At 58.7% G+C, this 230,686-nt stretch carries 207 protein-coding genes, 2 tRNA genes, 4 pseudogenes and 1 riboswitch (2 of these 214 only partly in view); of the genes and pseudogenes, 165 read left to right on the top strand and 48 right to left on the bottom strand.

All coding sequences use genetic code 11. From position 1 onward, the window contains the following. Nucleotides 1-353 carry the 5' portion of a flavodoxin domain-containing protein gene (locus ACVDHE_RS01335; protein WP_458885368.1) on the bottom strand. It extends 172 nt beyond the left edge of the window, so the window shows 353 of its 525 coding nt (coding positions 1-353); it begins with the start codon at nt 351-353; the stop codon falls past the left edge of the window. A gap of 130 nt (nt 354-483) precedes the next feature. Between ACVDHE_RS01335 and polA the strand changes: the two genes are divergently transcribed. The 7 genes from polA to ACVDHE_RS01300 all read left to right on the top strand — a co-directional run bounded on the left by polA (nt 484) and on the right by ACVDHE_RS01300 (nt 7,293). Then, on the top strand, nt 484-3,138 hold the full coding sequence (polA, locus tag ACVDHE_RS01330) for a DNA polymerase I (protein WP_458885367.1): 2,655 nt from the start codon (nt 484-486) through the stop codon (nt 3,136-3,138). Then, nucleotides 3,135-3,635 carry an AAA family ATPase gene (locus tag ACVDHE_RS01325; protein WP_458885366.1) on the top strand — a complete coding sequence of 167 codons (501 nt, stop codon included), beginning with the start codon at nt 3,135-3,137 and terminating at the stop codon, nt 3,633-3,635. Before polA ends, ACVDHE_RS01325 begins: the two co-directional genes overlap by 4 nt. Next, nucleotides 3,632-4,504 carry a DMT family transporter gene (locus tag ACVDHE_RS01320; protein ID WP_458885365.1) on the top strand — a complete coding sequence of 291 codons (873 nt, stop codon included), beginning with the start codon at nt 3,632-3,634 and terminating at the stop codon, nt 4,502-4,504. The genes ACVDHE_RS01325 and ACVDHE_RS01320 overlap by 4 nt, the downstream gene beginning before the upstream one ends. After that, entirely contained in the window at nt 4,501-5,004 is a 504-nt protein-coding gene (rimI, locus tag ACVDHE_RS01315; RefSeq protein WP_458885364.1) for a ribosomal protein S18-alanine N-acetyltransferase, read from the top strand. The genes ACVDHE_RS01320 and rimI overlap by 4 nt, the downstream gene beginning before the upstream one ends. After that, a complete protein-coding gene (locus ACVDHE_RS01310; RefSeq protein WP_325284966.1) occupies nt 4,958-5,551 on the top strand; it encodes a GNAT family N-acetyltransferase in 594 nt (197 codons plus the stop codon). Before rimI ends, ACVDHE_RS01310 begins: the two co-directional genes overlap by 47 nt. Before the next feature lie 15 nt (nt 5,552-5,566). Continuing rightward, complete coding sequence (gene tsaD / locus ACVDHE_RS01305) at nt 5,567-6,574, top strand: tRNA (adenosine(37)-N6)-threonylcarbamoyltransferase complex transferase subunit TsaD (protein WP_213038994.1); 1,008 nt, start codon at nt 5,567-5,569, stop codon at nt 6,572-6,574. Between the two features lie 643 nt (nt 6,575-7,217). Continuing rightward, nucleotides 7,218-7,293: transfer RNA gene (locus ACVDHE_RS01300), tRNA-Thr, on the top strand. A gap of 177 nt (nt 7,294-7,470) precedes the next feature. On the opposite strand, the gene ACVDHE_RS01295 is transcribed toward ACVDHE_RS01300, so the two are convergent. Further along, a complete protein-coding gene (locus ACVDHE_RS01295; RefSeq protein ID WP_458885363.1) occupies nt 7,471-8,622 on the bottom strand; it encodes a tyrosine-type recombinase/integrase in 1,152 nt (383 codons plus the stop codon). Beyond that, entirely contained in the window at nt 8,622-8,927 is a 306-nt protein-coding gene (locus ACVDHE_RS01290; RefSeq protein ID WP_458885362.1) for a DUF6809 family protein, read from the bottom strand. Before ACVDHE_RS01290 ends, ACVDHE_RS01295 begins: the two co-directional genes overlap by 1 nt. 800 nt (nt 8,928-9,727) lie before the next feature. Between ACVDHE_RS01290 and ACVDHE_RS01285 the strand changes: the two genes are divergently transcribed. From ACVDHE_RS01285 to ACVDHE_RS01265, 5 genes are all read left to right on the top strand, one after another. Then, a complete protein-coding gene (locus ACVDHE_RS01285; protein ID WP_458885361.1) occupies nt 9,728-10,807 on the top strand; it encodes a helix-turn-helix domain-containing protein in 1,080 nt (359 codons plus the stop codon). An 18-nt stretch (nt 10,808-10,825) separates the two neighbouring features. Further along, nucleotides 10,826-10,993: a hypothetical protein gene (locus ACVDHE_RS01280; protein ID WP_458885360.1), complete on the top strand. Its 168-nt coding sequence runs from the start codon at nt 10,826-10,828 to the stop codon at nt 10,991-10,993. Nucleotides 10,994-11,018: 25 nt separating this feature from the next. Next, a complete protein-coding gene (locus ACVDHE_RS01275) occupies nt 11,019-13,271 on the top strand; it encodes a M56 family metallopeptidase (protein WP_458885359.1) in 2,253 nt (750 codons plus the stop codon). Between the two features lie 32 nt (nt 13,272-13,303). Continuing rightward, nucleotides 13,304-13,477, top strand: coding sequence for a hypothetical protein (locus tag ACVDHE_RS01270; RefSeq protein WP_458885358.1), 174 nt, complete (start codon nt 13,304-13,306; stop codon nt 13,475-13,477). A gap of 302 nt (nt 13,478-13,779) precedes the next feature. Further along, nucleotides 13,780-15,216, top strand: a complete 1,437-nt coding sequence (locus ACVDHE_RS01265; RefSeq protein WP_458885357.1) for a hypothetical protein — start codon at nt 13,780-13,782, stop codon at nt 15,214-15,216. A gap of 937 nt (nt 15,217-16,153) precedes the next feature. Here the strand turns inward: ACVDHE_RS01265 and ACVDHE_RS01260 are convergent. Both ACVDHE_RS01260 and ACVDHE_RS01255 read right to left on the bottom strand, forming a co-directional pair. After that, nucleotides 16,154-16,597 carry a hypothetical protein gene (locus ACVDHE_RS01260; protein ID WP_458885356.1) on the bottom strand — a complete coding sequence of 148 codons (444 nt, stop codon included), beginning with the start codon at nt 16,595-16,597 and terminating at the stop codon, nt 16,154-16,156. Then, complete coding sequence (locus ACVDHE_RS01255; RefSeq protein ID WP_458885355.1) at nt 16,590-18,113, bottom strand: Y-family DNA polymerase; 1,524 nt, start codon at nt 18,111-18,113, stop codon at nt 16,590-16,592. Before ACVDHE_RS01255 ends, ACVDHE_RS01260 begins: the two co-directional genes overlap by 8 nt. Nucleotides 18,114-18,228: 115 nt before the next feature. On the opposite strand from ACVDHE_RS01255, the gene ACVDHE_RS01250 reads away from it, so the two are divergent. From ACVDHE_RS01250 to ACVDHE_RS01125, 26 genes and pseudogenes are all read left to right on the top strand, one after another. After that, nucleotides 18,229-19,431, top strand: a complete 1,203-nt coding sequence (locus ACVDHE_RS01250) for an antirestriction protein ArdA (RefSeq protein ID WP_458885354.1) — start codon at nt 18,229-18,231, stop codon at nt 19,429-19,431. Then, nucleotides 19,428-20,567, top strand: coding sequence for an antirestriction protein ArdA (locus ACVDHE_RS01245; RefSeq protein WP_458885353.1), 1,140 nt, complete (start codon nt 19,428-19,430; stop codon nt 20,565-20,567). The genes ACVDHE_RS01250 and ACVDHE_RS01245 overlap by 4 nt, the downstream gene beginning before the upstream one ends. After that, entirely contained in the window at nt 20,564-21,559 is a 996-nt protein-coding gene (locus ACVDHE_RS01240) for a DUF6076 domain-containing protein (protein WP_458885352.1), read from the top strand. Before ACVDHE_RS01245 ends, ACVDHE_RS01240 begins: the two co-directional genes overlap by 4 nt. 1 nt (nt 21,560) lies before the next feature. Beyond that, nucleotides 21,561-22,307 (top strand): hypothetical protein, encoded by a 747-nt coding sequence (locus ACVDHE_RS01235; RefSeq protein ID WP_458885351.1) that lies wholly within the window; start codon nt 21,561-21,563, stop codon nt 22,305-22,307. A gap of 106 nt (nt 22,308-22,413) precedes the next feature. After that, nucleotides 22,414-23,463 (top strand): hypothetical protein, encoded by a 1,050-nt coding sequence (locus ACVDHE_RS01230; RefSeq protein WP_458885350.1) that lies wholly within the window; start codon nt 22,414-22,416, stop codon nt 23,461-23,463. Continuing rightward, nucleotides 23,460-24,443, top strand: coding sequence for a DUF4314 domain-containing protein (locus tag ACVDHE_RS01225; RefSeq protein ID WP_458885349.1), 984 nt, complete (start codon nt 23,460-23,462; stop codon nt 24,441-24,443). Before ACVDHE_RS01230 ends, ACVDHE_RS01225 begins: the two co-directional genes overlap by 4 nt. Before the next feature lie 34 nt (nt 24,444-24,477). Further along, nucleotides 24,478-25,233: a hypothetical protein gene (locus tag ACVDHE_RS01220; RefSeq protein WP_458885348.1), complete on the top strand. Its 756-nt coding sequence runs from the start codon at nt 24,478-24,480 to the stop codon at nt 25,231-25,233. Between the two features lie 27 nt (nt 25,234-25,260). After that, entirely contained in the window at nt 25,261-25,668 is a 408-nt protein-coding gene (locus tag ACVDHE_RS01215; RefSeq protein WP_458885347.1) for a hypothetical protein, read from the top strand. 3 nt (nt 25,669-25,671) lie between these two features. Beyond that, entirely contained in the window at nt 25,672-26,772 is a 1,101-nt protein-coding gene (locus tag ACVDHE_RS01210; RefSeq protein WP_458885346.1) for a hypothetical protein, read from the top strand. A gap of 25 nt (nt 26,773-26,797) precedes the next feature. Beyond that, the gene (locus tag ACVDHE_RS01205; protein ID WP_458884921.1) at nt 26,798-27,268 is read left to right on the top strand and encodes a DUF4313 domain-containing protein; all 471 of its coding nucleotides are present in this window, start codon (nt 26,798-26,800) and stop codon (nt 27,266-27,268) included. Nucleotides 27,269-27,392: 124 nt separating this feature from the next. After that, nucleotides 27,393-27,704 carry a hypothetical protein gene (locus ACVDHE_RS01200; RefSeq protein ID WP_458884920.1) on the top strand — a complete coding sequence of 104 codons (312 nt, stop codon included), beginning with the start codon at nt 27,393-27,395 and terminating at the stop codon, nt 27,702-27,704. Continuing rightward, entirely contained in the window at nt 27,685-28,677 is a 993-nt protein-coding gene (locus tag ACVDHE_RS01195) for a DNA adenine methylase (RefSeq protein ID WP_458884919.1), read from the top strand. The genes ACVDHE_RS01200 and ACVDHE_RS01195 overlap by 20 nt, the downstream gene beginning before the upstream one ends. A gap of 63 nt (nt 28,678-28,740) precedes the next feature. Further along, nucleotides 28,741-29,118, top strand: a complete 378-nt coding sequence (locus tag ACVDHE_RS01190) for a hypothetical protein (protein ID WP_458884918.1) — start codon at nt 28,741-28,743, stop codon at nt 29,116-29,118. Next, nucleotides 29,108-29,896, top strand: a complete 789-nt coding sequence (locus ACVDHE_RS01185; RefSeq protein WP_458884917.1) for a DUF3849 domain-containing protein — start codon at nt 29,108-29,110, stop codon at nt 29,894-29,896. The genes ACVDHE_RS01190 and ACVDHE_RS01185 overlap by 11 nt, the downstream gene beginning before the upstream one ends. Nucleotides 29,897-29,904: 8 nt before the next feature. Next, a complete protein-coding gene (locus ACVDHE_RS01180; RefSeq protein ID WP_458884916.1) occupies nt 29,905-30,543 on the top strand; it encodes a hypothetical protein in 639 nt (212 codons plus the stop codon). Nucleotides 30,544-30,546: 3 nt separating this feature from the next. Next, nucleotides 30,547-30,903 (top strand): septation protein SpoVG family protein, encoded by a 357-nt coding sequence (locus tag ACVDHE_RS01175; RefSeq protein ID WP_458884915.1) that lies wholly within the window; start codon nt 30,547-30,549, stop codon nt 30,901-30,903. Nucleotides 30,904-30,912: 9 nt separating this feature from the next. Then, nucleotides 30,913-31,824, top strand: coding sequence for a cell wall anchor protein (locus ACVDHE_RS01170; RefSeq protein WP_458884914.1), 912 nt, complete (start codon nt 30,913-30,915; stop codon nt 31,822-31,824). A 73-nt stretch (nt 31,825-31,897) separates the two neighbouring features. Beyond that, on the top strand, nt 31,898-32,698 hold the full coding sequence (locus ACVDHE_RS01165) for a class D sortase (RefSeq protein WP_458885345.1): 801 nt from the start codon (nt 31,898-31,900) through the stop codon (nt 32,696-32,698). 96 nt (nt 32,699-32,794) lie between these two features. After that, complete coding sequence (locus tag ACVDHE_RS01160) at nt 32,795-33,088, top strand: hypothetical protein (RefSeq protein ID WP_458885344.1); 294 nt, start codon at nt 32,795-32,797, stop codon at nt 33,086-33,088. Between the two features lie 3 nt (nt 33,089-33,091). Continuing rightward, complete coding sequence (locus ACVDHE_RS01155) at nt 33,092-34,048, top strand: CAP domain-containing protein (protein ID WP_458885343.1); 957 nt, start codon at nt 33,092-33,094, stop codon at nt 34,046-34,048. A gap of 89 nt (nt 34,049-34,137) precedes the next feature. Further along, complete coding sequence (locus tag ACVDHE_RS01150) at nt 34,138-39,459, top strand: SpaA isopeptide-forming pilin-related protein (RefSeq protein ID WP_458885342.1); 5,322 nt, start codon at nt 34,138-34,140, stop codon at nt 39,457-39,459. 59 nt (nt 39,460-39,518) lie between these two features. Beyond that, a complete protein-coding gene (locus tag ACVDHE_RS01145; RefSeq protein ID WP_458884907.1) occupies nt 39,519-39,854 on the top strand; it encodes a DUF3852 domain-containing protein in 336 nt (111 codons plus the stop codon). A 14-nt stretch (nt 39,855-39,868) separates the two neighbouring features. Next, entirely contained in the window at nt 39,869-40,276 is a 408-nt protein-coding gene (locus ACVDHE_RS01140; RefSeq protein WP_458884906.1) for a hypothetical protein, read from the top strand. A 113-nt stretch (nt 40,277-40,389) separates the two neighbouring features. After that, nucleotides 40,390-41,259, top strand: coding sequence for a conjugal transfer protein TrbL family protein (locus tag ACVDHE_RS01135; protein ID WP_458884905.1), 870 nt, complete (start codon nt 40,390-40,392; stop codon nt 41,257-41,259). Then, a pseudogene (locus ACVDHE_RS01130) lies at nt 41,259-41,930 on the top strand (DNA cytosine methyltransferase); the annotation flags it as partial. The gene ACVDHE_RS01135 and the pseudogene ACVDHE_RS01130, both read left to right, overlap by 1 nt. Nucleotides 41,931-41,986: 56 nt before the next feature. Further along, nucleotides 41,987-43,384, top strand: a complete 1,398-nt coding sequence (locus tag ACVDHE_RS01125) for a DNA cytosine methyltransferase (protein WP_458885341.1) — start codon at nt 41,987-41,989, stop codon at nt 43,382-43,384. Here the strand turns inward: ACVDHE_RS01125 and ACVDHE_RS01120 are convergent. Next, nucleotides 43,356-44,930, bottom strand: coding sequence for an IS3 family transposase (locus ACVDHE_RS01120; RefSeq protein WP_458885154.1), 1,575 nt, complete (start codon nt 44,928-44,930; stop codon nt 43,356-43,358). The two genes, ACVDHE_RS01125 and ACVDHE_RS01120, sit on opposite strands and share 29 nt — an antisense overlap. Before the next feature lie 58 nt (nt 44,931-44,988). On the opposite strand from ACVDHE_RS01120, the gene ACVDHE_RS01115 reads away from it, so the two are divergent. The 16 genes from ACVDHE_RS01115 to ACVDHE_RS01040 all read left to right on the top strand — a co-directional run bounded on the left by ACVDHE_RS01115 (nt 44,989) and on the right by ACVDHE_RS01040 (nt 58,935). After that, nucleotides 44,989-45,252 carry a hypothetical protein gene (locus ACVDHE_RS01115; protein ID WP_458885340.1) on the top strand — a complete coding sequence of 88 codons (264 nt, stop codon included), beginning with the start codon at nt 44,989-44,991 and terminating at the stop codon, nt 45,250-45,252. After that, nucleotides 45,249-45,848, top strand: a complete 600-nt coding sequence (locus ACVDHE_RS01110; RefSeq protein ID WP_458885339.1) for a hypothetical protein — start codon at nt 45,249-45,251, stop codon at nt 45,846-45,848. The genes ACVDHE_RS01115 and ACVDHE_RS01110 overlap by 4 nt, the downstream gene beginning before the upstream one ends. Further along, nucleotides 45,841-47,721 carry a VirB4 family type IV secretion system protein gene (locus ACVDHE_RS01105; RefSeq protein ID WP_458885338.1) on the top strand — a complete coding sequence of 627 codons (1,881 nt, stop codon included), beginning with the start codon at nt 45,841-45,843 and terminating at the stop codon, nt 47,719-47,721. The genes ACVDHE_RS01110 and ACVDHE_RS01105 overlap by 8 nt, the downstream gene beginning before the upstream one ends. After that, nucleotides 47,718-48,560 (top strand): hypothetical protein, encoded by an 843-nt coding sequence (locus ACVDHE_RS01100; protein WP_458885337.1) that lies wholly within the window; start codon nt 47,718-47,720, stop codon nt 48,558-48,560. Before ACVDHE_RS01105 ends, ACVDHE_RS01100 begins: the two co-directional genes overlap by 4 nt. After that, the gene (locus ACVDHE_RS01095; RefSeq protein WP_458885336.1) at nt 48,515-49,711 is read left to right on the top strand and encodes a hypothetical protein; all 1,197 of its coding nucleotides are present in this window, start codon (nt 48,515-48,517) and stop codon (nt 49,709-49,711) included. The genes ACVDHE_RS01100 and ACVDHE_RS01095 overlap by 46 nt, the downstream gene beginning before the upstream one ends. Before the next feature lie 22 nt (nt 49,712-49,733). Then, nucleotides 49,734-50,000: a DUF6103 family protein gene (locus tag ACVDHE_RS01090; RefSeq protein WP_458885335.1), complete on the top strand. Its 267-nt coding sequence runs from the start codon at nt 49,734-49,736 to the stop codon at nt 49,998-50,000. Beyond that, complete coding sequence (locus ACVDHE_RS01085; RefSeq protein ID WP_458885334.1) at nt 49,993-50,358, top strand: DUF3846 domain-containing protein; 366 nt, start codon at nt 49,993-49,995, stop codon at nt 50,356-50,358. The genes ACVDHE_RS01090 and ACVDHE_RS01085 overlap by 8 nt, the downstream gene beginning before the upstream one ends. A gap of 18 nt (nt 50,359-50,376) precedes the next feature. Further along, complete coding sequence (locus ACVDHE_RS01080; RefSeq protein WP_458885333.1) at nt 50,377-51,111, top strand: Rap1a family protein; 735 nt, start codon at nt 50,377-50,379, stop codon at nt 51,109-51,111. Then, entirely contained in the window at nt 51,108-52,208 is a 1,101-nt protein-coding gene (locus ACVDHE_RS01075) for a hypothetical protein (protein WP_458885332.1), read from the top strand. Before ACVDHE_RS01080 ends, ACVDHE_RS01075 begins: the two co-directional genes overlap by 4 nt. A gap of 364 nt (nt 52,209-52,572) precedes the next feature. Next, entirely contained in the window at nt 52,573-53,010 is a 438-nt protein-coding gene (locus ACVDHE_RS01070) for a hypothetical protein (protein WP_458885331.1), read from the top strand. Further along, entirely contained in the window at nt 52,992-55,016 is a 2,025-nt protein-coding gene (gene mobP3 / locus ACVDHE_RS01065; protein WP_458885330.1) for a MobP3 family relaxase, read from the top strand. Before ACVDHE_RS01070 ends, mobP3 begins: the two co-directional genes overlap by 19 nt. A 64-nt stretch (nt 55,017-55,080) precedes the next feature. Beyond that, entirely contained in the window at nt 55,081-55,311 is a 231-nt protein-coding gene (gene vapB, locus ACVDHE_RS01060; protein ID WP_458885329.1) for a type II toxin-antitoxin system antitoxin VapB, read from the top strand. Then, nucleotides 55,308-55,709, top strand: coding sequence for a type II toxin-antitoxin system tRNA(fMet)-specific endonuclease VapC (gene vapC / locus ACVDHE_RS01055; protein WP_458885328.1), 402 nt, complete (start codon nt 55,308-55,310; stop codon nt 55,707-55,709). Before vapB ends, vapC begins: the two co-directional genes overlap by 4 nt. 249 nt (nt 55,710-55,958) lie before the next feature. After that, nucleotides 55,959-56,885: a DUF3991 and toprim domain-containing protein gene (locus ACVDHE_RS01050; RefSeq protein ID WP_458885327.1), complete on the top strand. Its 927-nt coding sequence runs from the start codon at nt 55,959-55,961 to the stop codon at nt 56,883-56,885. After that, on the top strand, nt 56,882-58,681 hold the full coding sequence (locus ACVDHE_RS01045) for a type IV secretory system conjugative DNA transfer family protein (protein WP_458885326.1): 1,800 nt from the start codon (nt 56,882-56,884) through the stop codon (nt 58,679-58,681). The genes ACVDHE_RS01050 and ACVDHE_RS01045 overlap by 4 nt, the downstream gene beginning before the upstream one ends. Continuing rightward, nucleotides 58,678-58,935, top strand: a complete 258-nt coding sequence (locus tag ACVDHE_RS01040) for a helix-turn-helix domain-containing protein (RefSeq protein WP_458885325.1) — start codon at nt 58,678-58,680, stop codon at nt 58,933-58,935. Before ACVDHE_RS01045 ends, ACVDHE_RS01040 begins: the two co-directional genes overlap by 4 nt. A 136-nt stretch (nt 58,936-59,071) precedes the next feature. On the opposite strand, the gene ACVDHE_RS01035 is transcribed toward ACVDHE_RS01040, so the two are convergent. Further along, nucleotides 59,072-59,197 carry a hypothetical protein gene (locus ACVDHE_RS01035; protein WP_458885324.1) on the bottom strand — a complete coding sequence of 42 codons (126 nt, stop codon included), beginning with the start codon at nt 59,195-59,197 and terminating at the stop codon, nt 59,072-59,074. 210 nt (nt 59,198-59,407) lie between these two features. Between ACVDHE_RS01035 and ACVDHE_RS01030 the strand changes: the two genes are divergently transcribed. From ACVDHE_RS01030 to ACVDHE_RS00875, 32 genes and pseudogenes are all read left to right on the top strand, one after another. Next, nucleotides 59,408-59,707, top strand: coding sequence for a DUF6809 family protein (locus ACVDHE_RS01030; protein WP_458885323.1), 300 nt, complete (start codon nt 59,408-59,410; stop codon nt 59,705-59,707). Between the two features lie 208 nt (nt 59,708-59,915). Beyond that, entirely contained in the window at nt 59,916-60,077 is a 162-nt protein-coding gene (locus ACVDHE_RS01025) for a hypothetical protein (RefSeq protein ID WP_458885322.1), read from the top strand. A gap of 209 nt (nt 60,078-60,286) precedes the next feature. Further along, the gene (locus tag ACVDHE_RS01020; RefSeq protein ID WP_458885321.1) at nt 60,287-61,600 is read left to right on the top strand and encodes an extracellular solute-binding protein; all 1,314 of its coding nucleotides are present in this window, start codon (nt 60,287-60,289) and stop codon (nt 61,598-61,600) included. Nucleotides 61,601-61,622: 22 nt separating this feature from the next. Continuing rightward, nucleotides 61,623-63,215 carry a helix-turn-helix transcriptional regulator gene (locus ACVDHE_RS01015; RefSeq protein WP_458885320.1) on the top strand — a complete coding sequence of 531 codons (1,593 nt, stop codon included), beginning with the start codon at nt 61,623-61,625 and terminating at the stop codon, nt 63,213-63,215. 173 nt (nt 63,216-63,388) lie between these two features. Further along, entirely contained in the window at nt 63,389-63,742 is a 354-nt protein-coding gene (locus tag ACVDHE_RS01010; protein ID WP_458885319.1) for a hypothetical protein, read from the top strand. Then, on the top strand, nt 63,739-66,159 hold the full coding sequence (locus ACVDHE_RS01005; protein WP_458885318.1) for a histidine kinase N-terminal 7TM domain-containing protein: 2,421 nt from the start codon (nt 63,739-63,741) through the stop codon (nt 66,157-66,159). The genes ACVDHE_RS01010 and ACVDHE_RS01005 overlap by 4 nt, the downstream gene beginning before the upstream one ends. Beyond that, the gene (locus tag ACVDHE_RS01000; protein ID WP_458885317.1) at nt 66,152-67,582 is read left to right on the top strand and encodes a hypothetical protein; all 1,431 of its coding nucleotides are present in this window, start codon (nt 66,152-66,154) and stop codon (nt 67,580-67,582) included. Before ACVDHE_RS01005 ends, ACVDHE_RS01000 begins: the two co-directional genes overlap by 8 nt. Beyond that, nucleotides 67,579-68,196 (top strand): response regulator transcription factor, encoded by a 618-nt coding sequence (locus ACVDHE_RS00995; RefSeq protein WP_458885316.1) that lies wholly within the window; start codon nt 67,579-67,581, stop codon nt 68,194-68,196. The genes ACVDHE_RS01000 and ACVDHE_RS00995 overlap by 4 nt, the downstream gene beginning before the upstream one ends. A 329-nt stretch (nt 68,197-68,525) precedes the next feature. Next, nucleotides 68,526-68,594 (top strand): annotated as a pseudogene (locus ACVDHE_RS00990) (zinc-ribbon domain-containing protein); the annotation flags it as partial. A 54-nt stretch (nt 68,595-68,648) separates the two neighbouring features. Further along, nucleotides 68,649-69,416, top strand: a complete 768-nt coding sequence (locus tag ACVDHE_RS00985) for a DUF4870 domain-containing protein (protein ID WP_458886199.1) — start codon at nt 68,649-68,651, stop codon at nt 69,414-69,416. 123 nt (nt 69,417-69,539) lie between these two features. Beyond that, a complete protein-coding gene (locus ACVDHE_RS00980) occupies nt 69,540-70,376 on the top strand; it encodes a DUF6935 domain-containing protein (protein ID WP_458885315.1) in 837 nt (278 codons plus the stop codon). Nucleotides 70,377-70,391: 15 nt separating this feature from the next. Further along, a complete protein-coding gene (locus ACVDHE_RS00975; RefSeq protein ID WP_458885314.1) occupies nt 70,392-71,369 on the top strand; it encodes a hypothetical protein in 978 nt (325 codons plus the stop codon). Nucleotides 71,370-71,410: 41 nt separating this feature from the next. After that, nucleotides 71,411-72,031: a hypothetical protein gene (locus ACVDHE_RS00970; RefSeq protein ID WP_458885313.1), complete on the top strand. Its 621-nt coding sequence runs from the start codon at nt 71,411-71,413 to the stop codon at nt 72,029-72,031. A gap of 24 nt (nt 72,032-72,055) precedes the next feature. Further along, nucleotides 72,056-73,360 carry a zinc ribbon domain-containing protein gene (locus ACVDHE_RS00965; RefSeq protein WP_458885312.1) on the top strand — a complete coding sequence of 435 codons (1,305 nt, stop codon included), beginning with the start codon at nt 72,056-72,058 and terminating at the stop codon, nt 73,358-73,360. A 48-nt stretch (nt 73,361-73,408) separates the two neighbouring features. Beyond that, entirely contained in the window at nt 73,409-73,846 is a 438-nt protein-coding gene (locus tag ACVDHE_RS00960; RefSeq protein WP_458885311.1) for a hypothetical protein, read from the top strand. Between the two features lie 49 nt (nt 73,847-73,895). Further along, entirely contained in the window at nt 73,896-74,288 is a 393-nt protein-coding gene (locus tag ACVDHE_RS00955; protein WP_458885310.1) for a hypothetical protein, read from the top strand. A 243-nt stretch (nt 74,289-74,531) separates the two neighbouring features. After that, nucleotides 74,532-75,857, top strand: a complete 1,326-nt coding sequence (locus ACVDHE_RS00950; protein WP_458885309.1) for a hypothetical protein — start codon at nt 74,532-74,534, stop codon at nt 75,855-75,857. A gap of 69 nt (nt 75,858-75,926) precedes the next feature. After that, nucleotides 75,927-78,335, top strand: a complete 2,409-nt coding sequence (locus ACVDHE_RS00945) for an S-layer homology domain-containing protein (RefSeq protein ID WP_458885308.1) — start codon at nt 75,927-75,929, stop codon at nt 78,333-78,335. A gap of 82 nt (nt 78,336-78,417) precedes the next feature. Beyond that, a complete protein-coding gene (locus tag ACVDHE_RS00940) occupies nt 78,418-79,851 on the top strand; it encodes an SPFH domain-containing protein (RefSeq protein WP_458885307.1) in 1,434 nt (477 codons plus the stop codon). After that, nucleotides 79,848-80,441 carry a hypothetical protein gene (locus ACVDHE_RS00935; RefSeq protein ID WP_458885306.1) on the top strand — a complete coding sequence of 198 codons (594 nt, stop codon included), beginning with the start codon at nt 79,848-79,850 and terminating at the stop codon, nt 80,439-80,441. The genes ACVDHE_RS00940 and ACVDHE_RS00935 overlap by 4 nt, the downstream gene beginning before the upstream one ends. A 116-nt stretch (nt 80,442-80,557) precedes the next feature. Next, a complete protein-coding gene (locus ACVDHE_RS00930) occupies nt 80,558-80,965 on the top strand; it encodes a hypothetical protein (RefSeq protein WP_458885305.1) in 408 nt (135 codons plus the stop codon). A gap of 25 nt (nt 80,966-80,990) precedes the next feature. Continuing rightward, entirely contained in the window at nt 80,991-81,839 is an 849-nt protein-coding gene (locus tag ACVDHE_RS00925; RefSeq protein ID WP_458885304.1) for a DUF4428 domain-containing protein, read from the top strand. Between the two features lie 104 nt (nt 81,840-81,943). Beyond that, nucleotides 81,944-82,603 (top strand): TM2 domain-containing protein, encoded by a 660-nt coding sequence (locus ACVDHE_RS00920; protein ID WP_458885303.1) that lies wholly within the window; start codon nt 81,944-81,946, stop codon nt 82,601-82,603. A gap of 71 nt (nt 82,604-82,674) precedes the next feature. Further along, nucleotides 82,675-84,144 carry a hypothetical protein gene (locus ACVDHE_RS00915; protein WP_458885302.1) on the top strand — a complete coding sequence of 490 codons (1,470 nt, stop codon included), beginning with the start codon at nt 82,675-82,677 and terminating at the stop codon, nt 84,142-84,144. A gap of 12 nt (nt 84,145-84,156) precedes the next feature. Then, a complete protein-coding gene (locus ACVDHE_RS00910) occupies nt 84,157-85,224 on the top strand; it encodes a DUF5067 domain-containing protein (protein WP_458885301.1) in 1,068 nt (355 codons plus the stop codon). 93 nt (nt 85,225-85,317) lie between these two features. After that, on the top strand, nt 85,318-86,511 hold the full coding sequence (locus tag ACVDHE_RS00905; protein WP_458885300.1) for a hypothetical protein: 1,194 nt from the start codon (nt 85,318-85,320) through the stop codon (nt 86,509-86,511). A gap of 78 nt (nt 86,512-86,589) precedes the next feature. Then, the gene (locus ACVDHE_RS00900; protein ID WP_458885299.1) at nt 86,590-87,729 is read left to right on the top strand and encodes a TFIIB-type zinc ribbon-containing protein; all 1,140 of its coding nucleotides are present in this window, start codon (nt 86,590-86,592) and stop codon (nt 87,727-87,729) included. Nucleotides 87,730-87,748: 19 nt separating this feature from the next. Beyond that, nucleotides 87,749-89,092: a TPM domain-containing protein gene (locus tag ACVDHE_RS00895; protein ID WP_458885298.1), complete on the top strand. Its 1,344-nt coding sequence runs from the start codon at nt 87,749-87,751 to the stop codon at nt 89,090-89,092. A 15-nt stretch (nt 89,093-89,107) separates the two neighbouring features. Continuing rightward, complete coding sequence (locus tag ACVDHE_RS00890) at nt 89,108-90,217, top strand: hypothetical protein (protein ID WP_458885297.1); 1,110 nt, start codon at nt 89,108-89,110, stop codon at nt 90,215-90,217. A 42-nt stretch (nt 90,218-90,259) separates the two neighbouring features. Continuing rightward, on the top strand, nt 90,260-90,829 hold the full coding sequence (locus ACVDHE_RS00885) for a DUF6935 domain-containing protein (RefSeq protein ID WP_458885296.1): 570 nt from the start codon (nt 90,260-90,262) through the stop codon (nt 90,827-90,829). A 105-nt stretch (nt 90,830-90,934) separates the two neighbouring features. Next, on the top strand, nt 90,935-91,315 hold the full coding sequence (locus ACVDHE_RS00880) for a response regulator (protein ID WP_458885295.1): 381 nt from the start codon (nt 90,935-90,937) through the stop codon (nt 91,313-91,315). A 75-nt stretch (nt 91,316-91,390) separates the two neighbouring features. Then, a complete protein-coding gene (locus ACVDHE_RS00875; RefSeq protein ID WP_458885294.1) occupies nt 91,391-91,567 on the top strand; it encodes a cysteine-rich KTR domain-containing protein in 177 nt (58 codons plus the stop codon). A 60-nt stretch (nt 91,568-91,627) separates the two neighbouring features. Here ACVDHE_RS00875 and ACVDHE_RS00870 read toward each other — a convergent pair whose 3' ends face one another. Continuing rightward, nucleotides 91,628-91,978: a helix-turn-helix transcriptional regulator gene (locus tag ACVDHE_RS00870; protein WP_458885293.1), complete on the bottom strand. Its 351-nt coding sequence runs from the start codon at nt 91,976-91,978 to the stop codon at nt 91,628-91,630. 555 nt (nt 91,979-92,533) lie between these two features. Between ACVDHE_RS00870 and ACVDHE_RS00865 the strand changes: the two genes are divergently transcribed. Continuing rightward, nucleotides 92,534-92,815 carry a helix-turn-helix domain-containing protein gene (locus ACVDHE_RS00865; RefSeq protein WP_458885292.1) on the top strand — a complete coding sequence of 94 codons (282 nt, stop codon included), beginning with the start codon at nt 92,534-92,536 and terminating at the stop codon, nt 92,813-92,815. Nucleotides 92,816-93,047: 232 nt separating this feature from the next. Here the strand turns inward: ACVDHE_RS00865 and ACVDHE_RS00860 are convergent, their stop codons facing one another. Further along, nucleotides 93,048-94,286 (bottom strand): IS110 family RNA-guided transposase, encoded by a 1,239-nt coding sequence (locus tag ACVDHE_RS00860; RefSeq protein WP_458885291.1) that lies wholly within the window; start codon nt 94,284-94,286, stop codon nt 93,048-93,050. 795 nt (nt 94,287-95,081) lie between these two features. On the opposite strand from ACVDHE_RS00860, the gene ACVDHE_RS00855 reads away from it, so the two are divergent. The 9 genes and pseudogenes from ACVDHE_RS00855 (at nt 95,082) to ACVDHE_RS00815 (ending at nt 102,943) form a co-directional block, all read left to right on the top strand. Further along, on the top strand, nt 95,082-95,225 hold the full coding sequence (locus tag ACVDHE_RS00855) for a hypothetical protein (RefSeq protein ID WP_458885290.1): 144 nt from the start codon (nt 95,082-95,084) through the stop codon (nt 95,223-95,225). A gap of 86 nt (nt 95,226-95,311) precedes the next feature. Beyond that, complete coding sequence (locus tag ACVDHE_RS00850; protein WP_458885289.1) at nt 95,312-96,913, top strand: recombinase family protein; 1,602 nt, start codon at nt 95,312-95,314, stop codon at nt 96,911-96,913. Continuing rightward, complete coding sequence (locus ACVDHE_RS00845) at nt 96,913-97,662, top strand: recombinase family protein (protein ID WP_458885288.1); 750 nt, start codon at nt 96,913-96,915, stop codon at nt 97,660-97,662. The genes ACVDHE_RS00850 and ACVDHE_RS00845 overlap by 1 nt, the downstream gene beginning before the upstream one ends. After that, on the top strand, nt 97,659-99,308 hold the full coding sequence (locus ACVDHE_RS00840) for a recombinase family protein (RefSeq protein WP_458885287.1): 1,650 nt from the start codon (nt 97,659-97,661) through the stop codon (nt 99,306-99,308). The genes ACVDHE_RS00845 and ACVDHE_RS00840 overlap by 4 nt, the downstream gene beginning before the upstream one ends. Further along, nucleotides 99,305-100,054 (top strand): metallophosphoesterase family protein, encoded by a 750-nt coding sequence (locus tag ACVDHE_RS00835; RefSeq protein WP_458885286.1) that lies wholly within the window; start codon nt 99,305-99,307, stop codon nt 100,052-100,054. Before ACVDHE_RS00840 ends, ACVDHE_RS00835 begins: the two co-directional genes overlap by 4 nt. Nucleotides 100,055-100,148: 94 nt before the next feature. After that, nucleotides 100,149-100,544, top strand: a pseudogene (locus tag ACVDHE_RS00830) (DUF1016 N-terminal domain-containing protein); the annotation flags it as partial. A gap of 55 nt (nt 100,545-100,599) precedes the next feature. Then, complete coding sequence (locus ACVDHE_RS00825; RefSeq protein WP_458886145.1) at nt 100,600-101,094, top strand: arsenate reductase/protein-tyrosine-phosphatase family protein; 495 nt, start codon at nt 100,600-100,602, stop codon at nt 101,092-101,094. A 23-nt stretch (nt 101,095-101,117) separates the two neighbouring features. Continuing rightward, complete coding sequence (locus ACVDHE_RS00820; protein WP_458885285.1) at nt 101,118-101,759, top strand: recombinase family protein; 642 nt, start codon at nt 101,118-101,120, stop codon at nt 101,757-101,759. A gap of 248 nt (nt 101,760-102,007) precedes the next feature. Next, nucleotides 102,008-102,943, top strand: a complete 936-nt coding sequence (locus ACVDHE_RS00815) for a recombinase family protein (protein WP_458885284.1) — start codon at nt 102,008-102,010, stop codon at nt 102,941-102,943. 258 nt (nt 102,944-103,201) lie between these two features. On the opposite strand, the gene ACVDHE_RS00810 is transcribed toward ACVDHE_RS00815, so the two are convergent. Further along, nucleotides 103,202-104,332: a tyrosine-type recombinase/integrase gene (locus ACVDHE_RS00810; protein ID WP_458885283.1), complete on the bottom strand. Its 1,131-nt coding sequence runs from the start codon at nt 104,330-104,332 to the stop codon at nt 103,202-103,204. Beyond that, on the bottom strand, nt 104,332-104,637 hold the full coding sequence (locus ACVDHE_RS00805) for a DUF6809 family protein (protein WP_458885282.1): 306 nt from the start codon (nt 104,635-104,637) through the stop codon (nt 104,332-104,334). Before ACVDHE_RS00805 ends, ACVDHE_RS00810 begins: the two co-directional genes overlap by 1 nt. Before the next feature lie 724 nt (nt 104,638-105,361). Here ACVDHE_RS00805 and ACVDHE_RS00800 point away from each other — a divergent pair. The 6 genes from ACVDHE_RS00800 to ACVDHE_RS00775 all read left to right on the top strand — a co-directional run bounded on the left by ACVDHE_RS00800 (nt 105,362) and on the right by ACVDHE_RS00775 (nt 112,863). After that, nucleotides 105,362-106,963: a PucR family transcriptional regulator gene (locus tag ACVDHE_RS00800; RefSeq protein ID WP_458885281.1), complete on the top strand. Its 1,602-nt coding sequence runs from the start codon at nt 105,362-105,364 to the stop codon at nt 106,961-106,963. 149 nt (nt 106,964-107,112) lie between these two features. Beyond that, on the top strand, nt 107,113-108,558 hold the full coding sequence (pepD, locus tag ACVDHE_RS00795; RefSeq protein WP_458885280.1) for a beta-Ala-His dipeptidase: 1,446 nt from the start codon (nt 107,113-107,115) through the stop codon (nt 108,556-108,558). 215 nt (nt 108,559-108,773) lie between these two features. After that, nucleotides 108,774-110,120 (top strand): purine-cytosine permease family protein, encoded by a 1,347-nt coding sequence (locus ACVDHE_RS00790; RefSeq protein WP_458885279.1) that lies wholly within the window; start codon nt 108,774-108,776, stop codon nt 110,118-110,120. Between the two features lie 40 nt (nt 110,121-110,160). Beyond that, nucleotides 110,161-110,880, top strand: coding sequence for an aspartate/glutamate racemase family protein (locus ACVDHE_RS00785; protein ID WP_458885278.1), 720 nt, complete (start codon nt 110,161-110,163; stop codon nt 110,878-110,880). A 67-nt stretch (nt 110,881-110,947) separates the two neighbouring features. Continuing rightward, nucleotides 110,948-112,099, top strand: coding sequence for an S-methyl thiohydantoin desulfurase domain-containing protein (locus ACVDHE_RS00780; protein ID WP_458885277.1), 1,152 nt, complete (start codon nt 110,948-110,950; stop codon nt 112,097-112,099). Between the two features lie 383 nt (nt 112,100-112,482). After that, nucleotides 112,483-112,863, top strand: coding sequence for a recombinase family protein (locus ACVDHE_RS00775; protein WP_458885276.1), 381 nt, complete (start codon nt 112,483-112,485; stop codon nt 112,861-112,863). On the opposite strand, the gene ACVDHE_RS00770 is transcribed toward ACVDHE_RS00775, so the two are convergent. The 4 genes and pseudogenes from ACVDHE_RS00770 to ACVDHE_RS00755 all read right to left on the bottom strand — a co-directional run bounded on the left by ACVDHE_RS00770 (nt 112,851) and on the right by ACVDHE_RS00755 (nt 114,900). Next, the gene (locus ACVDHE_RS00770; RefSeq protein WP_458886198.1) at nt 112,851-113,120 is read right to left on the bottom strand and encodes a hypothetical protein; all 270 of its coding nucleotides are present in this window, start codon (nt 113,118-113,120) and stop codon (nt 112,851-112,853) included. The two genes, ACVDHE_RS00775 and ACVDHE_RS00770, sit on opposite strands and share 13 nt — an antisense overlap. A gap of 60 nt (nt 113,121-113,180) precedes the next feature. After that, nucleotides 113,181-113,414, bottom strand: coding sequence for a hypothetical protein (locus ACVDHE_RS00765; protein ID WP_458886197.1), 234 nt, complete (start codon nt 113,412-113,414; stop codon nt 113,181-113,183). A gap of 91 nt (nt 113,415-113,505) precedes the next feature. Then, a pseudogene (locus tag ACVDHE_RS00760) lies at nt 113,506-113,706 on the bottom strand (DUF6809 family protein); the annotation flags it as partial. Nucleotides 113,707-114,621: 915 nt separating this feature from the next. Further along, nucleotides 114,622-114,900, bottom strand: coding sequence for a MerR family transcriptional regulator (locus tag ACVDHE_RS00755; protein ID WP_325284785.1), 279 nt, complete (start codon nt 114,898-114,900; stop codon nt 114,622-114,624). 218 nt (nt 114,901-115,118) lie between these two features. Between ACVDHE_RS00755 and ACVDHE_RS00750 the strand changes: the two genes are divergently transcribed. The 7 genes from ACVDHE_RS00750 (at nt 115,119) to ACVDHE_RS00720 (ending at nt 126,526) form a co-directional block, all read left to right on the top strand. Further along, nucleotides 115,119-116,585: an ATP-binding protein gene (locus ACVDHE_RS00750; RefSeq protein WP_458885275.1), complete on the top strand. Its 1,467-nt coding sequence runs from the start codon at nt 115,119-115,121 to the stop codon at nt 116,583-116,585. Beyond that, nucleotides 116,551-117,171: a response regulator transcription factor gene (locus tag ACVDHE_RS00745; RefSeq protein ID WP_325284787.1), complete on the top strand. Its 621-nt coding sequence runs from the start codon at nt 116,551-116,553 to the stop codon at nt 117,169-117,171. The genes ACVDHE_RS00750 and ACVDHE_RS00745 overlap by 35 nt, the downstream gene beginning before the upstream one ends. A gap of 205 nt (nt 117,172-117,376) precedes the next feature. Then, on the top strand, nt 117,377-118,741 hold the full coding sequence (locus ACVDHE_RS00740) for an FHA domain-containing protein (RefSeq protein WP_458885274.1): 1,365 nt from the start codon (nt 117,377-117,379) through the stop codon (nt 118,739-118,741). A 37-nt stretch (nt 118,742-118,778) separates the two neighbouring features. After that, on the top strand, nt 118,779-120,140 hold the full coding sequence (locus ACVDHE_RS00735) for a trypsin-like peptidase domain-containing protein (RefSeq protein WP_458885273.1): 1,362 nt from the start codon (nt 118,779-118,781) through the stop codon (nt 120,138-120,140). A gap of 250 nt (nt 120,141-120,390) precedes the next feature. Then, nucleotides 120,391-122,460, top strand: coding sequence for a protein kinase domain-containing protein (locus ACVDHE_RS00730; protein WP_458885272.1), 2,070 nt, complete (start codon nt 120,391-120,393; stop codon nt 122,458-122,460). A 40-nt stretch (nt 122,461-122,500) separates the two neighbouring features. Further along, nucleotides 122,501-124,537: a protein kinase domain-containing protein gene (locus ACVDHE_RS00725; protein ID WP_458885271.1), complete on the top strand. Its 2,037-nt coding sequence runs from the start codon at nt 122,501-122,503 to the stop codon at nt 124,535-124,537. Between the two features lie 21 nt (nt 124,538-124,558). Further along, nucleotides 124,559-126,526, top strand: coding sequence for a protein kinase domain-containing protein (locus ACVDHE_RS00720; protein WP_458885270.1), 1,968 nt, complete (start codon nt 124,559-124,561; stop codon nt 126,524-126,526). 36 nt (nt 126,527-126,562) lie between these two features. Here ACVDHE_RS00720 and ACVDHE_RS00715 read toward each other — a convergent pair whose 3' ends face one another. Continuing rightward, nucleotides 126,563-127,330 carry an FHA domain-containing protein gene (locus ACVDHE_RS00715; protein WP_458885269.1) on the bottom strand — a complete coding sequence of 256 codons (768 nt, stop codon included), beginning with the start codon at nt 127,328-127,330 and terminating at the stop codon, nt 126,563-126,565. A gap of 91 nt (nt 127,331-127,421) precedes the next feature. Here ACVDHE_RS00715 and ACVDHE_RS00710 point away from each other — a divergent pair, with 91 nt between their 5' ends. Together ACVDHE_RS00710 and ACVDHE_RS00705 are read left to right on the top strand one after the other, a co-directional pair. Then, on the top strand, nt 127,422-128,519 hold the full coding sequence (locus ACVDHE_RS00710) for a hypothetical protein (protein WP_458885268.1): 1,098 nt from the start codon (nt 127,422-127,424) through the stop codon (nt 128,517-128,519). Nucleotides 128,520-128,596: 77 nt separating this feature from the next. Then, the gene (locus tag ACVDHE_RS00705) at nt 128,597-129,922 is read left to right on the top strand and encodes a PP2C family protein-serine/threonine phosphatase (protein WP_458885267.1); all 1,326 of its coding nucleotides are present in this window, start codon (nt 128,597-128,599) and stop codon (nt 129,920-129,922) included. Nucleotides 129,923-130,496: 574 nt separating this feature from the next. Here the strand turns inward: ACVDHE_RS00705 and ACVDHE_RS00700 are convergent. After that, the gene (locus ACVDHE_RS00700; protein WP_458885266.1) at nt 130,497-136,550 is read right to left on the bottom strand and encodes a leucine-rich repeat protein; all 6,054 of its coding nucleotides are present in this window, start codon (nt 136,548-136,550) and stop codon (nt 130,497-130,499) included. A 31-nt stretch (nt 136,551-136,581) separates the two neighbouring features. After that, on the bottom strand, nt 136,582-138,033 hold the full coding sequence (locus tag ACVDHE_RS00695; RefSeq protein ID WP_458885265.1) for a helix-turn-helix domain-containing protein: 1,452 nt from the start codon (nt 138,031-138,033) through the stop codon (nt 136,582-136,584). A gap of 1,171 nt (nt 138,034-139,204) precedes the next feature. Between ACVDHE_RS00695 and ACVDHE_RS00690 the strand changes: the two genes are divergently transcribed. The 5 genes from ACVDHE_RS00690 (at nt 139,205) to ACVDHE_RS00670 (ending at nt 142,823) form a co-directional block, all read left to right on the top strand. After that, nucleotides 139,205-139,753, top strand: coding sequence for a M20/M25/M40 family metallo-hydrolase (locus ACVDHE_RS00690; protein WP_458885264.1), 549 nt, complete (start codon nt 139,205-139,207; stop codon nt 139,751-139,753). Next, on the top strand, nt 139,753-140,199 hold the full coding sequence (locus tag ACVDHE_RS00685; RefSeq protein WP_458885263.1) for an OsmC family protein: 447 nt from the start codon (nt 139,753-139,755) through the stop codon (nt 140,197-140,199). The genes ACVDHE_RS00690 and ACVDHE_RS00685 overlap by 1 nt, the downstream gene beginning before the upstream one ends. A 1-nt stretch (nt 140,200) precedes the next feature. After that, nucleotides 140,201-140,674, top strand: a complete 474-nt coding sequence (locus ACVDHE_RS00680; protein ID WP_458885262.1) for a nucleoside deaminase — start codon at nt 140,201-140,203, stop codon at nt 140,672-140,674. 50 nt (nt 140,675-140,724) lie between these two features. Then, entirely contained in the window at nt 140,725-142,509 is a 1,785-nt protein-coding gene (gene ade / locus ACVDHE_RS00675; protein ID WP_458885261.1) for an adenine deaminase, read from the top strand. Between the two features lie 161 nt (nt 142,510-142,670). Further along, the gene (locus tag ACVDHE_RS00670) at nt 142,671-142,823 is read left to right on the top strand and encodes a hypothetical protein (RefSeq protein WP_458885260.1); all 153 of its coding nucleotides are present in this window, start codon (nt 142,671-142,673) and stop codon (nt 142,821-142,823) included. 121 nt (nt 142,824-142,944) lie between these two features. Here ACVDHE_RS00670 and ACVDHE_RS00665 read toward each other — a convergent pair whose 3' ends face one another. After that, entirely contained in the window at nt 142,945-143,817 is an 873-nt protein-coding gene (locus ACVDHE_RS00665) for an AraC family transcriptional regulator (protein WP_458885259.1), read from the bottom strand. Nucleotides 143,818-144,148: 331 nt separating this feature from the next. Here ACVDHE_RS00665 and ACVDHE_RS00660 point away from each other — a divergent pair, with 331 nt between their 5' ends. The 17 genes from ACVDHE_RS00660 to vanT all read left to right on the top strand — a co-directional run bounded on the left by ACVDHE_RS00660 (nt 144,149) and on the right by vanT (nt 162,957). Then, nucleotides 144,149-145,198: an Ldh family oxidoreductase gene (locus tag ACVDHE_RS00660; RefSeq protein WP_458885258.1), complete on the top strand. Its 1,050-nt coding sequence runs from the start codon at nt 144,149-144,151 to the stop codon at nt 145,196-145,198. A 24-nt stretch (nt 145,199-145,222) separates the two neighbouring features. Then, nucleotides 145,223-146,017 (top strand): HpcH/HpaI aldolase family protein, encoded by a 795-nt coding sequence (locus tag ACVDHE_RS00655; protein ID WP_458885257.1) that lies wholly within the window; start codon nt 145,223-145,225, stop codon nt 146,015-146,017. 32 nt (nt 146,018-146,049) lie between these two features. Next, nucleotides 146,050-147,060, top strand: a complete 1,011-nt coding sequence (locus ACVDHE_RS00650; RefSeq protein WP_458885256.1) for a tripartite tricarboxylate transporter substrate binding protein — start codon at nt 146,050-146,052, stop codon at nt 147,058-147,060. A gap of 128 nt (nt 147,061-147,188) precedes the next feature. Beyond that, a complete protein-coding gene (locus ACVDHE_RS00645; RefSeq protein ID WP_458885255.1) occupies nt 147,189-147,683 on the top strand; it encodes a tripartite tricarboxylate transporter TctB family protein in 495 nt (164 codons plus the stop codon). Between the two features lie 12 nt (nt 147,684-147,695). Continuing rightward, nucleotides 147,696-149,201 (top strand): tripartite tricarboxylate transporter permease, encoded by a 1,506-nt coding sequence (locus ACVDHE_RS00640; RefSeq protein WP_458885254.1) that lies wholly within the window; start codon nt 147,696-147,698, stop codon nt 149,199-149,201. A 19-nt stretch (nt 149,202-149,220) separates the two neighbouring features. After that, nucleotides 149,221-150,165 carry a hydroxyacid dehydrogenase gene (locus ACVDHE_RS00635; RefSeq protein WP_458885253.1) on the top strand — a complete coding sequence of 315 codons (945 nt, stop codon included), beginning with the start codon at nt 149,221-149,223 and terminating at the stop codon, nt 150,163-150,165. An 88-nt stretch (nt 150,166-150,253) separates the two neighbouring features. Next, complete coding sequence (locus tag ACVDHE_RS00630; protein ID WP_458885252.1) at nt 150,254-151,684, top strand: four-carbon acid sugar kinase family protein; 1,431 nt, start codon at nt 150,254-150,256, stop codon at nt 151,682-151,684. Between the two features lie 633 nt (nt 151,685-152,317). Continuing rightward, nucleotides 152,318-152,848: an RNA polymerase sigma factor gene (locus tag ACVDHE_RS00625; protein WP_458885251.1), complete on the top strand. Its 531-nt coding sequence runs from the start codon at nt 152,318-152,320 to the stop codon at nt 152,846-152,848. Next, the gene (locus ACVDHE_RS00620; RefSeq protein ID WP_458885250.1) at nt 152,841-153,593 is read left to right on the top strand and encodes a hypothetical protein; all 753 of its coding nucleotides are present in this window, start codon (nt 152,841-152,843) and stop codon (nt 153,591-153,593) included. Before ACVDHE_RS00625 ends, ACVDHE_RS00620 begins: the two co-directional genes overlap by 8 nt. Next, entirely contained in the window at nt 153,580-154,431 is an 852-nt protein-coding gene (locus tag ACVDHE_RS00615) for an ABC transporter ATP-binding protein (RefSeq protein WP_458885249.1), read from the top strand. Before ACVDHE_RS00620 ends, ACVDHE_RS00615 begins: the two co-directional genes overlap by 14 nt. Further along, nucleotides 154,428-155,576: a hypothetical protein gene (locus tag ACVDHE_RS00610; protein ID WP_458885248.1), complete on the top strand. Its 1,149-nt coding sequence runs from the start codon at nt 154,428-154,430 to the stop codon at nt 155,574-155,576. The genes ACVDHE_RS00615 and ACVDHE_RS00610 overlap by 4 nt, the downstream gene beginning before the upstream one ends. Then, a complete protein-coding gene (locus tag ACVDHE_RS00605; RefSeq protein ID WP_458885247.1) occupies nt 155,573-156,781 on the top strand; it encodes a hypothetical protein in 1,209 nt (402 codons plus the stop codon). The genes ACVDHE_RS00610 and ACVDHE_RS00605 overlap by 4 nt, the downstream gene beginning before the upstream one ends. A gap of 386 nt (nt 156,782-157,167) precedes the next feature. Continuing rightward, entirely contained in the window at nt 157,168-157,863 is a 696-nt protein-coding gene (gene vanR, locus ACVDHE_RS00600; RefSeq protein WP_458885246.1) for a VanR-ABDEGLN family response regulator transcription factor, read from the top strand. Further along, entirely contained in the window at nt 157,856-158,971 is a 1,116-nt protein-coding gene (locus ACVDHE_RS00595; protein ID WP_458885245.1) for a sensor histidine kinase, read from the top strand. The genes vanR and ACVDHE_RS00595 overlap by 8 nt, the downstream gene beginning before the upstream one ends. 130 nt (nt 158,972-159,101) lie before the next feature. Continuing rightward, nucleotides 159,102-160,142, top strand: a complete 1,041-nt coding sequence (gene vanG / locus ACVDHE_RS00590; protein ID WP_458885244.1) for a D-alanine--D-serine ligase VanG — start codon at nt 159,102-159,104, stop codon at nt 160,140-160,142. Further along, entirely contained in the window at nt 160,139-160,879 is a 741-nt protein-coding gene (locus ACVDHE_RS00585; RefSeq protein ID WP_458885243.1) for a M15 family metallopeptidase, read from the top strand. Before vanG ends, ACVDHE_RS00585 begins: the two co-directional genes overlap by 4 nt. Continuing rightward, entirely contained in the window at nt 160,876-162,957 is a 2,082-nt protein-coding gene (gene vanT, locus ACVDHE_RS00580) for a serine racemase VanT catalytic subunit (RefSeq protein WP_458885242.1), read from the top strand. The genes ACVDHE_RS00585 and vanT overlap by 4 nt, the downstream gene beginning before the upstream one ends. Nucleotides 162,958-163,955: 998 nt before the next feature. Here vanT and ACVDHE_RS00575 read toward each other — a convergent pair. From ACVDHE_RS00575 to ACVDHE_RS00565, 3 genes are read right to left on the bottom strand one after another with little or no spacing between them, the layout of a single operon-like run. Further along, complete coding sequence (locus ACVDHE_RS00575; protein WP_458885241.1) at nt 163,956-166,082, bottom strand: FtsX-like permease family protein; 2,127 nt, start codon at nt 166,080-166,082, stop codon at nt 163,956-163,958. A gap of 4 nt (nt 166,083-166,086) precedes the next feature. Then, entirely contained in the window at nt 166,087-166,830 is a 744-nt protein-coding gene (locus ACVDHE_RS00570) for an ABC transporter ATP-binding protein (RefSeq protein ID WP_458885240.1), read from the bottom strand. 21 nt (nt 166,831-166,851) lie between these two features. After that, nucleotides 166,852-167,625 carry a TraX family protein gene (locus ACVDHE_RS00565; protein WP_458885239.1) on the bottom strand — a complete coding sequence of 258 codons (774 nt, stop codon included), beginning with the start codon at nt 167,623-167,625 and terminating at the stop codon, nt 166,852-166,854. Nucleotides 167,626-167,876: 251 nt separating this feature from the next. Between ACVDHE_RS00565 and ACVDHE_RS00560 the strand changes: the two genes are divergently transcribed. The 4 genes from ACVDHE_RS00560 to ACVDHE_RS00545 all read left to right on the top strand — a co-directional run bounded on the left by ACVDHE_RS00560 (nt 167,877) and on the right by ACVDHE_RS00545 (nt 172,893). Further along, a complete protein-coding gene (locus tag ACVDHE_RS00560) occupies nt 167,877-168,590 on the top strand; it encodes a LytR/AlgR family response regulator transcription factor (protein ID WP_458885238.1) in 714 nt (237 codons plus the stop codon). 3 nt (nt 168,591-168,593) lie between these two features. Further along, nucleotides 168,594-169,865, top strand: coding sequence for a sensor histidine kinase (locus tag ACVDHE_RS00555; protein WP_458885237.1), 1,272 nt, complete (start codon nt 168,594-168,596; stop codon nt 169,863-169,865). Nucleotides 169,866-170,175: 310 nt separating this feature from the next. Further along, nucleotides 170,176-170,538 carry a BlaI/MecI/CopY family transcriptional regulator gene (locus tag ACVDHE_RS00550; RefSeq protein WP_458885236.1) on the top strand — a complete coding sequence of 121 codons (363 nt, stop codon included), beginning with the start codon at nt 170,176-170,178 and terminating at the stop codon, nt 170,536-170,538. Between the two features lie 3 nt (nt 170,539-170,541). Beyond that, nucleotides 170,542-172,893 carry a M56 family metallopeptidase gene (locus tag ACVDHE_RS00545; protein ID WP_458885235.1) on the top strand — a complete coding sequence of 784 codons (2,352 nt, stop codon included), beginning with the start codon at nt 170,542-170,544 and terminating at the stop codon, nt 172,891-172,893. A 257-nt stretch (nt 172,894-173,150) separates the two neighbouring features. Here the strand turns inward: ACVDHE_RS00545 and ACVDHE_RS00540 are convergent, their stop codons facing one another. Next, entirely contained in the window at nt 173,151-174,065 is a 915-nt protein-coding gene (locus ACVDHE_RS00540; RefSeq protein WP_458885234.1) for a LysR family transcriptional regulator, read from the bottom strand. A gap of 300 nt (nt 174,066-174,365) precedes the next feature. On the opposite strand from ACVDHE_RS00540, the gene ACVDHE_RS00535 reads away from it, so the two are divergent. The 9 genes from ACVDHE_RS00535 (at nt 174,366) to ACVDHE_RS00495 (ending at nt 183,732) form a co-directional block, all read left to right on the top strand. Beyond that, nucleotides 174,366-175,148, top strand: a complete 783-nt coding sequence (locus tag ACVDHE_RS00535) for an FMN-binding protein (RefSeq protein WP_458885233.1) — start codon at nt 174,366-174,368, stop codon at nt 175,146-175,148. Nucleotides 175,149-175,399: 251 nt separating this feature from the next. Then, nucleotides 175,400-176,779, top strand: a complete 1,380-nt coding sequence (locus ACVDHE_RS00530; RefSeq protein ID WP_458885232.1) for an ABC transporter substrate-binding protein — start codon at nt 175,400-175,402, stop codon at nt 176,777-176,779. Between the two features lie 88 nt (nt 176,780-176,867). Continuing rightward, on the top strand, nt 176,868-177,806 hold the full coding sequence (gene nikB, locus ACVDHE_RS00525; protein WP_213038952.1) for a nickel ABC transporter permease: 939 nt from the start codon (nt 176,868-176,870) through the stop codon (nt 177,804-177,806). 4 nt (nt 177,807-177,810) lie between these two features. Further along, nucleotides 177,811-178,686, top strand: coding sequence for an ABC transporter permease (locus ACVDHE_RS00520; protein WP_213038951.1), 876 nt, complete (start codon nt 177,811-177,813; stop codon nt 178,684-178,686). 34 nt (nt 178,687-178,720) lie between these two features. Further along, nucleotides 178,721-179,776 (top strand): ABC transporter ATP-binding protein, encoded by a 1,056-nt coding sequence (locus ACVDHE_RS00515; protein WP_213039802.1) that lies wholly within the window; start codon nt 178,721-178,723, stop codon nt 179,774-179,776. Continuing rightward, nucleotides 179,766-180,755, top strand: coding sequence for an ABC transporter ATP-binding protein (locus ACVDHE_RS00510; RefSeq protein ID WP_458885231.1), 990 nt, complete (start codon nt 179,766-179,768; stop codon nt 180,753-180,755). Before ACVDHE_RS00515 ends, ACVDHE_RS00510 begins: the two co-directional genes overlap by 11 nt. 48 nt (nt 180,756-180,803) lie before the next feature. Next, on the top strand, nt 180,804-181,799 hold the full coding sequence (locus tag ACVDHE_RS00505; RefSeq protein WP_418726193.1) for a hypothetical protein: 996 nt from the start codon (nt 180,804-180,806) through the stop codon (nt 181,797-181,799). 13 nt (nt 181,800-181,812) lie between these two features. Next, nucleotides 181,813-182,754 (top strand): FMN-binding protein, encoded by a 942-nt coding sequence (locus tag ACVDHE_RS00500; RefSeq protein ID WP_418726192.1) that lies wholly within the window; start codon nt 181,813-181,815, stop codon nt 182,752-182,754. A gap of 45 nt (nt 182,755-182,799) precedes the next feature. Continuing rightward, complete coding sequence (locus tag ACVDHE_RS00495) at nt 182,800-183,732, top strand: FAD:protein FMN transferase (RefSeq protein ID WP_458885230.1); 933 nt, start codon at nt 182,800-182,802, stop codon at nt 183,730-183,732. A gap of 368 nt (nt 183,733-184,100) precedes the next feature. Here the strand turns inward: ACVDHE_RS00495 and ACVDHE_RS00490 are convergent, their stop codons facing one another. From ACVDHE_RS00490 to ACVDHE_RS00470, 5 genes are all read right to left on the bottom strand, one after another. Then, a complete protein-coding gene (locus tag ACVDHE_RS00490; protein ID WP_458885229.1) occupies nt 184,101-184,520 on the bottom strand; it encodes a DUF3298 domain-containing protein in 420 nt (139 codons plus the stop codon). 103 nt (nt 184,521-184,623) lie between these two features. Further along, entirely contained in the window at nt 184,624-185,382 is a 759-nt protein-coding gene (locus tag ACVDHE_RS00485; RefSeq protein ID WP_458885228.1) for a hypothetical protein, read from the bottom strand. Continuing rightward, entirely contained in the window at nt 185,379-186,779 is a 1,401-nt protein-coding gene (locus ACVDHE_RS00480; protein WP_458885227.1) for a sensor histidine kinase, read from the bottom strand. The genes ACVDHE_RS00485 and ACVDHE_RS00480 overlap by 4 nt, the downstream gene beginning before the upstream one ends. Nucleotides 186,780-186,783: 4 nt before the next feature. Then, nucleotides 186,784-187,440 (bottom strand): response regulator transcription factor, encoded by a 657-nt coding sequence (locus ACVDHE_RS00475; protein ID WP_325284804.1) that lies wholly within the window; start codon nt 187,438-187,440, stop codon nt 186,784-186,786. A 137-nt stretch (nt 187,441-187,577) separates the two neighbouring features. Further along, nucleotides 187,578-188,138 carry a hypothetical protein gene (locus ACVDHE_RS00470; protein ID WP_458885226.1) on the bottom strand — a complete coding sequence of 187 codons (561 nt, stop codon included), beginning with the start codon at nt 188,136-188,138 and terminating at the stop codon, nt 187,578-187,580. A 285-nt stretch (nt 188,139-188,423) separates the two neighbouring features. Between ACVDHE_RS00470 and ACVDHE_RS00465 the strand changes: the two genes are divergently transcribed. Beyond that, complete coding sequence (locus ACVDHE_RS00465) at nt 188,424-189,239, top strand: M15 family metallopeptidase (RefSeq protein WP_458885225.1); 816 nt, start codon at nt 188,424-188,426, stop codon at nt 189,237-189,239. Between the two features lie 130 nt (nt 189,240-189,369). Here ACVDHE_RS00465 and megL read toward each other — a convergent pair whose 3' ends face one another. Continuing rightward, nucleotides 189,370-190,563 carry a methionine gamma-lyase gene (megL, locus tag ACVDHE_RS00460; protein WP_213038941.1) on the bottom strand — a complete coding sequence of 398 codons (1,194 nt, stop codon included), beginning with the start codon at nt 190,561-190,563 and terminating at the stop codon, nt 189,370-189,372. A 355-nt stretch (nt 190,564-190,918) separates the two neighbouring features. Between megL and ACVDHE_RS00455 the strand changes: the two genes are divergently transcribed. Next, nucleotides 190,919-191,884 (top strand): LysR family transcriptional regulator, encoded by a 966-nt coding sequence (locus ACVDHE_RS00455; RefSeq protein WP_458885224.1) that lies wholly within the window; start codon nt 190,919-190,921, stop codon nt 191,882-191,884. Between the two features lie 66 nt (nt 191,885-191,950). Here ACVDHE_RS00455 and ACVDHE_RS00450 read toward each other — a convergent pair whose 3' ends face one another. Then, nucleotides 191,951-193,378, bottom strand: a complete 1,428-nt coding sequence (locus tag ACVDHE_RS00450) for a Na+/H+ antiporter NhaC family protein (protein ID WP_213038939.1) — start codon at nt 193,376-193,378, stop codon at nt 191,951-191,953. A gap of 657 nt (nt 193,379-194,035) precedes the next feature. On the opposite strand from ACVDHE_RS00450, the gene ACVDHE_RS00445 reads away from it, so the two are divergent. The 4 genes from ACVDHE_RS00445 to ACVDHE_RS00430 all read left to right on the top strand — a co-directional run bounded on the left by ACVDHE_RS00445 (nt 194,036) and on the right by ACVDHE_RS00430 (nt 199,854). Further along, entirely contained in the window at nt 194,036-195,418 is a 1,383-nt protein-coding gene (locus ACVDHE_RS00445) for an MATE family efflux transporter (RefSeq protein WP_458885223.1), read from the top strand. A gap of 462 nt (nt 195,419-195,880) precedes the next feature. Continuing rightward, entirely contained in the window at nt 195,881-196,945 is a 1,065-nt protein-coding gene (locus tag ACVDHE_RS00440; protein WP_213038938.1) for an HD domain-containing phosphohydrolase, read from the top strand. A gap of 12 nt (nt 196,946-196,957) precedes the next feature. Next, nucleotides 196,958-197,314: an Hpt domain-containing protein gene (locus ACVDHE_RS00435; protein ID WP_213038937.1), complete on the top strand. Its 357-nt coding sequence runs from the start codon at nt 196,958-196,960 to the stop codon at nt 197,312-197,314. Further along, complete coding sequence (locus tag ACVDHE_RS00430) at nt 197,314-199,854, top strand: hybrid sensor histidine kinase/response regulator (RefSeq protein ID WP_458885222.1); 2,541 nt, start codon at nt 197,314-197,316, stop codon at nt 199,852-199,854. Before ACVDHE_RS00435 ends, ACVDHE_RS00430 begins: the two co-directional genes overlap by 1 nt. 60 nt (nt 199,855-199,914) lie before the next feature. Here ACVDHE_RS00430 and ACVDHE_RS00425 read toward each other — a convergent pair whose 3' ends face one another. From ACVDHE_RS00425 to ACVDHE_RS00400, 6 genes are all read right to left on the bottom strand, one after another. Then, nucleotides 199,915-201,297, bottom strand: a complete 1,383-nt coding sequence (locus ACVDHE_RS00425) for a TrpB-like pyridoxal phosphate-dependent enzyme (protein WP_458885221.1) — start codon at nt 201,295-201,297, stop codon at nt 199,915-199,917. A 488-nt stretch (nt 201,298-201,785) separates the two neighbouring features. Next, entirely contained in the window at nt 201,786-203,072 is a 1,287-nt protein-coding gene (gene obgE / locus ACVDHE_RS00420; protein WP_458885220.1) for a GTPase ObgE, read from the bottom strand. Nucleotides 203,073-203,231: 159 nt separating this feature from the next. Then, on the bottom strand, nt 203,232-203,513 hold the full coding sequence (rpmA, locus tag ACVDHE_RS00415) for a 50S ribosomal protein L27 (RefSeq protein WP_213038933.1): 282 nt from the start codon (nt 203,511-203,513) through the stop codon (nt 203,232-203,234). Between the two features lie 43 nt (nt 203,514-203,556). Then, nucleotides 203,557-203,889, bottom strand: a complete 333-nt coding sequence (locus ACVDHE_RS00410) for a ribosomal-processing cysteine protease Prp (protein ID WP_213038932.1) — start codon at nt 203,887-203,889, stop codon at nt 203,557-203,559. 8 nt (nt 203,890-203,897) lie between these two features. Further along, a complete protein-coding gene (gene rplU, locus ACVDHE_RS00405) occupies nt 203,898-204,209 on the bottom strand; it encodes a 50S ribosomal protein L21 (RefSeq protein WP_022290689.1) in 312 nt (103 codons plus the stop codon). 143 nt (nt 204,210-204,352) lie between these two features. Further along, nucleotides 204,353-205,240: a helix-turn-helix domain-containing protein gene (locus ACVDHE_RS00400; RefSeq protein WP_458885219.1), complete on the bottom strand. Its 888-nt coding sequence runs from the start codon at nt 205,238-205,240 to the stop codon at nt 204,353-204,355. A gap of 168 nt (nt 205,241-205,408) precedes the next feature. Here ACVDHE_RS00400 and ACVDHE_RS00395 point away from each other — a divergent pair, with 168 nt between their 5' ends. After that, nucleotides 205,409-205,771: a DUF3796 domain-containing protein gene (locus ACVDHE_RS00395; protein ID WP_458885218.1), complete on the top strand. Its 363-nt coding sequence runs from the start codon at nt 205,409-205,411 to the stop codon at nt 205,769-205,771. Continuing rightward, nucleotides 205,761-205,964: a helix-turn-helix transcriptional regulator gene (locus tag ACVDHE_RS00390; protein WP_458885217.1), complete on the top strand. Its 204-nt coding sequence runs from the start codon at nt 205,761-205,763 to the stop codon at nt 205,962-205,964. Before ACVDHE_RS00395 ends, ACVDHE_RS00390 begins: the two co-directional genes overlap by 11 nt. 39 nt (nt 205,965-206,003) lie before the next feature. On the opposite strand, the gene ACVDHE_RS00385 is transcribed toward ACVDHE_RS00390, so the two are convergent. From ACVDHE_RS00385 to ACVDHE_RS00360, 6 genes are all read right to left on the bottom strand, one after another. Further along, nucleotides 206,004-206,510 carry an HD domain-containing protein gene (locus ACVDHE_RS00385; protein WP_458885216.1) on the bottom strand — a complete coding sequence of 169 codons (507 nt, stop codon included), beginning with the start codon at nt 206,508-206,510 and terminating at the stop codon, nt 206,004-206,006. Nucleotides 206,511-206,529: 19 nt separating this feature from the next. Beyond that, entirely contained in the window at nt 206,530-206,991 is a 462-nt protein-coding gene (locus ACVDHE_RS00380; RefSeq protein ID WP_325224960.1) for an S-ribosylhomocysteine lyase, read from the bottom strand. Between the two features lies 1 nt (nt 206,992). After that, nucleotides 206,993-207,679: a 5'-methylthioadenosine/S-adenosylhomocysteine nucleosidase gene (locus tag ACVDHE_RS00375; protein ID WP_458885215.1), complete on the bottom strand. Its 687-nt coding sequence runs from the start codon at nt 207,677-207,679 to the stop codon at nt 206,993-206,995. A gap of 12 nt (nt 207,680-207,691) precedes the next feature. Beyond that, a complete protein-coding gene (locus tag ACVDHE_RS00370) occupies nt 207,692-208,099 on the bottom strand; it encodes a zinc ribbon domain-containing protein (protein WP_458885214.1) in 408 nt (135 codons plus the stop codon). A 79-nt stretch (nt 208,100-208,178) separates the two neighbouring features. Next, nucleotides 208,179-208,736 carry a tRNA (mnm(5)s(2)U34)-methyltransferase gene (locus tag ACVDHE_RS00365; protein ID WP_458885213.1) on the bottom strand — a complete coding sequence of 186 codons (558 nt, stop codon included), beginning with the start codon at nt 208,734-208,736 and terminating at the stop codon, nt 208,179-208,181. 77 nt (nt 208,737-208,813) lie between these two features. After that, entirely contained in the window at nt 208,814-210,019 is a 1,206-nt protein-coding gene (locus tag ACVDHE_RS00360) for an acetate/propionate family kinase (RefSeq protein WP_213038925.1), read from the bottom strand. 212 nt (nt 210,020-210,231) lie between these two features. On the opposite strand from ACVDHE_RS00360, the gene ACVDHE_RS00355 reads away from it, so the two are divergent. From ACVDHE_RS00355 to ACVDHE_RS00325, 7 genes are all read left to right on the top strand, one after another. Then, on the top strand, nt 210,232-211,443 hold the full coding sequence (locus ACVDHE_RS00355) for a tRNA(Met) cytidine acetate ligase (RefSeq protein WP_458885212.1): 1,212 nt from the start codon (nt 210,232-210,234) through the stop codon (nt 211,441-211,443). A gap of 18 nt (nt 211,444-211,461) precedes the next feature. Next, nucleotides 211,462-212,376 carry a DUF3298 and DUF4163 domain-containing protein gene (locus tag ACVDHE_RS00350; RefSeq protein WP_458885211.1) on the top strand — a complete coding sequence of 305 codons (915 nt, stop codon included), beginning with the start codon at nt 211,462-211,464 and terminating at the stop codon, nt 212,374-212,376. Nucleotides 212,377-212,507: 131 nt separating this feature from the next. After that, entirely contained in the window at nt 212,508-212,849 is a 342-nt protein-coding gene (locus ACVDHE_RS00345; RefSeq protein WP_213038923.1) for a PadR family transcriptional regulator, read from the top strand. Nucleotides 212,850-212,853: 4 nt separating this feature from the next. Further along, nucleotides 212,854-213,609 carry a permease prefix domain 1-containing protein gene (locus tag ACVDHE_RS00340; RefSeq protein WP_458885210.1) on the top strand — a complete coding sequence of 252 codons (756 nt, stop codon included), beginning with the start codon at nt 212,854-212,856 and terminating at the stop codon, nt 213,607-213,609. A gap of 97 nt (nt 213,610-213,706) precedes the next feature. Continuing rightward, nucleotides 213,707-214,279, top strand: a complete 573-nt coding sequence (locus ACVDHE_RS00335) for a hypothetical protein (RefSeq protein ID WP_458885209.1) — start codon at nt 213,707-213,709, stop codon at nt 214,277-214,279. 12 nt (nt 214,280-214,291) lie between these two features. Next, entirely contained in the window at nt 214,292-215,017 is a 726-nt protein-coding gene (locus tag ACVDHE_RS00330; protein WP_458885208.1) for a permease prefix domain 1-containing protein, read from the top strand. Beyond that, nucleotides 215,014-215,700: a hypothetical protein gene (locus ACVDHE_RS00325; protein WP_458885207.1), complete on the top strand. Its 687-nt coding sequence runs from the start codon at nt 215,014-215,016 to the stop codon at nt 215,698-215,700. The genes ACVDHE_RS00330 and ACVDHE_RS00325 overlap by 4 nt, the downstream gene beginning before the upstream one ends. 277 nt (nt 215,701-215,977) lie before the next feature. On the opposite strand, the gene ACVDHE_RS00320 is transcribed toward ACVDHE_RS00325, so the two are convergent. The 4 genes from ACVDHE_RS00320 to ACVDHE_RS00305 form a co-directional block, all read right to left on the bottom strand. Next, on the bottom strand, nt 215,978-217,024 hold the full coding sequence (locus tag ACVDHE_RS00320) for a flavodoxin family protein (protein ID WP_458885206.1): 1,047 nt from the start codon (nt 217,022-217,024) through the stop codon (nt 215,978-215,980). Nucleotides 217,025-217,041: 17 nt separating this feature from the next. Next, entirely contained in the window at nt 217,042-218,271 is a 1,230-nt protein-coding gene (locus tag ACVDHE_RS00315; protein WP_458885205.1) for a lactate dehydrogenase, read from the bottom strand. Between the two features lie 79 nt (nt 218,272-218,350). After that, complete coding sequence (locus tag ACVDHE_RS00310; protein ID WP_458885204.1) at nt 218,351-223,186, bottom strand: nicotinate-nicotinamide nucleotide adenylyltransferase; 4,836 nt, start codon at nt 223,184-223,186, stop codon at nt 218,351-218,353. A 126-nt stretch (nt 223,187-223,312) separates the two neighbouring features. Then, nucleotides 223,313-224,179: a hypothetical protein gene (locus ACVDHE_RS00305; RefSeq protein WP_213038912.1), complete on the bottom strand. Its 867-nt coding sequence runs from the start codon at nt 224,177-224,179 to the stop codon at nt 223,313-223,315. 176 nt (nt 224,180-224,355) lie between these two features. Continuing rightward, a riboswitch (SAM riboswitch) is annotated at nt 224,356-224,452 on the top strand. A gap of 88 nt (nt 224,453-224,540) precedes the next feature. Between ACVDHE_RS00305 and metK the strand changes: the two genes are divergently transcribed. From metK to ACVDHE_RS00285, 4 genes are all read left to right on the top strand, one after another. Beyond that, complete coding sequence (gene metK / locus ACVDHE_RS00300) at nt 224,541-225,728, top strand: methionine adenosyltransferase (RefSeq protein ID WP_325224920.1); 1,188 nt, start codon at nt 224,541-224,543, stop codon at nt 225,726-225,728. A gap of 153 nt (nt 225,729-225,881) precedes the next feature. Beyond that, a complete protein-coding gene (locus ACVDHE_RS00295) occupies nt 225,882-226,898 on the top strand; it encodes a glycosyltransferase family 2 protein (protein ID WP_458885203.1) in 1,017 nt (338 codons plus the stop codon). Between the two features lie 22 nt (nt 226,899-226,920). Beyond that, nucleotides 226,921-228,441 (top strand): O-antigen ligase family protein, encoded by a 1,521-nt coding sequence (locus tag ACVDHE_RS00290; protein ID WP_458885202.1) that lies wholly within the window; start codon nt 226,921-226,923, stop codon nt 228,439-228,441. Between the two features lie 605 nt (nt 228,442-229,046). After that, a tRNA-Pro gene (locus tag ACVDHE_RS00285) sits at nt 229,047-229,122 on the top strand. Nucleotides 229,123-229,341: 219 nt separating this feature from the next. Here ACVDHE_RS00285 and ACVDHE_RS00280 read toward each other — a convergent pair. Together ACVDHE_RS00280 and ACVDHE_RS00275 are read right to left on the bottom strand one after the other, a co-directional pair. Next, nucleotides 229,342-230,160: a hypothetical protein gene (locus ACVDHE_RS00280; protein WP_458885201.1), complete on the bottom strand. Its 819-nt coding sequence runs from the start codon at nt 230,158-230,160 to the stop codon at nt 229,342-229,344. Beyond that, nucleotides 230,141-230,686, bottom strand: the 3' portion of a protein-coding gene (locus tag ACVDHE_RS00275) for an RNA polymerase sigma factor (protein WP_458885200.1). It continues 12 nt past the right edge of the window; the window shows 546 of its 558 coding nt (coding positions 13-558); the start codon falls outside the window, past its right edge; its stop codon occupies nt 230,141-230,143. The genes ACVDHE_RS00280 and ACVDHE_RS00275 overlap by 20 nt, the downstream gene beginning before the upstream one ends.

Below are 230,686 nucleotides of genomic sequence, written 5' to 3'. Positions count from 1 at the left end.
CTGTAATCGATGCCGCCCCGCAGGTGGAACAGGATGGCGCGGTCCCAGACGCGCTGCGGCACCTGGCGGCGGAGCGAGCGCCGGATGGAGCGGATGTTCTCCGGGTCCGCCACGTCGGCCAGGCCCACGGTGACGATGACCATGGCGGTGTCCGGCGGCAGCGCCGCGGCGGTCTGCCGCAGGCCCTTGACCCCGCCTGCGTACAGCCCGCCGAAGTAAATGACCCGCTCACAGGCGGACAGGTCCGCACCGGCCCCGAAGCTGGCCGCGGGGAAACCCGTCATGCGGGAAAACGCCTCCGCGTATCGTCTGGCAGAGCCGTACTGGCTGCCGTACAGGATCACACTGCCCATGATTAACCCTCCCCACGTTCTGTTCTCCGGCATTGTACCATGTCCGGAAGCGTGCCGCAATGCCTTGCGCTGGGGCGCCGGATGGGGTATACTATAATATCTGTGAAATTCCAATGGGGAGGCGCACATCATGAAGCTCATGGTCATCGACGGCAACAGCATCCTGAACCGGGCCTACTACGGCATCCGGCCGCTCACCACCCGGGACGGGCTGTACACCCACGCCGTGTTCGGCTTTTTCACCACGCTGCTGCGGCTGCGGGAGGAGGAGCAGCCCGACGCGGTGTGCGTCACCTTCGATGTCCACGCCCCCACCTTCCGCCACACGGCGGACGCCGCCTATAAGGCCACCCGCAAGCCCATGCCCGAGGAGCTGCGGGTCCAGGTGCCGGTTTTGAAGGAGGCCCTGGACGCGCTGAACATCCCCCGCTACGAGCTGGCGGGCTGGGAGGCCGACGACCTGATCGGCACCATCTCCCGCAGGTGCGAGGCGGACGGCTGGGACTGCGTGGTGGTCACCGGCGACAAGGACAGCCTCCAGCTCATCACCGACCACACCAAGGTGAAGCTGGTCTCCACCCGCATGGGGCAGACCACCACCAAGGACATGACCCCCGAGACCTTCCGGGAGCAATATGGCTTCGATCCCATCCACATGATCGACCTCAAGGCCCTCATGGGGGACAGCTCCGACAACATCCCCGGCGTCCCCGGCGTGGGGGAAAAGACCGCCATGGATCTCATCCAGAAGTATGTCAGCATCGACGCGCTGTATGCCGCCATGCCGGATGTGGAGGCCAAGCCCGCCGCGATCAAGAAGCTGGCGGCGGGGGAGGAGAGCGCCCGGCACTCCTACTGGCTGGCCACCATCGTCACCGACGCGCCGCTGGACTTCTCCCCGGAGGAAAACCGGGTACAGGCCCCCGGCCCGGAGGCATACCCGCTGTTTTTGCGGCTGGAGTTCACCAAGCTTATCGAAAAGCTGGGCCTGACGGCGGAGGCGGCGCCGGAAGCGGCGCAGGCGCCCGCGGACTTCACCGTGACCGTGGAGCAGGTGACGGAGCCCGGACAGGCGGAAAAACTGCTGGACCTCTGGCGGCAGGCGGACCATGTGTCGCTGCTGGCCCTGCCGGACCTGACCGGCGTGTCGGTGGTCTGCGGGACCGGGGCGCACAGCGCCGTGACGGCGGAGCTGTTCTTCGACAAGTACCAGGGGGACTGGAACGCCCTGCTGGGCGCCCTGTTCTCCGCTGATATCAGAAAAGTTTCCCACAATGTGAAGGACCTGATGGGCCTGCTGCTGGAAAACGGACTTCCCGCTGAGGGCTTCGTGTTCGACACGGCCCTGGCGGCCTATCTGCTGGACGCCACGGCGGGCAGCTACGATCTCCAGCGGCTGTACGTGGCCTATTTCAACGCGGAGCTGCCTAAGCCGGCGTACCTGGACAAGGACGCCTTCTCCCTGCTGGGGGACGCGGCCGCCGCGGAGGCCAGCTTCGACAACTACGCCGCCGCCGTGGACGGCCTGTACCAGGCGTTGGCACCCAGGCTCCGGGAGAAGGGGCTCTGGGAGCTGTTTGAGACGGCGGAGCTGCCGCTGTGCCGGGTACTGGCGGAGATGGAGCGGACCGGCTGCCGGGTGGACAAGGGGGCTCTGGTGGCCTTCGGGGAGATGCTCTCCGCCCGCATCGCCGCCCAGGAGAAGGCCGTCTACGACATGGCCGGTGAGGAATTCAACATCAACTCCCCCAAGCAGCTGGGCCAGATCCTCTTCGGCAAGCTGGGCCTGCCCCACGGGAAAAAGACCAAGACCGGCTGGTCCACCAACGCCGATGTGCTGGAAAAGCTCCGCTACGAGGCCCCTATCGTGGGGGCGGTGCTGGAGTACCGGCAGTTCGCCAAGCTCAAATCCACCTACGCCGACGGCCTTCTGAAAGCGCTGGACAGCGACGGCCGGATCCGCACCTCCTTCCAGATGACGGTGACAGCCACCGGGCGCCTCAGTTCCACGGAGCCCAACCTCCAGAACATCCCCACCCGGACGGACCTGGGCAGCGAGATCCGGAGGATGTTCATTCCCGCCGATGGCTGCGTCCTGGTGGACGCGGACTACTCCCAGATCGAGCTGCGGCTCCTGGCCCACATCTCCGGCGACGAGGCCATGCGCTCCGCCTTCCGCTCCGGCGGGGATTTCCACGCCGAGACGGCGGCCAAGGTGTTCCACGTGGACCCGGCCGACGTGACCGCAGAGATGCGCCGCCGGGCAAAGGCGGTGAACTTCGGCATCGTCTACGGCATCTCCGCCTTCTCCCTGGGCCAGGACATCGGCGTCACCGTGGCCGAGGCCAAGGACTATATGGAGGCGTACTTCGCCACCTTCCCCGGCGTGCGCCGGTACATGGACGCCGTGGTGGAAAAGGCCAAGGAGACCGGCTATGTGGAGACCATCTTCCACCGGCGGCGGGAGCTGCCGGAGCTGAAGTCCTCCAACTTCAATCTCCGCTCCTTCGGCGAGCGGGTGGCGCTGAACATGCCCATCCAGGGCACGGCGGCGGACATCATGAAGCTGGCTATGATCGCCGTGTGGAAGCGGCTGAAGGCGGAGCACCCCGCCGCCCGGCTGGTGCTCCAGGTCCACGACGAGCTGATCGTGGAGTGCCCCGCGGCCGAGGCGGAGGCTGTGGCCCGCGCCGTGGAGGAGGAGATGGAGCGGGTGGTGTCCCTCTCCGTGCCCCTGACGGCGGAGGCCCACTGGGGCCGCAACTGGCTGGAGGCCAAGGGATGAAGCGTCTGTATCTCATCGGCGGGCCCATGGGTGTGGGCAAGACGGCCGCCTGCCGGTGTTTGCAAAAGAGGCTGGAGCGCAGCGTGTTCCTGGACGGGGACTGGTGCTGGGATGCCTATCCCTTCCAGGTGACGGAGGAGACGAAGGCCATGGTGCTGGACAACATCGCCCATGTACTGAACAACTTCCTCCGCTGCTCCGCCTATGACCATGTGCTCTTCTGCTGGGTATTGCACCGGCGGGAGATCTGGGAGGAGCTGCTGTCCCGGCTGGACACGGGTGGCTGCGCCGTGGTAAAGACCGCGCTGACCTGTTCCCCGGAGGACCTGACGGCCCGGTTGGAGAGGGACGTGGCCGCCGGACTGCGTGCCCCGGACGCTTTGGAGCGGAGCCTCGCCTACCTGCCGCTGTACGGCGCCCTGGGCGTCCGGCTGCTGGACACCACTGCCCTGACGCCGGAGGAGACCGCCTCCGCGATCCTGGAGGCGGCGGGATGAAAAAGCTGGTGATTTTGCTGGGCGTGGCGGGGGCGTCCCTCTCCGCCGTGTTCACCCGCTGGTCCACGGCCCCGGCCCTGGTGCTGGCGCTGTACCGCATGGCCCTCTCCACCGCCATCATGGCCGTTCCGGTCCTGGTTCGGCGGCGGGAGCTGGCGGCCCTGACCCGCCGGGACGTGGCGCTGTGCCTGGTCAGCGGAGTGTTTCTGGGTCTCCATTTCACCGCCTACTTCGCGGCTCTGGAGCGGACCTCCATCGCCGCGGCGGTGGTGCTGGTGGATACGGAGGCGCTGTTCGTGGCCCTGGCCTCCGCGGCGGTGCTGGGCCAGCGGCTGCCGGGAAAGGCCTGGGCCGCCGTGGCACTGGCCTTCTGCGGTGCGGCCGTGGTGGCCATGGGGGACAGCGCCGGAGGCGGCGCCCTGACGGGGGACCTGATCGCCCTGTCCGGCGCGGCCGCGGTGGCGGTCTACACCATGATCGGCGCGGTCTGCCGCCGGAGACTGTCCACGGAGGTGTACACCTTCCTGGTGTATCTGGCTGCGTCGGCATCGCTGCTGGCGGCGGCCCTTGTGAGCGGCACGCCGGTGACGGGTCACGGCGGTGTCAACTTCCTGACGGCCCTGGGCATGGCGGTGTGCTGCACCCTGCTGGGCCACAACGTGTTCAGCTGGGGGCTCAAGTACCTGCCCGCGGCCTTCATCTCCACCGCCAAGCTGATGGAGCCGGTGCTGGCGGCGGTGTGGGGCCTGCTGATCTTCGGCGAGCGCCCCGGCGGGGCCACCCTTCTGGGCGGCGCCGCCGTCGTGGGCGGCATCGCCCTGTACATCCGTGCCTCGGCGTCGCCGGAGGCGGAAAGGAATCAACGATGAGACAAGCAATGCACGTGCGGGTGGTGCCCATGACGGCGGACCACCTGGATGAGATCGCGGAGCTGGAGCGGATCTGCTTCCCGGACCCCTGGTCCCGGAACATGCTGGCAGAGGAGCTGGACAACGCCCTGTCCGCCTTTCTGGTGGCCCTGGATGATGCGGGCCGGGTGGCCGGGTATGCCGGGCTCCAGGTGGTGCTGGACGAGGGCACCATCACCAACATCGCCGTACGGCCGGAGTACCGCCGCCAGGGCGTGGCCCATCAGCTGCTGGATGTGTTTATGAACTTTGCCCGGGGCAACCGTCTGGCCTTTTTGACCCTGGAGGTCCGCTCCTCCAACTACGGGGCCATCGCCCTGTACGGAGAGCTGGGCTTCCGCTCCGTGGGCCGGCGAAAGAACTACTACGAGCATCCCCGGGAGGATGCCATCATCATGACGAAGGAGTTTGACTATGGAACTGAGACTGCCGAATCTGGAGCAGCTGGAGATGGTGTATGAGCGGGACCTGCGGGTTTCCTTTCCTGCGGCGGAGCTGAAGCCGCTGCACATTATCCGCCGGATGCTGGATGATGGGGTCTATCGCCCCTGGTGTCTGTTTGACGGGGACAAGATCATCGGAGAGTGCTTTTTGTGGCTGGGGGAGCCCGGCTGGGCGCTGCTGGACTATCTGTGCGTGAGCCCTGCTTACCGCAACGGAGGGACCGGCGCACTGATTCTGGAGAAAATGCAGGAGAAGGAGCGGGGAACCGTGATCCTCGGAGAGAGCGAGGAACCTCGTTTTGCGCCGGACCCGGCTATGGCGGAACGGCGCCTTGGCTTTTACGACCGCAATGGCGCCCGGATTGCCGGATATGATACGGAGATGTTCGGCGTGCCGTACAAAACTCTGTACTGGTCGGCGGAGCCGCTGCCTGATCAGCAGCTTATGGAGGCGCACAGAACGATTTATCTGCGCAGGTTCTCCCCGGAGAAATATGCGAAATACGTCCGCATTCCCCGGCAGCCTGATGCAGCGCCGCTGGATAAAGTGGCATGGAACGAATGAGGAGATGACGAAACCATGAAGATCCTGGCTTTTGAGTCCTCCTGCGACGAGACCGCCGTGGCGGTGGTGGAAAATGGGCGTACGGTCCTCTCTGACGCCATTGCCTCCCAGGCAGATATGCACGCGCTGTACGGCGGCGTGGTGCCCGAGATCGCATCCCGCAAGCACGTGGAGGCGATCTGCGCCCTGACAGAGCAGGCCCTGCGGGACGCGGGCTGCACCCGTTCGGACATCGACGCCGTGGCCGTCACTTACGCCCCGGGCCTCATCGGCGCCGTGCTGGTGGGACTGAGCTTTGCCAAGTCTGTGGCCTGCGCCCTGGGGGTACCTCTGATCCCGGTTCACCATGTCCGGGGCCACATCGCCGCCAACTATCTGGCCTTTCCGGAGCTGGAGCCGCCTTTCCTGGCTCTGGCCATCTCCGGCGGCAACACGCTGATCGTGGACGTGCGGGATTACACGGATATGGAGATCCTGGGGTCCACCCGGGATGACGCGGCAGGGGAATGCTTTGATAAGGCAGCCCGGGTGCTGGGCCTGCCCTATCCCGGCGGCGCCCCCATGGATGCCCTGGCCAAGCAGTCTCAGGGCGGCGTGTACCATCTGCCCCACGCCCATGTGGACGGGGCGGAGTTGGACATGAGTTTTTCCGGACTGAAAACGGCGGTGGTGAACCTGGCCCACCACGCCCAGCAGGTGGGGGAGGAACTGGACCGGGCGGCCCTGGCCCGGGATTTTGCCCAGGCTGTCAGCGACACTCTGGTGCCCCGGGCCATGGAAGCAGCCCGCCGGAGCGGCCGTACCATCATTGCCGCCGCTGGCGGCGTAGCGGCAAACTCCGTGATCCGGGGAGACTTGGAGCGGGCCTGCGCCAAAGCGGGGTACAAGCTGTATCTGCCGCCCCTGCGGCTGTGCGGCGACAACGGCGCCATGATCGGCGCCCAGGGGTACTATGAGTACTTGGCGGGCCACACGGCGGGCATGGAATTGAACGCCTATGCCACCCGGGACATCTCCGAATAAAACAGGCGGCCGTTTGGCCGCTTGTTTTTTTGCCCGGAACGGCAGCCGGAAAAGACAGAATTCCTGCTTTTTTTGCAGACCATTCGAAAAAGCGATGCAAAAAAGAGATGTCCAGAGGAAAACGAAAAAGAATATGGAGAAAGTCAAGAAGCAAAAAATATTATGTAAAATAATTGGCAATTTTTCAGAAGGAGAAAAGAGGAATAGAGCAAATTCCATATTTTAGAAAAAATTTAAAATTATATTGAAAATAAAAGGAAAATTAGATGTTGAAAACATGGTGGAAAATGTGAATAACTCGTTGTAGTGCCTGGTTATTAAAAAAATTATGTAAATGTAATTTGATGGAAAAAGCAAAGAGAATAGAAAAAATGATCGGGAAAAACCACAAAAAATGTCGACTGAAACAGGGTAAAACAGGCGCTTTCATGAGAGGGGATCAATGCTTTTTTCTGTGAAAGAACAAAAAATCTACAAAATGACAGAGGAAAAATTGCAGGAAAACCTTCAAAAATACGATTTGTAATCAAAAGGAGGCGGGATTTGCGGAACCAGCGGCCCGGGAAATAGGTGTTGACGCTACGTGTAAAATATGCTATACTTTCCTTCGCCTAAAAGTGCCTCCGCTTAAATGAATATTGATGCTAGTGTAGCTCAGTCGGTAGAGCAGCTGATTCGTAATCAGCAGGTCAGGTGTTCGAGTCACCCCACTAGCTCCACAGGGCGCCCCGAAAACAGCCGTTTTCGGGGCGTTTTGCTATGCAAAAAGTTCTCATTTTCAGAGGGCGGCAAGTTAGCGCCCCACACGCAGACCCACACGGGCGAAAAAACGTAGCGCACCGATAGGGAAGCTCGGCTTCCCGACCGGTGCGCTGTTCTGTTTAGGCGTTGGGGTATTATCTCACCTGCGCCATGAGGCTCCCCATGGTCTGCGCCGCCTCGTCCTGCTTTTGGCGGGTGGTGTGGGTGTAGGTCCGCAGGGTGAATCCGGCGTCGTAGTGTCCCAGCATGGCGGAGACGGTCTTGATGTCTACCCCGTTCTGGAGGGCCAGAGTGGCGAAGGTGTGCCGGAGATCGTGGAACCGGAGGTGCTCCAGGCCAGCGTCTTTGAGGATGCGCTGGTGGAGGGTGGCTACCGAGTCCGGATGGTACATGGCACCGGTGCGGGAGGAGGGGAAGAGCCAGGGATTGTCTGGGTGCTTGGCGTGTTCTCTCACCAGCAGCTCCACCGCTTCCTGTGGGATGGAGATCAGCCGGACGGAGTTCTCCGTCTTGGGGCGGGCCACGATGAGGTGGTTGTCCTCATCCTTGGTAGCCTGTTTGCTGACGGAGATGGTTTTTTCTGCGATATTCAGGTCCTCCCATCGCAGGGCCACCAGTTCGCCTTTGCGAATGCCGCTGACCAACTCCAGATAGAACATAGCCAGTGCCCCACGCCGTTCCGCCGCATCCAGATAGGCTTTCAGGTCCTCGGGCCGGAGCGTTTTCATCTCCTGGTGCTGGGCCTTGGGCACCACGCAGCTGTCGGCAGGGTTTCGGATCAGCAGCCGCTCCTTTACCGCCCGATCCAGGGCGCTGTGAAGCATGGTGTGGACGCCTCTTACTGTTGAGCCGCTGAGCCCCGGCTTCTTTTTCCTCTGCTGTTCCCGTGTCCGCCCGTTCTCAAGGAGGTCCTTGTACAGCTTTTGAATTTCCCGGCTGGTGAGCTTGTTCAGCTTGATGCTCCCGATCCGGGGAATCGTATATTCTTCCATGGCCCGGCGGTAGTAGCCAGCCGTGGAGGGGCGGATGTTGGGCTTGGCGTACAGCTCGAACCATAGCCGCAGCCACTCCGCTACGGTGTATTCTCCAGAGCGGGAGACGTCCAGTTGCTGGATCTCCGCGATGGCCACGGCCAGCTTGCTCTTGACCTCCGCCTGGGTCTTGCCCAGCACATTCTTGATGATCCGCTTGCCGTCCTGATCGTACCCGGCGGTGTACCGCCCTTCCCAGCGGCCATCTTTTCTCTTCCTGATGTTGCCTTCGCCGTTGGCCCTGCGTTTTGCCACTACTCTCCCCTCCTTCGCCGGAGGGCCTCACAGGCCCGCTGTTCCTCGTCATCATCGAAGGAGTACGAGGGAGCCAGTTCCGCCGCGATGCCCAGGCCTAGTTTCAATCCAGAGAGGAAACTCTCCAGAGAAGTCTCATCCCGCAGCTCGTTCTCCAGGTCTGCCAGCTTCAGCAGCTGTTCCTGCCCTCGCCGGTCCAGCGCTTGTCGAAGGTCGTGCTCGACTTTTGAGATTTGATCTCTGACCTCCCGGCACTCCGGCTCCTGACAGAACCGCTGATGCAGGGCCATCATGTAGTCCTTCATGCGTATCGCCTCCTCTATTCAGCGACACACAATACCCTAACTGGCGGAGAATAGCCAGGGTCAAAGGGCAGAATTATCAATTTGTTAAGAACTGCTTGGGCGTCTCTTTCTCCCGTCCCTTTTCTTTGATATAGCGACGCAAAGTCTGCCCGAAAAAGCCCCTCAATTCGCAGCGTCGGTGAAAAACGCCGGAACCGCTTGGGACCGTAACACCTTGCAATCCCACCACCGCGCTGAAAGACCGAAATCCCGAAAACCGACGTCGGTACCATAATCCCACAAAGCCCCGCACTGCGGGGCTTTGTGGGCGGGAGGTGGTCGCTAGCGACCACCTCCCTTTATCTAGTACTTTTTTCGGTCGGCTAAAAACGCCATATTTGACCCACAAAACCTCCGCTGTGGTATCGCTTCCCATGCTGTTTTCCTTCTGCAGATATCCTCGCAACCCTCCCTTGCCAACCTCCGCCCACACAGGCCGCACACGGCCCGCAACCGCTTCAGCGTCCCCCGGAGTGCCACCCCCTCCGCCAAAGCCCCACACAGCCCCTCACAGGCGGCAACGAGTGGCGGTATCGGGACCTTGTCGGGAATCCTACTCTTGCTGCAAAAGCGGGGCCTGAGTGACTGCCTGAACGGCATGGTAACCGCTTTGATCGATTCATCGAAAAGAGGGCGATTTGCTTCGGAGGCCGAATAAAGCAATTTGCAACGGAAAAGTGAGCCGGTTTCCCCTGGGTCTACCACCGGTGGATTGCCTTTTTTCAAGCGGCGCGGTACACTTTGGGCAAGAGGTGATTGACATGAACAAGGAACGGCTGGGTAATTTTATTGGAGACTGCCGCCGGGAGCTGGGCCTGACCCAACGGGAGCTGGCGGAAAAGGTCCATGTGACCAACAAGGCCGTCAGCAAGTGGGAGTGCGGTCTCAGTTACCCGGACGTGACGCTGCTGGAGCCCCTGGCGGCGGCCCTGGAGCTGCGGGTGGAGGAACTGATGGCCTGCCGGAGGCAGGCCGCACCGGACGGAGAGGAGGACCCTGTGAAGAACTTGCTGACCATTTCCGACGACAGCCTGAAGCGGGAGCGGCGGCGCAGCTGGGGCCGCGTGGCCGCGGCGCTGGTGCTGGTGATTGCGGCGGGGCTGGTGATTGGATACAATGCCCTGTATGTGACCGAGACCCGTACCCAGGAGCTGCTGCTGAAGGAGACCGTGGACGGAGCCAACTACTTCTATGTGAAGGAGGGAGACCACCTGCTGAAACTCCGTTGCGAAGGGGACGTGGACTTTGACGGCACCGTGATGGAGGACGAGTACGGAGCGGGGCTGGTCTATGCGCTGGAGTGCCGCTGGAACCGGCTAACTTATGAGGGAACCGTCACCGCCTGTACTGATACTGGCATGCAGGCCATCGGATCCATGATGGACCAGGTGGGCAGCACCATGGGCCTGGATGTGAACCCGGAGACGGGGGACGCCCTGTTCGGCTACGAAAGCGCATCGTTTGAGTTTCGGGACATCTACCCCAATCCCACCGGAGACGGCTTTCTCTACACCTACAACTTCTGGCGGATCGAAGGAGAGGACTGGTTTGCGGAGCGGTTGCTGACGGTGAAGGACTGCCTGGCCTTTACCGCGGCGGACTGGGACGGCGACGGCGTCACGGAGCTGCTGGTCCGCACCCGCTGGGCGGAAAAGCCCTACACGGTCTACGATTACGTGGACGGGGCCATCACGGAGACCTGGCCGGACACCCTGGACCCGGAATTGGCTCAGGATTTGCTAACGGACGTTGAGCGGGAGGAGCAGTTCCGGGAGCAGTTGCGTCAAGAGGGGGCGGAACCGGCGGCGGAACGGGACGATTCCGGTGATTTCGCCTTGTAAACGGAGGGGAGGCTCACTATGGAACAGATAAATCCCAGCGATCTCTGGCAGATGTGGGTCAGTTCAGAGCGGAAGATCGTGTCCTTTCACGCTGAGGTGGGATTCCGCCTGCTAGAGTTCCACAATCGGGAACTATTCCTGCGGTGTGTGGACCGCTATACCATGGAGCGGTATCGGTACCAGTAAGACGCTTGCCAGCAGGTGAGCCGCTATGATGGATACTACAGAACTGATAAAGATCCCTACGGCCGATCCCCTGGAGGCGCCCATGGCTATCGCCACCATCGTCTGGCTGACGGGCGCTGCCGCCATGGTACTCTACGGCGCGGTATCCCTGGTCCGGCTGCGCCAGCGGCTGGTGGGGGCGGTGCCCCTGGAGAGGGGTGTGTACCTGGCGGACCACATCGACACGCCCTTCGTGCTGGGACTGTTCCGGCCAAAGATCTATCTGCCCTCCGCCCTGCCGGAGGGGGAGCGGGGGTACATCCTGCTCCATGAGCGCAACCACATCCGGCGGCTGGACCATGCGGTGAAGCTGCTGGCGTTTTTGGCGCTGTGCATCCACTGGTTCAACCCGCTGGTGTGGCTCATGTTCGTACTACTGGGCAGGGACATGGAGATGAGCTGCGACGAGGCGGTGATGAGGAAGCTGGGCGAGGCCGTCCGGGCGGACTACTCCGCATCCCTCCTGCGCCTGGCCACCGGGCGGAAGATCATCGCCGGGGCGCCGTTGGCCTTCGGCGAGGGAGACACCCGGGACCGGGTGGTGAACGTGCTGAAGTGGAAGCGGCCCCGGCTGTGGGCGGTGCTGGCGGGGGCGGTGGTCTGCGCCGCGGTGATCGCCGCCTGCGCGGTCAACCCCGGGGAGGACAGCGGGGAAGCTCCGGGAGAGATGGCCGGCACCTACGCCAGCATGGAGGACTACGCCCAGGCCCGCATCCAGGAGATCCTGGACAGCAACAGCGTCACCTATGCCATCGCCGACGAAGGCGGCGCATATACCGGCCGGACCGTCACGGACACCGTGGAGGACGCCCGGGGAGAGGTGACTTTTCTGGGTTCGCTGGAGGGCCTGGATCCGGAGGGCAGGCTGGAAGCCTGGGTATTCTCCTGGGAAATCAAGCCCACCAATGCGCAAAACCATTCAATCTTTATTGCCGGCGGCGGGGGTGTGCTGGAGGACGGATTCTGCGACTTCGACCAGAGCGACCTGCTGGTGGTCCGCTGCTGCAACGATGATGGCCGCTATGAGATCCTCTGGCAGGAGACGGCACCGGAGCATATTGATTTCTCTGCTTACCGCAACAGCTATGAAGAGGCTCTCTACGACTGGTACGTGACGGAATACGGTCTGGACCTTCCTGTGTATGTGGAGGACTGGATCGACCGGGTGGAGGTCCCGGAGGGCGGAAGCCTGGGGAATTTCCCCGTCCACCGCTTTGACGGGGACGGCTGGTATCTCTACATTCCTGTGTCGGCCTGGGAACAGGTCCTGACGGAGGACCCGGATGCCCAGTGGCAATGGGCCTCCGCCTACGGCACCGGCGCCACGCTGCTGGTGGAGCAGATAGACGCCTCTCTGGAAGATCATCAAGCCGCCCTGGAGGGACAGGGCTTCGTTCCGGAGGACGGTGGGAAACTGGTGTGGGGCTACCCGGGAGGGAATATCCGCTGCTGGCTTTACGAGACCTCCGACGGCTGCCTGCGGGTGACCACCGACTATGATTCCAGCCGCATCACCGACTATCCCTATATCGCCATGCAGCCTCAAGTTTTGACCCTGATGGCGGAGAGCTTCACCCTGGATTTTCGCGTCACAGCCGCCGCAGAGTCTCAGCTATTCCTTGATGGTGCGCCTGTGGATCCGACAGAGCCTTTCACCCCGTCGGAGGACGAGGTCCTGGCGGCGCGGGAACTGGTGCTGGAGGGGATGTCTGAACAGGAAGCGGAAACGCTGACCCTTACCATGGCGAATGTGAATCTTTACCTTGAGAGTTTGTATATGAGGGAGAATATCTTTGGGGTATTGTCTGACCCTAACGCGCTGTATTGGAATTGCTTTCATGAGACTGGAGAAATTCAGATTGGATGGGCAGTTGATGGTGATGTCGATATGGAAGCTGTTTGCCAACAAGAAAATCTATCTGAACAAGAGTTTTACGAAGAATATGGGACTCCTGTTGTGATGGAGAATCAGTACGACGCCGACGATTTCATTGCTTTGATAGAGAAACTGAAAGAACCTGTTCAGAACGATGCCCTGAAAGCAGATCTGCAGGAGATCATGGAACTGATGGAACTGGCAAAAAACACCCATGTGATAGAATACGTCAACAGCATGTACAAAAAGATCCACGATCTGGACTACTTCCTGCTGCGGTATGGTCCCACCGATGTGGGGCCGTATGTGGAGGACGACTCCACCATCACCAAATACTACGACACGCTTTCCATATACCAATGAGCGGCGCCGGAGAGAGAAGGGAGGGACGAGAGATGGACACCGCACCGACTCAGGAACCGCCTCTGGAGACGGTCTGGCTGGATATGGAACACCGGGTGGCCTCCTTCCACCCGGTGGAGGGGTGGCAGAAGCAGAGCTTCCAGGTGCGGGAGTTTTTTCTGAGCTACCTCCACGCTCTGCAGGAGCAGGGATACCGCTTCCAGTGAGCCCCTGATTTTGGGGACGATTTCTTCATCTCGAACTTTCATGAACTGGATCGTATAGCTGGCCGGAATTTTGACGTTTTTTAGTCCAGTATGGCTCTGTTTATGTTAAAATATCAGTAGAACACGAGCATATATGATGCGGAGGTGTTTTTATGCGCCGCGGATTTCTTACACTTCTTCTTGCTGGCCTGATCCTGATCGCTGCGGGCTGCGGACAATCGGGAAACGCAGCACCTTCTGATGCAACGCAGATTCTTCCGGCGGAATCCGTTGATACCGGAAACCTGTTTTTGCTAGAACGGATGGAACATGCTTTCCTGCCAGACGGTGAAGCGGCCTCCGTTGCGCTCTACACCTCCGCGCAGGTCGCGTCGGACGGGCAAATGGGCTGGGACACCGGAGACCAGTGGACCCTTCTGGTGCAGCAGGAGGACCGGTCTTTCGTGCTGTTTGATGAATATGTCCAGTATGGCGAGGTGCAGTTCTGGGTCTCCGATCTCAATCCAGACGAAGTTGAAAGCCCGGAATCCGCTGACCTGGAGCACCACATCTATGTGATGGTCACCACCGATGTGGGCTTCACCATGTACGACTGCGTCTGGGACGGGGAGAACACCTGTTTTTGGAAGTCCGTTTCTCTCCAGCCGGATCACCAGTGGAGCACCCGGCACTCCAACAAGTACACGGTTCCGGCATCGCTGAGCGCATCCGCCGAACTGGGGATTTCTGACCTCCAGGAGATCCTTGCCGGGGCCGATCTGTCCACGGCGTCTCTCACCTTTTTTCACGGGGGAAGCGAGGACGCCTTTCCGGCTGGCGACGCCATCCGGGCCAAAAGCTACCTTGAAACATTGGGGGCATTTACCTGGGAGAGCGATCAGCCGCCTGTGGAGTGGGATGGGACCGATGACTACCGCTACCAGCTGACTATCCCCGGTGCGACCCTCACCGCCTACCAAAGCGGGTACAACAATGCCCGTCCCCTCCATGTGAAAACAGACCGCGGCGAGGGGTGGTTTATCCTGCCCTATATCGCGGGAGAACAGGGTGAGGCAGAGCAGGTCAGCTGGATGATCTACGACGCCTTTGACCAGTGGTATGGAGAGGCTCAGACCGCCGCCCTTTATGGCGGGGAGGGAAGTCCCCTCACGGCGGAGGAGTTGGATTGGTTTGAAAGCTATACCGTATCTTCCTGTGACAGCTATGACGCGGAGCGAAACATTCTGTTTGTGAGAGCAAGTCCCATCAGCTGTTTCTTCACCTCCCGATACCAAGACCCCCGGGACATGGCCGCAAGCGAGTTTTTATGGTATTGTCCCAAGCCGGACGGTCAGGAGCCGGTGGACGAGGCGGAGTTCCAGCTCATTCAAACGGTGTTGGACTGGCGGGGGGAGGACGGCCGCCTTCTCACGCTGGAGGAGCTGCCGACGCCTTGTCAGCGTCTGCCGCGAAGCCATATCAATGCAATCCTGACGCAGTACGCTGGCATCACCGTGGAGGAGATGCACACAAATTGGATGGAGGAGGCGCTCTACGTCCCGAAAACCGACTGCTTCTATACATTCAGCAGCGATTTCGGCCCCGGGACGTTCCTCCCGCGCTACGGCGAAAAAAACGGAAGCACCGTGACACTCTGGGAAGCGCCCAGCGCGGAAAGCGGAACTTCGGATATGTTGGTTCTCCAAAAGAGCGGAGAGGATTGGCGCATCCTTTCCCACGATTCCGCCGGGACTGTATAAGACGTTTCATAACCGCATCCTGAAAGAATGGGTCTGAAGATGTGTGAGCAGTTGGATTTGGACATCATATTTTGACCCTTTGATGGTTTCGAGATCGACCCACACCGCGACGCACGCGGGTGAACAAGAGGGGAAAGGCAGTGCCCTGAAAAGTTCCCTGACCTGCTGATTTTTGATGAAAAACGCCTTGAAACTCTTGTGCCGCAATGGCTTGCGGCCGGAATGGGTTTCGTAATCAGCAGGTCAGGTGTTCGAGTCACCCCACTAGCTCCATCTAGCCGCAACAATCTGAATCTCCTAGCCTGTTCGCTTAGAGTATCAGATTGTTGCGGCCTTTTTTCCTTCAAAAATTGGCCTGATTTCCAATAGATCTCCTCAAGGTTTTTCAACCAACTGGGGGGACTCGAACAGCGGTTTTGATGGATTTAAGGCCAAACCGAATGGCAGCGCCCTTTTTGAAAGCAAAAAGGGCGCTATTTTTTTCAAAATTCTTATACAAATATTACGGCGCCGAATTGGTGGTTTCAGAGAATCACCGATCCGGCGCCTTTTTTCATTTCAAAGAAGATCGGGCAGTCAAAAAGGGGGTGTTGCCTGTCAGAAGGATGGATGCACGAAGTATGTACAAGTAAAGGAGGAGCAAGATCAATGAAAAAAAGTAGCAGTGGCTGGAAAAAGGGCGCCGCAATCTCCACGACCAAGAGTCCGCCGCAAAAGAGTTCGATCCGCAGATACCATGTTACCTTTAAGCCGAAACGCCCGCGAAAACCCAGGCAGCGGGAAATCAAAGAGCAGAAGCCGGTTTGCCGGAAGTTTAGTCGGTGCGAGGGCTGCCCTTATCCTGCCCACGGATTCCTGTGCTGGGGAGAGGATGGCCACTGCCTGCGGACGATCTTGGAAAGATCCAATTCGCAGGAACCATAAACCGAGGCAATGCCTATAGATCAAAGTCCATTTCCTTTTCAAGAGCAGAGAAGCAAGAGCCGTCAAGAGCAGCGATTGTATCAACCGTAATTTGTGAGCCATCCATCATGACCAGAAGGTTTTCGTTGAGGAGGAATTTTCGAACAATACCGTTTGCGGTCCTGTATGCGCCGCCGGCCTTCCGGCCATCCGGTTGAAAATATGTGATCGTCACCTCCGGTTGCTGGGGCAGGAGCTCCAGAAGCAGCCGGAGTTTTTCGTTGAGCTCCGCTTTGACGGATTCGTCCAATTCCACCTTCTGGTCCGTGAGACGAGCTGTCTCCCGGATGAGGGCATCGTAGCCGACCAGGGCGGCAAAGGGAGCGAATTGCGCTGCCCGGTTTTGCATGGGCATCGCCGGCTGAACAGCGGACGTATGGTGCGGCAAGTTCAATATATCATCGTATGCGCTACTCATGGTGCCCTCCCACCTGGCGGTTCCGTTCTATGGCGGTGGCGCCATCCTCCAGGTTCATTCCCTTGAGGATCGCGTTCTTTCCATACTTTTTCTTGATGTCCAGCATAGCGGCCTGGATCTTTTTCTCCCTGTCCAGAGCGGCCTCCCGGCGCCTGCGCGCCTCCGCCGCAGGTCCGAAGTTCGAAAACAGGTCCAGCTGCTCACAGCTGCAGTCATCTCCTACACTGCCGACGGGCTGCACCCGAACCGCGGTGAGGTTGAGGCGCCGGATCAGAAGGCCCTGATTCACGATCCGGTCAAAAAGGCCGGAAGCTGCGCCGATGAGCACTTTTGCAGAGGAGGTCTCCCCTTCCAGATTGGCGGTCCCATGGGCATGCTTGGGGATCTCCCGCCCATAAGGATCTCTGGTGACGGCCCCATGATACCGCCTCCGGCGTTCCGGGTCCTGCAGATTTTCCCGATCATATCCCACGGTCAGGGTCAGCTGCTTCGTCACCAGCCCCTTTTCCACCAAGTCCAGAGCAAGCTGGTCCGCCATTTCGCACACGACCAGTCTGGCCTTGGCGAAGGAATACGGTTCCTGCAGCACTTGGCCGGAGCCGAGGCTGCTGAACTCCGGTTTGTAAGCCTTGATGTCCGCAATGGTGCAGGGCTCCCAGCCCCAGGCATGGTCGATCAGCAGCTCCGCATTGACTTCAAAGAGTTGGTACAGCAGTTTTTCGTTGTAGTAATCCGTTGGTTTCCCAACAGAGCAGCGGGCGATATCGCCCATGGTGTGCAGCCCGTGGGCCTCCAGCTTTTTCGCATATCCGCGCCCTATCATCCAGATGTCAGTCAGGGGACGGTGATCCCAGAGCAGACGCCGGTACGATTGCTCATTCAAAAATGCGATCCGAACACCGTTTTCATCCGGCTTGATCCGTTTTGCCACGATGTCCATGGCGACTTTGCAGAGATAGAGGTTCGGACCGATCCCGGCTGTTGCGGTGATCCCTGTGGTTTTCAGGACATCCTGAATCATTCGTTCAGCGATGCCCATGGGAGAAAGGCCATAGGTACTCAAATAGTTGGTGACATCCATAAACACCTCGTCAATGGAGTAGGGATGGATATCCTCCGGTGCGATGTATTTGAGATAGACCTCGAAGACGCGGGCGCTGTAGTCCATGTAGAGTTTCATGCGCGGCGGCGCCACCAGATAGTCCAGCGCCAACTCCGGGTGAGACTTCAACTCCGGATCGTTGGTGGATGAGCCGGAAAAAGCGCGGCCGGGTGCTTTCCGCAGCCGTTCCGCATTCACCTGCTTTACCCGCTCCACGACCTCAAAAAGACGTGCCCGGCCGGAAATGCCGTAGGCCTTGAGGGATGGAGTCACCGCAAGGCAGATGGTCTTTTCCGTGCGGGAGAGATCCGCCACAACGAGGTTGGTGGTGAGGGGATCGAGGCCCCGTTCCACGCACTCGACGGAGGCGTAAAAAGACTTCAAGTCAATCGCAAGATATGCCTTATCAGCCACGAATCATCCCTCCTTTTCTTCCTCTGCTGTTCTGCCGCTATTGTATCATAGAACAAGTGTTCTATTCAAGGGGGAAGAATCGGAAAAGTATGTAGAAAATTCAGGAGGAAAAAGAATGATACAAACCATCGTCAGCAACGCACGTGTCCCGGAATACGGGCAGGCCACCATTTCCTTCCCGATCAGGGAGGAGGACTATCCCAGCGTGGTCAATATGCTCCAGCGCATGGGCCTGGGGAATCCGCTGGAGCGGGACTGCCGGGTGGACGAGGTCATCGGAGACTGGCCGATCCTCAAGCGGCTGGAGAAGGTGGCGATCAATCTCGACGAGATGGATTATCTCGCCAAGCGGCTGGACAGCTTTGACACGCAGGAAAAGGCTAAATTCCAGGCGGCCGCCGTCAAATACGGGCTTTTCGATATGAGGTATCTGATCGATCTGACGTTCTGCTGCCAGGAGACAACGGTGATCACCGACTTCTCTGATTTGGAGAAAGTCGGTCGCCGCCATTATCTGGACGTGAACGGCGGCTCCGCCTCCCGTGAAGAACTGGAGAATGTGGACGGGTATGAAACCGCGCTGCTGCTGATCGGCGACGGTGACGGCACCATCACGCCGTATGGTGTGATCTACGACAACGGGATGCAGCTCCGACCTGTCTATGACGGCCAGAACTTCCCGCTGTATCAGAGCAGTGACAGTGTCTTTCTGCTTGGCCTGAGCCACAAATCGGAATTGAGCATGAACAGCGCCACCACATGGGTCTTCCTGCCCTCCAGTGCACAGCGGCTGGAGAGGGCCCTTGAAAGGAGCGGGTTTGAAGGCACGGATGATCTCCACATCCGTCTTTCGGAAAGCATGGCTCCCAACGAAATTGATTCCCGACTGGACGTGGAGCATGAGTCTCTGAATGATTTGAATCAGCTGGCAAGCGCCATCGTACTGCTGGATGATGCCCAGAGGGTAAAGCTTGGAGCAGTTGTGCAGATGGCAAATCCGCGGTCAGCGACGGAGATGACAGCTCTGGCCCAAAACCTGGATCTGTTCGATTTTGTCCCCGGCATCCATTCTCCGAGAGAATATGGCGAGTTCATGATCCGGGAGTCCGGCCACTTCGACCTGGACGATGATCTGGCGCCTTTTATCGACTATGAAGCATACGGACAAAAGCAGATCAACGCTGAAGGCGGCGTTTTCAATGATCAGGGCTATGTTGCCTACAAGGGTCCGCAGAGCCTGTCGGAACTGCTGATGAGGCCCCCGGTCGAACAGAGGTACACCGGACCGGAAATGCAGATGGGAGGCTTTTCGAGATGATTACATTGCATTTGAACCGCGGAAAGGACCTGGAGGGCATCTACATCAGGCTTCCGGCTCCCCAGGAGAAAATCGAGGAGGCGATGACTCGGCTTGACGCAATCAGCGAGGATACTGCCACGACAAGAATCCTGAATGTATCCAGCAGCGTGAAAAACCTTGGCGACTACATTCAAGATACGGACCTCAGCCAGCCTGACGGCTTGCAGAAAGTCGCGGCTCTGGCGGAGAAACTTCAGCCGCTGGATCGGGAGTCCTGCCTGAAATTTGAGGGGATGCTGGATGCCAACATGGTCCAGGGCGTGGATGACGTCATGAAGCTGGCGGATTGCCTGGACGAGTATGTGCTGCTGCCGGAGGTGGAGACAGGAAGCGCGCTTGGGCGATATCTGGTAAATCAAGGCGCTTTCGAGTGTCCGGATCACCTCCGGCCCTATCTGGACTGTCAGGCAATCGGTCAGGAATTCTACAGCAATCACGGCGGAGCGTTCTGCCGCGGCGGTTACGCAGTGCATAAGGCGGAGCTGCCCGGAACCCTCCAACGCCGCCATGAGGAGATAGCTGGCGTGATCTCGTTGGACCTTCGGACCGGCAGCGGCCTATCCCACACGCTTTCCCTGCCTGCCTCCCCGGAATCTCTGCGATGGGCAAAAGAGTCTCTGGACATCACAGATTTCGCAGAGGCGGAGATCGTCGCGGTACACTATGAATTCCCGTATCTTTCGGTGCTGGTCCCCTCCGACCTGATCACGGTTGAGTCCGCAAATGAACTGGCATCCTGTCTGGTGACGATGCGGCAGGTGGACCACGAGGTGGAGAAATACCTTGCCATTCTGGATGCGGAGCAGCTGGAGACCTTTCAGGACGCCCTCAAAATGGCTTTTGAGCGGGACAATTTCGAGCGGGTCCCGGTGGACTTGGAGGCATACGGAAAGGCCTCCTTACGGCGGATCGGGGCAGATCAGGCGGTGCTGAAAGCCATAGGCAGGTTTATGGATTTTGAGGGATACGGTGAGGAGGCCATGGAGCGGGACGGCGTCATGAGGACCCGATTCGCTGCCATCCGCCGCGTTTCGAAGCCTATGGAGCAGCACCACCAGGAACGGACCGTAAAATTTGGAGGGCTTGGAAGATGAGCCTCTTTGATGAATTATATGGATATTTGAGTACAGATACACTCTGCAGAATGTATTACTGCGGTGATCATGAGGTATTTGAGTTCTATAAAGAATATGATGAAAATTCCATCATTTCTAGACGCGAATATCCCTTTTTGGAGAGTCTGCTGAGTTTCCTGGAAATAGATCACACATCAGATTTCCTGCAATTGGACCAAATTAAACGCGACTTGGTTTTATATCCCGGCTATCAAGACCGGAAGCGCGCCGAAACTGCCCAGCGTGAGCTGCGGGGATTGTCAAAGACTCATATCTACTATCAGATTATGAACATTGCATGCCGCCAAGAGCTTATAAAAGCAGAACATTACCATGGATATAGCCTGTACGCACTTAATCGCCTGCTTCGGTTTTGCAATAATCCCAATATGTATATTTCCTATATTACTGAGTTTATTGAAAATGTTCTGAATATCGACCACGCAGGACGGTACCCAAAGCGTCGAATGAAGCAGCTATATGAGCATACCATGGAGGATAGTGACGATGTCTTCCGCTTCCAACCTATTTCCATTAGCTACAAAATGGTAAAGGAGGGGGAAATCGTCCCTGTACTCTATTCCAGCAATATCTTGGAACTTATGGACTTTGCTCTTAGGACCTGTGTGGAGAGGGAAATCACGGTCCGCCGCTGTAAAAACTGCGGGCGCTATTTTGCTCAGACAGGCCGTGTCAGCGCGGAATACTGTTCACGGCCGCCGGCAGAGGGACAAGCAGTCTGTCGGGAATTCGGCGCCTTCCAGCAATGGACGCTCAAACAAGAGAACGATCCAATCTACAAGGCATACCGCAGGGAATATAAGAGGCGTTTCGCGTGGATCAAGGCGGGCCGGATTACCGCGGAAGCGTTCTATGCCTGGAGTAAACAGGCACAGGAGAAACACAAAGAATGCGAGAAGGGCCATCTTTCGCTGGAGGAGTTTCAAGCATGGCTGAAAAAGGAGGGCTGATATGAATTCACGTAATACGGATTTGGAGCAGGCAAAACTGGTGGCACACGCGCTTCTGGAGGTGGAGATCCAGCCGACAGAGTTCTCCCCTATGATCGTGAGCCATCCGTTTACCAATACCGGAGTTGTGCTTTTCCCTGACGAGCAGGGGAATTTCACCCAGGCAGACCTGCTCAATCAACCGACCGACTTGGACCGGTGGCGGAAAAGAGTTGGGGAGCAGATCGACAAGGCAAAAAACGTGTCCCAGATCTTTATGCTGCTCAATAAGCCCTACTATCTGACCTTCATAAAGTATGCGGCTCCCCATCTTTCAGAGAAAGACCTGGGGCAGCTCCTGTCAGATGCCTGGATCATGAGTGAGTTCCCCAATGCCGACAGGAACGTCGGCACAAGAGAACTGCTTGCACTGTTCAAGTCCGTCTCGCCGGAGTACCTCATGGACCAGAAGGACTGGCAGAGGTATCAGTCATTGGGGGACCCTGTGACTGTGTATCGCGGTGTTTCATCTGCCGACAAGGGCAATGTCAAGGCCCTGTCCTGGACACTGGACCGAAAGACTGCGGAGTGGTTTGCTCACCGATTCGGAAAAGACGGCACCGTATACACGGCCCAAATCAAAAAGGACGATATTCACGCCTACTTTAGTGGGAGAAAGGAGTCTGAAGTTATCGTAAATCCCGACCGCCTGGAAAAAATTATGGTGGCGCCGAGACTGCAGATACGGGAGACCATGAAAATGAAGTAGGGCACACGGCCTTTCCTGTAATCACACAGCGAAAAAAGTACTGGCTATTTCTATAATACAATGGTATGTTGTGGACTTACCAAGAAAGGGAAAGGAGATGAAAGGAATGAAACAGAAGCCTGCCCAGCAGAGCAAATTGAATATTCAGCTGAGGCCCGCTTCCGTTGAGGAGGCGGGCCTTTTCTACTCCCAGATGGAAGAAGGCGGAGATCAGGCGCTCGGCACCGTGGGCCACCTGCGGATGGACTTCGGGCAAGGCGGCGGGGAATTCTGGACCTCGTGGTGGGGACGTGGTGACGAGCAGCTGAAGACCCCGGAGTTTCAGAAGGAGCTCCGGCAGGTCGTGGACGAACTGCAGCGCAGCGGTCCTCTGAAGGATCTGAAATCCATGCGAGCCTATTGCGGCAGCCACGGCGGTGCCATCGCAGACGGGGGCTCCACCCACGGCTACATTGCGGAAACGGAGCACTACCGCTACTGCCTCCGCTGTACCCCGCTGCCGGGCCATTATCAGGGCTATCTGTACTGCTACGACCTCCGCCAGCAGCGACTGACGCAAAAAGAGGCTCTGGTGGGCCGGGTGACCTACGCCGGCGGCGAGGAGCGGACCTTTACGGATGCGCAGAAATACCTGGACACCATTCGGGAGGAGCTTCCGTATCAGGCCACCACCGGCTTCCGCTATGAGACGCTGACGGAAGATCCTGCGGTGCGGAAAGCGGCGGACGATCTCCTGCTGGACTTTGCCGGAGAGGAAAATCCCCGGCGGGCCTGCAATTACGGCATGACGGAGGCTGGGAAGCAGGCGCTCCGGGAAGCCGCCGATCCCGACAGCCCCCACACCTATGCCTGGTTCGTGATGACGGACTGCAATACGCCGGGTGAGCAGATCCACCGGGACCTGACGCTGGAGGATGCGGTCCGCCTCTATCGGGACAGCACCCGGCCGGAGAAGCGGTTGGGCGTTACCAAGGACGGGATCGCCACAGTGGACTTCCTGCGGGAAAAGGATGGCGAGCAGGTCTTTTTCCAGGACCACAGGCAGATGGACAGCTTCCGCAATGACCCGGCGATCTTTGAGGCGGTGCAGCTGATCCACCGTGAGCTGGAGTGGAGCGCCCCCGTGCGGGGCATGAAGATGGGAGGTCTGAAATGATCCAAAAGGAATGGCTGGAGTTTTTGCGGGAGCAGTACCCCGCCGGATACCGGGTCCGGCTCAGCGAGATGCAGGACGATTCGGACCCCGTCGCACCCGGCAGCATGGGTACCCTGGACCACATTGACGATGCCGGCAAGTTCCATGTGAACTGGGACGACGGCAGGACGCTGCCTCTTGTGATTGGCGTGGACCGCTTCCGTATCCTGCCTCCGGAGGCCCGGACCGTCAAATTCTACATGCCGCTGACGGCGGAATTCTTCGGATATGACGAATGGGGCGACCGGGAGGAGTACGGGTATGACCTGAACGGCAGAGACTTGCGGGGCTATGAGGGGGCGATTCGAACAGCCCTGGTGGACAACCGAATGCCGGAAGAAGCAGACCGCGGGATGATGCATTGGTATGACGAGCAGGACGGCGTCAACGACAAGGTCCAGTCTGCGGCCTTCGATGTGGAAAACCGGGACGGTCAGCTCTGGGGCATTGCAGAGTGCAAGGTGGTCGGTATCCTGACGCCGGAGGAGAAGGAAAAACTGGCAGATTTCATCACCGGACAGGCTTCGGACGGCTGGGGCGAGGGCTTTGAGCAGAGAGAAATCGAGGTGAACGACGGAATCCTGAATGTACATCTCTGGAACAACGGAAATTGGACGATCCTGACAGAGAAAGAAAAATTCAGCCCCGATTCCCTCACCCGGCTCCCTGACATGTGCTGGTCTGTCCTGCCGGGGGAAGGGACGCTGATCTGCATCAAGAAGGGCGTAAAAGGGTACTTCCCCAGCAAGTGGTGCACCGGCGACAGGGCCCAGAACCGCTATGTGGCGGACTACAACAACCGGCGGCGGGGCATCACCCCGGCTCAGGAGCGGGCGATGCTGGCCGGCAGTATGCACGGCTGGGACATCCCCATGGCCGACCCTGTGGTCCAGGAGCGGATCTTGGGTGCAAAAAATAACCTTGAAATGAAGGGACCGTGAGTCCCTCAACAAGCTGAAAAGGAGGAAATCTGAATTGAGTGAGAAAGTATTTGGCGTGTATCTGGCCAAAGAGGACCCGGAAAGCGACGCCTATGCCAAGTTGGATCTCCCCGCCCAGCCTTGGGAGCTGCTGGATGCCCTGGACAAACTGCACTTGCAGGAGGGCGACCGCCTCTACCTGGAGATCGACGACTACTATGACTTCGAGGAACTGGCGACGGTCTTGCAGGACCGGGAGGACAGCCTCGCGGAGCTGAATGATCTGGCAGAGCGGCTCACCCGGCTCAATGATGTTCACCGCACGGCCCTGCAGGGCCTGATCCAAATGGAAACCGCCAAAGGCGGAGGCGGGATCAGCGTCACCCGGCTCCGGGACCTGACCGAGAGCGCGGACTGCTGCCATGTCGTGCCGGAGGCCCTCAATGACAGCCAGCTGGGTAGGTTTTATGCCGAAAACGGCTTTGTGCCGGAGGTGGAGGGGATCTCGGACACCGTGTTCGAGCTGCTGGACTTCACGGCCATCGGCCTGCGGGCCCGGAAGGAGGAAGGCGGCGTCTTCACGCGGAAGGGATATGTCCTTCAGAACAGCGATCTCAAGCGGGCGCCTTCCGTAGCCAGAGAGATCGCGGAGCCGGACTACATGGTCCTGCTGGAAGTGGCCGGGCTGCAGGGGGATGGACCCGCACAGGACGGCACCGGCCCGATCCTGGTCAAGCTGCCTGCGACGCCGGAGGAACTGGAGACTGTGACGGAGCGCCTGAATGTCGCTTCTTCACAAGAGCTGTGGTAGCGCTGCATCGACTGTGTGATCCCGGAGATGCGGGATGCGGTTTCCTCGGCCAGTGAGATCCGAGAGGTCAACCGCTTCGCACAGATGGCGGCTGCCATGTCCCAGGAGCAGCTGAAAGTGTACAAGGCTGTGCTGGAGGGCCTGCGGTGCTGCGATCTCGCTTCCGCAGCTGATCAAGCAGACACACTGGATTCGTATCTTCTGAGGGAGGATATCTATTCACCCTCTGGACTTGCGAAGGAGAAGATCCGGTCCAACATGGATGAAACCATGGTGGATCATGTCCTGACGAACCTGAATCTGTATCGTTACGGAGAAAACTTGATGGCGGCGGAGCACTGCACCCAGACCGGCTATGGCCTGCTCCAGCGCCGGGACGGTCAGGAGCTCCGTATCCAGGACAAACATATCGGAATGATGGAAATGAGGCGATGAAAAATGAACCAAAAGCAAGAGGCCCTCCTGGGCCTTCCCCTGACCAATGCGGAGAGGGAGTGGCTGACAGGCCGGCTGGAGATGCTCTCCGTAAAAGAAAGTTACCAGTTGTCCGCGGCGCTCATGCGGTCCGGGAGGCTGCAGGAACTGATGGGAAAAGACCGTGAGGAGCTGCAAGCCACCGTGCTGCGGATGAAGCCGGACGTAGCCGTGGAGGCGATCAACTGCCTGATGACGCTGCACGACTACGAGGTCTGCCATCCGGCGGGCAGCTATGAAGCCCTGGGGCACTTCTTCCTGCAATATGAGAGCGGCGTCCCCAAGGAGGCCCTGCCCTTCGTGGACCTGGCCCAGCTGGGCAGGCGCTATGAGGATCTCCATCCGGGACTCTTTATCGGCGGCAGCTATGTGATCTATCCCACCAAGGAACCGGAGCAGCCCTATACCGGCCACAACCTGGCGGAGCTGGATGATTCGGACTGGAGCGTCCGGCTGAAGATCGCCTCCGCCGAAAAGCCGGAGGGCGTCTGGGTCCGGCTGCCGGACTACTCCATGGTGAATGATGACAAGGCGGATGAAGTGGAATTGGCCCTTCTGGAGTTGAAGGCCGATACCATTCAGGAGTGTACGCTGCTGGATGCCCGCTGTGTCCTCCCGGAAGTGAAGAACTTGGTAAGCGAATACCGAGAAGTGGCGGATCTCATCTATGACGGGAACGACCTGGGCTTCCTGCTGGACGAGCAGGGCCAGGGGCTGCCGCATTTCAGCGAGAAGCTCCATGCGGCTCTGGCCTATGAAAAATGCACCCGCCTGGGCGCGGCACTGGACATCGCACAGAACCTCCGGTGCTATGACTTCGTGCCGAAGGAGGAGGTAGGGTCCTTCGCCGGAAAGTACCTGGAATCCAGGGGGATCGAAGAAGGACACGTGAGCCTGATCTCCGAGTGCATGGATCGGGAGAGCTACGGGAGATACCTGCTGGCCCAGCAGGGTTACCAGCAGCATGCGGCCAGCGGCAGCTTCATCCGCCGGAATCAGCTGGACTTCTGCTATGAGCGCAGCCAGCCGCCGGCGCCGCAGGCGCAGTTTGAGATGAGGCGCTGACCGGAAAAGCAGAGGAGGAATCATAATGCCTACATTCCGGATTACGGACTGTTTCGGAGAACAGGTCACCTTGCAGCCCCGGCTGGGCCTGTACTCCGTCACGGATTTTATGGGTCAGGAAATGCCGGGGCTGGCCATCATCCTGGACCGGCTGGGCAGTACGCCGGAGGAGACGGAGCAGTATGCCGTGCTGACGACTTCCTTTGGAGAGTTCATCAGCATCAAGGACTGCGCGTACATCGACACCAACAACTGCTATTTTGCCCCGGAACTGCTGGAACAGGGGATCGCAGAGAATACCGGCCTGACCAAAAGAAGCGGATTCTGTGAGTACCCGCTGTGGCACTTCAAGGAGGATTTCCTCCGAGAGATCGGCGGAGACGCCTACGAGAAGTACTCCAGATCCTTTCATTCCTATATGCAAAAGGGTCCGTTTGGGGGGCCTGGACCTGTGGAAGAACCGAAAAGTCAGATGGGAGGGATGAGGATGAAGTAAGCAGTAAGACACCTTTAAAACAGTAAATTCAAGATCAGGGGCCGTTTTCCCGAGCGGGACAGCGGCCCCCTCTTTTTTTGTGCCCTTTTTCGGGAAAACGAGTCCCGGAAAGGGGATTCAATAGATGGAAGAAATGCTGCTGAATTATTTGAAAGTGGCTTGCAGAGGGAGGGAATTTTGTGCCAGCAGCACAGAATTAGGGCGGGCCATTGGCGTAGGAAGAAAGACGGTACAAAAGCTTGTGAGTCGGCTGCGGCGAAAGAAAATTCCGATTTGCAGTACCAGCAACGGCTACTTCTATGCGAAGACCGCTCAGGACATTATCAGAACAATCGAACTGCTCCAGAGGATGATCGATGGGCTGCAGGCCGACATTCAAAGCTTGAAAGCCTGTCTTGCTGTGTGCTTCTTCATAGATGGTGGACGCGATGGCTAAGCCGCCTTTTCCGTGGGTCGGGAGCAAGCGAAAGCTGCTCCAATACATCTACCAGCTGATTCCGTCAGACATAAGAAACTTCGTAGAGCCGTTTGGCGGAAGTGCTGCAGTCACTTTGGGGATGCGTTCCAGCTCTAAGCGGAGAGACGTTTACAATGACCTCAACCGTAATCTGACGAACTTCTTTATGTGCCTGCGGGATAAGACAAATGTCCTGCTGCGGGAACTGAAGTTTCTTCCGATCCATTCGAGATTCCTGTTTGAAGTGTATAAGCTGTTTCTGGCACATGAAGAAATTCACTGGAAGGTCTATGAAAAGAACATCCGCGAGGAACTTCAAGTTCTGGAGGACCGAACCTGCTTTACAGAAGAACAGGCGGAGGAGCTTCGCCCGATTTATGCTCAAAAGCTGGAAAACTTCGATGTGGAACGCGCAGCGATGTTTTACAAATGCGTTCGCGGCAGCTATAGCGCAACCGTATCCTCTTTCGGGTCAAAAGCACTGCGGCTCTATAATTTCCTGTATCTGCTGAAGCCAGCGGCGAAGCGACTGGAAGATGTTGTGATCGAGAATAAAAATGCCATCACTCTGATCAAGGACGAGAAGCGTCCGGGAACATTCTTTTATTGCGACCCACCGTACTTTGATGCTGAGGATCAGTATGAGGTCAAAATGGACAAGCGGTTCCATGTCCGCCTCTGGATGGCATTGGACAGCAGTAAGGGGCGATTCCTGCTCTCCTACAATGACTGTTCCTTTATTCGCCAGCTCTATAAAAATTATTATATTCTGGCCCTGACCCGGAACAACCCGCTTTCCCATCAGCCTGATGCCACCTACGAGGAGCTGTTCATCACCAACTATGACCCAACGCCCTACCTCAATGTCCAATTGAGCTTCTTTGAGCGGATAACCAGGTCGAAAGGTGAATTGGTTCTGATCCATACTCCGGAAAACCGGAAGGCAGCATAGGCCGTGGGACAAGAACCTGCCGCAGCAAGACATAATACTTTAATTTATAGGAGGAACACCATTATGCAAAATATTCTGCTCATCCGTAAGACTGGTGATGAGAAACAAATTCTTCCCGGTGCAGTCATGAAGATGGGCGGTCTGGACCAGGCGGAATGTCTGCTCATTCATGCCGAGGCGGGCCACATTTTAATCAGCAATGCTGATCTTACCCCCAGAGAAAAAATGCGTCTGATCACTTATCTTTATGATGACATTGATGATTTGTGCCAGCAGCTGGTCGAGGCCAGCAACAAGGTCAGCGGGGAATTCCATTTGAAGTATGATCCGCTGTGCGAAGTCGATGAGGGCGTTGTGGAAGATCTGATTTGCATGGGGGCTGATGAAGACTGCCTGCGTATCTTGCTGATGAAAGAGGCGGAAAAGCAGGATGAAAAATGATACGTACCTCTACAGAGGAAGCCTGGAGTATGCCCGGCGGAATAATGAGGTATCCCTCTGGCGGGCCAGCCACCGGGCGAACATCGCCTGCAAAAAGGCGATTGAGGAAAGTATCCGCCAGGGTTTTGACGGGATGCACCTTCAGGAAGGCTGCATTCAGGGCGTTCTGGAGGAATACGGCTTCAAGCGTGTCAATTGGGTGCTGGCCAACACCGTCCGGGAAAAGCTCTGGGACGGCCGGTTCAGCCGGGACAACAAGGAGTGGGCGTGCTGCCAGATGATCCCGCCTGATCCGGAGCATAACTGCGAATTCGTTGTAGAAAGCCATCCGGCGGTGCTGGATGGCTTTTTGAATGAAGTCCGGACAGCGTTCCGCAATCTGAACCTTTTCGGGCCGGAGCACTGCTGCCCGGATTCCCGTGCCGCGCTGGACTACGAGGGAAAGGTGCTGGTCCTCAGCGCCGATGCCTTAAAAGAGTCCTGCTGGTCTCAAGAGAACCAGCTCTGGTATGCCCACGACGGATTTGGCTGCCATCCCCATGCCATTGGGCGGTCCATCCGCTGTATCTGCTTGGGAGACGGCGAGGAGACGCGCTGGAACCGTTCGGATTTCACCGGCATTCTCAAGGATGAGTTTCTGCCGGACTGGGCCGCCGGGAAGCTGAAAGAGCTTATTGGGCAGAAAAATCCGGATTTGCAGAAAACGATAGAGATCACTGATAAGGAACAGGGCCTTTCCAAAGGGCCTACGCTTCCTGATCACCGAACCATGAAATGAGGTGTATGATGAGCATTTCCTATTACACCATGGCTGATGCCGGAAGAAGAAAGCCTCCTTGTGCAAAGCAGAGTGTGGTAGAGCGGTTCCATAACCTGAGCGACGCATTGGCGCGATATCGTGAACTGCCGGCAACAGGTGAAAAGACTCTGGGACTGGCCGACGGTATCCGAGCACTGGAATTGGTGCGCTGCGTACCGCTGTTTCCCACCGACCGGGAAGGGGAAAGCATTCTCTCATCTGATCCGCGGAAACACCCATTTTGGGCCAAACGGACAGAAGCGATCCTGGCGATGGAGACATGTAAGCGGATGCTGAAGCTTCGGTACATGACCCAGGGGCGCATCCGTGTCCCGATCCCCGATACACAGGAATTACCGAAGGAATTGAAGGGCAAGCGGTTATGGATGAAGGAGCCCCATGACGATCCGAAGACTGCAATCCAAAGAGTCAGAGTAATCGGTAAGGGACTCATGCTGCCGGGAGTTCTGCTTGAGGAAGTCAACCCGCCTCATCTGGTCTTTGAGTATTGGGTCGATCTGGTCGACTCGGAAGGCGCATACGACTACCGCCCCATGCAGCCCTGGATGTTTGACCTGCTGGCCCAGCAGACAATGGCGCAGATGAAAGATGAAAAGGAGGAATGACCCATGAACCGGAACCCCCAGAAAGAGGCAGCTCCCAATTACGAGCAGCTCCCCATGCAGCTCCATGTCAAAATCTACCTCTCTAAGAAGGAGGGCGGCCCCCTGGCCTATGCTTCTGTCAATCTGAACGGCTGCTTTGCCGTACAGGGCATTCAGATCCGGGACAGCAAGAACGGCCCCTTTGTTTCCATGCCCAGCCGGAAGGTGGGTACGAAATACATGGATTACTGCTTCCCCTGTACCTCCGAGTTCAAGAAGACATTTGACGAAACTGTTCTGGAAGCCTATCGCATGGAGATGCATCAGACCCAGAAGCAGCAGAATGGCCCCACGATGGGCGGAATGAAAATGAAGGGGTGAAAACACATCATGAAGAAACTGTTTACCATCTGCGCCGCGGTACTGTGCCTGACCGCCGCATTGACGCCGGCGGCCATGGCCGCTGAAGCCCCGGAGGTCCAGGTATGCTATCCCACCTCCGTCACCCGGAGCGAGGACGGCAGCGAGATCCGCAAGGTCTATGACCTGTCCCCGGAGGACGATCCCGCGGGGATCTCCCGCTCGGATTTCGAGCAGGACGGCTATCACTATACCCTGACAGATCTGCTCAAACAGGAGCTCCCGGAGCATGAGGAGCGCCAGCACACGGAGACGGTCTCCCTCCAGAGCGACAAGAAAGACATGGAGTCCGTGCTGGCCCTGCTGCCCCAGGAGAAGGAGTTCATCACTGACGACGGACTGATCGGCACGCTGGAGCTGCAGCTGGATACCGTTCAGGTGGAGGTGGCCGGATACGGCAGCTCCACCAAGAAGGTGTCCGCTACCCGCTCTTATCCCAATCTGGTCAATCAGGATACCGCCAATATCCCCAAGACCATCACGGACAATGGCCGCACGCTGACGCTGGAGACGCTCCAGTGGCAGACGGACAACACCGCCTCTCTGGATGGTTACGCCCTGGGCGACCGGTTCACCGCTGTGGCCACCTATACCGGCAGCGCCACCAGCAGCTATGTGACCGGCTACACAGTGACCGCGGACTACACCGGCACCGTCAGCCACATCGCGCTGGACCGTGTGCGGTATGTGGCCATCTTCGAGGGCACTCCCATCCAGCCCCTGACGGGAACTGAGGACAGCAGCTCCGGCCAATTCAACTGGGGCGCCCTGCTGCTGCCGTTCGGGATCGTGGCGGCAGTCGGCGCGGGGATCGGCGCGGCAGTCTTTTTCCGCCGGCGCAGCGAAGTGGTGGAGGTCGAGAGCGACGAGAAGTCCCAGTGAGTGAAAAGCCAAATACCTTCACATATTGCGCACCGAATCAATGCGTTCCAAAGGGGAACGGAAAGGAGTCATTATGAAGAAAGCACTGAGCGTCCTGCTCTTTGTGTGCCTGATGGCGGGCCTGACCATCCAGGCCGGGGCTCTGGAATACACCATCGACGCCCCCGGCGACCCTGACTACGGCAAGCCTACGTCCATCGAGCCTGTGATTACGGCAGACGGCGGCGCCGCAGTCAACGAGGACCGCAGCAAGAATGCGGCGCTGATCCCGCCGGCCTTCGGCAGCCCCAGCGCCTATACCCTCAACACCGGCACCTATCTCACGCCCAACCTGGCCCCCGGCGGCATGGCGGCCACCGGCGCGGTCATCAACGGCGGCGCCGCGGCGGTCGTCACCCCTGGGACCCCCGTCACCAGTTCGCCTCCCTCCACCGGCAGCTCTTCGTCCTCCGGCACCGTCGGCTACACCGAGGTGACGGAGGATCTCTATTATTCCGGCGGATATCTCGCCACGCTGAAGATCCCTGCCCTTGACCTCTCGGTGAAGGTCTACCAGGGAACAGACAGCGCAACACTCCGCAAGGGTGTTGGGCACTTCGAGAAAACTTCTGCTTGGAGCGGAAATACGGCGTTGGCATCACACAACAGAGGCGAAAATGACTATTTTGGAGAGATCCACACCCTGGATATCGGGGATAAGATCCAGTACACCACGAAGCTGGGCACCCGAACCTATCGGGTGACCTCTGTGGAAAAGGTCTCCGAGACGGACCGAAGCGGCCTCACGCCGACCACGGAAAACTGCCTGACCCTCTATACCTGCGTTCGCGACCAGAGCGCATACCGCTGGTGTGTCCGGGCGGTGGAGGTGTGATGTTCAAACTGCTTCATTTTCGGGCATTGTTTTTCCACAATCATCAATGGCTTTCCTCCTCATTCTTCGATATGATGAAAGGACAAAAGGACCGCTATGACGGTCCGCGAGTTCCTTGACATCCACCCCGATGCGGACCTGGATCTGCGGACTCCGGCTGGCCGGATCTACCTGGACGCCGCCGTCCGGGGACGGCTGGAGAGCGGCAGACCGGTGATCGCTGACAGCGGAAGCCCAAAAACAGCCGTGTATGTGCGGGCGGGCGATTTGCTGGAACAGGTGGTCTGCTCCGCTTATCAGACCCACGGCCTGTGGCGGGTGTCCGCTACAAAAGATCACCGCGTCGGGAAAGCGGCCAGGTACTGGCCCAAGCTCAAGATGAGGAGGTAAGCGATGAAAAACAGAGGGAAAAACATTGGACTGCTGCTGACAGGCATGGCGGTGGGCGCTGCCCTGTGCGGCGGCGCCTATGCCGCTGGGATCGTGGCCCAGCCCACCTGGCAGCCCATCTTCGTGGATGGACAGCAGGTGGAGATGGAGGCGTACAACATTAACGGCAACAACTATGTCAAGCTCCGGGACATCGGAAAGGAGGTGGGCTTCAACGTCTACTGGCAGGACGGCGTCCAGGTTGACAGCGATGCGGACTATACCGGCGAGCCGCCATCCGCTCCGGGCATCAGCAGCGTCAAAGGTACGACTCTGGCACCTGGAGAACGAAGCGGACTCATCATCAGCGGAGGAGGAGCAGGATGCGTCGTTACATCCAGCAATCCCAAAGTGGCCTCCGTTGAGAAGGTGTCCGGCAGCTGGGTCGTGGAAGCTCATGCGGAAGGAACGGCGACCCTCACTGCGAAGGATGCCGGCGGGGGTGCCTGTACTGTCACCATCACGGTTGCAGGTGATGACAGCGGACCTGCTGACCAAACGACCGCAGAGGTGGATCTGACGGCCAACGCCGACATCCGGCAGAAAATGGTGGACCTGATCAATCAGGTCCGTCTGGAGAATGGCGCGGCTGCGCTCACGATCAGTGACCCTCTCATGGATGCGGCGCAGGATTGTGCTTCCCAATGCTTCACTTCTCATAATAATCAGTATGAGGGCGAAGCGGCCACAAACTATGGATACGAGCATGGCTTCGGCTCGAACCTGACGTGGTTCACTGCAAGAGGGGATACCGATATTGCCCAGACAGCAGTCACGAACTGGGTGAATTCAAGCGGGCACTTCCAGACCATGGTATCCACCAAATATGACTGCGTCGGAGTAGGCGTCTGCATCAGGAACAACATTGCCTACTGCTATATGTTCGCAGGAAATCCGAACAGTGTAAATGCATACGGATAAAAACCCAATATATCGGTGAATCGGCCTTTCAGAAATACTGAAAGGCCGATTCTTTTTTTGTTTATGACGAAAAAAAGGAGGATTATCACATGAAAACCATGCGACATTCCCTTCGCATGCGGATGACAGCCCTATTGCTGGCGCTGGTCTGCGTGGTGGGACTGCTTCCCATCAGTGCCATGGCCGCTGGAACGGACACGATCAAGCTGGAGCGATTCGGCATGTCCGGCGTCTCCTATACCTCCGCGAGCCTTGGCACGTGTACTCTCCATCAAATGTATTATGACTACGGCGGCGAAACTACCGTCGGCTTTTGCGGGACCAAGGGCGGCGGCATGGGCGCAAGCCTGATCGGTCAGACCTGGGGTTCCCCCCAGGAAATTGCCGATCCCAGCGTGAAGCTGATGATGGCGTACTACTACGCCCACTCCACCGGGACCTTCACGGATCAGGCCCGTGCGCTTGGCGTGGACAACATTTGGGACTCCGGCTATACATGGTATATGAATGCCTGGGTCCAGGCCATCCTGTGGCGCTATCAGGCGGGCTCTTTTTCTGATCCTGTCACAGCCAGCGCCGAAGAGTTGATGTACGTCTACAATTCCCTGGAGGGCACGAGCTACACCAGCATCGATCAGACGATCGATGGGATCTCTTTCAGGGATCGGACCCAGTACATCTTTGATCTTGGCAACCAGGGTGTCTGGGGAGACTGCACAGTATATGAATACTCCTTCACCGGCGCAGGCTCCAGCACACACCCCGCAGGCACGGTCCAGAAGGTTGTGATCGGGGATCTGAGTGTCGGCGGCACGGAGGAGACTTACTCGATCACAGTGAAAAAGGTCGACGCGACCAACCCCACGAAGGGGCTGCCCGGCGCCAAGTTTCACATTGAATCCATCAACGGGTCTTTTTCCAAGGATGTGGTAACGGGAGCGGACGGCTCTATCACGGTGGAGGGGCTGTCGGCAAATACCTATGCCATTACTGAGGCGGAGGCGCCGGAAGGCTACGAGATCGATAATGCCGGCCCGGAATATGTGGTCCTCCCCAACAATGGGAGCAATACCGTAACGATCACATTTACCGACACCCCGGTCGTTACTGCCAGCGGAAGCATCCGCAAGGTAGACGCTGACGATCCCACCAGAGGCCTTGCGGGGTCTGTAATTCAGATCGATGGCGTAGACAACAATTTCACCGGCACATACACCACGGCGGCGGGCGGCGCCCTGACGGACGTCCCCTGGGATACCATGCCCATCGGCAGCTATACGGCGACAGAGGTCACCCCGCCGGATGGATATACCCTCAGCGATGATCCCGATAAAACCAAGCAGGAATTCTACTGGGACGGCAAAAGCGATGTGGCGCTGGTATTTGAGAATGATGCCAGAGTGAAAGTGGAACTGCTCAAGCTGGACGAATCCGAGTCTCCGCTCTCGGGCGCCGTTTTCAACATCATCAGAGACGGACAGGTCATTGGATCTGAGGTGACGGACGCAGCTGGCCGCATCACCGTGCCGAATGTGACGGAGGGAATGTATGCCTTCGTCGAGGTCTCCGCGCCGGAAGGCTACGCCAGACTGACGGAGCCTGTCATTGCGCATGTGGATCAGGCTGCGGTCAACGGCGGAGGTACCGTCACCGTTACCGCCAAAAACCTCCTGCTTCCCGAACTGACCATCTCCAAGGTCGACGCCGCGGATCTGACGACACCCATTCCGGGGACTGTATTTCGGATCGAGGGCCTGGACAGCGACTATCAGCACGATGTGACGACCGGAGCGGACGGCACGGTTTCGATCCGCCTGATGCCGGGCACCTATCGGATCATTGAGCAGTCTGTCCCGGCTCCCTACTATCTGCCGGACAAGGATGCGGACAGGGAGCAGACCATCTCCCTTCGTGCCGGTGATGAAAAAACGATTTCTTTCAAGAACAGCAAGGCCCCTGAGCTGACCATCTATAAGGAAGACAGCGTTGCCGGCGCTCCTGTTGAGGGGGCGCTTTTCCATGTCACTTATGTGAGCACGGGAGAGGCGGCGGATGCCCCTGAGAGCTATGACTTTGGGGAAATTCTGACCGACGCGAATGGCGAGATCAAATTGCATGAGCAGGGCCTCCGTCTCTATCCCGGCGAGTATACGGTGACTGAAGTGAAACCGGCTTCTGGATTTCAGATGAAGGAGCCGAGCACTCAGAAAATCATTCTCCACGGCGGAGAGATCAAAACGCTCACATTCCAGAACGAACCGCTCAACGCCATTATCGTTGAAAAGTACGACAGTGTGACCGGTGAGGCGCTTCCCGGATGCACGTTCCAACTGAGATACCTTGGTGGTGTCAGCGGCAGCGGCGGGAACATCCTTGGACAGAAAACGACCGGCAAGAACGGGACTGCGATTTGGACCGGTCTCAAAGCCGGGACCTATATTCTGGAGGAAATCGATCCCGCGGACGGGTATAGCATCATCCAGTCTTCCGAAACCATCTATCTTGCGGACAGCGGAGAACAGTCGGTTGTGACGGTCCGCTTTGAGAATATGCCGGACGGAATCCTTCTGATCCGCAAGGTCTGCTCCGTCAATCCCAGCGTGACTCTTGCAAATGCGGAATTCAAAATCATGTATGCGGACGGCACTCTGATTGGCGACAGCAACGGACTCTACCGGACGGATGAAAATGGCGAGATCCGCATCGAGGGGCTTAAGCCCGGCAAGAGCGTGGTGGTCACGGAGACCCAGGCTCCTCCGGGCTACCTGATCGATACGCAGTCTCAGACTGTCCAGATCAAGGAGGGCCGCACGGTCAGCTTGACTTTCAAAAACCAGCCCAAAGGCGAGCTGATCATTCAAAAGCGGGATAGTGCAACAGGGCAGCCGCTTTCTGGCGCGGAGTTCCGGCTCACCACGGCGGCCGGCTGTGAGGTGGGCCTGGACGGAGTCATCGGAGACAGCACGCTGACACAGAACGGGATTTTCACAACCGATGCCAATGGTGAGATCCATATCACCAATCTGGCCCCCGGCGCCTACGTCATCACGGAGATCAAGGCGCCCACCGGCTATGTGATGGATCAGCCTTCCACCAATGTGGTCATTGGAGCCAATGGCGATACCCAGACGGTCGTCATTAAGAACTCCAAGGCCGGCAGCCTGATCATCGACAAACGGAATCCTCTCACCGGAGAGCCCCTGGAAGGTGTCACGTTCAAGGTAACCACCGCTACTGGTGAGTTTGTCCCGGATGAAAACGGCTATATCTCCAGCAACGGCCTCTATTTCACGGACAAAGACGGTAAGATCCGGATCAATGGCGTTGTTGGCACCTTGGTGGTCACGGAAACTGCCACCATCCCCGGTTACACCATCGACCCGGCGACCCAGACACAGACTGTGGTGGTCAATCCCAATGATACGCAGACGCTGACGTTCTATAACACCCCCAGTACCACCCTGGTGATTGAAAAATACATTGAGGGCACTTCCGTGCCGATCAAGGGCGTTACGTTCCTGGTTACGGACTCCAGCAGTGCGGTTGTGGGGCCGAGCAATGGCGAGTATATCACAGATGAGGATGGCCGCATTGTGATCACGGATCTGGAGCCTGGTACGACGGTGACCGCGCGGGAAGTCAAAACTTTGGAGGGTTATGTTCTGGACAGCACTCCAAAATCCATTCTCATCAAAACGGGTGAAGTCCAAACGCTTCGTTTTTACAACCAGGCTGCCGGGACCATTGTCATTCGAAAACTGGACTCGGTGACAAAGGAGCCTCTGGCCGGTGTGGAGTTTGAGCTGACCTATGCCGACGGCGGCTATGTGGACGATGCCAATGGCCATCTGTCCAGCAAGGGCCTTTATACCACAGATGCCAATGGCGAGATCCGCATCAGCGGTGTTTCAGGTATTATCGTAGTCATGGAGACAAAAACCATTGAAGGATACACCATTGATGAGGCTACGCGGAGTCAGACGGTCCAGGTCAATCCCGAAGATACGCAGACGCTGACATTCTATAATGACCCCATTGGCGGAGTGGAAATCATCAAGGTCAACGCCAGTAATACCTCCGAGCGCATCCCGAATGTGACCTTTGAAATTCGGAAGGTGGATGACGAGCTGGTCGACACGGTTACCACTGATGAAAATGGCCGCGCCTTTGTTTCCCTGGAAGATGGGGCATATTACGCCGTTGAGATTGAGGCAGCAAAGGGTTTCAAGCTCGATGATACGCCGCACTACTTTGAAGTAGAGAACGGAAAAACAGCGACTGTCAGGATTACCAATCAGGCCATGTCCGGAATCATGATCCATAAAACGGACAGTGCTACGGGGGAGGGCCTCTACGGGGTCACGTTCCTTCTGTATGATGATACGAATACCCCCATCGGCCAGTACACCAGTGATGACCGGGGCTACGTCTACATCGAGAATCTGGAGAGTGGCCGCTACTACCTGCGGGAGCTGGAAAATGAAGGCTATGTGCCGGACACCGAGCGGAAAACCGTCTATGTGAAGTCCGGCGAGACAACGCTGGTGGAGTGGGAGAATACCCCCATCACAGGCCAGATCCAGATCACCAAGACCTCGGAAGACTACAACAGCATGAACGGCTGGCCCGCTGGGACGCCGATCCCCAACACGGAATTCGAGATCTACAACTACCGGACCGGGAATCTGGTGGATACCATCGTGACTGACAAAAACGGAGTCGCGGTCACCAAGCCCCTGCATTTGGGCCGGTACAAGATCGTGGAATCCCGCTCTGCGGATTTTTACGGCCTGGACAAGACTCCCATTGAGGTGGAGATCGAGTTCGCGGGGCAGATCGTCAAGGCAGCCATGACCAACAAGAGCCTCTACACCAACGTGTCCATCAAGAAGACCGGATATGTGGAGGCGGTCCCCGGTCAGACGCTGCGCTACGATTTCTCCGGCATCGCCAACAACTCCACCACGGCCCTGGAGTCTTTCTACTGGAGGGACACCCTGCCGACCTTCGCGGCGCTGGACAAGATCGTGACGGGTACCTACAACGTGCCCGGAAATTACAAGATCGTCTATAAGACCAACTACAGCGGCGACAGCTGGCGGGTGCTGGCGGATAGCCTCAGCACCCAGCAGAACTACGTGCTGGACGCCTCTCCCGCGGTCCTGGGCCTCGGCTCCGGCGAGCGGGTGACGGAGTTCATGGTGTCCTTCGGCATCGTGCCCTCCAACTTCCGGCAGGTGGAGGCGCCGGTGGTGTACTGCACCGCCAGCAAGTGGCTGACCGGCGGCAGCCAGGTGGTCAATCAGGCGGACGTCGGCGGCGTCCATAACGGACAGTGGATCATGGCCACCTCCCGATGGGTGACTACGATCTACAAAGCCTCTCAGCCTCTGCCCCGGACCGGATATTAAAAGCTGTATGACACAGAGCGCCGCCCGTTTGGGCGGCGCTCTCCCGTGTGGAGGTAGTTATGAAAATCAAAAAAATGCTGTTTCTTGCCGCGGCGGTACTCCTTCTGGCCTGCGTTTGCAGCTCCGCCGCCTTTGCAGCAGAGGGCGATGTGGCAGGCGCGATTGAGGAGACGTGGGATGCGGCGTCTGACCAGATCAAGACTGTGGTCGATAATGTGGTGTTTCCCGCCCTGGACATGATCCTGGCGATTGCGTTTTTTGTCAAGCTGGGAAGCGCGTATTTTGACTACCGGAAAGGCCACCAATTCGAATGGGCGGGGCCTGCGATCCTCCTCGCGTGCCTGATCTTCTGCCTGACGGCGCCCAACTATATCTGGGGCATCGTGGGTATGTGATTGGGAGGCGCACGATGACAAATCAGGAATTTCGCCTTAAGATGCGGGATCTCCTGCCCGGCTGCTCCGAGCCGGCCATGGAGTCCTGGACGAAATATGCCCGTCATTTGGACACTGAAGACATGATTTTCGAGGCGGATTTTTACGATGAGATCTATGTCAATTTGTCACTGATCAAGCAGTACCAGGGCGAACAGATCGCACGGGAGCTGTTTGACTATGGCGAGAAATTCACGTTCAATTCATTCGAATTGCGCGGCGCAGCCGCGAAGCTGACCGAAGGCTGGTCCCTGGAGGAGATCAGCGAACATGCCGTGGAATTCGGCTGCGACGCGACAGAGGAGGAGTTTCAGGAGTCCAGAGCTGCGCTCAAGGCATTCCGGGACCGCGAACATGGTTTCCCGGAAATGAGAATGAAATAAACAACAGGGGCCGCACGATCCTGCGGCCCCTGTGTCGTATGGATGGTGCGCCCCATCTGAGAGTGAGGTGACACCGGAAGTTGTTCATTTGGGATTTTGTGGCCGCCACCGTCATGGATAACATGATGGATTGGTTTTACGGTCAGATCGTCGGCTTCCTCGGGAATTTTTTCTCCCAGATGGGAAATATGGGAGTGGAGCTGTTCGATTTGGCCTGGGTCCAGGCCATTGTCCTGTTTTTCTCCCGTCTGGCCTGGGCATTGTTCGGTGTGAGCGTCGTTGTCTCGTGCTTTCAGTTCGGTATCATGTATGTCAGCGGCGGGCGGGGGAATCTCCAGCAGACTGCGCTGAGTATCATCAAAGGCTTTCTGGCGGTATCCCTTTTTACGGTTGCCCCAGTCCGCCTTTATACGCTCTCCGTCTCGCTGCAAGGCACCTTTTCCGCCGGGATCACGGGCTACGGCACCAGCATCGGTGAGGTGGGGCAGGAGATCGTGGAAGAACTCAGTGAGATCGACACCCTCTCCGAGATGCTGGACAACACCTATTTCGGCCTGGGTGTTCTGACCAGCTCTTTCATGATCCTGTTCTGCATCGTCATGATGACATACGCAGTGGTGAAAGTATTCTTCTCCAATCTCAAGCGTGGTGGAATTCTCTTGATCCAGATCGCCGTGGGGAGCCTCTATATGTTCTCCATCCCGCGAGGCTACACGGACGGATTCGTGCAGTGGATCAAACAGGTCATCGGCCTGTGCCTGACGGCATTTCTCCAATCCACCATCCTGGTGGCGGGGCTGATGGTATTCAGGGACAATGCCTTGCTGGGCCTGGGTCTGATGCTGTCAGCCGGGGAGGTGCCCCGCATTGCGGGCACATTCGGTCTGGACACCACCACTCACGCCAACATCATGTCCGCGGTCTATACGGCCCAGACAGCTGTCAACGCCACCAGAATGGTCGCACAGGCGGTGGCGCACTGATGCAGGATAGAGTCATCACCATGGGGAGCCTGTTTGACGGGATCGGCGGATTCCCTCTGGCGGCTGCCAGAGTTGGCATCAAGACTGTCTGGTCCAGCGAGATCGAACCGTTCCCGCTGGCAGTCACCGCACGCCGGTTCCCCAGCATGGTCAATAAGGGCGACATTACCAAGCTGAATGGTAAACAGCTGTACCCCGTGGATATCGTCTGCGGAGGCAGCCCCTGCCAGGATCTCTCGGTTGCCGGAGCGAGAGCCGGATTATCCGGCGCCCGCTCCGGCCTTTTCATGGAACAGATCCGCGTCATCAAGGAGATGCGCGCAGCAGATCGGGAGCGCGGCCGAACCGGAACACAGATCCGTCCACGCATCATGCTTTGGGAGAACGTCCCCGGCGCTTTCAGCAGCGGAGACCCGAAAGGCGAGGATTTTCGCATCGTGCTGGAGGAGATCATGCACATCCATCACGGTGATGCCGAAATGCCCTATTCCACCCCTTATTTCTGGTCTGATGCTGGATCGATGGAATTTTACTTCCCAATGAGATTTGACTACCCGATATCTTTCGCCTGGCGTTGTCTGGACGCCCAATACTGGGGAGTTGCACAGCGGAGAAAGCGCATTTTCCTGGCAGTTGACTTCGCGGGACACACCGCGCCGTTTTTCATGTTTGATGTCCTTAATGAATACCAACCTCGGGAAAAACGCAAAGAGGAGGATGAGTCAATATGAACTATAACAGCGGGCCTGACGGCCAGCTGACATTTTTGGAGCTGAATGGACCTGAAGACAACATTGTCCATCCCAGGCGGAACCCCAGGCCCAAGCAGGAAGCAGACCTGATTGCGATCCCCTTTCTCCACTTGGAAATCTCGCCGGGTCATGTCAATCTGTTCGGGAATTACTACTGGGAACGCTGCTCCCCCTATCGGGAGGGAAAGCCACCCCTCAACACCGGGCCCGCACCCAGGAAGCCGATCCGGACGTTTCTCTCAGAAATTCTGGAGGAACATCCGGATGAAAAGCATTACCTGTCTGAGACAGCCTGCCAGGGCATCCTGCGCCGTGCCGAAGGACGAGGAAAACCACTGCCGAGTGGACTCCAGCAGGCAGCAATGGCCCAGGCGGGCTTGGCGCCGCCTCCCCAGGACTTCCGGGAGATGAAGGCATATCATATCAATCAGCGGGATGAAGGGATCGACCTGGGCGGCATATCCGGGGCGCTTATGGCCACCAGCAATATGCAGATGCAGACATTTATCACGGAGAGCACCCCTATCGCATTCGCCGCCAATCAGCGGGACGAAGTGCGTGATCTGCACGACATAGCCGGAGCTCTCAGCGCCCAGCCAGGTATGAAACAGCAGACCTTTGTAGCCGGATTTTCCGCCGGAGCCGGCGCCAGCGCCGGCAGCATCGGATATTCTGAAATCGTAGCCCCGACCCTGAAGGGGTCGGCCAGCGGAAACTGTATGCCGTCTGTCCTCTGCCTCAACGACCAGGGCGGCAGCGTCATGGATTGGTCAGAGGATGTGACAGGTACCCTCCGGGCGCAGGAACATGGCCATCAGCCCCTTGTCTTTGAGAATCACGGCATCGACGGAAGATATACCGGGCCGCATACAGTCTCACCCACACTGTCCGCCCGCGCCGGGACCGGCGGCAACAACCTCCCACTCGTCGGGCAGGAGATGCCGGAGGACCCTTTCTGCGCTCCGGCAACCTCTGAACAACCCATGGTCTTCTCGCGGCAGAGAGTCGACAAATTTTCGCTCGATGACGTGGCTTCCACCGAGAGCGCCCAACAGTACAAGGATGCGACCGATCTGATCCTCCAACCCGAAAAAAAGAGCCGCCCGCTGCTGATCCGCCGGCTGACCCCTCTGGAATGTGAAAGACTCCAGGGCTTTCCGGACGGCTGGACGAAGCAGCCGGGCGCCTCTGACTCCGCCCGCTATAAGGCGCTGGGCAACTCCGTTGCCATCCCCTGTGTGGAGTTCATCATGCGGGGGATCAAGACGGTGATCGAGATGGATGACCACTGCGACACGGATGGCCCTGCGGACGAAAAGTTGGACCAAATGATATGGAAACGAATCAACAAGTCAGCCCCAGGCTGCGCCTGAAGTCCATGGGGCTGCGCCAGCCAAGGGACTGCTTGATGCGCTCCCGGTTATACCAGTGCAAATAACTGTCGAGGATGGAAATAAACTGCCGCAGAGATACGCCCTCCCAGGAAACTCCATAGAACATCTCGTTCTTCAGCCGCCCAAAGAATCCCTCGCAGGCAGCGTTGTCCGGAGAACAGCCTTTCGCCGACATGGAGCGCCGCAGGCCGGCTGCTCTCATGCGCTGGATCCAGCCCGGCCAGCGGTAATGCCCGCCCCGGTCCGAATGGAGGATGGGCCGTTCCCCTTCCCGCAGCCCGGAAATCGCCGCATCCAGCATGGAATTGACCAACCGGGCATTGGGAGATGTCCCGATCGCCCAGGTCACCGCCATGCCGTCAAAGCAGTCAATGATCGGGGAAAGATACACTTTGCCTGCAGGCAAACGAAATTCCGTGATATCTGTCAGCCACTTCTCGTTTGGCTTTTCCGCATGAAAATCCCGGTTGATAAGATTGGGCGCCGCCGGGCTGATCTCGCCAAGATAAGAGTTGTAGTGCCGGCGTCTGATGTTTCGGACCACAAGGCATTCCTCTTTCATTACACGGCGAATGACTTTCTCGGACACGCTGCGTCCGAGGCCTTTCAAGACGGCGTGGAGCCGCCGGTAGCCGTAGCAGCCATTCACAGCCGCAAAGGCCTCCCGGATCTCCTGCCGCAGGTTTTGGTATTTATCCGGTCTGTTCAACACTCGTTCCTGATAAAAGTAACTGCTTTTGGACAGATGCAGGCAGTCCAGCAGTTCCTTCAGCCGATATGCGTTTCTCAGGGCGTCAATCACTGCGGCTTTTTCCTGGTTGCTCAGGTTATTTGGATTGACGCCCTCTTCTTTTTTTAGGATCTCGTCCGCCTTTTTCAGGACATCTACCTCCAGCTGCAGCCGGTGGCGGGTCTTCTCCAACTCCATGTTCTCTCGCCGCAGAGACTCCACCGCTTCCACCAGCGCGGCATTTTCCGCCCGCAATGCCTCCAGTGCCGCCTCGCTCAGCGGTTCCTCCGGTTTTTTCATCTCATCTGTACACTCCCCGGCAAACAGCTTTTCCCGCCAGAAATACAGGTTGGAGTGGCTCACTCCGTATCTGTTTGCGATCTTTTCAGCGCCACCGCCTCTGGCGCAGAATTCCACCACGGCTTCGCGCTTCTGCTCTGGTGTACATTTTACGGCACTTTGCCTGGAGATACAAGGCTGTCCCTCCGGTGGGCCGGATTCCAGCACCCATTGACGCAGCCGCTCCCGATCCACATACCCCAGGGCTTTGGAGGTCCTGGTGTAGTTGCATCCGTTGGCGTAATAATGGGCCACAGCCGTTGCCTTTTGCTCCTCCGTGTGCAGAGGCGCTCTGATGAAATCCCGGTGCAGATCCCCGTTTTCCCGATACTCCCGGTACCAGCCCCGCAGTGCTTCGTGGGATGGGTATCCCAACTTCCGGATCGTTTGATTGGCCTGATACCCTGATGCGATGTATGCTTTCACCGCCCGTATCCGCTCTTCATATGGATACATTCTTGCCCCTTCCCGGTCCAGCTTTTTGTCCGCAGTCCCGATTAAAAGGAGCAATTTCATGTTTATATACCCTGAAAACCTGAAGGCCAAGCCCAAGCTGTGGCTCTGGCAGCTGAGAGACATCTCCATCATCGGCATCTGCCTGATCCTCTCCGCCCTGGCATTGGCCCAGGGCCTCGGGATGGTGCCGCTGGTGCTGACGTTCCTCTATGCCTTCCTGTCGATTCAGGTGGAGGATGCCAGCATTTTGGACTTTCTGCGGAAAGCGGCGTGCTTTCTGTTTTTACAGCAACAATTCTATGAATGGAGGTGTGAAAAGTGAAAAGTATTTTAACGTGGCTGGCCGGGAGGGAATCCCTTCGTCAACAGCAATCCACCCGGCAGCTTATGGGGATCAACCGGATCACCGAGCATGGGGTTTCCACTTCCAACGGCGACTATGTCTTTTTCATGGTCCGTCCGGACAATCTCTCCGTCCTCTCAGATGACGCCATCCGGCAGCGGGTGGGGAATCTTTCAAACCTCCTCAGCAACCGGGACGAGGTGACGCTTATGGCGCTGGACTCCCGTGCGTCCTTTCAGAATAACAAGCTGTTCTATCAGGCCCGGCTGGAGGAGGAAACGGAACCGGCGATCCGCCGGCTGCTGCAGATGGATCTGGAGCAGCTGGATGAGATCCAGGCTTCTTCCGCCTCCAAGCGGGAGTTTGTGATCTCCATGCGTGTGACGAGCAAAGAGAGCAATGATCCGGCGGTTCTGCATCAGATGGAAAAGAGCATTTCCAACGAGAATATCCCGGTTCGGTTGGCGGAGCGCGCGGATATCAAGCGCCTGCTGTCGGTGTACTACCTGAACGACGCGGCAGTAACTGCGGTGGAAGATGTGGATGGAGAACAGGCGGTGAAGATGCATGGCTAAGAAAAAACAGAAGAAAAAAAGAAAGGCTGCTGCGAAAAGTCCGGCGCCGCGGCCGAAGGACTTTCTGGATATGATCGCCCCCGCAGCGGTCAAGTTCAATACCGATTATTACATTTTCGGCAATACCTACCGCTGCACTATGGCTCTGAAAGGTTACCCGCCCACCACGGAGGACCTGGCCCTCCTGTATCGCCTCAGTGAGATGAGCGGCGTCAATATCCGCCTGACGGCCAGAAAGCTGGCGGACGGAGAGGAGGACGCCATCATTCAGGCCAGCAGCAATAAAAACCGGATGGAACTGGGCACCACGAAAATGAAGCAGAGCGTGATGGCGGAGGCCACACTGGAAGATGTACGCGGCATGCTGCTCAAGCAGCGCAATGACCGGGAGGCACTCATGTATTGCTCCGTGTTCATTGAACTGATCGCAAAGAGCATGGAGGACCTCCTTGCCTTGAAAAGCACAGTCTCCTCCATGCTCAGCCGGAGCAGGCTGCTGGCTGATCCCCTGTTTCTCTGTCAGCTCAAGGGATTCCAGTCCGCCAATCCCGCTGGAATGAATGTCCTTGGAGGCTTTGCGGAGCGGGTCCTTCCCGCCGCCAGCATTGCCAACCTCTTTCCCGTCAGCTATTCCGGGAAATCCGACCCCCACGGATTCTACATCGGCCATGAGAAATATGGCTCCAATGTGTTCGTGGACCTGGATCAGAAGGATGACGACAAGACCAGCGGCAGCGCCACGATCCTGGGCAATTCCGGCCAGGGCAAGACCTACCTGCTCCAGCTCCTGCTGTGCAACGTGCTGGAAGCCGGCAAGAAGGTGATCTGCCTGGACTCCGAGCATGAGTTGGATGATCTCTGCACGAACCTGGGTGGGACCTACCTGGACCTTCTGAGCGGCCAGTACCGGATCAACCTGCTGGAGCCACGCCGTTGGGACGACGGGACGGGAGAGGAGGACCCGGAGGCGCCGCCGGCATTCCGTGGAACGCTTCTGGCCCAGCACACCTCGTTCCTCCGGGACATCTTCCGGGTCTACAAGGGCTTCGACACGGCCCATATCGACACACTGGAGATCATGGTGGGACGGCTCTATCAGAAGTGGGGGATCTCGGACGATACGGACTTCTCCCAACTGCAGCCCACGGACTACCCGATCCTCTCCGATCTGTATGAACTCATTGAGGACGCGTATCAGAACTACGAAAGCTACGGACCCTATCAGCTCTACACGCCGGAGATCCTCCGGGGCTTGCTGCTGGGACTGCATTCCATGTGCAAGGGGGCAGACGCCCGTTTTTTCAACGGCCATACCAATATCCAGTCCGCCCGCTTCCTGGTGTTCGGGGTCAAGGCCCTGGACGATGTGGCCCAGAACCTGCGGGACACGTTGCTGTTCACCATCCTCTCCTATATGTCCGGCCAGCTCCTGACTGCGGGCAATTCCGTGGCCACCATCGACGAGCTGTACCTGTGGCTCAATAATCCCACCGCCATCACCTATATCCGCAACTCGCTGAAACGGGTGAGAAAGCAGAAGTCCCACCTGATCCTCGCCACGCAGAATCTGGAGGATTTCGACCAGCCTGGGATTCGGGAGATGACCCGCCCGCTGTTCGCCATTCCCACCCATCAGTTTTATTTCAATGCGGGTGTGGTGGATCAGCAGTTCTATATGCGGAACCTCCAACTGCAGCCCTTTGAATATGGGATCATCCAGGAGGTCAAGCGGGGCGAGTGTCTGTATCGCTGCGGTTCGGACCGGCACACCCTGAAGGTGGTGGTGCCGGAGTACAAGGCGAAGCTATTCAAGAGGACGGATACCGGACGGGACCCGCCGCGGAAGGCGCAGAAAGAGGCGGTGCCGGCATGATCGTGGTAGGCTATGGCGGAGGAACGGACAGCACGGCGATGCTGATCGGCCTGTGGCAGCGGAAGATCCCCGTGGACCTGATCCTTTTTTCGGACCCCGGCGGAGAGCAGCCCCATACCTATTGGTATCTCAGAGTCATGGATCGATGGCTCCGTGCCCATGGAATGCCGCCCATCACCCGCGTTTGGTATCGGGACATTCTTGGCCGGCGGCAGACGCTGGAGCAGGAGTGCCTGCGGTCCAGGTCGCTGCCATCCATCGCATACGGGCACAAGAAGTGCTCGCAAAAGTATAAGATCGCGCCCCAGGACCGGTTCTGCAATCACTACCCTCCGTGCCTGGAATCATGGAGCCGCGGCGAGCGTGTGGTTAAGATGATCGGCTATGACGCGGGAGAGGTCCGCCGGCTGGAGGGCGCCAGGGAACATGATCTCGCCGATAAGAAGTATCAAAAGGAATATCCTCTGATGGAGTGGGGCTGGCACAGAGAAGACTGTGTGCGGACCATCCGGGACGCAGGACTTCCCTTACCGGGGAAGTCCTCCTGTTTTTTCTGCCCCTCCATGAAGAAGCGGGAGATCCGGGCCCTCTACCATCAGTACCCGGACCTGCTGGAGCGAGCCCTGGCAATGGAGGACAATGCCAGGCCAAACCTTGTCACAGTGAAGGGACTGGGCCGGGACTTTGCCTGGCGGGACTTCATCGAATTCGATCAACTCCAGCTGGCGCTGCCGGATGCCTTCGAACCGGAGGAACGGCCCTGCTCCTGTGGAGTGGAAGGAGGTGATCCCCAATGGCAGGACCCGCCCTCCTCGCCACAAAAGCAGCTCTGCTCCTGAGCGACGAGCAGGCCAGGAAGCGGATCGGATACGCGGCCGCCGCGGTCTTTGTCCCGCTGGTCCTGGTGGTGGCATTCCTGCTGTCCCTGCTCTCCGGCACCACGCAGCATAACAACGCCGCTGTGGATCTGGTGTTCAACGGAGGCCCCGTGCCAACGACCATGAGTGCGGAGTATTCCGCTCAGGTGTATGCCATGCAGGACTGCCTGGCAGCTCTGGACAACGCGGTGGCGGAGGTCAACAGCCAGATGGAGTCCGGCACGCTGGACGGCGCCATGGTCAAAGCCACTTTTTTCTCTCTGTGTTTCGGCGGCGAGAATCCCCACCTGTCTGCGGAAGAAGCCCGCGCATTTGTGGATTGCTTTGTTCGGTATGAGACGCGGACCCGAACAGTGGCTTCCGGCTCGGACCCGAACACCGGGGAGACGATATACACAGAGGAAACATACACCGTAGCGATAGCTGTGGACCTGGATACCGCCTATGAAAATCTCGTGGATGCCGGATATCCGGTGACGGAGGATCTGGAGACCAATGCCAGAGCTGTCTATGACCGGATCGCCTATGGCGCCGACGGAGATTATACCGGTGAGATCGAGTATGGCGGGGCCAGGATGACGGAGCTGGATGTCTCTCAGTTCGCGGACCCGAACACCAAGAATGCCGAGGATCTGGTGGCCTATGTGACCCAGGCATGGGAGTCCGGCTGGGGCTATGTCTGGGGGACCTTCGGCCAGACGCTGACAGAGTCACTCTTCGAGTCCAAGCTTCAACAGTACCCGGAAGGCGTTGGCAACTATGAGGACTTCATACGGGCCAACTGGCTGGGCGGCAGGACCGTGGACTGCGTGGGCCTGATCAAGAGCTACGGGTGGCTGGACGCGGATGCGCTCACCATCCGATATGGAACAAACGGGATGCCGGACATCGGCGCGGATGCCATGTACCGCAATGCGACAGTGAAGGGCGGCATCGACACCATCCCAGAGGTTCCGGGCCTCGCGGTCTGGCACAGCGGACACATCGGCGTCTACATCGGCAACGGGCAGGTCATCGAGGCCATGGGTACCAAGTACGGTGTCGTGAAGACCCAGCTGGATCAGCGCAGCTGGACCGCGTGGCTGGAGATCCCCTACATCAGCTATGACTGAAGATTGGAGTTGACGTATAGATATGGAAAAAGTCGTTATCGAGCTGTCTTTCGAGGCGGACAAGCTGGAGGCGTTGGAGTACTGCCTGGAAAAGGAGCGGACCACCGCAAAAAAGAAGATGGCAGAGTCGCTCCAGCAGCTCTATGAGGAGAAGGTGCCGGAGGCAGTGCGGGAGTACCTGGAGCGGAAAAATCCGCCCGCAGCCAGGCCCCGGCGCCCCCGGCCTCAAAAAGAAACAAAGAAGGAGGAAGCTCCCGTAGAGCCGGGAGCAGAACAGCAGCATGAATGAAAATGAGATCACCGTATTGAAGGTGGAGCCGGGTAAGGCACCTGAGCAGATCACCATTCCCAACACCCTGAAGGCCATGCAGGAGCTGGTAGGCGGCCACATCGAGATCGTTGACTATCAGGGGGCCTGCCTGGTTTGTAACGAGGAAGGAAAACTGCTGGACCTGGAGCCGAATCGAAGGGTCGGCCAGGACGTGATCACGGGAACGTTCTTTCTGGCAAACAGCGATCTCGAGGGGAACCTCTGCTCTTTGAGTCAGGAGGACCTCGCCCACTTCCAGCAGCAGTTTGCGCAGCCGGAGGCCCTCACGCAGAAGGACGTGCAGGATGCATTCCGCTTCGAAATCCTAAGACTGTGATACATGATGGAGGGACCTATGGATCAGTATGAATTTCTGCGGGAGCTTGACAAGGTTCTCCCTTCGCCTGACCCGCAGCTGGCAAAAAGGCTGATTGAATTTGCAGAGGAGAACGAGATCGTCTTCTATGAGGAGTATCTGGCGAGCCTGCGGTTCATTGCGCGGAATTTCGATCAGGATACCCTGGCGAGTATCCCGAAGATGGTCGACGATCAAAATATGATCCTGCCTGATGAAATGGCGGCCGCCGCGATCTGCGTGCAGGGCGGCGTCCCGGTGGATCAGGTACAGCAGATGGCCTGTGAGGGATTGCTCATGGGCTTTTTTGATGCTCGCGTGGTTGACAATGGAGGACTCAGCCCGCTGGCGGTCTGCTCTGTTGTGGAGCATGGCCGGGAGGAGAAATTCTGCACCGCGTACTTCGGCTCCTTCTCTCCGGGCGATGCTCTCCACCGCGCGGTGGAGTATGCCGGACAGCACGACACCACCACGGCCTATGCACTGAAAAACCTCACGGCAGACTTACAGGTGGATGTCGATGCGCCGGAGGCAAAGAGAATTCTGGACCGGCGCAGGCCGAGTCTGTTAAGAGCGATGGAAAGTGCCTTTGCACAGTGTCCGGCGGTGGCAGCAAAGGTCACCTTCGATACGGACCAGCGGGAAGTGACCGTGGACTACAACCCGCTCTGGCTGGAGCGGCAGAAGATGATCGGCCCCCGGATGGGCGGCATGGAAGGAGGAATGAAGCGATGAGCGGATCTGTGGAGCTGGATCTCTGGCTGCATGAGTATGAGGAGGCGGCGTTGAGCGACGCTCTCAAACAGCGGGGCATGACCGTCAGGGAGTATCTGCAGCAGCAGGTGAACAGAGCCTACGAGGAGATGGTCCCCTCTGATGTTCGGGCGCGGGTGGCCCACAGGATCGGGGAGGAGCGGGCGGCGCAGCTTGCGGAGCGGGAGGCGTCCCGTCGCTTCGCCATCTTCCACATCAAAGAGCACGGTGAGGAGTTCCGATTCCTCACCAACCACAATATCGAGTTCCTGGACGCCGGCAGGCTCCTGCGAAACTATGTCCGATCCATGCAGGATCGGCCCGACCAGGGCAAGAGCTTTGCGTATTGGTTCCGGGAGCGTGTGCCTCTGACGCCCGCTGAGTTCGATGCATACGTGGATGAGCGGATCTCCAACTCTGGCCGGGTGACCGGCGCCTTCGATATCGATCTGGATCAGGGGACCTTCTCCGCCGTCCACATCGATAATGGGTGGCAGACCTTCACGGCCAAGGACGTGTGCAGTGCCGCCTACTTCGCGTTCCGCAAACAAGGTCTGGCGGACAACGACCGCTGGCGGATCTTCCTGGACCGGCTGGACGGCAAGGAACTCCGATGCGATATGGAGCAGGGCAAGGCGGAGGAGCCGCAGGTGCTGTGCGGCAGCAGGCGGCTCAAGCCCTTCGAGATCTCATTCGAAGGGGAGATCAGTGAGTACGGTCACGTCCTGAATTTCTACATGCCGGTGATGTTTGATCCAGACGCTGTGTTCGGGACGAATGTGACGAGCGCGGAGAACGACGACTATGTGAATGTCTATGCGGAATACGATCTGCGGACCGGCGAGGTGTGTCCCGCGCTGCTGGTGACGCTGTGCCGCGGCGACGGCTCCAACTGCGACTACACCTATCCCCTCAACGAGGATGAGTGCGGCTGGCTGCTGCGGAAGATGGATGCGTATTGCCTGCAGGAGATGGAGATGCCGCTGGCGGACGTCCGAAAACAGTGGCAGGAGGAGATGAAACAGGTACAACCTGCTCCCAAGCCCCATGGACCGGAGCTGAAGATGAAGGGCCTGTGATGTTTGTCCTGCACGAGAAGCCCCGGCCATGATTCCCCCTTGTCGGCCCCTGTCAGGCCCTGTGTGGCCACGAAAGCCCTGGGGTGGGGTGAAGGGACCTGCCGGGCCTCGAGGCCCTGTCTGGGGCGGTTTTCGGGGGTGTTTGCCCCCCTGAGAGCCGGCCGAAAAAAGTACTAGATAAAGGACCGCCCTGGTAAACACGGCGGTCCGGCCACAAAGCCCCGCAGTGCGGGGCTTTCAGCGGTTTGGACACCGCCGTCGGTATTCGGACTTTCCGATTTTTACAGCGGTGGTGGATTTCAAAAATGCCGGTGTTCCAAGGCTTTGACTGCCTTTTTCACCGCCGTGGTACAAAGGAGATGCTATGGAAGAAGAAAAACGAACTAAAAACACGGTCTGGCTGAAGCCAAGCATTGTCAGTCGTATGGATGGCTGGATGAAAGCAGAAAACTGTAAAAGCCGAGGTGAATTTATCGAGAAAGCTCTCAGGTTTTATATGGGGTATCTGGCATCGGAAGACACCTCCGAGTATTTGTCACGCGCTCTGGTGGACACGCTTCGCGGGATCGTGGCCGACAACGCAAACCGTCTCCGCAGCTTGATTTTCAAGTGGTGTGTCGAACTCAATATGATGGGACACACCATCGCCGCGCACTTTCATACGGCTCCCATCAACCGCCGCGAGCTGCGCGGTTATTCTGTGGACGAGGTCAGGCGCACCAACGGCCAGATCAGCTTCGATGATGCTCTGGATCAGCAGCGGCGGTTGGAAGATGACGGCACATGGCACGGATCGTATTGATCTCGCCCTATCTCAAAGGCGGGAGGGACGCGGCGCATCTCGCTCACCGGATGCGTTACGTCGCCACAAGAGAAGGAGTGGAGCTGCTGACAGATCAGCGCGGCGGACTCCCTGCCACGAAAAAACAGCAGGCGTACATCCGGCGGCTCATCCGCACATTCCCGGAGGCGGCGGAACTGTTGGAGTATGACGACTATCGGGACCAGCCGACGCAGGAGCAGGCCAATGAGTTCATCCGTCAGGCACGGGAGAGCTTCGTGGAGTCCATGGATCAGCGGGAAAACTTTCTGGACTATATCGCGCACCGCCCCGGTGTTCAGCTGTCTGGTGAGCACGGCCTGTGGGACGCACATGGCAAAGTGCGGAACCTCGCGGCGGCGGTCCGGGAGGTGGCGGAGCATCCCGGCAACGTGTGGACGCCGGTGATCGCACTGCGCCGGGAGGATGCGGAGCGGTTGGGATATGACAACGCACAAAACTGGCAGGCGCTGGTCAACGCGAACATCTGTGACATTGCCCGCGGCTTCAAGATCCATCCGGACCACCTCCGTTGGTTCGCTGCGTTTCATCAAAAGGAAAAGAGCGTCCACATCCACATGGTGGTCTTCTCCACTGATCCCAAAGAGGGGTATCTCACCAAGCAGGGCATCCGGCAGCTCAAGTCGGTATTCGCCCGGCAGATCTACCGTCAGGAGCTCATCTGCGTCTATGAGGAGCAGACGATGTGGCGGGATCAGCTTGGAAAGGAAGCGGCCAACGCCATGGTGGAATCCATCCGACAGATGGCCAGCGGCACCATCCGGAACAGTCGGATGGAAAAGCTGACGCTGAAGCTGGACGAGCAGCTCCGTGATGTCAAAGGAAAAAAGGTCTATGGCTATCTTCCGCCCGATGTGAAGCTCACGGTGGATCAGATCGTTGAGGAGCTGGCCCAGGACCCGCGCGTCTCCAAAGCCTATGAGCTCTGGCAGCAACTGCGGGAAAAGGTCCTCAGCACCTATTCCAAGGACCTCCCGCCGCATCTTCCACTGTCCGCGCAGAAGGAATTCAAGAGCGTGCGCAACATGGTCATCCGGGAGACGCTGCGGATGTCGCAGGAGCTGGTCCAGTCAGAGTCCGATGAGATCGCCGGTGAGATCCAGCCGGACGCCACAGCTGCTGATGGCCCGTCGGAAGTTCAGAACGAGGGGGCGCCTCCTCTGTTCAGTAAGGCGCGGCGGTATTGGACGGCTAAGAAGTACCTCCGCGGCAGCGATACCACACCGCCGGATTACGAGCGCGCGTACCGCCTTCTTCTGCTGGAGGCCAAGGATGGGAACGCCCAGGCCATGTGTGACCTGGGCCGTATCTACCGTGAGGGCCTCGTGCCGGACTGCGGTCCTGCTCCGGAGAAGGCGCGGGATTGGTACGCAAAGGCGCTGGCTGCCTTCCGGGAAAAAGAACAGGCGACGCCCAACAGCCGGACGGAGTATCGGATCGCAAGGATGTATGCCGACGGCCTCGGTGTGGAGGCGGACGATGCGGAGGCGGAACACTGGTTCCGCCTGGCTGCCGAAAAGGAGAATCTGTTTGCGCAGAATGCCTTGGCCTCTCTGCTGCTCAAGCAGGGAAAGCCGGAGGAGGCTGCACTCTGGCTGGAGCGCGCGGCGAAGCAGGGAAATCCGGCGGCGCAGTACGCTCTGGGCAGACTGCATCTGCTGGGGACCGGTGTCCCGCAGGACAGGGTTCTGGCCATGGAACTGCTGGGCCGGTCCGCCGCACAGGGTGACAGCCGCGCCGCGGAGTTGGCAAAGGAGCCGGAACGGGTGTCCATTCTGCCGGCGGCGATGGCGGTCACCAGGATGCTCCATCACATGAGCCGGATCTTTGAGCACAACTGCAAACAGGATCAGGTCTTTCAGGGGCTCCAGATCGACCGGAAGCGGTGGCGTGAGCTGCAGGAACTGCGGATCGCCATGGGACACATGCCGGACGATCATGAGGAGATAGAGATCAGCTTACGATGAGGTTGTGACCTCCTTGACTAAAAGTATATATCATGATATATACTATATAGGGAGGTGTATCAGGATGGAGACGGCAAAAATTTTTGAAACAGGCAGGAGTCAAGCTGTACGACTGCCAAAGAGATTCCGCTTTCATGTCGACGAGGTGGTTGTGCAGCAGCTGGGCGACGCGGTTCTTCTGGTTCCCAAGGAGTCTTTGTGGCAGACATTTCTGGATGGCCTGAACGAATTCACAGATGATGTCTTTGAAAATGGACGCGAGCAGGGATCACAGGAGGAAAGAGACGCTCTATGATGTATATGCTGGACACCAATATCTGCATCTATACGATGAAGAGGAAGCCTGAACAGGTCCTGCAGCGTTTTCAGAAAGCACTGGACGAGGGGCTATGTATCTCGTCCATTACATTGGCCGAGTTGGAATATGGTATGCAGCACAGCTCTGATCCGGTAAAAAATGAGCAGGCCCTGATTCGATTTCTTGCACCGCTGAGTATCCTTCCATTTGGCGTAGCCGCGGCATCTGAATATGGTGCGATCCGAGCATATTTGCAGCGTCAGGGCACCCCGATAGGCCCTCTGGATATGCTGATTGCCGGACATGCCAGAGCAGAGAACCTGGTTCTGGTAACGAACAATGTCAGAGAGTTTGAACGAGTTCCCAATTTGGAGATTGAAAATTGGGCAGAGTGAACCGACAACTGCCCACGAGGAAGTTCATATGGGAAATCGTTTCGTGTCGGATGACAAAGAAAGGACCGGTGTTGGTGTTGCCCTGAAACGGACCTTTGTCTGAAGGAAGATATTGCTGTACCGACAACAGGGATCAAGACCGTTGAACGTGGAGCAGTGAACAAGCGAACCTAAAACGAAATACAATAATTTAAAGCATCAGCTTTCTCACAGAGAGCTGATGCTTTTTTCTTTGGAGGTGAAGAATGTATGGGGACCTTTGTCTATTTCACAGAGGAACAGAAACGACAGGCAAATGACGTGAATCTGGAGGCGTATCTGCTCCGGCGGGGAGAGAAACTGCTCCCCTCCGGACGGGAAAAACGCCTGGCCTCAAACCGGAGCGTCACGATCCGCGGCAACGAGTGGTTCGACCATGAGGCACAGGCCGGCGGACATACGGTGGACTTTCTCCGCATCCATTACCAGATGTCCTTTCCGGAGGCGATGCGGGAACTGCTGGGCGGGAACCAGGGACAGGTGTTCCCGGCAGCAAAGAAGAAGGAAGTACCGCCCAAGCCGTTTGCGCTCCCGCCGGAGAACTCCAATATGCGGCGAGCCTTCGCATACCTGATTCGACAGCGCCACATTGATCGGGCTGTGCTGATCGAGTTTGTGAGAGCCAGGCTGCTCTATGAGGATGCGGATCATCACAACGTCGTATTTGTGGGCAGGGATGAAAATGGCACTGCAAAGCACGCGCACATGCGCGGCACCAATAGCTGGGGCGATCCCTTCCGCCTGAACGTGGAGGGGTGTGATCCCGGATACAGCTTTCATTATGACGGTAAGGATGGGCGTCTCTATGTGTTTGAGGCGCCCATTGATTTATTGTCGTACATCTCCCTGCACCCGGACCGGTGGCAGGAGCATAGCTATGTGGCCTGCTGCGGGACTTCTGCCATTCCGGTGATCACATGCCTGGATCGGATGGCGCGGCCGGTGGAGGTGGTGCTGTGTCTGGACAATGACGAGGCTGGCCGTAAAGCCTGCCGACGATTAGAAGAACAGCTCACGGGAACATACAACATCACGATCCGGCGGGAGATTTCCGCTGGGAAGGATTGGAATGACGACCTCTGCGCCATGTCTCAGGATCGCTCACCGGAAATGATGCTGGGGGCGATGAGCAGATGAATGACAGTGTATGGACCCTGATCGGTTTAGCTGCCGTTATGATGATCATGATTGCCGGACTCTCTATGATCTCCCAGCACTATACGCTGAACATCAAGAGCCGCACAGTGGGCGACGGGCAGCACGGAACGGCACGATGGGCCACCAAGCGGGAGATCCGGCGCACCTATCACCTGGTGCGCTACGATCCCCAGGCGTGGAGGCATGGAGATGATTTGCCGAAGGTGCAAGGTATCATTGCAGGCAGCATCGGAAAAAAACCAGTGCCCCTCCAGTTCAAAGTCGGAAAAAAGAAAATCACGGTACACACTGAGAAACTCCCAATGCAAAAGCGCAGGTGCATGAAGGCGATTGTGGATGGAGATGACATCCACTGTCTGATGTTCGGACCCAGCGGTATTGGCAAGACAGCATTTTTTCTGTATCCAAATTTGGAATATGCCTGTGCAACTGGAATGAGCTTCCTGGCCCTGGACAGCAAGGGAGACTTGGCGCGGAACTACGCAACCATTGCCAAGAAATACTACGATTACAGGGTCTCCGTCATCGACTTGCGGAACCCTACGAGGTCGGATGGGGATAGCCTCTTGACACTGATCAATCGATACTCGGATAAGGCGCGGGAGCAACCGGACAATCTGGCGTACAAGGCAAAGGCGGAAAAGTACGCGAAGATCCTGGCAAAGACCATCATCAATCAGGGCGGCGAGTCCGGACAGTTCGGCGACAACGCCTATTTTTATGATGCGGCGGAAGGCGCACTTGCTGCCATGACGCTGCTCCTATCGGAATTCCTCCCGCCCCAAAAGGGCGAGGCCGATGTGCGGCATATTATCTCGGTGTTCAAGCTGACACAGGATCTTCTGGCTCCAAGCCCTGCCGACAAGGGAAAGAATGGATTCCAAGCTCTCATGGATCTGCTCCCGCCGACGCACAAGGCAAGGTGGCTGGCGGGCGCCGCCCTCAATGCCTCGGACCAGACCATGGCCTCCGTCATGTCCACGATCCTGTCCCGACTCAATGCGTTTCTGGATACCGAGATGGAACAGGTGCTCTGTTTTGATAACCCGATTGACGCAGAGACGTTTGCGTCAGAAAGGTGCGCTATTTTTCTGGTTTTGCCGGAGGAGGACCGGACAAAGAACTTTATGGCAACACTCATGCTCCAAAACCTGTCAAATGAGCTGTTCTCCATTGCGGACAGGAACGGGGGAAAGCTGAAAAACCGCGTCGTGTTTTTCTGCGACGAGTTCGGAACCATGCCGCCTTTTGATGTTATGGCCCTGTTTTCTGCCGGCCGGTCCCGGAGGCTGACAATGGTACCAATCATCCAGAGTACTGCACAGCTGGAAGAGAACTATAAGAATACAGGCTGTGAAAATCTAATGGCGAATTGCCAACTTTCAATCTGCAGCGGTTTTTCGCCCCAGAGCCAGACGGCGGAGTCCGTGTCGCGTGCCCTGGGAAACCGCACCGTTCTCTCCGGCAGTGTTTCAAGAGGAAAAAATGATCCCAGCCAGTCACTGCAGATGATGGAACGCCCGCTGATGTCACCTGATGAGTTGAAGTCCATCCCGAAGGGCCATTTTATCGTGATGAAAACCGGCGTTCATCCTATGCAGACAAGGCTGCCGCTCTTCCTGGACTGGGGGATCACATTCGACGAGCCATATCAGATGCCTGAGAGAGCGAATCGGAAGATTGCCTATGCGAATAAGGAGGATCTGATCAACAGTATTCTGGCCAGCAGACTGGGCTGCGGTGTCTATAACACCAAGCGGGAGGGGAGAATATGAGCTATTTTGACGCTGTCTATATGGACCATGAACTGACCCCTCGCGCCAAAACGGTCTGTATGTATCTCCACGACCGTGCCAACAGGGAAGGGGAAAGCTGGTATGCCATCAATACCATTGCTTCCGATCTCGGCCTCTCCCGCTCCACAGTGAAGCGTGCCCTTGGCGATCTTGTTCGCCAGGGGCGCGTGGAAAAGAAGCCGAGGTACCGGAAAAACGGCGGCTGCACCTCCAACCTCTACCGGCTGCTGTAAAAGAGCGCAATCTCCCGCCAAGGGGGGATTGCGCTCTTTCGCTGGACCGGGGGCCGGGTCATCATGGCCCACCCAGAAGGCCCAATAGAAGGTACGGTTATATTCAGAGGATAACAACTACATGGAGCAGAGAAGCTCAAATCCGCATCTCAGAGAGCAGCTCCCAATAATCAGAGGAAGAATAATAGGGGGTGAGATAATCATCCTCTACCCCTTGGCTTGCCTGTGAGATAGGTTCGGTACGCTCCTGCTGGTTCTCCATAGTCAATCGCCTCACGATCATCCTCATTGATCGCGATTATAACACCAGTTGCAAAAAAACGCAACCCATCGGAATCGGATTGATCAGCGAACCAAGATGTTGTGGAGCGGAGCAGGCTGACAAATCTTAACTTTCTGATAACTCGACGGGCTTGCTATAGCTTCCGCTGCGGAAATGTGGTAATGTGTGCCGCTGACAGGAGGCGATCATGTGAATGATTATATGCAAGCCCTGCACCGGAGATTTTTCAAAGAACCGGAGTTGAAAGAGGTCAGGGAGGAGATCGAGGATCTACGCCTCAGCTTAAAAGCTGGAATGAGCAGAGACAGTCGAGAGCAACTGCTGAAACTGATAGACCTTGGAATAGAATTGCGCGATGAAATATCACTGGCTTCGTTCAAGGCCGGCTTTCAATTGGCTCTCGGTATTGTAACTGAGCTCAAGCCCTTTTCCTTCGATGAAGATGAGGAGCAGCGAGCATTAGCGAAGACTGTTTATCATCATCTGTGAGGAAATACCGCAGAGAGTCTGGACAATTCATGCCTGGAGTCACGGCTATTTGTCTGCCGGTAAATAAAAATTAATTAAGCATGATAGAAACTGGGAGGAGCGCAGCCGCCTACGAATGACTTTTCTCGCACAGCACAGTTCGGAAACGATGAACACAGGTCAAAAAGATGCGTCCCCGGCAGTCAATTACTGGAAGGGGAATGAGTATATGGTTGATCATGCAGACTGCCTGAGGGAGGTCTGTGACAATGACTGCTCCATCCGAAGCGGAACACGAATGACGGCCAACTATGTCAGGAAGCGGGGACTGTCTATCGTCCTGATCCACCCGAACAAGGCAACAATACTGAAAGAAAAGTCTGAACGGTGAAAACTACCCGCTGTGGATAGGGCGGGTTTATAAAATCCATGTTATACTAGATCTGAATAGATACTGCGTGAAATGAAATCAGTAAAATATCCTGTTTTATCTGGCTTTATTTCGCCCCGGCAGATATAATGAAAATGAGGTGATGCGGTGTGAAGGTACGAAAAATTGCGGCATTTTTGCTGACAGGCACCTTACTGGCTTGTTGCTGCTTGGGCTGTTCCAATACGGCAGCAAAAGAGGAGACGCCAACCACCATCACAGTCTGGCACGTCTATGGCGGGCAGACCGATTCCCCGCTCAATGATCTGATCGAGCAGTTCAACCAGACGGTGGGAAAAGAGCAGCAGATCAATGTGCAGGTCACCTCCGTGTCCAACACCAATATCATTCACGAGCTGGTGCTGGCAGCCGCCAACGGAGAGCCGGGAGCTCCGGAGCTGCCCGACCTTTTCGTATCCTATCCCAAGACGGTAATGGCGCTGCCCGACGACAGCATTCTGGTGGACTATCGGGACTACTTCAGCGAGGAAGAACTGTCCGCTTTCCTGCCGGCTTTCGTGGAAGAGGGGATCGTCAATGACCGGCTGGTGGTCCTTCCCGTGGCGAAATCCACAGAGATCATGTATATCAACCAGACGATCTTCGACCGCTTCTCCCAGGCGACCGGCGTGACGCTGGAGGACCTGGATACCTGGGAGGGACTTTTCAAGGCCGCGGAGAGCTATGCAGACTGGACTGATGCGCAGACGCCGGATATTCCGGGCGACGCCAAATCCATGTTCGTTCACGACTACTACTTTAATTACTTCCAGGTGGGGGCGGAATCTCTGGGCGAGGATTTCTTCCGGGGAGACGAGCTGGCCTTTGGCCCCGCCTTCCAGACGGCGTGGGAACCGCTGGCGCAGGCCGCGCTTCGTGGGGGCGTCTGGCTCAAGGGCGGTTACGCCACAGAATCCATCCGCACCGGCGACAGCATTGTGAGCGTGGCATCCTCGGCCAGCATCCTCTATTACAGCGATGTGGTAACTTATCCGGACAATACCTCCGAGGAGATCACCATCATCTCCCGGCCCTGTCCGGTCTTTGAAAACGGGGAAAAGCTGGTCATGCAGCGCGGAGCCGGTTTCTGCACCGTACGCTCCACCCCAGAGAGGGAGCAGGCCGCCGTGACCTTCCTCAAGTGGCTGACCGAGCCGGACCACAATGTAGAGTTCGTGACCCGAACGGGCTACATGCCGGTGACTCGGGCCGCCTTTGAAAACGAACTGCCGAAGGCCATCGAGGGACTGAAGAGCGCCAAATACGCCTCCCTCTATCAGGCGTACCTGGATACCCAGGCAAACTATGAGTTTTATGTGCCGCCCCAGCTGGAGAGCTATCTGAGTCTGGAAACGACCCTGGAAGATCAGGTGCGCTCACAGCTTGCGCTGGGCCGTCAGGATTATCTGGAGGCCGGAGAAACCGGATTGGAGCAGATCAGCGCAGAGCGGCTCCGGGCCTTCCGGGAGATCATGGAGCGATAAACAAACGAGAGGAGGAAACACCGTGCTGAACAAATTCCGGGAGTTGCGGGCGCTGAACGCCTTTGCCAAAAAGCAGAGCGTGGGCATGCAGAGAAAACTGATGCTCTACTGGGTGTCCATGATCCTGGTGGTCTTTGCGGCGGTGATCCTCCTTCTGTCCATCGCCGGGGCCTTTTCCCAAAACGACGAACAGCTCCATGAGGTGATGGAGCTCCAACTGAAAAATACACAGGATAGCCTGGCCAGTCGCCTGGATCGGCTGACCGCCCAGAGTCTGAATCTCTCCAAAGAACTCAGCCGCGAGATCGAAGGGGAGCTGGTACGGGAGGGCATTTCACTGCAAGAGGTCAACGATGACCCGGAGCGGCTGCTGAAGCTGCAGCAGATCATGTACCCGCTGGTCAATACCACCCTCCAGACTGCCAACTGCAACGGTGCATATGTGATTTTGAATGCGACTGCCAACACTACCCTGGCAGTGGCAGACCACTCCAGAAGCGGCATCCACCTGCGCTATTCCAACCTCAGCACCAACAGCCCGGTTACTCCTACCGTGGTCTACTTCCGCGGTATCCCGGATATCGCCCGGCAAAAAGATCTGGAGCTGCACAACCGGTGGAATCTGGAATTTGACACCGATCAGATTCCGGGATGCCGGGAACTGATGGACACGCCCCTGGATCGACCTTCGCAACGCTACTTCTGGTCCCGCCGCATCGACCTGAAGGGCACCTGGGAATCCGCCATGCTGCTGTGTGTCCCCATTGTGGGCAGCGATGGTACTGTATACGGTATCTGCGGCGTGGAGATCAGCGCGCTGTACTTCCAGCTGTCCTATCCTGCGGCGGAGGGACAATTCGGCTCCGCCGTTACCGTGCTGGCTCCCATTCAGGACAGCCGTTTCCTGCTGTCGGACGGATTGGTGGGCAGCGTCAACGGCACATACCTGGACGGTCAGGAGGCTCTGGCCATCCATCAGGGGCGATACTATAACGAGTACGACACAGGCGCCGAGCGATATATCGGCCTGCATCAGACCATCCCCATTTCCAAGGGGGATGCCGAAGATACCGTCTGGGCCGCAGCCATCCTGATTCCCCAGGACAGCTATGCGGCATACACCGCCGAAGTACAAAGGACATGGGTCATCGCAGCCCTGGTGTTGCTGGTGGTGCTGCTGGCCCTCTCCTTCTTCCTGGCACGGAGATTTGTACGCCCTATTACCGACAGCCTAAAGCTGTTCCAGCAGGGAGAATTGCCGGAACAGGGTCTGTCCTCCGGGATTTCGGAGGTGGATGAACTGGCGGAGTTTCTCAACGCCCGGGCCCGGAACCAGCGTCTGGAGCAGGGGGAACTGCCCCCCAACATCGCAGAGCTCTTCGACCAGTTTGTGGCGCGGAAGGACTTGCTGACAGAGGCGGAACGGAACATCCTCCGCTACTATATCGATGGACATGAGATCGCGGACATCCCGGATCTGGCGTTTATCAGCATGAGCACGGTCCGGAAGCACAACCGGAGCATCTATGAGAAGCTGGGGGTCGCCTCCCGGGACGAGCTGATGCTCTACATTGATCTGCTCCGCCGCTGCGGAAGGTTACAGGAGCTGTTTTGATACTCGGCCAACAACATAGCAAAGCGCACAAAACCAAAGAAGCGGTTTTGTGCGCTTTCTCTATTATCCAATGAATACCTTTTGTGAAAAGTAGGTAAAAGTATCCGGCAGACCATATACGCCCGCCCCTGCTCCTGTTATAACAGGAGCAGAGAGGAAAGGAGGCGCGCCCTATGACAAGCTTGTTGTTCGGTCATCTGGAGGATTGCTCCACGCCCCAGTATTTCTGCTTTTCCGTTCGCTGCGAGGTGTGCGGAGAATACTGGTACAGCAGCAGCATCCCCTTTTCCAAAGCGGCGCAGGCGGTCCGGCACCCGGAAAAGAAGGAGCTCTATGACGCCATCTACCAGCGGGAGAAGGAGCGGGCCAAGTCGGCCGCCGGACAGGAGGCCAGGGAACGATTCAGCCAATGTCCCATCTGCCGGCAGCTGGTCTGTGACGCCTGTTTCCTCATCTGCGATGAGATGGACCTGTGCCGGGAGTGCGCCGAGCGCATGAAGGAACCCGGGGAGCCGGTGGCGACATGAAAAAGCGATGTTCGTTCCTTATGCTGCTGTGTCTGCTGCTGACCGGATGCAGCGCGGCAGCTTCCGGCGGGCATCTGATTTCTGCGTCAGAGGGCTCCGGAGCATACAGCGAGGTACTGCTTCCATTTCTCCCCGGGTATACGCTCCAGGAGGCGGAGGACACCCTCTATGCGGAGGTGTCCCGGGGCAATGCCGTGGCCTGCTTCGATGTGCAGGCCGTCCCGGCTATGGCCCGCGGGGTTGGCCGGTATTGGTATCCTCATGCATCAGCCACGGTGGTCCTGGCGGTGGACCGAACCCGGACGGACGCGGTCATCACCGGCTGGAACAGCCTGCGGGAAAGCGGGATCCCCGTGGGCATGAGCAGCTTCTCCGTCATCCGCAATATGATGGCCATGGGCGCCCTGTCCTATGGGCTGGACCGGAAGGAGCCGACGAAACGGGATGCCCTGGATTTCCTGGAATACCTCTGCCGGAACGGAGGATTTGAGCTGGACGGGTCGGACGCCCCCATTCTGATCTGTCTGGACTGTGAGGCCGCCGCCTGGAACCGCAGCGGCGGAACTTATGAGATCATTGTGCCGATAGAGGGCACACTGTCCTACCGCATGGGGCTGCTCTCCGATGTTCCCCTGACCTTGGAGCCGGGGCTGGATGAAGCCCTTCTCGCTGCGGGTCTGCCCCTGGCGGGCGGAGAGAGGCCGGCTGACTTTCCTGACGATTACCGGTCGGCCCGAACTCTGGGCGAGGAGGACTACGACCGGTTTCTGGCCATCACCAGGGACAGCAGCCGGGATCTGCGCCGGCAGGTATTCCACACCCGGCTCTATACCACAGCCGACCTGAGAGAGCATATTTTATCCGCCCTGCTGATTGTCGTCGCGATCCTGCTGTGGAAGGGAACGGTTTCCCACCGGATGATCCGTCGGGATGTCCGCCGGGTCGTCATTGTGATGAGCTGGCTGATGGTGGGATGGCTGCTGCTGCGCCTGCTCAAATACCAGCTGCTGTCGGAAGGCACTCTGTGCCGGCTGTGCTGGTATGGCTATTACCTCTTTCAACTGGCCCTGCCGGTGGCACTGCTGTATCTGGCGGAGATCCTGGACCGGGAAGAAGGGGAAAAACGGCTGTTGCGCCCCCCGTGGCCGCCCCTTGTGGTCTATGCCCTCTCGGTGCTTCTGGTCATGACCAACGACTTCCATCAGATGGTATTTCGCTTCACACCGGGTGGAAACTGGGTCTCGGACTACCATTACGGCCCTGGATATTGGATCGTAATGGCCTTCTCTCTTCTGTTTCTGATATCCGCCCTCTGGAACCTGCTCCGCAAGGGATACAGGATCCATAGCTGGAGAGGCCGCATCCTCCCGCTGCTGTTCTGCGGCGTCTTGCTGGTCTATCTTGCCGCTTATATCAAGCGGGTGCCGCTGGCCTGGGAGAGCGACCTCACCGTCAACATCTGCATCCTGTCGGTCCTGTTTTTTGAAGCGGTGCTCCACGGGGGGCTGATTCCGGTGAATATTCAATATCAGCGTCTGTTTACGTCCGCCCCCATCCGGCTGACGCTGCTGGATGAGAATGGACGCACCGTCCTGTCCTCCCCCGGCGTCCGCCCCATCTCCCACTCCGTCTGGCAGCGGCTGCGGACGGACATGCACCAGCCCCTGCTGCGGGACAGAGATACCCTGTTCCACGCTGTTCCCGTCCGCAGCGGCATGGCCGTATGGCAGGAGGATCTGTCTCAAATCAACCGGCTGCGCAGAGAAATTCAGGATGTGCAGGCCCGTCTGGAGGCCGCCAACACCCTGCTGCGGGATGAGGGCGAAGTGAAAAAGCGCCTGCTGACCGCAGAAGCCAACCGGGCCCTGTTTGAGCAGCTGGACCGGGATATGGAGCGTCGTGTCACATCTCTGGCACATCTTATCGAAACGTTGCCGGAGGCGGAGCATCCCAGGACCCTGACCGCTTACATCACCCTGTGTCTGTGCCACATCAAACGAAGATGCAATCTGTTCTTCCTGGCCCGCCAGGGGGAATCCCTCCCCAGCGAAGAACTGGGCATGTATCTGGACGAGTTGGCGGAACTGGCTCGTTATGGGGGATTAAAAATCCTGATCCGCTGCGGTCAAACGGATGCTCTGGAGATTCGCAGCGCGGCGGTGTGCTATGATTTTGCCTTTGAGACCATATCCTGGACGCTGCAGGAGGAGGCCTCTCCGCTGATGGGCTATCTGGAGGCGGAGGGTGCCCAACTGGTGTTCCGATTTCTTCCCGGCGGTGATCCCGGGCGGTGGCAGTTCTCCCGGGAACTGACGGACGCTGTGGCTGCCTTGGGCGGGCAGATCATATGCAAGGATCTGGACGACGCCTTCGGGATCTGCCTGTCGGTGCCTTTGGGAGGTGATGCTTGTGGCTGAATTTTACCGGTTCCCCCAATGGATACTGACCGCATTGGTCATGATCGTGGCACTATGCATCGTGCTGCAGACCCTGACCGTCTCCTACAGCTTTCGCCGCCTGCCTGCCGGCTGGGCGTACAGGGCGGAAAATGGCATGGAGTGTGCTGTCCTGGCAGTTTTGTTTCTCTTTGCCGCGCTCCTCGCCCAGGTGCAGTACGGCCTGTACGGCGACTTTCTGATTCCCAGCGCTTACTGCCTTGCCCGGCAGGCGGCCTTTCTGCTGTGTGCGGTGTTGAGCGCTGCCGCCGCCGCGGGCACAGAACTGATCTGGCCGTTTTTCGTCATCGGGGGAGCGGCGGTCCTGCTTCCTTTAACAGAGGCGATCACCGGAGCCGCCTATCCCTTCTTTTTCCTGGCAGCACTTTTGTATTTCCTGCTGCGCAGCATCCATATCTGCCTGATTCGCCGGCGGGAACTCTATACCTGCATCTCCTCCATCTCCGTTAAGGAGGCCATCGACACCCTGCATACCGGACTGCTGTTCTTCCGACGGTCGGGAGATATTCTGCTGTGCAACCGCCGGATGGACGCTCTGGCCCGGCAGCTCACCGGGCAGCCTCTTCGCAGCGGTCTGGAATTCCAGCGGTATCTGGAGAATGGGGAGCTCCAGGACGGCTGTATCCGGGAGGCGCTGGGGGATCAGCAGGTGTTCCGCCTGCCCGATGCCTCCGTATGGAGCATTGCTGCCCACGCCATCCCCATGGGCCGCCGGACCTGCGTCCTGCTCACCGCCGACGATGTTACGGAGCGATGGGACGCGGTGACGCTGCTGGCCCGGCAGAACGAGGCCCTGGAGCAACGGGGCCGGGAACTGCGCCACACCATTGAGCATCTCCAGGCCATCTGCGAGGCGGAGGAGATCGCCCGGAGCAAGGGGCGGGTCCATGACCTTTTGGGGCAGCGGATCAGTCTGCTGCTCCGGACCCTGCGGGACGGCCAGCAGCCGGACGAGACTCTGCTGACGGATTTTGCCCGCAGTCTTCCCTCAGCCCTGCGGGAGGACGATACGCCCTCTCCCGCCCGCCGCCTGGCGCTGCTGCGGGAGACCTTTCAGGGCTTGGATGTGTTGGTGGAGGTCCGGGGAGCGCTGCCGGAGGACGAGGCAGTGGCAGGTGCCTTTGCGGAAATCGCCGTGGAGTGCGTCACCAATGCCGTGCGCCACGGCTATGCCACCCGCGTCCAGTTCCACCTGTTCCACAATGACTGCTGGCGCATGACGGTCACCGACAACGGCATTCCCCCCGCGGGACCTATCCGGGAGGGGGGCGGCATCGGCGGGATGCGCCGCCGGATCACGCAGTTGGGGGGCAACATGGAGCTGTATACCGTTCCCCGGTTCCGGATCGAACTGTCTGTTCCAAAGGAGGCTGAGCAAATATGACGAAAGTGCTGATCGTGGAAGACCACGCATCCATGCGGGAGTCCCTGACCACGGCGCTGACGGCGGCGGGGGACTTTTCTGTGGCAGGAGAGGTGCCCAATGCCGACTACGCCCTGGATTTCTGCCGCCACCTGCACCCCGACCTGGTGCTGATGGACGTCTGTACGGAAGGGGGCGCCTCCGGATTGAAGGCGGTGGAGGCCATTCGCAAGTCCGATGAAGAGATCAAGATCATCGTTATGACCGCCTTTGACGAAATCACCTACATCCCCCGGGCTAAAGCCGCCGGGGCCAACGGCTTTATTTACAAAAGCCGCAGCCTGAACGATTTTCTGGAGGTGGCCCGGGCGGTGATGGCGGGGGGCAGTAGCTTCCCGGAGCCCCGGACCATCCCGCTGCCTCAGGGGGAGGCCCCGCTGACCGACCGGGAGATGGAGGTGCTGCGGCTGATGTGCAAGCATATGACCACCAAGGAGATCGCCCGGGAGCTGTTCATCAGTGAGAACACCGTGAAGTACCATAAGATGAATATGCTGGGCAAGACCGGCTTTTCCAAAGCGGTGGATCTGGCCTTCTACATGATCTCCAACGGCTGGATCAATCCGCTGTATTAGAGAATATCTGTTTTCCGTCCACCGGCTTTATGCCGGTGGATGTTTTTTATCAGAGCAAAACTACCCGCTGCGGGTAGGGTGCAGGCAGGAAAAAACACTATAATAAAAGTATCATAGAGCATCCACAACGCCAAAAGAAAGAGAGGTCTCCATGAAAAAGCGAATCTCTCCGGGATGCCCGGGAGGATTATGACCAGGTGGGAAACGAGACGGCGGCTATGCAGGCTCAGATGGGCATGGAGCAACCGGAAAACGCTGCATATTTGTTTTCAGGATGTGTGGTGTTTTGATGCACATTACGTTTTATTGAGTGAGAAGGAGGAAGCATCATGGCATTTTGTCAGAATTGCGGCGCACAGTTCAGCGAAGGAGCAAAGTTTTGTCCCAGCTGCGGCACACCGGTGCAGGCAGTGGAAGCACCCGCGCCGGTACAGCAGGAGGCGGTTCCCGCTATGGCGGCAGCACCGGCCCCTGAGCCGGTTCAGGCTGCCGCTCCCTCAGCAGTGATGGAGCAGGAGCCTGTCCCCCAACAGCCTGCACCTCAGCAGCCGGTGTACCAGCAGCCCGAGCCCCAGCAGCCTGCACCTCAGCAACCGGTGTACCAGCAGCCTGAGCCCCAGCAGCCTGCGCCTCAGCAGCCGGTATACCAGCAGCCTGCTCCTCAGCAGCCCGCGTATCAGCAGCCGGTGTACCAGCAGCCTGCACCTCAGCAGCCCGCGTATCAGCAGCCGGTATATCAGCAGCCTGCACCTCAACAGCCGACGTATCAGCAGCCAGTGTACCAGCAGCCTGCGCCCCAGCAACCGGTGTACCAGCAGCCGGTATACCAGCAGCCTGCGCCCCAGCAGAGCCCGTACCAACAGACGATTCCGGGCAATCCCCTCACTGAGGAGCAGACCAAGAAGGGACTGGCGATCCTGGCGTATTTCGGTATTTTCTTCCTGATCCCGCTCTTCGCCGCCAAAAAGGGCTCCTTTGCCAGATATCACGCCAACCAGAGCCTGGTGCTGTTCATCTTCATGGTGGTGTTCAACGTGTTGTCCACCGTGCTGGGCAATATTCTCGTCAATATCAGTCCGCTGCTGACTCTGGTGGTGACCGGCGTCTTTTCACTCCTTGTGTTGGTCCTCTGCGTGTTTGCCCTCATCGGCATTATCCACGCGGCAAAGGGCCAGAGAAAGCCTGTGCCCATTATCGGCGGCATCACGATCATCAAGTAAGCAATACGGGAACACGCAGGGCGATGCAGATGCAAAGCCTGCGTGCCTTTGGAGGGGATGCCGCCTCTTTGACGTGGGGCATCCCCTCTTTCTCGATCCATCCCTTGGGAAAGGAGAACCCAAATGAAAAAGATGCTACTCACTGTACTGCTGCTTCTGCTGCTTACGGGATGCAGTATGCCAAACCTCTTGGGGGGAAAGCAAGCAGGCGAGGCCCCCCCGGAGGAGCCTTCGCTCTCTGTAAACGATCCGGAAGACGAAACACCGGAAAAGCCGGAGGCTGACAGACCGGAGGTCAGCGAGCCTGAAACCGGCAAGCCGGAGAAACCCAAAGCTCCGGCAGAGCCACCGTCCCCCGCCGCACTGGAGACCGACGGAGAGAAACCCTCGGGGGAGGGGGAAACCGGCGGCAGCCAGCAGCAGGGGACCTTTGACGCCGCCCAGGCGGTGACCGTAGAGGCCGTGGACGGCGGGATTCAGGTGATCTTTGATGCGCTCCCCCAGACGGCCGGGGACGTCGAGGCGCTGCTGGAGTGCTATCCCCTCAGCGACCCCCGACACGCAGGGGCGTTCTTTATCGCCTCCCTGGTGCGCTACGTGGACTCCGCCGCCGACGGCCTTGCCATGATCGACGTTCTCCGGGGGCCGCGGCCCATGAACGGCATCGACCAGAACTTTATCAGGGACCGCCTGCGGGACAAGGCCTATCTTCCCGGGGCGTATTTCGAGGGGGCTGCGCCGGAAAACGACTATACCCCCGACACCCCCTGGACCCTGGTGGTATATGACGATTCCATGGAGGCAGAGGAGGGCTTCCGCTATATCCAGGTGACCACCACCGGCGCGGACAGCCGGCGGCGCATCACCCTGCGGGAGAAGGACGGCCAGTATTACCTCTGGGAGTACTCCAACGTACTCACCGGGATCCGGCTGCCTGCCTCTCTGGACCCGTGGAGCTAAGGAGGATGATTTCCCATGAGCAAAATACATAGATGGGTGAGCGGAATGCTCACCATAGGGCTGGCAGTTTCCGCCCTCTCCGGCTGCGCCGCTTTGGAGGCGTTGAAGGAGATCCGGGGGGACCCGGACAACGACACCACCCAGACCCACAAAGACAAGCTGCCAGCGGGCAGCCGCGACCCCTCCGGCAGCAGAGCCCCTTCCTCTGACGGCGCTCCCACCGGCCTGGAGGATCAGGCGGACGGAGAGGAGATCATCCCCTTGGAAGAACTCTCTCTGGAGATGCTGCAGGAAGAGATCATCCAGAACGGCGGCTCGGCCGGCATCGCCATTATCGGTTACGTGGACAGCCAGAGCACCGAGGCCTTCCTGCGGGAGTATGTTGCATACTCCTACGTCGGAGGGAAGCGTTTCTTCCTGCAGGACGCAGATATTGTCATGACCGAAGGCCAGGAGCTGTACGCCGTGGTTCCAGCCACCCCTGAGGGGACGGTGACCGTATACGCCTCCAGTATAAGCGAAATGGGAGAGTATGTGGATGACAGCACGCCGCTTTATACGGGAGATCCCGGCGAGGCCGTGATCGTGCTGTGCAACATCAGTGAGATCTACTCCAACGTGCTGGTCTCCGTCTCCGACGGCTTCAGCGCCGTCGCCTTCCGCCCCGGCCTTTCCGGCATGGACGGCCATGTGGCGGCGGAGCCGGGGGTATATGATTTCTCCATCTATGTAGATGAAGCCGACCAGGCTACCATTCAGCGTGCTCAGGAGAAGCTCATGCAGCTTGCGGACGTCAATGCCGCCGTCCAGCAGGGGATGACGCTTCTCTACGGCTGGACGGATTATGTGTGCGGTCACGTCTCCCCGGTGTTTGCCCTGGGCAGCATGGACGGCGAGTTCTTTGAGCCGCAGTATTTTTACGCAGTGGCCGATGACGGCACCATCTCCGTCTGCGGCGCCCAGGAGGACATATGGCGGACTTGGGGAACGTGACGGCCTGAGAAAGCTGTTTTTTTGGAGGGAGTGTGTTCATCATGAATGAGAAACCGAAAAACATGGCCAACAAGCCGGAAAAGAAGAGAAAAAAGATCGGTAAATACGATATCCTCGCCCTGCTCTTTGGCCTTGGAATGCTTGTGGCCGGGATCGCCGGCATTGTGACCAGCTTGGCCGCCGACGACGATTACGATAATTCCACCGACATCCGGACGGTGGACGCCGTGATCGAAAAAATTGAACGCAGCGAAAAAGTCATTGGGGAAAAGTCCAAGGGCAACAATAAGCTCATGGTAGATAATATCGATACCTTCCTTGAGACGCTCCACAAGATGAAGGTCTCCTTTGTCGTGGACGGGGAGACCTATCAGGGCTGGTATAATGTCACCACCTACTCCGACAGCCAGGAAAGTGATCGATTCTACCATCAGCTCAAGGCCGGCGACACCATCTCCGTTGAGGTCTACAGGAGCCGGAACGGAGAATACAAGATCGCGGACCCGGAAAGCCCCGTCGACTTCCTTTACTACTGCATAGCCATCCCCATAGGGTTTATTGTCACCGCAATCTCGATCTACGGTATGGTCCGCCCGGAGGTGGAGACCACCAACGGAAAGAGCAAAAAACACGGTAAGGGCAAGCAGAGTCAAACACGCTGAGACGGCAGACAGGACGGTGCTTTTATGAACTTTTGGGAAGCGGCGTTCATGGCGGCCATGGTCACGGTGACCCTGATCGGCTTTGCTGCGAATAAGATCCTGGATGTGGATTTTACCGTCTTTTTCAGGCGGAACTGGAAGAGCACCAAGTGCAGAAAAATGCTGGCCCAGCGGAAGGGTCCGTGGCAGGGAACCACTGTGCAGGGCGAGATCCGGAGAGCTTTCGACCTGGTATTGCTCCCCCTGGGAAAGGCGGACAAGGGGCTGCTCCCCGCCCGGATGGACAGAAATTTCCGCAGGCGGATGGAGGGACAGATCGAACTTTTAGAGCGGCGGAAGCTCTGCCGGGAGATCCGGATGACCGACATAATCCCCCTGCCCAAAAACGCCTTCCGGCACTGGAGCGACGACGGCCGTGAGTGGCGGGAGTCCGTGCTGCAGTGCAGCGCCCTGGAGCGCCTGCTCCCAAAGGAAGGCGGCCGCCCCGTCCATACCGTTTACCGCAAAAACGCCCGTCTCCGGCTGCTCCAGTCCAGGCACATCCGCAGCTGCGACCGCGCCGGAAAGCAGAAGAGCTACTACGCCGACAAGGCGACCATCAACTGTCCCTCCTGCGGGGCGGAGGTGGAGCTTCGCAGCCAGCAGACGGTCTGCCCCTACTGCGGCGGCGTGATCCAAAGCGATTTCTACGACTGGCAGACCGAGTCCTTTGGGATGTATGAGCAGATGGGGGCCAATCAGGAAAAAGCGCTCTGGCTGCTTGCCTGGGGCGGGATCCTGTATGTCTGCCTGTTCCTTTGCCTCTGGCTCATCCAGGACGCCATGATCTCCCTGGCGGTGGGGGTAGGCGCTGCGGTCCTCATTTTGGCGGCGGTGATCGCCGTGTCCACCATCACCTACGGAAAGCAGGAAAAGCTGGAGCAGGAGATCGTCCGCTACTCGGAGAACTATCTGCGCTCCTGCATCAGCGAGGCGCTGTATCCGGAGGGAAACCATCCCGACCGGATGGACTACAGCGTGGGCACCATCCGTTTGAAGCAGGTGGTCAACACCGAGGAAACCACCACCATCACGGTTCAGGTGTACATCAGCGAAACCCATCTTCCCCAGGGGAGAAAACCCCATACCAGGAAATACAAAAGAACGCTTGTTCTGCAAAGAGCCCGGTATCCCCAACGGAGAAAACAGGACGGCAAGCTGTTCACGGAGCGGGAGTGCCCCTCCTGCGGCGCGAATTTCGTGCCGGACGAAAACCACTGCTGCACCTTCTGCGGCTACAGTTTCCGGGTGGACAGCGCCAAATGGGTGGTGCAGACGGACCGGGTATAAGAGAAACGGGGTATTTCGGAAGAAAGACTACCCGGTGCGGGTAGGGCAATGGGCACAAAGGGGCGCTACAATAAAGTCAGATATCCAAAGTGCAGGGAGGTGGGGATACTGAAAACAGTGCTGCTCATCATGCGGCGGGCGTCGCTGGCCCAGGGATTGATGGCCAAGGTGCGGGACGCCCCCGGTCTCCAGCTGTGCTACGAGCCGGACTATGCCAACGCGGATGTGGCCATCCGCAGCCACCTGGCCACTGGGGCGCTGCTGGAGGTGGCCGAGGACGGCGCCCAGGACATCGGCTATTGTCTGGCCCTGTGCGCATGGCTGCGGGAGGTCACGCCCCACTGCCGACTGATGCTGATGTGTCCGGAGGGCCAGACGGAGGCTGTCCACCGCGCCATAGAAGCCAAGCGGAAGGGCGAGATTGACGATTTTGTGTTTTACGACGTATCTTTGGATTATCTAGCCGCCAGCCTGCAGTCCCTTTGAGGCGTGCAGAGAGTAATTTGAAAAGGAACAAAAGTAAAGGAAGATGAACATGAACACAAACACGACAAAACGGGTATTCACATTCATGATGGCTCTGGCGATGATTGTCACCCTTGCGGCCTGCGGCGGCGGCAATAGCCCCGCCGGTACGTATGAACTGTCCAAGATGGGTGACGGCAGCATGGAAATGACTGTGGAAGAACTGTCTGCGATTTACGGAACAGAGGTCGGTTCCACCTTGGAACTGGCAGAGGACAATACGTTCACCTGGGATATGGGCCTCCTGGCCGACGAGGAGGGAGAGGTGTACAGCGGCACCTGGGAGCTGGACGGCGACTCCCTGACCCTGAACATAGAGGGCGAGGAAGCAGCCTGCACCTATGACGGCAAGACCATCGTCATTGATATGGAGGACGTGATCTTGACCTATGAGAAGCAGTAAGCTTTCACAAAAAGTTCCGGCGTATACAGCAAGCGGAGCGGCAAATGCCGCTCCGCTTTTTTGCGCTTTGCCTCAAAAACTACCCGCTGCGGGTAGGGTGGAAAACGGCGGTACCAAGTAAAATGAACCCATAAAGGAGCGCAGCGGGACACCATTGGAAAGAAAAGAGGTGTTGTCATGCAAGTAATTACAAGCAGCAAAGCCGCAGTGTTGGCACTGTACGGCAGAAGGAAACGGTTTTGGATGTCTGCATTGTCCTTGGTGCTGATCCTCTGTCTCGCGGCCTGCGGTAGTCCGGAAGGCGAGGAAAACGGAAAAACTCCGCCGGATCCTTCCGACAGCGGAACGCTCTCCGGCGCACCTCCTGCGGAGTTGTCCGCTGACGCGCTGAGCGGTACTTACTGGACGGCTGTGCAGCACGAATCCTACGACGACCTGTACGACAGAACCAATGTAAGCCGGATGCCCACAGACAAGTGGTGGGCAGATCTCTTTCTCTACGAGGACGGAACGACACAGTTCCGCGAGGTGCTGGGCGATACCTTCAATCTCTATCTGACCGACGGGATCTGGTCCCTGGGGGCGAACAACACCCTGCATCTGACAGATGCCGGCGGTAATGCGGATTACAACCTGTCCGGCCGCTTTGAGGATGGCCGCCTGATATTGGAAACCGCCTATGGAGATACGTTCTATCTGGAAAAGACGGAGCGGCCAGCGCCCGGTGGTGAGCTGTGTCCGGCAAATCTGGCCGGGACATGGCGAATGACCGGATTGGAGGAGAATGGCCGCCTGTCTGATGCACGCGAGAACGGGGTTGCCTCCATCCTGCTGTTTTCATCCCTCTGGAGCGATCTGGACGGCGGCAGATATACCCTGCAGGCAGACTACTATTTTGCAAGTTCTCTTGACACGGAAGAGCCGGAATACCGGCAGGCATCTGATCTTTTGCTGAAGCCTTTGGATCAGCCTTTGATGGACGGGATCCCCAACGAGGTATGGAGCGCCCAGCTGCTGGAAGAGTCCACGGGACTGGAGTTGTCCTTTACTCTGACCGACCCGGACACGCTGTACCTCCAGGAGCATTCCCGGCGCAATGGCTCCCAGGTAGTCCGAACCGCTGTCTATGAGCGGGAATATAGCTTCTTCCCGGAAAGTTTGCAGCTCGCTTTGTATGAGGAGCCGTCTGACAGCCTGATTTTCTACTGGACCAACCCGCCGGAGGAGGTCCGCACACCGCTGGAGGCGATGGCCGTCACAAAACTTGAGGAAAACGGACGGGACAAGCTGTTGCTGGTGGGACGCTGTTATGAAACGCAGATCCAGTTCTGCACAGGGGAGGGGATCTGGGATGAGGACGGGATCCTCCTGGATTGGGAGACAGATGAAACGCTGTACGACGGGACCATCGGCATGGACGAACCGCTTTGGTTCTCTCTGACGATCCCTGAAGGGATGCCGAATCTGTGCCTGCACATGAAGCGCTCCTGGGATGATTGCTGGTATCTCTGGCCCATTACCGATGCCGGCGGGTATCTTGTAAACGGATGGACGTTCCTGTCCTCTTGAGTGGGCAGGCAGGGGCGCATCACACAGTTTCAGCGGGAAATATTCAAAAAGAAAAGGAGATGGAACAGCATGAAAACGAGTAACCCGAAAGCAAAAACAGCCAGAAGATTCTGGAGCATTCTGCTCAGCCTTGTGATGGTGCTGACAATGCTCCCCACCGCGGCGCTGGCGGATGAGCCGCTGATCGGCACATTTGGCATCCAAGTAAATACCAGAAAGGGCGGCGTGGCTATCCCTTCCCCCGAAACCTTTACCTTTGAAATCACGGACAGGGTGGAGTCGGGGACGCCCAAGCCTCTCTCTGATTACGGCATTACGGTGCTGGACCAGTTAGAGGTTGAGCTAACTGATTTTGAGAATACACCAAGGCCTTCCACCACCATTCGCGTTCAAGTCGATCCCGCGAAGGTCAGAGAAGATAACGGGTGGACCAAAGAAAGCCTCCCCTTGGAAGGCCGGGAGTATTTTAGGAAATATCTGAACCTGAAGCAGCCGAATACAGCAAAGCCCGGATGGACCTGCGATACGCGTGAGATGGTTATGCGCATTGCATATTACCCTGCAACTGCGGATCTGGATGCGGAGTTAGGCATCAGGATCTATGAGAGCGGCGACGTCTTCGCAACAACAGCTAATTTCAACAACACCTACACAAGCAACATCGTGAGCTTCCCCATCACCAAGATCGTGGAACTGGGGGCAGGCACGGCGGCATGTCCCGAGGAGACCTTCTCCTTCAAATTCAATGATAATCCCTTTGCATACGGCATTACGGTACTGGATCCCCTAGAGATCACGGCCGACGGCACGGCCAGCGAGTATACGGAATCTTTCAGGCTGGAGATCGATCCGGATCTCATCACGGTAGACACCGGATGGACCGAAAGTATAACAGGGGGCAATACCCGGCTGGAAAAGAGTTTCCGACTGACCGAGATCAACGACGGTGCGCCGGGATGGCAGTATTCGGATAAGACCTGGGTCGTGATATTCACATTTACCCCCACGACCAAGGACATCATGATCCAGTCCGCTGCCAGCGGCACCGATGCTTATGGCCCCATCAAGTTCACCAACACCTATACCTACACTGAAGGCCGTTACGAGTTCCCCTTCACCAAGGTGGTAAAGCTGGGCGGCAACACCGCTCCGGGCCGGCAGGCATTTGAGCTGGAGATCTTCGATGCTCGGGGTGTTGGCTCTGCGGACGGCCTCTATACCGCCACCGTCGAGACCCGCGGCGCAGGCAGCTATGAGGGCAGCCTGATCATCTCCGGCCCGGCGGAAGAGGTGGAAAACCTTGTTAACGAGGATTTCTACGTCCGGGAGAAGAACACGGGAGAGGCAAACTGGACCTATTCCGACGCGGTGTGGCACGTGACGCCAGACCCCGACAATCCCGGAAACTTTGTCATCGTCTCCACCACTCTGCAGCACAGCGAGAACGGCGACTACTATGTGGATGCCGGAGCTCCGGCAGATCGGATGACCTTTGAAAACACCTACACCTACAACACCAGTTCCGGCGGCCACGATGACTCCGGCGCCACGATCATCGTAAAGAAGACGGACCCCGCCGGGACACCCCTTTCCGGCGCAGTCTTTGCGCTGAACAACAGCCGGGGCGACGCCGTGTACGAGGCCACCTCCAATTCCAGCGGCGTGGCCCGGTTCACTGATGTCAGCAACGGTACATACACCCTGGTGGAACAATCCGCCCCCGAGGGCTATGTGATGTCCGAGGAGCGCTATGAGCTGGAGGTCCGCGGCTCCCGCGTCACCATGGACGGCAAGACTTACTCCCCCGTGACCTTTGTCAACCGTCGGATCGCCGAACTCAACCGCAAAGACCATTTCCCCTTCCTGATTGGCTATGCCGACGGCACCTTCGGTCCGGCGCGGAACATGACCCGGGCCGAGGTGACTACCATGTTCGCCCGCCTGCTCACGGAGCAGATCGAGGCGGATAAGACCTATACCAACACCTTCAACGACGTGCCCTCCAGCTACTGGGCCGCCAACTACATCGGATATATGCAGCAGTTCGGGATCGTGACCGGCTTCTCCGACGGAAGCTTCCGCCCCAACGCGCCTGTGACCCGCGCTCAGTTCGCCGCCATCGCCAGCCGTTTTGAGAAGTTGACTGAAGGGACCAAGAGCTTTACGGATGTTCCCTCCACCTACTGGGCGGCCAAGTACATCAACTTTGCGGCCACCCGCGGCTGGGTCACCGGCTACGCCGACGGCACGTTCAGGCCTGCAAATCCGATCACCCGCGCCGAGGTGGCGGCCGTGACCTGCCGGCTGCTGGAGCGCACGGCCGATCAGGCCTATGTCCGCAGCCATCTCAGTCAGCTCCGCACCTTCCGCGATATGAGCGAAAGCCACTGGGCTTACTGGTATGCGATCGAGGCCGCCAATGGCCACGACTATACCAAGGCCGGAAGCGGCGAGACCTGGAGCCGGGTCCATTCGTGACCAGCAGCTGCAAACAAAAGCCGATGGAGGGATATCCTCCATCGGCAGGCCTGTCACAATGTGATGAAAGGGGACATTAACCATGGGACTGATCAAAGCTGCATTCGGAGCCGCCGGCGGCGTGATGGCCGATCAGTGGAAGGAATTCTTCTACTGTGAGGCTCTCCCCGCGGATGTACTGGCAGTTAAGGGAAAGAAGAAAGTCACGGGCCGCTCCAGCAATACCAAGGGTGATGACAACATCATCACCAACGGCTCTGTCATCGCAGTGGCAGACGGCCAGTGCATGCTCATCGTGGAGCAGGGCAAGATCGTGGATCTGTGCGCCGAGCCCGGTGAGTACACCTACGATACATCCACCGAGCCCAGCCTTTTCTCCGGCGATCTGGGCGAATCCATTAAAAGCGTGTTCCAGAACATCGGAAAGCGCTTCACCTTCGGCGGCGAGGCCCCCAAGGACCAGCGCATCTACTATTTCAACACCAAGGAGCTCACCGGCAACAAGTACGGCACCCCCAGCCCCGTCCCCTTCCGGGTGGTGGACCAGCGGGCGGGCATCGACATCGATATCGCCATCCGCTGCTTCGGCGAGTACAGCATCCGGCTGAAAAACCCCATGCTGTTCTATACCAACGTCTGCGGCAACGTCAGCGAGGACTTCAAGACGGAGCAGATCGCGGGGCAGATGAAAACGGAACTCCTGACCGCCCTCCAGCCCGCCTTCGCCAAAATTTCCGAGATGGGCATCCGCTACTCCGCCCTCCCCGGCCACACCCTGGAGCTGTCTGAGGCCCTCAACGAGCAGCTCTCCTCCCGCTGGCGGGATCTGCGGGGCATCGAGATCGTCTCCTTCGGCGTCTCCAGCGTGAAGGCCAACGAGGAAGACGAGCAGATGATCAAGGAACTGCAGCGCAACGCGGCCTTCATGGATCCCACCCGGGCGGCGGCCCATCTGGTAGGCGCACAGGCCAGCGCCATGCAGTCCGCGGCAAGCAATCCCAATGCCGGTCCCGCCATGGCCTTTATGGGTATGGGAATGGCCGGACAGATGGGTGGTATGAACGCTCAGAACCTCTATCAGATGGGTGCCCAGCAGCAGGCGCAGCCTGCTCCTCCGCCTCCCCCGGCCCCTGCGCCCGCGCCCAGCGGCTGGACCTGCACCTGCGGCCAGAGCGGCATCACCGGCAACTTCTGTCCCAACTGCGGCAGCAAAAAGCCGGAGCCAAAGCCTGCCGGAGACAGCTGGACGTGTCCTCAATGCGGGGCGGCGGCTACCGGGAAGTTCTGTCCGGAGTGCGGTGCAAAGAAGCCGGAGGCGCAGGCGGACGGCTGGACCTGCACCTGCGGCGCGGTGAACAAGGGCAAATTCTGCGCTGAGTGCGGGGCGAAAAAGCCCGCCGGGGTACCCCAGTACAAGTGCGACAAGTGCGGCTGGGAGCCGGCTGACCCGTCACATCCCCCCAAGTTCTGCCCGGAGTGCGGCGATCCCTTTGACGACGGAGATCTCCAGGGATGAAGCAAGGCCGAAGAGCCGCGGCGCTTTGCGCCGCAGCCCTGGCCCTGATCCTGCTGTTGTCAGGAGCACTCTATCTCAAGCAGCTAGGGGGCGGTTCATCAATGCAGAAGGAGTCTTCCCTGCCGCCCGGCACATTGACCGGCATCATGTACAGCGATTCCGGCGGCATGACCGTCCGAGAGGATTTCTTTATCTGGCTGTCGCCGGAAGCCATCGTGGAAACCTTCTATTACCCGGAGGAGCCGCCGAAGGGCGTGGGCTGGCATGATCGATTCGAAAAAGAGAATGTCCCCATCACTGCCGAGCAGTGGGCCGATGTGGAGCAGGTCGTCCTGGAGCTTTACCCGCTGATGAAGCCGAAGCCGGAGCCAAGGATAGACCTGTGGAGCAGCATGGGACGCTGGTTGGGCGGCGTGAAGGACGAAGTCAGTTCCTCCAGCATCACCCTCATCTGGGACACCGAAGAGGGTGAGCAGAGGATAAAGTACGCCTCTCCTAACGATAAACGCATTTCGACGCTGGTAGCTCTGCTGAAAGAACTGGCCGACCCCATCGGGCGGGAGATCCCCCGGTATGACCCGCCGGGTTAACCCACATCCGCATTGGACCGTCCGGCGCGCTCTTCTCCAAAGGCCATTTTTTGATGGAGATGAACAGCCATCATACGCAAACCAATTTGTAAAAGCAAAATCAGGAGGTGCTGCGAATGAACGGACAGAAAATATTGAAGGTAACGTCCATTCTCATGATCGTCGGCGGCATAATCGCTGCAATCACGGGTGTGATTGCCCTCCTCAGCATCAGCACCCTGGCAGCGCTGTCGGGAAGCGCAAAGGGCACCGGCTTGCTCTATGCCAGCTCTATTCTGGTGACTTTGGCCTCTGTCATTCAGCTCATCGCAGGTATCAAGGGGCTGGGCGCCTGCAGCGATCCCCAGAAGGCAGCCGGCTGCATCAAGTGGGGCATTTTCATTGCCGGAATCAGCATCGGCTCCATGATCGCGGGGCTCATCGGCGGAGCATCCTTCAGCATCACCAGCCTGGTTCTCAATCTGCTGCTGCCGGGCTTGTATGCCTACGGCGCGACGCAGGTGAGGAATACCATCGATACTTAATCAAATTCAGAAAGGAACGAGGGTTATGGGACTTTTTGGAAAGTTGTTTGAAAAGAAGGAGTGTTCGGTCTGCGGCGGTGAGATCGGGCTGCTTGGCAACCGCAAGCTGGAGGACGGGAACCTCTGCAAAAACTGCGCCGCCAAGCTCTCTCCCTGGTTCAGTGACCGCCGACAGAGCACGGTGGCGGAGATTCAGGAGCAGCTGGCCTACCGGGAGGCGAATCAGGAAAAAGTCGCCGCATTCCGCACCACCCGGACTCTGGGCGAGCGCACCAAAGTGCTGCTGGATGAGGATGCGGGCCTGTTCATGGTCACCTCCGCCAAAAATCTGGCGGAGGCCAACCCGGACGTGCTGGCCTTCTCCGATGTGACCGGCTGCAAGCTGGACATCGACGAGAGCAAAACGGAAATCGAATACAAGGATCAGGATGGGGAGCGGAAGAGCTTCAATCCCAGGCGGTACGCCTATTCCTATAACTTCTTCATCGTGATCAACGTCAACAATCCCTACTTTAACGAAATCCGGTTCCAGTTGAACAGCAGCGCTGTGGATAACGATGAAGAGACGCTGCTGGATGGGCCGGACGCCATGCGCAGACCCCGCGGCGGTATGCGCGGAGGATTCGGCGGCATGAGAGGCGGTTCCCTGACCTCCAACGCGGAGGAGGTCCGCGCCAGTGTGGAATACCGGCAATATGAGGAGATGGGCCGCGAGATCCGGGATGCGCTGCTCCAGGTCCGGCAGCAGGCCCGGGAGGAAGCGGCCGCTGCCGCAGCCCCCAAGGCAGCGGTGACCTGCCCGTTCTGCGGAGCCACCACCACGCCGGACGCCAGCGGCTGCTGCGAATTCTGCGGCGGCGCGGTGAACGGATGAGCATCGCTCTCCCGACCGAAAAGACATTCCCATCGATACCATAACCGGTGTGTAACCATAACACGTTCCTGCTCAACCACCCGATTCAAGAAAGGAGAAAAACTATGTCAAACTTTACCGACAGCATGAAAGAGGCTGCATTCGCAACCAATCCCCGTGAATTTGATCTTTCCTATTCCACCACGCTGGAAGAAATCATGGAGAAGCTCAATGCCCGCGCGGCAGCATTTCAGATGCCGTTCAAGCTCAAAGGCGGCATCCCCGGTCAGCGCATCGCCTTTGAAAAAGAGCCGAACCTGGATGTGGGCCTCTGGCTTTTCCTCAAAGACGGCACACACATCCGCATCCAGCCCGTCATTTCGGAAAGCACGACGACTGTGGGCGGCATGCGCGTGGATAAGAACAGCGTGCTGCGCAAGGGCGTGAAGGGCGCGACCGTGGGCCTTGCCACGGAGCGCGGCGCTTATATCGACACCGTCACCGAGACTGTGAAGAAGATCCTCAACGGCGAGACAGTGGAGGACTATGTCGCGCCCGCGGTTCCTGTCGGCGGCGAAGCGTCCAAGGACTGGATGATCACCCTGCTGCTGTGCCTGTTCTGCGGCGGCATCGGCGTACACCGCTACTATGTGGGCAAGATCGGCACGGGCATCCTCTACACGCTGACGCTGGGCATCTTCGGCATCGGAACCCTCATTGATCTGATCAAGATCGCCACCGGAAAGTTCACTGACAAAAACGGAAACTACATCCGGAAGCAGTAAAAGGGGATCGCATTTGATTCGCCGGGAATCAGCAACTATGCATATGCCTGACCAAATTGGAGGAGAGAATGATGAAACAGACAAAGGCGAGAATCTTTTGCCTATTTCTTACGGCGCTGATGCTGTTCAGCCTCACTGCCTGCGGCAACCCTGAACCGGAAACGCCGGAGCCGGCACCGGAGGAAACGGAGCCGGAAGTATCTTCTGAAGCGAAGTCCCCAAAGACGATCAATGCCAATCTGTGGGATCTTACTTACGATGAGGCGGACGGCTGGGTCTATGAAGAGGACGATTTCTATGATGATGAAACATACTCCAAGATCATCCTGACGATTCCCAATGAAGCAGGCGATTCGGACATCATCAATGCGGAGATCCGAGTTTCCGTGGAAGATCCGGAGTACTTCCGCGACTATCTCACCAGTTACGGCTTTGACGAGTACGAATATGCGGTCAATCAAGCCTATGATTTTACTCCCGTCGGCGGCATTGACTGTCTTGAAGCCGAAGGGAACTATTGGGGCTCTCCTTGCCTGCGGTATCTCAGCCGCGTGGAGGGTGCCAGTGCCACCGTGTTCCTGGAGATCATCGGCGAGTACGAGGACGCGCGGGTGGATAAGCTGCTGTCCGGACTGACGTTCAACCTGGAGGATACCGGGAACGAGGACGGTCCCTGGTACTGGGAGGGCGAACCCTTCTCCGCCCAGCCTCACAGCGTCATGGTGGGGACCTACACGCTCAGCAGCCAGTGGCTCCCCATCACGGACTGCATCGTGACCAAGGAAACCTTCGACCATGCCGCTGCTGTCACCGGGGATCAGGCGTTCCTCCTGGTGGACGGCGCGCTGAAACGCTATGACTACGACGGTACATCCCTGAAATTTGCAGAGGATATCGCCCTGGATACAGAATACGAAGGGATTTGCGCCGATACCACCGGAACGATCTGGCTTTCGGATTTCCTGGAGCCGCTGATCAGCTGGAAGGACGGTGCGCAGACAGCGTCCTATAACGGACCGGATTATGTGGCCATGCACCCGTCCGGGACCTGGGGCATCAGCTGGTTCTCCGGCCCGGAGTGCGAGAAGGTCACCCTCTCCGGCGGTGCGGTGGCAACGGCGCCTATCGTGTTCAAAGAGGTGGATATTATCAGCCATCTGCTGGTGGATGAGAACCACATTTATGTCAGCGGTTCTTCCGTAAGCGACGGCAAACACAGAGTGTTTGTCTATGATACGGCAGGCAACTTGCAGCTGACCCTGGCGGATTCCGACGGAGGCAGCCTGGGAAGCATCACCTTTGTTACGGAGACGGCAAATGGCTATCTGGCCCTGGACGGAAATATGCGTGAGGTGGTGCTCTGGACCAAGGACGGCACCTATATCGGCGCGGCGGATGACAGTGATCTGTTCGGCACCAGTTACCCTTGGTTCTGCTGTGGAGCAAAGCTGGCCGACGGCAGTATCCTGGCGATTATGACCGAAGACCGGGCAGACGAGTCCGCCATGGAACTGGTGGCGTTCAAGCTCAGCGGCTTTTAAGGAGGGTTGAACATGAAACGGAGGAAACTGTTTTGCATGCTTCTTGCTGGTCTGATACTGCTCAGCCTTGCAGCCTGCGGCAAAGGGGAGGATGAGCCAGAGGATCCCAATTTACTTACAGTGGGAGATTTTGAGCTTCTTTACAAGGGCGCAAGTATCATGACGGACTATGAGGGAAACGACGCCCTGGTTTTGACGCTGGACTTCACCAACAACAGTGAGGAAACCACCGACTATTTCTGGTCCATTTACGAAACGGCTATCCAGAATGATACAGAGCTGGAGATGGCCGTAGTCTATCTCAACGAGGAAACCTTGGAGTACGTGGACGACAGCCAGTATCAGAATGTGGATCCCGGCGCCACGGTTGAGGTTCAGACGGCCTTTGAGCTGGATGATACCACCGGCGAGGTAGAGGTGACTTTCGAGGAGATGGAGGGCGACAAAAACGACTCCATCACCATTGATCTGTCCACCGTCAGCCGGGCATCCGCAGGCAGCGGCTCAGCCTCGCTGACCGGCGGCGGCAAGGGCAGCGGTTCCGGTGTTTCCGGCAGCGGCACCGGCGCCTCCAGCGGCGGCCAGCTGCTCGACTGGTGGAACGGCGATTGGTACGGCTGGTGGATGATGACCGGCTGCTGGGGCTATTACGAGGACATGGAGGGCGACTGGTGGGACATCTGCGGCACCATCGACATCGGCGAGGACGGCATCGGCACCGTCACCCTATGGGATGAGGACTACACAAAGTCCGAGCCCATGGTATCGGCCTCGGTCAGCCTGGATGAAGCCGGGACCGGCGAGTTTGGCACTATGATGTCCGAGGGCGGATGGTTCACGGATATTGCCCTGGAACACGCAGACTGGATCGTGGACCCGGGCCTGGTGGATTACCCGGACATGATCCACATCGACGGCTACTATGAAAACGGAGACGATGAATTCTACTATGACATCTACCTGCGCCCGTGGGGTACCTACTGGGATGATGTGGCTGAGGAAGATCTCCCCTACTACTATGACGACTGGTATCTGCCCTTGATCGGAGCAGGCCAGCCCATGCCGGCAAGCATCGGATAACAACCAGAATGGGGATCGCTCCCACCCCATTTGGGGCGGAGCGATCCCCGTTTGCGCAATAGTATGGAGCGATGACGTTTGAAAGGAGCAGTTATGAAAAGGACATCCAAACGAGTGATCGCGTTTCTTCTGACACTGGTTCTGATGCTGTCTCTCTGTGCCTGTGCGCAAATGAAGCAACTATGGGCAGAAATAAGCGTTGACGGAGAGACTCCGCCTGGTAAACACGATAAGAAACCGCCGGAAAAGCCGCGCCCGGGGGCCGGGGGATCGGATGCACAGCCGGCGCAGGCGGGATTTTCCGAGGAAGCGGAACAATCTCTTGCTTGGCTGCGGGACAGAATCGATTTTCCCCAGACCATGTTCGGTGCAGCGTATCTGGGCTATGTGGAAGAAGATTCGGGGGGCGATTGGCTGTCAGCGGCAGACCAGGCCATGCTGGAGGCATATCCCTTCCTTGCAGAGATCGACGAAAATCATATCATCGGCAGCACGGGATATCTGTACTGCATCGTGCCGGTGGATGAAAACGCGAGTGTTAGCATCAACCGTATGCAATGGAATGAGAAAACAAAGACCTACGAGAACACTGAGGTCTGCTATCGGTCGGAAAGCGGGGAACCGGTGCTGCTCTTTGCCAATCTGGACGGCGTTGCCTATGAGGCCGACACACAGGTCTGGATCACCGACAACAGCGGGAACTGCTGCGAATGGTGGCCGTCCTTCGACGCCATGAGCTATCTTGCGCCGTGCATATCGGAAACCGGAGACTACCTCTCCTTCGACTTTACGGAATACGGATGGCGGGGCGTGCCTTCTGAACTTGCCCCGTGGCTGGCAGACGGCTGGAGCGGGATCTACGCCCCCGGACTTGAGGGCTGCTGGACGGTGCAGGCAGCGGCGTGGGATACGGGCCGTACTGCAAATTATTACTTGTGGTTCTTCCCTGAGGATGAGAACGGCGGAAGTGTCAGACTGGATTGGCAGTACGAGGGCTCGGATCTCTTTGAAGAGATGTGGAGCGGTTACTGGACGATTACATCCGTCATGGATGGGCCAAGCTATGTGACCATCAGCCTGTCCCTGGTGGGCGGCGAAAACTATGGCGTCACAGACGGCCCGTATTATATCTCGGATACGTATCCCCTTGTGATCGACTACAGCGGTGAGAAGATGGTGTTGGGCGCAGGAGAGAACGGTGTCAGCCTGCCCTTTATGCCAAAATATGAATCGCAGCTGTCTATCCTGACGCTGGACAGCTGGCTCACCGAAAGCCCGGACTGGTGAACTGCTGCGGATTCCGGGCTGTTCCCGGTCTGCTCCGGCATGGAGCCTTATGCACCGGTATGGAAAGGAGGCATTTCGATGCCAACACAGGTAACCAATTATCAGTGCCCGGCTTGTACGGGTCCGCTCCACTTTGTGGGAGTGTCCGGGAAGCTGGAGTGTGAATACTGCGGCGCCAGTTACGATGTAGCGGAGATCGAGGCGCTTTACGCAGAGAAGGAAGAAAAGGCAGCGGCAGCCCAGCAGGCGACGGAGAGCGCAAGTGCCGGGCAAGGCGGATCTTTCGTGGACGGAGATTCGTGGGACACATCCGGTTTTTCCGAGGACTGGGGTGCGGAGGGTGACAGTATGCGGGCCTACAGCTGCCCCAGCTGCGGTGCGGAGCTCATCTGCGATGAAACCACGGCGGCCACATCCTGTCCCTACTGCGGCAACCCCACCGTGGTGCCGGGACAGTTCTCCGGACAGCTGCGGCCGGATTTTATCATCCCGTTCAAGTTGAGCAAAGAGGACGCTGTCAAGTCCCTTAAAAACCACTATAAAGGTAAAATTCTCTTACCCAAAAGATTTACCCAGGAGAACCATGTGCAGGAGATCCAGGGGATCTATGTCCCCTTCTGGATGTTTGACGGCGAGGCGGAGGGCGACGCCTATTACGAAGCCACCCGCTCCCATACATACCGCTCCGGCGACTATGAGATCACCGAGACCGAACACTACGACGTCTACCGGGCCGGTATGGTCAATTTTGAGAAAATACCGGTGGACGCCTCCAGCAAGATGCCGGACGATCACATGGACTCCATCGAGCCCTATGACTATCAGGAATTAAAGCCCTTTTCCACCGCCTATCTCCCCGGATTTCTGGCCGATAAATTTGATGTGACCGTGGAGCAGTGCCGGCAGCGGGCGGACCAGCGCTGTGAGGGAACCTTGTCCTCAGCACTGCGCAACACGGTAACCGGCTACCATACCTGCACACTGATCCATGACAGCGTCAATCTGAAACGGGGCAAGGTGCATTACGCGCTGATGCCTGTCTGGATGCTGAACACCAAATGGAAGGGCAAGGACTTCCTCTTTGCCATGAACGGACAAACCGGCAAGCTGGTGGGCGACCTGCCCGTCAGCTGGGGCAGGTTCTGGGGCCTGTTTGCTGCCATAGCCGCCCCTCTGTCGGTGTTGGGCACGGTGCTGGCGGTCTTCTTGGTACTGTGAGAAAGAAGGTGGAGCAGATATGAAGAAAAAAATCTCCATTTTTGCACTGATTCTCCTGCTGGCCCTGTCCCTTTGCATACCGGCTCTGGCTGCAACGGAATATGGCGTGATCTATGATGAGACGGACGAGCTGGGCTCGGCTGTGCTGACCATGCAGGGCGAAGAGACCCTCCCGGAGCTTTCGGAAAAACTGGGAATCGACCTGCGGGTGGATGTACTGACCCAGACCAGCTATGACAGTATTTCCGATACCGCCGCCGGGATCTTTGACAGATATGGTTACGGTTATGGAGAGGAACAGGAAGGCGCTACACTGACCATCCTGATGGAGCCGCAGGACACGGGCACCTACGCTATGCCTGCCGACGGCTGGTGTATTTACGCCAATCTGAGCGAAGATCGCGGCAGCAGCCAGGCTCTGGCTGAGGCCATCCGCACCGCGGTGGAACCATCCATGGCCCAGCGGGCCTGGAACGGCGAGGACATCACCATGAGCGCCGTGGCGCTGACCCAGGCGGTGGAGTCCATGGCGCAGGCAGCGGAGGACTATATCCTTACAAATTGCCCGCCGGACGCCCCCGGCACCGGAACACCGGCAACACCGCCGGAAGTGCCGGAAATACCCGAAGCGTCCGAGCCCGACAGCGTCGGGATGCAGTACGTGTTTGATATCAGCGACCTCCTGACCTATGAGGAGTGGGAGGAACTGGAGGCCCGGGCCGCGGACATTTCCAACCGCCAGCACTGCGGTGTCTACTTCGCCCTGGTAGATGATTTCACGGACTATGGAGACGGCAGTGTATATGAGGTCACCTATCAGCTCTACCACGGCAGTGAGCTCGGTTTCGGAACTGACCGGGATGGTATTATTGTTCTGCTCAGTATGGAGGAGCGGAACTATGCCATGTTCGTCTACGGCGAGTATGCCGAATATGCCTTCGACGATTTCGGTCAGGAAAAGCTGGAGGAACAATTCCTGGGCGACTTTGGGGACAATGACTGGTACGGAGGTATCTCCCACTATCTGGACGCCTGTGACGAATTTCTGACCAAAGCCGATGCGGGCGACCCGGTGCGCCTTTCCTACTGGGAGAACTTTTGGGAGTACCTTCCTGCAGTTGCGGTTCTTGCCTGCCTGCCGACAGGGCTTGTCTGTATCTGGCTCATGCGCGGTATGAAGTCGGTCCGTCAAAAGAAGGAGGCCAATGCGTACCTTACTGAAGGGGGGCTGCACCTCACACAGCAGTACGACCAATATACCCACACCACCGAGACGCGCACCAAAATTCAGGAGGAAAGCTCAAGCGGCGGCACCTGCAGCGAAAGCGGCGGAGGCGGCAGCGGCCGCAGCGGAAGCTTCTGAGAAGGGGGCCGCGTCATGAAGCATTTGATCCGGCGCCGGTTCCTGCCGGTGTTTCTGTGTATGGCGCTGGCTATGAGCCTGACTGCCTGCGGAGGAAAAGACACACCGCCCGTTGAAATGGAAACGGGCGGCGCGGCGGGAACCCTTTCCGGCAGCAAGGGAGAAAAGGATTCTGGTGTGGGAGTTGATCCGAAGCCGGCGGAGGAGTCTCTGGAGCTGTTGTATGACACCATGGCATTCGACGACCAGTACGCCGGCGCAGTGGCCTACCTGGGCTACCGGGAGCAGGGGGACTCTGCCCCGCTGTCCGACTGGCTGCGGGAAAACTGTGCCGGATTGGTCGAGGCGATGCCGTTTCTGCTGCATGTACCGGCCGAACATATCCTTGGTCCGGGCTACGGCGATTTGTTTTGCATCGTCCCCCGGGATGAAACGACCATGCTGACCGTAGAGCATATCACATGGGTGCCTTCCCAATTCGAAGTGGGGGAGGTCACAGATGAGGTCCTCTATCAGGCAAGAAGTGCCCGGCCTGTGCTGATCTTCAAAAACCTGGATGATTCTCACCCCTTACCCGATGTCCATATCACCCTTGAGCCGGACAACGGCCCGATGTGCGAATGGTTTCCGGATGTAGATGAATACGATGCTCTCAGTATACCTGGCTATCCGGAGAATCCCATCCTGCTGGATTTTGCAATTTGGGGAGATGTGACCGGGCTAGACTATCCCGATGACTGGGAGTTCCCCGGGGACATCCGGTGGGATCCGCCCACGGCCTGGGAGCTGGCCTACACCAACTGGTCCTGTGAACACTGGGACATGGAAATCAGCTGGGGGGACAGTACTGAGCCGGACTATGAAGGTATCGTCAATCTCTACCACCAGCCGGAGGGCGGGCAGGAGTACACACTTGCTTACACCGGCATCTGGCGCATGGAGAACGGCTGCCTTCGTTTGGAGCTATCTGACGGGATGGGCGACTCTGTCAGCGGGAGTTTCCCGGTGAGGATCGATCCCACCGGCGATTACCTCTACATTGAGCAGGATTGGGAAACCGGCGTGTGCCCGCCTTTCTTTGGTGAAGAGATGATTTGCCTAGATCTGGTGCGCACCTATGGCTGAGGAGCAAAACAGGGCATTTATAGGAGCGAAAGGAGAATCTGCATGAGCATTTTCGACAAACTGAAAAATTCTGCCATGGATACCGTTATGACGGCAGCCACATCCATCGGAAACAAAAGTGAAACCTTCACCTTCGCGGCGCTCCCTGAGAGCCTGACTGAGATGCAGGCGCTCCCGGAGGCAACCCTTGCCACCCCCTTTCAGACGGCGGCGCTGACGGTCCTGGCCCTGTGCGCCTATGCTGCCGACCGGCAGATCGGCCAGGAGATGCTCAACTGGCTGCGGGGGCCGCGCCCGTTGAACGGGCAGGACCTCTCCTTCCTGAACGACCGGTTCCGGGACGGAAAAACCTACCTGCCATTCACCTACTTTGTGGGCTCCACTCCTGACAACAACTATACGCCTGCACAGCCGTATACCATCCGAGTCGAAAGCAACCATGTCTCCGGTGAGGAGCAGGGCTATATGAAGCTGTTCATCCCCTGCGGCGGCGCGGACGCCCCCCGCCCCATCAAGCTGCGTCAGCGTGGCAGCGACGGAAAATGGTTCCTCTGGGAGCAGTATCTGCTCACCGGTGTCCGCACCCCAAAAGCCGCCGACCCGTGGGCGTAAACCAAAGGGAGGATTCACCAAGGAATCCTATCGTGTGACTGAGGGGCAGGATACCCATCGAAATCAATCAGGAAAACATTTGCATTTGGATAGAAGGTGCCGATCATGAAAACAGTTCTATTTATATCATCCAATAAGATGCTCGGGCAGGGATTGTCGGCGTCCTTTCAATCAAAGCCGGAGCTTGATTTCCTATGGGCTGCCCAGCTCAATTATTCACAGGCTGTCGTTGGCATTGATATTTTCCATGCTGATGTAGTGATCTTGGATATTGCAGATCAAGCGGATATGGAGCAGGCAGTTGATATCTGCCGGTCTATCCGGCAGAACGAACAGGACATAAAGATCTTGTTCCTGGTCAGGCCGGAACAAGCTGTCGTACGCAAAGTAGCCGTGGAGGCAAAAAATGTCGGTTTGGCAGATGATTTCGTCTTCTATGACAGTTCCCTGACCTATTTGCTTGCAAAATTGGCGGCTTTTTCATAGTATGATTGGACGGTAGTGAAGAAAAATCAGATGTAATTATTGAACTCGTATTAATAAAATGAATTGGTGATTTCTATGCGGCATGAATCCAAGTGGATAGGGTGTCCACAATGCGGCAGCAAAACAAAAGTCAAGGTATATGAAGAAACTGTTTTAGTAAAATTCCCGCTTTACTGCCAAAAGTGTAAAAAAGAGTACTTGGTCAATGTGGTAAAACTGAAGATGGTATTGAGCGACGAGCCAGATGCTTAAAGCACAGAGCCTGCTTTTCCCGGATGAAGGGATCAGCAGGCTCTGCTTTTTTTATGTTTTCTATCCAATCTCTATGGTGTCCTTCGCTCGAAGTGCAGAGAGAACAGACTCTATCACAGGAATCAGAGATTCTGCCTCCTGTTCATTGCACTCTTCTACCATTAAGCGAAGCTGTTGAAGCGCTGGAGCTTCTCGTTGCAGCTCAGGGGTAAAAATGGTTCTGGCATCAATACGAAGGGCGCGAACTAAAGGGTACAGCACTTCCATTTTAGGATTTGCCTTGTAGTTTTCAATATTCATCACAGTTCGCACATCAATATCAGCCATGTCTGCTACCTGAAGTTGTGTCAGGCCGCGCTGATAACGTGTACTCTTCACCGCATTTCCCAGTGGATAGGAGAAGTCATACATCGCAATTCACCTCAAAGATATTCTACATTACATCATTTTTTCATTGAATGCGACACAATTCTCCTATTAGGTGTAACGCGATACACTGTTCGATGTATTTGGAGTCAATAAAACTGAATCATAGTATCGGCAAGGCAGCCGCATTTGCCGAAGATCAAAACATTTTTAAGAAGGAGGAGATGCTGGCTGTCTGTGTGCCGGCCGCGTGAGCGGGCGAAAGGAAATATGCGACATGGTAGGCACCAACTGCCGCATTAAGTTGTTCCGCCTGGTCAAGCCGGGTCACACTGCTCTCAGAACAGCACGAGGGAGGCAATCAAGAAAATATCGGGATGCGCAGGTTAGACAAGTCAGAAAGGATGAAAAACCTCCGACTACTGTCCCCGACCCTCTCCCTGGACTTCTTAATGTAGCTCTTGAACAGATTGCCGACTCCATACTTTTGTGTAAAAGCGGTAAATCACTTTTATATTGTAATTTTCCTGCAGGGTGTCGAGACCCTCCGAACTGAAATTTGGTTTGCGCTTATATTTCACAGATCGGAAGAAAGCATGAATGGGTTTTGAAAGAGATGCTTATGCCACCCGAATCAAGAGCCTGCGTAAAAAAAGTGGACTCACCCAAGAACAGCTTGCTGAAAAAATAAATGTGACAAGCACTTACATCGTGAAAATCGAAAACAGCCAGCGAACCGGATCAATTGAATTTTCTGTTGATCTGGCAAAATGTTTTGGTGTTTCTCTCGATTACCTTCTTCTTGGCGAAGAAGTCGGAAATAAGAAGCAGGCCCTTCAAAGAGTGATATCTTTCCTGTCTGAATTGGAAGCAGAACTCTAAACCTGACAAAGAGGGCAAGAAACCTGTCATTATGTTTCTGTCGCGCACAGACGCCCAGTTGTACAATGAAGCCAAGACCAAAGAAATTGGTTTTCATGCACCTTGCTACGAAAATAAGTAGCGAGGGTGTGAACCTTGACAAACAGGCTTTCAACGCCTCATGAAAAACCATCGCAGCACAAAAAGCGGCAGGCCAAAACCTGTCGCCGGCCGAAGTATGGAGCAGTGGGACTCAGCCTGGTGCCACCACAAAGTACCCCAGCTTTTGCGGTTCGTTCACCATACGGCTGGCCCGTTTGCGCTCACTTTGTTTTCTGCGGATCTCAAAACAGTCTTCGTTGTATGGAGAACCTGTCTTCAACATCGTGTAAATCAGCGCCAGCAGTTTGCGAGCCAAAGCAATCGTTGCACGTTTAGCGCCCTTCCGCTGTTTTATCCTCCAGTACCAACCGGAGAGGTACAAGCTTCGTTTTCCGGAGATGACCCATCCCACCTCGCAGAGCATACTCTTCAGATACGGATTACCTTTGTTAATGTGAGCACTCTTGCGTTTTCCGGCACTCTCGTTGTTACCGGGACTCAAACCGGCCCAGGAGCATATATGCTGTGAATCCGGAAAGGCACTCATATCGGTACCAATCTCCGCGATAATGGCCGCTGCCGCAGTTACATCAATGCCCGGTATGGAGCACAGGAGGCTCAATGCCTCTTCGTGCTTTGTGATCTCTTTCGTAATAGCGTCCTCCACAGTATGGCGGTGCTGTTCAAGCGCTTCCAAGTGCCCAAATATCATGCGAAGAAAGCCGCGCTGGTGCTCCGAAAGCGAACCGTTCAAGGCAATCAGTATTTCGTCGATACGTTTCCGGGTCTGCGTTTTCAGGCACCGGTCCAGAGCTTCCCGCGAAATATTTCCGTATTCCATGAGATGACGGATGATGTTTCGCCCGGAAGCGCCAAATGCGTCCGCCAGAAACGCTGTGAAGCGGAAACCGGAGCTTTGCAGAAATTTATCGATGCGATTCTTTTGGGCGGTAATGTCGCGAACGATGCTCTTACGATACCGGGTCAGATGCCGCAGTTCCCGGAAGGTCTTATCTGGGATAAAACTTCCCTTTAGTAATCCGGCACGGAGCAATGTGGCGATCCATTGCGCGTCCCTCATATCCGTTTTGCGCCCAGGCACATTCTTCATGTGGCGGGCATTCACGACCAGAATGCTGATCTGCCCATCAAAACATGGCTCCAGCATTTCGTAAATAGGCTGCCAGTAGATCCCGGTACTCTCCATAGCGACATAGCGGCACTCTGCTTCCAACACCCAATCCCGCAGTTTCCGCATTTCCGGGATAAGTGTGCTGAAGGAGCGAATCTCGATTTCCGGATCGGTGCCCAGCTCACCTTTGGCAAGACAGGCAACAATAACGTCACGATGAATATCCAGTCCCATGGCGCAGGTCAATATGTCTTGCATCAAATCCCTCCCTGAATTATGCAGGCTGGGAATTGCCCGGGTGGGTTATCCGAACTTTGCTACTCGTGCTCTTCACTTACGTGACGCAACATACTGCTGTTCTCTTGGGCAACTCGTCCACGTTGAACAAACGGGGTGAAAATCCACCAAGGTGCAACCGGACTACGCCTGCTGTTTTCAGTTTAGCAAATCCTTCGGTTAACGCACAGACTATATTTTCATTCTCAGCTGTGATGGCATTTCATGAGGCGTTGAAAAATACTGTGTATCATGCAGTCAGATCCGGCAGCGAACTAACGTCAGCTTATGGGCTCCCTGACGAGGGGAGGCAGCGATACGGCGGGTGCGCGAGGACCACCTGTAGAATTTGCGGAAAGAATATCTTCTCTCTGCAGATCTATAAAAGACGACGGCCATGAAAGGTGCAGAGCGGGTCCACCCAGCCCAAAACAGCTTTGGCAAGCTGTTTCGCAATGATCCCGTAAGCCTATAATGGTACTCTGTGTCCAGCCATTTTGATGGGGGCACCTCGGAGCGATCCTCGGAGGGGTGAGATTCCCGGAGGGCGGCGCCAGCCGCCGGTTCGTATGTCGCCCGCGGCTCGGGAAGTAGTGTCGAATAGAGCCGGAAAAGGTACAGCACAGCGCTGTACGATAAGAAACATAATAGGGGCTGCTCCAGAGTAATGGAACGCCGTATTGTTCTCCGAAACTATCTGGAGCAGCCCCTTGATTCAATGATTACTGTCAGCGAAGGAACACGATTCCTTTGCTTTTTCGCAGAAAGGAGCTTCAAATGGATGCCAATGTCAATTATCTGGGGTTGATAAATATGCTCCAGATCCTGAAGAATGCGGGACTCATCAGCAGGGCAGAGGCGAGAAAAATTGCAGCTCGACTCAAGGTGGATATCGGCGCAGACATTGTCATTTTCATATAATGATTCGGGCTTTCTCATCTCTTTTAAGTATGGCTATTTGATCAGGAGTGTGGTAGTGTGTGTTGCTGAAAAGAGGAGGGGGACTCATGAGCAGAGAGCGCAAAGCGGTCGGGTCGTTGGCCCTGGATCAGGCACCGAGGGTAATCGCGATCCCCGCTGTCAGCCAGGAACGAACACGGAAGCTGCGGGTAGCTGCCTATGCCCGCGTCAGCAGTAATTCCGAGGATCAGCTCCACTCCTTTGCGGCTCAGTCCGCCCACTATACGGAACTGATACACCAGAATCCTGACTGGGAGTTTGTTGATGTATATGCGGATAAAGGAATCACAGGGACTTCGACAGAAAAGAGAGACGATTTCCTGCGGCTGCTGGCAGACTGCCGCCGGGGACGAATTGATAAAGTCCTGGTCAAATCCTCTTCGCGGTTTGCCAGAAACGCCAAAGAAAGCCTGGAGGCTATTCGGGAACTGAAATCACTGGGCATTGTGGTCTGCTTCGAAGAAGATAAGATTGACACCTCTAAATTATCCGGTGAACTTTTGACAGCCATCTTCGCAATGCTTGCGCAGAAGGAAAGCGAAGCCATTTCCGAACGGATGCGATGGAGCTATCAGGTGAGGATGAAGGCCGGAAAGTTCATCACCTGCAACGCACCGCTTGGCTATGATTTGGTCAAAGGAAAATTAGAAATCAATGAAAATGAGGCGCAGGTCGTTCGGTATATTTTCCGGCAATACTTGTCAGGGCAGAGCCTGGAAAGTATAGCTAAGGATCTATCTCGATATGGAGTCCCTACCAGAGCAGGGGGACCTCGCTGGGGGATGACCGCAGTCGGCTATATTCTGAGCAATGAAAAATATGTCGGAGATTCACTGGTCCAGAAATCCTATACAACAAAGTCCCTTCCTCATCGAATCGTTAAGAATCATGGAAAATATCCGAAATACTACATCCAAAACTCGCATCCCGCTATCATTGACCGAAATACGTTTGAACAAGTACAAAAACTTCTGGAGAGGCGGAGGGAGGCTTTACATCCGCAGCCTCAAGAAAAGTACGTGTTTTCCAAGAAAATAATCTGCCAGACCTGTGGTTCAACGTTCAAAAGAAAGAGCATTGATGGAACATCAGTCTGCTGGATTTGTCAAACGCACAACCGCTACCCTGAACGTTGTCAAACTGCTCGGATTCCCGAACAGCAGATTAAGGCGGCGTTCTTAAGTATGTACTATAAGCTCCGCCATCAGGGGATCAATATTCTTAAGCAGCTCCTCAAGGATCTCCAGGCAGCCCGAGAGGCAAGAATGCTATGGAGTATGGACATTGTAAAACTGAATGACAGAATCGCGGACATTATCAGTCAGGATCGACTTCTGGCCCAGCTGAAACAGCAAGGGCTTGTCGATCCTGATCTCTTTATATCACGACGCGACAGGTTGGCTGAACAGCTCCGCACCGCAAAGCTGGAAAAAGAGCGCCTTCTGGCGGCCGAGGAGGATCAGACGATCCAACAGACCTTGGCTATTACAGACGCTCTGGAATCTGGGCCGGAACTCCTTCCGGAGTTCGATGAGGAACTGTTCAGCGAGCTTGTTGAGAAAATCATCGTGGAAAATGTAGATTGTCTGCGGTTCCGCCTGATCAATGGACTGGAGCTCACAGAGCGGATAGAAAGGACGGTGCGGTAGTGAGAAGCATTCGAAAACAGCCGTTTGGGTATCGAATCGAACATGGAGAAATCGTTCTTCATGAGAGCGAAGCAGAGACGGTTCGATGGATCTTTGAGACATATCTTGCGGGCGCGACCTACGGCACCTTGGTGGGAACCCTTCAGGAGCGAGGGATTCCCTATGATGTCGGAAAGCCTTGGAACAAGAATATGGTGGCTCGTATTCTGGAGGACAGGAGATACATTGGAGAGGGAGGATTTCCCCAGATCCTGAAGCAAGAACAATTTGATGCATCGCAGGTTTCCAAACAGGAACGACTGCCGCCCCACTACCAGACTCCGGCTCAAAAAGAACTGCGGCGCCTATGCGGTAGTACGCCGCCCGCCTGGGTGGAGGGGCAGGTGATAGGAATCCTGAACTGCTTAATTGAAGAACCCGATAGGATCTCCTTTGCAGCGGGACCAAAAGACAATACAGAGATCAGCGCACTCCGGCGGCAGATGGACGATGCGCTTCATTCACCGCCAGTGGATGAAGCACAGATCCGCTCTATGGCGGTTCATCTGGCTTCGCTGCAGTTGAATGTTATCGGAGTTGAGGAATATGAGACCAAACGTCTGCAAAACCTGTTCCGGGGGCAAAGCCTTTTAACAAAACTGGATCAGGAATTGCTCCGTGAGAGCGTCCGAAAAGTCACATACATTGATGGGGTAGTCAGTGTTCTGCTGAAAAACCGACAATTAGTGAAAGGAGTAGCTTTGAAATGAAAGAAATTGCCCCAAATGTCATTATGATCCCCGCAAAGGAGGAAACGGCTCAAGAGCAAGAACGTAAGCGAAGCTTGCGGGTGGCAGCCTACTGCAGGGTGTCTACCGACGATGAAGAACAGCTTTCCAGTTATGAAAATCAGCGTGACTATTACACCGACAAAATTATGGGAGAACCGACATGGACGATGGTAGATGTGTTTGCGGATGAGGGAAAGACTGGAACATCAACCTGCTCACGCAAGGGTTTCCTGCGGATGATCCGGCAGTGCCGGCAGGGAAAAATCGACATGATCCTCACGAAATCAGTCTCTCGATTTGCACGGAACACGGTGGATACGCTTAACTACACGCGGGAACTTCGGAACCTGGGAATTCCGGTCATCTTTGAGGAGCAGAACATCAACTCCATCTACCCGGAGAGCGAATTCCTCATTACGCTCTATGGTGCATTTGCGCAGTCTGAAAGCGAGAACACCAGTTCTCGCGTCGCGTGGGGGATGAGGCAGGCCATGCGTTCCGGTCATGTACTGCTGAATTACAAATGGCTGCTGGGATATGAGCGCGGGCCGGATGGAAAGGCCGTGATCGTGCCGGAGCAGGCAGAGATCGTTCGCTTCATCTACCAGCGGTACCTGGCAGGAGATACTCTTCGCACCATCAAAGCAGCTCTGGAAGAAAAGGGCTGCCTGACTGTCACAGGAAAGACAGAGTGGACCCCTGCCCGCATTCAGAGTATCCTGACCAATGAGAAATACTGCGGTGACGCATTGCTCCAAAAGACCTTTATTCGGGACTGCATCAGCAAAAAGGTTATCCAAAACACGGGCCAGCTCCCGAAGTATCTCATTCAAAATCATCACCCGGCCATCATCAGCCGGGAGGAATTCGATGCCGCGCAGTTGGAGCTTGCCCGCCGGCGAGCCCGCACCGGAGGGAATAGAAAGAGCGCGCCAACGGGCCGGTGCAAGTACAGCGGCAAGTACATACTCAGCAACCTCCTCTTCTGCGGCAAGTGCGGAACCGCTTACCGCCGATGCGTTTGGTCACGAAAGGGCTATCAGCGGGCAGTGTGGCGGTGCATCAGCCGGCTAACCTATGGAACGAAATACTGCAAGCACTCCGCCACGATCGATGAAGAAGTGCTGAAAGAGGCGATTTTATCCGCTGTCAATCAGATGATGTCCAGTCAGGATGAACTGAAAAACCGGCTGGTTGATGCGATGAGACAGGAAATGCTCCCCGTCCCTGGCCAAGGATTAAGCATCTCCGATATTGACCGAGCTCTGGAGAACCTGTCGAAACAGTTCGATCATCTGCTGAAAGAAGCTTCTCTCTCTGCAGACAGCACAGAGAATGCCGAGCGATTCCGCAGTATCTCCACCGCCATGGCGGAATTGAAGGAACGCCGGACGCAGGTGGAGAAGCTCCACCGTGAAAATGAACAGATGTACCGCCGAGTTAAGGCTGCGGAGGCAGCGCTGTCGGAGACTGCGGCCTGGATCACAGAGTGGAAAGAGGATGTGCTCTATCAGTTGTTGGAGAAGGTGACGGTGCTGGACCAGACCAGGATCAGAGTGACATTCCGCAGCGGAGCGGAGATCGAGCAGGCGTTGGAAGGAGCCGAAAGGAGTGTAACGGCATGAGCGTCTATGCCACAGGAGACTGCCACGGAACCTTCCGCAGGTTTGGAAGAAAATATTTCCCCGAACAAAACAGTATGACCCGTGACGATTGTATTATCATCTGCGGTGACTTCGGGGGGCTCTGGGAAGATTCCGAGGAGGAGAATTATTGGTTGGACTGGCTGAATGACAAACCGTGGACGACCCTCTGGGTAGACGGGAACCATGAGAACTACGCACTTCTCGCTGACCTACCAACTGAAATGTGGCACGGGGGTATGGTGCATCGGGTACGGCCCAACATCCTGCACCTTGCGCGTGGGCAGGTGTTTGAGCTCGAAGGATATACCTTCTTCACCATGGGCGGGGCCAGGAGCCATGATGTGGAAGATGGAATCCTGGACCCAAACGCACCAGATTTTAAGACCCAACTCATGATGCTCCAGACACAGGGGAAACGGCGGTACCGGGTATTGGGGGAGTCATGGTGGCCGGAGGAACTTCCTTCAGAGGAGGAGTATACCAGGGCTCGGCATAGTCTCGAAGAACATGATTGGGCGATAGATTACATCATAACCCACTGTGCCCCAACTAATCTTGCCCTGGCCATCAATCCTCGCAATAAGGCGGACCCTCTCACGGATTTCCTCCAAGAGATACGGGAAAAGGCCCGGTATCATTACTGGCTGTTTGGGCACTACCACCGCAATCAGGCAATCGACAATAAGCATATCCTGCTCTGGGAACCAATCGTGCAGGTCATATAAAGTCACGGCAAAGAGAAGTGCGGCAAAGATATGCCGTATTTCTCTTTGCCGTGAATCGCAGAATAAGGCGCACCGCGCCGGAAAGGAGAAGTCCATGAACATCCGAAAGCCCGTTGATTACAGCGCAATGTACACTGGTTTGGATCAGGCGCTTGGAAGAAACCTGCCGCAGATGGAGCTGTATCTCGAAATCGGGAAACTAGTCAGCGCCAGAACAGAAAAAGGAGCCGCTGTGGCGGCAGCAGAGTATCTTGCGGTCAAGTGTCCCGACAACTCTGGGTTTTCTCCGCAGAATCTCCGTCGGATGCGGGAATTTTTCCGGACCTATGAAACTGCACCTGACATTCTGCGTGAGGCTCTCCTGATTGGGTGGACGCAGAACGTGGTTATCATGGAGGCGGATTTGTGCATGGATCAGCGGCACTGGTATCTCCAGGCTGCCTTGCAGTTTAGATGGTCAAAGGCGGAGCTGCTGCGGCAAATCAGCGATTCCGCACATGAGCAAACAGATTTCGTTGTTTCGACAGGCACAGGCAATATTGACTGTGACGAACCGGAACAGGAGAGGCAGGGTAACGAGGATTCTTCTTGCAAGTCACAGCATAATTTGCAAGAGACCAACGGCCGTGTTTGTAATGAGAAATCTGGCGGAAAAGTCTGCGATGGGGAAGTCGTTTTACATTTCCGCAGCTGCTACCAGTCGGGAAGCAATCGGCAATCCGGATTATCCGCCGGCCCACCGAAAGTCGGCGGAACAAGGAAACTCCTGCGAAGGCCACGCGGCCCAACAGATGACGATCTGCAACTATGCAGATTGCGATTTGCTGATCGGCATGGACCAGGCCAATGTCCGCAATATGCGTCGTATTTTCTGCTGCGACCCAGCGGAAAGGATCCGCCATTTGGCGGAGTATGCTGGCCGACTGGCCCAGGAGGTGGCCGATCCATGGTACACTGGGAATTTCGAGGCCACCCGGAGAGATGTGACGGCGGGCTGTCAAGGACTGCTTGAGTATCTAACATGTGCGCTGGATGAATGAGCGTGAGCAATTAGATCCCGCTTTTGAAAGTAGATGCAACTGCATTACTGGGACCGGCAAAAGGAAGAACAGTACTGCAAGATTGTGAAAGTGGTGGAGGCTTTACAACAGTGTGGGGGGATATTATGAAAACACCGGACAGCATAGCCGATTTATATGCCGCCTTTGCGCAGGCGGAGAGCCAAACCCGCAGCGAGAGCATCAAATCCGGCATTCAGAATCGCATGCGGAGCGGGAAAACCATTTTGAATCACAGGCAGTTTCTGGGCTATACCATGGGGCCGGATGGAGTGCTGCAGATCGTACCGGAGGAGGCCGAGATCGTCCGAAAGATTTTTGATCTCTATATTCAGGGAAACGGTGTGCGGAAGATCAAAAAGTATTTGGAATCCCACGGCATCAAGACGGTCACCGGAAAGACGGAGTGGAGCACCTCCACCATTGACCGGATGCTGAGCAATGAAAAATATGTGGGCCAAGTGCTGATGCAGAAGACCTATTCGTCGTTTTTTTTGAAGGGGAAGCGGGTGAAAAACACTGGGCAAAGGGAAATGTACCTGGTAGAGAATGCTCATGAGCCGATCATTGACCAGGAGACATTTGACAAAGTGCAGAGAATGAAGGGACAGATCAGGCACACGGTAGAAATGAAAATGAAACTGTAAGCTTGAATTTTACTGAATGCCTTTTGGGTGTAATTCCAATACCTCAATTTGACACAAAAACGCTGCTATGGATTTGTGCCGAACCCTGAAAGCCTTGCGCCGCAAGGCTTTTTTAACTAGGTGTTCAGATTGTATCACTAGGTCATGTTAAAAGCTACATTTTGGTTCTTTGAACCGGAATGTAGCTTTTTCATTTTTCCGCCCTCCATGATAAACTGGTTGACAGTATGTATCATGGAGGGCTTCTTATGTTTCAGCATGTGATCGAGATTCCCCAGACGCAGAAGGACCACCCTATTTGGGATCAGCAGCTGCGGGTTGCAGCCTATTGCCGTACCAGCACGAATCAGGAGGAACAAAATTCAAGCCTGGAAAACCAGATCGCGTATTATACAGCTTTTATTCAGAGTAATCCCATGTGGCGATTCGTGGCTGCTTACGCGGACCAAGCATCGAGGCTGCACACGAAAAACCGTCCAGGCTATCGGAAGCTCCTGAGAGACTGCCGGAGAGGGAAGATCGATTTGATCCTCGTCAAATCACTCAGCCGCTTTGGGAGAGATGCCCGGGAAGCCATTGCCACCATCAGAAAGCTGAAACAAATGAATGTAGGAATCTACATTGAGTTAGGAGGTATCTTTACCATGAAGACACCAGACAGCGTGATTGATTTGTATGCTGCCTTTGCGCAGGCAGAGAGCCAGACTCGCAGCGAGAGCATCAAATTTGGCATTCAGAATCGCATGCGGAGCGGGAGAACCATTTTGAATCACAGGCAGTTTCTGGGGTATACCAAGGGGCCGGATGGAGTGCTGCAGATCGTACCGGAGGAGGCCGAGATCGTCCGAAAGATTTTTGAGCTCTACATCCAGGGAAACGGTGTGCGGAAGATCAAAAAGTATTTGGAATCTCACGGCATCAAGACGGTCACCGGAAAGACGGAGTGGAGTACCTCCACCATTGACCGGATGCTGAGCAATGAAAAATATGTGGGCCAAGTGCTGATGCAGAAGACCTACACGCCGGATTTCTTGACGGGGAAGCAGGTGAAGAACACAGGGCAAAAGGAGATGTACCTGGTGGAGAATGCTCATGAGCCGATCATTGATCAGGAGACCTTTGACAAAGTGCAGAAGATGAAGGGACAAATCAAACGCACGGCAGATATGCAGATAGAACTGTGAGTGTGAACTTGGCCGACGGAAAGAAAGCAAATTTGCGAGAAATAGGAAATCTAGATTGTAGCGGTTACACACAGGACGCCCCGAAAACGATGGTTTTCGGGGTGTTTTGCTGTGCAAAAAGTTCTGGTTTTCAGAGACGGCGGAGTGGCGGCAAGTTATAGACCCACGCGCAGACCCACACCACGCAAAAAACGCAGCGCACCGGCGGGGAAGTTCGGCTTCCCAACCGGTGCGCTGTTCTGTTTAGGTGATGGGGTGTTACCGCACCTGTGCCATGAGGTTCCCCATGGTCTGCGCTGCCTCGTCCTGCTTCTGCCTCGTGGTGTGGGTGTAGGTCCGCAGAGTGAATCCTGCGTCGTAATGTCCCAGCATAGCGGACACGGTCTTGATGTCCACGCCGTTCTGGAGAGCCAGGGTAGCGAAGGTGTGCCGGAGATCGTGGAACCGAAGATGCTCCAAGCCGGCGTCTTTCAGGATTCGCTGGTGGAGGGTAGCCACGGAATCCGGGTGGTACATGGCCCCGGTGCGGGAGGAGGGGAAGAGCCAGGGATTGTCCGGGTGCTTGGCGTGTTCTCTCATCAGTAGTTCCACCGCCTCCTGGGGGATGGAGATCAGCCGGACGGAATTCTCAGTCTTGGGGCGGGCAACGATCAGGTGGTTCTCCTCGTCTTTGGTAGCCTGCTTGCTGACGGAGATGGTTCGTTGCTCCACGTCCAGGTCCGCCCATTGCAGGGCTACCAGCTCGCCTTTGCGGATGCCGCTGACCAACTCCAGATAGAACATGGCCAGGGAGCCTCGCCGTTCCGCTGCGTCCAGATAGGCTTTCAGGTCCTCCTGGTGCTGTGCTTTCGGCACCACGCAGCTGTCGGCGGGATTACGGATCAGCAGCCGCTCTTTTACCGCCCGGTCCAGGGCGCTGTGGAGCATGATGTGGACACCACGCACAGTGGAGCCGCTGAGCCCTGGCTTCTTTTTCTTCTGCTGTTTCCGCGTCCGTCCGCTTTCCAGCAGGTCCTTGTACAGCTTCTGAATTTCCCGGCTGGAGAGTTTGTTCAGCTTGATGGTTCCGATCCGGGGGACAGTGTACTGCTCGATCCCTCTTTTGTAGTACCCTGCGGTAGAGGGGCGGATATTGGGCTTTGCGTACAGCTCGAACCAGATCCGCAGCCATTCCGCTACGGTGTATTCCCCGGAGCGGGACACGTCCAGCTGCTGGCTTTCTGCGATAGCCACGGACAGCTTGGATTTCACCTCCGCCTGGGTCCTGCCCAGCACGTTCCTGATGATCCGCTTGCCGTTCTGGTCGTATCCGGCGGTGTACCGTCCTTCCCAGCGGCCATCTTTCCGCTTGCGGATGTTTCCTTCTCCGTTGGCCCGTCGTTTTGCCATCACTCACCCCGCCTTTGCCGGAGGGCTTCGCAGGCTCGTTCCTCCTCGTCATTATCGAAGGAGTAGGAGGGAGCCAGCTCCGCCGCGATCCCCAGCGCCAGCTTAAATCCAGAGAGGAAACTCTCCAGAGAAGTTTCATCCCGCAGCTCGTTTCCCAGGTCTGCCAGCTTCAACATCTGCTCCTGCCCTCGGCGGTCCAGTGCTTGGTATAGGTCCTGATGGACCGCCTCCAGATCCTTTCGTACCACCCGGCACTCTGGCTCCTTGCAGAACCGCTGATGCAGGGCCATCATGTGATCCTTCATGGTGTGTCACCTCCCCTATTCAGCGACACACAATACCCTAACTCGCGGAGAATAGCCAGGGTCAAAGAGCGGAATTATCAATTTGTTAAGAACTGCTCAGGCGGCGATTTTCCCCCGCTCTTTTCTTTGATTAGCGATGCAATTACTTTATTTTCGGAGAGGAAAAATATTGGTACCGGACCGACACGGCGCAACCGCTTGGAAACACTGGATTTTTTGCCTGACCGACCACCTTGATTTTGAAAATCTCGAAAACCGACGTCGGTACCATAATCCCGGAAAGCCCCGCACTGCGGGGCTTTGTGGGCGGGAGGTGGTCGCTAGCGACCACCTCCCTTTATCTAGTACTTTTTTCGGCCGGCCGAAACCGCCGGATTTGACCCACAAAACTGCTGCTCTGGTACCGTTTCCCAAGCTGTTTTCCCCTCTGGAGATACCCTCGCAAAACCTTCTCGCCAACCTTCGCTCACACAGGCCGCACACGGCCCGTGACCTCCTCAGCGCCCCTGGTGCTGCCCCCTCCGCCAAAGCCTCACACAGCCCTTCACGGGCCGCGACAAACGGCGTATTCCTTTGCGCTGCGTTTGCGGCTCATTTTCTTTCCGCTCTGAGCAGATCGCACCCGCCGGAAAAATCAGACTGTGGAATTCCAAAAAAGCTACCACATTTTCAAAAATCATTGTATAATTCTCGGGAGAAGTGAAAGCGAAAGGCGGGATTTGCCATGAGTATCACAGTTTCCGATTGCCTGAAACTGCCGTCCCTGCAGGAGGCGAATGTGATCGCCGGACACGGGGGACTGGATAAATTTGTATCTGCCGTCTCCGTGCTGGAGTATGCCCGGGTGTTTGCCATGGCGGATCCCCTGTTTTTGGGAAACGAACTGATCATCACCGCCTTTACCTCGGTCATGGATGACGTGGAGGCCCAGTGCAACGCCATCCGGCGGCTGCACGAAGTGGGGGAGTCCGCGCTGGTGCTCTACTACGTGGGCTACTACGTCAAGACCATCGACAAAAAGCTGATCGCCACGGCCAATGAACTGGACTTCCCGCTGATCGTTATGCCGGTGAACAATTACAGCCTCCGCTACAACGAGGTCATCATCGAGGTGCTGGAAAAGATCTTTGAGGAGCGGAAAAAGGCCACCCGCTTCGTGCCGCTGCTGCTGAAGCAAATCTCCGCCATGCGGGAGCGGCAGCGCACCGCCTCCGGCATCCTCCGCATCCTCAGCGACCACCTGCGCTACTCCTTCCTCCTGCTGGACAGCGACGGCAGGGAGCAGGGCCTGGCCATCTGGCCCACGTCGCTGGCCCAGGAACTGATCGACGGCTTCCGGGACTGCGCGGACGCCCCGGGGGAATTTCCGGCCAGCCTTACTTACCACGACAAGCAGTATGAGGTCCGGCAGCTGATCCTGGATACGAAACATCACATGGATCTGCGCCTGTATGTGATGGCGGAGGCCGGCGGCTTGAACGGGGACTTCTGCGAGCAGGCGGGAGAGGTCGTTGAGACCTCCTATAACCTGTGGCGCAGCAATCTGAAGAAGGGAAGCTCCGACGATCTGGTCCGGATGATCCTTAACGAGCAGAACCGGGACATCTATCGGATCGCCGGCAATCTGCGCATCGATCTGCATGAACTGCGCATCATGTGGGCCATCCTGCCCAAAGGTGTGGTCGGCGTTTCGGAGGACGCCGTCTCCCAGCAGAAGCAGCAGGTGAAAGAATACCTGCGCGGCGCCAAGAAGACCGCCATCGTGGATGTGTTTGACCAGGGCATCGTGGCCTTCATGAACGACGCCCCGTATCCGGGCATCGACGGGGAACTGGCCCAGGACTTCATGGCGGAGTTCGGCCGCGCCCATCCCGACACGGTCCTGATCTGGTGCGGCGGCCTGGATTCCATTCTGGATGCCCGCAGGGCCTATATGCTGATCGAGCAGTACTGCTCCACCGCCTGCATCATTTATCCCCACAAGAGCATCATCACCCATCAGGACCTCCTGTTTGCCGAGACCTGCCACAGCCTGATGCAGGGTGACGCCGCGGCGCTGGAACATACGCTTTCCGTGCTGGCCCCGCTGGCCGGACAGAAGGATGAAAAAGACACCTGGGAGACCCTCGGCGCCTACCTGATCGACGCCGACAAGAGCACCTCCGCCGCCGCGTCCGTGCTGCACGTCCATGAGAGCACGGTCAAATACCGGCTGAACAAGATCAACCGGCGGTTGGGGTACGACATTACCCAGATGCCGGCCACCTACTATCTCTATTTGGCCCTGGCAATCAGGCGCCTGCGGGATTTCCAGGTCGGACAGTGACGGTAAACGCCGCGGAGTGAACGCTCTGCGGCGTTTGCTTTGACGGTACGGATGAAAATGCGGGGGAAAGATTGACCGCGCAGACCATTACTTTTCCCGCGAAAATGCGTATAGTAGACTTACCAAATTATGAGGAGGTCGATCAGACGATGAGCCATGCTACGCCGTTGGACATCATCCTTTGGGAATTTGATCAGATCGCGCAGATCCCCCGTCCGTCCCACCACGAGGAGAAGATCGGGAAATACCTGGCAGACTGGGCGCGGGAGCGGGGCCTGTCCGTCACCTGCGACGAACTGGGCGACGTGATCATCGACAAACCCGCCGCGCCGGGCTGCGAAGGTTCGCCCCGGGTCATCCTCCAGGCCCATATGGACATGGTCTGCGTGGCGGCGAAGGGTGTCGCCTTTGATCCGCTCCGCGATCCCATCAAGGTCGTCAGCGACGGGAAGGTCCTCCGGGCGGAGGGTACCAGCCTGGGTGCGGACGACGGCATCGGGATAGCCCTTTGCCTTTACGTACTGCAGGACGAGACCCTGCGCCACGGACCGCTCCGGGTCATTTTCACCGTCAACGAGGAGGACGGGATGTCCTCGGTGGATATGCCGGCCCAGTACCTGGACGGGGACTACCTCATCAATCTGGACTGGGAGTGGCTGGGCTCCCTGTGCAACTCCGCGGCCGGCTGCGATTTCATCCGCCTCAGCCGGACAGCGGCCCGGATCCCGGCGGCGGACGGCGACGTGACGCTGGAGGTCACTCTGAAAGGACTGCAGGGCGGTCACTCCGGCGTGGGGATCAACCTGGGACGTGCCAACGCCCTGGTATGCATGGCTTCCGCGCTCTCCCGCCTCACGGAGGCGGACATCCCGGTGAAGATCGCCGCCTTCTCCGGCGGTCAGGCCAAGAACGCCATCCCAGCGGCGGCGCAGGCGGCGGTCCTGGTGCCGTCCGACCTGGCGCAGAAGGCGGTCCATCTGCTAGCGGCCTACGAGCAGGACTTCGTCAGCGCCTTTGGGGAGAAGGAGCCCGGCTACGTGTATGCGGTCCGGCAGGGAGACGCCGCGGCGACGGGGCTGGATACCGATGTGAGCAACGCGCTGCTGGCGCTGCTGACGTCTCTGCCTAACGGAGTCAATACCATGAGCCCCTTTGTTTCCTCTTTGGTGGAGAGTTCCCAGAACCTGGGCCTGCTCACCGTGGGACCGGAGGAGATCGTATTGGAGGCCATGGAGCGCAGCTGCGTGAACTACCGGGCGGAGGAGATTCTGCGGGCCTCCCGGCAGATCGCGGAGGCCCTGGGCTTCACCTATACCCAGGGCGACCACGCGCCTGCCTGGGGTGTCAATCCCCATAGCCGGCTGGTACCCGTCACCTGCGCGGTCTACAAGGAGATCTCCGGCGCCGATATGGTGGTGGAGCCGGTCCACGGCGGCCTGGAGTGCGGGGCATTCTATGAGAAGAACCCGAAACTGGACATGATCGCCATCGGCCCCTCCCTGACCGGCGTTCACTCCCCTGACGAGACCTGCGACATCGACAGCGTCCGCATCACGGCGGAACTGATCGTGAAAGTGTTGGAACGGCTGATCTGATGCCCCAAAGGAAAACCCACCCTGTTTCAAGCACCCTGCGCCGCCTCCCCACCAAAAGGGGAGGCGGCTTTTTGTGCGTTTTTGACAGGAAGACGGCCCCCTTTCTCGCTGGCGCTCAAATTCGCCTCCTGAAACTGTCTCCGCCGACCACGACTTTTCCGCGGCAGTTCTCTATAATCAAACGTAACCTAAGTTGTGAATAGGAGGGAAAATCAGTGGAAAATCAGGAGAGAATCGCGAAATTGGTTCAAAACGACTGGTCGACAGCACCTGTTCCCAAGGAGTTCCGCCGCAGCAACTACGGCGTTGTGGCGACCCTTGTGGGGCAGATCATTGCCCTGTCCGGCATCTACATCGGTGCCAGCATGGTGGGCGGCATGAGCCTGTCCGAGGCGTTCCTGGCGACAATCTGCGGCTCCGCGATCCTGGCCGTTCTGGGCGGCTTCCTCAGCTGGGTGGGCACCAAGACCGGCGTGGGACTGTCCATGCTGCTGCGGGAGTCCTTCGGCACCATCGGCTCTTACATCATCTCCGTCATGCTGCTGTTCGTGGCCGTGGGCTTCTTCGGCTATCAGGCCACCTTCTTCGGAGACACCATCCACGCCATGTTCCCGGGCGCCGGGTGGATCACCAATTCCACCGTGGCCGGCGTCTGGGGCGGCCTGCTGATGATGACCACCGCGCTGGTGGGGTACAAGGGCATTGAGTGGCTCTCCAACTGGGCCAGCCCCCTGATCCTCGTCATGTGCATCGCCTCCTGCATCCTGGCCATCGTTCGCATCGGCTCCCTGTCGGCGTTCAACGACATCACCCTCTCCTACTCCGGCATGACCCTCTCCACCGCTGTGGTGGCCGTGGTGGGAGGCTACGCCTTCGGAGCCTGTCTCCAGCCCGACTTCTCACGGTTCGGAAAAAGTCTCAGCGCCACCACCGGCGGCTCCGTGCTGGGCTTCCTGGTGGCCAACGTGTTCATGACCATGGCCGGCTACATCACCTGCGCCGCCTGCGGCACTGGGGACGTCCCCACCGCGCTGCTTCAGATCCTGGGCTACTGGTCTCTGCTGATCCTGGTGTTCGCCCAGTGGACTTCCAACGACGGCAACCTCTACTTCGGCACCCTGGCTCTGACCACCATCATCCCCAAGACCAACAAGCATGTGCTGACGGCGATCTTCGGCGTGGTGGGCATCGCACTGAGCACCCTGGGCATCACCGCCTACTTTCTGACCTTCCTGGGCTGGCTGGGTACGGCCATCCCGCCGGTGGCCGGCATCGTCATCGTGGACTACTTCGTCATCAAGAAGGGCGAGTACCACTACGGAGAGGGGACCCGGCATCACTTCTGCAACATCGTGGCGCTGATCGCCTGGGTCGCAGGCGCGGCCGTGGGCTTCACCGTCACCTGGGGCATCGCCGCCATCAACTCCATCGTGGTGACCGGAGTGGTCTATCTGGTTCTGTCCCTGGCCTTCAAGGGCAGCGACAAGATCTATATCGGCGGCGACTTCGTGGAGGACGAGCTGGGCAATATCTATCCCGAGAAGTCGGCCCCCGCAAAATAAGAGACGGGTTCCAGCCTGCTGCGCCCAGGGAAAGGAAGGTATGAGCATGGGCATTGTCATCAAAAACATCATCCCCGTCACCGGAGACGTGATCACGCCTGAAATGGTGGAGTACACCAGAAAGTACCTGCAGCCGGACACGGAACTGCGGACGGTCCAGATCGCGGTGGGCCCGCCCTCCATCGAGTGTGAGTTTGATGAGGCGATCTCCGCGCCGGATGTCCTGCGCCTGTGTAAAGAGGCGGAAGAGGAAGGCTGCGACGGCATCTTCATCAACTGCTACGGCGATCCGGCGGTGAAGGCTGCCAGGGAGTACGTGGACATCCCGGTGTTCGGCGGGTTCGAGCCCTCCCTGCACCTGGCCATGGGACTTGCGGACAAGATTGCCGTCATCACCGTCATGAACAATGTGCTGCCTCTGATTGAGGGCAATGTGGCCAAATCCCATTTTGACGGACGGGTCTGCTGCGTGCGGAGCATCGACATCCCCGTGGAGGATCTGCAGCAGCACGATAAGGTGGTGGCAGCGCTGATCGCGGAGACGGAGGAGGCCATCCGCGTGGACGGCGCCCAGGCGGTTTCCCTGGGCTGCACCGCCATGGTGAACGTGGCGGAGGACGTGCAGGCGGGCCTTCTGGAAAAGGGCTATGAGATCCCTGTGATCGAGGCGGCGCAGGCGGCGGTGATGCTGCTGGAGCTGGAGGCCAGGATGCACCTGAAGCAGAGCCGCATCACCTACATGCGGCCGCCGGAAAGATAGGACGCGTTCGGAAGATACATGGTTTTCATTCGAGAAATTCCAAAATTTATAAAAGGAGCTGTGCAACATGGCGGAAAAGAACATCCTGACGGAACAGAGAATGATCGACATTATCTGGGGCGCCACGCTGATGGGCGGCGGAGGCGGCGGCTCCATCTCCAGCGGCATGGATCTGCTCAACGCCTACAAGCGGGATCACCCGGGCACGGAGCTGGCGGTGAACCTGATTAAGCCCGGTGACATGGCCGAGGGGACCTACGCAGCTGCCACCGCCGGCATGGGCGCGCCCGCCGCCATCGTGGGCGTGGACTTTTCCAAATACGCCGCCAACGCCTTCACGCTGCTGCAGGAAGTGGCGGCCCGTTACGGCAAGGACCTCCAGTACAATATCCCCGTGGAGCTGGGCGGCTTCAGCATCTTCTTCCCGCTGCTGCTGTCCCTGATCACCGGATTCCCCACGGTGGACGCCGACGGCGCCGGCCGGGCCGTCCCCGCGCTGGAGACGCTGCTGCTCCATGTCAACGGCTGCCCCACCACCCCCATTGCCCTGGCCAACGGCGTCAACGACAAGATCACTGTGGAGCTGGCGGACCCCCACAACGCGCCTCTGGCAGAGAAGATCGGCCGGGACATCTGCGGCGAGTTCGGCAACATGGTTGGCATCTCCGGCTGGCTGGTGAACAAGGAGGACATCGAAAAGCGGATCATCACCGGCTCCATCACCCTGTGTGAGAAGATCGGCGCCATCATGCGCAGAGCCAACTGCCCGGCGGAGCAGCTCTTTGAGATGCTGGTCAGCGAGGGGCTGGTCCAGGCCAAGGTGGTCTGCGTGGGCGAGGTCACCGATATCCGGGTGGAGACCCACGGCGGCTTCGACTACGGTACGCTGGATGTCACCGACGGCACCGACAGCTACCGGGTCAATTTCCAGAACGAGAACCTGCTGCTGCAGAAAAAGACCGGGACCGGCTATGCAGATCTGATGACCGTGCCGGATCTGACGTGCATGTACTGCGTGGATCCCGCTGGCGCGGCGGGCGTGGAGCCCCGGATGCCGCTGTCCAACGCGGACGTGAAGAAGGGCATGCGGATCGCGCTGGGTGTCATCAAGGTGGATCCCAAGTGGTTCCTGACGGACGGCACCTGGTGGAACGTGTGGAAGGAGTGCTTCGACCACATCGGCTACACCGGCGGATACCTCTCTTACGACAACGTGTAAAAATGCGGGCGGGTCAAACCGCCGTTGCAGCCACACTCCCTTCTTTTGCACGGATCCTCCGACGCGGATATTCTGCGCCGGAGGATCCGTCTGTTTTTCCCTCGACCCACGCCGCGACGCACGCGGGTGAAAAAGAGGGGAGAGGCAGTGCCCTGAAAAGTTCCCTGACCTGCTGAGTTTTCCTGAAAAACGGTCTTAAAGCATTGCCCCGCAAGGGCTTGCGGTCGGAATGGGTTTCGTAATCAGCAGGTCAGGTGTTCGAGTCACCCCACTAGCTCCATGTTAAAAGCTACATTTTGATTCTTTGAATCAGAATGTAGCTTTTTCATTTTCCCGCCCTCCATGATAGACTGGTCGATAGTATGGATCATGGAGGGCTTCTTATGTTTCACCAAGTGATCGAGATTCCCCAGACGCAGGAGGACCGCCCTATTTGGGACCAGCAGCTGCGGGCTGCAGCCCATTGCTGCACCAGCACAAATCAGGAAGAACAAAATTCAAGCCTGGAAAACCAGATCGCGTATTATACAGCTTTTATTCAGAGTAATCCCATGTGGCGATTCGTGGCTGTTTACGCGGACCAAGCATCGGGGCTGCACACGAAAAACCGTCCAGGCTATCGGAAACTCCTGAAAGACTGCCGGAGAGGAAAGATCGATTTGATCCTCGTCAAATCACTCAGCCGCTTTGGGAGAGATGCCCGGGAAACTATTAGCTCCATCAAAAAGCTGAAACAAATGAATGTAGGAATTTACATTTCCTGATGCTGTGCCTTGGATCCCACGCACCCGTCGGCAGGGTTTCGAATCAGAAGCCGCTCCTTCACCGCCCGGTCCAGGGCACTGTGGAGCATGGCGTGGACACCTCGCGCCGTAGATCCGCTGAGACCAGGATGTTTCTTCCTCTGCTTTTTCCGCAGCTGCCCATTTTCCAGCAGATTCTTGTGCAGCTTCTGGGTCTCCCGGCTGGTGAACTTGTTCAGCTTGGTGGTTCCGATTCGGGGAATGGTGTACTCTTCCATAGCCCGGTGATAGTAGCCTGCTGTGAAAGGGCGGATGTTGGGCTTGGCGTGCAACTCGAACTACAGACGCAGCCATTCCGCCACCGTGTATTTCCCGGAGCGGGGCACGTCCGTTTGATGGCTCTCCGCAATGGCCACAGACAGCTTGCTCTTGACCTCCGCCTGGGTCCTGCCCAGCACGTTCCTGATGATCCGCTTGCCGTCCTGGTCGTACCCGGCAGTATATCGGCCTTCCCAACGTCCGTCCTGCCGCTTGCGGATATTTTCCTCGCCGTTGGCCCGCTTTTCTGCCATTATTTCTCCCTCCTTCGTCGGAGGGCTTCTCACAGGCCCTCTGCTCCTCGTCACCGCCAAGGGAGTAGGCGGGCGCCAGCTCCGCCGCAATGCCCAGCGCAAGTTTAAATCCCGAGAGGAAACTCTCCAAAGAGGTTTCATCCTGTAGCTCGTTCTCCAGGTCCGCCAGTTTCAGCAGACGTTCCCACTCCCGTCGGTCCAGCACCTGGCGGAGGCCCTGATGAACTGCCGCCAGCCCCTTTCTGACCTTCTGACACTCCGGCTCCTTACAGAACCGCTGGTGCAGCGCCATCCTGCAACCTTCCATTGTGTGTCGCCTCCTCTATTCAGCTATTCAGCGGCGCAATACCTTAACTCGCAAGAAATAGCTAGGGACAAATCAGCGGGGCATCAGAAAGTTGAGAATGCCTTGAGCAGTCATTTTCTCGGCTCTTTTCTTTAGGTATAGCGACGCAAGGCTTACCCTCCCCAAAAGTCCCTCTTTCGAGACGGCAGAGGAAAGCGGCAAATCTCCGGGATAACCCTCTGCTTTTGCTTGTGGGCGTAAGCGATGGGGGTAACGACCGCTGAATTCCCATTTCCCCCTTCTTTTGATCTCATTTCCGGCGATCCCGGAACACCTTGAAACTGCCCGCACTGCGGGCAGTTGTGCCTGAGTTGGTGCGGCGGCCACAGCGCTTTACCTCACTGGTGCATGGGCGCCTGTTTCATCTGTCGGAACATTTGCTCAGGCAGCAATGGTCTATTGCCGCCTGGATTGCCAGGATGGCGGACAGGTTGTTGCCAGTCCGCTTCATCCACTGCCCATCCGTCAACTTCGTGATGCGCTTCATCACAGGGTGGCGGCAAGATACACTGCATCTGAGAGAGTGTGGGAGCCGGGATGGCACTGATGTGTGCGTGCGGTCTTCCCAGTAGAGCAGGCAGGCGCAGACCGCGACCGCACCATGACCGATGCTCAGTAAGAACAGTTCATTGACAAAGAGAAAGAATCCTTGTTGGTGGGTCGGTACTTTTGAACACCGGAGACATCTTTAGGTCCAGCCGTCCACGACGGTTGAGTACAGCAATCTGCTCCGCAGCCATATCTTCGCTCAAGTGCAGTTTGGATGCGATTTTTCGTCCGTACTGGGTGATGCATTTTCGCTGTAGTGGATATGTAAATAGCAGAGATGGGCGTAGATCGCAAATGCTTGGGCTTCAGTTCCTATCTCCAGATATCATTTGGAAGTAAGAAGCGGTTTTGTTTCGGGTCGCGCTGCTGGAAAAAGAAATTCATTTTTTCACGCTCCACCGTATGCTCCCCCCATTGGATGAGCTGCTCTTCAGGCACCACCATGCGGCTGACGACAAGCAATACCGGAAAGCCTGGTTCGTGCGTGAGTCTGTAAGCACTGGATAGTGGCACGCCTAACAATTTCGCCACCGTTTCCGCATCCAGAAACAGCGGCAGCTTGTCACAGTTTTTGTAGACAACTTCTTTCATGTTGACCAGTCGCTTATATCTGGCTTTTCGCGCTCCATGCACTTCCACAAAGGAGCAGAAGGACTTGTAGTACCTGGGGTATCTGTGAAGGGATAGAGGTGGTCCAGATTAACCGCCTCTTTGATATATTCCTATATTTCTTGGGAGTATGATGACTTGGCCTGTATAACTATGGTAAAGTAAAGAAAAACAATGTGAGAGGAAGGAGGAAGTTCGGCATGGATCGTCAGCCTGCGATGCATATTTTGACCGATGGGATTCCAGGCGAATTGCTGCTTGTGCTTACCATTTTGATCTGGGCGATTTTTGGCATGATTTTGGGATCCAACACAAAAAGCCGGCTGAATATCTGGTGCTTTTGCAGCGGGATGCTCTTCAGTGTGGGCGCATTGAAGGAATATCTGTTTTATACGCTGGGGCCAATTCTGGTTGAGAAAGGAATTTGGACAATCAGATTTTCGGAAACGCTGTATTCCCTGCTCAGCGCAGTATTTTATTATCTGTCCATGCCAGCGGTGTTGATTTTCTGCCTGTACTTCCACCATCTGGATCAAACACACGCTCGTCTGTTTCGCTGTCTGCGGCTACTGGTATATTTACCGGCATTGGTGCTTTCCATTATTTTTCCCTGTACCCAGACGATTGCTTTCCAGCATCTCCCGGCCTTTTGCCTGACCGTAGGGATCTATAACTGGTGCTATGGACTGATTGGCACCGGTGTGATGTTTCATGCTCTGCTGGAAGAACGAATGAGCGCGCATTTCCGCCAGCGGCGCTTAGCGGCGGCCAGCCTATTGGTGCCGCTGTGGTTTTGGCTGGTATCTGCTTTCCCCTATCACGCCCTGGGCATTCCCAATTTCAGCAAGCTCTGGCAGATCAATTTAATTGTAGTTTTGTTCGTCTTGATCTATTTCCTCTATCATGCGTTCCGGGATGGAATATGGGGAATCCGCTTCCGGCGGGAAATCTACGACTGGAACAACGGGAATCGGGTGCTGCAGAAGAATGCCCAGTATGTGGGCCATGCGCTGAAAAATGACCTGTCAAAAATTGAGTGGTGCACTGACTTCCTGGCCTCTCAGGGAACATCCGCCCGAGAGGTGGATATCCTCCGCCGGTCTGCCGCTCACCTCAAGCAGTTTATCAGCCGGACACAGCTCTACTCCGAAAAAATCACACTTCTACCGGAGGGGTGCGATATTCCAGAGCTTCTTCATAGTTTGGCAGAGGAATTCAATGTCTCTGCTGAAAAGAGGGGGAGCGTTCAAATTGATACGTGTGACACTGAGCCGCTGCTTTGCGATCCGGCCCACTTGGAGGAGGTTTTGCGCAATTTAATTGTAAACGGGTTGGATGCTGCGGGCAAGAACGGTAAGGTAGTACTTGCCTATCGGAATCTCTCCCACAAGCGCGGTGCTGTCATTTCCGTGACGGACAATGGACGCGGGATGGACGAGGAGACAATAAAGCAGATTTTTGAACCGTATTACACCACAAAAACGGGAGGAGAAAATCTGGGGTTGGGGCTGTACTACTGCTGGAATGTGATGAGCGCGCACGGCGGCAGTATCCGGGCATCGTCCCAACCCGGGCAGGGAAGCACTTTTTCCCTGCTCTTTCCAGTGAAGCGGAAGAAAAGGAGGACAGGGGATGGAACAAGTCCGAATCATAGTGGTAGAGGATGATCCTGACTTTCAATATTTGATCCAGCAAACTCTGTCTGCGCAGGCGGATCTTGCAGTGGTGTCTTGCTGCAGGGATGGAGAAGATGCTTTCCTTGCCGCCACTCAGGTCGGCCCTCACATTGTGCTGATGGACCTGGCGCTGCCAGCAGACCCCATGGAGGGAGTGCTGGCAGCCCGCCGCATCCGGCTGGCCACCAAGGCAAAGGTGATTTTGTTAACCTCTTATGAGGACCCGGCTACCGTGGTGCAGGCCAGCGTAAAAGCCTTTGCCTCCGCCTATGTGCTGAAAAGTCAATTTCCTCTCCTGCTGCCGACCATCCGGGAAACGGCCCAAGGAGTGACACCCCAGGCTCATTTGATTTGCTCCGCGCTTCTGCAAAGTCTGACTCCGGCTGAGATGGCTGTGTTTCAGTACATGCTGGGTACCGCGGTCACCCTCCGTTCCTCTGAAAAAACCATTGCCAACCAGCAGACCAGCATACTGCACAAACTGGGCCTTCAGAATAAACAGCAACTGCGCCATGTGTTTTCTGCCTACTTCCCCCGGTCCATTGAGTCCAAAGAGCGGCTTCGTCAAGAAACATAGGAACGGCCCCCACCCGATGGGTGGGGGCCGTTCCTATGTTTCTTGGGAACAAAAGGCAAAGGGGCAATGATATAATAATTTCAATTATACGCCATCTGTGGGGATATTGACCGCGCGCAATCGGAGGGGAAATGCATTGGACCTTGGCCCAGTTGTTCATGGTATAACGGTGGCAGAGGAAAAGGATACGAAAGGAGACCCTATCATGAAACATATGTTGAGATCGGCCGGCTGTGTCGTGTTCGCTCTGCTGCTCCTCAGTATGTCTCTATCAGCATTCGCAGCAGACGGTCCTGCCTATTATGACTGTCTCGTCCGGGTATACGGTGTAGATGCGGAGGCGGAGAATATCGTGTCTGCCGGTATCGGCGTTCAGGTTCAGGCCGGTGACGGGAGCGAGGACACGTGGGCTGTAGCCAGCTATGATGTGACAGACGGTGCCACCTATTATGCAGTGACCGACGCAAAGGACACCGACAGCAGCACCGTAGCAGAGCTGATCGCTTCAGATGCGGACAGCGGCATCGCGGTGTTCCGCTTGGACAGCCGAATTGAATCCTGTACTGCGCCGTCCCTGGCAACCTTGGACGGTATTAGCACGAAAGATACCCTGGCCGTTGTGGGCCTTGGGAAAAAGGGTGACTCCAATTATTTCTTTTCCCGTGGCGTCCGCATTACGGATCTGACCACACAGAAAGGCTACACCGTCCTCTCTCTGGAGGATGGAGGTGATGCTTCCCTGAGTGAATATGCCATCTACCCGATCGGCGTTCTCATGACCAATGACGATAAAGTGATTGGATTTTACACCGGCAGCTACCGAGCCCTTCCATCAGGCTATATCATGCCGTCGGCAGATGGGATCGGCACGTTGGATACAGGGAATACGGGCGGGGGACAAACTCCGTCCACTGGGGACAACACAGGCGGTACGCCGGATAACGGTTCGTCCGGGGCGCCGGAAGATTCCTCCGGAAGCGTCTCTTTCAGCACGGTGGAGACTCCAAACGATGTGAAGGAATTGGTGGAACAAGCCAAATCGGAACGCAGATGGGCTGATATCCTTCGCACGATCCTGGTCGTGACAGCAGTGGCTGCCGCAGGCGGCATCATCACGTTTGCCCTGCTGAAAAGCCGGAAGATCCGTGAGTCAGCTGCCGTGGCAAAGTCGGCTCCGGAACACATTCGGCCGGTGCAGCCTATGGGCAAGACCGAGTATGTGGGACCTTATGAGTACAGAGAGGAGGCCTCTGCCCTCCCAAGGTTCCGGGTAGTACCGCTGCCGGGAACCCAGGGAGACGCGCGTGAGATTCCGTCTCAGGGGCTCACCTTTGGCCGGGATCCTGCCTGTGCTATCTCCTTCCCGCCGGATACCGGCGGTGTCAGCAGTCATCACTGTTCCCTGACCTGGAGCGGCGGAACTTTGCGGTTGACGGACCTGGGTTCCTCGTTCGGCACCCTGCTGGAGGACGGAAAAAAGCTGTCCGGGACCTCCGCGGACATAAAGGCAGGGATATGCTTTTATCTGGGTTCCAGGAAAATTGGCTTCCGCGTGGAAGAAGAGACCTGACACGGCGCTGCCGTAGGATGACAAAGGAGGAGAGACAATGAAAAAGAAACACTCTATTTCCATAATTTTGGCTCTTTTGCTGTGTACCCTGATGGCTTTTCCAGCCCAAGCGGCGGAAAAGAGTGCCGTGTCCCAGGCCCGAAACGGCGTGGTGCGCATTCTGTCCGTCCAGCCGGACGGCTCAGCAAATGTCGGTTCCGGCTTCGCGGTGGGCGAGGCGGGAAAGGCCTCTTCTGTTTTTGTGACCAACCAGCATGTGACAGCAGGAGCAGAGGCGGTATACATCCTGCTGGATGACGAGTGGAATGCTTCACCGGAGCCGGAGACCAGTTTTCAGCTGGATGCAGAGCATTCCGTGCGCTGTGATGTGGTTTATGAGTCCGGCGGATATCCGGACTACGCCATTCTGCGGGCAGAGCGGGTGGTGACGGAGCGGGTGGCCCTTTCGCTGATGCCCGCCGGCCTGGCGGAGCCGGGAGAACCGATCTATGCATTGGGCTTTCCGGGCGCCAGCGACCAGGTGACCAATGACTACAATGCCGTGGTGGATGCCGTCACGGTAACCACAGGTACCATCTCCCGTATGGCACACATGGAGGAAACCGACACCGATGTCATCCAAATCGACGCGACGATCAATCACGGAAACTCCGGCGGCCCGCTGATCACCGAGGAGGGATATGTCATAGGCCTGAATACCTATGGCATGCAGGAAAACATCTTTCTGGCGGTTCAGGTGGATTATGTGATCAGCCGTCTGGACAACCTCATTGAAATCGGCGTCCTCCACGATTTTACCTACACACTCGTTACCGACCGGGAGGGCAGCGTCAGCCTGCTGCCTACCGTGCTGATTTGTCTGGCGGTGGTCGCCGCGGCTGCGGTGGCGGCGCTGGTGATCCTCCGCGGAGGAAAAGGTGCGGTTTCGGTTCATAAGGTCAGCACCAAGACGACCAGAGGCGCAGCAGCGAATTCCGGTCCCATTCAGAATGCCGCCTATCCGAAAACCGCTCCTGCGGACGTCTTTCCCAAGACCGCTCCTGCGGACCCAATCGGAAGAACCATGCCGGCGGACGTTCTTCCTCAACTGCGTCTGGTGGGCACTGAGGGCATCTTTGCAGGCCGCCGTTTCGCAGTGGAAGGTGCTCTCCGACTGGGACGGCTGCCCGACCAGAACGACCTGGTCTTTCCGGCTGACACCACAGGCGTCAGTGGCCGACACTGTGTAGTGCGGCTGACCGACGGCGGCGCCACGCTCACCGACTTGGGCTCCTCCTTTGGTACATTCCTGAGCGACGGTACGCGCCTGCAACCGAATCAGCCGGTGGAACTGAAGGTGGGCGACAGCTTCACCCTTGGCTCTCAAAAGCAGCGATTCACCCTGGAGGCCAAGGTGTAAACACCCCTTGGAATACACTGCGGCCGGGGATTGTGCTCAACAGACGCTACCGAGTAGAAGAGTTCCTGACCCGGCAGTCCTCCGCCATGGTTTAAAGAAGCCGCGACCTGATCCCGGGCCGGACGGCGGCGCTGCGGGAGCGGATCAGGGAAACCAGATGGACTGAGGGGATAGTCCTTGTGCTATCCTGCAAATAGAGAGACGGAAATCAGATGGATTGCTGTATTCATGTATTGCAGAGGTGAAAATGATGGAACGCTACTGCCCTTACTGTATGGAGCCCCTGGCAGCAGAACGTCCCTGCCCCCATTGCGGAAAAGACCCGAAGGAGTACACCCCTTCCGTACACCATCTGCCGCCGGGCACCCTTCTTCAAGGGAGATACCGGATCGGGCGTGTTCTGGGAGAGGGCGGCTTCGGTATTACCTACCTGGGTTTGGACGAGAATTTGGGACGTCTGGTGGCAGTAAAGGAATATTTCCCCACTTCCTTTGTCCTGCGGGAGAACTCCGTCTCCCTAGGGGTGACCTGCTACACCAGCCAAGGGCAGGACTTTTATAAAAAGGGGCGGGAGCAGTTTCTGCAGGAGGCCAGAACCATGGCCCGGCTGGACAAAGCGCGGGAGATCGTCCGTGTAATGGACTTTTTCTCTGCCAACAACACAGCCTATCTGGTGATGGAATTTCTGGAGGGAGAAACCTTGAAGGAGCTGGTGGCCCGCCGGGGACCTATCCCGGCGGAGGAGCTGCTGGACCTGATGAGACCGGTGGTGGCCGCCGTGGGGACCATGCATCGGGCGGGAATCCTCCACCGTGACGTGAGTCCTGACAATGTGATGGTGCTGAAGGACGGCGGCGTGAAGCTGATGGACTTTGGCTGTGCCCGGGAGCTGGAGGGGGGGCGCACCATGACAGTGGTGCTCAAGCACGGTTTTGCCCCTCTGGAGCAGTACACGGGCCGCGGTCAGGGGCCCTGGAGCGATGTATACAGTCTCAGCGCCACTCTGTACTACTGCCTGACCGGGAAGGTCCCGCCCAGAGCGGTGGAGCGGAGCGGAGAGGCGGATGAGCTGACAGCGCCCACCTCTCTGGGCACGGTTTTGACGCCCGAGCAGGAGCGTGCCCTGCTCAAAGGGCTGGCTGTCCGAACCCGGGACCGCTGGCAGAGTGCGGAGGAATTTTACGGTGCGCTGTACGGCGTAAAGCCAGACGGCAGCGCCTGGGAGGAGCCGACGGCTGAAGAGATAGAAGCGAGCAGGACGGAGTATGTGGCCCAGAAGGACGAATTAGAATCCAAGGACAACCTGGAACAGCGGAAAGAAGAGCCCGCTGCACGCCGGAAGAGCATGCCCAGGTATGCCAAGGTGGGGATCGGCGCGGCAGCCTGCCTGGCGGCGGTCGGCGTATCCCTGGCGGCGCTGGGCGGGATGCCGGTGTCGCCCTCCCTGCCGGATGCCGGCGGCGGGCAGCCTGTCTTTGGCGGGGATGCAAGCGAGGTCCAGACCGTGGGAACGGAGGACCAGGCAGAGGATGCGGAGGAGGCCGGCACCCTTCCCATGCTGCCGGGAAACGAGACGGAGCAGGAGCCGGAGGAGCCCGGCGGACAGACGGAGCAGGATCCTGAGCCTGCGGAGGTCCGGCCGGGGCAGAACGGGACCGCATCGTCCTCTGCGGCAGAGGAACAGCCCTCCGGGCAGACCAGTACAGGCAGCCCGCCGGCGGCCCAGACCCAGACGTCCGAGCTGACGGCAGAGGAGCTTTTCAACGTCGGCGTGGATGCCTATATGGCCGATGATTATGATACGGCTGTGGTGCGGCTGCGCCAGGCAGATGACAAAGGGCATCCGGATGCCGCAGACTGGCTCTCCATGGCAGGGAGCGAGTATTGGGAGGAGCGAAGAGATCTGGATTCTGCCCTGAGCGTTCTAAACGACGCTCACCAGCGGGGTAGTACCCGGGCATCCGGCGACATGTGCGCCATTGCCTATGATTTTTATTCGGAGGAAGATTTCCGGCAGGCCCTGCAGATTTATCAGACAGCGGCGGATCTGGGAAACGGTGGAGCGATGTACAGCCTGTATCTGCTCTATTTATATGGCAACGGGGTGGCCCAGAGTGACGCCACGGCATTTTCCTGGGCGATGAAGTCGGCACAGGCGGGGGATTCCAACGGATACATGGCGGTCGGCACCTGCTATCTCAACGGCAGAGGTGTGGGACAAAACCGGGATGAGGCCCGAAAGTGGTTCCAGAAAGGCGCGGATGCGGGTAACACGTCCTGTCAATATTATCTCGATCAGATGGACCAGGGCAGCATGTGACCGTACATGTGGCGGTAAGTAACTAGGAGAGGTGAGTGAGATGGAGCGGATCTGTCCCTACTGTATGCATATCCTGTCGGAGGAAACAAGTTGCCCCGGTTGCGGGAAGAAACCGGGAGCCTACCGGCCCTCGTCCCACCACTTTCCTCCCGGTACACGGCTCCATGACCGGTATCTTCTGGGCCGGGTGCTGGGGGAGGGAGGCTTCGGCATCACCTACCTTGGGCTGGATACGGAGCTGGAGCGGCGTGTGGCGGTGAAGGAGTACTTCCCCACTGCTTTCGTCAAACGGGAGGCATCTCTCACCTTCGATGTAACCTGTTACACCGATGCCGGACAGTCCTGTTATGAAAAGGGCCGGGAGCAGTTCCTAAAAGAGGCCAGAACTATGGCCAAGCTGGAGAATATCCCGGAGATCGTTCGGGTTTTGGACTTCTTCCAGGCAAACAATACCGCCTATATCGTGATGGAGTTTCTGGAGGGGGAGACGCTGAAGGATCGCACCGCCCGGCTGGGGCGGATCCCATCGGGTGAGCTGCTGGAGCTGCTGCGCCCGGTCATGGGAGCCATGGAAACCATGCACCAGGCAGGGATCATCCACCGGGACATCAGCCCCGACAACCTGATGTGCCTTCCTGACGGCCGGGTGAAGCTGATGGATTTTGGCTGTGCCAAGGATATCGGGGGCGGCAGGACCATGACCGTCACCCTCAAGCAGGGCTTTGCACCTCTGGAGCAGTACACAGGCCACGGTCAAGGCCCCTGGAGCGATCTTTACAGCCTCTGTGCCACCATCTATTACTGCCTCACCGGCCGTGTCCCCCCGGCTGCTCTGGAGCGGGATAAGGACCAGGACCGGGAGCTGGATCCGCTGCTTCCCCTCAACCAGCTGGGCGTAAATCTGACGTCCCGGCAGGAGTGGGCGCTGATCAAGGGAATGGCGCTCCGGACCCGGGACCGATGGCAGACCATCGGGGATCTGTATGGGGCCCTCTACGGTGTCAATCTGGACGGGACGGCCTGGGAGGAGCCCTCCGGACAGGATGGGCGAACCGAAGGAAAAACCGAGTATGTGAAAAGTGAGGAATCCCGCTTTTCCGATGATGCGCAGATAGAGGATACGGTGCCGCCCGCACCCGAGAAAAAGCGGATCTCCAAAAGAGCGCGTGGCGTTATCGCCGCCTGCTGCGCACTGGCAGTCATCACAGCGGCAGCTCTGGGGGGAGGCCTGCTCTCCGCACCGGAGAGCAGCCCCGATCCCGACGGCGGCAGCGTGATCCTGTCGGGAGGGGAACGCGGCGACACCTCCGATATTCCTGCGGAGGAGGGTCTCCTTTCCCAGGATGAGGTGCAGTCTGCAGGCGGTCTTCTGCCCGGCATTTCAGAGGACGCTCAGGAACAGGAGGGGGAAGAGTCCAAGGAGGGAGACCCCTCCGCCGATGAAGGGGAGACCGGATCTGCCGATACAACGCCGGACACCAAGCCCACGCAGCAACAGAGCCAGCCCACTCAGCAGACCGCTCCTCCGGCCCAGACGGAGCCGGAAAAAACCTCGACGCCCACCAAGGCAGAACTGGAGAGCCAGGCGAAAACTGCGGCGGCGGAGGGCCGGTACAGCAATGCGGCAGACCTCTACCGGCAGATGAAGGAACTGGGCTATATTTCCGGCAGCAAACTGGCCGTCTGCCTGACAGAAGTGGCTGGAGATGCGGAGTCGGAATGGTACGATACCGCCTACGGAGACAACAGCTCTCCCCTGATCAAGGCGGCCTATGACCTCTATGTGGAGGCGGCCAATATGGGCAACAAGGAGGCCATGGCTGCTGTGGCCTACTGCTACGACTATGGACACTATGTCAGTCAGGACAGCGGAAAGGCCTGCCAGTGGTGGACCAAGCTGGCCAACACCGGGGACGGTCCGGCCTGCTATTTTGTAGCTCAGTACTACGCAGACGGCAATGGTGTTCCGCAGAGTACCCAGACGGCTATTGAATGGCTCAACAAATGCTTGGAATATGGTGCCGGATATGTGGAAAGCGACGCCCAGGCCCTGCTCCATGAACTGCAGGGCGGATGAGGAGAAACGGGAGGAATACCAATGGAACGCATCTGTCCCTATTGCGTGCACCATTTGAAAGAGGATGGGAGCTGTCCCTGCTGTGGAAGGAACGCGGCGGGGTACCGGCCCGCCAGCCACCATCTCCCGCCGGGCAGTATTTTGCAAGGCCGCTATGTGGTAGGCCGGTTGCTGGGAGAAGGTGGTTTCGGCATCACCTACCTGGGAATGGACGCCAATCTGGAGCGGCGGGTGGCAGTGAAGGAGTACTTCCCTACCCGTCTGGTCAGCCGTGAGACCACCCTCTCCCTCAGCGTCACCTGTTATACCCAGAACTACCAGAATGCCTATGATAAGGGGCGGTCCCAGTTTCTCAAAGAGGCCCGGACCATGGCCAGATTGGAAAATATCCCGGAGATTGTCCAGGTGCTGGACCATTTTCAAGACAACAACACTGCCTACATCGTGATGGAGTTCCTGGAGGGAGAAACGCTGAAGGACCGCACCGCCCGGCTGGGGCAGATCCCATCGGGCGAGCTGCTGGAGCTGCTGCGCCCGGTCATGCGGGCCATGGAGGCCATGCACCAGGCGGGAATCATTCACCGGGACATCAGTCCCGATAACCTGATGTGCCTTCCCGGCGGCAAAGTAAAGCTGATGGACTTCGGCTGTGCCAAGGAGATCCAGGGACAGCCTACTCAGACTGTGACGCTGAAGCACGGCTTTGCCCCCCGGGAGCAGTATGTGGGCCGGGGACAGGGGGCGTGGAGCGATGTGTACGCCCTGTGCGCCACGATCTACTACTGCCTGACCGGCAAGGTCCCGCCCCGGTCGGTGGAGCGGCAGGACGGCGATCAGGACGCCCTGACGCCGCCCACCCAGTTGGGCGCTGAGCTGACAGAGCAGCAGGAACGGGCACTGGTAAAAGGTCTTGCCGTTCGGGCCCAAAACCGCTGGCAGAGCATGTCGCAGCTGTACGGGGCGCTGTATGGCGTCACGCTGGAGGGACAGCCCTGGCACGAGGATGATGAACCGTCTGAGGATTCGGGACACACGGAATTTTTTCATCAGCAAAAAGAGAAAACGGATTCGGACGGCGGTGCTGCCGGAGAAGCAGCCTCCGGCAATGCCCGGCGGTATGGCAGAAAATTCTCACGCGGGATGATCGCTGCGATGACTGCGGTGATCTGTGCGGGGATCACCTTGGCGGTGGCCCTGCCTTTGATGGGCAGCCAGAGAGCCGCTTTGCCGGCAGGAGTTGAGCAGCAGGGGGGCAATCAGGTCAATTCACAGACCGCCGGACAGACGAACATATCGGAAGAGGTCCCGGGGGATAGTTTGGCGATGCCGCAGCAGGAAGAGATCCTTTCTGATGCGGCGGAGCCTTCGGAATCAGAACCATCTCAGCCGGAACAGAATGTCCCGCCGCCGGCATCCAATAATCAGACGATGCCGCAGGAGCCTGCGCCTGCAAAGCCCCCCCAACAGGCCGAACCTAAGCCAACCGCTCAGCCGACGCAGGCAGAACTCACGGCTCAGGCGGAGAACTATGCCGCTAACGGTCAGTATACCCAGGCCGCCGACGCATACCGACAGATGCACACGCTGGAATATCTCTCTGGAGGGGAGCTGGGGGAACAGCTGTGTAGCTTGGGCAATGACGCCCAGGAGGACCGCGAATATGAGATGGCCGCCCAGCTCTACCAGCAGGCTGCGGACCTGGGCAACGCACTGGGCAAGCGGCTGCTATCCGTCTGCTACGAGTTCGGCACCGGGGTACCCCAGAGCCATGAGAAGGCATTTCAGCTGAATCTGGAGCTGGCTCGGGAAAATTACGGAGCCTCGGTGTACTACGACGTGGCCGCAGCCTACACAGATGGTGTGGGGACGGCCCGGGACCCAGAACAGGCCATCTATTGGTGGAATCGGTATCTGGACACCGACGATCCCAAAGACACCACCCGTGCAAAGATCCAGGATAAAATTGCCGCGCTGGAAGCCGAGTGTTAAAAAAACGGGCGGGGAAACCTTCCCCGCCCGTTTGGCTTATTCACGAACCAGCACAAAGGCCTGCGCGCCTCCGGCCAGAGCCAGGGACTGTCCCGGCAGGAGGGGCGAGGGGCAGCCCGGCGAAAGGTCTCTCCCCCCTGCGGCGGTACCATACCGTGAGTGGAGGTCAGTGATGAGCACACTTCCCCACACCAACTCCACCCGGCAGTGGCGGCGACTCACGCCCCGGGTATCCGGCGGAAAGATCAGCTGGCACAGATCCGGCTGCCGCCCAAGTGTGAGCGGCGGGGCCAAGGGAAGCGTTTTTCCGGCAAACACCCCCGCAGTTCCCCGGAAGCACAGGCCGGGCCGGACCCGGGCGTTCACCTCCTCCTCTGCCTCCCTCAGAGCAGGCAAAAGAGCGTCTCTGTCCGGGAAGCGGCGGGTGGGCTCCAGCCGCAGCCCCCGGTCCAGCAGGCGGAACAAGGCCTCCTCTCCGGCAGGGCAGGCTTCTGCAGCCAGCGTCCGGAGGACAGCGCGGCGGTCTGACGGGCCTGTCCTTTCCGGCATTTCCTTTCCAGACAGCAGGCGGACCAGCAGCGCGCACAGCCGGTAGACGGCCCCCGTCTCCTCAGGCGAGGCAGTTCTCCGCAGTTGTTCCTCCGGGGGCTGTGGCAGTGGGAAATAGTCCCGGAGGGTCCCGGCAGGCAATGCAGCCAGTGCAGCTGTCAAAGGGACGGCCTGCCACAGGGGGAGCGCATTTCCCTCCGAAGCGGTCAGGAGCAGAGCACGCATCTCATCGGGGTATGTGGTTTTGGGAAACACGGCGCCACCTCCCTGTGGATTTTTGATAGATTCAGTATACGGTATCGGGGTCAAAAGGACAAGACATTTGGCGGAAACGGAGGAATACGCCATGCGCATCGAGCTTACCGAGCAATCCGGCCTGGAGGTGAACCGGCTGTCAGCGGCGGATATGACGCCCGCCATGGCGGCCCAGTATCTGGCGGGAAAGATCCGCCTGAGAGGCTTTTGGGACACCCTGCGGAGTCTGTATCCAGCCGGTGATCTGAGAGACCGGGTGACGGAGGCGCTGTGCCAGCCGGGAGATGATCCCAAATCGGTGGCCCGGCGGGTCCGCAACTGGGAGCAGGGGAAAAACGCGCCCACCGACCGGGAGGACCTGTTCCGCATAGCCTTCGGCCTGGAATTGGATGAAGAACAGACCTCTGTTTTACTGGGAATGTGTACGGATTATGGCATCCACTACCGAAACGGCAGAGAGCTGACCTACGCCTACTGCCTGCGGAAGGGGACCTCCTATCGCCAGGCCGTCAGCCTTTACCATTCCTTGCCTGATCCGGAGCGGCATCCGACCAGAGAACGGCGGGGGATGGAGGATACCCGGCAGATGGTGTCCATCTTCTCCGATGTTCGGGACGACGGGGAATTTTCCCGGCTGTACGAGTCCTATCTGGGCGCCTTCGGTACCCTCCACCGGCGGGCCTGGGACTATTTTGACCGATATTTTCGGGCCCTTTTGTCCCCCGGTGCGGGGGAAGAGCGCTACTCTATTCAGCGGGCCATGGACACCTACCTGACTTTGCACATGCCCTCTGGAAGCCGCCGCCGGGACCTGACCTTAATCCAACGGATGCTGAAGCAGGGCTGGCCCAATGCCACCAAGCTGAAAAACATCTGTGCCCGAAGAGAGGATGTGCCAAGAAAACTGCTGCTGTTGCTGTACCTGGTGACGGAGAACGTGGTGGACGGCAGCTATGACGAACTGGATGAGGACTATCTTTCGCCCGAGGAGCTGTTTGAGGAGCACTGGTGGCGGGTGAATCTGATGCTGCAGGACTGCGGGATGCCCACCCTGGACCCCCGGAACGCCTATGATTGGCTGGTGCTCTACTCCCTCAACAGCGCCCTGCGGCAGGATGAGGCTATGGGGGAGCGGATGGAGGCGGTGCTGGCCGTTTTGTTTCCCGAAGAGAGAGGGGAAACCATCTGAACCGAGACCGCGCCGCCCATGATATGGTTGAAGCAGCCAATGTATTCCCGCGGCACAAGGCAAAGGAGGTCCGGATTATGACAGATCAGATCCTGTACAGCAGTGCGAAGAAGGCTGCTGTACTCGCCCAGTATGAAGCGGCAGAAGATACGCAAGATCCCGGCGCTGACGTATCTTTAACAACACCTGACGGGGAAGAAGCCGTCTCCGCCGGTGCCGGAGGGATGGAATCCGGAGAGGCTGAAACAGCACAGCCGGAAGTCGGCCCGGCATCCTCCCAGGAGGAGGCAAGCCAGGCGGAGAGCGGCGAGACCGAGGATGGAGATGCGGTGCAGGAGCAGCCCCCGGCCGCCCCTCAGAAGCCTGCCGAAACCGACATCTCCTCTCCTCAGAACGGAGGCCATCAGGAGGATCGGGAGCCTCTGCCCGGAGAGGAGCCTTTGCCTGAGAAGGTTGGATTCGCCGAGAAAGAAACTGCGGCGGGTCAGGAAGGTCAGATTCTATTTTCAGAAACCCAGGTGGTTGCGCCTCCCGCTGCATCACCCGGTGCCGGTGCTCTGCTGCCCGTTTCCTTCAGCGTGCTTGTGACCTTGGGAATAACGGTGCTTTTGCTGTGGATGCGGCACAGACATCCTGGCGGGAGCGCCCGGCGGACGTCCGTCGGCGGTGGACTCCGCACTGCCAGCGTCCACGAGTTGGGAGCCCGGGACGAACAGCAGGATGCGTTCTGTATTGCCGGCCTGGAGGCGCCGGAGGGCGGCGTGCTGGCAGCGGTAGCGGATGGTATGGGCGGTCTGGTGGACAGCGGTCAGGTGAGCCGGAGCCTTGTCGATGCGCTTGGAAAAGGTTTCACTCCGAGTGATGAGGCGACTCCCGCCAGGCGGCTCCAGCTTCTGTTCCGGCAAGCGCTGGAGCAGGTGGAGGATCTGCAGAAGGGACAGACGGCTCAGAGCGGCTCTACCCTGGTGATGGGGCTGATCCAGGGAAACGGACTCTCCTGGCTCAGTGTGGGAGACAGCCGGATCTATCTGTGGCGCAGCGGCGGGCTGATCCAGCTCAACCGGGACCATGACTTTTTCCACGACTTGACCCTGCTTGCCCTGCAGGGAGACATGACCCTGCAGGAGGCGGACCAGGATCCCCGCCGGGAAAATCTGACTAGCTTTATCGGGAGAGGCTTTCCGCGAAAGGTGGAGTGGAACCCGGAGCCAGTATCCCTCTGTGCCGGGGATAAGGTGGTGCTTGTGAGTGACGGTATCTATCGGGCGCTGTCACAGGAGGAAATGGCCAGGTGTCTGCAAGGAGATGCATCCAGAGCGGCCCGCGCCCTGCGGGCGGCGGTGACAAAAAAGGATTTGCCTCAACAGGATAATTTTACCGCAATCATTTTGGAAAAAGTATGAGTGGATCTCGTTCAGATTGCAGAGACGGCTCATGCAATGTTCGAACAACGATCATAACATTGTATCAATAGGCAGCACAGAGTGGCACTGTCATCGATATTAAGATGGCAGTGCCACGCAGGTACCAACTGCGCACAATACTTAATGATCTCTTGTTGAAAAGGCGGGAGTCGGAAGACATTTCCGACTCCCGTTTTTTCTATGCACTGTGCTTCCAAAAACAGCGGATCCTTATGCCTTTGTTAACCGTGGACTGAGATCACCCCAAAAAATGGAGGAGGGGCACCATAGAGGCCCCTCCTCTACTCTGTTCCCCCACCCCTTTGTCCACGTTTTCAGCCACGGTTCCGCTCGGAGAACACAGAGAAAATCCGCCTGAAGAGCGCTAAAGAATAAGCATAATGAAGAAAGAATCATTGTAAAACATAAAAGATAATCCGCCTCTTTGCGTGCGGCGGCGCAGATCCTTGGTGTTTCGGCACGCCGAGGTGGAGCCTTACGATCCTCAGAGCTGCAGAAAGCCCCCGGCGCCTCCTGAGGAGCCGGGAGCTTTCCTGTGTCTAAATGAGAGATTTTATCCGTTCATGGTTTCCACGAATCGCTGCAGGATCGTGGCTACTTGCGCCCGGGTGGCCGGGCCCTGGGGATCCAGAGTGCCCTGGGCAGTGCCGCCGATGATGCCATGCATGGTCATCCAGCACATGGCATCATAGGCATAGCCGGACACCTGGCTGGCGTCGGGGTAGTCCAGCAGGAAGGCCCACTGGCCGGCGAAGCCTTGGCCGCGGCTCACGGCATAGCGGTACAGCATGGATGCCAGCTGCTGCCGGGAGATGGAGCCGGTGGGATCGGAGCCGTCGGAGATGCCGCTGTCCACTGCCCAGGCCTTGGCCGCGGCCATATCAGCAGGGGTGTCGCCGTCCATCCGGGCCAGGATCATCCACACCTGCTGGCGATTGGTGGTGCCGGCGGGGTTGAAGGTGGTCTGGGTGGTTCCGGTGAACAGTTCCCGGCTGGTGGTGAAAGCGATGGCATCCGCGGCCCAGTAGGAAGCGTTCACATCGGAGAAGGTCTTGCTGTTGTCCACGATCTTCACCGTGTCACCATCGCCCAGGGTGGCGGTTACGCCATTTTCTGTGGTGAGAGTGGTCTTGATGACCTCCTCGCTGCCTCCCTCCTTCACCAGCACGGCCACGGTGCCGGGGGTGACGTCTGCCACGGGGATCTCCACCTTGGCAGATGTACCTGTGGGTAGGTCCACAGTGACGGTGGGGGCGTTGTCCCGATCAGTGGTGACAGGCAGCTCCGGCATAGGCAGGGCTATGGCCTCGCCGGTTTGGGCGGCCTCCTCAACGGCCTTGAGAGGCAGGGTCACGCTGGCCGCCACCGTGCCGTCCTCACTGACGGTGGTAACGGAGCCGGAGCCGTCGGTGTTGGCCACGGTGGTCTCGCTGGAGCCGTCAGGCTGTTTCACAGTCTCCGTCTGGTTGCCGGCCTTGTCGGTGACGGTAGTAGTCACGGTGCCGTCGGGCTGGGACTCCACTACTTTCTGGGAGCCGTCGGGGTTTTTGGTGGTTTCGGTGACGGTTCCGTTGGGCCGGGTAACGGTAGTTGTGGTGGAGCCGTTGGGATTGACGGTGGTCTCTGTCTTGTTGCCGGTAGAGGAGGATCCTCCACCGGAGCTGCTGCTTCCTCCGGAGTGGCCGGGATCTTCCGGCTCATCCGGGATCACCGGTTCGTCCATGGCCTCGTCATAGTATGTAGCCACCACTTCCAGCTGGTAGAGCTGCTCAGCCCAGCGCTCGATGTCATTGGTATGGTCCATCCAACTCTCGGCGCCGGTGATCCAGGTGACGGTATCCACCGTCTGGCTGGGCCAGTAGGTGTCTTTCAGTTCCAGAGCCTTGGCATCCAGCAGCAGCCGGAAGATGCTTTCGCCGGGATGGGCATAGTCGATGCGCTCATTGAGGTAGAAGTTGAAGTATGCATACCGGGCGGTGTATTCGCTTTCCAGTATGATGCCCAGCGTATCCATTGCCAGCTGCATCTTTTCCACAATGGCGTTCATCTTATCGTAGATACCCTTGATTTCGTGGGCGCTGACCGCGATGGACTGGACCTCTTCCAGATAGGCCTGGATCGTAGCGGAAGTGGTCTCGTTCACGATGGAGGTGAACTCCGGAAATTTTTCGATGCTGCGAAACGCCTCCTTGACGGAGCTGAACACCTTGTTTACTCCGTATTCCCGGAGCGCATCGCCTCCGGTGACTCCGGCGCCCTCCAGTTTTTCCCACATCAGGTCTGTCATCTCCTGGGTCAGGAAGCCCAGTTTTTCGCTGCTCTCTTTCACATAGCCGTTCAGCCGGGCGCGCACCCACTGGCACATGGAGAGGATCCAGATCCGCAGTTCCTCCAGAGTCCCGTCGAAATCATCCAGATCTCCCCGCAGGATGCGGTAGTACATATCGTCGGAGGCGGGGTCATTCTTCGTGTTGAAGATAAATTTCCAGAAGTTTAAAGCGTCGGCCTCCATGCTCAGCTCCGGAGATGGGTCCTCAAACGGCGGCAGGGCCGCGCAGAACACGCCCATCTCCGTCAGGTTGAAATCGCCGGAGAAGAGTTTGAATTTTGTGATATTCCGGGTGGAGACGTTGGCGGTCAGACCGTCGGCTGCCAATTGACCTTCCAGAATGTTGCACATAAACAGGAGCGGCAGGTCCTCCTCAAGATGAATGACGTACCGGTAGACCAGTACCTGTCCCGGTTCCAGCGGATTCACCTGCGTGGTCCGGACCACCTCGGTGCCGTCGGCCTCCCGCACGGCGATCTCCGAGGGCGTATAGTCCCCAAGGGTGATCTGCGGCAGATTCACGGTGCCTCCGCTGCCGGAGAGCTCCAGATCCACATAAATGGTCCGATCCAGCATGGTGTTGGACACGAACATGTTCAGATTGAGTTCACTGGCCTGGCGCACCTCGATGCTGCTCTCCGACTGGAAGTCCGCGTGGATGGGCAGCCCGAAGCCGTCCAGGGTCCCGTTGAAGGAGGCTTCCAGCTGATAGGTCCCGGCCCGATCACCCCGGAGGATCCATCTGGCTGTGGCGCTGGTCTGCCCGGGGATCGTGCCTGCCGGATTCCCCGGAGAGGTGAGGATCTCCGAAGCCTGCTCAGCACTTTCCGCCGTGGGGATCAGGGTCAGGCCGTCGGGGATGTCCAGTTCGGCGGTGCAGCCGGTGAAAGAGAAGCTCTTCCCGGCCTGGTTGAGGACGGTCAGCTCCGCTTCAAAAAACTGCTTGAGCGTGGAGACCGTTCCGGGCAGGCGCAACACGGTCACATAGGAGATGGTTTCCACCGTGGACGGCTGTCCCGGTTCGTCCGGTTCCTCTTTCACCTGAACGACATGGGGGCGGATGGTATAGTCGGAGTCTCCCACCGTCACTGTCTCCACCGGGATCTCCGGGCCCACGAAGCCGGCGGCGTCATTGAGGTAGTATGTGTACTGTGTCAGATTCCCGCCGATGTTGATCTGGGCGGCAAATTTATAGACATTCTGGTTTTCCGGCGCGCTGGTGTCGATGCCCAGATCCTTGATCTCCCCATAGGTCAGCTCCGAACTGGTGAGGGTTCCGGTGACCAGGGGGGCCGCCTCCAGACGGAGGGTGACCTCTGTTTCGTAGCCGTGGACCAGGGTGACGCTCTTGGCCCCGGGCAGATAGTCCGAAGCATAGGCGCCAATCTCCACCGCGCCGCTGTCGGCTGTGTGGAAGGAGACCTGACCGCTGCTGTCGGTATAGTAGGAGGTGTTGGCACCGCCCAGATCGTAGACCACCTGGGCGGAGCGCAGAGGCGTACCGGCCTGGTCCAGCACGGTCACCGTCACCGGGGTACTGTCCGCCGCTGCCGTGACCGTGACGGTCTGGGTCTTGACCGTCTTGTTCCCGGCGCTGTCCTGCAGGGTCAGCGTCACCGTATAGGTCCCGCCAGCGGCATAGGTGTGGGTGACGGATTTTCCGGAGGCGGTCTTGCCGTCGCCGAAGTCCCAGGCGTAGGAGATGATGCCACGGTCGTCACTGCTGCCGGCGGCGCTGAAGGAGAGCGCGTCCCCCTGGAAAGCGGCCTCCGGCGCGGTGAGTACCGCCGTGGGGGCCTGGGTATCAACGGGGGCCTGGGGCGTTACGGCGTTCGAGACGGCGGGCGTCTCATTTCCGTAGTGATCCGTGGCGGTTACGCGGTACGTATAGCTCTGACCGCACTGGGACCAGGAGAGCTTGTCGGTGAAGGTGTAATCGGTCTGTCCGCTTTGGGCGCTGACAGAGCCGATCCGGGTGGAGGAGCCGCTGCTGCTGATCCGATACAGGTAGAAGCCCGCCAGGTCCTTCTCACCGCCGGAGGTCCAGGAGAGCTCCACCTGCTGGCTGTCGGCCTGAGAGACCCGGGCGGTCACGTTGACCGCAGCGGGCGGGGTGGCGTCCAGGGTGTAGGAGATCGTCTCACTGTATTCGCTCTCATTGCCGGAGCTGTCCACCGCCATGGCCCGGAAGGAGTAGGTCCCGCTCTCCAGGCCCTCCAGGGTGAAGGAAACGCTGCCGGATTTTTCGGAGAGGGAGAAGTCCTGCGTGTTCCAGGCGGTCTCTCCCTCCTTTTGGCGCTCCACGGTCACATGATCCAGTCTGCTCTCATCGCTGGCGTAGACTTTGATGGTCTGCCGGGGGCCGATGGTGCTGTCCGATGCCGGTGTGATGACCGGAACGGAGGGCGAGGCAGTGTCGTTCCAGGTGGTGGCGGTGACGGTTTCGCCGGGATTGCCCTCATTGCCTGCCGCGTCCACGGCGGAGACATAGAAATAATAGGTCTGCCCCGGCTCCAGACCGGAGGCGGTAAAGCCGTTGGAGGAAGGGCCGCCTCTTCGGGTGAACGTATGATTGTCCGTGCTGCAATAGACCCAGAAGTGATGGATGTTCGCCGCCGTCTCCGGCATATCCCAGGTCAGGGAGATCGTGGTGGAGTTCTTGACTTCCGCCGCCAGGCCGGTGGGCGCTTCCGGGGGCGTGAAGTCCAGAATGTGTTCCACCGTATAAGTGGACTGGTTGCCCGCATAGTCGGTGGCGGTGACGCGCACGGTCAAAATCCCGTCGGAGAGTCCTGTTACCGGCACCGTCCAGGAGAGCGTATCGGAGGTTTTATGGATAGACCTCTCGGAGCCTACGGCCTGCCAGGACAAGCCGTCATCGACGGAGTACTCGCATTTCACCGTGATTTCCGGCCGATTGTCTTTTACAAAGGCGGAGACCTGGAAGTCCGTGTTGTGCACCCCGCCATCCGTCACGGAGATATGGGGAGACTCTGTGTCTTCCAGATAGTGGACAGTGACGGTCTCCGGCAGGTCATCGTTCCAGCCTTCCGCTGCGATGGCGGTCCACTGATCTGGATAGCCGTCGTAATAGATGTCCACCAGGTTTTCACAGCCCCAAAAGGCAAAAGCGTCGACCTTGGTGATTGAGCCGGGGAGATGCACCGCGGTGAGGCTGGTACAGCCGGAAAACATCTCGTTGTCCACCAGCATGGCGTCATTCCGGAAAGTAACCTCCGTCAAATTGGTGCAGTCCTCAAAGGCACCGGAATAGGTGAGATACCCATCCGGGTCATAGTCCGGATCGCTGGCCGGGATCTCCACGGAAGTCAGACCGGTACAACCGGAAAAAGCGTAATACAGGCGGGCTACTGCCGCATCCGGGTCAAAGGTTACTTCCGTCAGTCCGGTGCAGTCGGAGAAGGAGAACTCCATGTCTTTGATGGAGTTGGGAAGTTCGATGGATGTCAGCTCCCGGCAGCCGGCAAAGGCGTAGCACCCCAGACGCTGCACCGTGCTGCCCAGGTCCACGGTCTCGATGGGGTAGAAAATGGAAGTCGGATTGGGCATGCTCCTGGGGCGGTTGTCGCTGTCCAGGCCGAAAGCGCAGTTTCCCACGCTGATGACGCCGTCATTGATGACCACATGGCGGATCTCATCATAATAAAAGGCCCAGGGGGTGTCCGTACCCAGTCCCCAGTCTGCCATCTCACCCGACCCGGTGATGGTTAGGGTGTCCCCTGCCAGGGTCCAGGTCAAATTTGCACCGTAGACGCTCTCATTCTCGTCCTGCCAGGCACCGCAATCGCCGGTCCGGTCGGTATCATAGGGCGCGAACCAGTAGGGGTCCTGTTGGTAGACCGGCCCCCAGGTGTCCGGGCAGTAAAGGCGTCCAGCGAAATACTCTGAGACGAAGTCATTGGTCGTGTCCCGAAATTCCGGAGGCGTCTCTCCCTGGAATACGATCCATTCCAGTGCCGGAAGACCGTCAAAGACGCCCCGTTGGACCAAGGCAACATCCGCAAGGTTCAGCCGCCAGACGTCCCCGGCATAGTCCATCCAGGGAAAGGAGGCTCCTTCCGCCGGCGCAGAAGGCAGGGGGCCGCCGGACAGGGTCAGCACGCCATCATCATAGCTCCAGCCAAGTCCCTCGTATGTGCCGGAGACGGTTTCTCCCGCCGCTTCCTCCGCGGCCGCCGGCGGCATCAGTCCGCCGAAGGGGGTGCATAGCCCCAGCACCAGAGACAGTGCGGTGATCCAGCACCAGATCTTCTTCATATCCATCTCTCCTCCTATGTCGATCAAGGTCTCAAATGTCAGCGCCTGCACCGCTCCGGGCCATCTGCTCCAGCACCTCTGCCGTCTCCCGGGCGCTGAGCACCTGTGGATCGCTGGGCAGATGCGTCACCCACCCGTGGAAGGCCCGGCACAGGTTGGGCTCCCGGATTTGAATGGAGCAGAAGCCGTCCTGCAGGGGGAACCGCTCCGTGGTGAAAAAGCCGATGCCGGAGTGGCGGGAGGTGGTCATACTCAGGTAGTCTGGGAAGCTTCCGGTCTCCAGAATGCGTCCGGTGATGTCACCGCTTCGGATATGCCCGGCCAGGGCCAGCATCAGCTGCCGCCGCTGCTCCGGCGGGAAGGGGGCCACAAAGGCCACGGGGAAATCGTCCAGAGAGCCGGTGGCCTGGAACCGCTCCAGCCCGCTGCGGGTGAAGATGGTGTAGAACTGCTCCGCCGTTCGCAGGCGGCCGAACCGCTTTTGCGCCACCGCCTCCAGCCGGTCGTAGAAGGGGAGCTCCGGCCGCAGGTACCGGCCGATGGTGGCCTCGTCGTAGAACCGGCCGAAGCAGGGTTGGTCCATGACCATGTAGAAGCCGTCTGCATCGGTGGACGCGTCGTAGGACTCCAGGATCTCCACCGGGTCGGCCGTGTACTGGGTCAGGGGGCGGCACCGCTCCAGCAGGGACTGGAAATGGCGGCGGTATTGCTCCACCTGGTCTGTGCCCCGCAGCAGCATGGCCTGGGAGCCGTCCTCCGACAGGCACACCGCGCAGCTGTGGGTCACCAGAAAATAGGGGAAGGGGTCGGTGTACCGGGCGGCGATGCTGTCGTAGTAGTAATAGGGGTGATAGTTCCGCTTGGACAGCAGGCAGATGGGCAGGACCCGGCAGAAGCACTCCAGATTGTGCAGATTGATATCCTCCGCTGCTCCGGAGGCGTCGAAGGCGATGATCTGCCGGACCTGTGCCCCCATGCGGCCGTCCAGATACCGGCGCAGCAGCTCGTCGCTCAGGAAGATGTCCGTGGGCGGGACCGTCAGCTCCACCCGGGCGTCCGGCCGGGTCAGCTCCTGGGAGAGGATCATCCGCAGCAGGGGATGGACGTTGGAGGCGCCGGAGAAGATGGAGCGCGGTCCGGCATAGCCGTCCAGATCCAGCAGCAGGCGGCTCTCCTCAAAGGCGGGAGCGGTGAAGTCCAGCCGAGCCAGGTTGGAAAACAGCCTGCCCACGATCTCCCGGGACTGCCGGAGACCTTCCTTTTCAAACTGGGCGTCGTAATAAGACCGCAGCCGCCTCTCCTCCCCGGGCGTCAGGCGCAGGTGGTAGATCAGATCGTCCAGCGCGGCATAGGGCAGTACCCGCTGCCCCGTCAGCGTTTTGGACAGGGCTGTCCGCTCCACCCCGGACAGCCGGGACAGGGCTGACACGGTCAGCCCCTTGGTCTGCAGCAGATCCCGCAGGTATTGACTGAACAGCTGCATATCGCGCACCTCGCTCAAAGGAAAAATTGTAAGTAATTGTAATATAGCATACCTCCCGCGAAAAGGGTGTGCAAGAACCGTGCGGATTTTCTGCACATGCGCAAGCACATCCTTCTTTGAAGAGACAAACGGCCATATTGGGAGCGGAGAAAGGCTTTGAAATTACCTGAGGGGCGGGGGAGGACGAAACCATTTGGGACCAGCAGCTGAGGGTTGCGGTCCATTGCCGCACCAGCACGAATCAGGAGGAACAAAACTCAAGCATGGAAAACCAGACCGCGTATGATACAGCTTTCATTCAGAGCAATCCTAAGTGGCGGTTCGTGGCTGCCAGGTATCGAGGCTGCACGCGAAAAACCGCCCGGATTATCGGAGGTTTCTGAAAAACTGCCAGAGAGGAGGGATTAGCCTGATCTTCGTCAAGTCGCTTAGCTGCTTTATTAGAAATAATCAGGGAAGCCATGACGTGCTCTGAGCTATACCAAGAGGTGAGATAGATTCCCATAGATCATCTGAAGGAGGTCGGGATTTTTAACTTTTGCACCTTAAGAAAACGGCGCGCAAAGAGTCAAAAGCATTTGGCCGCTTGCAGCATCAAGCTATTTAACGGGACGGGCTGTAGCTGTTAGTTGATCGGCTGCTGACCAATGGAAAGCAGACCTGCGGACAAAACTGACCCGGTGGGAAAGAGATACGCGCGCATATGAGGAAGGATGTACACAACAATCGTACGCATCGCATCAGGGCGTTTGGCTGATGAAACCATTCAGAGGGGCAAAAGTAAAAGCCGGTAAATAGATGTGGGGGAGTTATTTCGGCATATGTTTTTTCGCGGAAGAGTCGATAGCTGAGATGAAAGAGCAGAGGGAGCGTTGGCGGAGGCATTGAGGAATGCGGCCATGAGGTGGTAGAAAACCTGCCCTTAGAAGCAGCTGCTGGCAGGCGTCCTGAAAATGCGGACGAGGTTCCAAAAGAGAAGGACGAATCGCAGTATTCTGAGCAATGGTGAAAAGGTCAATGGGGATTGCTTTCCGAAGAAAAACATATCGGCTGCAAATTTTTGCGGCTTATAAGGAATCAAAAGAGCGGCTGCCTTTGCTGGGAAATCACAACAAATTGGCCCGATAAAAGGGAAAATCTGAAGTAGAAGATGCCAGAACATTTTTCGGATGTGAATAGCAGCTGCAATTACCAGTGGCTTCGCGCTATATGGAAGCGATTTGAGTATAGAGCGCTCAAGGTTGAAATTTGTGCGGTTCAAGCCGGGGACGCATACAACATCATTCCGGAGTCTATGCACATAACGGGTTCTACCCGCAGCTTCAACCGGGAATTGCGTGCAAATCTTCCCAAGCTGATCGAGCAGCGGGTATCCGGAATCACTTCGGCCTATGGCGCATCCTATGATTTCCGCTTTTCTCTGGGCTATGCCTCCGTGTTTAACGATGAAGACCTGACTGCTCGGGTGGAGGAACTAATCAAGACTCACTTTGGGGACGAGCGGGCACATCGGATCGATCCCGTGATGCCCGGCGAGGACTTTTCAGCGTTTTCTGAGCGCTGCCCGGGGGTCTTTGTGGAATTGGGGACAAGGAACGAAGAAAAAGGCTGTTGTGTACAGCATCACAATGCCGGTTATCAAATGGATGAGGACGCATTGCTGTATGGTGTGGAGTATTTTCGCACGTTGATTTTGGACCGCCTGGGAGGGAACGGCTAGTGGACAGCAGTACAATTGAGGTGAAGGCCGTTTCCTGTGCGACTCCGATGACACAGGTCACCGTTCGCCAGCACACGTTTTTTATCGATGAGCCTGTGCAATTCAAGGGGGCGGACTCTGCGCCCAGCCCAGTGGAATACCTTTTGGGGGCCATTGCAGGATGCATTGCAGCCATCGGATGTCAGATTTCCAGTGAAGAAGGGTTTTCCATTCAAAAACTCGAAACAACTATACGCGGGCAAATCAACTCCGATTGTTTTCTGGGGCGTTCAAATGCAAGACGATCTGGATTTCATCGCATTGAGATCGTCCTGCATATTGCCTGCGATGCAGATGAGGCGCAAATCATCCGATGGCGAGAGCAGCTGGAGAAGCGGTGCCCTGTATTAGACAATCTGCTTCATCCCACACAAGTTGATATTTCATACGAAAGAGAGAATCTCTAACATGGACTACATTCCGTATCTGTTGCGGGCAGCCGAATTGTCTGAGCAGGCCAGAGCTGCCGGCAACACGCCATTCGGAGCGGTGCTGATCGACGAAAATGGCACGATTATCGAAGAACAGGCGAATATTGAAATTACTGAAAAGATTTGTACTGGCCACGCGGAATGCTCCCTGGCAGCCAGAGCATCTCACAAGTACAGCCGGGAATTCCTGTGGAACTGCACACTCTGTACGTCTGTGGAGCCCTGTGCGATGTGTACGGGCGCTATTTACTGGGCAAATATCGGAACCATTGTTTACGGAATGGAAGAGCGAAAGCTGCTCCAACTGACCGGAAACAACGAACAAAATCCCACCTTTGATCTCCCCTGCCGGGAAATTCTGGCTCATGGGCAGAAGAAAATCCGTGTGTTTGGGCCATTTCCTGAAGTAGAGGCTGCAATTTTAAAGGCCCACCGCGGCTGTTGGAATTAACCGCCGTCTCCCATCGGAAACTATTTGGAATTGCAGAGGAGGGATCCATTTTGCGCAGCTATGAGGAAATAAGAGACACCGTGCGAGCGGGACTGAGAGCGCTTCCCTGCAGTCTGATGCTGAAGAATGTCAGGTTGGTAAATGTCTTTTCTTCCGAAATATACACCACTAACATCTACATTCATAACAGACGTATCGTCTCCATCGATCCAAACGCCACCCTGGAGGCGATGGAAACGGTTGACTGCTGTGGTCAGTATGCCGTTCCCGGGTTCATCGATACACACATGCACTTTGAATCCACGATGCTCTCCCCGGAAGCTCTGGCAAGCCTGGTGGTACCGGCGGGGACGACCACGCTATGTGCGGACCTGATGGAAATTGCAAATGTTGCAGGGGGGGCAGGGCTCAAGGCTATGCTGGAGAGCATTTGCCATCTGCCTTACCGAATGCTCATCGAGGTCTCCTCCCGCGTCCCAACGGCACCGGGGCTCGAAACGACAGGCGCCTACTTAGGGCCCCAGCAAGTGCGGGAGATCATGGATTGGCCCGAAGCGGTAAGTCTCGGAGAATTGGACCCCTCAAAAATTTTGTCGGTAGGGGAAGAGTATCTGGAAAAAATTCAAGAGACCCTGCAGCGGCGGAAAATCGTCAACGGCCACGCGATCGGACGAATGGGACAAGAATTGAATGTTTACGCATCCGCTGGAATTTCCGATGACCACGAATGTGTAACCACTGAGGAAATGCTGGCGCGTCTGCGCGCCGGAATGCGCGTTTTGATTCGTGAAGGCAGCACAGAACGAAATCTGGATGCACTTATCCGCGGTGCTTTGCAGCAGCATCTTCCTTTCGAGAACCTGATGTTCTGCACAGATGACAAGCACGCAGGAGAGATCCTCAGGGAAGGGCATATCGACTATAATGTCGCACGATCCATTGCCTTGGGGCTCCCCCCCATCGAGGCTGTAAAAATGGCCACCATCAATGCTGCACGCCATTTCCGGCTGGAAGATGAGATCGGCTCTATCTCACCGGGACGCTTGGCTGATATTTTGCTGGTAGAGGATCTCTCCTCTATGGTCCCCAGCCGCGTTTACTTTGAAGGAAAGCTGGTTTCTGAAAACCGGCGTTTAACGGTTGAGTGCCCTGTTCCGTCCTATCCGGAGTGGATCAAGCATACCGTTTCGCTGAAAAAGGACATCACAGCCGCATCTTTTCGGAAGGAAACGCAAACGGCATCGTCTGAAACTGCGGTCACTGTTATCGATCTCATCGACCAGCAGATCATCAACCGCCGGTTCCAAGCGGTGCTCCCGGTGTGCAACGGAGAAATCCTTTCGTCCCCCGACCAAGATGTTTTGAAGTTGGCGGTGGTGGAGCGATACGGAAAAAACGGAAATATCGGCATCGGTTTTGTCCGAGGCTTTGGCCTTCACAGCGGAGCTCTGGCATATTCCATGTCCCACGACCACCATAATATTGTCACCGTGGGAACGAATGACCATGATCTTGCCACCGCAGTAAACTGCATTGCAGATATGCAGGGCGGATTATGCGTAGTGGAAAATGGGACCGTATTGAAGAAAATGCAGCTCCCCATTGGCGGTTTGATGAGCGAGCGCACCGCAGATGAAGTAATTGCGGAGCTGGACGCCATGAACGCCGCGGTGAAACGCTTGGGATGCCGCGGAAATGCGCCTGTTATGACGCTCAGCTTCATCTCTCTGCCAACGGTTCCCGAACTAGGGCTCACAGACCGCGGCTTAATTGACGTGATTTCTCATAAAATCATTCCTGTGGAAACAGGGGAGAATCCCTTTTCCCTGGGCTAAACCAGCTCCCCCCGTATTTCGGGTTTCTCGAAATACGGGGGGAGTTTTGCCTGAAATACTTGGCGTGTAAAGATATGCTTTGCAAGATAAGGAAAATACAGTGAGTTTTCGCGTAGAATGCTTTTAGAGTCTACTTTTTGGTATGATCTCTATTTGGCAGCGTGACGGTGGCTCCCACATCCATCCCTGGGCTGCAGTTCAAATCCATCAGTATCCTGGTGTGGACGGACTCGGATTCCGGTCTCAACTACTGCCTCCGGGGGACGCTGGATCAGAAGACGTTGATCCGCATGGCGGAGCAGATAGCGAAATGATGTAACAGCAGGATAGACTAATCTGAAAAATTCACAAAAGGAGACTGGGCAACAATTCAATGGTTGCCCAGTCTCTTTTGCGTTTTGATTGCAGAACTGTCACCGAAAACCGCAGATTTGCTCATACATCGGGTGTGTAGTAGCGGTACTGAAACGTGCCGTGGAGGCGGATGTCGGTATCTAAGGAATTGCGGTCGCGATCACGGACATGTGAAGGCGCGGACCCAACAAATTTATGGAATACTCTGGAAAAATAGTGGATGCTGGTAAAGCCGCAGCTCTGAGCAATTTCGGAAAGCTTCTGGTCCGTACAGCAGACTAGATCATACGCCTTACGGATCTTCAAGAAGTTGATATATTCGCTGATAGTAAAGCCGGTAGAGCTTTTAAACACCTTGCAAAGATAGTTTTTGGAGTAGCGTAGCTGGTCGGCCAGCAGATCCAGCGTGATCTCCTCACAGTAGTGCTCGGAGAGGTAGTCGGCAATCTTACGTTCCAATCCTGTAAGCTGAGATACACGCTGTTCCAAAGTGTGGTAGAACGGCGTGTTTGTGGAGATTGCCGTTCCGTGCCGCAAGTAGAGGTAAAGAGATTGCTCGAAAAGGAGCGTTGCCATAGCGCGGGAATACGGGGCGCCGGAAGCCCACTCCCCGCGCATGTTCTGCTGCAGTTCCCGAAAGGTGGAATCGGTTATCTTCATCACAGATGGCATATCCAGAATGGACTGATACAGGGCATCATCATGAATAAAGAACTTCGTGTCAATAATGCGGAACTGGCCGGTGGTGATCGGGTAGAGCTCGTGGACCTGGTTGGGACGAATGATGAGGCAGTCCTCTTTCCGCAGGAGGATATTTTTCCCGTCCAAAAAGAAGGAACCCTCTCCCGCTAAGCAGAAATACATTTGAAAGTAGTCGTGGTCGTGCCGACGTACGCCCCACCCCCGGGTATAGTCCAGCATAAACGTCCAGACCAGTTGGATGTTTGCATTCATAGAAGTCTCCTTTGTTTTAATCTGTTACACTCAATATAAATAAATTATTGCACTAAATTATACTTATTGCAACATAATTATTGTGAAATAATAATTTAATACAAAAACCTATCTATTCGAGCTAAAGACAAAAACAATTAGACTTGTTATACTTAAACCAAAGAGCAGTCAAAATTGTCAAAAATTTATTGATAGCACAAATGATATTTGTGCTTTTGTGTGACTAAATCTTGTTAAAAGACGTAAACGATTGAATTGCTTGCATTTGCAAAATATTATGATTTGCATTTGCATAGAACAAAATACGTTTGAAATGGAAAGGGGATTGCTCATGTCTGATTCGCATATGGTGCCAGCCCAGGTGCTGTGGAATTTGATTACACAGCTTTACCAGCGCGCTGGGATGTCCAGAGAGGAGGCCGACCTCCACGCAGAAGGGCTGGTACAGGCTAGCCTGCGCGGTGTGGATTCCCATGGTGTCCTGCGCACAGCCGCTTATTTGGGGCGGATTCAGAATGGTGCGATTAACACGGCGCCGCATATGCGGTATGTGAAAGAAGAGCGTGCGCTACAGGTGCTGGATGCCGACGGAGCCTCCGGCTACACAGCCGGCAAAGCTGGTATGGAGCGTGCCATCGTACTGGCTCAGGAATACGGCTTGGGCATGGTGCTGGTGCGTAACAGCAATCATTTTGGCGCCGCCGCTCTGTATGGTCAGATGGCGGTAGACCGTGGAATGTTGGGATTTTCCACAACCAATGTCAAACCTGGTGTCACTGCTCCAGGCGCGGCTGGAAACGTTGTGGGCAACAACCCCTTTGCGGTGGGAATCCCTACATACTGTGACTTTCCTTTTATGCTGGATATGGCACTATCGGTGGTGGCCGGAGGCAAATTGAAAATGGCGATTGCTAAGGGGGAGCGCATTCCTCTGGACTGGGCCACCGACCGGGACGGAAACCCCACCGATGATCCGCAGAAGGGTTTTGACGGTTATTTCCTCCCGCTGGGCGGATTCAAAGGCCTCGGAATGGCCTACGCTATCGATATTTTGTGCGGTGTGATGACAGGCGGTGCGTTCCAGAATCATATCCGCAATATGTTCAAGGATCCCACGGAGCCCAGCCAGACTTGTCACATGTTTATGGCAGTAGATCTATCCAGGCTGCTGAGCAAGGAAGAAATCCGGACTAGAATGACCGAGTACCGCAACTATGTCCGTAGCATCCCCACTGTATCGGGCCGCCCGCTGGTATTGCCGGGAGAGATCGAAGCGGCCTGCGAAAAGGAACGTCTGGAAAAGGGAATCCCTCTGCCGGAGACCCTGTATCAGGAATTGAAGACACTGGCACAAGAACACGGCCTTTCGGTCTGTCTGTGACCGCAATGGCGGAGAGGAGAAGATATGCTGCATTTAAATGAGACATTTTATAATCCGGTCAAGCACCTGCTCAAGGACGGGAAGAAGGTGCTGGGCGCTTGGCTGCAGACCGCCAGCCCTTACGCGGCAGAGATTTTTGCAAAAGCGGAGCCAGATGTCCTGATGGTGGACATGGAGCACGGGCCCAATGATATCCTCAGTCTGATCGATCAGCTACGGGCCATGGGAAGATTCCCTGTCGTGCCCTTTGCAAGAGCCCCCTGGAATGACATGGTGACCATCAAGCGAATCTTGGATGCCGGAGTCTATGGGATTTTAGTCCCCTATGTCAACACACCGGAGGAGGCAAGAGCTGCGGTCTCCTACTGCAAGTATCCCACCCAGGGCGTCCGGGGGGTGGCTCCCAGCCCGCGTGCCCCCGGCTTCGGCATAAATAGTTCCAACTACCTGATGCACGCCAACGACGAGATCCTGGTGATGACGGCCGTGGAGACGATGGAGGCTGTCCACAATATCGATGCCCTGCTACAGGTGGAGGGACTGGACGGTATCTTTATCGGACCTATGGATCTGGCTACCTCTATGGGACATTTCTGCGACCCCTCCCACCCGGAAGTCCTGGAGGCCATCCGCACGGTGGAGAGCGCCGTGATCGGGTCCGGAAAGTTCTTGGCCACAGTGGCAAGCGGCATGGAAGATGCAAAGAAAAAGTATGACCGCGGGTATGGGCTGGTGATTGCCTTTGCCGACGGCGGCATCCTTGGCAGCACGGCTTTGAAAAATGTCCGAGAGTTCCGGGAGACATATCCCGAACGATAAAAACAAAATCAAAAAAGGTGGAGGTATTTGTGATGAAACGACTGTTCTCTCTTTTGCTGGCGTGCGCGCTGTGCGCGGTCCTTCTGAGCGGATGCGGCTCAACTCCTGGCGATACCCAGGGATCTGACACCACCACGGAAACCTCGGAGTCCGCTTCCGGAACAGATTGGCCCACCCGACCCATTACCATTATTGTGCCGTACGGTGCCGGCGGCGATACGGACTTCAACGCCCGCGCTTATCTGGAAGGCCTTGGAGAGGAACTGGGTACCTCTCTGGTAGTCAGCAATGTCACCGGTTCCGGCGGATCTATTGCCAGTCGGCAGGTGAAGGACTCTGATCCTGACGGTTATACGGCCCTGTTTTTCCATACGGCCATGAACGTCAATGAAGCCATTGGTACTGCGGACTTCGGCTTGGATGACTTCAAGCTGGCCTGTGTGGTGGGCAAGGGCCCCGGCGAAATCATTGTGGCTCGCAAGGATGCTGGCTACACCAATCTGGAAGAACTCAAAGCTTATACCCAGGAACATCCCGGTGAAGTGAAGATGGGCATTGAGACCGGCACTATGGTCCATATCAACGGCAAGCAGATGCAGGATGCCGGTATCGATGTCTCCTTCGTGGATGCCGGCGGCGCCTCTGACCGTGTAGCAGCACTGGCTGGCGGTCATATCGACATCATCATCAACGCCTATGGCACCGTGAAGGACTATCTGGAAACCGGAGAGTTTGTGGCCTTGGGTCAGGTGAACTCCGAGCGGAGCGATGGCTTCCCGGACATTCCCACCGCCGTGGAGCAGGGCGTGGATGTGCACTTGGAGAAGTATTATTTCTTTGCCTTCCCAAAAGATACCCCGGATGAGATCGTCCAGAAGTTCGCCGATGCCTGCAAAGTGGTCAGCGAAGACCCTGCTTATGCTGAGAGCATCATGGAGTCCTATCGGCAGACCCCCTTCTACACGGATGCGGAGGAAGGACGTGCTCTTCTGGATTCTACAAAAGAGATCATTGACAAGTACGCTGCAGAACTGCTGGCATAATTGTGCATTTGCAGCCAAGAACTGTATGAGCGGGGCGGACATACCCGGCAGGATGCGGGCAGGGCGATGTCCGCCCCCTCTTCTTCGCAGAATGAATTCATCGTCATAAGCAAAAGGAGGGTCTTCGATTGCTGAGAAAATATCGAGACGCCATCATTGGCGGAATTGTCATCTTGTTGGCGGCGTTACTGTTCCTTGCCAGTCTGACGATAAAGTCTCTGGCGCTCAACCTCATCAAGGCGGACTTCTTTCCAAAAATGGATGCGGTTTTGCTGGGCGTGCTGGGGCTGATTCTGCTGACGGATGGTCTGAAAAAGGCAAAACGGTTGCCAGCTGAGGTTACTGAAGAGCGCGGCCCTAAAACGCTTACGCCAGGAACCCGCTGTATGCTGGAGACGCTGGCGCTGATTGCAGTTTATATCTTCTGTCTGGAGCCGGTAGGCTTCATGCTTTCCACCTTTGTCTATCTCATAGTACAGATGATCGTACTGGCAGACGACAGTCACAGGAAGAAAAAAGACATCGTTTTATTTGTAATTATCTCTGCCATTGTGGCAGTGGGCGTGTATATGCTCTTTACCCGCGTATTCTATCTGATGTTGCCGCGTGGCATTCTGGGTTAAGGGGGACGGAACATGTTATCTTTGATCGCGACTGGTTTTTCGGAGGTTGGTAACCCGCTCTGCATTGCCCTAATCGCCGGTGGCGTATTGCTGGGGATTATTTTTGGCTCGATTCCGGGGCTTTCTGCCACTATGGCGGTGGCTTTGTGCCTGCCCATGACCTACGGCATGGATCCCATCAACGGCATGGCTTTGTTGCTGGGACTCTACATCGGAGGTATCTCCGGTGGTCTGGTGGCCGCTATCCTTCTGCGAATCCCTGGAACCCCCGCCTCCGTGGCCACTTGCTTTGACGGTTATCCTCTGGCTGCGAAAGGCCAGGCCGGCAAGGCGCTTGGTGTCGGTATCTTCTTCTCTTTCTTAGGAACGCTGGTCGGCGTTGCGGTGCTGATGTTTGTGGCACCCTCTTTGGCGCGCTTTGCTCTGCGTTTCAGCTACTATGAGTATTTTGCCGTAGGTATCTTCTCCATCTCCATGATGGCCAGCCTGATCAGCGGCTCGGTGGTCAAGGGCCTAGTCAGCGGAGCGATCGGCCTGGCATTTGCCATGGTGGGTGCTGCGCCCATTGACGGCATTCCTCGCCTGACCTTCGGCTTCCACTCGCTGGATGCCGGCTTTGATATTCTTCCGGTGCTCATCGGATTGTTTGCCATCTCCGAGATTATCAAGGCGGCCATGGGGCGTGGAGAGCCTCAAGGTAAGGTCCTGCAGGACTTTCACATCAAGGGGTTCGGATTTACCCTGCAGGAATTCAAAAGCCAGATCGGCAACCTTATCCGCTCTTCTGCCATTGGCGTAGGAATCGGTATCCTACCGGGTATCGGCGGCGGTACCTCCAACATCCTGGCCTACACGGCGGCTAAGAATCAGTCCAAGTATCCGGAGAAATTCGGAACGGGCGTCATCGATGGTATCGTAGCCTCGGAGACAGCCAACAATGCCTCCATCGGCGGTGCTCTGGTCCCGCTTCTGACCTTGGGTATTCCGGGAGACACTGTTACGGCCATGCTGCTGGGAGGCCTGATGATCCATGGCCTAAACCCCGGCCCGTTGCTGTTTCAGAATAACGGCCCTCTAGTTTATGGTATCTTTGCCGCCTGTCTGATCGCTAACATCTTCATGCTAGTCATGGAGTATCTGGGCATTAAAATTTTTGCGCGCGTGCTGACTGTTCCGAAGCACATTTTGCTGCCGGTTATTATGGTCCTCTGCGTTGTGGGTGCCTTTGGTGTCAACAACCGGCTGTTTGACGTCTGGGCCGTGCTGTTTTTCGGTGTGGTTGCCTATCTGCTGGAAAAGGGAGGCTTTCCGCTGCCTCCTATCATTCTGGGCTTTATTTTGGGACCCATGATCGAGACGAATCTGCGCCGTGGCCTGATGCAGTCCGATGGCAGCATTGTTCCTTTCTTTACTCATCCCATCAGTCTGGTGTTTCTGCTGATCACTGTTCTGGTCATCGTGCTGGCGGTACGCAAGGAACTTCGCTCCCGAAAGCGGGAACAGTCCGTCGAAAGGTGATTGCAGAAAAGGAGAACATATGGAAAAAGTGTTTGTCAGTGAACCTATCCATCAGGATGCAGTCCAGCTTTTGAGGACGCGCTTTCAAGTGATCCAGGGCAGCAGCACGGATCACTTGGCCCAGGAAGCTGCCGGGTGTGCTGGCATGCTGGTTCGGGTGGCCCGTGTGGATGCAGAGGTTATGGATGCGCTGCCGCAGCTGCGTGTTATCGCAAAGCACGGCATCGGTGTGGATAATATCGATGTGGATGCGGCAACTGCCCGTGGGATTCAGGTGGTCAATGCGCCCACAGCCAACATTCATGCAGTAGCGGAACACACAGCGGCGTTGATTCTGGCACTGCTGAAGGATGTAGTGGTACTGGACAGAGCCACTAGGTCGGGAGAGTTTTCTATCCGCAGTAAGTGCCTTGTCAGAGAGCTGCGGGGAAAGACCGTAGGATTGGTGGGCTACGGACGGATCGCACGGCTGGTTCACCAGAAACTCTCTGGCTTCGATGTTCATTTTATTGCGTATGATCCTTACATGTCCCAGGAGCAGGCTGAAACCTTCGGGATCCAGCTGCTGCCGCTGGAAACGCTGCTGAGGCAGGCGGATGTGGTCTCTTTGCATACACCGCTTTCGGCGGATACTTACCACCTGATTAATGCCGAAACACTGGCCTGCATGAAGCCGGAGGCGGTTCTGATTAACGCTTCTCGGGGAGGCGTTGTGGACTCAGAGGCACTTTATCAGGCGCTGCGTTTCCGGAAGATCGCAGGAGCGGCGCTGGATGTTTTTGAACCGGAGCCGCCGCAAACCGATTCTCCGCTGTGGAGCTTGGATAACCTGATTGTGACCCCCCATACCGCAGCTCTCAGCGATGCTGCTATGCGGGCTATGGGGATGGATAGCGCCCAGGGAATTATGGATACGCTTACCGGCGAGAGTCCGCAGTATCCGGTCAATCACCCTGCGAAGTAATCCGCAGTTTTTTCCGGTCCTCCGCGCGATCTCTGCGGAGAACTAAATTTTTCCAGAACGTCTGCTGGCGCGAGGAGGTATGACACATATGGTTTCGTGGAAAGGACAGACGATCGAACAGGTGCGGGAACAGTATCCCGCTTATGAGAAAACACGGCTGGAACAGGCTTTGAAAAACGCCCTCTCACGATTTGACCGTACGGTGGTGGTGCTGGATGACGATCCTACGGGAACCCAGACTGTATCCAATGTGCCGGTGGTGACTAGTTGGGAGCAATCCCTTCTACAGGAGGAATTGGAGCGAAAACCGAGAATGCTGTTTATACTGACCAATTCCCGCGCGCTCACTGCCGCCCGTTCCCGGGCGCTGCACGAGGAGTTGTCAGAAAATCTATTAAAAGCCGCTAAGACCTGCGGGAGGAAGATCCTCTTGGTTTCCCGGAGCGACTCCACATTACGGGGACATTATCCTCTGGAAACTGAGACGCTGCGCCGGGTGATGGAGCGTCACGGGCAGTATGTGGATGGGGAAATCTTGTGCCCCTTTTTCCAGGAAGGCGGGCGTTACACTGCTGAAAACATTCATTATCTGGAGGAAAATGGTGTACTGAAGCCGGTGGGAGAATCTGAATTTGCTGCAGATAAGACCTTCGGTTATCACAGTTCTCACCTAGGGCAGTGGATAGAGGAAAAGACCGGCGGGGCTTGCTTGGCGGAATCCGTTCGCTATGTGACTCTGGCGGAATTGCGGACTGGAAAAGACAGAGAGATAGGAAAGATGCTGAGCCAGGCGGCAGACTTTGAAAAGATCGTGGTCAACGCGATCTCCTATGAGGATGTGGAGCGGTTTGTACCGGAGCTGTTAGGGGCCATTGAAGACGGAAAAACCTTCCTGTTGCGCACCGCTTCTTCTATTCTGCGGGTCTTGGCAGGCTGCACAGGCCATGTGCTGACGCGACAGGAACTGGCGGATACGGAAAACCGGAACGGCGGTGTTGTGATTGTTGGATCCCATGTGAAAAAGACAACTCGCCAACTGGAACAGCTGCTGGCTGGAACCGAGATTACTCCGCTGGAGTTCAATCAACATCTAGTACTGGACACGCAGGCTTTTGAGCGGGAGATCCGGCGGGTGAGCGATGCAGCGGATGCGGCAATCTCTCAAGGAAAAAGCGTCGTTATCTACACGCGCAGAGAGCGGCTGGACCTCAATGCTGCGGACAAAGAAGAGGAACTGCGGTTGGCTGCCCGGATCTCCGAGGGACTGGTGCAAATTATCGCGGACCTGAAAATTCGCCCAAACTTCATCATTGCAAAGGGGGGGATTACTTCCAGTGATGTAGCTACCCGCGGGCTATCCTTGCACAAGGCTACTGTTATGGGGCAGATCCTGCCGGGTATCCCAGTCTGGCGGGCTGGAAAAGACAGCAAGTTCCCCGAAATGCCATATGTGATTTTCCCTGGAAATGTAGGCGGCGACGAAAGCCTGCTGGAGGCTGTACGAAAACTTACTCCGTAAAAAACACCCGTATTTCGAGCTTTTTCTCGAAATACGGGCGTTTTTTGTTGAGACATGTTACTTTATCGCAGTTTCAGACTTGAGCGGGATGATCTGCGGCATGCTGTTGCAGTTGATCTCGCTTTTGCGCGGCCTTGTTGCCTGATACCTGCCAAAGTTGTCTAAATCTTTCTGAAACGGCATCGTTAATTTGTCATTATCAACGGTTTGTCTGATGTTCATCATGAACTGCGTGCTTTGCTGCAATGTTTTTGGACCGGCACGGCGAAAAATATGGCAGTAAAGTGTGAAGTTCTTTACGAGACAAGATTATTGTACTGATACGTTACACAATTTGCTCGGCTACTGAAAGGAAAACAGGCTGAAAAGAGGCCGGAGATTCAACTTGAGACACTCCCTTATGTATTGATGATTTGAACCAAAATGTAGATTTTTTGTTTTTCTGCGGGAAAATGACCCTGCCATATTTCCCGCCCTCTGGAGGATTCTATATTTTTCCCCATGAGGTGGCTTCTTCCTTCGGTTCGTTTTGGCTCAAAAGCAAGCGCTGGACTGCGGTAAAAAAATCTTCTCCTTTTTCTGAAACGATGGTACCCTATTGTGCGAATATACAGTCGGAAAGGCGGTGAGGCAGTGGAAGAGCAATGGATCCGGGAGATACAGCGCAGGGGCTCCCGGACGGCGGCGGATCGTCTGATCCGGGCCCACTACGATGAGATCTACCGCTTTGTCTACCGCCAGACCGGCCATAAAGAGGACGCCATGGACCTGACCCAGTCCATTTTCCTGGCCATGCTGCGGGCGCTGCCCGCCTATCGGGCGGAGCGGGGGACGTTCCGCACCTGGCTTTATCGGATCGCCGCAAACAAGGTCATCGACGCCCGCCGCCGCTCCCGCCTGACGCCCCTGCCCCTGGAGGATCTGGAGGTGTCGTCGGAGGAGGACTTCGCCGCCCGGATCCAGGACCGGGCGTTGCTGGAACAGATCGAAGGCTTTGTCTCCGGCCTGGAGCCCCAGGTCCAGGCGGTGTTCCGTCTGCGTCTCTATGCAGAGCAGTCCTTCCCGGAGATCGCCGCTGCCGTGGGGGAGCCGGAGGCGGCGGTGAAATCCCGCTATTACCGCTTGCTGAAGCGTTTGAGAGAGGAGTTTGATCCACATGGATGACCGCTGGAACGAGATCCCCATGCCAACCGCCGCGGAAAAGGATGCTGCCGTGGCCGGCATTCTGGATGAAGGCCTCCCGCCCCGGACGGGGCTTTGGCACACGCTGACGGAAATCCTTCAGACGGTGGGCCTGCGGACCCTGTTTTTCGGTGCGGCGGACTGCCTGTTCCTCTCGGCGCTGGCTCTGGTGCTGTGCCTGCTGCCGGCGGCGGCCGCGGCGGCCCGGCAGGGCCCATTGGGCCCAGTGCTGTTTTTGTTGTCCCCGGCATTGTACGCCGCGCTCCATCTGCTGACGGCCTGGAAGGAGGCCCAGTCCGGCACACTGGAGTGGCGGCAGACCTGCCGGGTGTCCCTTCGGCCCATGACGGCCCTGCGGATGCTGGTATTCGGAAGTGCGTCGGTGCTGGTGTGCGTGCCGGCCAATTTGCTGCTGTGGTATCTGGCGGAGGGAATCGTCTCCCTTTTCTGGATGGTGGCTTTGTCCGTCTCCAGCCTGTGCCTGTATGGAGTGCTGTCTCTCTACTGCCTGCGGTTGCGGGGGATGGCGGGATTGCTGGCAGCCCCGGTGGCTTGGACGGCGCTGGGGATTATTCCGTTGCTGTGGGAACGGGCCGCCAGGTGGCTCAATGGAGTGCCCACTGTACTGTTCTGCCTGCTCACCGCCGCTGCTCTGGCTCTGTATGTTTCGGAACTGCGCCGCTTCTGCCGGCGCACGGAAGGAGGAATCATTTATGCTCTCAGTTGAACACGTGACAAAGCGATACGGAGCGTTCACGGCTCTGGAGGATATTTCCCTGACCTTTTCCCCCGGCGTTTACGGCCTGCTGGGCCCCAACGGCGCCGGAAAGACCACTCTGATGAAAATGCTCTCCACCCTCCTGTTCCCCACAAAGGGGCAGATTCTCTGGGATGGGGAGGACATCCTGGCTCTGGGGGCGGAGTACCGGGGACTGCTGGGGTATCTGCCCCAACAGTTCGGGTACTATCCCAACTACACCCCCCGGCAGTTTTTGCGGTATGTGGCCGCGCTCCAGTGTATCCCCAAGCGGGAGGCGGAAGAGCGGATCAGCTGCCTCCTGGAGCTGGTGGGCTTGGGGGCGGACGGGGACCGGAAGCTCCGAAAGTTCTCCGGCGGCATGATCCAGCGGGTGGGCATCGCCTCCGCCATGCTGAACGATCCCCGGCTGCTGATCCTGGATGAGCCCACAGCCGGACTGGACCCCCGGGAGCGGGTGCGGTTCCGGAACCTGATCCACTCCTTGGCGGAGGACCGGATCGTGCTGCTGTCCACCCACATCGTCTCGGACGTGGAGACCATCGCCGGGCAGATCGTCATGTTCCGGGACCACCGGCTCTACTGCTGCGATACCCCCGCCAATATCTGCGCCCGGTTCCACGGGAAGGTCTGTCAGGTTCCGGCGGGGACTGTGCTTGGGCCGGACCAGTTCCTGCTCAGCGAAGGACAAAGCGAGGCGGGGCCGGTACTGCGGATCCTGACGGAGAACCCGCCTGCCGGTGCCGTTCCCGCGGCACCGGGGCTGGAGGATGCGTTCCTCGCCATCTACCGGGAGGGCCAGTCATGAGCCTCGCCGTGCATGAGTGGCGCAAACTCTTCCGCCTGCCGGCCCTGTGGGCCTTTCTGGCGCTGAGCCTTCTGTTCAACGCCCTGCTGATTTGTACCCTCTCGGAGTGGGACCGGGCTTTTTTCAACGAGGCTTCGGCGGATGCCGCCCGCCTGGGCCAGCGGGTGGATCAGGCGTTTTGCGATGGCCTGTCGGCCCTGCCGGAGACGGAGAACCGAAGCGTCCTGCTCCAATCCGTCACCGGCCTGGAGAATGTCTTTGAGACCTACGACACCGGTATTTTGAAGGAATTCTATACGGATATCGTGAAAAATTCCCCCACGGCCGTGTCGTGGATGGCCTGGAAATACGATGCGCTGTCCGCCCGGGTGGACCATCTGGCCCAGATCGGCGCCGGAATGGACCTGTACGCGGGGCCCGCCACCCAGGGGAGCCACCAGTTCCTCTTCGGGACGCTGATGCGGTCCATTCTGGGGGAGGCATCCATCGCCGCCATGCTGGGGACGCTGTACCTCCTGGGCTACGAGGGGATGCACCGGACGGAGGGCCTGGCCTGCGCCTCCCAGACCGGGCGGCAGCTACGGAAGGTCAAGGTTTTGGCATCTTTGGCGGCGTCCCCGATGTTCCTGATCCTGGTGGCCGCGCCCACCCTGGGGCTGTATTTTGCCCGGTTCGGCTACGGCGGCGTTTGGGACGCCAGCGTCTCCAGCCAGTTCAACTACCTCTCGGACATGCTGCTGATCCGGCCCTTCCTCACCTGGGGGGACTTTACCGTAGCCGGGTATCTGGCGGCTGCTCTGGCCCTGGGGGCTGCTCTGACGGCATCGTTTTCCCTGCTGGCATCCCTCTGCGGCACGCTGGTCCGCAGTCCGTATCTGGCGGCGCTGGCGGCGGGGATTTTGTGCTTCGGCGGCCTGGGGCTCACCTCGACGCTGGGGGAGCTGAAGCTGTGGGTGGGATATGTCCTCTCCTGTTTTCAGCCCATCGTCGTGTGGCTCTGCTGCGGCGGCTGGTTTACGGAATTGGGCCTCAACGCGGTGCTGCCCTGGCAGGAGACTATCGCCGTGGCGGCGGATCTGCTGCTGCTCGGTGTCGGGACGGCCCTGGCTCTGCGCCGTTTTCGGAGAAAGGATGTGCTCACATGAGACTTTTGGCATGGGAACTGCGGAAGATCTGGCGTCCCGGTATCTTGGCGGCCATCTTGCTGCTGGGAGCGGTGTACTATTGGATGTTCCCGGAGTTCTACATCGAATACTTCTGCAACGGCCCTGCGTCTCAGGCCCAGTTCCAGCTGGCTTCGGAGTGGGTAGAGGAATACGGCCCCACGCTGGAGCCGGAAGAGCGGGCGGAGCTGGACGGCCAGCTGGCGGAGGAGATCGCGGCCTTCGACATACAGATCGCCGCCATCCCGGAGGCTGCCGAGGGGGGCCTGACGGACTACGAGGCTTTTTGTGAATTTCTGGAGGATTATCACGCGGATACCTCCGATTCCGGCGGTGAGGCGGACATGGACCGGGAATCCCTGGTCCAACGGGTGTACGGCGGCACCAACTGGTATATCATTGAAGAGATCCAGTATACCATGGAGCTGTATGACACCCAGGAAGAGCACAACGCCTTGGTGATCTCCGGCAGGAAGGCAGAGGGACAGCCGGAGGCCATGATCCATCGGGAGGAGCAGATGGCTGAACCGGAGAGGGCCCATGGGCTGCTTCCGGATTCCGTCAAGGAATCCACCTGGGAGTACGGAAAGGATCTGGCAGTGTGGTGTGTTCTGAGCATCGTGCTGCTGCTCTGCCCCACTCTGGTGCGGGACCGGCTGCGGAGGACCCGGGCCATGCAGTGGACCTCCCGCCGGGGACGGGCCATTCTGATTACCCAGATGACGGCCGCCCTATGCTCCGCATTGGTGCTGACAGCCGTCAATCTTTTGGTTTACGCTATTCCATTCCTGGCCCAGGAGCCTCTGCGGTTTCGCGATTGCGGCCTGGGCGGCATCTGGGCTTGGGGTTCGCCTTGGTTCGACTGGACCTATGGGACCTATCTTTTCGTGCTGGCGGGACTGATCCTGGCGCTGTCCCTGGCGGCTGCCGGCCTCACGGTGTTCCTCTCTCAGTACAGCGGCAGCTACATCGCCATGCTGCTCAAGGCTCTGCCGCTGTTTGCGGCGGTGGGAGCGGTGCTGGGCAGCTGGCTCCTGGACCGGCCCTTCTGCTTTCGGCGAATCTGGGAGAACGGCCCCTGGATGCCCAGAGGAACGGAGGCGGCGGTGGCTGCCGGACTTTTGACAGTCAGTATCATTCTCTGCGTGGTGACCTGCCGCGGACAGAGAAAACGCGAGCTGATTTGAACAAGCACGTTTCAGAAAGCCTCTGATCCGCTGATTTTTAAAACCGCCTGAAAGTATTTGCACCGCAGTGGATTGGAAGCGGAATGGATATTGTAAACAACAGATCTGTGTGGGACTTTTGAATTTCTAAACTGGTGAGCTTGTTCAGTCCGATGCTTCCGGAGGGGAACCGTGTGCCGCGCGGTTCCCCTCTTAGCTGTATGCCGCCGGTGAGGAGCGGCGGGAGGCGGGAATGCTGCTCAATTTGGTCCCGCGGACACTTTGCCGGGATGTATCCCTTGGGACGCGAGAGATCGGGATGTACATGGCGTTTTTCCGTGGCTTCTCTTTTAAGGCATATCGTGTTATAATATTTCTCACATTTTTTATGGGAGAAAGGAACTGCTATGAGCGTAGATGTTCTGGTGGTGGACGATGAGACTGCCATCGCGGATCTGGTAGAGCTCTGCCTCAGCAACGAGGGCTATACCGTCCACAAATTCTATACCGCTGCCGACGCCCTGGCCTGTGTGCGGAGGACCCGGCTGGACCTGGCCATCCTGGACGTGATGCTTCCGGACATGGATGGCTTCACCCTGTGCCAGAAGATCCGGGAGGAGCATCTGTTTCCCATCGTGATGCTGACCGCCCGGGTGGAGGACATGGACAAGATCATGGGATTGACCCTGGGGGCCGACGACTATATCACCAAGCCTTTCAATCCCCTGGAGTTGGTGGCCCGGGTAAAAACCCAGCTGCGGCGGTACCTCCGCTATAACTCCGGCGAGACAGCGGCCCGGGAAACAGCGGAATATGATTTCCGGGGCCTTCAGATCTCCCAGACCACCCATAAGTGCACCCTTTACGGTGAGGAGCTGTCTCTGACGCCTCTGGAGTTCTCCATCCTCTGGTATTTGTGCCGGAAGCGGGGACAGGTGGTCTCCAGTGAGGAGCTGTTCGAGGCGGTGTGGGGCGAGGCCTATATGGACAGCAACAATACCGTCATGAGCCACATTGCCCGGCTGCGGGAGAAGATGCACGAGCCCAGCCGGAAGCCGAAATTCATCAAGACTGTGTGGGGAGTGGGGTATACCATTGAGTAAGCGAACACGATATAAAGGCCTCTCCGAGCAGGGACGCAGCCGGGCCCGGCGGGCCTGGGGGATCTATCTTCTGGCGCTGATGGCCTGGGTGGCGGTGGTGATTCTGCTGGCTTTTCTGGGGCTGTTGGTATGCAGCTCCTTCACCTGGTATGACGGCCCTCTTTATCGGCTGCTGACCTGGGTGCGGGACAATATCGTCTTGGTCTGCACCTTTGTGGTGCTGATCGGATGGGTGTTCATCAGCTACTTCTTCGTGGCCCGGCCCGTGGCTCAACTGGAGGCTCTGACCGACGCCGCCGAGCAGCTGGCCCGACCCACGGAGGAGCGCATCGTATTGCCGGAGGCCCTGGCGGAGGCGGAGGTCCAGCTCAACGCCGCCCGGGAGCAGGCCCTTCGGGATGCCCGGGCCGCCAAAGACGCCGAGCAGCGGAAAAACGATCTGGTGGTGTATCTGGCCCACGACCTGAAAACGCCCCTCACCAGCGTCATCGGCTATCTGACGCTGCTGCGGGATGAGCCCCAGATCTCGCCGGAGCTGCGGGCGCGGTATACCGGGATCGCCCTGGACAAGGCGGAGCGGCTGGAGGACCTCATCAACGAATTCTTCGACATCACCCGCTTCAACCTCTCTCACATCGAGCTGGAAACGCGGCCCACGGACCTTGTCCGAATGGTCCAGCAGGTGGCCAGCGAATTCGCCCCCCAACTGGCGGAGGCCCGCCTCACCTGCCGCCTGGAGCTGCCGGGGAAGCTGGTGTGCCCCTGCGATCCGGACAAGCTGGCCCGGGTCCTGGACAATCTGCTGCGAAACGCCTGCCATTACAGCCTCCCGGACACGGAAGTCACCATCACCGGTCGGGCGGAGGGAGACCGGGCCGTCCTGGCCTTTGCCAACCGGGGGGCGGACATTCCGCCGGAAAAGCTGGCGCGCCTCTTCGAGCGGTTCTTCCGTCTGGACAGCGCCCGCTCCTCTGCCTCCGGCGGCGCGGGGCTGGGCCTGGCCATTGCCAAGGAGATCGTGGAGCTCCACGGGGGCTCCATCACCGCCCGCAGCGCCGGTGGCGAGACCACCTTCACCGTCACCTTGCCCCTGGAGACGGCACCGTAAGAAAATCACAAGAATTTCACAGGGATCTCGCAGGAACTTCACAGGAAAAGCAGAATACTCCCGCCGCCTTGCTCTGGTACCATCAGCGTATCAAAGCAAGGCGGTTTTCCGCTTTCGGGAGGTATTTTGCATGAAAACGATTTTGGTACTGTTCGGCGGCTGTTCCACGGAGCACGAGGTCTCCCTCCAGTCCGCCTATGGCGTTCTCACCCACATGGATCCCGGCCGCTATACGCCTCTGCCGGTGGGCATCACCCGGGAAGGGCGGTGGCTGTGGTATGCCGGTCCTCTGGAGCATCTGGTGGACGGCACCTGGGAGAGCCGGCCGGAAGCCGTTCCCTGTACCTTGTCGCTGGACCGGGGGACTGGCCGCCTGCTGGTGCTGGACGGCTCCGGCGGCAGCCTGACCTTTGACGCAGCCTTTCCCATCCTCCACGGAAAAAACGGAGAGGACGGCACGGTGCAGGGCCTGCTGGAACTGACCGGTGTGCCTCTGATCGGCTGCGGAGCATTGTCCAGCGCCCTGTGCATGGACAAGGACCGGGCCCGTAAGCTGGCGGCCCTGGCCGGAGTCCGGGTGCCCGGAAGCATCCTGTTCCGCCGGGGGGCGGACTTCCACCGGATCGCTGCTGCGGCAGAAGGACTGGGCTATCCGCTGTTCGTCAAGCCCGTCCGGGCCGGGTCCTCCTTCGGCGTCAGCTGGGTGGACAGCCCGGAGTGGCTGACTGCGGCGGTGGAAACCGCTTTCGCCCATGACCGGGAGATCCTGCTGGAGGAGGCGGTGCCGGGCTTCGAGGTGGGCTGCGCCGTTCTGGGAAACGACGCCCTGACCGTGGGGGCCGTGGATGAGATCGAGCTGTCTCAGGGCTTTTTTAACTACGAGGAGAAGTACACCCTCAAGACCTCCGCCATCCACTGTCCCGCCCGGATCTCCCCAGAGCAGGCGGCGCGGATCCAGGAGACCGCCAAAGTGATCTATCGGGCTCTGGACTGCCGGGTTTTTGCCCGGGTGGATCTGTTCCTGACGCCGGAGGGGGAGATCATCTTCAACGAGGTCAACACCATCCCCGGCTTCACGCCTCACAGCCGCTACCCCAGCATGATGGCCGCAGCGGGCTGGGGGTTCACCACACTGGTCAGCCGGATCATTGAATTGGGGGTGGAAGCATGAGGACGGTCATCCTTCACCGGCGGCAGGTGTTTCAGGGACCGCTGCTGGTCATCAACCGGGACCATCCCCTCCGCTCCGCCCCGGCGGACCTGGCAGCGCCGGACAGCCTGCATCCCCATATCCTTCTGGAACGCCGCACTGCCCGGCTGCTGGCCGCCTGCGTCCAGAGCGTGGGCGGCCGGGGCGAAATCGTGCCGGTCTCCGGCTGGCGCAGCCGGGCGGAGCAGCAGGCCATCTGGGATGATACCCTGGCGGAGAGCGGAGTCGACTTCACCCGGAAATACGTGGCCTTCCCTGGATGCAGCGAGCACCAGAGCGGCCTGGCCATTGACCTGGGAAAGGCCGCAGGGCACATCGACTTTATCCGCCCCGCCTTCCCCTACGACGGCGTCTGCGGCGCCTTTCGCCGCGCGGCGGCGAAATACGGTTTCATCGAGCGGTATCAGCGGGGCAAGGAGAGCGTCACCGGCATTGCCCGGGAGCCCTGGCACTTCCGCTATGTGGGCACCCCCCACGCTTTGCTGATGGATGCCAACGGACTGTGCCTGGAGGAATACCCGGATTTCCTGCGGCAGCGGCAGCGCAGCTGCCCCTTGCCCGGCGGCCAACTGGCCCAGGTGTTTTATGTGCCCTGCGCCGGGGAGGAGACGGAGGTCCAGCTGCCGGAGGGCTGCTGCCAGGTCTCCGGGGACAATATCGGCGGCTTCATTGTCACCGCCTGGGGGTGCCCCGCATGAAGATGGAAAAGCGGGCAGCGCTGGACTGGGCCAGGCTGGCCGCGGCGGTACTGGTGGTGTGCAACCACACCTCGCCCCTGTCCTCTTTCACCGCCGCCGGTGACTTTTTCCTGACGAGGGTGCTGGCCCGGCTGTCGGTGCCGCTGTTTTTGATGATCAGCGGGTATTTTCTGGAGCGGTCTGGCTGGCGGTCTGCCCGGCGCTTGCTGAAAAAAACGGCGCTCCTCTATGCCGCCGCGGCGGCGCTGTACCTGCCCTTGAACCTCTACGCCGGGCAGGTGACGCCGGACTTTTTCTGGAAGTTCGTGACCGACGGCACCTTCTATCACCTGTGGTATTTTCCGGCCCTCCTGCTGGGCGTGCCCATTGCAAAAGGGCTCCGCCGCCTGGGATTTCGGGCGGGTCTGGCGGCGGCAGGGGCGCTGTATCTGATCGGCCTGGGCGGCGACAGCTATTACGGCCTGGCGGCGCGGATCCCCGGCGCGGAGAGCCTGTATGGAGCCGTTTTTCAGGTGTTCACCTACACTCGGAACGGCCTGTTCTATGTGCCGCTGTTTCTCCTGCTGGGCGCGGCGGGAGTGCGGCTTTCCCGGCGGACGGCCGCGCTGGGGACCCTGGCCGGTCTGGCCATCATGACCGCCGAGGCCTTCTGGCTGCAGAGCCTGGGCGTCCAGCGCCATGACAGCATGTACCTTGCGCTGCCCTTGGTGATGGGATGCCTTTTCGCCTGGCTGCTGGAGCTGAACGGCGGACAGCGGCGGGAGCTGCGGTACCTGTCCGCCCTGGTCTACCTGCTGCATCCGTGGTGCATCGTGCTGGTCCGGGGCGCTGCCGGAGCACTGGGGTGGGAATGCTGGATGGTGGAGAACAGCCTGATCCACTTCACTGCCGCTGCATTGCTGACACTGGTCCTGTCCGGCCTGATCCTGACACTGCGTCCCCGGCCGCTCCGGCCCATGGCCCGGGCCTGGCGGGAGATCGACCTGGACGCGCTGGCGCACAACGCTGTCGTGCTGCAAAAGTGCCTGGCTCCGGGGCAGGAGTTGATGGCGGTGGTCAAGGCGGACGCCTACGGCCACGGGGCGGTACAGATCGCCCGGCGGCTGCAGCGGGCGGGGGTCCGGGCCTTTGCCGTGGCCTGCCTCAGCGAGGGCATCGCCCTGCGGAAAGCGGGGATTCGGGGGACCGTTTTGATCCTGGGCTGGACGGACCCGGAGGATACCCCGCTGCTGCGCCGCTGGCGCCTGACCCAGACCGTGGCGGACGAGGCCCACGGCCACGCCCTGGCGGCCCGGGGACCTGTCCGCGTTCACTTGGGCCTGGACACCGGCATGCACCGATTGGGTGTCCCGGCAGGGGACCGGGAGGCCCTGGGCCGGCTGTTTCGGGAGAAGAATCTGCGTATTGACGGGGTGTTCTCTCACCTGTGCGTCTCCGACAGCCTGGAAAAGGGCGATGAGGACTATACCCAACGGCAGCTGGACGGTTTCTACCAGGCGGTGGGCTGGCTTCGCTCTGCCGGCTATGACCTCGGTGCCGTCCATATCCAGTCCAGCTACGGTCTTTTGAATTTGCCGCCCCAGCCCTGCCGGTATCTGCGGGCGGGAATCATCCTCTACGGTGTGCCCAGCGACGGCTCGCCCACAGCCGCCTGGCCGGATCTGCGGCCGGTGCTGTCCCTGCGGGCCCGGGTGGCTTCCGTGCGGCGATTGACCCCCGGGGAGGGGGCAGGGTACGGCCTTGTCTTTCAGGCCCGGCGTGAAACTATCCTGGCGGTGGTCACCATCGGCTACGGAGACGGACTGCCACGGCAGCTGTCACAAACCGGCGGGGAAGCCCTGATCCGCGGCCGCCGGTGCTCCATGGTGGGGCGGATGTGCATGGATCAGCTGTTTCTGGATGTGACGGAGGTGCCTGGGGTCAACCCTGGGGATGTGGTGACCCTGATTGGCCGCGACGGAGGCCAGGAGATCACCGCTTGGGAAATTGCTGAATGCTGTGGTACCATTACCAATGAACTGCTCGCATCTCTGAACTCTCGGCTGGGTTTGCTGAGCGGTCGGTGCGATTGCAGTTGAAAATAATCGTTCCTTTCTGAGGGCGGGGTCGCTTTGGGAAGGTCGGCCTTTCGCCGTGCTGTCTGCATTTTCTGGCGCGCATAAGAAGCCCCCGGCACAAGGGTGCCGGGGGCTTCTTATGTTGAAATTAAGACGGGGTGATGGACTGCCGGCATTTTTGGGCAGACCCGTCTGCCCCGGACGAGTGGAATTATAGTTATCCTGATGAAGTGATTAAGAAATACGCACTGAGCAACTGCATGTTGATCGCCGCACTTATACCGTAAATTATTATAATTAAAATAATTAAATGTGATATGGCTTAATCGGAAGAAGCAAAGTCCGTCAAATATAGCGTGTGCGTTAAAGCATATTTTGTTGGAGGGCCAAAAGCGCTTATTCCTTCAATTAGCAGGACTTTTCAGCCTTTGAGACGAATCCGAGCACAGATCTTGATCACTGCAGTGCTTCAAGAATATTACTTTTTGCAGAGCTTAATAAATGAAATAGAGTGGCTTTTTGCAACATTAATGCCATTTTAATGCGGAGAAAAATTGACTAGAAATATTTCCTCCAGAAAAGTGTTGTCCTTTTGCTGATTTTGAAATTTTTTGGCTGTTTGAAATGGCATTTGATATAATAAAAAACTTAATCCGATTTCTAATATGGCCTGCATTGTAGATGCGGCGATGTGGAAAGAGGTTCTTTGAGATTGACTTTTGTTAATTTAGCAATTTTGCCAGGTGAAGTTATTGAATTGGTCACTTGAAATTTTATATGGAATTTTATATATTTTATCGATCTGCCAATGTTTCCGGAAAGACTATCGCATTTGAGAATGAAAATAGAGATGGCACGTCAGACGATAGAACCTGCGGCACTTTGTAAGCATAATTGTACTGGTACAAATAGAAAAAGAGGAAAATGAACGAAAGGTCTCACCGTTGTTCTATTCATATTATAGACGTCAAGCGAAAAAGACGTGGTGCAGAGCTGCTTTTGGAAATGGCGTAGGATTACTATAAATAAATACCCAATTTGCGGCAGACGCTGCGGCGGGTGAGGCGATAGACTCCGTAGAGCCCCACAGACACAATCAGGACCAGAAGCAGGCAGCTGCCAAGCCCGGCGGCCTCTCCTGCGGTCAGACGGCTGTCGTTGAAATACATGATCATGATGTAGAATCCGTAGATCAAGGCGGTGCCGGTCACTACGGGAACCAGAAACACCCGGCGTACCTGGCTGCGGGCAGAACGAAACAGATATTCCCTTGACGCGCCCAGGTGACGCAGGTCGTCATACACTTGCCGGCTGGTGATGGCGATGGTGAGGCAGCGGGTAAAGGCAATGACGATGACGGCGGCAAAGCACACGATGGCGATAAAGAGAAAGAGCACCAGGAATACCGCCGTAGTCTTGACGAAGTCCGCCTTGTCCAGTATCCGGAACTGGGGCATGTACTGCCAGTAGAGCCGGAAGTTGGAACTGTCCCTCTGGCCGTAGTCGATGGGAGTAAAGCCATATTTCTCACAGGTCTCCGGGTCCAGAAAGTACTCCCCGGTCTCAGTCAGCTCAATCTCCCGCACAATGGGATCGAAGCTGTCATACAGCGCGACTTCCGGACCGGAGCAGTCCACGATCTCATAAAAGAGGGCCTTGGCAAAGTCATAGGTCTCCTCGTCGTTTTCTACGTTGAAGAACACCATCTCCTCCCGCCAGTCGTCAGGGAGGCCGCGGGTCATCTCCTCGTAGTCGGCGTCGTCCACCACATAGCGGCCAAAGAGGAGGTCATTGCGCAGGTCCTCCGCCATGGTCACCCGCCAGTGATGCCCGGTGATGGGGTTGGTGACCAGGGTGACCTCTCCACCGAAAATGCCTTGTCCGTCGCCAGTGGCATCCATGATCCCCGCGATTTCCCCGGGCCGCAGGTCCAGATCTCCTTCGGTAAGGGCGTTGTAGGCGGACTCGGAGAGGAAAAGACCGGATTCGGCCTGCTCATAGTAAACGCTCTCCCAAGTGGTGCCCAGGGTTCCTTCTGTTTCCACATGTCTGGTTCCGTCCACTGCCAGCCGGGCCATGGGGACCTGGGTCCAAGAGGCAATGGTAACGTCACATTCCTCCGCCAGAGAGCGGACCTCGTCCTCCTGAGGAATGTCCTGGTCGGCGCGGAAGTGATAGGCATAGTCCACCGGCCGGGCATCATAGCTCATCATGGTGCCGGTGCCCAGCATGGGGGCGTAAAAGGCGGCAAAGTAAGCCCCGGCGATGAGCACGGTCATCACAAGCATGTTCCGCACGGTCTGACGGCCCTGAAAACGCATCTGGGATACGGAGATGATGTCCTTGTACCTGCGCCGACTGCCGCCCCAGCCGTTGGCTACGGTGTGGAGCAAAATCATATACAGCCCCGCCAGCGCGGGCAGGTAGAAAACGGCGGTGAGGCCCTCCGGAGGATACCAGTGGAGACCACGGATGAACACCGCCGGGGCGATATAGCCGCAGAAGCCACCCACAGCCGCCAGAACGATGCCCGTCCAGCCGTACCAGCGCTTTACCTCCCGGATGGGCTCCGAGGTGTGGGATTCCTGAACCACGTCGATGATGTTGGTCCTGCGGATGGAGCGGCCTCCCAGAAAGAAGAGCATAGCGGTCACATAGGCCGCAAAGGCCAAGGCATAGGTGTAGGCTGCCGGGTCAAAGGAGAGATCCATCTCCTCTGTGTCCACCACCAGAGCTCGGAATATCTGCCAGAGTCCCCAGGCCAGAGGCTTTCCCAAAATGGCTCCAACGGTGCAGGAGCCAGAGGCGATGGCTGTCAGATCCCTTTGCAGCTCCGCCTTCAGCTGCCGGCGGGAGGCTCCCAGCGCCAGAAACACACCGGTCTCCCGGGATTTCTGCCGGAAGAACAGTCCGGCGGCGTAAGTGGTGAACACGGCGCAGCCAATGACTGCCAGGACGAACACCATCATCACCTGCTTGCGGCTGTCGCCCCCCTCCGGCAGCACCGAGAGAATGGTGGGCGAGCGCATCATGCACACATAGGCGGTGATCAGCAATACCGAGAAAAAGCAGCAGCCGCTCAGCAGGGCGTACTGTCCCTTGTTTTTCCGCCGCAGGGCGGCGTACACTTGAGTAAATGTCCGCATCGTCTCACTCCTTGCCCATGTCCCGGATGGCTTGGAGCAGCTGATCCTGAAATGCGCTCCGCTCCAGGGAACCCTTCTCCAGGGTCCTCCACACCACGCCGTCCCGGAGGATCACCACCCGGTCACAGAAGGAGGCGGCGAAGGAGTCGTGGGTCACCATGAAGATGGTGGCTTCCAGAACGGACCTGGCCTGCTCAAAGGAGCGGATCACCGCCCGTGACGATTTGGAATCCAGGTTTCCCGTGGGTTCATCGGCCAGGATCAGCAGGGGGTGGTTGATGAGGGCCCGGGCCACGGCGGTGCGCTGCTTCTCGCCGCCGGAGATCTCCACCGGGTACTTGTCCCGGATAGCGGAGATGCCGAACACGTCGCACAGCTGGTCCGCCCGGGCCTCCGTCATGGCGGAGACAGCGCCGCCGATGATGGCCGGCAGCAAAATGTTCTCCCGGACCGTCAGACCGTCCAGCAGCAAAAAGTCCTGGAACACAAAGCCCAGCTGCTGGTTGCGCACCTGGGCCAGGGCATCCTCATCCAGCTGGGCCAGCTCCGTGTCACCCAGCAGGATGCTGCCGGCGTCCGAGGGAATGTAGCAGGAGATGCAATTTAGAAGGGTGGTCTTGCCGGACCCGGAGGGACCCATCACTGCCACGAACTCCCCCTTGTCCACCTCCAGGGAAACGCCCTTGAGCACTTCGTAAGTGTTTTTTCCCACCTGGTAGGATTTGCGCAGGTCTTTCACTGTCAGCATAGTGGTCATTCCTTTCAGAATTCACTTGAGATTCCGCACCAGGGCGATAAGCGCCAGATGGGCGGGGTAAAAACCGTAAAAAAACCACCTGTTGATCTTCAGTCGGGACCGCAGGGGCAGGAAGATCAGCGGAGCTGCCAGGATGGCGAAGATGGACCAATCCACGCTCCATCCGCCCACCATCAGGCACAGGGGGTCCTCCGGCCAGCCGGTCCAGAGAGCCGGAAGATAGCTCAGACAGTAGAGGGCCGCGCCCACCTTGGGGTGGTTGCGGCAGAGGTAGAAGATCAGCATCAGCTGGATGCCGGTGCCGGAGTAGTCGAAATTCCACCAGCTGACGGCGAAGAGCGCCAGGGCAAAGAGCCACCATTTCCGCTCCTTGAGCCCGGCTATGGCCAGGAGGCTCAGGAACAAAGTGAAGAAGATGTTCCAGTTGGTGAGGTTCTCCCAGAACGCCGATACCGGGTGGAAGGCCAGGATATAGAAAGGCTGGCTCACCAGGGCGAAGATCCCCAGCCGCAGCAGGTACTTCTTCACACTCCGGGTGTACAGCAGGCCCACTGTCAGGCAGTAGCAGAAGATGGGAAAGGCCAGTCGGCCCGCCCAGCGGAAGATCCCGATTTCCGGGAAGAAGGCGCCGCCGATGTGGTCGATCAGCATGGAGACGATGGCGATGAGCTTCAAAAGGACTGTATCCAGATTGGTTTTCAGCCGGGGGCCCTCCTGGGGTAGTGCCGGTGGGGTGGTGAGAATGCTCCAAACTCTGGAGCGGGGTGCGGCGATGGTGTTGGTCATGTTGGTTCCCTCCTTGCTGATCCCAGCTTACCGCGGCGGGATGACCGCCGCAAACGGGGCCGTCATTCCCGGCAGGCAGGATGTCAAATTTGGAATGTTTCGCTGCCGGGATGTCATAAACGGCGCATTTTCTGTCAACTTTGGTTTGGAGAAACGAGGCATTCATGGTAAAATAGCCCCAGCGCCGGGCTGGTGAGGCCCGCAAAAAGGCCCCGCCCAAAGGCGGGGCCTGAGAAGAAGGAGGGAAACGGATGCTGCGCATCGGCATCTGCGATGATGTTTACGACGCCCGGCTGGTGCTTCGCTCTGCCCTGGAGCGGGTGCTGGAGCGGCGGCGGATAGAGGGGCAGTTTTTTGAGTTCTCCTCCGGCGAGGGACTGCTCCGCTGGCTGGGGCATCACGCCGGGGAACTGGATCTGGTGTTTCTGGACATGGAGATGGGGGAGCTGGACGGCATGGAGACCGCCCGGCGGCTCCGGGCCGCGGACGGCGGGCTTCAGATGGTGTTCGTCACCGGCTATGCCGACCATGTCTTTGACGGGTACAGCGTGGGGGCCCTGGGATATCTGATGAAGCCGCCCAAGGCGGAACAGCTGGAGGAGGTGCTGGACCGGGCCCAGGCGGCGCTGTACCGGGAGCTGGACAGGGCCTATGTCTGCCGCAGCGGCGACACCCACTACCGCATCCCTATCGGCAATATTTTATACTTCGTCTCCGACCGGCGGCAGGTGAAGTGCGTCACGGCGGGGCGGGAGTACACCTTTTACGGAAAGCTGGATGCCGTAGCGGCGGAGGTGGGAAGCGGCTTCGTCCGGCTCCACCAGCGGTATCTGGTCCGGGCGGCGGCAGTGGATCGGGTGGAGGGCAGCGAGGCGGTGCTGACTGACGGCACCCGTCTGCCCATCAGCCGCTCCTGCCTGTCCGATGCCCTGCTGGCCCTGACCCGGGCGGAGCTGGAGGAATAGGAAATGGGAGGACGATTCCTGGAATTTCTGCGACAGCTGCTGCAAGGCGGGCTCTGGTACGTTCTGGCCCTGTTCAATGGGTATGTGATCTGCCGGCTGTCCGTGCCCTTCCTCTCTATGCGGAAAAGATGGTGGTGGCGGGTCATTCTGCTGCTTCTTTTTACCGGCAGCAGCGGCATGGTGATCTGGGTGGGGGACCCCAACCTGCTCTACACCCTGCCGGTCTTTCTGGCGGTGTTCTTCCTGTGCACCCGGGGCGACCGGGTGGGCAGGCTCGCCATGAGCCTGATCGTGTTTTGCCTGGTGATGTCGGTGTGCGCTCTGCTGGACACCTACCTGGGGGATCTGGACGACTATGACGTCGTGACCCGGCTGGCCCGGCCGGTGGTGTTCGGGGGACTGTACCTTCTGCTGCGGCGCCGTCTGCCGGCAGAGCCGGTGACATTGTCGCCCCGGCTGTGGCGGCTGACCCTGGGTCTTGCCGCCATGCCCTTCTGCGCTCTGGCGGCGGTGGTGCTGCTGACGTACACGAAATACGACTCCCCTGCGGCATACGTGCAGGCCATGAACCTGGGACTGGTGGTGCTGCCCTTTGTACTGCTGACCTCCGTCATGCTGCTGCGGGCGGTGCTGGTGCTTTCGGACCATGAGAAACTGGAACAGGCCAGCCAGCTGGCCTCGGTGCGGGAGGTCTACTATCAGGGCCTGCGGCAGCAGGAGCGCCAGGTGCGGACGCTGCGCCACGACCTGCGGAACCACCTGACCGTAGTCCGGGGACGGCTGGAGCAGGGGGACACAGCAGGGGCGCTTTCCTACCTGGAAGAGCTCGCCGGCTCCCCGGCCCTGAGCGGCGCCCGGAGGATCTGTGAAAACGACACCGCCAACGCCGTCCTGACCGCCAAGGCGGAGGCCATGCGGCAGGTGGGCCTCACCCCGGACTTCTCCGTGACCCTGCCGGAGCAGTTGCCCCTCTCCGACCTGGACTTGACGGCCCTGCTGGGCAACGCTCTGGATAACGCCATGGAGGCGGCGGTCCGGGCGGAGGACAAGACCGTCTCGGTCCGGTGCCGGGTCCAGAAGGGCCTTTTTATGCTGCGGGTGGAAAACGCTCTGGGGGAGGCAGTGGCGCCGGACCTCGCTACCACCAAGGCGGACAAAACCGCCCACGGCCTGGGTCTGCCCGGTATGCGGGAGATCACCGGCCGCTATGGCGGAACTCTGGAGGCCGGTGTGAAAGCCGGACGGTTCGAACTGGTGGCCTGCATACCGGTCTAGGCGGAAAGCGCGGGGGATGAATGCGTTGGAGAATTCCTCCATGGCAGCGCGAATGCGCGTTGTGCGAATGACCGGATGAAACGGCTCGGGAACGACTTTGAAAATGGTTGGCCAGGGAGCTTTTGCCGGATAGACAACAGGATTTGCAGTGCGCCGGGCGGAAAAGAGGGACTGTCCGGCGCACTGTATTTGCCTCAAGTTTCTCTCTTGATCTTGACAGCGGTATGCGGCTTGACAAATGCGGTCTATTTGTGATAGACTTTCTTCAAAAGATAGGTCTATTATCAATAGACCTAAAAGGGAGATCGGTATGGAGGAAATAAAACTGGGGATGATTGAAAGCCGCTTTGCGGAATTGATCTGGAGCCACGAGCCTCTGACTTCCGGAGAACTGGTGAAGTTGTGCCGGGAGGAGTTGGCGTGGAAAAAGTCCACCACCTACACGGTGCTGAAAAAACTCTGCGACCGGGGGCTGTTCCGCAATGATGGCGGCACCGTCACAGCTGCTGTTTCCCGGGAGGAATTCCACGCCATGCAGTCGGAGCGGTTCGTGGAGGAGACCTTCGATGGGTCCCTGCCGGCGTTTCTCGCCGCATTCACTAGCCGGAAGAAGCTGTCCGAGGAGGAGATTTGCCAGCTGCAAAGGCTGATCGACCAGAACCGGGAGGGATGAGTGATGGGAGATTTCCTTGCTTATGAGCTGCTGCCCATCATTTTGAACATGACGCTGACCGCCAGCATCGTGATCGTTCTGGTCCTTTTGGCCCGGCTGGCCCTGCGGCGGGCGCCTCGGGCCTGTTCTTACGCGCTGTGGCTGGTGGTGCTGTTCCGGCTGCTGTGTCCAGTGTCTTTGACGGCGGGCATCTCCCTGATGGGACTGCTGGATACGCCGGTGACGGAGGTGACAGCCCACACCAGTGCGGCGGCTTATGTACCCCGGGACGTGGTCCATAATCCAGAGCCATCGGTGACACTGCCGGTGCCCGGAGTGGGCGAGTCTATCACGGAGGCTCTGCCTCGGGGGGAGGAGCAGATGGTGGCCGATCCCCTGGAGGCTCCCATGGCCATTGCCACCATCCTTTGGATGACAGGTACGGCTGCCATGGTGATTTACGGCGTGGCGTCCCTGCTCCGCCTGCGCCGGCGGCTGGTGGGGGCGGTGCCTCTGGAAAAGGGGGTCTATCTGGCGGACCACATTGAAACGCCTTTCGTGCTGGGATTGTTTCGGCCGAAAATCTATCTGCCTTCCGCCTTGCCGGAGGGGGAGCGGGGGTACATCCTGCTCCATGAGCGCCACCACATCCGGCGGCTGGACCATGTGGTGAAGCTGCTGGCGTTTTTGGCTCTTTGCCTTCACTGGTTCAACCCGTTGGTGTGGCTCATGTTCGTGCTGCTGGGCCGGGATATGGAGATGAGCTGCGACGAGGCGGTGATGAAGAAGCTGGGCGAGGCCGTCCGGGCAGACTACTCCGCATCCCTCCTGCGCTTGGCCACCGGGCGGAAGATCATCGCCGGAGCGCCCCTGGCCTTCGGCGAGGGGGACACCCGGGACCGGGTAAAGAATGTTTTGCGGTGGAAGGAGCCCAAACTCTGGCTGGTGATCCTTTCCGTGGCGGTGGTGGTTGTTCTGGCGGTGGTGTGCGGCACCAATGCCGACAGCAGGAGTACGGTCAACACAAAAGCGGTGGGAAACGGTGTGGAAGTGACGATGACGCTGAAAGCGCCGGTTCGCTCTTATGCGGTTTACCAGGAGATCTACCAGGACGGGCGGCTGATTTCAGGTGAGCCGATACTGCTTGAGGGATTTCAGGAGGATGACTGGGATGAGATGCCCCACAGGAGCACCTTTACCCTGCGGGCCCAGTCGTCGGTCCTCCCCTCCGGAGGATTTTCCGGAGAGGTGACCACCTGGTGTGAGGAAAACGGAGCAACGAAAGAGCGGACGGACCAGCTGCCCCGGACTCGGTATACCGGGATGGGCAGTGTGGTAGGCTCCGGCACCCTGCAAGTGGCCCAGTCCCAAGCAACCTATTCATTGGACGCAGGGGACAGTGTGGTGCTGTACAGCGTGCTGTTCTCTCAGAAGACGGATGGAGCAATCTGTGTTTACCACGACGGCTGGAGTTTGGCAAAGGTCAATGATACGGTGATCCAGTACCGGCTGGCGATCTCTTCCGAGACTGCGGAGATCTATCAGGATTTGCCGCTGGACCTGGCTCAGATGCTGTATGACCTGCGGGTGGAGACTTTGCGTGATCCGGAGGACTATGGTGCTCAGGCGGCGCTCCGCACGCTGCTGGATGCCATGGGGGCATCTGCCTGCGGGGACTACGAACTGCAGTATTACGACCTGGCAGAGGAACCGCAGTTTTTGACGGCCATGCATACCGGCGCGTACTGGCCTGGCGGTACAAATACTTTCCCGCCCTATGCAAAGACAGGAATTGTGATCTGGTATGACGCGGTGACGGACGAGGATGCTTTCCGGACGATGCAGAACGCCGTTCCGGATCTGATGCTGGCTTTGGTTCCGGAGTTGTCAGAGGTCAACATCGGATGCGCCGGGTCTGATGGGACCGCCGGCTATGCGGGCTCCAGCGTTGAAAACGACGCCTATCTCCAGTCTCTGGGGTATGAGAGCTTTGCGGAGACCGGGAACTCCGCATCCGGTATTCGTGCCCTCATGGAGCTGTTGGAATGGCCTGAAAGCGATTCGGACAGCCCTGCCGGGGAGTCCGGAAAGCCCCGGCTGACCCTGGAGGATGTGCGAACCCTGTCGGAGAAGGGCGAGAGTCTGTCCTGGGAGGATTTTGAACTATATGATTCCAGAGAGGTTGGATCCGGCCTTTACATACGGGTTTATCCTATTGATGAAACATTCTCTGTCTGGATCGGGAGCTTTACTCCGGGCGAGAAACCTTTGTATATACTTCTGGGTACGGAAAACGACCAGATCGACCTCCGGCGGGAGGACCCGCTTGCCTTTATCCGAAGTTATCAAGCCGTCCGGAGCGGCGCCGGGCAATGAGTGGACTGTCTGACTTAGAGGCTGCTTATCAAATCTGTATGCGGCTTATGAATTGAAAGTTTACAGCGCACCGGGGAGGGCTATGGCCCTCCCCGGTGCGCTGATCTGTGTTCCGGGCTGTCCGTTATTTGGGGGTCAGGCTGTCGGCGGCGCCTGTATCTGCAACTCGCGGAGCAGGCGGAATGACTGTCGGGAGATATCCTGTGTGCGGCATGGCTGGGAGCTGCCACATGGGAGAATGAGAACGTGCGAAGCCGTTATCTGCTGCTGGAATAGCGCCTGTGGAGCTGCTCCTTCAAATAACGGATAAAGTGCTTTTCCTGAGGTCGAAGGGCCAATGTTTGAGAATAAAGGAGGCCCACGGACATGGGGGCGCCGTCTGCGATAGGGCGGCAGACACAGTTCAGCCGCTGCGCATCCTTTTCCGGAATGCTGATGCCGATGGAAATATAGTTTCCCTTGCACACGGCGTCAAAGATGGTCCCCCGGTCACAGATATACAGCAGATCTGTGTTTCTGTGGAGGCCGAGGATTTCCAGTGTATCGTCGTGGTCAATATGGGCATCGGCAATAAAAGGGTATTTTGCCAGATCATCAATATAGATATTCTCCGCCGTTGCCAACGGGTGATTTTTTGACATGAAGGCGGTTACCGGGATAGAGTGCTGAAGGATCGTCAGTTCCAGATTGTATTGATCTGCCAGATCCATATATTTGGGGATGATCTGCTCAAACATGACCAAAATGCCCAGGCGGCAGTTGCGCGCCACGATGTTCTTCAGATTTTCCCGCAGACCTGCCTCCAGAAATTTATCATGTGTGCTGTTGTGGTTGGGATAGCGCTGCTTGTAATCAAAAAAGCATTGAAGGACAAACGCGGAGCGGGCACAGACGATGGAAAGACTGTCGTCTTCCGCCATGGCTTCCGGGATATTTTGAATATTGTTTCGTTCTGTGACGATTTTTTCCGCATGGCTCATGAAAACCAGCCCCTCCGGCGTAGGGACAATTCCGCTGGCTGTTCGGTGAAACAGTGAATAGCCGATTTCGTTCTCCACATGTTTGATGATGGAGCTGAGATGAGATTGGGAGATATAGCAATTTCGGGCCGCTTTGTTGACAGATCCGCATTTAAATGCTTCCAAAATATAAGTCAGGTGTTCGGTGTTCATCTGTATCTCGCTCCTTTGCGCAGGGTATCTCAAATTGCGATTGCTTACCAGAGTTTCGTATAATCTGTTTGGACGGCCCCTATGCTATAATGAAACCCGGGAAAAGACAAAAAGGGCTCGCCTTTTGCGCACTTCGACTATCTTCATTATTATAGTTGTCCCCAATATTGATTTCAAGCCTGGGAAAATGCTTTTCCGGCGGAGCTGGAGAGAAGAAGGGAAGATACAGATATGGCGGAAAAAAAGCGCGAAAAGACAGTGAACATACTGGACCAGTTGTTCTGGACCGTTCAGCCGCCGATGGGACTGGTAAAAGGCGACTATTACCGGGCGGAAAACTGGTTCGCCCCTCATTTCCCCGGGGACAAGGGATACCACGGTATTCTGGAGGTGGTCCGGGAGGATGGGCGGATCCGCATGGTGGAGTTCAACGAGATCAATAACCCCACCTATTACATCAAGCGCTATCAGGGCGTATCCAAGCGGCTGTCGGATTACGGTTTCCTTCAGGCCACCAAGGAGCGAACCGCCAAATCGGGCGTTGTGCTGGTCAATGGTCTGACCCACCTGGAGGCGCAGATGGTGGCGGAAAACCGGCTGACCGGCGAGTTCGATCTGCTTACCGGCGCTTCCAACAGTATCAAGCGGTCTATGCTTCCTCTGGCGCAGGAGATCGCAGAACGGTTGGAAACTCCCTCCGGTCAGCGGTATTACGGCTATGCGGAACAGGTGGAGCCGGGCGTTACCGGCCGGCTTCAGGTCGTGCTGGAGAGCGGGAAGATCGTTTCTCTGTCGTATGATGAGATTTTCGCGGACCGTCAGGAGGACATCCCGGATCCGGAGCTCAAGCCCTATTACCGGCAGTCCAAATATCATTCTCCGGATTATATCTCCACCATCGGCGCCGGGTTTAACAGTATTTTCGACCTGCTGGTACAGCAGGTGGTGCGTACGCAGTCCCTGACGGATCTGACGGGGCTTCCTTTTACAGAGGAACCCAAGCGAGCCAAGGAATGGGACAACTACCTGACTCTGGCACGGAAGGTGGAAGCCGCGCTGAGATCTGACGGTGTGTGCGGCTGACGGTGTGTGGGAATGTGACCGCCGGAGCGGCGGTTTCATAAATACAACGATCGTATAGGAGGAACACGATGAAAATGAAGAAGAGAATTTTCGCATTATTCACCGCAATGGTCCTACTCTGTGGAGCGCTGACAGGCTGCGGCCCGACCGGTTCCAGCACGACCACTCCGAGTGGCTCCGGGGATGCCGATGGCGCTGAAGCCGGTCAAAAGGATACTCTGATTGTTGCTGTCCCTGAGTCGCCTACCTATATGGATCCGATGGTACAGGCGTCCATCGCCACGTTCCGCGTGACGACGCAGATGTTCGACCGGCTGGTCATGCTGGATTACGACATGAATCTGGTGCCTGGTCTGGCTGAGAGCTGGGACGTGGTGGATGAGACCACGACGGTGTTCCATCTGCGCAAGGGCGTCAAATTCCACAACGGCGAGGAGATGACCTCCGAGGATGTCAAATACAGCCTGGAGCGCTGCATGGCAAACCCGGGTGTGAACTACAACTACCTGATCATTGAGAGCATTACCTGCGACGATGATTATACTGTCACCATCAAGACCTCTGAGCCCTTCAACGCTCTGCTGCCCCGCCTGACGCTGGATGCGGCGTCCATCATCTGCAAGAGCGCGGATACCAGCCCCGAGGAGTTCAACAAGAATCCCGTGGGTGCCGGTCCCTACAAGTTTGTCTCCTGGGAGCTTGGCGGCGATGTGGTGCTGGAGGCGTTTGAGGATTACTGGGGCGGCGCTCCGGCTATCAAGCGCATCATCTTCCGCACCATCCCCGAGGCTCTGAACCGCACCATTGGTCTGGAGACCGGCGAGGTGGACCTGGCCTATGATCTGGGTATTACCGATCTGGAGAGCCTGGAGGGCAGCGAGACTGTCACTACCATGACCTCTCCCAGCACCACTGTGTGGTATGTGGGCGTGAATGTGCAGAAGGCGCCCTTCGATAACCAGAAGGTCCGTCAGGCCATCGCCTATGCCCTCAATCCCCAGGATTACATCGACCTGGTGTTCAGCGGCGAGGCTACCCTGGCCAACTACACCATGATGCCTCCCAGCGTGGACGGCTATATTTCCGACTGCTCTTCGTATTCCTACAATGTGGAAAAGGCCAAGGAGCTGCTGGCCGAGGCTGGCTATCCCGACGGCTTCTCCACCACCCTCTGGTGCTCTGACAGCCAGGTGATGCGGGACTCCGCTGTGGTCATCCAGGAGCAGCTGCGCCAGGTGGGCATCGAGGCTGAGGTCAAGACCATGGAGAACGGCCAGTACTATGCGGATACCGGTGAGGGTGCCCACGACATGTACATCATGTCCAAGACCTCCATCGATCCCGACTCCATGCTGCGCGCCATGTATCACACCGAGGCCTTCGGCCCCTCCGGCAACCGCTCCTTCTGGGCCACGCCTGAGGTGGATGCCATGATCGACGAGGCCAGTACTACCACTGACACCGAGCACGCCATGGAGCTGTACGCGGAGATCCAGCGGATCGTGGCGGACGCCGCTCCCCTGGTTCCTCTGGCTGTTGAGCATCTGAATGCCGGCATGCAGTCCAACGTGAAGGGCTTCGGCCTCTATCCGGGCAAGTCTCACTACATCAACGGCACTTATTTTGAATAAGCGCTTCCGGATATCCGGAACAGCGGGCGGCGGCAGCAGCCGCCGCCCGCTTGTGCAAACTGTGTCACAGAGAAAAGGAGAGTGACAGATGTACCGTTTTATTCTCAAACGGCTGATCATGCTGATCCCTGTGCTGCTGGGCGTCAGTTTCATCGTCTATACGATCATGAGTTTTACGCCCGGCGACCCGGTACAGATGATGCTGGGTGATAACTATTCCGAGGAGGCTTACGCCGCTCTGGAAGAGGAGCTGGGCCTGGATGATCCGTTTTTGGTCCAGTACGGCCGCTATGTGATCAACGCGGTCCAGCTGGATTTTGGAACCTCCTATGATACGGGCAACCCCGTGGCGGCAGAGATCGCCGCCCGGCTGCCGAACACCATTCTGCTCTCTGCCTGCGCCATGCTGTTCGCCATCCTGATCGGCATTCCGCTGGGCGTCATATCTGCCACCCATCAGTATTCGGCAGTGGACAACATCTCCATGGTGGGCGCCTTGTTCGGCGTGTCCATGCCCAACTTCTGGCTGGGATTGATGCTGATCGTGATCTTCGCGGCGGGACTGGGGTGGTTCCCGTCCTCGAACTTTGAGACCTGGGGCGCCCTGGTGCTGCCGGCCATCACCCTCAGTGCGAACTCTCTGGCCATGATCACCCGTATGACGCGCTCGTCCATGCTGGAGACCATCCGGCAGGACTACATCCGTACCGCCCGGGCAAAGGGCCTGAAGGAGAGCGTCATCACCATCCGCCACGCCCTGCGCAACGCCATGATCCCCATTGTTACCACTGTGGGTCTGCAATTCGGCTTTTCTCTGGGCGGTGCTGTGCTGGTGGAGACGGTGTTCTCCTGGCCCGGCATCGGCCGGCTGCTGGTGGATTGTATCAAGCTGAAGGACACCCCTGTGGTGGTGGCCTGTGTGCTGGTGCTGGCCACCATGTTCACCATCATCAACCTGTGCATCGATATTCTGTACGCATTCCTGGATCCCCGTATTCGGGCCCAGTACAAAACGGTAAAGGGGTGAGCGGATGGCTGCGGAAATCAAGAAAAACAAGAAGAAATCCCAGGCGGCCGCGATCTGGCGCCGCTTGAAAAAGAACAAAATGGCCGTGGTGGGACTGGTTATTCTGGCCGTCATTATCCTCCTGGCTATTTTTGCCGACCTGCTGTTTGACTATGAGACCCTGGTGGTCAAGCAGAGCGCGGCGCTGAAGCTCAAGCCCCCCTCTGCCGAGCACTGGCTGGGCACTGACGAGGTGGGCCGGGACATTCTGGCCCGCATCGTCCACGGTGCCCGGATCTCCCTGCCGGTGGCCTTTGTCACCATCGCCATCGCCACCGTGGTGGGCGGCCTGCTGGGCGCTATCGCCGGCTATGGCAGCCGTCGGGTAGATAACGTCATCATGCGCATCATGGACGTCTTTCTGGCGATCCCCAGCATTCTGCTGTCCATCGCCCTGGTGGCGGCCATGGGCACCAGTGTCACCAACATGATGCTGGCCATCAGTATCTCCAATATTCCGCCCTTCGCGCGGATCGTGCGCTCCGCGGTGCTGACCATCAAGAACGAGGAGTACATCGAGGCCGCCCGGGCCATCGGCGCCAGCGACAAGCGCATCATCCTCAAGCACATCCTGCCCAACTGCATGGCCCCCATCATCGTTCAGGCCACGCTGTCCATTGCCGGCTCCATCCTGGCCATTGCCAGCCTGAGCTTCATCGGTTTGGGCATCAGCCCGCCCACGCCGGAGTGGGGCTCCATGCTCAGCACCGGACGGCAGTATTTCCGGGCCGCCTGGTGGGTGTGCGCATTCCCCGGCATCGCCATTATGCTGACCATCCTCTCCTTGAACCTGCTGGGAGACGGTCTGCGGGATGCGCTGGACCCCAAGCTGAAGAACTGAGAAGGGAGGACGCCTTATGGAAGAGAAAACTCGTATGGAAACCCCTCTGCCGGAGAAGGAGCCCGCCCCTCAGACCCAGGAGACGGATGCGCTGCTGGACATCCGCGGTCTGCGGGTGGAATATCACACGGATGAAGATGTGGTCTACGCGGTCAACGGCCTGGACCTGACCATCGCCAAGGGCGAGAGCCTGGGCCTGGTGGGAGAGACCGGCGCCGGCAAGACCACCACGGCCCTTTCGGTCCTGCGTCTGATCGCAGATCCCCCCGGGAAGATCGTGGACGGCGAGATCTGGTTTGAGGGCGAGGATATGCTCCAGGCAAAGCCCGCCCGCCTGCGGGAGATCCGCGGCAGCAAGATCTCCGTGATCTTCCAGGACCCCATGACCAGCCTGAACCCGGTCTACTCCGTGGGCGACCAGATCGCGGAGGTCATCCACCAGCACGAAAAGTGCAGCAAGGAGGAAGGGCGCAGAAAGGCCGGCGATATGCTGGAGATGGTGGGTATTCCCCGCGCCCGCTATGACGAATACCCGCACCAGTTCTCCGGCGGCATGAAGCAGCGGGTGGTCATTGCCATGAGCATCGCCTGTACGCCGGAGCTGATCCTGGCAGATGAGCCCACCACCGCTCTGGACGTTACCATCCAGGCCCAGGTGCTGGAGCTGATGAGCGATCTGAAGGAAAAACTCCGGACCTCGCTGCTGCTGATTACCCACGACCTGGGCGTTGTGGCCCAGGTGTGCGACCGGGTAGCCATCATGTACGCCGGCGAGATCGTGGAGAGCGGCACCATTGCGGAGGTATTTGACTATCCGTATCATCCCTACACCATCGGCCTGTTCGGATCGATTCCGTCTCTGGACAGCACTGCGGAGAAGCTCAAGCCCATTCAGGGCCAGATGCCCGATCCCACGGAGCTGCCGGAGGGCTGTGCCTTCGCCCCCCGGTGTCCCTATGCAACGGACGCCTGCCGTGCCCAAAAGCCGGAAATGACCTCGGTTGGCGGGACCCATCTGGTCCGCTGCCTGGCCCATCAGGGTGTTTTCCAGTCTCCGGAATTGATGGAGGAGGTGCGACATGGAAGATAAGAGCGTGATCCTGGAAGTCCGGGATTTGAAGAAGTACTTCAAGAGTCCCACCGGCACCCTCCATGCGGTGGACGGCGTGAATTTTTCCATCCGAAGGGGAGAGACCCTGGGTCTTGTGGGCGAGTCCGGCTGCGGAAAGTCCACCATCGGCCGGCTGATCCTGGGACTGCATCAGGCCACCAGCGGAGAGATCCTCTTCAACGGCCAGGATATCTGCAAGATGAACAAGCAGAAGCTGCATGACCTGCGGCGGGATCTTCAGATCATTTTCCAGGATCCCTTTTCCTCGCTGAACCCGCGGATGTCTATTGGCGAGATCATCGGGGAGCCCCTGCGGATCCACGGAAAGGTCCGCAGCCGCACGGAGCTGGACGCCGAGGTGGCGCGGCTGATGGACGTGGTGGGCCTGTCGGCGCGCCTGTTCAACGCCTATCCCCATGAGCTGGACGGCGGCCGCCGCCAGCGGGTGGGCATCGCCCGGGCCCTGTCCCTCAAACCCCAGTTCATCGTCTGCGACGAGCCGGTTTCTTCTCTGGACGTGTCCATCCAGGCGCAGGTGCTGAACCTGCTGAAGGACCTGCAGGCGGAATTTGATCTGACGTATCTCTTCATCACCCATGACCTCTCCGTGGTCAAGTTCTTTTCTGACAAGATCGCGGTGATGTATCTGGGCCAGCTGGTGGAGACGGCGGAGTCTGCGGAGCTGTTCCGCAATCCGCTCCATCCCTATTCCCAGGCGCTGCTGTCGGCCATTCCTGTGCCCAGCAGCCGTCAGAAGATGCAGCGGGTAAAGCTCATCGGCGAGCTGCAAAGCCCCATCAACCCGGAGCCCGGCTGCCGCTTTGCCAAGCGGTGCCTGTACGCTCAGGAGGGATGTACCGGCCGGGATCTGGCTCTGAGAGATTTCGGCAGCGGACATTTCTGCGCCTGCTGCCGGGCGGGGGCGCTTCCGGCTGCTGAAAGTGAGCCTGCGCAATGATCCTGCCGAGGAAGGCAGAAAATAAATCTTATAAGGAGGACGATTCAAATGATCGACAAGACGAGATGGCTGGGCCTGGGCCCCTGGCATGAGGATAATGAGAGCGAGCTGATCGACTGGACCGTGCAGCCCCAGTACAAGGGCATGGTCAAGGGCGATTATTACCACGCCGAGCTGTATTACAGCGGCCGCTGGGGCGCCAAGGGCCATAAGGGCGAGCTGGAGGTGGTCAAGGACGATGCCGGCAAGATCGCCTATGCAGAGTTCAACGAGACGACCATGGACAACTACTATGTCCGTCATTTCCAGGGCCTGAACAAGCGCTATACCGAGTTCCAGTTCTTCCAGGATTTCCATGACAAGCGCCGCAGCGTGAACTATGGCCGTGTCTTGGCCAACGGCTTCAAGTATGTGGAGGATCAGATCCTGGAAAAGCAGGACCTGGACGCCGACTATGATCTGCTGACCGGTGCCTCCTTCTCCATGAAGAACATGATCGGCTTGAAGGATGTCATCTCTGCGCAGATGAAGGATCCCAACCACAAAAAGCAGCGCTACTACGGCTACAATGAGAACTTTGGCTATGGCCTGACAGGCTGGCTGGAAGTTGTTGTGGAGGACGGCAAGATCGTCAAGTGCTTCTACGATGAGATTTTTGCTGACCACACTTCCGAGATCGTTTATGACGATCTGAAGCAGTTCTACCGCCAGTCCAAATATTACTCCTCCACCTATGAGGATCCGTTCCCCTCCGGCTGGGACCGGCACGCATGGCTGGTCTGCTTCAAAGATCTGTCTGACCAGCTGAACGCGAAGGTCTGCCAGACCCAGGATATGTTCGACATCTCCGGCCTGCCCTGCGTGGAGGGCCCGGACATGGGCGTCGTCTGGGACAAGCCCCACAAGGATGACGTGGCGCTGATCTCCAACAGCGACGCGACCGCCCGCTCCGTCACCCGGCCCCGCTCTCCCGTTTGGAACAACTATCTGCGTCTGGCCAAAGTCGTCCATGACGAAATGGTCAAGGACGGCATCCTGAAGTAAGGAGGAACGAACAATGGATAACGCAGGAAAGAAGCCTGTCTGGTCTGTACAGCCCCCCAAGGGGATGCTGAAGGGCGACTACTATCGCATCGAGGAGAGATTCCCGCCCTATTATCCCGGCGTAGAGGGAGAATTCCCCGCCGATCCGGGCCATCTGGGTATCGTGGAAGCGGTGAAGGCCGACGGCAAGCTGATCTTCGTGGAGCTCAACGAGATCACGGCGCCCTCCTATTACAATCACCTCTACCGGGATATCTCCAAGCGCCGTTCCAGCTACAGCTTCTGGCAGTACACCAAGCCCCGCATGCAGAAGGCCGGCTCCGTGCTGACCATGGGCATGCAGTACGTAGAGCAGCAGATGATGGAAAAGCAGAGCCTCAGCGGCGACTTTGACCTGGTGGCCAGCGCCTCCGGCAGTGTGAAGAAGCTGCTGACCTTTGCGGCGAAGCTGGACGCCCAGCTGGACAAGCCCTCCGGCAAGAAGCTGTACAGCTACTCCGAGGACTACGGCTACGGCCTCACCGGCTGGCTGAAGGTGGTGGTAGAGGATGGCAAGATCATCTCCTGCCGCTTTGACGAGATCTTTGCTGACAATGAGGAGGACATCGTTCATCCGGAGCTGAAGAAGTATTACCGCCAGTCCAAATACGACTGCCCCACCTATGAGGATCCGTTCCCCTCCGGCTGGGACCGTCATGCCTTCCTGGTGGGCTTCCGCACGCAGATGGACAACCTGAACCAGAAGGTCTGCGCCACGCAGAATATGCTGGATCTGACCGGCCTGCCCCATGCGGCCGGCAAGGACATGGGCATGATCTGGGACGATCCCAACCCGGATCGGGAGCATCTGGACATGGATCCCAAGAACCGTCCCATGTATCCTGCCTTCATGAATTACCTGCGCATGGCCAAGGTGGTGCTGGAGGAAATGCGCAAGGACGGCGTTGTGAAGTAAACCGAAGCGGAAAGGGAACACGCTATGGAACATATGCGGGCATTCTTGGCGTATGATACGCTCTGCCGGATCACGGCTGAACTCCCCGATGGAAGCGAGGGCCTGCTGGATCAGTGCGAGGAAGAAGCACACCAGCTGGAACGCACACTCAGTATGTTCGATCCGGAGTCTGAACTGTCCCGCCTGTGCCGTGATATCCGCCCGGGAGAGGCGACGCCGGTTTCCGAGACGCTGCTGCGCTTTCTGGAGCAGAATCTGGAGATCTGCCGTTTGACAGACGGCGCCTTTGATCTGACGGTGGGACCGCTGATCAAGCTGTGGGATTTTCTGGCGGAGCCGCCGCAGGTGCCTACCCCGGAGCAGATCCGGGAGACGCTGGCCCGGGTGGGCTATCAGCACATCCATCTGCACCCCGGGAGCAGCACGGTGTCGTTTGACATCCCGGATGTAGGACTGGATCCCGGTGCTGCGGGCAAGGGATTTGCCCTGGGGCTGACTGTGGACCGTCTCCGCAGGGGCGGCGTACGCCAGGCGGTGCTGGACTATGGTGGGAACCTGTTTGTGATGGGGGCGCGCAGAGGAGAAAACGGAGCGCTCCGGCCATGGAAAGTGGCGATCCGGGACCCGGATGATCCGGGCACGGTGTTTGGATCCGTGGAGCTGATGGATACGGGAATCGCCACATCCTCCTGGTATGAGCACAGCTTTCAAAAGGATGGGGTCATATATCACCATCTTCTGAACCCAAAGACGGGGTATCCCATTCCTCTGACCTTGAAGAGCGTTTCCATCGTGTCCTCCAGACCGGTGTATACGGATCTGCTCTCCACTGCATTTTTTGCCCTTGGCGAGGACCGGGGAAGAGAGCTGGTGGAACAGCTCCGGCGCGATAGCGGGGAAGTCATCGAATATGTTGCCGTGCGGAAAGACGGAAGTGTCGGTGCTTCTGCCGGGGCTTCGTTTGTTTCAATGAAATGAGTTTGGATCGCCCATATTCTGCTGAAAAGCGGAATATGGGCGATCCTTCTGTCGGCGCCGGTGTATGGTGCGGATGATGATTGAAGGGGGGCAGCGTGTGGGTGCCAAAGCTCCCGACTCCTGGTGGAGAGGGGAATGGCTGCGAAGGAATGGGGACGCGGAGCCATTCAAAGGGACGCCCTGGCTGTGGGTCTGCTGCGGCGGCGCCGGTTCCGCCTGCCGCGCACGCCGTGTACCGCTCCGGGCAGCAATTCTTCTCTTGACGGGGCTGGGCGCTCCATGACAGGGGAGCGGTTTGCCGCAGTGGGAGAAGCCTTTCAGACACACGAAGGCCTCCGGCTTTATGCCGGAGGCCTCCGTGTACATTCTTATTGGTACAGCTTGGGGACGCGGAAACTCTGCACGCCGTTGGCCTCGTCCGTGACCGTCCCTGCCGGGAAGATGATCACCGGGTTGCCCTCGTCATCCACCTCAAATTCGGTGTTCTCGTCGATGGTAACATAGTCGCTGAGCGGTGCGTTGTCCTCAATGGGGAAGTACCGGACCTCAGGGTCCTTGTCCATGCGGTTGCCCATCTGCATGGTGATGGTCTCTGTCAGATAATCGACATAGTCCTCGCCCAGGAGCGATTCCAGGGTTGGCTCTGTCTGTTCCTCCGCCGCGGGTGCGGCAGCTTCCTCTCCGGCTGCCGCCTCTGCGGTGCAGGCGGAAAGAAGCAGCATGGAACATAAAAGCGTCAGCAGCACAAGCATCTGATAGCCGTTTTTCTTCATGGTCGATTCCTCCATTTCTGTTTGTACGGATCTCCGTTCCGGAGACGCTTCCTTCTTGGTATCTTTACTTTACAAGACCCAGGCCGCAAAGTGGCCGCGTTTTTGCATCATTTCGCCATCACCAGTTCTCCGACAGCGGGGCGTCGGAGCTGGAAGCGCGGTCTTCCCTGAAAAGCTTTCCGGAAAAACCCAGCGGTTCTACACAGATACGTCCATACAGGCTTTCTGTGCGGGCGGCGTATATCAGCCCCCCGGTGCCGTCGATCTCCCATAGCGCAGGGCCGCGCTGCTGCGCCTCGAGCTCCAGACCCTTCAAAAAGCGAAGCCCCAGCTCCTCGGATGAGGGGAGTGCTTTCTTTGCTGAGCGCAGATTGCAGTCGAACCACACCGGAAGACCGGTCTCTTCATCCACCACGATCCAGAAGCTGTCCTGATGGGCAGAGGAGCCCTGCAAATACAGCATACTGACAGATTGATATTCGTCGGAGCGCACATAGACTGCCCGGCTTCCGCCCTGGAAGGTCAGTGCCTCCAGGTCGTAGCCTGCCGGTAAAACACCCCAGTCCGCAAGTGTCTCCACGCTTTGAAAAAATATCTCTTCTGCCTGCTCCGCCGCCTGTGCTCCTGGTGACGGAAGGGGTTGGGAGGTGGAAAACACCTCCAGGTCCGGGTATTGAACGGCCCGCCACAGCAGTTTCAGCTTTTCCGGCAGGGGGATCTCCCGGACAGTCAGATCCTCCTCCGACAGGGATTCTACGTGGACAGCCGCCAGTTCTCCCCGGTCCCGCAGAATGGAGAGCTGCCGCGGCAGCAGTACCGCTGCCAGCACGACCAGACCGGTCAGGACCGGCAGACCCCATGCTTTGAACGATCTCAACCGCCGTCCCCTCCCTTCAGATCAACGCTGACCCGGGTACCTTTACCCGGAGTGCTCTCGAAGGTCAGCGTGCCGCCGTGGAGCGCCACGATCCGCTGGCATACGGTCAGACCCAGCCCGGCGCCGCCCTGGGCGCGGGATCTGGATTTGTCCACCATGTAAAAGGGCTCGGTGATCCGGCCCAGGTCCTCCGGGGAGATCCCTCTTCCGTTGTCTGACACTTGAATACGGTAGCCGCCGGCTGTGGGAGCGCCCTCCAGAAGGATGCGGCCCTCTGCGCCCACGGCCTTGCGGGCGTTGTCCAGCAGATTCAGGCACACGGACTCCATCAGATCCGGCTCCAGCTCCGCTGTGCCGGGGACAGCCCGGATCTCCAGGCGGATGCCCGCCTGCTCCAGCGTCGGCCGCAGGACTGCGCCCACCCGCTCCAAAAAGGGCGCCAGCTCAGTGGGGCGGGGAGAGAAGCTGCCCTTTTCCAGAACGAACAGGTCCAGCAGCCTGCGGGACAGGCTCTCCAGCCGACGCCCCTCCCGGAAGATATGACCGGCGCTCTCCCGTACCAGCTGAGGCTGGGCGGGACGGGAGAGCAGGAGCTCTGCATAGCCGATGATGGACGTCAGGGGCGTCTTGGTCTCGTGGGCGAAGGCGTGGAGGAAGTCCTCCTGCCGACGGGCAGTGTCTGTCAGCTCGCCCACGTGCCGCTCCAGCTGCTCCGCCATAAGGTTGAAATCCCGGGAGAGCTGGCCCAACTCGTCGTCACTGCTGACAGCTACCCGCCGGGACAGCTCCCCGGCGGCCATCTGCCGCGCTGCCTCGGACAGCCGCCCCAAGGGGCGGGTGATCCAGGCGCTGACAGCCAGAGCGGCCAGCGCCGAGGCCAGGATCAGCCCCAGCAGCAGGTAGGAAAATGCGTTGTACTGGGCCTGCCTGGCGGAGAAGAGATCGCCCGCGTCCCGCCAGGTCTCCAGATAGAGCGTTCCGTCCTCCGCCTCCAGGGGACTTGCTGTGTGCAGGTAAAACCGGCTCCCGGCCCGCAGAACCTCCCATCCCAGCTGCGTCTGCGACAGGGAGGAGGTCAGTGCCGATGTGGCGGGCGGGGCGATGCCGGAGAGCGTCTGCCCATCTTCTCTGCTGAGGCGGAAGGAGATGCCGCCGCGGCTGAGGGAGGCGGCGGAGTCCTTGGCCAGTCGGGCTACGTCCGCGAGACTGAAGCTGCGGGAAAACTGCATCTCCCGCAGCAGCATACGCCGGAGGATGGTGTGCTCCGTCACTGCTATTTCCGCCTGAGCGTCCAGCCCGGAGCGGAACTGGCCGTCGATCAGCAAAAAGCCGCTGATGGAGCAGGCCAGGGCCGTCATGGCCACCATGCTGCAAAACAGCTTCCAGAAAAGCCGCAAGACTTCACCCCTCCAATCGGTAGCCTACCTTGTACACCGCCGTCAGCCGCTCTTCCAGGCCCAGCTTCTTCCGCATCCGCTGGACGTGGAGGTCCACGGTGCGGCTGTCCCCCAGATATTCCTCGTTCCACACCCGCTCAAAGATCCGGTCCCGGCACAGGGCGACATTCCTGTTCTGAACGAACAACACCAAAAGGTCAAATTCCTTGGCTGTCAGGGCCACAGGCTGACCGGCCCTGCGGACGATCCGGGCGGCGGGGTCGATCTCAATATCCGGCTCCAGATGCAGAAGCTGCGAGGCCTTGCCGCAGCGGCGCAGCACCGTCTCTACCCGGGCCAGCAGCTCCGGCAGGGCGAAGGGCTTGGGCAGGTAGTCCTCGGCGCCGCGGCGCAGTCCCCGGACCCGGTCCTCCACCTCACCCCGGGCAGTGAGAAAGATCACGGGCACCTCCAGTGTCTTGCAGTAGTCCAGCAACTCGTATCCGTCCGCTCCGGGCAGCATGATGTCCAGCAGTGCCAGATCAAAGGATTCCTGTTCCAGAAGGTCCGCCGCCCGGATCCCGTCCGGCGCCCAGACGCAGCGGTAGCCTGCGTCGGTGAGCACGGTTCGGACCAGATCGGCAATGGGCGCCTCATCCTCGGCTATCAGGATCTTGTTCATCGGCGCACCTCCTTTTTTGATAAGATAGCTTCCTCTCCCATCATTTTTGCATCATGCCCGACGGAGGGCGGCGGACACGCACAGGAAAAAGGCACCCGCCAGAGGCGGGCGCCTTTCCCGCCCTTACGGGGAATGCGTCAGTAGTTGATGCCTACGATGGCGAGGCTGCCCTCGGCCACGCCGAAGACGATGTTGGGGCGGCCGCTGGCGGAGAGAACGAAGCCAGCCTGGCTGGGCTCCAGAGAGGAAATATCCGCTGTGCTGACCTCGGTGAGCAGGTCCTCTGTAAAGACCTGGCTGGGATCAAGAGCGAGGAAATCCTCCCGGGTTTCCACAAACTGCGCATCCTCCGGGAAGCCCACGTAGTTGGGGAACATCATGAGATCCGCCAGCCCCTCCATATCCTTGTCCGCAACGACTGCCTGGATCTTCTGGGCAAAGGCCTCTGCGGCGGCCTGGTCCACGGAGAAATTGTCGGTGTATGTCTGCTCATCGGTTTCCGGCGTCTCTTCAGGCGCAGCCGGTTCGTCGCCCTCCGCCTCTCCGGTTGGAGCCTGGGCGGGCTGCTCGGCCTGTTCGCTCTGCTCGGTGGAGTTCTCCGGAAGCGTTTCGGCGTTCTGGCCGCTTTGGCCGCAGCCGGCCAGCAGCAGGCACAATGCCGCCGTCAGCAGAAATATTTTGCTCAGATGTTTACGCATGGTATATGGTCCTTTCCTTGTTTGGATAGCCGGATTTCCGGCCTTTGTCTTATAGACGAACGGGCGGACAAAAAAGTTTTTCTCCGAAAAGGAAGGCTGCTCACCATGTTCGCGGGAACTTGGGAAGATGATGGGAGTTTGATGCAAAAGAGCGGGGATTTTGCGGGAAAGGACCGGTAGAGTGAAAGGCGAAATTTCATGCTGAAAGGTGTGTCCGCCATGTCCCGGCCCCCAAAAAACGTCCCGTTATCCCGTCCCGCCCCTATCCCGAAGCGGGAATACCATGTGGCCCGACGGACCGGCTCCTCCTGCCGCCGGCGCTGGTACAGAAAATTCCTGCTGCTCCTGCTGGGGCTGGCGCTGTTTTGCGCGGGGTTCGTACTGGGCTCTGCCCGGGCTGCGGAGGAGGAGAACGCAGCCCGGAATATACATATGGAGGAGCCGGCCATCGGGACCACAGACGATCTGCTGCAGTCCAGTTCCGAGGAACAGCAGCCCTCAGGCGGCTGCCTGCCGGAAGGGGAGACGTGGGAGCTGCGGCTGGTGAATGCCGCCCATGTGCTGCCGGAGGATTTTCAGGTGCCGGAGCTGACAGAGCTGTATGGCGGTCACGCCGTGGACAGCCGGGTGTACCCTGCCTTGCAGCGGATGATGGACGACTGCCGGGCGGAGGGGCTGGAGCCGATGATCTGCTCGTCCTACCGCACTCGGGACAAACAGGAGGAGCTGTTCCAAAACAAGATGGACAGTCTTTTGACGCAGGGGTATTCCCGGGAGGATGCCGGGGACGAGGCGGCCCGCTGGGTGGCCCGGCCTGGCACCAGCGAGCATGAGACCGGCCTGGCAGTGGACATTGTGGATACGGGGTATCAGCTGCTGGGCCAACGGCAGGAGACCACGCCCGTCCAGCAGTGGCTGATGGACAACTGCGCCGCCTATGGGTTCATCCTCCGGTATCCCACGGATAAAAGCGATCTCACCGGCATCGGCTATGAGCCCTGGCATTACCGCTATGTGGGAGAGGAGGCCGCCCGGACGATCATGGAACAGGGCCTCTGTCTGGAGGAATACCTGGATCGCTGGGCGGGGGAGATGCGCTGATGCCTTTTAGATGGTGCCGGCCGCTTGGGACGGCATGAGATCGGACTGACGCAGGAAACCGCGCCGCAAAACAGCTGTTTTGCGGCGCGGTTTCCCTGTGTGGAAGGGGAGTTCCAAAAATGCAATTCAATCAGACCAGCGTATCCAGGACTGCCTTGAAGTCGGCGATGATGTCCTCGGGATCCTCCAGACCCACGCTGATGCGGACCAGGCCCTCGGAGATGCCGGCGGCTTTCAGCTCCTCGGCGGTGTAGGTGGAGTGGGTCATGGTGGCGGGATGCTCCACCAGCGTCTCGGCGTCGCCCAGGGAGACGGCGATGACGCACAGCTCCAGCTTGTTCAGCGCAGCGGCGGTGGCGGCCTTGTCGGCCTTGAGCTCAATGGAGATCATGCCGCCGGGCAGCTTCATCTGTTTTGCGGCGATCTCGTGGCCGGGGAAGCTGTCCAGGCCGGGATAGTAGACCTTGTCCACCGCCGGGTGGCCGGCGAAGAAGTCCGCCACCTTTCTGGCGTTGGCGCAGTGGCGCTCCATGCGGATGTCCAGGGTCTTCATGCCCCGGGCCATCAGGAAGGCGTTGAAGGGGCTCATGACCGCACCGGTCATGTCCTTCAGACCGAACATACGGCAGGTGCCGATAAAGTCCTTGCTGCCCACCACGACGCCGGCGATGACGTCACCATGGCCGTTTAAGTACTTGGTGGCGCTGTGGACCACCACGTCGGCGCCCAGTTCCAGAGGCCGCTGCAGGTAAGGCGTGCAGAAGGTGTTGTCCACCATGACCTTGATATCGGCGTTGTAGGCGTGGGCGATCTGAGCCACGGCGGCGATGTCCACGATCTTCAGGGTGGGATTGCAGGGAGTCTCCAGATAGACCACCTTGGTCTTGCTGGTGAGGGCGGCTTTCAGCGCCTCCAGATCGGTCATATCGATAAAGGTGACCTTCACACCGAACTTGCAGATGCCGTGGTTCAGCAGGGCGTAGGTGCAGCCATAGAGGGTGTCGCAGGCCACGATCTCATCGCCGGCCTCCACACTGCTCCAGATGGCGGTGGAGATGGCACCCATGCCGGAGGCAGTGGCCAGGGCGTCCTCGCCGCCCTCCAGCTCCGCCATCTTGGCCTCCACGATGCCGACGGTGGGGTTGCCGAGGCGGGAATAGATGTAACCGGCTTCCTGACCGGCGAAGCGGGCGCCGCCCTGCTCCACGGTCTCGAACTCAAAGGTGGAGGTCTGATAGATCGGGGCACACAGGGCGCCGGCGTCGTTGGAGACCTTTCCGGTGTGGATCTGACGGGTGGCAAAGCCCAGGTTCTTCTTGTTCATATACGTACCGTCCTTTCTCGGCGACTCGCACTGTCAGACAGCGTGATGGCTGTTGTTATTCTTTTTCCGCGATTGAATACAGTTTGCTTTTGAAGGGGTAAGTTGAGAAGAGAAGAAGAGCAAAGGGTGTTTTAAATAAAAAACGATGGCATATACAGACAGAAATACTGCAAAGCGAGCATGAGTTTTTGTTGTTTTCAACTATATTCTAGCACGCTCTTTGAAAGAGTGTTAGTACGGTATTTGCGTAATTTGTTCACGCTTTTTTTGATAACTGTTTGACAAGACCAGATCGCTGGAGTATAGTAAAAGCTGGAAGAAAGGGTGGAGGAACACCAGTTATGGGGGGACGCATATGACATTCCAGCAGCTTACATATGTGGTGGAGATCTCCAAGTGCGGATCCATCAATAAGGCTGCCCACAAACTCTTTTTATCGCAGTCCGGTATTTCCACCGCCGTGCGGGAGCTGGAGGAGGAGCTGGGAATCCGCTTTTTCACCCGCAGCAACCGAGGCGTGGAGTTCACGCCGGAGGGCAAGGAATTCCTCAGCTACGCCGTTTCCCTCCTGGAGCAGAAGCAGCGGATCGAGAGCCTGTACGGCGAGGCCTCCGCCGCGGCGGCGCCCGTCCGCTTTTCCGTCTCCACCCAGCGCTATCCCTTCACGGAGGACGCCTTTTTGCGGATGCTTCAGAGCGCTCAGGAAAACCGCTACTGCTTCTCCATCCGGGAGGCCGGTATGGACGCTGTGATCGATGATGTCTATGACCACCGGGCGGATATCGGCGTCATTTTCCTGACGGAACTGACGGAGAAGATTATCCGCCGGCTGCTGGACGCCCGGGAGCTGGAGTTTCGCGAGATCGCCGCTGTGTCCCCCTGCATCTATGTTCGCAAGGGGCACCCCTTGGCAAACCGGGACGGTGTGAGTGAGGAGGACCTGGCGGGTTATCCCTACGTGTCCTTTGAGCATAACCAGGGCGTGGGGACGGATTTTTCGGAGGAGTACCAGACGCTTTCCCTGAAAAAGCCCGCTCAGCAGATCAGCGTCAACAACCGTGCCACCATGATGAACGTTTTGGCCAACACCGACGCCTTCACCACCGGCAGCGGTCTTTTGGTGGAGCGGCTGACCAGCCAGGCAGTGGTGACTATCCCGCTGGCGGGAAAGACCTGTATGCGCCTTGGCTGGATTCGGTCCCGCAGCAGCAAGATCTCACCCCAGGCCGCCCGGTTTGTCGGGCTTCTGGATCAATCCATCGCGGAGTCCATTGCCTTTACAGAGCGAGTTCACCGATCCCTGTGCCGGAGTGAGGGATAAAGGAGCACGGCACAGCAGAAAAGGGAAAAAACAACGCCGGCCTTTTGGGCCGGCGTTGAAGCGTATTTAGGAATTGGAAGCGGACTCGGCGGTCTCCTGCTCCATGGCGGCCTTCTTGGCGGCCACGCCGGACTCTGCCACATCATATTCCCAGTTCCAGGGATCGCGGCGGCAGACGTTGTCGGCGAAGGGAACAAAGACGGACAGGATGCCCACTGCGGCCAGTACCCAGCAGTACCACAGGTTGGGGATGATTTCCGTGGGGTTCATGGCAATGCCGCAGGCGGTGGTCAGTGTCGCCGCGGACAGCAGCTGAGCGCCGTAGGGAATGATGCCCTGGAACACGCAGGAGAACACGTCCAGCAGGGAGGCGGTGCGGCGGGGATCCACCTGATACTCCCGGCTGATATCCTTGGCCATGCTGCCGGTGAGCACGATGGCAACGGTGTTGTTGGCGGTGGCGCAGTCTGCCAGGGAGACCAGGGCGGCGATGCCCACCTGGGCGGACTTGTTGCCCTTCATCATCTTGCGCAGCATATAGATGAGCCAGGAGATGCCGCCGTTGTGGATGACCAGCTGGGACATACCGCCGCAGAAGAGGGTCAGGAAGAACACTTCGTTCATGCCGGTGAAGCCGGACCAGATATTCTGGGCGAAGCCGAAGATATCCAGGGAGCCGGTGGCCATGCCGATGATACCGGCGGCGAAGATGCCGATGGTCAGCACCAGGAACACATTCATGCCTACCAGAGCCAGGATCAGCACCAGCAGGTACGGCACCACCTTGATGATGCTGTATTCCAGAGCCTCCATGGTGGGAACCACTTCCGGACGGCCCACGATCAGCAGGATGATGATGGTGATAATGGCGGCCGGCAGCGCAATATAGAAGTTCACCCGGAACTTATCGCGCATCTCACAGCCCTGGGAGCGGGTGGCGGCGATGGTGGTGTCGGAGATCATGGAGAGGTTGTCGCCGAACATGGCGCCGCCCACGCAGGCACCCACCATCATGGGGACGCTGAGGCCGCCCTTGTCGGCCAGGCCCACGGCGATAGGAACGATGGCGCTGATGGTGCCCATGGAGGTACCGGTGGCGGTGCCCATGAAAGCGGAGATGATGAACACACCGGCGGTGAGGAAATGAACGGGGACCAGGGACAGGCCCAGATTGACCGTGGCGTCCCGGCCGCCCATGGCGGCGGCCACGCTGGAGAAGGCACCGGCCAGCAGGTAGATGATCAGCATGGTCAGCACGTCCTCATTGGCCGCGCCCTTGGCGAAAATGCGGAACCGCTCGTTGATGGCGCCTTTGGTCATGGCGAATGCCACCAGCACGGCGATGAACATGGCGGTTACGGAGGGGAACTGATAAAAGGCCATTTCCACGCCCTGACTTTGAAGGATGATGCCGGCGCCCAGGTAAATTACCACAAATACCAGGAACGGGATCAGCGCGGTGCCTCTGCCTTTCTTGTTCAAGGTGTTATCCATAATTTTTCTCCTCTACGATTCTGTTTTCCCGTGAACACACCCTCGTTTCGTCTTGTTGCATAAAAATATATAGCTTCTTGCCCTTCTCTCTGTGCAAATCATATCATAATCTGCAAGGGAACTGTTAATACCGATTTCAAATAATACATTCCCTGTTTTTTTGATAACAAACTTTGCCGCGCACGCTCCTGACCAGGACTGCCCACGGACGGATACGGAAGAGAATTCTTTTGGGATCCGCAGAAGGAAACGATTACTCCTTTTGTTTCGCTGGTGATTTTGGAACAGTGCCGTTCGCTGGGCAGCAGTGGGACGCTGCCGTATTTGGAAAATGTCATATTTGTACTAGGCATGTTTTGTGCACGGAGCGGCTGGCCTTCGGCGGGCGTTTGGGGAGGGCTTGCGGGGAAAAGCTCTTTCCGCTTGGTATGGGACCTCCGGAAATAAAGAGGCCGCTCCAAACCTGGAAACGGCCTCGGCAAAGCAGGCGGCGGGAAGATACCGCCGGCACATTCGTATCTGTAGAAATTGGAACGGATGGGATGGCAGGTTTACCATTTGTGTGATATGATAAGCAATAAGGAAAATCATCAAAAACGGTGTGCCGGGGAAACATTGGCAGACGGCATGGCCGTGGGAAAGTTCAGGTGTTGTATCGTGCAGGCAAATGCGTCCTCCACCCGGGAGGATATCTTTCAAAACGATCCCATTCCAACCGCGCTGCGGAAAATGATTCTTCCGGCGGTGACCAGCCAGCTGATCGTTCTGATCTACAATATGGCGGACACCTTTTTCGTGGGACAGACCGGCAACCCCTACATGGTGGCGGGAACTTCGCTGATCCTGCCGGTATTCAACCTCACGTTGTGCCTGGCGGGTCTGGCTGGCGTAGGCGGGGGATCCCTGATCTCCCGTCTGCTGGGGCGGGGTGACGAGCGGGAGGCCCGACGGGTGAGCGCTTTTTCCCTGTACCTGGGGTTTGCCGTTTCTGCGTTGTTTGCGGTGTCGGTCGCGGCTTTTATGGATCCTCTTTTGGATTTGCTTGGCGCTGGCGAAAATACGTATCTTTATGCCCGGCAGTACGCCCTGTGCGTGATTGTCGCCGGCGGCGTTCCGACAGTGCTTTCCAATGTGCTGGCCAATCTGATCCGCAGCGTGGGACGCTCCCGGGCGGCCAGCGCCGGGATTATTCTGGGCGGCCTTCTGAATATCGCCCTGGATCCGCTGTTCATGTTTATCCTGATGCCGGAGGGGTATGAGGTGCTGGGAGCGGGGCTTGCCACGTGCCTGTCCAACTGTACTGCCTTCCTCTTTTTCGTGACGGTGCTGATCCGGATGGGGCGCGGATCGGTGATCACTGTTTCTCCGAAAGCGGGGCTGCCCCGGCCGGACAGCGTCCGGGCCATTTTCGGTGTGGGGATCCCCTCTGCTGTTGCCACGTTCCTCTTTGACCTGGACTATGTGATCCTGGATAAGCTGATGGTTTCCTATAACGATCTGGCCATGGCTGCCGTGGGGATTGTGCTGAAGGTAGAGCGCTTTCCGCTGAATGTAGGCATCGGTATCTGTCAGGGTATGCTGCCCCTGGTGGCCTACAACTACTCCGCCGGAAACAAACAGCGGATGGAGGATACCGTTCGGCTGTCCTGCCGGCTGGGACTGGTCGTCGCGGGAATCAGCATCGCGCTTTACGAGCTGTTCGCTGTTCAGTTTGCCCATCTGTTTATCTCCGATGCCCAGACGGTGGCCCTTGCCTCGCAGTTCCTGCGAATTCGGGTGCTGGCCACGCCGCTGATGTTTTTGAGCTTTTTCACCGTCTATCTGTTCCAGGCCTTTGGGAAGGGCTGGATCTCCCTGTTCCTGGGGACGGTTCGGTGGCTGGTATTCAACATCCCCATGCTGTTTTTGCTCAATCATCTCTTTGGAATGTTCGGCATCGTCTGGTCCCAGGTGACGGCAGATACGCTGACGGTACTGGTGTCCTTCTGCGTGTACCGGAGGTTCCGTCCTGCTGTGGGGGAGCCCGCGAAGATTCCGTGATCGGGCCGGATGACCTGCCCGTGAAATATGATCCGCTGCCAAACGCCGGGATGCATACCCCCGGCGTTTGACTGCTTATCCCGCTGCAGGCAGGATGAACATATATCAGCGTCTGGGCGATGGCTGCGTGTGCTGAAACTTGGTACATCGCAGCTCAGTCTGCGCAGATGCCGGGAGAGGGCATTGATGCCGTTTGCTTCAGGGCGCCTTTTCTGACGGGAGGCATCTGGCTATGAGCGTGTAGCGGGTCCGGGGAATTTGGCTGCGGCCATACGTTTGCGGGCGGAAAAAAGAAGTGTCTTGTTGAAACCGTCCAGGCCTGATATAATCAATAAAAAAATAGACAGTCGGCGCTGCCTGGAGGTGGAGTCTCCGGATGTGCGGCGCGGTTCCGGCCACGGCCGGAAGGACCCGGGAAGGTTGTTTTTGGGCCCTGGATTCTGTGGAAGCGGGGAGTGTGCGATGATTCCTGATACGATACTGGTGATCGATGACGATGAGATCAACCGGGGAATTTTGGATAACCTCTTTTCTGCCTTTTATCGGGTGGAGGAAGCGGAAAACGGCCGGATCGGTCTGGAGAAGATCCGGACGGACCCGGAGGGCTACTGCGCCGTGCTGCTGGACGTGGTAATGCCTGAGATGGACGGGCTGGAGGTGCTGCGCGCTCTGCAGGCGGCGGAGCTGCTGGAAAAAATTCCGGTGTTTCTCATCACCGCCGAGGCCAGCGATGCCACCATGAAGGAGGCCTACCGCCTGGGCGTCATGGATGTGATCAGCAAACCGGTGGTGCCCTATGTGGTGCTGCGGCGGGTCAACTCCGTGGTGGAGCTGTTCCGGGCCCGGAAACGTCTGGGCAACGTGGTGGAGCGGCAGCAGTCGGAGCTGCTGGTTCAGGCGCAGAAGATCATCGATCTGAACCAGGGCATGATCGAGTCCCTGGCCGCCGCCATCGAGTTCCGCAATGGCGAGTCCGGCCAGCACGTCCGCCGTATCCACGACATCACCAAGAGCCTGCTGTCGGACACGGACCTGGGAGCGGGCCTGAGCAAGGAGCAGATTCAGCAGATCGCCCAGGCATCCATCATGCACGATGTGGGGAAGATTGCAATTCCCGATGCGATCTTGAACAAGCCCGGCCGCCTGACGCCGGAGGAGTTCGAGATTATGAAGACCCACACCACCCAGGGCGGATTCCTGCTGGAGAAGATTCCCCAGCTGCGGGAAAACGGTGTCTACCACTACGCCTACGACATCGCCCGCCACCACCACGAGCGATGGGATGGCCGGGGCTATCCCGACGGACTCAAGGGTGACGAGATCTCCCTCGGGGCCCAGATCGTCTCCCTGGCGGACGTGTACGACGCCCTGAGCTGTAAGCGGGTGTACAAGGACGCCTTTCCCCGGGAAAGGGTGCTGCAGATGATCCGGGACGGGGAGTGCGGCGTGTTCAATCCTGAGCTGCTGGATCGCTTCTTCTCTGTGGAAGAGGAACTGCAGCGGATGTACCAAAGAGATAAGTTGTAAAGGAGGAGACCGATGGACGCGTTGAAGAAGGAGCGGCTGGCGGCTGCCGGTATCGATGTGGACGGCGCACTGGAGCGGTTTATGGGCAACGATGCGCTGCTGGAGCGATTTTTGAAGAAATTCCTGGCGGACGGCAACTATGCGGCTCTTTCCGCCGCCGTGGCGGCCGGGGATCCGGCCGCGGCCCTGACCGCCTCCCACACGCTTAAGGGCGTGAGCGGCAACCTCTCCATGCCGGAGCTGTTCGGGCTGCTGACGAGCCAGGTGGAGGCCCTGAGGGCCGGTGACTGGGACAAGGCGGCGGGGCTGATGCCGGAGATTGACCGGGCCTATGAGTCGGTGGTCCGCGCCATTGGAGAAAACAGCTGATGAGGCGGAAAAAGGCCCGCTGGAAGCGGGTCCTGCACGATATGCGGCTGAATCTGGCGGGGCTGCTGATTCTGGTGGTGATGGCTTCCGCTGGAGGACTGCTGCTGCGGACAGCGCTGCTGCGCAATTCCCAGAGCATGGGGATCGCGCTGTCCAGCAATTACGCCGCGGAGGCGAGCAACAATCTCTCGATTTTTGAGACGCTGCTGTCCTTCGGTACCGCCTCTCTGGATAAGCAGGTACGGGACGGCAGCAGTCCCGAGGAGCTGCTGGAGTGGATGGACCTTTACTTTCAGCAGCTGGGTGCCGTTCTGGGACAAGGCGTCGTGGACCCCTATCTGGTGCTGAACGGCGAGATCCTGGCGGCCAATCCCTGGGAGGGGAACGATACCTACGATGTTTACAGTACGGAGTGGTATCAAAAGGCCGTAGCGGCGGACGGCGAGGCCATTTTCACCAATGTCTATACGGATGCGATTTTCCAAAAGCCTGTCATCACGGCCGCGCAGAAGAGCAGCGCGGCTGAAGCGGTGTTGGCCTTCGATGTGTTTCCGGAGAATTTTGCCTTCCGTTTCACCGACCAGGAGATTTCCGCCGGAGACTCCTTTTTCCTGTGCGACGGAGAGGGTACCGTCATCTTTTGCCACGCGGATCTGGATGTGGATGACGATGGGATGCACCGGTATTTGGGAGAACTGATTCAGCAGATCGAAAACGGTGATCTGGCGGCATATGACGATTTCATCACCGATTCCAACGGTGAGCACCGGGCGGTCTACTATACTGTGATGGACAACGGCTGGTACTCCATCGTCACCAGTCCCTATTCCAATATCCTCAGCAGCATGAATTGGTTCTATCTGGCCTTTGCCGCCATCATTGCACTGTTTTTGCTGATGGTGGCCGCCATGACCTGGCGGGATGTCCGCATCAATGCCCGGATGGAACGTACCAACGAGACGGTGCGGGTGCTCGGCAACTTTTACTATGCCCTCTATCGGGTGGACTACGGCCAGGGTACCTACGAGACCATTAAGGGCTCCGACTATGTCCGCGCCCGCCTGCCGGAAACCGGCAGCTACGAGGATCTGCAGCGTGTCATCGGAGAGGTCATCCAGCCGGAGGCCTATGATGAGTATATGCGCAGCTTTTCCCGGGAGAGCATCCAGTCTCTGGTGTCCCGCCGTGTACGGGACTTCGGCGGAGAGTTTCTCCGCCGCTTTGGAGAGGAGTATCGATGGGTCAGCGTGCGGGTGCTGTTTGACGAGTCCCTGGCACCGGAGGAGGTGGTCCTCAGCTTCCGTGAGGTGGAGGAGGAGAAGCAGGGCCAGCTGCGGGAGCGAAAACTCCTGCAGGACGCGCTGGAGCTGGCTCGCCAGAACGAGGCGGCCAAGCAGAGCTTTTTCAGCAGTATGTCCCATGACATGCGCACGCCGCTTAACGCCATCATCGGCCTTTCCCAGCTGGCAGCCCAGCACGCGGGTGACCCGGCCCAGACAGCGGAGTATCTGGAGAAGATCCATTACTCCAGCAAACAGCTGCTGGAGCTGATCAACGATATTCTGGATATGTCCCGGATGGAACAGGGAAAGGTGATCCTGAACAACCAGTGGATCGACCTGAAAGCCTGCGTGGAAAACTGTATGGACGCCTTCCATTTCCAGGCGGAGCGGGAGGATAAGACACTCTCTGTTTCCGTACAGGTGCGGGACTCCTGGGTCCTGGCGGACCCCTTCCGCATCGGCCAGGTAATCAACAATCTGGTGTCCAACGCCATGAAATTCACCTCTCCCGGAGACTCGGTCTCCGTTTCCCTGACCCAGCTGGAAAGCCCCGGCGCGCCCCAGTACAAGCTGGTGGTGTCGGACTCTGGTATGGGAATGGAGGCCGATTTCCTGCCCCACATTTTTGAGCCCTACTCCCGGGAGATGCGCTTCGGCGCCCGGAAGGTGACGGGGACGGGCCTGGGGATGCCCATTACCAAAAACCTTATTACCCAGATGAACGGTGAGATCCGGGTGGAGAGCGAGCCGGGCAAGGGAACCACCTTCACCATCATTCTGCCCTTTACCGCCGCCCGGGAGGAAGCCCCCGGCTACGATGCGCCGGAGGAGGCCCCCGCGCCTGCTGAGCAGCCGGAGCCGGTATCTCTGGAGGGGCTGCGGGTGCTGCTGGCGGAGGACAACGAGGTGAATATGGAGATCACCACAGAGCTGCTGGACATGAACGGCGTCCAGGTCACCCAGGCCTGGAACGGCCGGGAGGCCATGGAGCTCTTCCGGGATTCTGAACCCTTTTTCTTCGACGCGATTTTGATGGATATGCAGATGCCGGAGATGGATGGCTGCGAATCCGCCCGCCGGATCCGGGCCATGCACCGGCCGGATGCGGACATCCCCATCATCGCGGTGACGGCCAACGCCTTTGCCGAGGATGTGGCGGCCACCACTGCCGCCGGCATCAACGCCCATGTCTCCAAGCCCATTGACTTTTCCCTGCTGTGCCAGACCTTGGGCAAATGGATCCGGAAGGACCGCTGAACATCACGAAAACGCCCCCGCGCTATCGGCGCGGGGGCGTTTTTCTTTATCGGCTTCCGCTCAATCCTGACCAGGGACCTTGGGCAGCTGGGCGAAGCTGGCAGCCAGCTCCTCGTCGGAGGGGATGTAGTCCTGCATCTGGCCGTTATGGAATTTCTCGTAGGCCACCATGTCGAAGTAGCCGGTGCCGGTGAGGCCGAAGAGAATGGTTTTTTCCTCACCGGTCTCCTTGCACTTCATGGCCTCGTCGATGGCCACCCGGATAGCGTGGCTGGACTCGGGGGCAGGCAGGATGCCCTCCACCCGGGCGAACTGCTCGGCGGCCTCAAAGACCTTGGTCTGTTCCACGGCCACGGCCTCCATGTACCCGTCGTGGTACAACTGGGACAGCACCGGGCTCATACCGTGATACCGCAGGCCGCCGGCATGGTTGGCGGAGGGGATGAAGTTGCTGCCCAGGGTGTACATCTTGGCCAGGGGGCAGACCATGCCGGTGTCGCAGAAGTCGTAGGCAAACTTGCCCCGGGTGAAGCTGGGGCAGGAGGCGGGCTCCACGGCGATGAAGCGGTAGTCCTTCTCGCCCCGGAGCTTCTCACCCATGAAGGGGGAGATCAGGCCGCCCAGGTTGCTGCCGCCGCCGGCGCAGCCGATGATGATGTCGGGGGTCACGTTGTACTTGTCCAGGGCCGCCTTGGCCTCCAGGCCGATGATGGACTGGTGCAGCAGCACCTGGTTGAGGACGCTGCCCAGCACATAGCGGTAGCCCTCCTGGCTGGCGGCGGCCTCCACGGCCTCAGAGATGGCGCAGCCCAGGGAGCCGGTGGTGCCGGGGTGGGCCTTCAGGATGGCCCGGCCCACGTTGGTGGTCTCGGAGGGGGAGGGGGTCACGGCGGCGCCATAGGTCCGCATGACTTCCCGGCGGAAGGGCTTCTGCTCGTAGCTGACCTTCACCATGTACACCTGGCAGTCCAGCCCCAGGTAGGAGCAGGCCATGGAGAGGGCCGTGCCCCACTGGCCGGCGCCGGTCTCGGTGGTGACGCCCTTGAGGCCCTGGTTCTTGGCGTAGTAGGCCTGGGCGATGGCGGAGTTAAGCTTGTGGGAGCCGGAGGTGTTGTTGCCCTCGAACTTGTAGTAGATCTTGGCGGGGGTCTGGAGCTTCTCCTCCAGGCAGTAGGCCCGGACCAGAGGGGCGGGCCGGTACATCTTGTAGAAGTCCCGGATTTCCTGGGGAATGGGGATCTCCCGGTCGTCGTTGTTCAGCTCCTGGCGGATCAGTTCGTCGCAGAACACGGGGCGCAGGCCCTCATAGTTCATGGGCGCGCCGGTGGCGGGGTTCAGCAGGGGAGCGGGCTTATTCTTCATATCGGCCCGCACATTGTACCAATTCCGGGGCAGCTCGTCTTCAGACAGGTAGATCTTGTAGGGGATTTTTTCGAATGTCATGGGGATTCTCCTTTCGATTCCGGGGTCCCTGGGGGAAAGAAAAAAGACCTTCGTCCCACAAGGACCCATCCAATGGTTCCTTGGGACAAAAGTCTGAAAACTTCTGCGGTGCCACCCAATTTGGCGAAGATCTCGCCCGCTCGGCGACGTGCCGTCACACGTCTTTCCCTGGTAACGGGGGAAAAGCCCGTCGTCCTTACTGGCCTTCCGGCGTTCAGTCCGCCCTCGGCGGTCCATTCGGCGGGGCCTCCTCTGCTGCCATCCCACCGCCGGCAGCTCTCTTGGAAAGGCGGTATCCCGTGTACTCGTCCGCGTCATCGGTTTGTTGCTGTGAACTTGGGGTGAGTGTAACGCGGAACAGACCGATTTGTCAAGGACCAAAATTTTTTTCGTGGCGCTTTCACAAAAATACAAAGAAAAATTTATCACATTTTGCCAGGAAAATGGTGGAAAACCGGTCCGGCGCCATTGGCGCCGGACCGGTTGCGTTACCGCTGATATTCGAATTCGAAGTCGTACATGGACACGGTGTCCCCGTCCTGGATGCCCATGTCCTCCAGCTGCTGGAACAGGCCCGACTGGCGCAGGGTCTTGTCGAACCACATGCGGCTCTCGTAGTCGGCGAAGTTGACGTTGGCCATGAGCCGCTGGAGCCAGGGACCCTCCACCAGCCAGGTGCCGTCGTCCGCCCGCTGGATGTCCAGCGGGGCGGAGGCGTCGATGACCGGGGGCTTGGGCACATACTCCGGCTCGTATACCGTGACGGGCGGCAGGACGGAGAGCATCTGGGCCACCTTCTTCACCAGCTCCGCCGTACCCTGATGGGCCGCCGCGGAGATCTCCAGCAGGGTGTAGCCCTGGGCCTCCACGTGCTGGCGCAGGCGGGTCAGGTTGTCGCTGTCGGGATCCAGGATGTCGGACTTGTTGGCGCAGACGATCTGGGGCCGCTTTGCAAGGTCCGGGCTGTACTGGGCCAGCTCTGCGTTGATGGCGTCAAAGTCCGCCACCGGGTCCCGGCCCTCGCTGCCGGACACGTCCACCAGGTGGACCAGCAGGCGGCAGCGGTCGATGTGCCGCAGGAAGTCGTGGCCCAGGCCCGCGCCCTCGCTGGCGCCCTCGATGATGCCGGGGATGTCGGCCATGACGAAGGAGACGCCTTCCTCCACCCACACCACGCCCAGGTTGGGGTACAGGGTGGTGAAGTGGTAGTTGGCGATCTTGGGCTGTGCCTTGGACACCACGGACAGCAGGGTGGATTTACCCACGTTGGGGAAACCGATCAGGCCCACGTCCGCCAGGAGCTTCAGCTCCAGCAGCACGTCGTGGCTCTCGCCGGGCAGTCCCGCCTTGGCGAAGCGGGGCACCTGCCGGGTGGGGGTGGCGAAGTGCATATTGCCCCAGCCGCCCCGGCCGCCCCTGCACAGGACGTAGGGCTCGCTGTCGGACATATCCTTGATGATCTCGCCGGACTCGGCGTCCCGGACCAGGGTGCCCCGGGGAACCCTGATGGTAAGGCTGGCGCCGTCCTTGCCGGACTTGCGGCCGCCCATGCCGTCGGCGCCGTTCTCGGCCACGTACTTGCGCTTGTAGCGGAAGTCCATCAGGGTGGACATGTTGTCGTCCACCTGCAAAATGATGGAGCCGCCCTTGCCGCCGTCGCCGCCGTCGGGGCCGCCGGCGGCCACGTATTTCTCCCGGTGGAAGGCCACCGCGCCGTTGCCGCCGTTGCCTGCCCGGACGGTGATCCGGGCCTTGTCGATGAAGGAAGTCGCCATATTGCTACCTCAAATCTCTGTAAATTCTGAGAACAGTATTCCAAATCTCACCTATTTTACCCGAAAACCTATACTCCGTCAAGGGCGGGAGCTCTTCCGGGCCGGAAAGGAGAGAAAAAACGAGGGTCCGGACCATTCGTCCGGACCCTCGCTCACAGCTTATTCAGCCTCGTAGACGCAAGCCTGCTTGCGGTCCTTGCCCAGCCGCTCAAAGCGGAGGACGCCGCTGGCGGTAGCGAACAGCGTGTCGTCGCTGCCGATGCCCACGTTCACACCGGGGTGAATGTGGGTGCCGCGCTGGCGGACCAGAATGTTGCCGGCCTTGACGAACTGACCGTCAGCCCGCTTGGGGCCCAGGCGCTTGGCCTGAGAATCACGGCCGTTCTTGGTGGAGCCGCCGCCCTTCTTGTGGGCGAAGAACTGAAGACCAATACGAATCATGATACGAACCATCCTTTCTTTCAGAGTTTAGATGGAGAGGACATCAGTCGTCCTCCAGAGCTTCGATGTTGTCGGGGTATTCGTCATGGAGCTGGGCGAAGTAGACCATCAGGCCCGCCAGAAGGGTCTGGCAGGTGCTCTCGGCGGTGGGGGAGAGGCCTCCCGGCAGCCGCAGGGAGATGGATGCGTCCTGTTCCCGGATCTTCACGGAGGCCGCCAGACCCATCACGTCGTTGACGGTGGTCTCCACCAGGCGCACGGCGCTGGTGACGGCGGCGCAGACGATGTCGCTCCCGGCCTCAGCGTAGCCGCTGTGGCCCTGGACATCGAACCCGGTGATCCGGTCGCCCTCCATGCGGAATGTGACAGTGGTCATGTTCCCGATCAGACGGAGATCTTGGCGATCTCGACCTTGGTGTAGGGCTGACGATGGCCCTGACGCTTGCGGTAGCCCTTCTTGGCGTTGTACTTGAAGATGCGGATCTTCTTGCCCTTGCCGTTCTTGACGATCTTGGCCTCCACGCTGGCGCCCTCCACAACGGGAGTGCCGAAGGTGGCCTTCTCGCCGTCGATGACGGCCAGGACCTGGTCGAACTTCACGGTGTCGCCGGCTTCCTGGTCCAGCTTCTCGATGTAGACCACGTCGCCCTCGGCCACCTTGTACTGCTTGCCGCCGGTCACGATGATAGCGTTCATTCTCTGATTTCAACTCCTTCATTACGGGCTCGCTGTCGGGGGCGGTCCGGGTGGGACACTTCAAGCCCATTCAAAGCGGCTTACCAAGTATATCAGTGAAAGTGAGAATTGTCAACGGGATTTTTAAGAAAAATGCGGAAAAATCAGCCTATATCCCAGAAATGGGCGATCCGTTGGGTGGAGAGACGGGTGAGTCCGGAGACAGTGACCGTGATCTGCTCCAGTCCGCCGATATCGACCGGTTCCCCATCTGATCTCCGGGGATTCAGATGGAAGCCGAACTGATTGCCATTCTTGTAAATCAGACTGCTCTCTCCGGCCAAGGTACAGGGGTAGTCCGCTCCGTCCACGGCGGCTGTCATGGAGGCATAGGTCTCCCAAGTCCAGAAGCTGTCCTCGCCGCTCACGGCGGTCTGCCTCAGAGGGGCATCCTGTCCGGAGGAGCACTCTGCAGGGACTGTCTGACAGCCGGATACCAGCGTCCCGCCTTTCCATCCGCATACGCCGTATGAGCGGAACCAGACCCGGTAGGCCCCCTCGTGTTCATCCACCACATCCACCAGGATCCGGCAGCCGCTCTCATCCTCATAGAGGATCTTTCCGGCGTTGCTGTCCAGATCCACCAGATCCAGCTTCACGGACCAGCTGCCGGGAACCTCGTTGTACGAAAGCGTGTAGTCGGCGCTGCTGAGCTGAGAGGACAACCCATACCGCCAAGCACCGTAGGTGCCGTTTTTGAACAATATAATAAATACAAAAACTATTATAATGGCTATTATGCCGCCGATCATGGCCCAACGACACTTGAGCGGCCCCAAAGCCTGAGGCCGGGACACGCCGTAGATGACTTCCGTCACATCGGTCTCCAGAGCCGCCGCGATCCGCTCCAGCGTCTCCAGGTCCGGCTGGGCCCTGCCGGTCTCCCAGACGGAGACGGTCTGACGGGTGACGAACAGCATCTCTGCCAGCTGCTCCTGGGTCAGCCCTCTGGCAGTTCGCAGATGTCGGATGTGCTTGCCGACGGATGCCATGTGCGCCATCTCCTTTTGCGCTTTGCTGATCCCAGCCTATCACGAACCGGAAAACTTGTCACGCCAATATCGTTTGCGCGGAAAGCAGCCCCTTGACAGATTGTTGGAATATGGTATAATTTTCTCATAAAGCGATAAATATACCACATAACGAAGCGGGAGGTCAATATGAAAAAGCAATATCTGTATGGCTCTCTGGGATTGTTATCCCTATTGGGGTTCATCGGTGTCTTTACAGAAGAGCGGAGTTTCCTGGCTTTTTTTGCGTTTGCTGTGGACTTTCAGTATTTCTTCCTGCCTTCTGACGAGATGGCAGAGGCACAGCTGACCCGGGCTGCCGCGCTGGGTTTTGTGGCTGGGATGTTAGCCGTGATGGCGGTGACCATAGGGACTCTGGCCCTGGGCGGCAATCCCGGGCGGGCCCTGGCCGCAGGCTGTGCCGCCGGGTGGGCGGTGTCCGTGGCGGTGTTTGCCCTGCTGACGGCCCTGTATGGGTTCCGGGAGAGCTGGGGGATGGACCGTGATCCGTAACCGTATGAAAGAGCACCGGGCCCGGCTGGGGTTGAAACAGGAAGATCTGGCCAGGCTGGTAGGCGTCCGGAGGGAGACTATCGGCAATCTGGAAAAGGGCCGCTACAACCCCTCTCTGGTGCTGGCGTGGAATATCGCTAAGGTATTCGGCGTACCCATTGAGGACGTTTTCACCGTGGAGCCGGAACCATAAAAAACGCAGCCTCTCCCACCTGGGAGAGGCTGCGTTTTTTTAGCGGGCGGAGCGCCGGGGCCTGGCGTAGGTCAGCCGGGCCAGCAGGCCCAGAGCGGACACGGTCTCGCACAGGGCGCACAGCTTGTCCGCCGCGCAGATCAGGGCGCCCTCCCGGTATTTGGGCGGCGCCAGGGTCAGGGGAAACATGTGCCGGACGATGGCGTCCCGCTCGATGGGACCCAGCGGAAAGTCCCGCTCCGCGTTCTCCAGGGCCCGCCGGGGGTGGGAGAAGCCGTGGAACCGGTGACTGGGGTCCGGCACATGCCAGTCGTAGAGGAAGTAATCGTGGAGCAGAGCGCCCCGGACCAGGGCCCGCCGGTCCACCCGCAGGTCCAGCAGCAGGACCAGATACAGGCACAGGCAGGCCACGGCGAAGGAGTGGGCGAACACGGTGACGTCCCCGTGCTGGAAAAAGAGCTTTTCCGTCTCCATGCTGCCGGAGGAGAGGATGTCTCCGCCGTAAAAGCGGACCAGATCGGCGATATCGCAGGACGTGTGCGTCATCAAAAAGGCCCCCGTCCGGTCAGTCGTAGGCCAGCTGCTCCACGGTCCAGTTCCGGATCAATTCCGCGTAGAAGCGGCAGACCGCCCTGCCGGTGTCCAGATCGAGATTGACATAATTTCCGCATTCCGCGGCGCTCTTGCCGGGCATTTCGCCCTGGTACGCGGCGGCCTGGGCAAAGACGGCCTTCACCAGTTCCACGGCCCCCGCCAGATCCAGCAGGCGGCTGTCGAAGAGGAAGTAGAAGCCCGTCTGGCAGCCCATGGGGCCGAAGTAGATGACGGCCTCTTTCTGGGGGGAGTTGCGCAGGAGCGTAGCGATCAGATGCTCCGCGGAGTGCATCTCGCTGTTGCTCAGCAGGTCCCCGGTGTTGGGGCGTTTGAACCGCAGGTCCAGGGTGACGATGTCCCCGTCCCGGCGGGACAGGTAGAGGCCGGGGAGCAGTTTGTTGTGATCCACGGTGAAGCTGGCGATCCGTTCCATCTCAAAGTTCCTCCTTCTGCAGGGCCTGGGCCAGGGGCAGGACCACCCGCCCCAGGTTTTCCAACGCCTGACCGAAATCAAAGTATTCCTCCGACTGGGTGTCGCTGAAGAGGTGATCCGAGACGGACTTCACCGACACGCAGCCTATGCCGTTGCGCAGGCACACCTGGGCAATGGCGCCGCCCTCCATCTCCGCCAGCAGGGGGGAGAAGGTGTCCCGAATCCAGGCGGCCCGGTCCCCCTTCACGGCGAACCAGTCGCCGGTGGCGGCCCGGCCGGTGACGGCGTCAAATCCGGCCTCCTTCAGCAGCGCTGCGCACCGCTCCGGCCTCCAGGTGGGGAAGGAGACCTGGTTGACCGTGGAGACCAGCCCGATGGGGTCGCCCACAGCGGTGGTGTCCACATCGTGCTGGACGAAGTCCGACACCACCACCAGTGAGCCGGTGGGCAGGTCCGTGAAGCACCCGGCCACGCCGGCGTTGACGATCAGGTCCACGCCATAGCGCAGGCACAGCAGCTCTGCCGCCATGGCGGCGTTGACCTTGCTGACGCCCCCGGCGCAGGCCACGATCCCGGGCGCGGGATGAAAGATGGGGACGCCGGAGACAGTCTCTGTCGGCGTCCAGTCCCGGGCACCGGGCAGAGCGTGGAGCTCCGCCGGCATGGCGAATTGTAGTCCGATTTTCATGTGTGGTCCTCCTCAGGGTTCCTCCGGCAGGCGCTTGCCGCACTTGCCACAGAAGGTGAAGCCGCTGCCCAAGCGGGCGCCGCAGTAGGGGCAGAAGCGGAAGTCGCCGTCCTCGCCGCTGCCCTCCGGAAGGTCCTCCGGTCCGCGGTCCAGGTGGAAGTGCCGGTCCAGGGGATCCGGCTCCTCGGCGCTGTCCACGATGTCGAAGGCGGAGTAGCGGTTCTCACCAGTGGCGTTTTTGAAGTTGTAGATGGCCTGAACGATGCCCAGGATCACGAACACCACGCCAAAGAGACAGAAGAATACCGGCGCTCCCATGGAGGCGGCTGCGATGGTCCAGATGACGCCGAATACGGCGGCGAACAGGGAGCCAACGGCTCCCATGGCCGAGGGGCCCCGGCCGGGCTTGACGCTTTTCATAGGGCAGTGCTCCTGTCGTTTCAGTTTCGCTCAGTATACCACAGCTGTCCGGAGAGGACAACGGCGATTTGCGGGGAGGTCACCCCTCTTTCCAAAGGAAAATGGGCATGGGCGGATCGCCCCGCCGGTTGGTCCAGTCGCAGCAGAGAACGGAGAAGGCCCGGTCGTCCAGGGTTTTGAGGTGGGCCAGGACCGCGTCCCGCTCACCGTAGCCGTTGGCGCCGCCGTAGTAGAGGGCGATGGCCATGGCGCCGCCGGGGCGCAGCAGCCGCAGCCCCGCGTCGATGGCGGCCAGGGTGGTGTCCGCCTGGGTGAAGACGGCGGGGTCGCCGCCGGGGAGACGGCCCAGGTTGAACACCACGCAGTCCACGGTGCCGGGGGCGGCGTAGCGCTCCATATGGGCGTGGCTGTCCAGGATCACCCGGGCAGAAAGACCCTCCTGCTCCAGCAGGATGCGGGTCTGCTCCACCGCGGCGGGCTGGATGTCGAAGGCCAGTACGGTGCCTTCCGGCCCCGCCAGACGGCACAGCAGGGCGGTGTCCCGACCTTTGCCGGCGGTGGCGTCGATGCACAGGGCGCCGGGGCGGACCGTATGGCGGAGAAAGTCGTGGACCATGGAGAGGGTGTTGCGCTGCATGGCGGCGCCTCCTTACGCGTTGAGATGAAAACAGGTCCTCCCTGAATGCTCAGGGAGGACCTGCCGTGTTTGAAGGATCAGCCCTTGACGATGGCGGCGGTGTCCATGGCAATCATGAGCTCCTCGTTGGTGGGGATCAGCAGGACCTTCACCTTGGAGTCGGCGGCAGAGATCACGACCTCCTTGCCCCGGACGTTGTTGGCCTCGGCGTCCATCTTCACGCCCATGAACTCCAGATCAGAGGCGATGGCCAGGCGCTGGGAGGCGGAGTTCTCGCCCACACCGGCGGTGAAGATGATGGCGTCCACACCGCCCATGGCGGCGGCATACGCGCCGATCAGCTTCTTGACGCCGTAGTTGAACATATCCACGGCCAGGCCAGCGCGCTCGTTGCCCTCCTTGTGGGCGTTCTCCAGATCGCGGAAGTCGGAGGAGACGCCGGAGACGCCCTGCACGCCGGACTTCTTGTTGAGGATGTTCAGCATGTCATCGATGTTCAGCTGATACTTGTTCATCAGGTACTGGAGAATGCCGGCGTCCAGATCACCGGAGCGGGTGCCCATGGGCAGACCTGCCAGGGGAGTGAAGCCCATGGAGGTGTCCACGCTCTTGCCGCCGTCGATGGCGGTGACGGAGGAGCCGTTGCCCAGGTGGCAGGAGATCAGCTTGAGCTCCTCGGGCTTCTTGCCCAGCATGGCGGCGGCGCGGCCGGCCACGTACTTGTGGGAGGTGCCGTGGAAGCCGTAGCGGCGGACCTTGTCGTTCTCGTAGTACTCATAGGGCAGAGCGTACATGTAGGCCTTGGCGGGCATGGTCTGGTGGAAGGCGGTGTCGAACACGGCCACCTGGGGCACGTCCTTGCCCATGACGGCGGTGCAGGCGTTGATGCCGGTGATGTTGGCGGGGTTGTGGAGAGGAGCCAGGGGGATGCAGTCCTCCAGGGCCTTCATGACCTCGTCGGTGATGAGCACGGACTTGTTGAAGGCCTCGCCGCCGTGCACCACACGGTGGCCCACCGCGTCGATCTCCGCCATGGAGCCGATGACGCCGTTGTCCTTGTCCACCAGCGCGTCCAGTACGGCCTGGATGGCCTCGGAGTGAGTGGGCATGGCCACATCGATGGCGTCCAGGACCTTCTTGCCCTCTACCTGGGGCTTGTAGGTGAACTTGCCGTCGATGCCGATGCGCTCGCACAGGCCCTTGGCCAGCAGGGTGCCGGTCTCGGGATTCAGCAGCTGATACTTCAGGGAGGAACTGCCTGCGTTGATGACCAGAATGTTCATAATTTCACGACTCCTCTGCACCTTTTGGGGAAATCCTTGCGGTTTTTCCCGTTCTGATATAGAATAATGACGGAAAGGATTCTCCGCCTCGGCGGACGGAATCCCTCACAATACCTATTATAACAAAGTTTTCCCCGGAGGCAACCTGCATTTTTACCGAAATGTCACTTTTTTGTCATTGGATTGGGGTGAAATTTGTGCGCACTGCGGGTATGATCGTAGAATACAATCCCCTGCACAGCGGACATCTGTATCTGCTGGCCCAGACCCGGCGGCGGCTTGGGCCGGATACCGCCATCGTCTGCGCCATGAGCGGGAACTTCGTCCAGCGGGGAGACTTTGCCCTGCTGCGCAAGCACCAGCGGGCCCGGGCCGCCGTGGAGAGCGGCGCGGATCTGGTGCTGGAACTGCCCCTGCCCTGGGCCGTTTCCTCGGCGGAGACCTTCGCCGACGGCGGCGTTCAGGTGCTCTCCGCCTCCGGCGTGGTGACGGATCTGGCCTTCGGCAGTGAGTGCGGCGCGGCGGAGCCGCTGATGGAGCTGGCCGCCTGCCTGCTGTCTCCGGAGTACCCCGACGCGCTGCGGCGCCGCCTGGACTCTGGGCGGTCCTACGCCGCCTGCCGCCAGGAGGCTGTGTCGGCCCTGCTGGGGCCGGAGAAAGCGGTGTTGCTGGAGACCGCCAATAATATCCTGGGCGTGGAGTATTGCAAGGCGCTGCTGCGCCGCCGCAGTTCCATCCGTCCCCTGACGGTCAGGCGGACCGGCAGTGTTCACGACGGGGCGCTGGAGCCCGGCGCTCACCCCTCCGCCTCCGCCATCCGGGCGCTGCTGCGGGACGGAGAGACGGAGCGGGCCCTGTCCCTGCTGCCTCCCGCCATGGCGAAGGTTTATCGGGAGGAGGCCGCTGCCGGCCGCGCGCCGGTGTTCGCCGAGACCTGCCAGCGGGCCCTGCTGGCCCGGCTGCGGACCATGACCGAATCTGACTTCGCTGCCCTGGACCAGGGGCGGGAGGGACTGTGCCGCCGCCTCTGGGAGGCGTCCCGCTCCGCGGTCTCGGTGGCGGAGATCCTGTCTGCCGCCAAGACCAAGCGCTACGCCTATGCCCGGCTGCGCCGGATGGTGCTGTGGGCTTACCTGGGCCTGACCCCTGCCGACGTGCCTGCGGCGGTGCCCTATCTGCGGCCCCTGGCCGCCAACGATACCGGCCGCCGTCTGCTCTCCGCCATGCGCAGAGAGGCCTCTGTTCCCATTCTGACCAAGCCCGCCGATGTGCGGACCCTGGGACCGGAGGCCCGGCGCCTGCTGGCGCTGGAAGCCCGGGCCACGGACCTGTATACCCTGGCCTATCCCGCTCTGTCTGCCGCTCAAGGCGGCGGGGAGTGGAGAGAAGGACCTGTGATCTTGGGAGGGCCCCCACCCTGCTGAGGAAAGGAGACCCCATTTATGGAAGCGATCATCGCACTGTTTTTGGTGCTCACTACCCTGACGGCCTGCGCCGGAAGGGCGCCTTCCGCTGGCCAGTCCGCGGTGGACCTGGAGCACTCTCTGGAAGAGCATGTCGTGCTGTCGGAAGCGGCGCCGGAGAGCCTCGCCTATCAGATCGAAATTGATACCTATGAGAATGCGGTTCAGGCCGATGACGGGACGGAGCTGGTGACCTGCCGCTTCCAGTACCCGGTGATGACTGTTTTCCGGCGGGACGGTACTGCTTTGGAACAGGGCCGCACCGAGGAGGAGAAGCAGGCCGTGGCCGCGGCGGAGGTGTTCAACGCCAAGTTTGGCCCGGCTACCGTGGAGACGGAGTTTCAGGACATGACCGATCTTGCCCGGGAGGATTATGCTTTCCGCCAGGAGACCGGCCTGGAGTGGCCGTCGGCGTATAATATGGAAATGGACTGCACGGTATATCAGACGGACTGTATGGTCAGCGTGTCTGCGGCCTATTACAGTTATACCGGAGGCGCCCATCCCAATACCGTGCTGCTGTCCTGGAATTTCGACCTGACCACCGGTCAGTTTTTCACGGCGGAAGCGCTGGCAACGGACGGCCAGGCGTTTTCCGACGCCGTTTATGAGGAGATCCTCCGCCAGAGCCGCCTGGTGGCGGCGGAAAATGACCTGACGGCAGAGTCGTTTTTCTGGCCCAATTATGAGGAGATCACTGCCGGCTGGAGCAGCTACGCCGTCTCTTTTGACGAGGATGGTATGACGGTGGGGTTTTCTCCCTATGAGTTGGCCGCCTATGTGATGGGGTCCCAGGTGTATCACCTGACCTACGAGCAGCTGATCCCCTATCTCAGCGCTCACGGACTGGAACTGCTGGGCCTGGAGGCAAATGCGGGCGCAGCCGTCCCCTGAGAAAAATACATATGCATATGAATAAAAGCGCGGGCCGGCAGGCCCGCGTTTTTGCCGCTTGACATACCTAGTATCACTATGTATAATTTTAAATAGAGAAACTAGGTATCAGCTTTGGAAGGAGGCAGCCTATGGAACGGAAAAAGCCCATTGAGCACACACAGCTGCTGGTGCTGTCCCTGCTGGCGGGAGAGGATATGTACGGCTACCAGATGATCCTGGAGCTGGCCCGCCGGTCGGACCACACCTTTGAGATGAAGGAGGGGACCCTCTATCCGGTGCTCCACGGTCTGGAGCGGCAGGGGTATGTGGAGGCGTACCAGCAGGAGGCCCCCACCGGCCGGGTGCGGAAATATTACCATCTGACCCGCCGGGGGGAGGCAGCCCTGAAGGAGGAGGCGGCGGCCTGGAAGGCGTATTCCGGCGCGGTCAACGCGGTGCTGCGGTCCAGCGCCGGGCTGAGCCTGGCGTGATGCCATGGACAGGCAGGACTATACGGCCGCGGTGCTCTCCGCTCTGCGCCGTGTGACGAGCCGTGAGCGCGCCGCCATCCGCGCGGAGATCGACGGTCACATCGAGGACCACATGGCGGGCCTTCTGGAGCTGGGCTACGAGCCGGAGCTGGCGGAGGAGCGGACCCTGGCCGCCATGGGGGACCCGAAGGAGGTGGGCCGGGAGCTGAACAAACAGTATACCGGCTGGGGCTGGGTGCTGCTGAGCCGGGCGGCCATGGCGCTGGCGGCGGCGCTTTTCGTGATCGTCCTTGTGACCATATCGGATGTGGAGCTGATCTGGAGGAATATTGCCGCCCGCACGGACCCGGAGCAGGCGGTTTATCGGTATGTGCTTGCGAGTAATGATGGGGAGCATGTCTACACCAAAGACCTGGATATCCGGGCAGAGGTGGGCAGCGACGTGCTGTATATCTACCGGGTGGGCGTCATGGCGTTTGAGGAGGACGGAACGGCCTGGGCCAGCGTCTGGGCCTGCAATTACGACCGGCGCTGGCTGGGTGTTCCCTCGGAAAGCCTGCTGTGGGATCTGGCCTTTACCACGGAGACGAAAGAACAAACGGAGGGCTTGACCGGATACCAGCGATATTGCGACTGGGGCAATATTCAGGTGACGCGGGACGATGCGTACATTGTGGCCTGCTACCAGAAAAACGGCTACGATGTGCGGGTGGAGATCCCGCTGTGCTGGGAGGAGTGGGAAGCAGATGCGGCGTCATAAAAAAAGACTGCTCACCCGCAGGAAAAGGGCTGCGCGGTGGGGGCTTCTCCTAGCGGCTCTGGTGTGCTTCACCAGCGTTTTCCGGCTTTACACCTATTTGCCCTTTCAGGCCCGCTGTCTGGCGGAGGAGGCCAGCAACACTGGGCCGACGGATCTTGTCTGCCGGGAATGGTACACCGGGAGCGACGGAGGGAGAATTTTGGTCAGCATGTCCCGGAAGGACCATACGGTACTGCTCTCCGGCGCGTCGTTTCATCTGCTGTCCGGGTGGAGGCAGCAGTTTGACTACGCCTGTGACTGCCATGATCCGGTACTGAGCGGCAGCGTGACATTGGAGGGAACAGGATATCTGGCCAAGGGATTTCTGCGGATGGGTGATCCTGCCATTGAAACAGTGAGCGTGTCCATCTGGGCTCCGGGCGAGTGGCAGGAGGAGAGCGGGGAGCGGGCCAGATTGGAGCTGACCCGGCTGACGACCACAAAGGATGCGTGGACCGTGCAGGATGGATACCGCTATGCGCTGCTGATGACAGATGTGGAGGAAGCTATGCGGACAGAGGATGCCTTGTACGGGCCGATCTATCTCCATGCGACCGCCTACGACGGCAGCGGAGCCGTGGCGGCGGAATACGATTCCTTTGCAGATCAGGAGGCGCACTGGCCCTGGTAAGAGGAGACACCCATGGACCGGAAAACTTACATAGATACCGTGCTCTCCGCCCTGCGCCGTGTGACCGGGGACGAGAAACTGGCCATCCGTGCGGAGATCGACGGCCACATCGAGGACCACATGGAAGGGCTTATCGAGCTGGGCTACGACCCGGCGCTGGCGGAGGAGCGGGCTCTGGCCGCCATGGGGGACCCCAAGGAGGTAGGCCGGGAACTGAACAAACAGTACACCGGATGGCCCTTTGTACTGCTGAGCCGGGCGGCGGTGGTGCTGACTGCGGTACTGTGCATCCAGGCCCTGCTGGGCCTGGGTATCCTGGGGAATCTTTGGGACAGTGTATGGGCCAGAACAGCGCCTCTGGAGCCGGAGGAGGTCTCCTCGGCTGTCAAGAAACAGCTGGATATCCGGGTGCCCGTTGGCAGCGATGTGGTGCGGGTCTACGGAGTGTCCCGGCTGACCCGGGAGGGCGCACCGGCGGCAGGGGTGTTTCTCTGCGCCTACGACCGCCTGCCCGGCGGCGTGGTATCTGACCAATTGCTGCCCAGCGTGTGGATCGAGGACCAGCGGGGTGAGATGTTGGAGTGGCTGCCGGGTGGCAGCGGCCATGGCAGCAACGGCGCCGACTATCAGCTGCGTTATGTGCCGGTGGAGCCGTCCGATACGTTCATCACCCTGTGCTATGACCGCTTCGGGGAGGCCGTTGCCGTAGAGATCCCCCTGCCGGAGGTGACGCCATGAAGAAACAGGAAATCCCCAAGCGGGAGAAGGTGTATTTCCGGAAACGGTGGGTTGCCCGGCGGTTTGCCGTTTTTCTGCTCGCCTTGTTGGCGGTGAATCACTTCATGCAGATGGGCTTTCTCCTGCCCATCCAGGGCATCCGGCAGGTGGAGGAGCGCCAGGGCGCGCCCCACGGCGCCGTGCTGGACCGGCTGTGGACACCGGAAATCCACCGGACCCACCTGGTGTACCTGACCACAAGTGAAAAGGCCGTCACCATCGCCGATACGTACCTGACCATATACGGCTGGACGGGCGGCTTTGGCTGGTCCCTGGACTGCACCACGGGAGCGCCCCTCTACGCCGGGGAGATGACCATGTACCGGGATGAACAGGCAGGAACGGTGTGCTGCTATTACGGCCGGGTGGACGACCCCGCCATCGAGACGGTGACGGTCAGCGTCCGGGGAGAGATTTACGATGAGACCACACAGACCGCCCGCTGGGAAGAGGCGGCCCGTCTGACGGCAGAGCCGGAGAACTTTCTGGAGTGGAAGGGCCATCGCCACTTCCTGCTCTCCCATATCATAACAGATTGGCCCTACGATTCCAGCCGCCATGCCTGGGCCATCGGCTATGACGCCGCCGGGAACGTGGTGACGGAGTTTGAGATCCAGGAGGGCACGCACTCCTATTTCGGCTGAAACAGATGGAACAAAGAGAGCGGGCCCCCGCGGGGCCCGCTCTCAGCGTGCCGAAAAGGCTATTCGACACGCTGGGCAAGTTTTTTGCCTCTTCAATAATTCAAAAAACTTATGATGGAAAATGAATGGCCCAGGAGGCCCTCTCTTGCCGCTTTGCGGCAATTCATCTCGAGGAACCCCGCCTCGGGTCCTCTCGCAACGCGCTTCCTTTCCGTTGCGCAAGGTTTTTCCTTTTTTTGAAAGACAGAGAGAGCGGGCCCTGTGGGGCCCGCTCTCTTTACACGGATAGTTGACGTAATATATTTATGGCAAACTGATTTGCCCGCGCTCCAATCCCTGGCAGGGCCATGGCCTCGCCCTTGTCGTTGGCGGTCTCCAGCATGCAGAAATCGGCGGGCAGCCAGAAGCCCTTGTTCATGTTCAGGGCGGAGACTACCTGCCGGGCCACGATGTCCCCGCCGGAGTAGCCGGAGACCACGATGGCGAACACTGCCTTGTCAGCGAAGGAGGTGGTGCGGTACAACGCCGTCAGCCGGTTGATGCAGGCGGAGAGGTTGGCGGAGAGGGCGTCGTTGTAGTTGGGGCACAGCAGCACCACCGCGTCCGCCTCCCGGACGGCGGGATACACCTCCTGGACCATGACGCCGCCGTAGAAGCAGTCCCCCTGCTCGCCGAAGTGGAGGCAGGTGGTGTAGGGGCATCCGGCGCAGTCCTCCATGGTGCCGTTGCGAAGCCCTACCTCCGTGATGTCACAGCGGTCCTCCAGGTGGGTCCGGACGGCGCCCCACAGAGCCAGGGTGTTGGAGGTGGCGCGGCTGGAGGCGTGGAGGACCAGCAGCTGCGGCCGCCGCCGCAGGGGCGGAGAGAAGGTGCTCACCCGGTCCATCAGGTCGGCCACCGCCAGCTGATATGCCTCCTCCAGACCGCACCCGGCGTTTCGGGCCTGGACGGTGAAGTTGCGCAGAGTGCCGGTGGCCTCCACCAGGGGCCGCCCGGGAAAGACGCATCCGGCCCGGGAGGCGGAGAGCACCAGATCCCGGCCCGCCGCCTTGGTGTACAGGTCCCCGGTGCCGTCGATCACCACGCCCGACGCGCTGCCTGCCAGACACCCCGGGTGGGTCCGCAGAAAGGCCAGCAGCTGGTACAGCTCCAGGTTGACGCCGCTGGGGGGGATGGCCGCCGCGATCAGCAGGCGGCGGTCCCGCAGGTCGTCCGTCATCCAGGAGACCCGCTGGAAGGGATGCGCCTTCCGCACTGCCGACAGCAGCGCGGAGAGCCGCGGACTCTCCGGTCCGGGGCAGATCAGCGTCAGTTCCCGCGCCATGGACGGCGCCTCCTCTCTCAGATGATGGTTTTGAGCAGCGCCTCCGTCTCCTCCAGCCGCGCCCGCAGGGCCAGTGGCAGGGGGAGGCACTCCGTCTCTGTGCCCTGGGCCGTCAGGCGGCTGCGGGCGCCGAACCACACGTCGCCCAGACACAGGGAGGCGCAGCGCCACTGGCCCCGCAGGGTCAGCAGCAGCTGCATGGCGCCGGAGGAAACCGCCGGGGCAACATACGGCTTGAAGCCCAGGTCCCGGATGCGGAGGTTGGCGGTCTCCACCTGCTCCGTCAGGGCACGGGACATTTCGTCATTATAGTGTTCCACGGAGTTGGCGATCACCAGCCCGTGGCCGTGGGGGCCGAAACTGCGGCCCTCCGAGAGAAAATCCGCAAAGCGGGGGGCCTGCCTGGCAAAGTACGCCGCCCGGGCGTTCATGACCCCCAGACCGAAGCCCTGGACCTGCTCGGCAAAGAGGCCGCCGCCGTCCCACCGGCCGTCGGGACCGGTGTTGGAGGCCAGATACGCCGCCTTGCACAGGGGGTCCACCGGGTCGGACAATACGATGAAGAGGCCCCGGAACCGTGCCGCCCGGGCCTGCCGGGCGAAGGACTCCACCAGGGGCCGGTTGGCGGCGAACTGGGCCATGCGCACGTCGGCGACGGCGCTGCCCACGGGAGGGATGGCCTTGGTGGCGGCGAAGAGGAACACGTCGCAGTCAAAAAGGCGGTCCGCCGTCACCGGTTCCACCTCCGGAAGCGCGCCATAGTCCCAGGGCCAGGCGATCTGGCCCATCTCGGCGGTCCACCGCGCCACGGCATTTTCATTGAGGTCGCAGATGCCCACGGCGGAGATGCAGTCGCCGCCCAGCAGCTTCAGCGCCGTCAGCAGCGTGCCGCCCACGTCGCCCACAGCCAGCAGGTGGACCCGCTTTTTCCCGGGCTTCGGTGCCAGCCGGTCCAGGGCCGCCTCCCACCGGGGGTGGCGGACGTTGACGGCGGTGAGAGTACCCGCATCCAGGGCGGCGCGGACGTGCCCCGGCAGCGCAATACCCGCCCCGGCGGTCCGGTCCAACCAGGCGGCGGAGGCCGGGGCGGTCAGGTGGTGGGGGGCCGTAGGGCGCCAGACGGTGCGGCCCCGGGCGGGGTCCTCCGCCGTGAGAAACAGCGCCGGGACGCCTGCCTCCGCTCTGGGCAGGGGCAGGTCCGGCAGGGGAGAGGCGGCCAGCCGCCCCCGGTGATCGTAGTAATACATGGAGGAACAGTCTCCTTTTTTGGTTCAGTTTGCCCGCCCGCAGAGACGGCGAACCGACGGCGGGACCTGGGCGGCCCGCTCATCCACGGGGCACCTCCCCTTCCAGCAGGTCCCGCATCCGCAGCAGCATCCCCAGGTCGTTTTCCAGGCAGGCCGAGGCGGGGAGATTGGGGTCGTAGCGCAGGCAGGCCCCCTTGTCCGGGGCCAGCGGCAGGATCACCGCCTCGCTGAGCCGGGAGAGGGTCAGGTTCCGGGCGTAGCGCTCCCGGTACGCCGTTTCCAGGGTCAGCAGGATGTCCCGGCTGTTTTCCACGCAGGTCCGGGAGAATTGGAACACCGCCTCCCGGCCGCACTCCTTGTAGAACCGGGGAAAGGCGTAGGGCAGGATCAGATTCACCGACGGGGTCAGCCCCGGTACGGAGGCCGTGGCGCCGCCCACGGTGTCGCCGCCGATGAAGGGATACATGGTGGACTCCACGAACCAGGCCCGCATGTTGGGCACGAAATACACGCTGTCCACCGCCCGGCCCTTGGCGGCCATCAGGTCCTTGCCCCGGCTGGAGAGCAATCCCACCAGCACCCGGTCGATCTCCAGCCCCTCCTGCCGGAACAGGGGGTCCAGGGCGTTGATGCGGTTGCCGGAGTGGAGCAGGTCGTCCACCAGGATCACCGGCCGCCGGAAGGAACGGATGGTACGGATCTGGCTGGGCAGGGGAGCGTAGCCCGGGAAGGCCTCGATGTTGAACGACCGCAGATCCGGAGCAAAGACCTTGTCTGTGTGGATGGTCTTGGTGACGGTGTTGGGGATGGCGTTGCCCCGGAGGATCTTGCCGAAGGGCACGCACATCTTGGGGCCCAGCACCCGGGGCACCGTGGGCTCCGCGGGGACGCCGTTGAGCTCCACGATCTTCCGCACCAGCCGGTGGTAGATGACCTCCGCGTTGAGGGACAGCACCAGGATCCCCGGGTACAGGTCGGTGATGGCCCTCTGGAACCGGGCGTGAGCAGACTGCACTGCCTCCAACACCTTCCGGTCCGAAGAGAAGGGCTCTTTCAGCGTGGTGGGGATGTTCTGCACCAATACCGCCGGGGAGCGCATATCCACCAGCAGCAGCGGAAGGCGGCCGCGGACCTCCGCCTGGCGGAAGCCCTGCCGCTCCAGAAGATCCAGCACGGCGGCAGAGGCCGGGGCGTGCCAGACGGCATAGCCGCAGTCCCGGCTCATGGCCCGGGAGAGCACCTCCGTCAGCAGCAGCTGGCCCCCATCGTAGTTGCCGCCGGCGGACCGGACGGTGTACAGCCCTGTCAGCAGGCCCACCAGTCCCGCCGTGTGGCGGCGGACGTAGTCGGCCAGCTGAGTGTCGCCCAGGGCTTCATACAGACCGGCAGAGTTGACGGTTCGGACGGTGAGAAAGCCCAGCACCCGGGGCCGGGGGCCGGTGTCCCGCAGGACGCAGACGCTGTCCCGGGGGTCCGGCGGGACCATCTGGCCCCGGTCGGCGGCCACTGCCTCCGATAGCTCCTGCCACAGCGCCGCCTCCGGCTCCTGGTAGAACCGGAAGTCCAGGTAGCCCGCCCGCAGCAGCTGCTTGTACTGGGGCTCCCGCAGGTACAGGCCGTTGCGGTAGATGAAGTCCTGAACCGCCGGGTCGATGAGATTGGAGATATCCCGGCCCAGGTCGATGTTCTCCCGGATGCGTGTGGAGCTGATGTCCTCCAGGTGGGTGGGCAGCTGCAGCTCGATGACCTCGCCGGTGATCCGGCTCAGGTCCGCGTCGATCTCGTGGCCCTCGGCGTCGCTGGAGCGGCGGAACACAATGTGATTCAGGGAGTGGACGGAGCCCGGGGTAGGCGCCGCCTTGTAGGACGAGGCGTTGGCGATCACGTCGGACCCCACCGCAAGGTACGGCTTCCGGCCGCCGCCGATCCGGTGCAGACGGTCCAGGTCGGCGGGAGTGGCCAGGTTCACGGGGATATCGTGGGGGAAAAGGTACACGTCGAACTCGTCCGCCACGGACATGCTGACGATCTGCCGCCGGATCAGAGAGGGCTGGGCCTTTTTGGACCAGGAGAACTCGTCAATGGCCAGATATACCTCGAATCCCAGGTTCCGGATCTCCTGGACGATGCCCTTGTGGCTCAGGGAGAAGGGGTCGAAGGTGCCGGGGAAGAAGGCGGCCTTTTCCGGAATATGGAATTGGAAGGGGCCGGACTCGATGCGGTGGGTGACGATGAAGCGGTAGATGTGGCTCAGGGCCGCGGCGGTGTAGAAGAAGGTCAGTTCCTGCTCCGGCTGCTCGTTGATGAGAAAGAGGATCTTCTTGGCCATCAGGATGAAGAGGGTGGTCTTGTCCTCGTAGGAGAGCACCTGGGAGGCGAACAGCCCCTCGCCCAGGATCCGCAGGGCCTCCTGGCGGACGGACTGACGGTAAGAGGCCAGGCCCTTGAGCAGCATGCCCGCCATGCGCTTGCGCCGGGCTTCCAGCACCGTCTCCGATTCGCCGAAGCGGCTGGCGTAGACGGCGTAATGCTCCAGCATGGCGCCCACGGTGGACAGTGACGCCGCCACCACGCCGCCGCTGGCGGAGGAGAGCAGCTGCTGCATCTGGTCCAGCACCTCGTCCAGCTCCCGGGGAGTCAGCCACAGGGCGAACTGCCCCAGGTACACGGGGATGTACTGGGAGATCTCGGCCTGGCCCGTCTCCAGGGCCTTGCTGAGCTCCACTGCGATCTCGTTGCGCCGGTCCGGCGTCAGCGCCGGGGCGATGGCCAGCAGGGCCGCGCCGGCCATGCGGCGGACCACCACGTTCTCACTGACCTTCATGAGATTGGAGTAATGGGTGGCGATGTGCAGCACGTTGGCCCGGTTCCCCTGCTCCACCTGGTCCAGCAGGTACTCCACGCCCACGGCTTTGAGCACCCAGGGCGTGGCGGTCTTGAGATTGTCCAGAAAGACGTTGCTGATGGTGTCCCCGTGGTTGAGCTGGCACCGCTGCTCGGACAGCTCCAGGCCCATCAGATCCCCCAGCCGCACCTGCAAAAACAGCAGCGGCGTGCTGCCCTGGCAGTCGGCCTTGGCCACGGCGGACGCGGCAGCAGCCCGGATCCGGGACCCGGGGGTCAGGGCCATCAGCAGGTGCTGGAACAGCCGCAGCGCCGCCGCCTTCTGGGACAGGCCCCCGTGGGACAGCCACCATGCGGCAAAGTCCACCAGCAGCTTCCGGTCCGCCTCCTCCGTCCGCTCCAGGGGCAGGTTCAGCACCGTGTCCAGCAGGGCGAAGGCGGCGTCGGGATCCGTGGCCGACGGATGGCGGTAGTGCCGGAACAGCTCCGCGGCGAAGCGGGGGGCGTCAGCGTCGGAGCAGCTGACCAGCAGGGCGTCCACCACGGTCTTGGCCTGGTAGCGGATCATGCTGATCTGCCGGGGGGTCAGCCGGTGGTCCGGCTGGATGAGTTTGTCCAGATACTCCTGCCACAGCAGGAAGGGGCGGTCCTCCTCCGGATCCGGGGCGGCGTCGGCGGGGGGCTCCTTCTTATAGCCGGAGCGGAAAGTGGCCAGGATCCGGCCGATCAGGGCGGCGGCCTGGCGGCGAATATCGCCGTCGGGCACCATCAGCAGCTCGTAGAGAAAGTCCAGGGTCTGCTCTTTCTGCCCGGCGCTCCAGTAGGTGAAATACTCCTCGAAAATAGACACGTAGGCCCGCAGCCGGGCGGGCTCCTTCTCGCCCCGGGCAGCCTCCAGGATGTTGCCGAAGAGCTGTTCCCGGCCCAGCCGGTGCATCAGGCGGATGTTGTGATCCACGGCGGTGCGCCGCAGGGCCACCACCACCTGGTCCGGCGTCATCAGGGCCGGGTCCTGCCGTTCCGGCGGTTTCCGACCGGTAGTGGCCAGGGTGGTGTCCACGCCGAAGGAGACCATGTACTCCTCAAAGTCCCGCAGCTTGGAGTAGACGTACTGGTAGCGGCGGCGCTTGGCGGCGTCCACGTTGTCCAGCTTGCTGAGGATCACGTCAAAGGCCTCCTGCAGGGAGTAGAGGCAGGCGGTCTCCCGGCGCTCGCCGTCATAGGTCTGCTTGACCCGGAAGTCGGCATACACCAGGGCCAGGGACTCTGAGGACAGGTTCTCGATCTCCAGGTCCCACACCGAGTGGTTGGCGGCGATGTGGCCCAGGGCCGTCAGTCCCCGCTGGGTGAACCACTGATCCGTGTAGTAGTAGTGGAGGTAGGGCACCCGCTCGCCGGGCTTGCAGCCGAACTTGCCGATGTCGTGGCCCAGGGCGGCGCCGGAGATGAGCCCCAGGTCGATCAATCCGCCGCCGGCCTTGAAGGCCCGGGACACGGTCATGGCCACGTGGTGGACCCCGGCGATGTGGTTGAGGGTCTTGAAGGGGGTCACCTCCGTGCTCATCCGCAGCAGCTCGTAGATGTACTCTCCCTGGAACCGGGCCAGAAAGCGGCGGTACTCCTCCGCCACGCCGCTGTCGCTGAGCTCCTCCTCAGAGCAGAAGGCGAAGTCCAGCCAGGGGTCGAAGGGCAGGGCCCGCCCCTCGGCGCGCAGCAGCACCTGCAAAAACTGCAGAAAGCACAGCGCCCCGTCCCACTGGGCGGAGGTGTGGCTGTGGTCCGCGGCCGGATACAGCAGGGACAGGGCCACCTGATAGGCGTAGCGAAGCCAGCCCTCCGGCGGCTCAGGCGCCAGGGACATCAGCAGAGGGCGGAAGGCGTCCACCGCTCCGGCGCAGGAGATTCGGCTGCGGATGGGGGTGAAGGGCGCGGCGATCCCGCGCCAGTCTGCGGAGGCAAAGACCCGTTCCGCATCGGCGCGGTTCATACCAAGCTTGCGTAAAAACTCTTTCTCTTCAAAGGCCTCGGCCAGCTCTGTCCACAGCGCGGGGCCGCTCTGACGCAGTTCCATGGGCTCCCCTCCATTCCGCCCTGAAGGGCGATCTTTTCCACTTCAGTATACCGCACCCGACAGCGGGAGGGAAGGGAAAAGGGCGAAAAAAAGCCCCCGCCGGAAATTTTTCCGGCGGGGAAGGACTCATTGGGTGAAGTGGGTGTGGCTGAAAATGTGGTCCTCACAGAAGCAGTGGTATCCGGCGCACTTGGAGCAATACCGGAACTGGAGGTCCGGGAAGTCCGCATCGGTGCGGCCGCAGACCTCACACTTGTGGCGGTAGCCCTGGGCGGCCTCCTTTTTCTTCTGCTGGCGGACGGCGGATTTGAAGTGGATGGTCTGGGAGGAGTTCTGATGCCGGACGGCCACGCCGAACTCCGCCAGCAGGTCCGCGATCCGGTCCCAGAAGAACAGGGCGTAGGCAATCCATACGCCCAGAAGGGGCAGCAGGAAGTACACCAGCATCGTGAGGCCACCGCGGACCAGATCGTAGACGGTCAGCACCACATACAAAAGCGCCAGCCACTTGGCCTGGATGGGCAGGATCAGATATACCCGCACCAGGGCGGTGGGGTACAGCGTGGCGAAAGCCAGGAACAGCACCCGGTTGAGGTAGCCGCTGGAGACGATGGGGAAGGGGGACCACAGAAGGGACAAAAATGCCAGGGCCACCATCAGCAGCGCGCCGGTGAAGTAGAAGAGGGTGAACTTGGCGGGGCCCCAGTAGCTCTCGATGGCCTCGCCGATGAAGTAGTAGAAGGAGAAGCTGATGAGCACCCACAGCACGGAGGTGCCGTCGGGGATGAACAGCCACGTCACCAGCCGCCACAGCTCCCCCTGGAGGATCAGGTTCGCGTTGAAATACAGCATATAGCTGGCGTAGCTCTGGGAGAACATGTCCAGAAAATAGACGGCGGCGGTGATGAACACCACGTAGCGCATCAGGTGCGGAATCCCGAACCGGGGATGATACAGGCAGAACCGGTCGATGGCGTTGCAGATCTTCCTCAACGAAAAAACCCCCATTTTGCGGAAATGAAACGTATGTGGAACATTATACCCGGAACGGCGGAAAAAGTCATGTATAAATTTTGAACAGCGGAATTTCCGCGGATTTTCCGGGAAATCCGCCCGCAGCATCTTGACAATCCGCCAAAACCTGATAAGATAGTAGCACAATTTCATATCCCTTATCAAGAGTGGCGGAGGGAACGGCCCGATGAAGCCACGGCAACCTGACTGCGGGTCAAGGTGCCAAATCCGGCGGATACCGACAGATGAGGAGCGAAAAAGTGACCTTTTGCGCGTTTCGTCGTCGAAACGCGCTTTTTTCGTGCTCTTGAGAGGGACCACTACGAAAGGAGTAAACAACATGGCAAGACACTATCTCTTTACTTCCGAATCCGTGACCGAGGGGCATCCCGACAAGGTCTGCGACCAGGTCTCCGACGCGGTGCTGGACGCCATTCTGGAGCAGGATCCCATGGGGCGCGTGGCCTGCGAGACCACCGCCTGCACGGGCCTTCTCCACGTCATGGGCGAGATCACTACCACCTGCTATGTGGATATCCCCAAGATCGCCCGGGAGGTGGTCCGGGAGATCGGCTATGACCGGGGCAAGTACGGCTTTGACTGCGACACCTGCGCCGTCATCACCTCCATCGACGAGCAGTCCCCGGACATTGCCATGGGCGTGGACGAGTCCCTGGAGAACAAGACCGGGGAGGACGCCGAGATGAGCCACGGCGCCGGCGACCAGGGCATGATGTTCGGCTACGCCTGCGATGAGACGCCGGAGCTGATGCCCCTGCCCCTGTCCCTGGCCCAGAAGATCTGCCTGAAGATGGCCCAGGTCCGCAAGAGCGGGGAGATCCCCTACATGCGGCCCGACGGCAAGAGCCAGGTCACCGTGGAGTACGACGAGAACGACCGCCCCATCCGGGTGGACACCGTGGTCATCTCCACCCAGCACGACCCCGACACCACCCTGGAGCAGATCCGCGCCGACATGATCGAGAAGGTGGCCAAGGCCGTGATCCCCGCCTCCATGCTGGATGAGAACACCAAGTATTATGTAAACCCGACCGGCCGCTTCGTCAAGGGCGGCCCCGCGGCGGACTCCGGCCTCACCGGCCGCAAGATCATCGTGGACACCTACGGCGGCAGCGCCCCCCACGGCGGCGGCTGCTTCTCCGGCAAGGACCCCACCAAGGTGGACCGCTCCGCGGCCTACGCCGCCCGGTACGTGGCCAAGAACATCGTGGCGGCGGGCCTGGCCCGGCGCTGCCAGGTGCAGCTGGCCTATGCCATCGGCGTGGCCCAGCCGGTCAGCGTCCTGGTGGATACCTTCGGCACCGGCACCGTGGGCGACGACAAGCTGGAGGCCGCTGTGCGCAAGGTGTTCGACCTGCGGCCCACGGCCATCATCCGGGATCTGGACCTGCGCAAGCCCATCTACCGCAAGCTGGCCGCTTACGGCCACATGGGCCGGGAGGACCTGGGCGTGACCTGGGAGCGCACCGACCGGACCGAGGCCCTGAAGGCCGCCGTGGCGGAGTAAAGCCCCGCTGCTTCACTGCGCAAAGGCCCGCCGTCCTCACGGGACGGCGGGCTTTTTTCGCCGGAGGTCCCCCCGGCGGCGGAAAGCCGTTGACCTTCCGGGGGGAATAGGGTACAATACACCTGTTACGAAACAGATGGAAGGAGCGGTGCTATGCCCAGCATTTCCGTCATCATGCCCGTCTATCAGGCGGAAAAATTCCTGAAAGCCTCTGTGGAGAGCGTCCTGTCCCAGACCTTTTCCGACTGGGAACTGCTGCTGGTGGACGACGGCTGCCGGGACAATTCCCCGGCCCTGTGCGACGGCTTCGCGGCTCGGGACGACCGGGTCCGGGTGATCCACAAGCGGAAAAACGCCGGCGTCAGCGCCGCCCGGAACTCCGGGCTGGAGGCGGCGAAGGGGGAGTACATCGCCTTTCTGGATTCCGACGACGGCTTCGAGTCCCGGACGCTGGAGACCCTTTGGTGCCTGCGGGAGCAGGCTGGGACCGATACGGCGGCCTGCGCCCATCTGAACCTGCGGCCCGACGGGACCAGCTGGCCGGAGCAGGTGCTGCCGGCCGGCGTCTACGACAAGGCGCAGATCCGGGAGAAGATCGTGGCGCCGCTGCTGGGCGAACGGCTGGCGGCGCCGGTGTTCAACGGCTTCATCTGGCGCTATCTCTTCTCCGCCAAGGTGATCCGGTCTGCCCATATCCGCTTTGAGGGGGCCTACCTGGAGGACGAGCTGTTTTTGATGGAGTATTTCTGCTGCGCCCGCTCCCTGGCGGTGACGGACCAGCCTCTGTACCGGTATCTCCTCAACCCCGCCTCCGCCACCCATAAGTATATGAAGGATTTCCAGCAGGTCTTTGACCGCTTCATGGAGCGGAAGGAGGGCCTGGTGGAGAAGTACTGCCTGGAGGATCTCCGCCCTCAGTGGAGGGAGAATTCCAACTGGGCGGGGCTGCTGATCGCCATTGGCAATGAGTACGCCAAGGGCAGCCGGAAATCCATCCGGCAGCGGCAGCGGGCGGTCCGGGAGCTGTGTGAGCGGCCGGACATGGCGAAGGCCATCGGGACGCTGGAGCCCGTGGGGCTGACGCCCAACAAGCAGATGGTGGTCCGGATGGTCCGGGGACGGCACTTCTTCCTGCTGACCCAGCTGTATCGGCTGAAAAACCGCATCTGAGCACATCACGAAGGAGTTTTTCATGGAGTATCTGCGCGAAAGTCAACTGTATGCCCTGTGCATGACCCTGTACACCGTGTACATGGACAGCACGGTCCACCGCTGCCTGGCGGCCGTGGGCGCCTGGTGCAACCGTCAGATCGACGGCAGCCGGGTGCTGGCGGTGCTGTGCCGGGAGGGGGCCGTGGCCCGCTCCTGGCCGGACAGCCTCCTGTGTCGGCTGCTGCGGGCTCTGGTCAATTTCCCGGCCTGGCTGCTGCACCGGCTGTATCTGGCTCTGCACCGCACGTTCCGGGACAGCGTTTTCGCCCGGCTGGCCTTTGAGATGGGCCACGAGACGGCCATTGCTCAGTCCTGGCTCATCATGCTGCTGTGGGTGATCCCGTTTTCTCGCTGGAACAACGCATACAGCCTCATGGGCTTTGCCCTGCTGCTGGTGCTGTTCTATGCCGGTGCCATGCCCCGCCAACGGTTCCGGCTGGATGTGGGACTGGTGGGCTTTTACCCGGTGCTGCTGTTCGGTGCGGTGTTCCTGGCGGTGGCCTTCTCCTATACGCCGGGGCAGTCCCTGCGGTTTTTGTTTTACCACTTCTCCGCCGCCCTGTGCGTGCTGGTAACGGTCAGCGCCGTCCGCAGCAGCGAGGACCTGAAACGTCTGGCGGCCGGCGGCGGGGTCTGCGTGCTGGTGTCGTCCCTGTACGCGGTCTATCAACGGATCCAGGGAGTGGAGGTCAACGAGTCCTATGTGGACCTGGCTCTCAACGAGGGGATGCCCGGCCGGGTGGAGTCCTATTTCGACAATCCCAACACTTTCGCCGAGGTGCTGATCCTGCTGCTGCCCCTGGTGCTGGCCCTGATCCTCTGCTCCCGGCATGTCTATTCCAAACTGTTGGCTGGCGGCGTATTTCTGGTAGGCGTTGTGGCCTTGGGCATGACTTACTCCAGGGCCAGCTGGGTGGGCGGTGCCTGCGCCATGGTGGTGATGGTGTTTCTGTGGAAACCACGCCTAATCCCGGCCTTTGCCGTTGCCTGCGTTCTGGCGGTGCCCCTGCTGCCGGATACCATCTGGAACCGGATCCTGACCATCGCCAACCCGACGGACAGCTCCACTGCCAGCCGCATCCCCCTGTACGAGGCGGCTCTGGAGGTCATCAAGAAGTCTCCCATCTCCGGCGCGGGGCTTGGCACTGCGGCGGTCCAGTCCTATATCCGGGACTTCAATCTCTACCACGCAGAGGCACCGTTCGTCCACGCCCATAACTTCTACCTCCAGGTGTGGATCGAGGCGGGGATCCTGGGCGTGATCGGCTTTGTGGGCGGTATGCTCTGGAACATCAAGCGGGCGGCCCATACGGTCCGCCACTGCCCCTCCTCCGCCGCCCGGACCATCACCTGCGCCGCCTGCGCGGCGCTGTGCGGCGCTATGGTCTGCGGCCTGGCGGACTATCTGTGGAATTATCCCCGGGTCATGTGCATCTTCTGGTTCGTGTTTGCCATGGCCGCCGCCGGCGTCAAGGTCTGCCGGAAGAGTGTGGTCGGATAAACGGCGTTTCTTTCCGCCGGGGCCCGTCCAGGGCCCCGGCGAAGCCTGAGGAAGGGAAGTAGCCGCTGAAGCGTCCGAAAGGGTTCTCCTTGACTTTGGAGGATATTTCGGTAAAATAAAGAGGGACACAGCCGCCCATCTGGAACTCTGTGCAGAGAGCGGAAGGCCGGCAGGATCTTCCGGAACAAGACTGCGCGCAGTTTGGGAGCATCCTCCGCCCATCCATGAGAGAAAAAGCCTAAGCCCACAACCCGCTGAGACACTAGCAGAAGCGGGAACCATTTCCGCAAAGCCGATGGTCAAAAAACGGCCAAGACCACATGAAAGACCACAGATAAAACAAATCCATAACCGGGTGTAGCGCAGTTGGTAGCGCGCTTGCTTTGGGAGAAACCGCCCGGGCAGTTCCATAATTTCATATCGGGGTGTTGCGCAGTTGGTAGCGCGCCTGCTTTGGGAGCGTGAGGCACAGGTTCGAGCCGCAGTTCCCGGAAAACCCGGGAAGCCTTGGGACAGTAGACTTGACGGCACTTTTCTCCTCGCCGGTAACTGGTCAAAAATCGGCGTTGACCACATGTTTGACCACAACTGGAAAAAATTCATAACCGGGTGTAGCGCAGTTGGTAGCGCGCTTGCTTTGGGAGCAAGATGCCGGGAGTTCGAGTCTCCCCACTCGGACCAAACAATGATAATCCGAACTACATTATCCAAAAGGGTAATGTGTTCGGATTTATCATTTCTGTAGAAAACATCGTATAAATAAGCGACTGGAATTTGTTTTTCACACCGATTTCCCATTCTGCACAGACAAGAGCCGATAGCCACAGCACAAGGCGGACTGGTTATCGGCTCAAAATCTATTCAATTAACCCAAATTACATTTCGAGTTGATGCACCTCGTTATTCGACGGTAATCATGCAATTTGTAAAAGAACTTGCATCGGAGCTGCAATATTCGACGGAAAAACAATACGTGCCTGCCTCTTCGATTTCAAATGTGCAGCTGTGCTGCTGTGCGGTAACAGCTTCTGCCCGAATAAATTCACCATTCTTAAATTCCCCAAATTCGAGGATACACGAATCATTTGCAATCAGCGTAATTGTCACAATATCCCCGGCCATGAGATCAAAACCATCTTTCCTAGCGGGATGGAGCAAAATCATGCTTGCATTTCCAAAAGCAAAATCAGCAAATCTCCCGTCATCGTCCACAGCCATTTCTGTGATGAGATTCGGCATAAACGGGATCGTACAGACATCCACCAGGGAAGTGCTTTCCGCCACAGACAGGGCGTGTTCTTCCTGCCGCTTTTGCTCATATGCTTTCGCTTCATCGGCGGACAACACAAGGATTTCCTTGTTGTCGGCATCAATATAATGAACCGTTCCATCTCTCTCTACAAGTTTCCTTGATGCGGTTCTCTCGGCGTCGTTGAGTAACGCTTCTATCTCCGCCGCACTCATACTTCCCGTGAATGCAAAGCCACCCCACTTAACAGCGACGGTAGCGGCAGCAGTAACGCAAAGGATTGCGGCAATGACGGCGGCGATGACCCCGACCCTAGAGAATTTTCCTGCGGTAGGAAGATGGGCCTTTGTATTGTGAATCTTCTTCATGGTCTCCTCCTTGATCCGTTCAACGGAGGCAACGTCTTTTTCTCCAATATCAATCTGGACATCTTTCACTTGATCCATCATGTCAGATAGTTTCAGTTCCAATGGAATACCCCCCTTTTATCAATTTTTCCTTCAACACCTTTCGGCCTCGGTGGAGTTTCATTTTTACTGTGGATGCATTGATACCCATTTCCTTCGAAATTTCCGTGATGGGCTGATAATAGTAATAGTGCCGCAGGAAAATCTCCCGCTCCGGATCTTTCATGGCAAGTATAGCTTCTCTGATAAACCTGACCTGTTCTCGTTCCTCAAAATCTTGCTCCAGGTTTTCTTTAGAAATGAGGATCACATCATCTTCAAGCGATACCCCTGTACCCATTTTTCGGGTGTACTCTTTCGATTTGTTTCTGGCAACGCCTCCGAGATATGCTTTCACTTTTCCAGGCGAAACGTTCTTTGCGTTCACCCACAGCGTAAAGAAAACATCAGAGGAGACCTCTTCAATATCAGCGGCAGACGCGGAAAGACCGATGATGTTGAAAATAATGGTATTGACATAAGCTGCATAGCGATCAATAAACCACTCTAATGCATTTTCGTCCTTGTGCTTTAATTTTTTCAATGCCTC

Source organism: Dysosmobacter sp. Phy (assembly GCF_054476235.1).
This window is presented reverse-complemented; position numbering and strand designations above follow the sequence as displayed.

Excerpts from the sequence above, each read along its gene's own strand:
- ACVDHE_RS00965 (WP_458885312.1), top strand. The coding sequence starts at position 72,056 with ATGAACTTTTGGGAAGCGGCGTTCATGGCGGCCATGGTCACGGTGACC.
- ACVDHE_RS01075 (WP_458885332.1), top strand. The coding sequence starts at position 51,108 with ATGAGCGGATCTGTGGAGCTGGATCTCTGGCTGCATGAGTATGAGGAG.
- ACVDHE_RS01185 (WP_458884917.1), top strand. The coding sequence starts at position 29,108 with ATGAAAAATGATACGTACCTCTACAGAGGAAGCCTGGAGTATGCCCGG.
- ACVDHE_RS01275 (WP_458885359.1), top strand. The coding sequence starts at position 11,019 with ATGATGGATACTACAGAACTGATAAAGATCCCTACGGCCGATCCCCTG.
- ACVDHE_RS01205 (WP_458884921.1), top strand. The coding sequence starts at position 26,798 with ATGCCTACATTCCGGATTACGGACTGTTTCGGAGAACAGGTCACCTTG.
- ACVDHE_RS00340 (WP_458885210.1), top strand. The coding sequence starts at position 212,854 with ATGGACAGGCAGGACTATACGGCCGCGGTGCTCTCCGCTCTGCGCCGT.
- ACVDHE_RS01180 (WP_458884916.1), top strand. The coding sequence starts at position 29,905 with ATGAGCATTTCCTATTACACCATGGCTGATGCCGGAAGAAGAAAGCCT.
- ACVDHE_RS00655 (WP_458885257.1), top strand. The coding sequence starts at position 145,223 with ATGCTGCATTTAAATGAGACATTTTATAATCCGGTCAAGCACCTGCTC.
- ACVDHE_RS01270 (WP_458885358.1), top strand. The coding sequence starts at position 13,304 with ATGGACACCGCACCGACTCAGGAACCGCCTCTGGAGACGGTCTGGCTG.
- ACVDHE_RS00555 (WP_458885237.1), top strand. The coding sequence starts at position 168,594 with ATGGGAGGACGATTCCTGGAATTTCTGCGACAGCTGCTGCAAGGCGGG.
- ACVDHE_RS00815 (WP_458885284.1), top strand. The coding sequence starts at position 102,008 with ATGTTTCAGCATGTGATCGAGATTCCCCAGACGCAGAAGGACCACCCT.
- ACVDHE_RS00885 (WP_458885296.1), top strand. The coding sequence starts at position 90,260 with ATGAGCATTTTCGACAAACTGAAAAATTCTGCCATGGATACCGTTATG.
- ACVDHE_RS01155 (WP_458885343.1), top strand. The coding sequence starts at position 33,092 with ATGAAAAACAGAGGGAAAAACATTGGACTGCTGCTGACAGGCATGGCG.
- ACVDHE_RS01025 (WP_458885322.1), top strand. The coding sequence starts at position 59,916 with ATGGTTGATCATGCAGACTGCCTGAGGGAGGTCTGTGACAATGACTGC.
- ACVDHE_RS00545 (WP_458885235.1), top strand. The coding sequence starts at position 170,542 with ATGGGAGATTTCCTTGCTTATGAGCTGCTGCCCATCATTTTGAACATG.
- ACVDHE_RS00745 (WP_325284787.1), top strand. The coding sequence starts at position 116,551 with ATGGAACAAGTCCGAATCATAGTGGTAGAGGATGATCCTGACTTTCAA.
- ACVDHE_RS00945 (WP_458885308.1), top strand. The coding sequence starts at position 75,927 with ATGAAAACGAGTAACCCGAAAGCAAAAACAGCCAGAAGATTCTGGAGC.
- ACVDHE_RS00550 (WP_458885236.1), top strand. The coding sequence starts at position 170,176 with ATGGAGGAAATAAAACTGGGGATGATTGAAAGCCGCTTTGCGGAATTG.
- ACVDHE_RS00320 (WP_458885206.1), bottom strand. The coding sequence starts at position 217,024 with ATGGCGCGGGAACTGACGCTGATCTGCCCCGGACCGGAGAGTCCGCGG.
- ACVDHE_RS00880 (WP_458885295.1), top strand. The coding sequence starts at position 90,935 with ATGAAAACAGTTCTATTTATATCATCCAATAAGATGCTCGGGCAGGGA.
- ACVDHE_RS00605 (WP_458885247.1), top strand. The coding sequence starts at position 155,573 with ATGAGACTTTTGGCATGGGAACTGCGGAAGATCTGGCGTCCCGGTATC.
- ACVDHE_RS01120 (WP_458885154.1), bottom strand. The coding sequence starts at position 44,930 with ATGTATCCATATGAAGAGCGGATACGGGCGGTGAAAGCATACATCGCA.
- ACVDHE_RS01100 (WP_458885337.1), top strand. The coding sequence starts at position 47,718 with ATGATCGTGGTAGGCTATGGCGGAGGAACGGACAGCACGGCGATGCTG.
- ACVDHE_RS00940 (WP_458885307.1), top strand. The coding sequence starts at position 78,418 with ATGGGACTGATCAAAGCTGCATTCGGAGCCGCCGGCGGCGTGATGGCC.
- ACVDHE_RS00905 (WP_458885300.1), top strand. The coding sequence starts at position 85,318 with ATGAAAAGGACATCCAAACGAGTGATCGCGTTTCTTCTGACACTGGTT.
- ACVDHE_RS00640 (WP_458885254.1), top strand. The coding sequence starts at position 147,696 with ATGTTATCTTTGATCGCGACTGGTTTTTCGGAGGTTGGTAACCCGCTC.
- ACVDHE_RS00500 (WP_418726192.1), top strand. The coding sequence starts at position 181,813 with ATGGATAACGCAGGAAAGAAGCCTGTCTGGTCTGTACAGCCCCCCAAG.
- rimI (WP_458885364.1), top strand. The coding sequence starts at position 4,501 with ATGAGACAAGCAATGCACGTGCGGGTGGTGCCCATGACGGCGGACCAC.
- ACVDHE_RS00705 (WP_458885267.1), top strand. The coding sequence starts at position 128,597 with ATGACAGATCAGATCCTGTACAGCAGTGCGAAGAAGGCTGCTGTACTC.
- ACVDHE_RS00995 (WP_458885316.1), top strand. The coding sequence starts at position 67,579 with ATGACGAAAGTGCTGATCGTGGAAGACCACGCATCCATGCGGGAGTCC.
- ACVDHE_RS01235 (WP_458885351.1), top strand. The coding sequence starts at position 21,561 with ATGAATTCACGTAATACGGATTTGGAGCAGGCAAAACTGGTGGCACAC.
- ACVDHE_RS00650 (WP_458885256.1), top strand. The coding sequence starts at position 146,050 with ATGAAACGACTGTTCTCTCTTTTGCTGGCGTGCGCGCTGTGCGCGGTC.
- ACVDHE_RS01005 (WP_458885318.1), top strand. The coding sequence starts at position 63,739 with ATGAAAAAGCGATGTTCGTTCCTTATGCTGCTGTGTCTGCTGCTGACC.
- vanR (WP_458885246.1), top strand. The coding sequence starts at position 157,168 with ATGAGCGTAGATGTTCTGGTGGTGGACGATGAGACTGCCATCGCGGAT.
- ACVDHE_RS00985 (WP_458886199.1), top strand. The coding sequence starts at position 68,649 with ATGGCGGCAGCACCGGCCCCTGAGCCGGTTCAGGCTGCCGCTCCCTCA.
- ACVDHE_RS01265 (WP_458885357.1), top strand. The coding sequence starts at position 13,780 with ATGGAACATGCTTTCCTGCCAGACGGTGAAGCGGCCTCCGTTGCGCTC.
- ACVDHE_RS00455 (WP_458885224.1), top strand. The coding sequence starts at position 190,919 with ATGACATTCCAGCAGCTTACATATGTGGTGGAGATCTCCAAGTGCGGA.
- ACVDHE_RS01325 (WP_458885366.1), top strand. The coding sequence starts at position 3,135 with ATGAAGCGTCTGTATCTCATCGGCGGGCCCATGGGTGTGGGCAAGACG.
- ACVDHE_RS01240 (WP_458885352.1), top strand. The coding sequence starts at position 20,564 with ATGAGCCTCTTTGATGAATTATATGGATATTTGAGTACAGATACACTC.
- ACVDHE_RS01280 (WP_458885360.1), top strand. The coding sequence starts at position 10,826 with ATGGAACAGATAAATCCCAGCGATCTCTGGCAGATGTGGGTCAGTTCA.
- ACVDHE_RS01230 (WP_458885350.1), top strand. The coding sequence starts at position 22,414 with ATGAAACAGAAGCCTGCCCAGCAGAGCAAATTGAATATTCAGCTGAGG.
- ACVDHE_RS00730 (WP_458885272.1), top strand. The coding sequence starts at position 120,391 with ATGGAACGCTACTGCCCTTACTGTATGGAGCCCCTGGCAGCAGAACGT.
- ACVDHE_RS00910 (WP_458885301.1), top strand. The coding sequence starts at position 84,157 with ATGAAACGGAGGAAACTGTTTTGCATGCTTCTTGCTGGTCTGATACTG.
- ACVDHE_RS00380 (WP_325224960.1), bottom strand. The coding sequence starts at position 206,991 with ATGGAACGGATCGCCAGCTTCACCGTGGATCACAACAAACTGCTCCCC.
- ACVDHE_RS01165 (WP_458885345.1), top strand. The coding sequence starts at position 31,898 with ATGAAGAAAGCACTGAGCGTCCTGCTCTTTGTGTGCCTGATGGCGGGC.
- obgE (WP_458885220.1), bottom strand. The coding sequence starts at position 203,072 with ATGGCGACTTCCTTCATCGACAAGGCCCGGATCACCGTCCGGGCAGGC.
- ACVDHE_RS00955 (WP_458885310.1), top strand. The coding sequence starts at position 73,896 with ATGAACACAAACACGACAAAACGGGTATTCACATTCATGATGGCTCTG.
- ACVDHE_RS00725 (WP_458885271.1), top strand. The coding sequence starts at position 122,501 with ATGGAGCGGATCTGTCCCTACTGTATGCATATCCTGTCGGAGGAAACA.
- ACVDHE_RS01210 (WP_458885346.1), top strand. The coding sequence starts at position 25,672 with ATGAACCAAAAGCAAGAGGCCCTCCTGGGCCTTCCCCTGACCAATGCG.
- vapC (WP_458885328.1), top strand. The coding sequence starts at position 55,308 with ATGATGTATATGCTGGACACCAATATCTGCATCTATACGATGAAGAGG.
- ACVDHE_RS01080 (WP_458885333.1), top strand. The coding sequence starts at position 50,377 with ATGGATCAGTATGAATTTCTGCGGGAGCTTGACAAGGTTCTCCCTTCG.
- ACVDHE_RS00920 (WP_458885303.1), top strand. The coding sequence starts at position 81,944 with ATGTCAAACTTTACCGACAGCATGAAAGAGGCTGCATTCGCAACCAAT.
- ACVDHE_RS00505 (WP_418726193.1), top strand. The coding sequence starts at position 180,804 with ATGATCGACAAGACGAGATGGCTGGGCCTGGGCCCCTGGCATGAGGAT.
- vanG (WP_458885244.1), top strand. The coding sequence starts at position 159,102 with ATGAAAACGATTTTGGTACTGTTCGGCGGCTGTTCCACGGAGCACGAG.
- ACVDHE_RS01310 (WP_325284966.1), top strand. The coding sequence starts at position 4,958 with ATGGAACTGAGACTGCCGAATCTGGAGCAGCTGGAGATGGTGTATGAG.
- ACVDHE_RS00765 (WP_458886197.1), bottom strand. The coding sequence starts at position 113,414 with ATGGCAGAAAAGCGGGCCAACGGCGAGGAAAATATCCGCAAGCGGCAG.
- ACVDHE_RS00980 (WP_458885315.1), top strand. The coding sequence starts at position 69,540 with ATGAAAAAGATGCTACTCACTGTACTGCTGCTTCTGCTGCTTACGGGA.
- ACVDHE_RS00315 (WP_458885205.1), bottom strand. The coding sequence starts at position 218,271 with ATGTATTACTACGATCACCGGGGGCGGCTGGCCGCCTCTCCCCTGCCG.
- ACVDHE_RS00740 (WP_458885274.1), top strand. The coding sequence starts at position 117,377 with ATGAAACATATGTTGAGATCGGCCGGCTGTGTCGTGTTCGCTCTGCTG.
- ACVDHE_RS00290 (WP_458885202.1), top strand. The coding sequence starts at position 226,921 with ATGGAGTATCTGCGCGAAAGTCAACTGTATGCCCTGTGCATGACCCTG.
- ACVDHE_RS01140 (WP_458884906.1), top strand. The coding sequence starts at position 39,869 with ATGACAAATCAGGAATTTCGCCTTAAGATGCGGGATCTCCTGCCCGGC.
- ACVDHE_RS01040 (WP_458885325.1), top strand. The coding sequence starts at position 58,678 with ATGAGCTATTTTGACGCTGTCTATATGGACCATGAACTGACCCCTCGC.
- tsaD (WP_213038994.1), top strand. The coding sequence starts at position 5,567 with ATGAAGATCCTGGCTTTTGAGTCCTCCTGCGACGAGACCGCCGTGGCG.
- ACVDHE_RS00720 (WP_458885270.1), top strand. The coding sequence starts at position 124,559 with ATGGAACGCATCTGTCCCTATTGCGTGCACCATTTGAAAGAGGATGGG.
- ACVDHE_RS00370 (WP_458885214.1), bottom strand. The coding sequence starts at position 208,099 with ATGAAAAGCGTCAAGCCCGGCCGGGGCCCCTCGGCCATGGGAGCCGTT.
- pepD (WP_458885280.1), top strand. The coding sequence starts at position 107,113 with ATGAGCCATGCTACGCCGTTGGACATCATCCTTTGGGAATTTGATCAG.
- ACVDHE_RS01145 (WP_458884907.1), top strand. The coding sequence starts at position 39,519 with ATGAAAATCAAAAAAATGCTGTTTCTTGCCGCGGCGGTACTCCTTCTG.
- ACVDHE_RS00710 (WP_458885268.1), top strand. The coding sequence starts at position 127,422 with ATGCGCATCGAGCTTACCGAGCAATCCGGCCTGGAGGTGAACCGGCTG.
- ACVDHE_RS00785 (WP_458885278.1), top strand. The coding sequence starts at position 110,161 with ATGAGCATGGGCATTGTCATCAAAAACATCATCCCCGTCACCGGAGAC.
- ACVDHE_RS01085 (WP_458885334.1), top strand. The coding sequence starts at position 49,993 with ATGAATGAAAATGAGATCACCGTATTGAAGGTGGAGCCGGGTAAGGCA.
- ACVDHE_RS01105 (WP_458885338.1), top strand. The coding sequence starts at position 45,841 with ATGGCTAAGAAAAAACAGAAGAAAAAAAGAAAGGCTGCTGCGAAAAGT.
- ACVDHE_RS00365 (WP_458885213.1), bottom strand. The coding sequence starts at position 208,736 with ATGCAGCGCAACACCCTCTCCATGGTCCACGACTTTCTCCGCCATACG.
- ACVDHE_RS00350 (WP_458885211.1), top strand. The coding sequence starts at position 211,462 with ATGGAAGCGATCATCGCACTGTTTTTGGTGCTCACTACCCTGACGGCC.
- ACVDHE_RS00810 (WP_458885283.1), bottom strand. The coding sequence starts at position 104,332 with ATGGCAAAACGACGGGCCAACGGAGAAGGAAACATCCGCAAGCGGAAA.
- ACVDHE_RS00570 (WP_458885240.1), bottom strand. The coding sequence starts at position 166,830 with ATGCTGACAGTGAAAGACCTGCGCAAATCCTACCAGGTGGGAAAAAAC.
- ACVDHE_RS00865 (WP_458885292.1), top strand. The coding sequence starts at position 92,534 with ATGGGTTTTGAAAGAGATGCTTATGCCACCCGAATCAAGAGCCTGCGT.
- ACVDHE_RS00540 (WP_458885234.1), bottom strand. The coding sequence starts at position 174,065 with ATGAACACCGAACACCTGACTTATATTTTGGAAGCATTTAAATGCGGA.
- ACVDHE_RS01050 (WP_458885327.1), top strand. The coding sequence starts at position 55,959 with ATGGGGACCTTTGTCTATTTCACAGAGGAACAGAAACGACAGGCAAAT.
- ACVDHE_RS00430 (WP_458885222.1), top strand. The coding sequence starts at position 197,314 with ATGAGGCGGAAAAAGGCCCGCTGGAAGCGGGTCCTGCACGATATGCGG.
- ACVDHE_RS00895 (WP_458885298.1), top strand. The coding sequence starts at position 87,749 with ATGAAGAAAAAAATCTCCATTTTTGCACTGATTCTCCTGCTGGCCCTG.
- ACVDHE_RS00855 (WP_458885290.1), top strand. The coding sequence starts at position 95,082 with ATGGATGCCAATGTCAATTATCTGGGGTTGATAAATATGCTCCAGATC.
- ACVDHE_RS00375 (WP_458885215.1), bottom strand. The coding sequence starts at position 207,679 with ATGAAAATCGGACTACAATTCGCCATGCCGGCGGAGCTCCACGCTCTG.
- ACVDHE_RS00695 (WP_458885265.1), bottom strand. The coding sequence starts at position 138,033 with ATGCAGCTGTTCAGTCAATACCTGCGGGATCTGCTGCAGACCAAGGGG.
- ACVDHE_RS00360 (WP_213038925.1), bottom strand. The coding sequence starts at position 210,019 with ATGAACATTCTGGTCATCAACGCAGGCAGTTCCTCCCTGAAGTATCAG.
- vanT (WP_458885242.1), top strand. The coding sequence starts at position 160,876 with ATGAAGATGGAAAAGCGGGCAGCGCTGGACTGGGCCAGGCTGGCCGCG.
- ACVDHE_RS00490 (WP_458885229.1), bottom strand. The coding sequence starts at position 184,520 with ATGGAGGAATCGACCATGAAGAAAAACGGCTATCAGATGCTTGTGCTG.
- ACVDHE_RS00750 (WP_458885275.1), top strand. The coding sequence starts at position 115,119 with ATGGATCGTCAGCCTGCGATGCATATTTTGACCGATGGGATTCCAGGC.
- ACVDHE_RS00635 (WP_458885253.1), top strand. The coding sequence starts at position 149,221 with ATGGAAAAAGTGTTTGTCAGTGAACCTATCCATCAGGATGCAGTCCAG.
- ACVDHE_RS00385 (WP_458885216.1), bottom strand. The coding sequence starts at position 206,510 with ATGACGCACACGTCCTGCGATATCGCCGATCTGGTCCGCTTTTACGGC.
- ACVDHE_RS01010 (WP_458885319.1), top strand. The coding sequence starts at position 63,389 with ATGACAAGCTTGTTGTTCGGTCATCTGGAGGATTGCTCCACGCCCCAG.
- ACVDHE_RS00630 (WP_458885252.1), top strand. The coding sequence starts at position 150,254 with ATGGTTTCGTGGAAAGGACAGACGATCGAACAGGTGCGGGAACAGTAT.
- ACVDHE_RS00355 (WP_458885212.1), top strand. The coding sequence starts at position 210,232 with ATGATCGTAGAATACAATCCCCTGCACAGCGGACATCTGTATCTGCTG.
- rpmA (WP_213038933.1), bottom strand. The coding sequence starts at position 203,513 with ATGATTCGTATTGGTCTTCAGTTCTTCGCCCACAAGAAGGGCGGCGGC.
- ACVDHE_RS01285 (WP_458885361.1), top strand. The coding sequence starts at position 9,728 with ATGAACAAGGAACGGCTGGGTAATTTTATTGGAGACTGCCGCCGGGAG.
- megL (WP_213038941.1), bottom strand. The coding sequence starts at position 190,563 with ATGAACAAGAAGAACCTGGGCTTTGCCACCCGTCAGATCCACACCGGA.
- ACVDHE_RS00860 (WP_458885291.1), bottom strand. The coding sequence starts at position 94,286 with ATGCAAGACATATTGACCTGCGCCATGGGACTGGATATTCATCGTGAC.
- ACVDHE_RS00805 (WP_458885282.1), bottom strand. The coding sequence starts at position 104,637 with ATGAAGGATCACATGATGGCCCTGCATCAGCGGTTCTGCAAGGAGCCA.
- ACVDHE_RS00535 (WP_458885233.1), top strand. The coding sequence starts at position 174,366 with ATGGGACTGGTAAAAGGCGACTATTACCGGGCGGAAAACTGGTTCGCC.
- ACVDHE_RS01125 (WP_458885341.1), top strand. The coding sequence starts at position 41,987 with ATGAACTATAACAGCGGGCCTGACGGCCAGCTGACATTTTTGGAGCTG.
- ACVDHE_RS00970 (WP_458885313.1), top strand. The coding sequence starts at position 71,411 with ATGAATGAGAAACCGAAAAACATGGCCAACAAGCCGGAAAAGAAGAGA.
- ACVDHE_RS00735 (WP_458885273.1), top strand. The coding sequence starts at position 118,779 with ATGAAAAAGAAACACTCTATTTCCATAATTTTGGCTCTTTTGCTGTGT.
- ACVDHE_RS01200 (WP_458884920.1), top strand. The coding sequence starts at position 27,393 with ATGGAAGAAATGCTGCTGAATTATTTGAAAGTGGCTTGCAGAGGGAGG.
- ACVDHE_RS00400 (WP_458885219.1), bottom strand. The coding sequence starts at position 205,240 with ATGGCATCCGTCGGCAAGCACATCCGACATCTGCGAACTGCCAGAGGG.
- ACVDHE_RS00295 (WP_458885203.1), top strand. The coding sequence starts at position 225,882 with ATGCCCAGCATTTCCGTCATCATGCCCGTCTATCAGGCGGAAAAATTC.
- ACVDHE_RS00775 (WP_458885276.1), top strand. The coding sequence starts at position 112,483 with ATGTTTCACCAAGTGATCGAGATTCCCCAGACGCAGGAGGACCGCCCT.
- ACVDHE_RS01160 (WP_458885344.1), top strand. The coding sequence starts at position 32,795 with ATGACGGTCCGCGAGTTCCTTGACATCCACCCCGATGCGGACCTGGAT.
- ACVDHE_RS00935 (WP_458885306.1), top strand. The coding sequence starts at position 79,848 with ATGAAGCAAGGCCGAAGAGCCGCGGCGCTTTGCGCCGCAGCCCTGGCC.
- ACVDHE_RS01115 (WP_458885340.1), top strand. The coding sequence starts at position 44,989 with ATGTTTATATACCCTGAAAACCTGAAGGCCAAGCCCAAGCTGTGGCTC.
- ACVDHE_RS00610 (WP_458885248.1), top strand. The coding sequence starts at position 154,428 with ATGAGCCTCGCCGTGCATGAGTGGCGCAAACTCTTCCGCCTGCCGGCC.
- nikB (WP_213038952.1), top strand. The coding sequence starts at position 176,868 with ATGTACCGTTTTATTCTCAAACGGCTGATCATGCTGATCCCTGTGCTG.
- ACVDHE_RS00530 (WP_458885232.1), top strand. The coding sequence starts at position 175,400 with ATGGATCCGATGGTACAGGCGTCCATCGCCACGTTCCGCGTGACGACG.
- ACVDHE_RS01245 (WP_458885353.1), top strand. The coding sequence starts at position 19,428 with ATGATTACATTGCATTTGAACCGCGGAAAGGACCTGGAGGGCATCTAC.
- ACVDHE_RS00565 (WP_458885239.1), bottom strand. The coding sequence starts at position 167,625 with ATGACCAACACCATCGCCGCACCCCGCTCCAGAGTTTGGAGCATTCTC.
- ACVDHE_RS01135 (WP_458884905.1), top strand. The coding sequence starts at position 40,390 with ATGGATAACATGATGGATTGGTTTTACGGTCAGATCGTCGGCTTCCTC.
- polA (WP_458885367.1), top strand. The coding sequence starts at position 484 with ATGAAGCTCATGGTCATCGACGGCAACAGCATCCTGAACCGGGCCTAC.
- vapB (WP_458885329.1), top strand. The coding sequence starts at position 55,081 with ATGGAGACGGCAAAAATTTTTGAAACAGGCAGGAGTCAAGCTGTACGA.
- ACVDHE_RS01175 (WP_458884915.1), top strand. The coding sequence starts at position 30,547 with ATGAACCGGAACCCCCAGAAAGAGGCAGCTCCCAATTACGAGCAGCTC.
- ACVDHE_RS00425 (WP_458885221.1), bottom strand. The coding sequence starts at position 201,297 with ATGACATTCGAAAAAATCCCCTACAAGATCTACCTGTCTGAAGACGAG.
- ACVDHE_RS00665 (WP_458885259.1), bottom strand. The coding sequence starts at position 143,817 with ATGAATGCAAACATCCAACTGGTCTGGACGTTTATGCTGGACTATACC.
- ACVDHE_RS00800 (WP_458885281.1), top strand. The coding sequence starts at position 105,362 with ATGAGTATCACAGTTTCCGATTGCCTGAAACTGCCGTCCCTGCAGGAG.
- ACVDHE_RS00660 (WP_458885258.1), top strand. The coding sequence starts at position 144,149 with ATGTCTGATTCGCATATGGTGCCAGCCCAGGTGCTGTGGAATTTGATT.
- ACVDHE_RS01170 (WP_458884914.1), top strand. The coding sequence starts at position 30,913 with ATGAAGAAACTGTTTACCATCTGCGCCGCGGTACTGTGCCTGACCGCC.
- ACVDHE_RS00770 (WP_458886198.1), bottom strand. The coding sequence starts at position 113,120 with ATGGAAGAGTACACCATTCCCCGAATCGGAACCACCAAGCTGAACAAG.
- ACVDHE_RS01095 (WP_458885336.1), top strand. The coding sequence starts at position 48,515 with ATGGCAGGACCCGCCCTCCTCGCCACAAAAGCAGCTCTGCTCCTGAGC.
- ACVDHE_RS00755 (WP_325284785.1), bottom strand. The coding sequence starts at position 114,900 with ATGAAAGAAGTTGTCTACAAAAACTGTGACAAGCTGCCGCTGTTTCTG.
- ACVDHE_RS00925 (WP_458885304.1), top strand. The coding sequence starts at position 80,991 with ATGGGACTTTTTGGAAAGTTGTTTGAAAAGAAGGAGTGTTCGGTCTGC.
- ACVDHE_RS01035 (WP_458885324.1), bottom strand. The coding sequence starts at position 59,197 with ATGGAGAACCAGCAGGAGCGTACCGAACCTATCTCACAGGCAAGCCAA.
- metK (WP_325224920.1), top strand. The coding sequence starts at position 224,541 with ATGGCAAGACACTATCTCTTTACTTCCGAATCCGTGACCGAGGGGCAT.
- ACVDHE_RS00325 (WP_458885207.1), top strand. The coding sequence starts at position 215,014 with ATGAAGAAACAGGAAATCCCCAAGCGGGAGAAGGTGTATTTCCGGAAA.
- ACVDHE_RS00840 (WP_458885287.1), top strand. The coding sequence starts at position 97,659 with ATGAAAGAAATTGCCCCAAATGTCATTATGATCCCCGCAAAGGAGGAA.
- ACVDHE_RS00780 (WP_458885277.1), top strand. The coding sequence starts at position 110,948 with ATGGCGGAAAAGAACATCCTGACGGAACAGAGAATGATCGACATTATC.
- ACVDHE_RS01045 (WP_458885326.1), top strand. The coding sequence starts at position 56,882 with ATGAATGACAGTGTATGGACCCTGATCGGTTTAGCTGCCGTTATGATG.
- ACVDHE_RS00515 (WP_213039802.1), top strand. The coding sequence starts at position 178,721 with ATGGAAACCCCTCTGCCGGAGAAGGAGCCCGCCCCTCAGACCCAGGAG.
- ACVDHE_RS00435 (WP_213038937.1), top strand. The coding sequence starts at position 196,958 with ATGGACGCGTTGAAGAAGGAGCGGCTGGCGGCTGCCGGTATCGATGTG.
- ACVDHE_RS01150 (WP_458885342.1), top strand. The coding sequence starts at position 34,138 with ATGAAAACCATGCGACATTCCCTTCGCATGCGGATGACAGCCCTATTG.
- ACVDHE_RS00560 (WP_458885238.1), top strand. The coding sequence starts at position 167,877 with ATGCTGCGCATCGGCATCTGCGATGATGTTTACGACGCCCGGCTGGTG.
- ACVDHE_RS00330 (WP_458885208.1), top strand. The coding sequence starts at position 214,292 with ATGGACCGGAAAACTTACATAGATACCGTGCTCTCCGCCCTGCGCCGT.
- ACVDHE_RS00975 (WP_458885314.1), top strand. The coding sequence starts at position 70,392 with ATGAGCAAAATACATAGATGGGTGAGCGGAATGCTCACCATAGGGCTG.
- ACVDHE_RS00615 (WP_458885249.1), top strand. The coding sequence starts at position 153,580 with ATGCTCTCAGTTGAACACGTGACAAAGCGATACGGAGCGTTCACGGCT.
- ACVDHE_RS00345 (WP_213038923.1), top strand. The coding sequence starts at position 212,508 with ATGGAACGGAAAAAGCCCATTGAGCACACACAGCTGCTGGTGCTGTCC.
- ACVDHE_RS01225 (WP_458885349.1), top strand. The coding sequence starts at position 23,460 with ATGATCCAAAAGGAATGGCTGGAGTTTTTGCGGGAGCAGTACCCCGCC.
- rplU (WP_022290689.1), bottom strand. The coding sequence starts at position 204,209 with ATGAACGCTATCATCGTGACCGGCGGCAAGCAGTACAAGGTGGCCGAG.
- ACVDHE_RS01290 (WP_458885362.1), bottom strand. The coding sequence starts at position 8,927 with ATGAAGGACTACATGATGGCCCTGCATCAGCGGTTCTGTCAGGAGCCG.
- ACVDHE_RS00510 (WP_458885231.1), top strand. The coding sequence starts at position 179,766 with ATGGAAGATAAGAGCGTGATCCTGGAAGTCCGGGATTTGAAGAAGTAC.
- ACVDHE_RS00450 (WP_213038939.1), bottom strand. The coding sequence starts at position 193,378 with ATGGATAACACCTTGAACAAGAAAGGCAGAGGCACCGCGCTGATCCCG.
- ACVDHE_RS00575 (WP_458885241.1), bottom strand. The coding sequence starts at position 166,082 with ATGCGGACATTTACTCAAGTGTACGCCGCCCTGCGGCGGAAAAACAAG.
- ACVDHE_RS00900 (WP_458885299.1), top strand. The coding sequence starts at position 86,590 with ATGCCAACACAGGTAACCAATTATCAGTGCCCGGCTTGTACGGGTCCG.
- ACVDHE_RS00520 (WP_213038951.1), top strand. The coding sequence starts at position 177,811 with ATGGCTGCGGAAATCAAGAAAAACAAGAAGAAATCCCAGGCGGCCGCG.
- ACVDHE_RS00960 (WP_458885311.1), top strand. The coding sequence starts at position 73,409 with ATGGGCACAAAGGGGCGCTACAATAAAGTCAGATATCCAAAGTGCAGG.
- ACVDHE_RS00850 (WP_458885289.1), top strand. The coding sequence starts at position 95,312 with ATGAGCAGAGAGCGCAAAGCGGTCGGGTCGTTGGCCCTGGATCAGGCA.
- ACVDHE_RS00310 (WP_458885204.1), bottom strand. The coding sequence starts at position 223,186 with ATGGAACTGCGTCAGAGCGGCCCCGCGCTGTGGACAGAGCTGGCCGAG.
- ACVDHE_RS00440 (WP_213038938.1), top strand. The coding sequence starts at position 195,881 with ATGATTCCTGATACGATACTGGTGATCGATGACGATGAGATCAACCGG.
- mobP3 (WP_458885330.1), top strand. The coding sequence starts at position 52,992 with ATGGCACGGATCGTATTGATCTCGCCCTATCTCAAAGGCGGGAGGGAC.
- ACVDHE_RS00620 (WP_458885250.1), top strand. The coding sequence starts at position 152,841 with ATGGATGACCGCTGGAACGAGATCCCCATGCCAACCGCCGCGGAAAAG.
- ACVDHE_RS01320 (WP_458885365.1), top strand. The coding sequence starts at position 3,632 with ATGAAAAAGCTGGTGATTTTGCTGGGCGTGGCGGGGGCGTCCCTCTCC.
- ACVDHE_RS00890 (WP_458885297.1), top strand. The coding sequence starts at position 89,108 with ATGAAGCATTTGATCCGGCGCCGGTTCCTGCCGGTGTTTCTGTGTATG.
- ACVDHE_RS00915 (WP_458885302.1), top strand. The coding sequence starts at position 82,675 with ATGAAACAGACAAAGGCGAGAATCTTTTGCCTATTTCTTACGGCGCTG.
- ACVDHE_RS01260 (WP_458885356.1), bottom strand. The coding sequence starts at position 16,597 with ATGAGTAGCGCATACGATGATATATTGAACTTGCCGCACCATACGTCC.
- ACVDHE_RS00470 (WP_458885226.1), bottom strand. The coding sequence starts at position 188,138 with ATGCGTAAACATCTGAGCAAAATATTTCTGCTGACGGCGGCATTGTGC.
- ACVDHE_RS01090 (WP_458885335.1), top strand. The coding sequence starts at position 49,734 with ATGGAAAAAGTCGTTATCGAGCTGTCTTTCGAGGCGGACAAGCTGGAG.
- ACVDHE_RS00835 (WP_458885286.1), top strand. The coding sequence starts at position 99,305 with ATGAGCGTCTATGCCACAGGAGACTGCCACGGAACCTTCCGCAGGTTT.
- ACVDHE_RS00700 (WP_458885266.1), bottom strand. The coding sequence starts at position 136,550 with ATGAAGAAGATCTGGTGCTGGATCACCGCACTGTCTCTGGTGCTGGGG.
- ACVDHE_RS00950 (WP_458885309.1), top strand. The coding sequence starts at position 74,532 with ATGTCTGCATTGTCCTTGGTGCTGATCCTCTGTCTCGCGGCCTGCGGT.
- ACVDHE_RS00395 (WP_458885218.1), top strand. The coding sequence starts at position 205,409 with ATGAAAAAGCAATATCTGTATGGCTCTCTGGGATTGTTATCCCTATTG.
- ACVDHE_RS00930 (WP_458885305.1), top strand. The coding sequence starts at position 80,558 with ATGAACGGACAGAAAATATTGAAGGTAACGTCCATTCTCATGATCGTC.
- ACVDHE_RS00475 (WP_325284804.1), bottom strand. The coding sequence starts at position 187,440 with ATGAACAAGATCCTGATAGCCGAGGATGAGGCGCCCATTGCCGATCTG.
- ACVDHE_RS01195 (WP_458884919.1), top strand. The coding sequence starts at position 27,685 with ATGGTGGACGCGATGGCTAAGCCGCCTTTTCCGTGGGTCGGGAGCAAG.
- ACVDHE_RS01190 (WP_458884918.1), top strand. The coding sequence starts at position 28,741 with ATGCAAAATATTCTGCTCATCCGTAAGACTGGTGATGAGAAACAAATT.
- ACVDHE_RS01070 (WP_458885331.1), top strand. The coding sequence starts at position 52,573 with ATGGAAGAAGAAAAACGAACTAAAAACACGGTCTGGCTGAAGCCAAGC.
- ACVDHE_RS00870 (WP_458885293.1), bottom strand. The coding sequence starts at position 91,978 with ATGTATGACTTCTCCTATCCACTGGGAAATGCGGTGAAGAGTACACGT.
- ACVDHE_RS01215 (WP_458885347.1), top strand. The coding sequence starts at position 25,261 with ATGCGGGATGCGGTTTCCTCGGCCAGTGAGATCCGAGAGGTCAACCGC.
- ACVDHE_RS00410 (WP_213038932.1), bottom strand. The coding sequence starts at position 203,889 with ATGACCACTGTCACATTCCGCATGGAGGGCGACCGGATCACCGGGTTC.
- ACVDHE_RS00585 (WP_458885243.1), top strand. The coding sequence starts at position 160,139 with ATGAGGACGGTCATCCTTCACCGGCGGCAGGTGTTTCAGGGACCGCTG.
- ACVDHE_RS01250 (WP_458885354.1), top strand. The coding sequence starts at position 18,229 with ATGATACAAACCATCGTCAGCAACGCACGTGTCCCGGAATACGGGCAG.
- ACVDHE_RS00875 (WP_458885294.1), top strand. The coding sequence starts at position 91,391 with ATGCGGCATGAATCCAAGTGGATAGGGTGTCCACAATGCGGCAGCAAA.
- ACVDHE_RS00680 (WP_458885262.1), top strand. The coding sequence starts at position 140,201 with ATGGACTACATTCCGTATCTGTTGCGGGCAGCCGAATTGTCTGAGCAG.